187 protein-coding genes, 4 tRNA genes and 4 pseudogenes (1 of these 195 cut by a window edge) are annotated in these 230,686 nt (G+C 71.1%); 72 read left to right on the top strand and 123 right to left on the bottom strand.

Going from position 1 to position 230,686, the window contains the following annotated elements:
- The 4 genes from J8403_RS28850 to dusB all read right to left on the bottom strand — a co-directional run.
- A protein-coding gene (locus J8403_RS28850; RefSeq protein WP_211125711.1) for an AAA family ATPase crosses the window boundary here: on the bottom strand, positions 1–863 show its 5' portion. 97 nt of this gene lie to the left of the window's left edge; 863 of the gene's 960 nt are visible here — the first part of the coding sequence; the start codon lies at positions 861–863; its stop codon lies beyond the left edge, outside the window.
- 15 nt (positions 864–878) lie between these two features.
- Positions 879–3,080, bottom strand: coding sequence for a VMAP-C domain-containing protein (locus tag J8403_RS28845; RefSeq protein ID WP_211125710.1), 2,202 nt, complete (start codon positions 3,078–3,080; stop codon positions 879–881).
- Entirely contained in the window at positions 3,077–4,384 is a 1,308-nt protein-coding gene (locus tag J8403_RS28840; protein ID WP_211125709.1) for a lipase family protein, read from the bottom strand. The genes J8403_RS28845 and J8403_RS28840 overlap by 4 nt, the downstream gene beginning before the upstream one ends.
- Before the next feature lie 122 nt (positions 4,385–4,506).
- Positions 4,507–5,769, bottom strand: coding sequence for a tRNA dihydrouridine synthase DusB (gene dusB / locus J8403_RS28835; protein ID WP_211125708.1), 1,263 nt, complete (start codon positions 5,767–5,769; stop codon positions 4,507–4,509).
- A gap of 128 nt (positions 5,770–5,897) precedes the next feature.
- On the opposite strand from dusB, the gene J8403_RS28830 reads away from it, so the two are divergent.
- The gene (locus tag J8403_RS28830; protein ID WP_211125707.1) at positions 5,898–7,388 is read left to right on the top strand and encodes an MFS transporter; all 1,491 of its coding nucleotides are present in this window, start codon (positions 5,898–5,900) and stop codon (positions 7,386–7,388) included.
- A gap of 737 nt (positions 7,389–8,125) precedes the next feature.
- Here the strand turns inward: J8403_RS28830 and J8403_RS28825 are convergent.
- On the bottom strand, positions 8,126–9,100 hold the full coding sequence (locus tag J8403_RS28825; RefSeq protein ID WP_246586388.1) for a helix-turn-helix transcriptional regulator: 975 nt from the start codon (positions 9,098–9,100) through the stop codon (positions 8,126–8,128).
- Positions 9,101–9,210: 110 nt separating this feature from the next.
- On the opposite strand from J8403_RS28825, the gene J8403_RS28820 reads away from it, so the two are divergent.
- The 3 genes from J8403_RS28820 to J8403_RS28810 all read left to right on the top strand — a co-directional run bounded on the left by J8403_RS28820 (position 9,211) and on the right by J8403_RS28810 (position 12,506).
- Positions 9,211–10,752 carry an MFS transporter gene (locus J8403_RS28820; protein WP_211125706.1) on the top strand — a complete coding sequence of 514 codons (1,542 nt, stop codon included), beginning with the start codon at positions 9,211–9,213 and terminating at the stop codon, positions 10,750–10,752.
- Positions 10,753–10,884: 132 nt separating this feature from the next.
- The gene (locus J8403_RS28815; protein ID WP_211125705.1) at positions 10,885–11,907 is read left to right on the top strand and encodes an aldo/keto reductase; all 1,023 of its coding nucleotides are present in this window, start codon (positions 10,885–10,887) and stop codon (positions 11,905–11,907) included.
- A gap of 8 nt (positions 11,908–11,915) precedes the next feature.
- Entirely contained in the window at positions 11,916–12,506 is a 591-nt protein-coding gene (locus J8403_RS28810; RefSeq protein ID WP_211125704.1) for a TetR/AcrR family transcriptional regulator, read from the top strand.
- 222 nt (positions 12,507–12,728) lie between these two features.
- Here the strand turns inward: J8403_RS28810 and J8403_RS28805 are convergent, their stop codons facing one another.
- Both J8403_RS28805 and J8403_RS28800 read right to left on the bottom strand, forming a co-directional pair.
- Positions 12,729–13,373 carry a response regulator transcription factor gene (locus J8403_RS28805; RefSeq protein ID WP_211125703.1) on the bottom strand — a complete coding sequence of 215 codons (645 nt, stop codon included), beginning with the start codon at positions 13,371–13,373 and terminating at the stop codon, positions 12,729–12,731.
- Positions 13,361–14,575, bottom strand: coding sequence for a sensor histidine kinase (locus tag J8403_RS28800; RefSeq protein WP_211125702.1), 1,215 nt, complete (start codon positions 14,573–14,575; stop codon positions 13,361–13,363). The genes J8403_RS28805 and J8403_RS28800 overlap by 13 nt, the downstream gene beginning before the upstream one ends.
- Positions 14,576–14,749: 174 nt before the next feature.
- On the opposite strand from J8403_RS28800, the gene J8403_RS28795 reads away from it, so the two are divergent.
- Positions 14,750–15,280 (top strand): hypothetical protein, encoded by a 531-nt coding sequence (locus tag J8403_RS28795; protein ID WP_211125701.1) that lies wholly within the window; start codon positions 14,750–14,752, stop codon positions 15,278–15,280.
- Here J8403_RS28795 and J8403_RS28790 read toward each other — a convergent pair.
- Together J8403_RS28790 and J8403_RS28785 are read right to left on the bottom strand one after the other, a co-directional pair.
- Positions 15,249–15,542, bottom strand: coding sequence for a hypothetical protein (locus tag J8403_RS28790; RefSeq protein ID WP_246586031.1), 294 nt, complete (start codon positions 15,540–15,542; stop codon positions 15,249–15,251). The genes J8403_RS28795 and J8403_RS28790 overlap by 32 nt on opposite strands.
- Positions 15,543–15,680: 138 nt before the next feature.
- Positions 15,681–17,063, bottom strand: a complete 1,383-nt coding sequence (locus tag J8403_RS28785) for a glycine--tRNA ligase (protein ID WP_014060587.1) — start codon at positions 17,061–17,063, stop codon at positions 15,681–15,683.
- 150 nt (positions 17,064–17,213) lie between these two features.
- Here J8403_RS28785 and J8403_RS28780 point away from each other — a divergent pair, with 150 nt between their 5' ends.
- The 8 genes from J8403_RS28780 to J8403_RS28745 all read left to right on the top strand — a co-directional run bounded on the left by J8403_RS28780 (position 17,214) and on the right by J8403_RS28745 (position 24,542).
- Positions 17,214–18,197 (top strand): metal ABC transporter substrate-binding protein, encoded by a 984-nt coding sequence (locus J8403_RS28780; protein WP_211125699.1) that lies wholly within the window; start codon positions 17,214–17,216, stop codon positions 18,195–18,197.
- Between the two features lie 29 nt (positions 18,198–18,226).
- Positions 18,227–19,087 (top strand): metal ABC transporter ATP-binding protein, encoded by an 861-nt coding sequence (locus tag J8403_RS28775; RefSeq protein WP_211128474.1) that lies wholly within the window; start codon positions 18,227–18,229, stop codon positions 19,085–19,087.
- Position 19,088: 1 nt separating this feature from the next.
- The gene (locus tag J8403_RS28770; RefSeq protein ID WP_211125698.1) at positions 19,089–19,961 is read left to right on the top strand and encodes a metal ABC transporter permease; all 873 of its coding nucleotides are present in this window, start codon (positions 19,089–19,091) and stop codon (positions 19,959–19,961) included.
- 193 nt (positions 19,962–20,154) lie between these two features.
- Positions 20,155–20,580, top strand: a complete 426-nt coding sequence (locus tag J8403_RS28765; RefSeq protein WP_137965691.1) for a Fur family transcriptional regulator — start codon at positions 20,155–20,157, stop codon at positions 20,578–20,580.
- Between the two features lie 198 nt (positions 20,581–20,778).
- Positions 20,779–21,117, top strand: a complete 339-nt coding sequence (locus J8403_RS28760) for a hypothetical protein (protein ID WP_211125697.1) — start codon at positions 20,779–20,781, stop codon at positions 21,115–21,117.
- Entirely contained in the window at positions 21,117–22,553 is a 1,437-nt protein-coding gene (locus tag J8403_RS28755) for a hypothetical protein (RefSeq protein ID WP_211125696.1), read from the top strand. Before J8403_RS28760 ends, J8403_RS28755 begins: the two co-directional genes overlap by 1 nt.
- Before the next feature lie 21 nt (positions 22,554–22,574).
- Positions 22,575–23,405, top strand: coding sequence for a hypothetical protein (locus J8403_RS28750; protein WP_211125695.1), 831 nt, complete (start codon positions 22,575–22,577; stop codon positions 23,403–23,405).
- 12 nt (positions 23,406–23,417) lie between these two features.
- Positions 23,418–24,542 (top strand): glycoside hydrolase family 18 protein, encoded by a 1,125-nt coding sequence (locus tag J8403_RS28745; RefSeq protein ID WP_211128473.1) that lies wholly within the window; start codon positions 23,418–23,420, stop codon positions 24,540–24,542.
- 188 nt (positions 24,543–24,730) lie between these two features.
- Here the strand turns inward: J8403_RS28745 and J8403_RS28740 are convergent, their stop codons facing one another.
- Positions 24,731–25,570, bottom strand: a complete 840-nt coding sequence (locus tag J8403_RS28740) for a LysR family transcriptional regulator (protein WP_211125694.1) — start codon at positions 25,568–25,570, stop codon at positions 24,731–24,733.
- Positions 25,571–25,662: 92 nt separating this feature from the next.
- On the opposite strand from J8403_RS28740, the gene J8403_RS28735 reads away from it, so the two are divergent.
- The gene (locus J8403_RS28735) at positions 25,663–26,400 is read left to right on the top strand and encodes an SDR family oxidoreductase (RefSeq protein ID WP_211128472.1); all 738 of its coding nucleotides are present in this window, start codon (positions 25,663–25,665) and stop codon (positions 26,398–26,400) included.
- A gap of 366 nt (positions 26,401–26,766) precedes the next feature.
- Entirely contained in the window at positions 26,767–27,933 is a 1,167-nt protein-coding gene (locus J8403_RS28730) for a Cmx/CmrA family chloramphenicol efflux MFS transporter (RefSeq protein ID WP_211125693.1), read from the top strand.
- 880 nt (positions 27,934–28,813) lie between these two features.
- On the opposite strand, the gene J8403_RS28725 is transcribed toward J8403_RS28730, so the two are convergent.
- From J8403_RS28725 to J8403_RS28715, 3 genes are read right to left on the bottom strand one after another with little or no spacing between them, the layout of a single operon-like run.
- Entirely contained in the window at positions 28,814–29,134 is a 321-nt protein-coding gene (locus J8403_RS28725; RefSeq protein ID WP_211125692.1) for a hypothetical protein, read from the bottom strand.
- Between the two features lies 1 nt (position 29,135).
- Entirely contained in the window at positions 29,136–33,398 is a 4,263-nt protein-coding gene (locus J8403_RS28720; protein ID WP_246586030.1) for a DUF6531 domain-containing protein, read from the bottom strand.
- Positions 33,395–33,790, bottom strand: coding sequence for a hypothetical protein (locus tag J8403_RS28715; protein WP_211125691.1), 396 nt, complete (start codon positions 33,788–33,790; stop codon positions 33,395–33,397). Before J8403_RS28715 ends, J8403_RS28720 begins: the two co-directional genes overlap by 4 nt.
- A 190-nt stretch (positions 33,791–33,980) precedes the next feature.
- Between J8403_RS28715 and J8403_RS28710 the strand changes: the two genes are divergently transcribed.
- Positions 33,981–34,919 (top strand): DUF6924 domain-containing protein, encoded by a 939-nt coding sequence (locus J8403_RS28710; RefSeq protein WP_211125690.1) that lies wholly within the window; start codon positions 33,981–33,983, stop codon positions 34,917–34,919.
- Between the two features lie 160 nt (positions 34,920–35,079).
- Here the strand turns inward: J8403_RS28710 and J8403_RS28705 are convergent, their stop codons facing one another.
- Positions 35,080–35,673 (bottom strand): dihydrofolate reductase family protein, encoded by a 594-nt coding sequence (locus tag J8403_RS28705; RefSeq protein ID WP_211125689.1) that lies wholly within the window; start codon positions 35,671–35,673, stop codon positions 35,080–35,082.
- A gap of 71 nt (positions 35,674–35,744) precedes the next feature.
- On the opposite strand from J8403_RS28705, the gene J8403_RS28700 reads away from it, so the two are divergent.
- Entirely contained in the window at positions 35,745–36,323 is a 579-nt protein-coding gene (locus tag J8403_RS28700) for a TetR/AcrR family transcriptional regulator (RefSeq protein ID WP_211125688.1), read from the top strand.
- A gap of 126 nt (positions 36,324–36,449) precedes the next feature.
- Here J8403_RS28700 and J8403_RS28695 read toward each other — a convergent pair whose 3' ends face one another.
- On the bottom strand, positions 36,450–37,283 hold the full coding sequence (locus tag J8403_RS28695; RefSeq protein WP_211125687.1) for a helix-turn-helix transcriptional regulator: 834 nt from the start codon (positions 37,281–37,283) through the stop codon (positions 36,450–36,452).
- Positions 37,284–37,400: 117 nt separating this feature from the next.
- Between J8403_RS28695 and J8403_RS28690 the strand changes: the two genes are divergently transcribed.
- Positions 37,401–38,465: an aldo/keto reductase gene (locus J8403_RS28690; protein WP_211125686.1), complete on the top strand. Its 1,065-nt coding sequence runs from the start codon at positions 37,401–37,403 to the stop codon at positions 38,463–38,465.
- A gap of 8 nt (positions 38,466–38,473) precedes the next feature.
- On the opposite strand, the gene J8403_RS28685 is transcribed toward J8403_RS28690, so the two are convergent.
- Genes J8403_RS28685 through J8403_RS28670 form a run of 4 tightly spaced genes read right to left on the bottom strand, consistent with a single transcriptional unit; the run spans position 38,474 to position 41,195 of the window.
- Positions 38,474–39,307 (bottom strand): isoprenyl transferase, encoded by an 834-nt coding sequence (locus J8403_RS28685; protein ID WP_211125685.1) that lies wholly within the window; start codon positions 39,305–39,307, stop codon positions 38,474–38,476.
- 60 nt (positions 39,308–39,367) lie between these two features.
- Complete coding sequence (gene recO / locus J8403_RS28680; RefSeq protein WP_211125684.1) at positions 39,368–40,117, bottom strand: DNA repair protein RecO; 750 nt, start codon at positions 40,115–40,117, stop codon at positions 39,368–39,370.
- A gap of 15 nt (positions 40,118–40,132) precedes the next feature.
- Positions 40,133–40,333, bottom strand: a complete 201-nt coding sequence (locus J8403_RS28675; RefSeq protein ID WP_211125683.1) for a DUF397 domain-containing protein — start codon at positions 40,331–40,333, stop codon at positions 40,133–40,135.
- Between the two features lie 10 nt (positions 40,334–40,343).
- Positions 40,344–41,195, bottom strand: coding sequence for a helix-turn-helix domain-containing protein (locus J8403_RS28670; protein WP_211128471.1), 852 nt, complete (start codon positions 41,193–41,195; stop codon positions 40,344–40,346).
- 121 nt (positions 41,196–41,316) lie between these two features.
- On the opposite strand from J8403_RS28670, the gene J8403_RS28665 reads away from it, so the two are divergent.
- Positions 41,317–41,736 (top strand): ATP-binding protein, encoded by a 420-nt coding sequence (locus J8403_RS28665; RefSeq protein WP_211125682.1) that lies wholly within the window; start codon positions 41,317–41,319, stop codon positions 41,734–41,736.
- A gap of 6 nt (positions 41,737–41,742) precedes the next feature.
- On the opposite strand, the gene J8403_RS28660 is transcribed toward J8403_RS28665, so the two are convergent.
- From J8403_RS28660 to J8403_RS28640, 5 genes are all read right to left on the bottom strand, one after another.
- Positions 41,743–44,169 carry an ATP-binding protein gene (locus tag J8403_RS28660; protein WP_246586029.1) on the bottom strand — a complete coding sequence of 809 codons (2,427 nt, stop codon included), beginning with the start codon at positions 44,167–44,169 and terminating at the stop codon, positions 41,743–41,745.
- The gene (locus J8403_RS28655) at positions 44,166–44,789 is read right to left on the bottom strand and encodes a DUF6879 family protein (protein ID WP_211125681.1); all 624 of its coding nucleotides are present in this window, start codon (positions 44,787–44,789) and stop codon (positions 44,166–44,168) included. The genes J8403_RS28660 and J8403_RS28655 overlap by 4 nt, the downstream gene beginning before the upstream one ends.
- Positions 44,782–45,051 (bottom strand): hypothetical protein, encoded by a 270-nt coding sequence (locus tag J8403_RS28650; protein ID WP_211125680.1) that lies wholly within the window; start codon positions 45,049–45,051, stop codon positions 44,782–44,784. The genes J8403_RS28655 and J8403_RS28650 overlap by 8 nt, the downstream gene beginning before the upstream one ends.
- A gap of 193 nt (positions 45,052–45,244) precedes the next feature.
- The gene (locus J8403_RS28645) at positions 45,245–45,766 is read right to left on the bottom strand and encodes a hypothetical protein (RefSeq protein ID WP_211125679.1); all 522 of its coding nucleotides are present in this window, start codon (positions 45,764–45,766) and stop codon (positions 45,245–45,247) included.
- Positions 45,767–46,049: 283 nt separating this feature from the next.
- Positions 46,050–49,028, bottom strand: a complete 2,979-nt coding sequence (locus tag J8403_RS28640; RefSeq protein WP_211125678.1) for a PQQ-dependent sugar dehydrogenase — start codon at positions 49,026–49,028, stop codon at positions 46,050–46,052.
- Positions 49,029–49,336: 308 nt separating this feature from the next.
- Here J8403_RS28640 and J8403_RS28635 point away from each other — a divergent pair, with 308 nt between their 5' ends.
- Both J8403_RS28635 and J8403_RS28630 read left to right on the top strand, forming a co-directional pair.
- Positions 49,337–49,540: a hypothetical protein gene (locus tag J8403_RS28635; RefSeq protein ID WP_211125677.1), complete on the top strand. Its 204-nt coding sequence runs from the start codon at positions 49,337–49,339 to the stop codon at positions 49,538–49,540.
- A 138-nt stretch (positions 49,541–49,678) separates the two neighbouring features.
- Positions 49,679–50,152: a carboxymuconolactone decarboxylase family protein gene (locus tag J8403_RS28630; RefSeq protein WP_211125676.1), complete on the top strand. Its 474-nt coding sequence runs from the start codon at positions 49,679–49,681 to the stop codon at positions 50,150–50,152.
- Between the two features lie 36 nt (positions 50,153–50,188).
- Here J8403_RS28630 and J8403_RS28625 read toward each other — a convergent pair whose 3' ends face one another.
- The 6 genes from J8403_RS28625 to J8403_RS28600 form a co-directional block, all read right to left on the bottom strand.
- On the bottom strand, positions 50,189–50,554 hold the full coding sequence (locus tag J8403_RS28625) for an MmcQ/YjbR family DNA-binding protein (RefSeq protein WP_211125675.1): 366 nt from the start codon (positions 50,552–50,554) through the stop codon (positions 50,189–50,191).
- A 224-nt stretch (positions 50,555–50,778) separates the two neighbouring features.
- Positions 50,779–51,276, bottom strand: coding sequence for a flavin reductase family protein (locus J8403_RS28620; RefSeq protein ID WP_246586028.1), 498 nt, complete (start codon positions 51,274–51,276; stop codon positions 50,779–50,781).
- Between the two features lie 148 nt (positions 51,277–51,424).
- Positions 51,425–52,291, bottom strand: coding sequence for a dioxygenase family protein (locus J8403_RS28615; RefSeq protein WP_211125674.1), 867 nt, complete (start codon positions 52,289–52,291; stop codon positions 51,425–51,427).
- 53 nt (positions 52,292–52,344) lie between these two features.
- Entirely contained in the window at positions 52,345–53,412 is a 1,068-nt protein-coding gene (locus J8403_RS28610) for a maleylacetate reductase (RefSeq protein ID WP_246586027.1), read from the bottom strand.
- A gap of 88 nt (positions 53,413–53,500) precedes the next feature.
- A complete protein-coding gene (locus tag J8403_RS28605) occupies positions 53,501–55,117 on the bottom strand; it encodes a 4-hydroxyphenylacetate 3-hydroxylase N-terminal domain-containing protein (RefSeq protein ID WP_211125673.1) in 1,617 nt (538 codons plus the stop codon).
- A gap of 284 nt (positions 55,118–55,401) precedes the next feature.
- Entirely contained in the window at positions 55,402–58,350 is a 2,949-nt protein-coding gene (locus J8403_RS28600; RefSeq protein WP_246586026.1) for an AfsR/SARP family transcriptional regulator, read from the bottom strand.
- 605 nt (positions 58,351–58,955) lie between these two features.
- Between J8403_RS28600 and J8403_RS28595 the strand changes: the two genes are divergently transcribed.
- Together J8403_RS28595 and J8403_RS28590 are read left to right on the top strand one after the other, a co-directional pair.
- Complete coding sequence (locus J8403_RS28595; RefSeq protein ID WP_211125671.1) at positions 58,956–60,302, top strand: S8 family peptidase; 1,347 nt, start codon at positions 58,956–58,958, stop codon at positions 60,300–60,302.
- Positions 60,299–60,565 (top strand): hypothetical protein, encoded by a 267-nt coding sequence (locus J8403_RS28590; RefSeq protein WP_246586025.1) that lies wholly within the window; start codon positions 60,299–60,301, stop codon positions 60,563–60,565. Before J8403_RS28595 ends, J8403_RS28590 begins: the two co-directional genes overlap by 4 nt.
- Before the next feature lie 61 nt (positions 60,566–60,626).
- Here the strand turns inward: J8403_RS28590 and J8403_RS28585 are convergent, their stop codons facing one another.
- The 3 genes from J8403_RS28585 to J8403_RS28570 all read right to left on the bottom strand — a co-directional run bounded on the left by J8403_RS28585 (position 60,627) and on the right by J8403_RS28570 (position 62,204).
- Positions 60,627–61,175 carry a GNAT family N-acetyltransferase gene (locus J8403_RS28585; protein WP_211125670.1) on the bottom strand — a complete coding sequence of 183 codons (549 nt, stop codon included), beginning with the start codon at positions 61,173–61,175 and terminating at the stop codon, positions 60,627–60,629.
- Positions 61,176–61,248: 73 nt separating this feature from the next.
- Positions 61,249–61,995: a Clp protease N-terminal domain-containing protein gene (locus J8403_RS28580; RefSeq protein WP_246586024.1), complete on the bottom strand. Its 747-nt coding sequence runs from the start codon at positions 61,993–61,995 to the stop codon at positions 61,249–61,251.
- A complete protein-coding gene (locus tag J8403_RS28570) occupies positions 61,995–62,204 on the bottom strand; it encodes a helix-turn-helix domain-containing protein (RefSeq protein WP_018087470.1) in 210 nt (69 codons plus the stop codon). The genes J8403_RS28580 and J8403_RS28570 overlap by 1 nt, the downstream gene beginning before the upstream one ends.
- A 101-nt stretch (positions 62,205–62,305) precedes the next feature.
- Here J8403_RS28570 and J8403_RS28565 point away from each other — a divergent pair, with 101 nt between their 5' ends.
- The gene (locus J8403_RS28565; RefSeq protein ID WP_211125669.1) at positions 62,306–62,950 is read left to right on the top strand and encodes a GNAT family N-acetyltransferase; all 645 of its coding nucleotides are present in this window, start codon (positions 62,306–62,308) and stop codon (positions 62,948–62,950) included.
- Positions 62,951–63,166: 216 nt separating this feature from the next.
- Entirely contained in the window at positions 63,167–64,273 is a 1,107-nt protein-coding gene (locus J8403_RS28560; protein ID WP_211125668.1) for a glycoside hydrolase family 18 protein, read from the top strand.
- Between the two features lie 111 nt (positions 64,274–64,384).
- On the opposite strand, the gene J8403_RS28555 is transcribed toward J8403_RS28560, so the two are convergent.
- The 5 genes from J8403_RS28555 to leuA form a co-directional block, all read right to left on the bottom strand.
- The gene (locus J8403_RS28555) at positions 64,385–65,056 is read right to left on the bottom strand and encodes a response regulator transcription factor (RefSeq protein ID WP_079059570.1); all 672 of its coding nucleotides are present in this window, start codon (positions 65,054–65,056) and stop codon (positions 64,385–64,387) included.
- 335 nt (positions 65,057–65,391) lie between these two features.
- A complete protein-coding gene (locus J8403_RS28550; RefSeq protein WP_211125667.1) occupies positions 65,392–66,798 on the bottom strand; it encodes a sensor histidine kinase in 1,407 nt (468 codons plus the stop codon).
- A gap of 149 nt (positions 66,799–66,947) precedes the next feature.
- Positions 66,948–69,182: an MMPL family transporter gene (locus J8403_RS28545; RefSeq protein WP_211125666.1), complete on the bottom strand. Its 2,235-nt coding sequence runs from the start codon at positions 69,180–69,182 to the stop codon at positions 66,948–66,950.
- Positions 69,183–69,332: 150 nt separating this feature from the next.
- Complete coding sequence (locus J8403_RS28540) at positions 69,333–70,043, bottom strand: TerB family tellurite resistance protein (RefSeq protein WP_059146351.1); 711 nt, start codon at positions 70,041–70,043, stop codon at positions 69,333–69,335.
- Positions 70,044–70,258: 215 nt separating this feature from the next.
- Complete coding sequence (gene leuA / locus J8403_RS28535) at positions 70,259–72,055, bottom strand: 2-isopropylmalate synthase (RefSeq protein WP_211125665.1); 1,797 nt, start codon at positions 72,053–72,055, stop codon at positions 70,259–70,261.
- Positions 72,056–72,389: 334 nt separating this feature from the next.
- Between leuA and J8403_RS28530 the strand changes: the two genes are divergently transcribed.
- A complete protein-coding gene (locus J8403_RS28530; RefSeq protein WP_211125664.1) occupies positions 72,390–73,499 on the top strand; it encodes a M4 family metallopeptidase in 1,110 nt (369 codons plus the stop codon).
- 27 nt (positions 73,500–73,526) lie between these two features.
- Positions 73,527–73,793, top strand: coding sequence for a protealysin inhibitor emfourin (locus J8403_RS28525; RefSeq protein ID WP_078641349.1), 267 nt, complete (start codon positions 73,527–73,529; stop codon positions 73,791–73,793).
- A gap of 124 nt (positions 73,794–73,917) precedes the next feature.
- On the opposite strand, the gene J8403_RS28520 is transcribed toward J8403_RS28525, so the two are convergent.
- From J8403_RS28520 to J8403_RS44785, 4 genes and pseudogenes are all read right to left on the bottom strand, one after another.
- Positions 73,918–74,931 carry a GTPase Era gene (locus J8403_RS28520; protein WP_211125663.1) on the bottom strand — a complete coding sequence of 338 codons (1,014 nt, stop codon included), beginning with the start codon at positions 74,929–74,931 and terminating at the stop codon, positions 73,918–73,920.
- Between the two features lie 198 nt (positions 74,932–75,129).
- Entirely contained in the window at positions 75,130–75,480 is a 351-nt protein-coding gene (locus tag J8403_RS28515) for a cytidine deaminase (RefSeq protein WP_137965716.1), read from the bottom strand.
- 157 nt (positions 75,481–75,637) lie between these two features.
- Positions 75,638–76,534 (bottom strand): annotated as a pseudogene (locus J8403_RS44790) (Ig-like domain-containing protein); the annotation flags it as partial.
- Between the two features lie 96 nt (positions 76,535–76,630).
- Positions 76,631–76,780: pseudogene (locus J8403_RS44785) on the bottom strand (Ig-like domain-containing protein); the annotation flags it as partial.
- Here J8403_RS44785 and J8403_RS44780 point away from each other — a divergent pair.
- Positions 76,728–76,859, top strand: coding sequence for a hypothetical protein (locus tag J8403_RS44780; protein ID WP_281428006.1), 132 nt, complete (start codon positions 76,728–76,730; stop codon positions 76,857–76,859). The pseudogene J8403_RS44785 and the gene J8403_RS44780 overlap by 53 nt on opposite strands.
- A gap of 62 nt (positions 76,860–76,921) precedes the next feature.
- Here the strand turns inward: J8403_RS44780 and J8403_RS44775 are convergent.
- From J8403_RS44775 to hrcA, 12 genes and pseudogenes are all read right to left on the bottom strand, one after another.
- Positions 76,922–78,019 (bottom strand): annotated as a pseudogene (locus tag J8403_RS44775) (Ig-like domain repeat protein); the annotation flags it as partial.
- 449 nt (positions 78,020–78,468) lie between these two features.
- Entirely contained in the window at positions 78,469–79,779 is a 1,311-nt protein-coding gene (locus J8403_RS28505; RefSeq protein ID WP_211125661.1) for a hemolysin family protein, read from the bottom strand.
- Entirely contained in the window at positions 79,776–80,273 is a 498-nt protein-coding gene (gene ybeY, locus J8403_RS28500) for an rRNA maturation RNase YbeY (RefSeq protein ID WP_059147904.1), read from the bottom strand. The genes J8403_RS28505 and ybeY overlap by 4 nt, the downstream gene beginning before the upstream one ends.
- A 12-nt stretch (positions 80,274–80,285) precedes the next feature.
- The gene (locus J8403_RS28495; RefSeq protein ID WP_211125660.1) at positions 80,286–81,290 is read right to left on the bottom strand and encodes a PhoH family protein; all 1,005 of its coding nucleotides are present in this window, start codon (positions 81,288–81,290) and stop codon (positions 80,286–80,288) included.
- A 197-nt stretch (positions 81,291–81,487) separates the two neighbouring features.
- On the bottom strand, positions 81,488–82,600 hold the full coding sequence (locus J8403_RS28490) for a PfkB family carbohydrate kinase (RefSeq protein ID WP_211125659.1): 1,113 nt from the start codon (positions 82,598–82,600) through the stop codon (positions 81,488–81,490).
- 417 nt (positions 82,601–83,017) lie between these two features.
- Entirely contained in the window at positions 83,018–83,938 is a 921-nt protein-coding gene (locus J8403_RS28485) for a ribonuclease Z (RefSeq protein WP_211125658.1), read from the bottom strand.
- Positions 83,939–83,941: 3 nt separating this feature from the next.
- A complete protein-coding gene (locus J8403_RS28480) occupies positions 83,942–84,301 on the bottom strand; it encodes a histidine triad nucleotide-binding protein (protein ID WP_211125657.1) in 360 nt (119 codons plus the stop codon).
- A gap of 77 nt (positions 84,302–84,378) precedes the next feature.
- Positions 84,379–85,050: a hypothetical protein gene (locus J8403_RS28475; RefSeq protein WP_211125656.1), complete on the bottom strand. Its 672-nt coding sequence runs from the start codon at positions 85,048–85,050 to the stop codon at positions 84,379–84,381.
- A 154-nt stretch (positions 85,051–85,204) separates the two neighbouring features.
- Positions 85,205–85,948, bottom strand: coding sequence for a 16S rRNA (uracil(1498)-N(3))-methyltransferase (locus J8403_RS28470; protein WP_211125655.1), 744 nt, complete (start codon positions 85,946–85,948; stop codon positions 85,205–85,207).
- Complete coding sequence (locus tag J8403_RS28465) at positions 85,945–87,036, bottom strand: nitronate monooxygenase (RefSeq protein ID WP_211125654.1); 1,092 nt, start codon at positions 87,034–87,036, stop codon at positions 85,945–85,947. Before J8403_RS28465 ends, J8403_RS28470 begins: the two co-directional genes overlap by 4 nt.
- 42 nt (positions 87,037–87,078) lie before the next feature.
- The gene (gene dnaJ / locus J8403_RS28460) at positions 87,079–88,212 is read right to left on the bottom strand and encodes a molecular chaperone DnaJ (protein WP_137965723.1); all 1,134 of its coding nucleotides are present in this window, start codon (positions 88,210–88,212) and stop codon (positions 87,079–87,081) included.
- Positions 88,213–89,229 (bottom strand): heat-inducible transcriptional repressor HrcA, encoded by a 1,017-nt coding sequence (gene hrcA / locus J8403_RS28455; protein ID WP_014060643.1) that lies wholly within the window; start codon positions 89,227–89,229, stop codon positions 88,213–88,215.
- Between the two features lie 164 nt (positions 89,230–89,393).
- Here hrcA and J8403_RS28450 point away from each other — a divergent pair, with 164 nt between their 5' ends.
- Positions 89,394–90,116: an MBL fold metallo-hydrolase gene (locus tag J8403_RS28450; RefSeq protein ID WP_211125653.1), complete on the top strand. Its 723-nt coding sequence runs from the start codon at positions 89,394–89,396 to the stop codon at positions 90,114–90,116.
- 120 nt (positions 90,117–90,236) lie between these two features.
- Positions 90,237–91,058 carry a DUF3097 domain-containing protein gene (locus J8403_RS28445; protein ID WP_211125652.1) on the top strand — a complete coding sequence of 274 codons (822 nt, stop codon included), beginning with the start codon at positions 90,237–90,239 and terminating at the stop codon, positions 91,056–91,058.
- An 11-nt stretch (positions 91,059–91,069) separates the two neighbouring features.
- Here the strand turns inward: J8403_RS28445 and hemW are convergent, their stop codons facing one another.
- From hemW to lepA, 4 genes are all read right to left on the bottom strand, one after another.
- Complete coding sequence (gene hemW / locus J8403_RS28440; RefSeq protein ID WP_211125651.1) at positions 91,070–92,302, bottom strand: radical SAM family heme chaperone HemW; 1,233 nt, start codon at positions 92,300–92,302, stop codon at positions 91,070–91,072.
- Positions 92,303–92,404: 102 nt separating this feature from the next.
- A complete protein-coding gene (locus tag J8403_RS28435; protein ID WP_211125650.1) occupies positions 92,405–94,504 on the bottom strand; it encodes an ATP-binding SpoIIE family protein phosphatase in 2,100 nt (699 codons plus the stop codon).
- Positions 94,505–94,689: 185 nt separating this feature from the next.
- Positions 94,690–96,579 carry an AMP-dependent synthetase/ligase gene (locus tag J8403_RS28430; RefSeq protein WP_211125649.1) on the bottom strand — a complete coding sequence of 630 codons (1,890 nt, stop codon included), beginning with the start codon at positions 96,577–96,579 and terminating at the stop codon, positions 94,690–94,692.
- A gap of 245 nt (positions 96,580–96,824) precedes the next feature.
- Positions 96,825–98,702: a translation elongation factor 4 gene (gene lepA / locus J8403_RS28425; RefSeq protein WP_211125648.1), complete on the bottom strand. Its 1,878-nt coding sequence runs from the start codon at positions 98,700–98,702 to the stop codon at positions 96,825–96,827.
- 254 nt (positions 98,703–98,956) lie between these two features.
- Between lepA and rpsT the strand changes: the two genes are divergently transcribed.
- Entirely contained in the window at positions 98,957–99,223 is a 267-nt protein-coding gene (rpsT, locus tag J8403_RS28420; RefSeq protein WP_059147918.1) for a 30S ribosomal protein S20, read from the top strand.
- A 478-nt stretch (positions 99,224–99,701) separates the two neighbouring features.
- On the top strand, positions 99,702–100,511 hold the full coding sequence (locus tag J8403_RS28415; protein WP_246586023.1) for a hypothetical protein: 810 nt from the start codon (positions 99,702–99,704) through the stop codon (positions 100,509–100,511).
- Positions 100,512–100,594: 83 nt separating this feature from the next.
- On the opposite strand, the gene holA is transcribed toward J8403_RS28415, so the two are convergent.
- Positions 100,595–101,590: a DNA polymerase III subunit delta gene (holA, locus tag J8403_RS28410; RefSeq protein ID WP_211125647.1), complete on the bottom strand. Its 996-nt coding sequence runs from the start codon at positions 101,588–101,590 to the stop codon at positions 100,595–100,597.
- A 54-nt stretch (positions 101,591–101,644) separates the two neighbouring features.
- On the opposite strand from holA, the gene J8403_RS28405 reads away from it, so the two are divergent.
- The 3 genes from J8403_RS28405 to J8403_RS28395 all read left to right on the top strand — a co-directional run bounded on the left by J8403_RS28405 (position 101,645) and on the right by J8403_RS28395 (position 103,550).
- Positions 101,645–101,923, top strand: coding sequence for a hypothetical protein (locus tag J8403_RS28405; protein ID WP_425519838.1), 279 nt, complete (start codon positions 101,645–101,647; stop codon positions 101,921–101,923).
- Between the two features lie 97 nt (positions 101,924–102,020).
- Positions 102,021–102,563, top strand: a complete 543-nt coding sequence (locus tag J8403_RS28400) for an MOSC domain-containing protein (protein WP_211125646.1) — start codon at positions 102,021–102,023, stop codon at positions 102,561–102,563.
- Positions 102,564–102,656: 93 nt separating this feature from the next.
- The gene (locus tag J8403_RS28395) at positions 102,657–103,550 is read left to right on the top strand and encodes a polysaccharide deacetylase family protein (RefSeq protein WP_211125645.1); all 894 of its coding nucleotides are present in this window, start codon (positions 102,657–102,659) and stop codon (positions 103,548–103,550) included.
- Positions 103,551–103,566: 16 nt separating this feature from the next.
- Here the strand turns inward: J8403_RS28395 and J8403_RS28390 are convergent, their stop codons facing one another.
- Both J8403_RS28390 and J8403_RS28385 read right to left on the bottom strand, forming a co-directional pair.
- Positions 103,567–104,271, bottom strand: coding sequence for a type 1 glutamine amidotransferase domain-containing protein (locus J8403_RS28390; protein ID WP_211125644.1), 705 nt, complete (start codon positions 104,269–104,271; stop codon positions 103,567–103,569).
- Between the two features lie 138 nt (positions 104,272–104,409).
- Entirely contained in the window at positions 104,410–104,991 is a 582-nt protein-coding gene (locus J8403_RS28385) for a DJ-1/PfpI family protein (protein WP_246586022.1), read from the bottom strand.
- Between the two features lie 185 nt (positions 104,992–105,176).
- Between J8403_RS28385 and J8403_RS28380 the strand changes: the two genes are divergently transcribed.
- The 5 genes from J8403_RS28380 to J8403_RS28360 all read left to right on the top strand — a co-directional run bounded on the left by J8403_RS28380 (position 105,177) and on the right by J8403_RS28360 (position 109,297).
- Positions 105,177–105,707, top strand: a complete 531-nt coding sequence (locus tag J8403_RS28380) for a GNAT family N-acetyltransferase (RefSeq protein ID WP_211125643.1) — start codon at positions 105,177–105,179, stop codon at positions 105,705–105,707.
- Positions 105,708–105,946: 239 nt separating this feature from the next.
- The gene (locus J8403_RS28375; protein WP_211125642.1) at positions 105,947–106,477 is read left to right on the top strand and encodes a toxin-antitoxin system HicB family antitoxin; all 531 of its coding nucleotides are present in this window, start codon (positions 105,947–105,949) and stop codon (positions 106,475–106,477) included.
- A 108-nt stretch (positions 106,478–106,585) separates the two neighbouring features.
- The gene (locus tag J8403_RS28370; RefSeq protein WP_211125641.1) at positions 106,586–107,443 is read left to right on the top strand and encodes a DUF4097 family beta strand repeat-containing protein; all 858 of its coding nucleotides are present in this window, start codon (positions 106,586–106,588) and stop codon (positions 107,441–107,443) included.
- Positions 107,444–107,525: 82 nt separating this feature from the next.
- The gene (locus J8403_RS28365) at positions 107,526–108,518 is read left to right on the top strand and encodes an ATP-binding cassette domain-containing protein (protein WP_211125640.1); all 993 of its coding nucleotides are present in this window, start codon (positions 107,526–107,528) and stop codon (positions 108,516–108,518) included.
- A complete protein-coding gene (locus J8403_RS28360; RefSeq protein WP_211125639.1) occupies positions 108,515–109,297 on the top strand; it encodes an ABC transporter permease in 783 nt (260 codons plus the stop codon). The genes J8403_RS28365 and J8403_RS28360 overlap by 4 nt, the downstream gene beginning before the upstream one ends.
- A gap of 73 nt (positions 109,298–109,370) precedes the next feature.
- Here J8403_RS28360 and J8403_RS28355 read toward each other — a convergent pair whose 3' ends face one another.
- From J8403_RS28355 to J8403_RS28320, 8 genes are all read right to left on the bottom strand, one after another.
- Positions 109,371–112,052, bottom strand: a complete 2,682-nt coding sequence (locus tag J8403_RS28355; protein WP_425519837.1) for a ComEC/Rec2 family competence protein — start codon at positions 112,050–112,052, stop codon at positions 109,371–109,373.
- Positions 112,053–112,156: 104 nt separating this feature from the next.
- Entirely contained in the window at positions 112,157–113,383 is a 1,227-nt protein-coding gene (locus J8403_RS28350; RefSeq protein WP_211125638.1) for a ComEA family DNA-binding protein, read from the bottom strand.
- A gap of 137 nt (positions 113,384–113,520) precedes the next feature.
- On the bottom strand, positions 113,521–114,366 hold the full coding sequence (locus J8403_RS28345; protein ID WP_211125637.1) for a DegV family protein: 846 nt from the start codon (positions 114,364–114,366) through the stop codon (positions 113,521–113,523).
- A 166-nt stretch (positions 114,367–114,532) separates the two neighbouring features.
- Complete coding sequence (locus J8403_RS28340; RefSeq protein ID WP_211125636.1) at positions 114,533–115,321, bottom strand: hypothetical protein; 789 nt, start codon at positions 115,319–115,321, stop codon at positions 114,533–114,535.
- Between the two features lie 170 nt (positions 115,322–115,491).
- Complete coding sequence (gene leuS, locus J8403_RS28335; RefSeq protein ID WP_211125635.1) at positions 115,492–118,368, bottom strand: leucine--tRNA ligase; 2,877 nt, start codon at positions 118,366–118,368, stop codon at positions 115,492–115,494.
- A 278-nt stretch (positions 118,369–118,646) separates the two neighbouring features.
- Positions 118,647–118,719 (bottom strand) — tRNA-Ala (locus J8403_RS28330).
- Positions 118,720–118,820: 101 nt separating this feature from the next.
- Positions 118,821–119,054: a hypothetical protein gene (locus J8403_RS28325; RefSeq protein ID WP_030835565.1), complete on the bottom strand. Its 234-nt coding sequence runs from the start codon at positions 119,052–119,054 to the stop codon at positions 118,821–118,823.
- Positions 119,055–119,296: 242 nt separating this feature from the next.
- Entirely contained in the window at positions 119,297–120,961 is a 1,665-nt protein-coding gene (locus tag J8403_RS28320) for an MFS transporter (RefSeq protein WP_211125634.1), read from the bottom strand.
- Between the two features lie 138 nt (positions 120,962–121,099).
- Here J8403_RS28320 and J8403_RS28315 point away from each other — a divergent pair, with 138 nt between their 5' ends.
- The gene (locus J8403_RS28315) at positions 121,100–122,110 is read left to right on the top strand and encodes a helix-turn-helix transcriptional regulator (protein WP_211125633.1); all 1,011 of its coding nucleotides are present in this window, start codon (positions 121,100–121,102) and stop codon (positions 122,108–122,110) included.
- Between the two features lie 22 nt (positions 122,111–122,132).
- Here the strand turns inward: J8403_RS28315 and J8403_RS28310 are convergent.
- The 7 genes from J8403_RS28310 to J8403_RS28280 all read right to left on the bottom strand — a co-directional run bounded on the left by J8403_RS28310 (position 122,133) and on the right by J8403_RS28280 (position 126,572).
- Positions 122,133–122,205: transfer RNA gene (locus tag J8403_RS28310), tRNA-Ala, on the bottom strand.
- Positions 122,206–122,277: 72 nt separating this feature from the next.
- Entirely contained in the window at positions 122,278–122,931 is a 654-nt protein-coding gene (locus tag J8403_RS28305; protein WP_211128461.1) for a histidine phosphatase family protein, read from the bottom strand.
- On the bottom strand, positions 122,928–123,368 hold the full coding sequence (gene rsfS, locus J8403_RS28300; protein ID WP_211125632.1) for a ribosome silencing factor: 441 nt from the start codon (positions 123,366–123,368) through the stop codon (positions 122,928–122,930). The genes J8403_RS28305 and rsfS overlap by 4 nt, the downstream gene beginning before the upstream one ends.
- A 198-nt stretch (positions 123,369–123,566) precedes the next feature.
- Positions 123,567–125,411, bottom strand: a complete 1,845-nt coding sequence (locus J8403_RS28295) for an LCP family protein (protein WP_211125631.1) — start codon at positions 125,409–125,411, stop codon at positions 123,567–123,569.
- Between the two features lie 10 nt (positions 125,412–125,421).
- Positions 125,422–126,033, bottom strand: a complete 612-nt coding sequence (nadD, locus tag J8403_RS28290; protein ID WP_060944022.1) for a nicotinate-nucleotide adenylyltransferase — start codon at positions 126,031–126,033, stop codon at positions 125,422–125,424.
- A 59-nt stretch (positions 126,034–126,092) separates the two neighbouring features.
- A complete protein-coding gene (locus J8403_RS28285; protein ID WP_086710183.1) occupies positions 126,093–126,260 on the bottom strand; it encodes a hypothetical protein in 168 nt (55 codons plus the stop codon).
- Between the two features lie 159 nt (positions 126,261–126,419).
- Complete coding sequence (locus J8403_RS28280; protein WP_156107794.1) at positions 126,420–126,572, bottom strand: hypothetical protein; 153 nt, start codon at positions 126,570–126,572, stop codon at positions 126,420–126,422.
- Between the two features lie 105 nt (positions 126,573–126,677).
- Here J8403_RS28280 and J8403_RS28275 point away from each other — a divergent pair, with 105 nt between their 5' ends.
- The gene (locus J8403_RS28275) at positions 126,678–127,904 is read left to right on the top strand and encodes a M48 family metallopeptidase (protein ID WP_211125630.1); all 1,227 of its coding nucleotides are present in this window, start codon (positions 126,678–126,680) and stop codon (positions 127,902–127,904) included.
- A 58-nt stretch (positions 127,905–127,962) separates the two neighbouring features.
- Here J8403_RS28275 and J8403_RS28270 read toward each other — a convergent pair whose 3' ends face one another.
- The 5 genes from J8403_RS28270 to proB form a co-directional block, all read right to left on the bottom strand.
- Positions 127,963–129,045, bottom strand: coding sequence for an SCO2583 family membrane protein (locus tag J8403_RS28270; RefSeq protein ID WP_211125629.1), 1,083 nt, complete (start codon positions 129,043–129,045; stop codon positions 127,963–127,965).
- A 315-nt stretch (positions 129,046–129,360) separates the two neighbouring features.
- Entirely contained in the window at positions 129,361–129,990 is a 630-nt protein-coding gene (locus J8403_RS28265) for an SCO2584 family spore wall biosynthesis protein (RefSeq protein WP_246586020.1), read from the bottom strand.
- Between the two features lie 106 nt (positions 129,991–130,096).
- Positions 130,097–131,395 carry a glutamate-5-semialdehyde dehydrogenase gene (locus J8403_RS28260; RefSeq protein WP_211125627.1) on the bottom strand — a complete coding sequence of 433 codons (1,299 nt, stop codon included), beginning with the start codon at positions 131,393–131,395 and terminating at the stop codon, positions 130,097–130,099.
- 91 nt (positions 131,396–131,486) lie between these two features.
- Positions 131,487–131,948 carry a hypothetical protein gene (locus J8403_RS28255; protein ID WP_078641402.1) on the bottom strand — a complete coding sequence of 154 codons (462 nt, stop codon included), beginning with the start codon at positions 131,946–131,948 and terminating at the stop codon, positions 131,487–131,489.
- 293 nt (positions 131,949–132,241) lie between these two features.
- Positions 132,242–133,393: a glutamate 5-kinase gene (gene proB, locus J8403_RS28250; protein WP_211128460.1), complete on the bottom strand. Its 1,152-nt coding sequence runs from the start codon at positions 133,391–133,393 to the stop codon at positions 132,242–132,244.
- 342 nt (positions 133,394–133,735) lie between these two features.
- Here proB and J8403_RS28245 point away from each other — a divergent pair, with 342 nt between their 5' ends.
- Positions 133,736–135,847 (top strand): hypothetical protein, encoded by a 2,112-nt coding sequence (locus J8403_RS28245; protein ID WP_211125626.1) that lies wholly within the window; start codon positions 133,736–133,738, stop codon positions 135,845–135,847.
- Positions 135,848–136,047: 200 nt separating this feature from the next.
- Here J8403_RS28245 and obgE read toward each other — a convergent pair whose 3' ends face one another.
- From obgE to J8403_RS28160, 17 genes are all read right to left on the bottom strand, one after another.
- Positions 136,048–137,481 (bottom strand): GTPase ObgE, encoded by a 1,434-nt coding sequence (obgE, locus tag J8403_RS28240; RefSeq protein WP_211125625.1) that lies wholly within the window; start codon positions 137,479–137,481, stop codon positions 136,048–136,050.
- Positions 137,482–137,620: 139 nt separating this feature from the next.
- A complete protein-coding gene (gene rpmA / locus J8403_RS28235) occupies positions 137,621–137,878 on the bottom strand; it encodes a 50S ribosomal protein L27 (protein WP_014060683.1) in 258 nt (85 codons plus the stop codon).
- Positions 137,879–137,892: 14 nt separating this feature from the next.
- A complete protein-coding gene (rplU, locus tag J8403_RS28230; RefSeq protein ID WP_211125624.1) occupies positions 137,893–138,213 on the bottom strand; it encodes a 50S ribosomal protein L21 in 321 nt (106 codons plus the stop codon).
- A gap of 242 nt (positions 138,214–138,455) precedes the next feature.
- Positions 138,456–142,574: an Rne/Rng family ribonuclease gene (locus tag J8403_RS28225; protein WP_246586019.1), complete on the bottom strand. Its 4,119-nt coding sequence runs from the start codon at positions 142,572–142,574 to the stop codon at positions 138,456–138,458.
- 222 nt (positions 142,575–142,796) lie between these two features.
- Positions 142,797–143,573, bottom strand: a complete 777-nt coding sequence (locus J8403_RS28220) for a TIGR03936 family radical SAM-associated protein (RefSeq protein ID WP_211125623.1) — start codon at positions 143,571–143,573, stop codon at positions 142,797–142,799.
- Between the two features lie 164 nt (positions 143,574–143,737).
- The gene (locus tag J8403_RS28215) at positions 143,738–145,660 is read right to left on the bottom strand and encodes a TIGR03960 family B12-binding radical SAM protein (RefSeq protein ID WP_211125622.1); all 1,923 of its coding nucleotides are present in this window, start codon (positions 145,658–145,660) and stop codon (positions 143,738–143,740) included.
- A gap of 72 nt (positions 145,661–145,732) precedes the next feature.
- A complete protein-coding gene (locus tag J8403_RS28210; protein WP_211125621.1) occupies positions 145,733–147,370 on the bottom strand; it encodes a CYTH and CHAD domain-containing protein in 1,638 nt (545 codons plus the stop codon).
- A gap of 35 nt (positions 147,371–147,405) precedes the next feature.
- Entirely contained in the window at positions 147,406–148,539 is a 1,134-nt protein-coding gene (rodA, locus tag J8403_RS28205; protein ID WP_246586385.1) for a rod shape-determining protein RodA, read from the bottom strand.
- Between the two features lie 181 nt (positions 148,540–148,720).
- A complete protein-coding gene (gene mrdA, locus J8403_RS28200) occupies positions 148,721–150,865 on the bottom strand; it encodes a penicillin-binding protein 2 (protein WP_211125619.1) in 2,145 nt (714 codons plus the stop codon).
- A gap of 85 nt (positions 150,866–150,950) precedes the next feature.
- Positions 150,951–151,661, bottom strand: coding sequence for a rod shape-determining protein MreD (gene mreD, locus J8403_RS28195; protein WP_211128458.1), 711 nt, complete (start codon positions 151,659–151,661; stop codon positions 150,951–150,953).
- A gap of 6 nt (positions 151,662–151,667) precedes the next feature.
- Positions 151,668–152,612: a rod shape-determining protein MreC gene (gene mreC, locus J8403_RS28190; protein WP_211125618.1), complete on the bottom strand. Its 945-nt coding sequence runs from the start codon at positions 152,610–152,612 to the stop codon at positions 151,668–151,670.
- 142 nt (positions 152,613–152,754) lie between these two features.
- Entirely contained in the window at positions 152,755–153,774 is a 1,020-nt protein-coding gene (locus tag J8403_RS28185; protein ID WP_059145736.1) for a rod shape-determining protein, read from the bottom strand.
- Between the two features lie 321 nt (positions 153,775–154,095).
- The gene (ndk, locus tag J8403_RS28180; RefSeq protein WP_211125617.1) at positions 154,096–154,509 is read right to left on the bottom strand and encodes a nucleoside-diphosphate kinase; all 414 of its coding nucleotides are present in this window, start codon (positions 154,507–154,509) and stop codon (positions 154,096–154,098) included.
- 75 nt (positions 154,510–154,584) lie between these two features.
- Positions 154,585–154,938, bottom strand: coding sequence for a DUF4233 domain-containing protein (locus tag J8403_RS28175; protein ID WP_137965755.1), 354 nt, complete (start codon positions 154,936–154,938; stop codon positions 154,585–154,587).
- Position 154,939: 1 nt separating this feature from the next.
- Positions 154,940–156,445 (bottom strand): bifunctional tetrahydrofolate synthase/dihydrofolate synthase, encoded by a 1,506-nt coding sequence (folC, locus tag J8403_RS28170; RefSeq protein ID WP_211125616.1) that lies wholly within the window; start codon positions 156,443–156,445, stop codon positions 154,940–154,942.
- 54 nt (positions 156,446–156,499) lie between these two features.
- Positions 156,500–157,960 (bottom strand): peptidoglycan D,D-transpeptidase FtsI family protein, encoded by a 1,461-nt coding sequence (locus tag J8403_RS28165; RefSeq protein ID WP_211125615.1) that lies wholly within the window; start codon positions 157,958–157,960, stop codon positions 156,500–156,502.
- 224 nt (positions 157,961–158,184) lie between these two features.
- Positions 158,185–160,872, bottom strand: a complete 2,688-nt coding sequence (locus J8403_RS28160; RefSeq protein ID WP_211125614.1) for a valine--tRNA ligase — start codon at positions 160,870–160,872, stop codon at positions 158,185–158,187.
- A 117-nt stretch (positions 160,873–160,989) separates the two neighbouring features.
- On the opposite strand from J8403_RS28160, the gene J8403_RS28155 reads away from it, so the two are divergent.
- From J8403_RS28155 to J8403_RS28145, 3 genes are read left to right on the top strand one after another with little or no spacing between them, the layout of a single operon-like run.
- Complete coding sequence (locus tag J8403_RS28155) at positions 160,990–161,925, top strand: hypothetical protein (RefSeq protein WP_211125613.1); 936 nt, start codon at positions 160,990–160,992, stop codon at positions 161,923–161,925.
- Between the two features lie 53 nt (positions 161,926–161,978).
- Positions 161,979–163,010, top strand: a complete 1,032-nt coding sequence (locus tag J8403_RS28150; protein WP_211125612.1) for a hypothetical protein — start codon at positions 161,979–161,981, stop codon at positions 163,008–163,010.
- Between the two features lie 57 nt (positions 163,011–163,067).
- Entirely contained in the window at positions 163,068–163,910 is an 843-nt protein-coding gene (locus J8403_RS28145) for a hypothetical protein (RefSeq protein WP_211125611.1), read from the top strand.
- A gap of 105 nt (positions 163,911–164,015) precedes the next feature.
- Here the strand turns inward: J8403_RS28145 and clpX are convergent, their stop codons facing one another.
- The 5 genes from clpX to J8403_RS28120 form a co-directional block, all read right to left on the bottom strand.
- Positions 164,016–165,302 (bottom strand): ATP-dependent Clp protease ATP-binding subunit ClpX, encoded by a 1,287-nt coding sequence (gene clpX / locus J8403_RS28140; protein WP_059145704.1) that lies wholly within the window; start codon positions 165,300–165,302, stop codon positions 164,016–164,018.
- Between the two features lie 182 nt (positions 165,303–165,484).
- Positions 165,485–166,141, bottom strand: a complete 657-nt coding sequence (locus tag J8403_RS28135) for an ATP-dependent Clp protease proteolytic subunit (RefSeq protein ID WP_059145703.1) — start codon at positions 166,139–166,141, stop codon at positions 165,485–165,487.
- A gap of 61 nt (positions 166,142–166,202) precedes the next feature.
- The gene (locus J8403_RS28130; RefSeq protein ID WP_161561328.1) at positions 166,203–166,817 is read right to left on the bottom strand and encodes an ATP-dependent Clp protease proteolytic subunit; all 615 of its coding nucleotides are present in this window, start codon (positions 166,815–166,817) and stop codon (positions 166,203–166,205) included.
- 280 nt (positions 166,818–167,097) lie between these two features.
- Positions 167,098–168,540 carry a trigger factor gene (gene tig / locus J8403_RS28125; protein WP_211125610.1) on the bottom strand — a complete coding sequence of 481 codons (1,443 nt, stop codon included), beginning with the start codon at positions 168,538–168,540 and terminating at the stop codon, positions 167,098–167,100.
- Positions 168,541–168,695: 155 nt separating this feature from the next.
- A tRNA-Pro gene (locus J8403_RS28120) sits at positions 168,696–168,772 on the bottom strand.
- Positions 168,773–168,951: 179 nt separating this feature from the next.
- Here J8403_RS28120 and J8403_RS28115 point away from each other — a divergent pair.
- A tRNA-Gly gene (locus J8403_RS28115) sits at positions 168,952–169,025 on the top strand.
- A 130-nt stretch (positions 169,026–169,155) separates the two neighbouring features.
- On the opposite strand, the gene J8403_RS28110 is transcribed toward J8403_RS28115, so the two are convergent.
- Positions 169,156–169,350 (bottom strand): hypothetical protein, encoded by a 195-nt coding sequence (locus J8403_RS28110; protein WP_078641423.1) that lies wholly within the window; start codon positions 169,348–169,350, stop codon positions 169,156–169,158.
- A gap of 615 nt (positions 169,351–169,965) precedes the next feature.
- Here J8403_RS28110 and J8403_RS28105 point away from each other — a divergent pair.
- A complete protein-coding gene (locus J8403_RS28105) occupies positions 169,966–171,147 on the top strand; it encodes an acyltransferase family protein (protein WP_211125609.1) in 1,182 nt (393 codons plus the stop codon).
- Positions 171,148–171,232: 85 nt separating this feature from the next.
- Here J8403_RS28105 and J8403_RS28100 read toward each other — a convergent pair whose 3' ends face one another.
- From J8403_RS28100 to J8403_RS28090, 3 genes are all read right to left on the bottom strand, one after another.
- Complete coding sequence (locus J8403_RS28100) at positions 171,233–173,761, bottom strand: ABC transporter permease (RefSeq protein ID WP_211125608.1); 2,529 nt, start codon at positions 173,759–173,761, stop codon at positions 171,233–171,235.
- Positions 173,758–174,576 carry an ABC transporter ATP-binding protein gene (locus tag J8403_RS28095; protein ID WP_211125607.1) on the bottom strand — a complete coding sequence of 273 codons (819 nt, stop codon included), beginning with the start codon at positions 174,574–174,576 and terminating at the stop codon, positions 173,758–173,760. Before J8403_RS28095 ends, J8403_RS28100 begins: the two co-directional genes overlap by 4 nt.
- A 147-nt stretch (positions 174,577–174,723) precedes the next feature.
- Positions 174,724–175,866 (bottom strand): PP2C family protein-serine/threonine phosphatase, encoded by a 1,143-nt coding sequence (locus J8403_RS28090; protein ID WP_078641427.1) that lies wholly within the window; start codon positions 175,864–175,866, stop codon positions 174,724–174,726.
- 128 nt (positions 175,867–175,994) lie between these two features.
- Between J8403_RS28090 and J8403_RS28085 the strand changes: the two genes are divergently transcribed.
- Positions 175,995–177,227, top strand: coding sequence for a GNAT family N-acetyltransferase (locus tag J8403_RS28085; RefSeq protein ID WP_211125606.1), 1,233 nt, complete (start codon positions 175,995–175,997; stop codon positions 177,225–177,227).
- 154 nt (positions 177,228–177,381) lie between these two features.
- Here J8403_RS28085 and J8403_RS28080 read toward each other — a convergent pair whose 3' ends face one another.
- A complete protein-coding gene (locus tag J8403_RS28080) occupies positions 177,382–178,191 on the bottom strand; it encodes an Fpg/Nei family DNA glycosylase (RefSeq protein WP_211125605.1) in 810 nt (269 codons plus the stop codon).
- Entirely contained in the window at positions 178,191–178,679 is a 489-nt protein-coding gene (locus J8403_RS28075) for a ribose-5-phosphate isomerase (protein ID WP_211125604.1), read from the bottom strand. Before J8403_RS28075 ends, J8403_RS28080 begins: the two co-directional genes overlap by 1 nt.
- 181 nt (positions 178,680–178,860) lie before the next feature.
- Between J8403_RS28075 and J8403_RS28070 the strand changes: the two genes are divergently transcribed.
- The 3 genes from J8403_RS28070 (at position 178,861) to J8403_RS28060 (ending at position 180,945) form a co-directional block, all read left to right on the top strand.
- Positions 178,861–180,330, top strand: a complete 1,470-nt coding sequence (locus J8403_RS28070; RefSeq protein WP_211125603.1) for an amino acid permease — start codon at positions 178,861–178,863, stop codon at positions 180,328–180,330.
- A gap of 176 nt (positions 180,331–180,506) precedes the next feature.
- The gene (locus tag J8403_RS28065) at positions 180,507–180,668 is read left to right on the top strand and encodes a hypothetical protein (protein ID WP_211125602.1); all 162 of its coding nucleotides are present in this window, start codon (positions 180,507–180,509) and stop codon (positions 180,666–180,668) included.
- Positions 180,669–180,702: 34 nt separating this feature from the next.
- On the top strand, positions 180,703–180,945 hold the full coding sequence (locus J8403_RS28060) for a hypothetical protein (protein ID WP_246586018.1): 243 nt from the start codon (positions 180,703–180,705) through the stop codon (positions 180,943–180,945).
- A gap of 129 nt (positions 180,946–181,074) precedes the next feature.
- Here J8403_RS28060 and J8403_RS28055 read toward each other — a convergent pair whose 3' ends face one another.
- Positions 181,075–181,716 carry a superoxide dismutase gene (locus tag J8403_RS28055; protein ID WP_059145691.1) on the bottom strand — a complete coding sequence of 214 codons (642 nt, stop codon included), beginning with the start codon at positions 181,714–181,716 and terminating at the stop codon, positions 181,075–181,077.
- Positions 181,717–181,880: 164 nt separating this feature from the next.
- Positions 181,881–183,302, bottom strand: coding sequence for an amino acid permease (locus tag J8403_RS28050; RefSeq protein WP_211125601.1), 1,422 nt, complete (start codon positions 183,300–183,302; stop codon positions 181,881–181,883).
- Between the two features lie 252 nt (positions 183,303–183,554).
- Here J8403_RS28050 and J8403_RS28045 point away from each other — a divergent pair, with 252 nt between their 5' ends.
- On the top strand, positions 183,555–184,148 hold the full coding sequence (locus J8403_RS28045; RefSeq protein WP_211125600.1) for a biotin transporter BioY: 594 nt from the start codon (positions 183,555–183,557) through the stop codon (positions 184,146–184,148).
- A gap of 186 nt (positions 184,149–184,334) precedes the next feature.
- Here J8403_RS28045 and J8403_RS28040 read toward each other — a convergent pair whose 3' ends face one another.
- Entirely contained in the window at positions 184,335–184,970 is a 636-nt protein-coding gene (locus J8403_RS28040; RefSeq protein WP_211125599.1) for a DsbA family oxidoreductase, read from the bottom strand.
- Between the two features lie 171 nt (positions 184,971–185,141).
- Here J8403_RS28040 and pepN (J8403_RS28035) point away from each other — a divergent pair, with 171 nt between their 5' ends.
- Both pepN (J8403_RS28035) and J8403_RS28030 read left to right on the top strand, forming a co-directional pair.
- Entirely contained in the window at positions 185,142–187,760 is a 2,619-nt protein-coding gene (pepN, locus tag J8403_RS28035; protein ID WP_211125598.1) for an aminopeptidase N, read from the top strand.
- A gap of 560 nt (positions 187,761–188,320) precedes the next feature.
- Positions 188,321–189,349, top strand: a complete 1,029-nt coding sequence (locus J8403_RS28030; protein ID WP_211125597.1) for a hypothetical protein — start codon at positions 188,321–188,323, stop codon at positions 189,347–189,349.
- 100 nt (positions 189,350–189,449) lie between these two features.
- Here J8403_RS28030 and J8403_RS28025 read toward each other — a convergent pair whose 3' ends face one another.
- Entirely contained in the window at positions 189,450–191,183 is a 1,734-nt protein-coding gene (locus tag J8403_RS28025; RefSeq protein WP_211125596.1) for a TIGR03767 family metallophosphoesterase, read from the bottom strand.
- Positions 191,184–191,500: 317 nt separating this feature from the next.
- Between J8403_RS28025 and J8403_RS28020 the strand changes: the two genes are divergently transcribed.
- The gene (locus J8403_RS28020) at positions 191,501–192,526 is read left to right on the top strand and encodes an aspartate-semialdehyde dehydrogenase (RefSeq protein ID WP_059145684.1); all 1,026 of its coding nucleotides are present in this window, start codon (positions 191,501–191,503) and stop codon (positions 192,524–192,526) included.
- 164 nt (positions 192,527–192,690) lie between these two features.
- Entirely contained in the window at positions 192,691–195,261 is a 2,571-nt protein-coding gene (pepN, locus tag J8403_RS28015) for an aminopeptidase N (protein WP_211125595.1), read from the top strand.
- Positions 195,262–195,564: 303 nt separating this feature from the next.
- On the opposite strand, the gene J8403_RS28010 is transcribed toward pepN (J8403_RS28015), so the two are convergent.
- From J8403_RS28010 to J8403_RS27985, 6 genes are all read right to left on the bottom strand, one after another.
- Complete coding sequence (locus J8403_RS28010; RefSeq protein ID WP_246586017.1) at positions 195,565–197,412, bottom strand: tetratricopeptide repeat protein; 1,848 nt, start codon at positions 197,410–197,412, stop codon at positions 195,565–195,567.
- A gap of 78 nt (positions 197,413–197,490) precedes the next feature.
- Entirely contained in the window at positions 197,491–198,465 is a 975-nt protein-coding gene (locus J8403_RS28005; protein WP_211125593.1) for an acyl-ACP desaturase, read from the bottom strand.
- Between the two features lie 309 nt (positions 198,466–198,774).
- A complete protein-coding gene (locus J8403_RS28000) occupies positions 198,775–199,017 on the bottom strand; it encodes a hypothetical protein (RefSeq protein WP_014060726.1) in 243 nt (80 codons plus the stop codon).
- A 95-nt stretch (positions 199,018–199,112) separates the two neighbouring features.
- Positions 199,113–200,870 carry an alpha-L-fucosidase gene (locus J8403_RS27995; RefSeq protein WP_246586384.1) on the bottom strand — a complete coding sequence of 586 codons (1,758 nt, stop codon included), beginning with the start codon at positions 200,868–200,870 and terminating at the stop codon, positions 199,113–199,115.
- Between the two features lie 170 nt (positions 200,871–201,040).
- Positions 201,041–203,236 (bottom strand): 4-alpha-glucanotransferase, encoded by a 2,196-nt coding sequence (malQ, locus tag J8403_RS27990; protein ID WP_211125592.1) that lies wholly within the window; start codon positions 203,234–203,236, stop codon positions 201,041–201,043.
- Positions 203,236–203,526 (bottom strand): hypothetical protein, encoded by a 291-nt coding sequence (locus J8403_RS27985; protein WP_059145677.1) that lies wholly within the window; start codon positions 203,524–203,526, stop codon positions 203,236–203,238. Before J8403_RS27985 ends, malQ begins: the two co-directional genes overlap by 1 nt.
- Positions 203,527–203,916: 390 nt before the next feature.
- Between J8403_RS27985 and J8403_RS27980 the strand changes: the two genes are divergently transcribed.
- Positions 203,917–206,904, top strand: a complete 2,988-nt coding sequence (locus tag J8403_RS27980; RefSeq protein ID WP_211125591.1) for a glycoside hydrolase family 84 protein — start codon at positions 203,917–203,919, stop codon at positions 206,902–206,904.
- A gap of 120 nt (positions 206,905–207,024) precedes the next feature.
- Here J8403_RS27980 and J8403_RS27975 read toward each other — a convergent pair whose 3' ends face one another.
- Positions 207,025–207,561, bottom strand: a complete 537-nt coding sequence (locus J8403_RS27975; RefSeq protein ID WP_093461819.1) for an HNH endonuclease — start codon at positions 207,559–207,561, stop codon at positions 207,025–207,027.
- Between the two features lie 451 nt (positions 207,562–208,012).
- Here J8403_RS27975 and J8403_RS27970 point away from each other — a divergent pair, with 451 nt between their 5' ends.
- Positions 208,013–209,113, top strand: a complete 1,101-nt coding sequence (locus J8403_RS27970) for a mechanosensitive ion channel family protein (RefSeq protein ID WP_211125590.1) — start codon at positions 208,013–208,015, stop codon at positions 209,111–209,113.
- Positions 209,114–209,237: 124 nt separating this feature from the next.
- Here the strand turns inward: J8403_RS27970 and J8403_RS27965 are convergent, their stop codons facing one another.
- Complete coding sequence (locus J8403_RS27965; protein WP_246586016.1) at positions 209,238–211,220, bottom strand: S53 family peptidase; 1,983 nt, start codon at positions 211,218–211,220, stop codon at positions 209,238–209,240.
- Positions 211,221–211,458: 238 nt separating this feature from the next.
- On the opposite strand from J8403_RS27965, the gene J8403_RS27960 reads away from it, so the two are divergent.
- The 13 genes from J8403_RS27960 (at position 211,459) to J8403_RS27900 (ending at position 229,067) form a co-directional block, all read left to right on the top strand.
- Positions 211,459–212,694 (top strand): ROK family transcriptional regulator, encoded by a 1,236-nt coding sequence (locus tag J8403_RS27960; RefSeq protein WP_211125589.1) that lies wholly within the window; start codon positions 211,459–211,461, stop codon positions 212,692–212,694.
- Between the two features lie 131 nt (positions 212,695–212,825).
- On the top strand, positions 212,826–214,154 hold the full coding sequence (locus J8403_RS27955; RefSeq protein ID WP_211125588.1) for an extracellular solute-binding protein: 1,329 nt from the start codon (positions 212,826–212,828) through the stop codon (positions 214,152–214,154).
- Between the two features lie 11 nt (positions 214,155–214,165).
- Positions 214,166–215,119 (top strand): carbohydrate ABC transporter permease, encoded by a 954-nt coding sequence (locus tag J8403_RS27950; RefSeq protein ID WP_211125587.1) that lies wholly within the window; start codon positions 214,166–214,168, stop codon positions 215,117–215,119.
- A 15-nt stretch (positions 215,120–215,134) separates the two neighbouring features.
- Entirely contained in the window at positions 215,135–216,040 is a 906-nt protein-coding gene (locus J8403_RS27945; protein ID WP_211125586.1) for a carbohydrate ABC transporter permease, read from the top strand.
- The gene (locus J8403_RS27940; RefSeq protein WP_246586015.1) at positions 216,037–217,299 is read left to right on the top strand and encodes a 6-phospho-beta-glucosidase; all 1,263 of its coding nucleotides are present in this window, start codon (positions 216,037–216,039) and stop codon (positions 217,297–217,299) included. The genes J8403_RS27945 and J8403_RS27940 overlap by 4 nt, the downstream gene beginning before the upstream one ends.
- A gap of 80 nt (positions 217,300–217,379) precedes the next feature.
- Entirely contained in the window at positions 217,380–218,390 is a 1,011-nt protein-coding gene (locus J8403_RS27935; RefSeq protein WP_211128455.1) for an N-acetylglucosamine kinase, read from the top strand.
- A 134-nt stretch (positions 218,391–218,524) separates the two neighbouring features.
- The gene (locus J8403_RS27930) at positions 218,525–219,934 is read left to right on the top strand and encodes a hypothetical protein (protein ID WP_211125585.1); all 1,410 of its coding nucleotides are present in this window, start codon (positions 218,525–218,527) and stop codon (positions 219,932–219,934) included.
- A 20-nt stretch (positions 219,935–219,954) separates the two neighbouring features.
- Positions 219,955–220,974 (top strand): glutamate ABC transporter substrate-binding protein, encoded by a 1,020-nt coding sequence (locus J8403_RS27925; RefSeq protein ID WP_246586014.1) that lies wholly within the window; start codon positions 219,955–219,957, stop codon positions 220,972–220,974.
- A 128-nt stretch (positions 220,975–221,102) separates the two neighbouring features.
- On the top strand, positions 221,103–222,428 hold the full coding sequence (locus J8403_RS27920) for a coiled-coil domain-containing protein (protein WP_211125583.1): 1,326 nt from the start codon (positions 221,103–221,105) through the stop codon (positions 222,426–222,428).
- Positions 222,425–225,004, top strand: coding sequence for a serine/threonine-protein kinase (locus J8403_RS27915; protein ID WP_211125582.1), 2,580 nt, complete (start codon positions 222,425–222,427; stop codon positions 225,002–225,004). The genes J8403_RS27920 and J8403_RS27915 overlap by 4 nt, the downstream gene beginning before the upstream one ends.
- Positions 225,005–225,007: 3 nt before the next feature.
- A complete protein-coding gene (locus tag J8403_RS27910) occupies positions 225,008–226,363 on the top strand; it encodes a PP2C family protein-serine/threonine phosphatase (RefSeq protein WP_211125581.1) in 1,356 nt (451 codons plus the stop codon).
- Positions 226,364–226,385: 22 nt separating this feature from the next.
- A complete protein-coding gene (locus J8403_RS27905) occupies positions 226,386–227,852 on the top strand; it encodes a vWA domain-containing protein (RefSeq protein WP_211125580.1) in 1,467 nt (488 codons plus the stop codon).
- Between the two features lie 69 nt (positions 227,853–227,921).
- Complete coding sequence (locus J8403_RS27900) at positions 227,922–229,067, top strand: FHA domain-containing protein (RefSeq protein ID WP_211125579.1); 1,146 nt, start codon at positions 227,922–227,924, stop codon at positions 229,065–229,067.
- 78 nt (positions 229,068–229,145) lie between these two features.
- Here J8403_RS27900 and J8403_RS27895 read toward each other — a convergent pair whose 3' ends face one another.
- A complete protein-coding gene (locus tag J8403_RS27895; protein WP_211125578.1) occupies positions 229,146–230,081 on the bottom strand; it encodes a methyltransferase domain-containing protein in 936 nt (311 codons plus the stop codon).
- 372 nt (positions 230,082–230,453) lie between these two features.
- Positions 230,454–230,624: pseudogene (locus J8403_RS43840) on the bottom strand (methyltransferase domain-containing protein); the annotation flags it as partial.
- Positions 230,625–230,686: the final 62 nt, after the last annotated feature.

The raw sequence follows: 230,686 nt of genomic DNA, 5'->3' as shown, positions 1-230,686 counted from the left end.
TGATCGGTGGCCAGCTCCCGCTCGTTGCGCCGGGCCACGAAGTCGGCGATCAGCTCCTGCGCCCGGGCGCCGATCTCCTCGCCCAGATGCATGGTGACGATTCTCTGGAGCTGCCGCTCATCGGGCTGCTTGAGGTCGAGCCGGACGCAGCGGCGCAGAAACGCCGGGGGGAACTCCCGCTCGCCGTTGCTGGTGATGACGACGACGGGGAAGACGCGGCAGCTGACCCAGCCATCGCGGATCCCGACCTTCGTCCGGGACCCGGAGATCTGCACCTGGATCGGCTCGTCCTCCCCCAGGCGGGCCAGTTCCGGAATCTCGAACTCGCCCTCCTCGAAGACCGTGAGGAGGTCATTGGGCAGGTCGACATCGCCCTTGTCGAGCTCGTCCACGAGCAGGACACGCGGCTTGTTCTCCGGGAGGAGCGCGGTGCCGAGCGGGCCGAGCCGCAGATAGTCGCCGATATCCGGTTCGGATCCGGTGGTCTCGTCGGCGCGCCGCTTGAGGGAGGCTTCGCGCAGCCGGCCCACCGCGTCGTACGAGTAGAGGCCCTCGGTGAGCGTGGAGCGGCTGTTGACCGGCCAGTGCAGCACCTCGCCCAGCTTGAGCTCGCGGGCGATGGCGTGGGCCAGGGTCGACTTGCCGGTGCCGGGGCGGCCGGTGACCAGCAGCGGGCGGTGCAGATGCAGCGCCATGTTGACGACGTCGCGGTCCTCGTCGGAGATCAGATACGGCAGCGGCCGCTCCTCGTCCCGGCGCCGCGCGTCCTCGCCGAAGCGCCGCCACGGCGGGGCGGTGGGCCAGGTTTCCACCTCGTGGGGCTCGGTGTCGCCACCCTGGAAGAGCCTCCAGTCCTGTGCCATCTTCTTCGTCTCTCCTCAGGGTGCGGACAGGTCGAGTGGGTCGGGGAGCGGGCGGTGCGGATCGTCCCACAGGAGCGCCATATGGCGGCCGTGGTGGCTCTTGTAGGGGTCGGTGTCCGACCGGAGTTCACGCAGCCGCTGGGGAAGGGACCGCAGTGGTCTCTCCTCGCCGAGCAGCTTGCGCACCTCGTCCTCCGCGATGGACGGCTCCGCCTCGCCGTGCCATATGAGGACGGGCACCCCGCCGAACAGACAGGCGTTGAAGACGTCCTGCCGGGCCCGCAGGGAGGTGGCTGTCATCGCGCCCGGAGTGTCCACGGACTGCTGGACGACGCGGTACACCTCACCACAGTCCATATGGCCCGGCAGCCAGCGCAGATTCCTGGTCCCGGCGGTGCCGACCTGCTTCCAGCGGCGCTTCCACAGGTCGCGTCGCTGGGGTTCGCGGAACTCGGTGCAGCGCATCACGACCGGGTAGTCCGTGCCCAGATGCCGCTCGACGGGCCGCGCGAACTGCCAGCGGTGCACGGCCAGGTCGAGATCGGTGGAGGGAACGAAGAACTCCACCAGGGTGTCCGGGGTGTAGGGCTGGGCGCTCAGCACGGCTTCCAGGCCGCTCCGTATCTCCTCCAGGGAGGCCGGGGTGTCCACCTTGGCCAGGGAGTTGACGTCCTCGCCGCGCCGCGTCCACACCTCGTACGCACGCCGCTGTCCGGGGCCGCTGGAGGGATGCAGCCGGATCTGGATCCGCTGCTCCTGTGCGAGTCCGGCGGCCTTGACGCTCTCGGCGTACTCCTTCGCCTCGCCGCGCCGCTCCTTCAACTGGCCCTTCAGCCCCAGCCGTTCGGCGCACCGCAGCGACCAGGCGCGCAGATCGGCCGCGACCGCCCCCTCATCGACGGCCGCGAAACGCTCCACGACCCTGAGCAGTTGGGGAAGCTGGTCCGGTTTGGGGAGCAGCTCCTCCAGCGCGTCGGCGAGCGGGGCCGGGTCGTGGAACGACAGATCGACGAGGCCGAACAGCACACGGGCCTCCTCGGCGACGTCGTACCGGCCCCGCTCGTCCAGCCGCCCCAGCAGCGCGACCAGCTCCACGTACTCGGCGCGGGTCAGCCACTGGCCCTGCAGGACATGGCAGGCCTTGCGGATCTCGGTGCGGACCGGGGCGTGGGCGCTCAGCTCGGTGAGGAGGGTGGTGGTGCCGTGCGGGTTCTCCAGCGCCCAGTCGACCAGCTCCTCGGCCGAGGGCGGCCTCGTGGCGGGCGGGGCGGTGGTGAAGTGCTCGGACAGCCGGGCGGCCACGCTCGCCGCCGATCCGGCCGGATCCGCCCCGAGCAGCCCGGACGCCTCCAGGACCAGCGTCTCCCGGAACCGCCGCTTCTCCGGATCGAGGGGCGGGGCGGGCGGGCCGAGCCGGACGGTCCGCTCCTCCTGCTCCCAGTTGATGACGTGCATCGTCGGGTACTGCCGGCTGCTCCCGCCCTCGCGCACCTGGGCGAACTCGTCCTGTACGCCCCTCCAGACCCGGTCCAGGTCCAGCCCCGCCCCGCCCGCGCCCGCCGCTTCGAGCTGGCGCAGCAGGACGGAGGTGAAGCGCCCGGCGCCGTCCTGCTCCATGGCGACGGCCCCGGCCTGGCAGGCCCGCATCCAGAAGACCGGCCGCTCGGATCTGGTCTGGGTCGCGTTGGTGAGCGGCTGCGGGGTGTCGGCCAGCTCGTGGACGTCGAGCGGAAGGGCGCGCCGGCAGGCGTCGATGACCACGGTGACCCGGTCCGCTCCGTCCCAGTGCACATGGTCGGTGCGGACCAGGTCCATCAGGCTGTCGGCGTCCAGCCCCTGGAGGTCGGTGTCGGAGGTCTCCGGGTACAGCAGGCTCCACCGGCCGCCCGGTGCCTGCACCCCGTGCCCGGCCCAGTAGATCCACAGCCAGTCGCCGTCGATCTCGCGCAGCCCGTCCCGGAAGACCTTGCGCACATCGGCGCGCTCCGCCGGGCGGTAGCCGGGGTGCGCCGCCTCCAGGGCCGCCCTGTTGCGTTCCATGGGCGAGGCCAGTAGCTGGATGTTCTCCGGCGGTACGCCCCGCCCGGTCAGCCAGGTGCGCATGGCGATGGCGTCGTGCACCGGGCCGTCGAGGTTCAGGTCGTCGCTGCCGTTGTACCGCTCGACCGCCACGATCACGGCATGGGTGCGCCGCCAGTCGTGCTCCACCGCTGTCACTTCGGCAGCTCCGGGGCCAGCAGTTCGTACAGCCGCTGGTGGGCGAAGTACGAGGTGTGGGCGCGCGGGAAGGGCTGGCGGGTGTTGACGCGCAGATCGGTGACCCGGTCGGGGAAGACCTTCTCCCCGACGAAACCGAGCAGATCCTGCTCGTCGTAGACGTTGATCCAGCGGGGGAAGGCGGCGGGCAGCGGCTCGCCGCGGCGCAGCGCGGTGAGCGCGTCCAGCTCGTAGAGGAACGGCGCCTGCGAGCCGACCGTCACCAGCAGGTCCACCCCGGCGGGTGGATCGGGCTCGGCGAGCAGATCGACGCAGGCGATACCGCCGAGGCTGTGCGCGAGCAGCACCACCGGGCCGCCCCCTGACGCGATCTCAGCGCGCACCGCCTCCCGGATCGCGGCGCGCACCCCGGCGCCGCGCACCTGGTAGCGGAGGATGTCGCCACTGGCCGGGACGGATCCCTTGGTGATCCCGCCGCGGAAGGTATGGGCCAGCGAAGACAGCGGCGAGAGGTAGGAGTTGAGCGCCCGTACGGCGATGCCCTGCGCGGCGCGGGCGGCGAATCCGCCCCGGTCGCGGCCGCCCAATTGAGCGGTGAGCGCGCCAACGACGGTGTCCCGGTCGGCGCCGTCCACCGCGAGCGGCTCCTCGTCGCCGTGCGGGCCCTCGGCCCGCTGGACGGCCAGGGCGTACACGGCGCGGGCCGCGATCGGCTCGATACCGTCGGCGGGCGGCGTACCGCCCAGGGTGCGGGAGATCTCCTGGGCCACGCGGCCACCGGCCGTGCGGAGGTGCGGGGCGAGGTCGGACACCAGCGCGTCCAGGCTCCCCCCGCCGCCGGTCACCGCCTCCAGGCTCCCCTCGCCCCTGGTCACCGCCTCCATGTTTCCCCCGCCGCCGGTCACCGCCTCCAGGCTCAGCCCGCGCGCCGTATCGGCGACGACCTGCCAGGGGTCCTGACGGCCGGGGGCGAAACCGGCCCGCGCGCCCTGGCCGCGCCGCGCCTTCGCCGCCGCCGCGAACTCCCGCAGCTCGGCGAGCGGATCCACCTCCAGCAGCGCCCATACGGCCAGCGGATCGTCCTCGTCCAGCAGCGCGTCACCGCCGACGCCGCGGCTCTTGGCCCGCACCGGGATCGACACCCCGTCCAGCCCCAGCGACGCTCCATGCCGCTCGCCCCAGAGGCAGCGGGCGACCCGGATATCGGCTCTCACCCGCCCCAGGCCGCTCACGACCCGCGCGAAGCTCTTCTCGTACGACTTGGCCCGGACCCCCGTGCCGTGGACGAAGACGACGCTTGTCACCGATCCCCCCAGATCGTCCAGATCCCACCGCGACCACGAGCCCAACACTTTATCCCGCGATGACCCCGTGTGGCCCCGGGACAACGGGACTGTTGAAGGCTGGATTGCTGGATTGCCGGGGGTCAGCCGCCCGAGGTGTCCAGCTCCGCGTCCGCGCCGATCCCCGCGCAGTCGTACGGGTCGTCCAGCCAGCCGTCGGGCAGCACCACACGGTTGCGGCCCGAGGTGCGGCCGCGCGGGCCGTCGGCGCCGATGGGCCACTCCTGGTCCAGGTCCAGCCCGGCCAGCAGGGCGTCCAGCTCGGCGAGGGACGAGGTGATCGCCAGCCGCTTGCGCATCTCCGAGCCGACCGAGAAGCCCTTGGTGTACCAGGCGACATGCTTACGGAAGTCGATCACGCCGCGCTCCTCGTCCTCCAGCCACTCTGCGAGCAGCTCGGCGTGGCGGCGCATCACCGCCGCGACCTCCTTGAGCGTCGGCCTCGCGTAGCCGGGCGCATCGGAGCCGGACACCGCCGCCCCGGAGCCGGACACCGCCGCCCCGGAGCCGTCCACCGCCACCCCGGAGCCGTCCACCGGCCCCTCCTGGCCGGGCTCGAACGCGGCCACCAGGTCACCGAAGAGCCAGGGCCGCCCGAGGCAGCCGCGCCCCACGACCACGCCGTCACAGCCCGTCTCGCGCATCATCCGGACCGCGTCGTCGGCGGACCAGATGTCGCCGTTGCCCAGCACCGGGATCTCCGGGACGGCCTCCTTCAGGCGGGCGATCGCGTCCCAGTCGGCGGTGCCGCCGTAGTGCTGGGCCGCGGTGCGGCCGTGCAGGGCGATCGCGGTCACGCCCTCCTCGACCGCGATCCGGCCCGCGTCGAGGAAGGTGATGTGGTCGTCGTCGATGCCCTTGCGCATCTTCATGGTGACCGGCAGCGGGCCCGCGGCGGTCACGGCCTCGCGCAGGATCGAGCGCAGCAGATGCCGCTTGTACGGAAGCGCCGAGCCGCCGCCCTTACGGGTCACCTTGGGCACCGGGCAGCCGAAGTTGAGGTCGATATGGTCGGCCAGATCCTCGTCCACGATCATCTGGACGGCCTTGCCGACGGTCATCGGGTCCACCCCGTAGAGCTGGATGGAGCGCGGCTTCTCGCTGCCGTCGAAGTGGATCAGCCGCATCGTCTTGGCGTCCCGCTCCACCAGCGCCCGGGTGGTGATCATCTCGCTGACGAACAGCCCCTTGCCGCCCGAGAACTCCCGGCACAGGGTGCGGAACGGAGCGTTGGTGATCCCGGCCATCGGTGCGAGAACGACCGGCGGCTGGACCATATGCGGTCCGATCCGCAGCTGCGCCCGCGGCTGATGCGGAGTCTGCGGCGGCTGCGGCGTCTGCGTCATGGGGTCAGCTTCCTTGTGCGTACTACGGTGGAGGGAACGGGCCGATCTCTTATTGTCCCGCACCCGCCAGGGGGACCGACAGGGCGGTTATGACCGCCGCACCGACAGTATCGATGTAGCGTTCAACCATGCGTGAGCTCAGCCATCGGCGGCGCATGCTCGTGCTGGCGATTTGCTGCATGAGCCTGCTGCTCGTCAGCCTCGACAACACCGTCCTCAATGTCGCCCTGCCGTCGATCCGAAGCGATCTGCACGCCTCCGTCTCCGGGATGCAGTGGACGATCGACGCGTACACCCTGGTCCTCGCCGCGCTGCTGATGCTCTCGGGCTCGACGGCCGACCGGGTGGGTCGCAAGCGCACCTTCCAGACCGGTCTGGTGATCTTCACCCTCGGGTCGGGGCTGTGCAGCCTCGCGCCCAACCTGGAGACGCTGGTCATCTTCCGCATGGTGCAGGCGATCGGCGGTTCGATGCTGAACCCCGTCGCCATGTCGATCATCACCAACGTCTTCACCGAGCCCAGGGAACGGGCCCGCGCCATCGGGGTCTGGGGCGGGGTCGTCGGCATCAGCATGGCCGCCGGGCCGATCGTGGGCGGCGTGCTGGTGGAGTCCGTCGGCTGGCGCTCGATCTTCTGGATAAACCTTCCGGTCGGGATCGCGGCGCTGCTCCTCACCGCCCGCTACGTACCGGAGTCGCGTGCCCCCAAGCCGCGCCGGGCCGACCCCGTCGGGCAGCTGCTGGTCGTCGCGGTGCTGGGCACCCTCACCTACGCGATCATCGAGGCGCCGGACCGCGGCTGGGACTCGCCGCTGATCGTGACCTTCGCGGCCATCGCGGCCGTGGGGCTCCTCGCGCTGATCCGCTACGAGCTGCGGCGTGAGGAACCGCTGATCGATGTGCGGTTCTTCCACAGCGCGCCGTTCAGCGGGGCGACGGTGGTCGCGGTGTGCGCCTTCGCGGCGCTCGGCGGCTATCTCTTCATGAACACGCTCTATCTGCAGGACGTACGAGGGCTCGACGCGCTGCACGCCGGGCTGTGGATGCTGCCCATGGCGTTCATGTGCTTCATCTGCGCGCCGCTGTCCGGGCGGCTGGTCGGCGCCCGCGGGCCCCGCCCGTCGATGCTGGTGGCCGGGGTGGCCATAACGGCCAGCGGGGTGTTGTTCGCCGTTTTCGACGTCCAGACGACCGATCTCGGGCTGCTGCTCGGCTATGCGATGTTCGGCCTCGGCTTCGGCATGGTCAACGCGCCCATCACGAATACGGCGGTCTCCGGGATGCCCCGCTCCCAGGCCGGGGTCGCCGCGGCCGTGGCCTCCACCAGCCGCCAGGTGGGCCAGTCGCTCGGCGTCGCGGTCATCGGCGCGGTGCTGGCGGCGGGCGCCGCGTCGGCGGCGGCGGGCCACATGGGCCACGCCGCCTCGCCCGCGGCCGCTGCCGCGTTCGTGGACGCCGCCCGTCCGGCCTGGTGGATCATCGCCGGATGCGGTGCCGTCATCCTGCTGCTGGGGATGGTGACCACGGGCCGCTGGGCCGAGAAGACGACCCGACGCGCGGCCGCGCTCCTCGAGGAGAGCGCGCCCGCGGGACGGGCATCGGCGAACGCGAAGGCGTAGTTGGCGCGAGGGGGGCGGGCGTCCGCTGAGCACGGTGCCGCCGTGCGGCGGGCTGTTCCCCTCCCCGCCCCTTCCCACAACATCGCCACGGAGCCCCGCCGCGCGGCGGGGCTCCGCCCCGGCCCCGGGCCGGACGCCCCGGAGGGGGTCCAGGGGCGCAGCCCGGGGAACGGGGTCCAGGGATGCAGCCCCTGGGAACGGGATCCTGGGCCCCGGGAACGGGGCCCAGGGGGCGCAGCCCCGGGAACGGGATCCAGGGGCGCAGCCCCCGGGGGAACGGGAGCCAGAGGCGCGGCCCCGGGAACAGGGTCCGGGGACGCAGCGAACGTGGCCCAGGGCCCGAGCCCCGGGGAGCGGGGCCCCAAGGGCGCAGCCCCTGGGAACGGGGCCCAGGGGCGCAGCCCCGGGGGAACGGGAGCCAGAGGCGCGGCCCCGGGAAACAGGGTCCGGGGACGCAGCGAACGTGGCCCAGGGGCCCGAGCCCCGGGGAGCGGGGCCCCAAGGGCGCAGCCCCTGGGAACGGGGCCCAGGGCGGAGCGAACGGGGGTCCAGGGGCCGACCCGGGGGAACGGGGCCCCGGGGCGCAGCCCCTAGGAACGGGGTCCAGGGGCGCAGCCCCCCGGGAAACGGGGTCCAGGGGCGCAGCCCCTGGTTACGGGAAGGGGCGGGGAGGGGAAAGATCCGCCGCACGGCGGCCCCGCGGCCCCGCGGCCCCGCGGCCCCGCGGCCCCGGCGAGTCAGACCGCAGCCGGGGCGGCCTCGGCCGTCGACGCGGGATCCGACTCGGCCGTCGACACGGGATCCGCTCCCGCCCCGCCCTCCGCCGCGAGCGCCAGCGCATGCAGCCGCTCCAGGCGCTCATGCGTCTCCGCGTCCGCCGGGGTGTACGTGAGCAGCTTGGGGCCCTGCCTCGGGCCCGTCCACAGGCTCGTGGAGGCCAGCCGGAGGATACCGACCTGCGACTGCCGGTAGACCTTGATCTTGTCGCCGGGCCGGACCACCTCATGCCGCGCCCAGATCTCCCGGAACTCCGCCGAGGCGTCCTCCAGCCGCTTCACCATCGCCTTCCAGGCGGGCTCGGCGACATGCTCGGCCATGACGGCGCGGAACTTGGCCGCCATGAGCCGGATCGTCTCGTCCCGGTCCACCAGGCTCGAACGCCACTCGTCATGGGTGAAGGCCAGCCACAGGCAGTTGCGGTCCTCCGGCGGCACCTCGTCCAGGTCGCACATCATCAGCCGGTAGGTGCGGTTGTAGGCGAGCAGGTCGAAGCGGCTGTTCTGCACGCAGGCGGGGAACGGCTCGAGCTGCTCCAGCATGCGCCGCAGCGACTGCGGAACGCCCGTGCACTCGCTCGCCGGGCTCGGATCGACGGTCCCGGCGAGCGCGAAGAGATGGGCGCGCTCGCTGCGGTCCAGGATCAGCGCGCGGGCGATGGCGTCGAGGACCTGCGCCGAGACATGGATGTCGCGGCCCTGCTCCAGCCACGTGTACCAGGTCACGCCGACGGTCGAGAGCTGTGCGACCTCCTCGCGGCGCAGGCCGGGGGTGCGCCGGCGGCGGCCCCGGGGCAGCCCCACCTGCTCAGGGGTGATCCGCTCCCGCCGGCTCCGCAGAAACGCGGCCAGCTCGCCCCGCCGTATCTCGGCCCCCGCACTCCTGCTCTGGGCCGTGGCGCCGGGCGTGGCACCGGCCGTGGCTTCCTGCACCATCGTGGTCATGGCTCCAGGGTGCCTAAGGGCTCAGCCGGTTGCCAGGTACTTCTTGTACCAGGATAAAGACACTCTGGTACCAGCTTGAGCGACCACGGATCTTCGTAAGCGTGACCGAAACGCAGATTTCCACGATACGAACGAGAAACGCCGCCCCGGACGCAGCGAAGACGACCGGCACGAAGAACACAGGCGGAAAGACCACCGGCGGGACGACCACAGGCGGGAACACCGGCGGGAAGACCACCGGGCACATCCACACCTCCTCCGGCCCCGCGCTGAGCCCCCTCGGGCTGTTCACCGTGTTGCTGGGCGCGGCGCTGCCGCTGATCGACTTCTTCATCGTCAACGTGGCCCTGCCCACCATGGACCACGATCTCCACGCCGGTCCGGCCGTCCTGGAGCTCGTCGTCGCCGGATACGGCGTGGCCTACGCGGTGCTGCTGGTCCTCGGCGGCCGGCTGGGCGACACCTTCGGACGGCGCAGGCTCTTCCTCGCCGGGATGGCGGCCTTCGGGCTGACCTCGCTGGCCTGCGGGCTCGCGCCGGACGCCTGGAGCCTGGTGGGCGCCCGGGTGGCACAGGGCGCCTCGGCCGCGCTGATGCTGCCCCAGGTGCTGGCCACGATCCACTCCTCGACCAGCGGGACGCGCCGCGCCCGCGCGCTGAGCATGTACGGCGCCACGGCCGGTCTGTCCATGGTCGCGGGGCAGATCCTGGGCGGTGTGCTGGTGGCCGCGGACATCGCGGGCACCGGGTGGCGCGCGGTCTTCCTGGTCAATGTGCCGGTCGCGGTGATCGGCCTGGTCCTCGCGGTCCGTACGGTCCCCGAGACCCGTTCCAACCGGCCCGCGCCGGTGGACGTGCCGGGCACCGTGCTGCTCGCGCTGTCGCTGATCACGCTGATGGTGCCGCTGACCGAGGGGCGGGCGGCGGGCTGGCCGCTGTGGACCTGGCTGGCGCTGGGCGCGTTCCCGTTCGTGGCCGCCGCGTTCTACGTCGTGGAGCGGCGCGCCGACCGGGCGGGAGGGACGCCGCTGCTGCCGCCGAGCCTGTTCGCGCTGAGTGGGCTGCGGCGCGGGCTGCCGATGGTGGTGCCGTTCTCGATCGGCTTCGGTGGCTTCATGTTCGTCATCGCGGTCGCGCTGCAGCAGGGCCTGCGGTACGGGCCGGTCGAGGCCGGGCTGGCGCTGGCGCCGATGGCCACGACGTTCTTCGTGGCCTCGCTGATGGGTCCGCGCCTGGTGGGCCGGTTCGGCAGCCGTGTGGTGACCGCGGGCGGGCTGATCCAGGCCGTGGGCATCGCGATGCTGATGGTGGCCGTATGGCGCGACTGGCAGGGCCTGTCGCTGGCCGGGCTGCTGCCGGGGGTGGCACTGGCCGGGTTCGGGCAGGGGCTGCAGCTTCCGGTGCTGATCCGGATCGTGCTGGCCGATGTGCCGAGCGAGCGGGCCGGAGTGGGGAGCGGCGTGATGGTCACCACCCAGCAGTCCGCGCTGGCGCTGGGCGTGGCGACGCTCGGCACGCTCTTCCTGTCCCTGGAGCCGTCGATGGGCATGGGCGACGCGCTGGTCATCACACTCGCGGCCCAGCTGGCGGCGATCGCGCTGACCCTGCTGCTGAGCCTGCGCCTGCCGCGCGCGGTGGCGTAGGGAGGGGCGCAGGGAAAGGGGCTGATGACTGGTAGGCGATGACAGATATTGAAATCTGTCATCGCACATGCCACGCTTTCCTTGGGAACGCCCCCACCTCGGCCCCCACGTCGCCATCCCAAGGAGCACCCCGTGCAGAACCGCCAGCTCGGCACCACCGGCCCCCAGGTCTCCGCGATCGGCCTCGGCTGTATGGGCATGTCCCCCATGTACGGCGCCGACGTCGACCGGGCCGAGTCCATCGCCACCCTCCACGCCGCGCTCGACGCCGGGATCACCCTGCTCGACACCGGCGACTTCTACGGCATGGGCCATAACGAACTGCTCATCAACGAGGCCCTGCGCACCGCCCCCGCCGCCCACCGCGAACGCGCCCTGACCAGCGTGAAGTTCGGCGCCCTGCGCGGCCCGGACGGCACCTGGCTCGGCCATGACGGCCGTCCCGCCGCCGTCAGGAACTTCCTCGCGTACTCGCTCCAGCGGCTGGGCACCGACCACATCGACATCTACCGGATCGCCCGCCTGGACCCGGCCGTCCCGATCGAGGAGACGGTCGGGGCCATCGCCGAGGCCGTACAGGCGGGCTACGTACGGCATATCGGCCTCTCGGAGGTGGGCCCCGAGACCATCCGGCGGGCCGCCGCCGTCGCCCCGATCTCGGATCTCCAGATCGAGTACTCACTGCTCGAGCGCGGCATCGAGGACGAGATCCTGCCCGTCTGCCGTGAGCTGGGCATCGGGATCACTCCGTACGGGGTGCTCTCGCGCGGCCTGATCAGCGGCCACTGGAGCCGGGAGCGCACCACGGACGCGCAGGACTTCCGCAACAGGGCCCCGCGGTTCCAGGGCGAGAACCTCGACCGCAACCTCGGCCTCGTGGAGGCCCTCCGCAAGATCGCCGACGGTAAGGGCGTCAGCGTCGCCCAGATCGCCATCGCCTGGGTGCTGGCACAGGGCATCCGGCACGCCACCGCCATCGTCCCGCTCATCGGGTCCCGCCGCCGCGACCAGCTCACCGAGGCCCTGGGGGCACTTGACGTTACGCTCGACGCCGACGATATGGCCGCCGTCGAGGAAGCCGTCCCGGCGAACGCCGCCGCGGGCACCCGCTACCCGGAGGCCCAGATGGCCACCCTCGACAGCGAGAAGAAGTAAGGGACCCGATGCCCCCGCCCGAGACCCCCCTGACGCCCGCCCGCATCCTCGAAGCCACTGAGGACGTGCTGCGCCGCTACGGCCCCGCGAAGGCCACGGTGGTGGACGTGGCCCGGGCGCTGGGGGTCAGCCACGGCAGCGTCTACCGCCACTTCCGCTCGAAGACGGCACTGCGCGAGGCGGTCACCGACCGCTGGCTCGACCAGGACCACGACGACCTGTCCCGCATAGCCCATGCGAAGGCCCCCGCGACCGAGCGGCTGGAGAGCTGGCTGCGCACCCTGTTCGCCGCCAAGCGCCGTAAGGCGGGCGCCGATCCGGAGCTCTTCGCCACGTACGTGGCGCTGGCCTCCGAGAACAGCGAGACCGTCGCGGGCCACGTCGAGACGATGCTCGACCATCTCACCACGATCGTCGAAAGCGGCATCGCCGACGGGGAGTTCACCATGCGGGACGCCCGCGCCACGGCCCGCGCGCTATGGGACGCGACGACTCAATTCCACGACCCCGTCTACGCGCCCCGGTGGTCGGACCCGGACATGGACCTGGCCTTCGCGGCCGTCTGCGAACTCCTCCTGGACGGCCTGCGAGCCCACTGAGCGCTCCGCGGGAAGTGCCGCGAGGTGCGGTCGTGCATCCGCGGCTGTGTCGTGGCCGGCCACGCGGCGGAGCCGCATATCGACACGGCCGCGGCGGAGCCGCACATCGACACAGCCGCGCGCTCCTTCGGGGCGCACCCGAACCACACCGGACTTCATCGAGACCGCTCAGGCCCGCCGGGGCTCGGGCCCCTCGCCCAGCCCGCCCGGGGCGGGGGCCCCTCAGCCCACGCCCAGGAACCGCAGCACGGCCAGCACCCGGCGGTGGTCCGCGTCGGCGACCGGCAGGTCCAGCTTCCCGAAGATGCTGTTGATGTGCTTCGCCACCGCGCTCTCGCTGATCACCAGCGCCCCCGCGATCCCCGCGTTCGACCGCCCGCCCGCCATCAGCTCCAGTACGTCCCGCTCGCGCGAGGTCAGCCGGTCCAGCGGATCGCTGTGCCGCCGCACCAGAAGCTGGGCCACGACCTGCGGGTCCAGGGCGGTGCCACCGCCCGCCACCCGCCGCAGCGCGTCGATGAACTCCTCCACGTCCGCGACGCGTTGCTTCAGCAGATAGCCGATCCCGCTCGTGTGCGCGGTGAGCAGATCGGCCGCGTAGCGCTCCTCCACGTACTGCGAGAGCAGCAGTACCGCCGTGTCCGGCCACTGCCGCCGGATGAGCAGGGCCGCCCGGACGCCCTCGTCCGTGAAGCCCGGCGGCATCCGTACGTCCACCACGGCGATGTCCGGGCGGTGCTCCTCCACCGCCGTCAGCAAGCCCTCCGCGTCCGCCGCCTCCGCGGTCACCTCGAAGCCCGCCATCTGCAACACCTTGACCAGGCCGATCCGCAGCAGAACCGAGTCCTCGGCGATCACAGCACGCACGGCAGCTCCACGGTGATGACGGTCGGGCCCCCGGAGGGACTGCTGATCCCGAACGTGCCGTCCACCGAGCCCACCCGCTTGGCGAGCCCGGTGAGACCGCTGCCCCGGGCGGCGTCGGCCCCGCCCTCCCCGTCGTCGGCGACGACGACCCGGAGCATGTCCCCGGTACGGACGACCGTGACATCGGCCCGCTCCGCCCGGGCGTGCTTGGCGACGTTGGTGAGGGCCTCGGATACGACGAAGTACGCGACGGCCTCGACGGTCGGCGCGGCTCGCTCCGGCACATGGACATGCAGCCGAACCGGCAGCGGGGCGCGCGCCGCGATGCCGGAAAGGGCGGCGTCCAGGCCGAGCTCGTCGAGGACGGCCGGGTGGAGGCCCCGCACCAGAGCGCTCAGCTCCTCGATGGCGTCCTTGGCCTCGCGGTGCGCCTCCTCGATCACCTGCCGGGCCTCGTCCGGCAGATCGGTCAGCGTGGCCTTGGCCAACCCCAGGTTGACCGCCATGGAGACCAGCCGCTGCTGGGCACCGTCGTGCAGATCACGTTCGATACGGCGGCGCTCGGCGTCCGCCACGTCGACCGCGCCCGCCCTGCTCTCGGTCAGGTCCTCGACCCGGCGCTCCAACTCCTTGGCGGGTACGGGGCCCAGCAGCGCGGTGGCGGCGCGCACGTCGAGCCGTGCGAGGGCGCCGACGAGCGCGTAGGCAAGGGCCAGCAGGATCACGCCCCCGACCGTGACATACGCGGCCTTGGTCGAGTACCCGACATGTTCGACCCGCCAGGACAGCGGGACGCCCCATATCCAGATGTACACCGTGGCGGCCGCGAGACCGACGAGGGCCATCGTGACGGCCAGCACCCCTCCCCAGGCGACCGCCGGTCCGGCCAACAGGTGGTACCAGAGTTGCCGCGGGGCCACCTTGGGCCCGGTGATCTCGATGTCGAGCAACGCCTTGAAGCGCCACCGCTGGACGCGCGTCAGCACGGGCGTGGCCAGAGCCGGAACGACGAGGGGGAGGGTGAGGGCGAGCATGACCTCCCCCAGGGCCGAGGTGTCCTCGTAGATCAGCCACGGAACGCTCATCGGCACCGCCCAGGCCACGAACTGCACCGCCGCGCCCGCGACACCGAAACCGAGGTCGCGTCGCAGCCGGTGCAGCGAACGCCCGAACGCGGGGCGTATCGCGGTGAGGAGGCTCATGCGACGACCTTAGAGCGGTCCCGATCGGCCGCGCGCTGGACCACATGCCCGGATTCGGGGTGCAACTAGTGCCACCCCAAGTCGGCAACTGGTGTGACCGACACCGGCGGCGGCGCCGACAAGGCTGGTGGCGTGCCCGGGACGACCGGCCGGGCCCGGAAGGAGACCCGCCCCATGACCGCCCTGTACGCCCCCACGCCCACCGCCGCTCCGGCCACCGCTCCGGCAGGCCCGACGACCGCGCGGAAGGCGCGCTTCGCGCTTTTGCTGCGGCGCGTACGCCCGGAGGCGGTGCTGCTGGCCTCGGGGGCGGCGCTGGTCCCCTGGCTGTACGTACTGGCCCGGACGGTGCCCTCCACGGCCCAGGTCGGCCACTGGAACACCGCCTGGGTGGGCCTGGACGCCCTCGAGGCGCTCGGGCTGCTCTCCACCGCCGCGCTGCGCCGACGCGGCGACGACCGCCATCGCCTGACCGCGGCGGCGACGGGAGCGCTGCTCGTGGTGGACGCGTGGTTCGACACGGTGACCGCCGCGCCGGGCGGGGAACTGGCGGTGGCGGTCGCGATGGCGGCCTGCGCGGAGCTGCCACTGGCGGCGCTGTGCACGGCGCTGGCGCTCGGCCGGGGACGGCGAACCGTCCGCGACGACCCGCGGCTCACCCCTGCGAGGCGGCTCACCCCTGCGAGGCGGCCCACCACAGAATGACCGCGGCCGCCGCGAAGCAGGCCAGCATGATCAGGAGGACCTGCCGCCGCGCCGCCGCGTCGGCGGTCATCCGCGGCGAGCCGAGGGCTCCGTGCGCCTGGGCGAGGTGGTCGAGTCCCTTGTGGCGGGCGCCGCCGGAGGTGATCCGCTCCTGCCAGTCGCAGTGCTGGCAGCCGAGCAGCCGCCGTTGCCCCGGACCGTAGCCGTAGCTCACCTCGAAGACCGTGCCGTCCTCGCGGGTGGCGGTGATGTGATGTGTCACGCCTCGCACGATTGGTGAACCCCCCGTTCTGCCGAGCCGACGGGCCCCGGTGCCACGGACATCGCGTCCGCGGCACCGGAGCCCGTCGTCGGGTATGTGTCCGGTGCCCGTGGTCCGGGCGCGATGGCCCGGGCCGGGTCAGCAGCCGATCAGGCGGCCGCCGAGGTAGGACTGGATCTGGTCGAGGGAGACCCGCTCCTGCTTCATCGTGTCGCGCTCACGCACGGTCACGGCGTTGTCGTCGAGGGTGTCGAAGTCCACGGTGACGCAGAAGGGCGTGCCGATCTCGTCCTGGCGACGGTAGCGGCGGCCGATCGCGCCCGCGTCGTCGAACTCGATGTTCCAGTGCTTGCGCAGGTCCGCCGCGAGCCCCTTGGCCTTCGGCGAGAGCTGCGGGTTGCGGGACAGCGGCAGCACCGCGACCTTGACCGGCGCCAGGCGCGGGTCGAGCCGCATCACGGTGCGCTTCTCCATCTTGCCCTTGGCGTTGGGCGCCTCGTCCTCGACGTACGCGTCGAGCATGAAGGCCAGCATCGCGCGGCCCACGCCCGCCGCCGGCTCGATGACGTAGGGGGTCCAGCGCTCGCCGGCCTCCTGGTCGAAGTACGACAGGTCCTGGCCGGAGGCCGCCGAGTGCGCCTTCAGGTCGAAGTCGGTGCGGTTGGCCAGGCCCTCCAGCTCGCCCCACTCCGAGCCGCCGAAGCTGAAGCGGTACTCGATGTCAGCGGTGCGCTTGGAGTAGTGGGAGAGCTTCTCCTTCGGGTGCTCGTACCACCGGATGTTCGCCTCCTGGAGACCGAGGTCCCGGTACCAGTTCCAGCGCTGCTCCATCCAGTACTCGTGCCACGTCTCGTCCTCGCCCGGCTTGACGAAGAACTCCATCTCCATCTGCTCGAATTCACGCGTCCGGAAGATGAAGTTTCCGGGCGTGATCTCGTTGCGGAACGACTTGCCGACCTGGGCGATACCGAACGGCGGCTTCCGGCGCGAGGTCTGCTGGACGGCGAGGAAGTTGGTGAAGATGCCCTGAGCGGTCTCGGGGCGCAGGTACGCGATCGAGCCGGAGTCCTGGGTCGGGCCGAGGTGGGTGGCGAGCAGCCCGGAGAACTGCTTGGGCTCGGTGAAGCTGCCCTTGTTGCCGCAGTGCGGGCAGTTGACGTCGGCCAGGCCGTTCTCGGGGAGGCGGCCGTGCTTGGCCTCGTACGCCTCCTCCAGGTGGTCCGCGCGGAACCGCTTGTGGCAGGAGGTGCACTCGGTGAGCGGGTCCGTGAAGGTGGCGACGTGGCCGGACGCCTCCCACACCTCACGGGCCAGGATCACGGACGAGTCGAGTCCGACGACGTCGTCACGAGAGGTGACCATCGAACGCCACCACTGCCGCTTGATGTTCTCCTTCAGCTCCACACCGAGCGGTCCGTAGTCCCAGGCGGCTCGCTGGCCGCCGTAGATCTCGCTGCACGGGTAGACGAAGCCACGGCGCTTGCTGAGGCTGACGATGGTGTCGATCTTGTCGGCGGCCACGGTGCTCTCTTCATTGATGACGACATTGACGACGAAGCGAATGCTTCAGGTTACCGGCGGCGGCACCCCCCGGATCAAATCGGTAGTCGAAGCGATCAACAAGAGGACAGTTGTTGACAATCGTTTCCATCTTTGTTGAAAATGAGAGTCATGAACATACGTCGCCTCAGGCCCACGACCGCCCTCGTCGGAGCCGCCGCACTGGGCCTGACCACCCTCACAGCCTGCTCCTCCAACGTCGGCGACGGAAGGACGGACGGCAAGCTGGATGTGGTGGCGTCGTTCTACCCCATGCAGTTCCTCGCCCAGCGGATCGGCGGGAGCGCCGTCCATGTGTCCTCCCTGACCAAGCCGGGCGTCGAGCCGCACGATCTGGAGATCAGCCCCCGGCAGACCGCCGATCTCAGCGAGGCCGGCCTGGTGGTCTACCTCAAGGGTCTCCAGCCCTCCGTCGACCGGGCCATCGGACAGGCCGAGCCGAAGCACGTCGCCGACGCCGCCTCGTACACCACGCTGGAGGACCACGGCACCGAGGTCGAGGGCGACCACGGGGGTGAAGGCGATCACGGGGGCGAGGTAGGGCACGGGGGCCACGCCCACTCCGGCGACGCCGCCGCCGACCCCCACATCTGGCTGGACCCGGTGCGCTACGCCCAGGTCGCCAAGGGCGTCGGCAAGGCGCTGGAGAAGGCCGACCCCGATCACGCCACGACGTACAAGAAGAACACCACCGCCCTGGTCAAGGAGCTGACCACGCTCGATCAGGACTTCCGGAGCGGTTTGAAGGACCGTTCTTCGGACACCTTCATCACGACCCACGCCGCCTTCGGCTATCTCGCCGAGCGCTACGGCCTGCGGCAGGAGGCGATCTCCGGGCTCGACCCCGAGTCCGAGCCCAGCCCGGCCCGGATCAAGGGGCTGCACAGCGTCGCCAAGAAGGACAAGGTCAACACCGTCTTCTTCGAAACCCTCGTGAGCGACCGGACGGCGAAGACGCTGGCGGGCGATCTCCATCTGCGGACCGATGTGCTCGATCCCATCGAGGGCATCGGCGACAAGTCCAAGGGTGACGACTACATCCAGGTCATGCGATCCAACCTGAAGGCCCTGCAGAAGGCGCTGGGCACCAAGTGACGGACCACCCCACGGAGGTCGAGGAGACGATGGCGACCGAGGAACCCATGAAAGCCGAGGAGCCGGACATAGCCCCGACCGCGCCCCCGCATCCGGCACCGATCTCCGACTCGAAGGCGGACCCGGCCGCCGACCCCATATCCCTGCGCGGCGCCACCGCCACCCTCGGTGGCCGCCCCGTGCTGCGCGGCATCGATCTGACCGTCCGCCGCGGCGAGGTCGTGGCGCTGCTCGGCGCCAACGGCTCGGGCAAGTCCACCGCCGTCCGGTCCATCGTCGGCCAGGTGCCGCTCAGCGGCGGTGAGCTGGCCCTCTTCGGCACGCCCCGCCGCCGCTTCCGCGACTGGGCCCGGATCGGTTACGTACCGCAGCGCACCACGGCCGCCAGCGGCGTCCCCGCGACCGTGCGCGAGGTCGTCTCGGCGGGCCGGCTGGCCCGCCGCCGGTTCGGCCCGCCGCGCAAGGCGGACCGGGCGGCCGTTCAGCGGGCCCTGGAGCTCGTCGGCATGGCCGACCGCGCCCGGGACCCGGTGAGCGCCCTCTCCGGCGGTCAGCACCAGCGCGTGCTGATCGCCCGCGCCCTCGCGGGCGAACCGGAACTGCTGATCATGGACGAGCCGATGGCCGGGGTCGACCTCGCCAGCCAGGAGATCCTCGCGGGCACCCTCCGCGAGCAGGTCGCCGCCGGCGCCACGGTCCTTCTCGTCCTCCATGAGCTCGGCCCGCTGGAGCCGCTGATCGACCGCGCGGTGGTGCTGCGCGACGGCTGCGTGGTCCACGACGGACCGCCGCCCAAGGCCGTGGGCCAGCACGCGCTGCCCGGCCATGACCACGTCCATCCCCATGCGGCGCCCGACGCCGAACCGATCCGGACAGGGTTGCTGACCTGAGATGCTCGAGATCCTCGACTACGCCTTCATGCAGCGGGCCCTGCTCGCCGCGGTCCTGGTGGGCATCACCGCGCCCGCCGTCGGCATCTACCTCGTCCAGCGCCGCCAGGCGATCATGGGCGACGGGATCGGCCATGTCGCCCTTACCGGCGTCGCCCTCGGCTTCCTGACCGGCACCAACCCCGTGTGGACCGCCGTCGCCGTCTCCGCCCTCGGCGCGATCGCCATGGAGCTGATCCGCTGGTACGGCAAGACCCGTGGCGATCTCGCCCTCGCGATGCTCTTCTACGGCGGGATGGCGGGCGGTGTGCTGCTGATCAACCTCTCGCCGACCGGCTCCAACGCCAACCTCACCACCTATCTCTTCGGCTCGATCACCACGGTCTCCCCCGAGGACGTCGTCGCGATCTCCCTCCTCGCCGCCTTCGTCGTCCTGATCACGCTGGGGCTGCGCCGCCAGCTGTTCGCGGTGTGCCAGGACGAGGAGTTCGCCCGGGTGACCGGCCTCCCGGTGCGCACGCTCAACCTGCTGCTGGCCGTCACCGCGGCCGTCACGGTCACCGTCGCCATGCGCGTCGTGGGCCTGCTCCTGGTCAGCGCCCTGATGGTGGTCCCGGTCGCCGCCGCCCAGCAGGCCACCCGGGGCTTCGCGATGACGCTCGCGCTGGCGATCACCATCGGCGTCGTGGTGACCCTGTCCGGCACGGTCTTCTCCTTCTACAAGAACGTCCCGCCCGGCGCGAGCATCGTCGTCCTCGCCATCGGCGTCTTCGCCGCGATCACGGCGCTGGCCGCACCTCTGGCGAAAAGACGCGCCCGACGGGTGGCCACGGCCGGGGAAGGGTGCACGGTGAGGGACGATGTACTCGTATAAGGACTCTCGTATGACGACGAACGAGGAGGTACTCGACTCGTATAGTCCACGTACTCGTCGCACACTCGACCACCCGGTCTGTCGCTCTCGTCCGTCCCCCGAGCGATAACTGGCACAATGGCCGGGCAGAAGACGCAGTGGGCGCGGAGAGAGCCCCGAGAGCGACGGAGCATGTGAGGTTGAGGAGGCAGCTGTGGTGACCGCGGGTCCCCCAGTACGCGGCCGGTCCACCAGGCAGCGCGCCGCGGTGGCGGCGGCACTGGACGAGGTGGACGAGTTCCGCAGTGCGCAGGAGCTCCACGACATGCTCAAGCACCGCGGCGACTCGGTGGGCCTGACCACTGTCTACCGCACCCTCCAGTCCCTCGCCGACGCCGGCGAGGTCGACGTCCTCCGCACCACGGAGGGCGAGGCGGTCTACCGCCGCTGCAACAGCGAGGAACACCACCACCACCTGGTCTGCCGCGCCTGCGGCAAGGCGGTGGAGGTGGAGGGCCCGGCCGTCGAAAAGTGGGCCGACGCGATCGCCGCCGAGCACGGCTTCGTGGACGTGGCCCACACCATCGAGATCTTCGGCACCTGCGGCGACTGCGCGGCGGCGAAGGCCGCACAGGATTGATCTCCCCTCCGCGGGGCTAGTCCCCACTTCGCAGGGCCACCTCCTACGGTCCGCGTCTCCCCCTCCACGGTCCGCTTCCAGGGTCGTCACGGCCTTGTACTGAAAGCACGGCCGAACGCGCTTCGCCCCGCTTCATCGGCGGGGCGCCGGGTACGGTGCCAAGTACATGAACATTACGGCTACTTGGGGGGAAGCCTGATGTCCTTGTTTCCTGATCTACCGGGGCTGCCGGACCTCTTCGTCGATCCGCCGTCTCCGAAGAAGAGCGCGGGCGCCTTCCACACCACCAGCGCGGCGGGGCAGAACAAGACCAAGCTGGACGACTCCGAGGCCGCCGGGAAGGCCCATTCGGGGTGGGCTCTCGCGGGGCCCAACCAGGAGTGCGTCACGGCGTGGCGCGACCGTCTGCACGAACTCGGCACGTCGGCCAGAGAGGCGGCCGCCGCCATCACCGATGCCATGGACGACTACATGGACACCGACCACTCCATCGAGGCGGAACTCCGCAAGGACGCCCGCTGGCTGGAGGGTGCCTGATGGTGTCCGTACCCGACCTCCGGTCCGCGAGCCCGCAAGCCTGGCGCGACGCCGCCACCGACGCCCTCACCGCTGCCAAGCACTGCGACGAGATCGGCACCTCCGCCCGCGATGATGTGGCCCGCACCATCGAGAAGCAGTGGGTGTCCGACGCGGGGCTCGCCGCCCGCCGCACCTTCGTCAAGCACGCCGAGGACTACGAAGCGGCGAACCTGGCGTTGCGCGAGCTCTGCCGCGTCTACGACGACCTGGCCGACGAGATCGAGGCCGCCCAGCGCGATCTGAGCAGCGCGCTCGGCTACGCCAAGGACCATGAGCTGTCCGTCGACGACAGCGGTCGCGTCTCCCACGCCAAGCCGGTGGCCTCCGATCCCGGTGACGACAGTCAGTCGGAACCGGTCCGGCACGCCCAGGGCATCATCGAGGGCGCCTTGTCCCGCGCGACCAAGGCCGACACCACGGCGGCGGCCGCGCTGCGGACCATCAGGGGCCTCACGGAGATCTCCGATCCGAAGCTGGTCAAGGAGGCGCTGAAGAAGAACAGCCCGCTGGCCATCGCGCTGCGCCTGACGGGAGCGCCGGACGGCCCGCATCAGATCAACGTCTCCCCCGCGCAGCTCGCCGCCGTGGAACGGGCCGCGAAAGAGACTGGAATGAGCAAGACGCTGCTGCTGTCGATCCTCTGGCAGGAGCAGCAGTGGTACCAGAACTACGACAAGGACGGCCGCGGCATCCTGCCGACCATCGGCAGGATGTTCAACTGGACGCTTCAGCAGACGATCAAGCCGGACAAGTCGCTCGGCATCACGCATATGAAGCTGGGAACGGCCCGGAACGTCATAGGGCAGCACCGACAGGCGTTCACCACGCCGGACGGCACCTATCTGGGAGACCTCAGCGATGCCCAGCTCACCAAGTACATCGAGGAGAACCCCGACGAGGACATCCGCCTGAGCGCCTACCACCTGCAGGAGTTGCGGAAGAATCCGTACGGCTCGGACACGGACAAGCAGTTGTTCATGCTCTACGCCGCCGACACTCCCGACGTCCGCGAGAAGAACGAGCAGTACGGGGACGACTCGGACCACCGAGGGGGCGACATCAAGGCCCGCGGCGAGAACTGGGACAAGCTCCAGCCGCGCCTCGAGGACGCCAAGGCATGGGAGGCCCTGAGCGACGAGGAGCGCCAGAAGGCCCTGGAGCAGTTGGAGGGCGACACCCCCAAGGGGCACTCGTTCACCATCGACCCGATCTACGGCGACGATGCGCACGGCACCGGCACCGGCGAGCCGGAGCCCGGCACACCGTCGCCGGAGCCCGGGCCCTCCCCCACCCCGCCGTCCGATTCCTCAGGCGGCAAGGATGACGGGGGCGGAGACAAGAAGCCGACCGAGCCCAGCCCCGGTCTCACACCGCGTCCCTCGGCGACGGGCTAGGCCCCCTGAAGAAGTGAGTTCATGAAGCGAGTGATCAGCGTGTTCGCGGCGGGGGTGGCCATGGCCGTCCTCGCCGCGTGCGGCAACACCACGCAGAACGGCACCGACTCGTCGCCCAGCCCGAGCGCCACGATGCCGGGCAACGTGCCCACGAAGCCCGAGTACGCGAACGCCGACGCGGTCGTGAAAGCCCTCGAAGCGGGGGGCGTCCCATGCGAGGTCACCCGCCGCTCGCAGGGCGGCAGCGCCGGAGGAAGCGGCCTCGGATGCGCCTCCGTCATCGACGGCACCAAGTTCGAGAACGACATCCAGGTACTGAACCCGAAGAAGTTCAGCCGCGCCGAGATCGGCGAGTCCATCGCCTCCCACAGAGAGCCGCCGACCAGCCACACGTTGGTTGCCGCTGGTCACTGGTTCGTATGGGTCACCGAGCCCCGCTTCGCGAACCGGATCGCGGCCGCTCTCGGCGGTGTCGTGCTGCCGCCCAAGAAGGCCAAGATCCCCGCGTATCCGCTCCCGGACATCCCCCGCACACCCCGCTACCGGACCGTCGGCGCCCTCGCCGACGACGTCGCGGAGGCGGTGGGCTGCGACGACCGGAAGCAGCGGTCGGACACGGTGCTGACCTGCACCACCGGCAAGAGCACCGGCGCGCCCAACTGCGCCACCCTCGCCCTGCACGCCTCGGACGCCGACCGTAACGCGGTGCTGCGCGAGGCCATCGCCTACAAGGGCGTGCCCGCGACGCTGGTCACGGCCGGCAACTGGACCGTCAACCTCTGCGACTACGACCTCGGTTCACGCGTCGCCGACGCCCTGCACGGCACGGTCGTGTCGTACGACGGAGGCTGACCGCCGATGCCCATGCCGACGCCCTCAGGAAACCCCGACGGCGCTCCTGCCCGCACGCCTCGCCGAGCGGGCTCCGCCCTCGGGCGCGGGAGGTCGGCGTTCGTACGCCACTGGTCCCATCCGTGCCTGAAGTGGCCCAAGCGGGTCGCCGCGGGCACCACCGTGCTCCTGGTCATACCCTCCGTGACCGCCGGAGTGTCGCTGCGGATGCAGTACGCGGGAGATCCCGCCCCCGGAACGCATACGCGCGAGCGGGACGCGGTGTGGCTCGGGCACGCCTGGGTGGACGGACGCAATGGCGAGGGCCGGCTCGCCGAGCTGGTCCAGCGGGTGCGCGGCACCGGCATCCGGGACGTGTATGTCCACGCGGGCCCGCTGGAGCACGACGGCTCCCTGCCCGCCTCGCGCTACCCGAAAGCCCGCTGGCTGGTGGACGCGGTGCGGCGCGACCTGCCCGGTGTGCGCGTCCAGGCGTGGCTCGGCGACGTCCTGTCCACCGAGGGCCAAACGGGGATGGACCTCGGCGAGCGGGCGACGCGCGAGCGAGTCGTGCGCTCGGCCCGCCAGGTGCTGGACGCGGGGTTCGCGGGCGTCCACTTCGACCTGGAGCCCCTGCACTCCGGCGACCGGGACTACCTGTCGCTGCTGGACGCCGTGCGCACGGTCACTCGCGCCCACCGCGCACCGCTCTCGGTGGCCGCGCACCAGATCGATCCCCTCCCCTCCCTCCACTCCGTCGCGGGTTTCGTCGCCGGTCACCCCAAGTGGTGGACGCAGTCGTATTTCGGCGCGGTCGCCCGCCGAGTCGACCAGATCGCGGTGATGTCCTACGACACGGCGCTGCCGCTGGAGAGCCTGTACGGGGGCTATGTGGCCCGGCAGACGCGACTGGCCCTGGAGGCGACCCCACGCGACACCGACCTGCTGATGGGCCTCCCGGCGTTCCATACCGACGACATCGGCCACCACGAATCGGCCGAGACGGTGGCGGCGGCCGTCCGGGGGGTCCGCCTCGGCCTGAGCCGCGAAGACGCGCGCCGCGAGCGGTTCGGTGTCGCGCTGTATGTGGACTTCGCGGCGACGCCGGGTGACTGGGCCGCGTACCAGAGGGGCTGGGGTGCGCCGGGATCGGATTGATCTCCGTCGCGGGCTTCGGTCCGGGGTCACGCTGTCGTGCGTCGCGGGTGTCCCCGCGGGCAACCCGAGATCAGTACAGCCGGGCAGCCGGGCAAGGCTCGCGGCTACCCGGCGGTCTTCATCGCAGCGCTGCTGCCGCAGTAAATGCCGGATTTACTGCGGCAGTGCCGATACGGCCTGCCAGCCGGTCAAAGGCGTGTCGCTACGCGGATCAGGTCGGCGACCGTGCGAAGCCGGCTCTGCGGCGGCCAGGCGATCACCGTGGTCACGGGCGGGGCATCCAGGACCGGCACGGCGGCGAGATCCCCGCGCAGGCCGGTGCAGGCGGACTCGGGGATGATCACGGTGGCGCGGCCGAGCGCGATCAGCTGGAAGAGCTGTGTCAGGTTCCGTACCTCGGGTCCTGGTCCCTCCGGGTAGCCGCCACCAGGGCCGGGCCAGCGCGCCATGGGAAGTTCCGGCAGTGCGGTGACCTCGGCCGCCCGGATCCGGGAACGGCCGGCCAGGGGGTGAGCGGTGGGCAGGAGGGCCACCTGTGCCTCGGTGCGCAGGGTTTCGGTGTCGAGTCCGGCCGTCGAATCGAAGGGCAGGTGCAGCAGGGCCACATCGGCTTGCCCGTTCCGCAGCAGTTCCTGATGCTGATGCGCCTCGCAGAGCAGCAGATCGACGGTGGCCGCGCCGGGCTCCGCGCGGTAGGCATCGAGGAGTCTGGCCAGCAACTCGTCGGCGGTGCCGGATTTGACGGCGAGAACGAAGCTGGGGCGCCCTCGCCCGGCTTGCCGGGTACGCCGCTCGGCCGCGGCGACCGCGCCGAGGATCGTGCGGGAGTCGGACAGCAGGACGGCCCCGGCCTCGGTGAGGGTGACCTTGCGGCTGGTGCGCTCGAGGAGCGTGACCCCGAGCTGTCGTTCGAGCCGGGCGATGGCGCGGGACAGGGGCGGCTGGGCCATCTCCAGGCGCTGGGCGGCCTTGCCGAAGTGCAGTTCCTCGGCGACGGCGACGAAGTACCGCAGCTCGCGTATCTCCATGGGTGCACGGTAGCCGCGAGGATGGCCGATCGATGCCGTCCGGGTATCGCCGCACTGCCGAGGTGGTGTTGGTGCCCGGTCGAAGCGCGGCCATGCTCGATGCCATGAGTGAGACGACGATCGCGCTGGTCACCGGCGCGAACAAGGGAATCGGGTACGAGATCGCGGCCGGCCTTGGCGCGTTGGGATGGAGCGTCGGTGTCGGCGCCCGGGACGAGCGGCGTGGGGCGGACGCCGTGGCGAAACTGCGCGCGGCGGGTGTGGACGCGTTCGGCGTGCCCTTGGACGTGACCGACGACGAGAGCGTGACCGCCGCGGCGCGGCTGATCGAGGAGCGCGCGGGGCGCCTTGACGTGCTGGTCAACAACGCCGGCGTCGCGGGCGGCTGGCCGGAGGAGCCTTCGACCATCGACCTGGGGACCGTGCGGCGGCTGGTGGAGACCAACGTCATCGGCGTCATCCGGGTCACCAACGCGATGCTGCCGCTGCTGCGCCGCTCGGCGCACCCGCGGATCGTCAACCAGTCCAGCCACGTCGGCTCGCTGTCCCTGCAGACCACGCCCGGCGTCGACCTCGGCGGGATCAGCGGGGCCTACGCGCCGACGAAGACCTACCTCAACGCAGTCACCATCCAGTACGCCAAGGAGCTGAGCGGCACGAACATTCTGGTCAACAACGCCTGCCCCGGCTATGTGGCCACCGACCTCAACGGATTCAGCGGTACACAGACCCCTGAACAGGGCGCGGCGATCGCCATCAGGCTGGCGGCGCTGCCCGATGACGGCCCCACCGGTCAGCTCTTCGACGACAAGGGAGTCGTACCCTGGTGATGTTCCGATGTGTTCCCGCTCGACCGGGGCTGCGGCTCAACACGCCCCACCTTGATCTCCGTCGGGGTTGTGGGTACGGTGCCCGACGTGACGAGCCCTGAATCAGACAGAGCGGAGCCGCCGGTCGTTCGGCGGCGAGCAGTTGTCTGAACCGCTGACCTGACTTTTGGGTCCATCTCGCTTCCAGCGACCGGACACGACTCCGTGTGTCTGGTTCCGTTTCGGGCTTGCCGTATCCAGGCGTAGTCATGACGTCTTCATGGTCGTCATAGCTCGTCGTGGCTCGTCGCGGCTCGTCGTGGCGTAGTCCGACATCCAGCACGCGGCTGTTCTTGCCCGCATCCGCTCTTCGCTGGAGTCGACCTCTTGCCTGTTTTCCTCTACGTCCTCGCGCTCGCTGTCTTCGCGCAAGGAACGTCCGAGTTCATGCTGTCCGGTCTCGTACCGGGCATTGCCCAAGACCTCGCCGTGTCGGTGGGAGCCGCGGCGAGCCTGACGTCCGCGTACGCGATCGGGATGATCCTCGGCGCCCCGGTGATGGCCGCGCTGAGCGCGCGTTGGCCACGGCGGAGGGCCCTGGCGGGGTTCTTGGCCGCGTTCGTCGTGGTCCATGTGATCGGGGCGGTGACGACGAACTTCGCCGTGCTGTTCGGTACTCGTATCGTCGCCGCCATCGCCAATGCCGGTTTCCTGGCCGTGGCGATGTCCGTCGCGACGACCCTCGTCCCGGCGTCGCGGCACGCCAGGGCCACCGCCGTGCTGCTGTCCGGGGTCACGCTGTCGTGCGTCGCGGGTGTCCCCGCGGGGGCGTTGCTCGGGGAGTGGTCGGGCTGGCGCTCGGCGTTCTGGGCCGTGGCGGCCCTGTGCCTGCCCGCGCTGGCTCTGGTCTTCCGCCGGGCGCCCGCCGACGCGGCCGGTCGGGAGGATGTGTCGATCAGGCGCGAAGCGCGTGTGGTGGCGTCGCGGCCGGTGCGGCGGGCCATGGTCCTCGCGGCGGTCGTGAACGGCGCGACGTTCGCGACCTTCGCCTACCTGGCCGTCATCGCCACGGACATCACCCACCTCCCAGGGGCCGCCGTCCCCGCCCTTCTCGCCGCGTTCGGGGTCGGCGCCTTCGTGGGGGTGACCACGGCCGGCCGTAGGGCCGACGGCGGGTTCGGGAGGGGCCTGCTCCTGGCCGTGTGTGCCCTGCCGGCCGGCTGGGCGGTCCTGGCCGCGACCAGCCCCTATCCGGTCCCGCTCTTCATCATGACGATCCTCCAGGGCGGCCTGTCGTTCGGCATCGGCTCGACACTCGTCACACGTGTCATGCGTACGGCCTCCCAGGCTCCCTCGCTGGGCGGCTCGTTCGCCACGGTCGCGCTGAACGCGGGTGCGTTCTCGGGCCCGTTGGCCGCGGGCGTCGTGACGGAGACGACGGGCGACTACCGGGGGGCGGTGTGGGTCAGCGCCGCGCTGGCCGCGATGGCGGTGGGCGCGGTTGCCGCTTCGCGGGGATGGGGTGCGGGCGTGGGGGTCGAGGAAGCCGGGTAGTGATGTCGGTCCGCGCTGCGGGGGCTGGGCTTTCGCAGCGCGGGTGCGGCGTGGGGGCTGGAGGCTCGCACGATCACGGCTGTCGCCGAGGGGTGCCCGTGGGGTCGGCTGCGAAGACTGGCGCCGCTGCCGCACGGGCGTGCGATGCTGGTCATCAGCGGCCAGCCATGCAGTTCGAGCGTTCCGTACTCTTCGTCAACCACGTCAACCAAGTCGTCTTTCAGCGCCTGATCGACCTCTTGGATGGACGATCCGGCGACACCGTTCACGCGCCCCCATTAGTGCTGCACAGCAACGGTCACATCCCGCGGGTCAGGCAGCGCTACCGGTGCCTCGTCGGGATTAGTCTTTGCACCCCATTCCGTCCGGTCAATCACTGGAACACTCCGATCGGCCACTTCAACCACCCCCACACGCCCCACCGGCGGACCAGGGGGAGGCGAATCGATGACGATGACCTGTAGGAGCGCACCAGTGTCCTGGTCAACCTTCACCTCCACGGATCCACCGTATGTGCCATCGATAATCCAATAGAGAGGCCGCCGGGGCCCCGCGGCATCCCAAATCACCTTGAATTCAATCCAAGGGTCTGACTCCAAAGCCGCATCGCCACATTCAAGCCAATCAAGAACCCGGGGCATTCTCTTCTCGCTCATCCTTTATAAAGTGCATGCACAAGTGCAGGAAGCGGGTCAGTCGGGCGCTGACTGAACTTCAACTCCCAGTCTCCGACATCGATCTGCACGTTGATCCGCGACCCCCAAACGGCTGTTCGCTCATTCTGCCGCTGAAAAGAGCTTGTTCGGCACATTGCATTCAGCCGCTTGTAGATGCCTGAACAGACGCTCGACAGCCGTCATCTTTCCTCGAAAGAGCCGGTTCACTCGGGGTCGACTCGTGTCAGATGCCCCCTGTGCGACCCGGTCGCCACCATGTCCTTCACGGCATTGAACATCTCACGAGCCCCCGGCTTCCTAACAATCACCAGATCCGAGCAGGCGAAGTACCCTCCGTTCAGGAACTCCCCAGTATGTGACCACCTGTCCAGAATTCTGCCAACTTCGGAATAGGTAAGGAAAGTGGCCGCCCACTTTTCACCATTGGGCAACTCGACCCACCCATCGGCGTTCTCGACCGTCTCGGGAGAGTCCCCACCAAGCTCGATCTCGATTTTGAGACCGTTCTCGCTGATTTGATACATGTCAGTGACCGTAGAGTTTCATGAGGCGATTGATGACCTGTTGCTCATTTTTCTTATCCGACTTACCGAGAATCTCTATTCCGTCGGAGGTCTCCTGGAAGAATACACGACCACCATTGCTGCCTCGCAGGTACCGTACGTTCGATCCCGGCAGGGTCTTGGTACCGATTCCCGGATTGTCGTTGCCTTCCCGATACTTGGCCACGAGGTCATCCAGGTCATGCTGGACCCGCTCGTCCTTTCCTGCCTTCTGGGCGGCCCGCACGAGGAGTGGGTCATCGTGAATCTTCGACGTGACCTTGACACACTTAAGGCCAAGCGGATCGGCCCACCCCATAGGATTGACCACATATCCGTGGTGGTTGGGGGCAGGGTCCAGGCCAAGTGGGTCTGGGCTGGTGTAGCGGGCTGTTTCGGCGTCGTAGTAGCGGAAGTAGTTGTAGTACAGGCCCGTTTCGAGGTCGACGTATTGACCAGGGAAGCGGAGAGGGCAGTCAACGGCCTCCAGGCTTATACGGGAGGGGAAGTCCGTCCCCCAGACGGTGGTGCGGTGTTGCCAGGACAGGTCACCGGCCGTGGTGACCAGCTCGGTTGGGGTGCCGACCAAGTCCGTGACGATGGCGTGGAAGCCGGGTGGCGTCTCGTCATCGGCGCCCGTGAATTTCTCGATGAGGGATGCGCCGGGCTCCCGGATCAGCGGGGTGTGATCGGTCTGGGCCAGGGGGCGGTGGGTGCCTGGGGCGTAGTCCCAGGTGGTGTGTTTGCCCTCGGGGGTGGATTGCTCGACCAGGCGGGTGTCTTCCCACGTGAAGTCCACCGATTCGGTGACCGTGCCGTCTTCGCCCAGACGTTGTTTGGATATGCGGCGGCCGAGTGGGTCGTATGTGTAATGCCAGTGGTCGCCGTCCGGCGTCGTCGCGTCGGTGAGGCGGTCTTCGGCGTTCCAGGTGTAGGTCCAGGTGCGGGTCTGACCGTTGAGAAGTTTGCGGGTGCGGCGGGTCAGGCGGCCCTGGGTGTCGTGTTCGTACGTCGTGCGGCCCGCTCGGTGGATGATCGTCCCCGAGAACTCCCGGTCGCCGGGTGATCCGTGCGCGGGGGCCGTTGCGTGGGTGAGGTTGCCTGCCGTGTCATACGCGTATGTCTCGGTCCAGCCGTGGGCGTGCACCCCCGTCACGCGGCCTACCGGGTCCAGGTCGAAGCGGCGGGTACCGGAGGTCAGTTCGCGGATCTCGGTCAGGTAGCCGTCCGGGCGGTACGCGTATGCACGGTGTTGGAGGATGCGGTTCGCTTCGCTGCCGCGGGCCTCGCCGATCGTTTGTGTCGTGAGGCGGTCCGCCTCGTCCCAGGTCTGGGTCAGGGTCACACCCTCGCCCAGGCGGCGTTCGGTTTCCCGTCCCGCCGCGTCGTACGTGAAGGAGAGGGTTCCCGAGCCGTTGTCGAGGCACGTGGGGCGGCCCGCCTCGTCGTAGGTCCAGGCGCTCGTCAGGCCGGACGGCGTAATGCGTTCGGTGCGGCGGCCAACCGCGTCATACGCGTACCTCGTCGTCCGGCCGTTGACCGTTTCTGACAGGACGCGACCCAGCGCATCGCGTTCGATGGTCAGCTCGGCGTCCGCGTTGGTCGCTTGGGCCAGTTGGCCGACGGCGTTGTAGGCGAAGGTCGTGGTCTCGCCCGCGTCGTCCCGCTGCTCGACGGCACGGCCCAGCGCGTCCCGGGTGAAACGCATCGTCTCGCCCGCGCCGTTGGTGCGGGTCAACAGGTCGCCGGCCGCATCGTGGGTGTAGGTGAGGGTGCGGCCGTTGAAGTCGGTCTCGGTGGTGAGGCGGCCCGCCGGGTCGTAGGTGTAGGTCCAGGTCAGGCCCTGGGGGTTGGTGACCTCGGTCAGGCGCAGCTCGGTGTCGTACGCGAAGGCGTACGTCGCGCCGTCCGGCTCCGTACGGGTCGCCGGGACGTCGAAGTGGGTGGACGTCTGGTGGGTGGTGTGGCCCGCCGGGTCCGTGTGGGCGAGGAGGTTGCCCTCGCCGTCCCAGGTCCAGCTCTCCCGGGCCCCATCCGGCTCCTCGCGCCACGCCGGTTTGCCCTCGGTCGTCCAGCCCATACGGGTGGTGTGGCCCAGCGGATCCGTCGCCTCGACCACCCGGCCGAAGGTGTCCCGGCGGACGCTCGTGGTGTGCCCCAGCGGGTCCGTTACAGCGATGGGGAGCCCGGCCCCGTCCGGGGTCAGACGCGTGGTGTTGCCCAGCGCGTCCGTCACCTCGGCCAAGTGGCCCCGCTCGGTGTAGCCGTAAGCGGTGGTCGCCCCCGCCGGATCGGTCGTCGAGAGAAGATTCCCCGTGTCGTCGTACGCGTGGCGCCACGTCCCGCCGCCCGGCTCGGTGACCTCCACCGGCAGGCACAGGTCGTTGTACGTGGCCTCCGCCCGCGCCCCGTCCGGCAGGGTGACGCCGGTCAGGTTGCCGTCCTCGTCGTACCCGTAGTGCGTCGTACGCCCCAGGGGATCCGTCACCGCGACCTTGCGGTCGCCGCGCGCGTCCCATTCCGTCAGCGTGGTGTGGCCCAGCGGATCGGTCTCCTCGATCAGCTGACCGTCGGCGTTGTAGCGGTACCTCGTCGCGTGGCCGAGCGAGTCCGTGTAGACGGTCGTCCGCGCCGCGTCGTCGTACTCCAGACAGCCGTTGTAGACGCCCTCGCTGCCCTCGGTGCGCACCACCCTCCCGTCCGGCCCATACACGTACCGGAACGACGTGCCGTTGCGGTCCGTCCACGACGTCACCCGCCCCTCGCCGTCGTACGTGAACCGCAGCGGCTCGCCGCTGGAGTTGATGACCTCGGTGAGGTTGCCCGCCTCGTCGTAGCCGTAGCGCATCACCACCGTGCCGCCCTCGCGGCTCCGCTCGGGGGCATAGACCGACGGCGCCTCATCCAGGAGCCGCAGCGCGGTGACCCGCTGGCCCTCGGCGTCAACGGCCAGGTAATAGCCCCCGGAATGGCGCACGGCCAACGGGGCGCCGCTCAGGGCGCGTTCGATCTCGATGCGGGCGCCGTTGCGGTCCTGCAGGCTCTCCAGAGCCAGGTAGACCGCGCCCGTCTCCTCCGTGGCGGAGGGACGCACGAACGTCCGCACCACACCCGTCTGCGGATCGGTGACGGTCATGACGCCGTCCGGTTTGCCGTCCCATTCCAGCGGCCACCGCGCGCCCTTCGCGGGCAGCGTCGGCACGCCCGGCTCCGGCACCGGATACACCAGCCGCATCCCGTCCGCGGCGGCGAACACCACGCCCTCCGCATCCAGTTGGATCCGCTCGTCCAGCAGACTGGCCCACGTCGGGCCGAACCACACCCCACCCCGGTACGAGGACACATGGGTGCGCTCGAAGACCAGCGGCAGCGAACCGGGCAGCGTCAGATCGGTCTGCTCCATCAACATCGCACCCGTCGCGATGTCGATCGGCTCACCCGTACGCGGACACTGTTTCGTCGGCCGGGCGGCCGGACCCTCCTCCACGAGATTCGGCCGCAGCGACGGCACCTTCGGCGGCTTGAGCAGGTCCGGGACACCAGTGAGCTTCGGCATCACACCGGGCTTGAGCACCCCCAGCCCCGCGCCGAAAATACCGCCGTCGATCATGCCGTCCTTGGCGGCCTGGTTGACCTCGTCCAGGCTGAAGCCCTGCTGCTGCCCCAGGGCGATCTTCACCGGCTGGGCCACCGCCGCGTCGATCGTCACCGACAGCACGCTGGTGAAGACCGCGCCGGTGAAGATCTCCGCGGCCAGCGTCGCCACCGCCTCCTCCACCGCGATGCCCAGCCCGCTCGCCATCGCGATGATCTCCGCGGCCACCTCGTCCGAGGCACCGCCGGTGAACGGGGTCAGCAAGAGACCACCGACCAGCGCGGCCGCGTCGATCGCGATCTGCGCCTTCAGCGCGTCGATGGCGTCATCGACCTTGTCGGCGAACTTCTCCAGGAACTTCGCCATGTTCCGGGCCGACTTGGCGAGATTGCTCAGCCACCCCTCGTCCTTGCCCTTGGCGTAACGCCCCCAGAACGTCTCAAAGGCGTCGATCGCCTCACCCTTGTTGTGGTGGATGAGCGTCGTGGCCGCCTTGTCGGTGGCCACCCGCACATCGTCCACACTGTCGGCGAACGTCCGCCAGGCGTCGGCCGCGTGGCGCAGCGTGCCGGAGTTGGCGTCCGGCCACCACATGCCGAGCTTCATGAGGAGGGCCTTGGCCTTCTCCTCGATCTCGCTCCCGAAACTCACCGATGACCGCCCGCGCCCGGACCCCGGTCATGACCGGAGCCGTGCTTGGCCTTGGTGAACATGCCCTCGATCAGCTTGTCGTTGTCGACATGACCGTCGGCCATGTCGTTCATCGCCTCATAGATGCTGGTCAGCCCGAGAACGAGAATGCCGGCCGCCGACTCGATGTGCTTCTGGTTCGGCTTGTACTGCTTGCCGAAGTCCTTCCCCGGCTTGTCATCCCCCCACGGCTCCCCATAGCCGTCCAGCGTCGTGATCAGCTTCGTCAGCGCCTCACTCAGCTTCACCGACTGGTGGTGGAAGGTGGGCGCGACGGACTTGATGTCCGCCACCTTGATGTCCAGAACCTCGCCGCCGCCGTGCCCGCCGCCGCTGCCGCTGCCGCCGCCCATGCGACGCCTCCCCCGTTGAGCGTTTGTCGTACAAAGCTTCCAGGCTAGGGCGGCGAACATCATGGACCGTTCAATGTGGTCTCTACAACGAGCAAAGAGTGCCGACCTGGAACGGCTCGGCCGCGACGTCACACCGTCGGGCTGGTGGGTTAGTGTCCTGGTCCCCGCGCCAGTCCTTCGAAGGAGGGTCATGTCCTTTCCCGAGCTTCCCCAGCCCGCGCCTGGTGAAGTGCTGTTGGTGTGCACCTGCTACAAGGACGGTGAGGCCCTGTGGGGCGGGCTGGTCGACGGGATCGGGGGCCGTCGAGAAGGCCATGCGCTCATCCTTGAGGGCGGGGTGCGGCTCCGCCTCGTCGAAGGCCAGGGGTGGGACTACCTGCACGGCGGTAACGTACCGGCGCTTGTCCCGGGCGGCGGCCTCGTGCCGCCCGTCGTCGTCCTGGCGGACATCCCCGTGGTGTACGGCGGGGACGGGCCGTTGCTGGTGGACCTGGCGGTGATACCCGGTCGCGGTGTCCGGGTCCCGCCGGCCCGGCTCGGCGAGATCCTGGCCGCCCTGCTGGGCGGCCGGCTCGCGTTCGACGACCTGGTGCGCGACATGGACGTGTACGGCATGTACCAAGGGGACGGTGGCCGACCGGCCTTCCCCACGCCGACGGTGCCGCCGCTCCGGTCCTTCCCCGCACTGCCCGCCACCGAGGCGGCCCTGCTGGTCCGCACCTCCTTCGACGACGAAGAGGGCTGGCGCGCTCTGCTCGACGAGTTGGGCGGGGCCGACGAGGACGGCTGGGTCGGCGCGGACGTGGACCCGGATGAGATCGATCCGGAGCACTACCCGTTGACCGCGCTGGTCGTCGACGACCGGGCCTTCGAGGGCCTTGGACCGGGCCAGGTCCCGGTGCTGGTCCCGCCCACGGAACACACCACGCTGGTCGCGCTCGCCGACGCCACAACCTTTGCCGAGCCCGGCCGACCGCTGACCGTCGTCGACCTGTACGACACCCCAGGGCAGTCCGCCGTGCTTCCGTGCCGCCACGTCGGATCGCTGGTGTGCAACCTGGAGATCAGCAACATGGACTTCCACGAGTTCGTCGCCGTGGAGGGCATCGAGCCGTGGTGGGAGGGCTGATCAGCGATGTCCGGCGGGATTGGTTCGGCCGTGGCGGCCAGGCCGAATTCGCTCCGGATTCCGCCCGCTTCCGTGACCAGCCGGTAGCGGTCTGCGGGTCCTTGACGGCGACGACATTGCGGCGGCCGGCAAGAGAGATAAGTCCATGGGTCATGCGGCATCAGCTGCGGGTGAGGTGGGTGAGGGTGACGCCGTTGGGGAAGGCCGTGCGCTCGGCGACGTCGAAGACGGTGGGGTCGAAGGCGCCGTCGAAGACCGGGACTCCGGCCCCCGCGACGACCGGGTAGCTCTTGATCACCAGCTCGTCGACCTCGGGCAGGAGGGCACCCGCCAGCTTGCCACCGCCGCAGAGCCACACGTCCAGCTCCGTGTCCTCCTCCCGCTTGAGCTCGCGTACGAGGGCGAGCGGGTCGCCCGGGACGACGGTGACGGCCGGGTCGATGTCGGGCTTGAGGGTGCTGGACACCACGTACTGCCGCAGATGCGCGTACGGACTGCCGACGCCCGCGTCCAGGGCGGGGCGGTAGGAGCCGAGGCCCATGACGACGGTGTCGAAGTGGCGGTTGGGGGCGTCGGCCAGGCCGGCCGCGTCACGGAAGGCGGTCGGGACCGTCTCGGGGAAGAGTGCGTTGGTCCAGGCCGCGTAGGCGGCGGACTGCTGTTCGTCGCCGCCGGGGAAGAAGTCGAACTCACCGCCGGGGCCCGCGATGCGGCCATCGAGCGTGACGGCGACGTAGTACACGAGCTTTCGCATCCTTTGGAGCTCCATCCGTAGTACTCTGCCTGAAGTGGTGTGAACGTAGTACTACAGATGGAGTGGTGTCAATGGTTCGACGGAACGACGAGCGGCGCGCAGCACTCGTCGACGCCGCGATCGAGGTGTTGGCCAGGGACGGCGCACGCGGCCTGACCTTCCGGGCGGTGGACACCGAGGCCGCTGTCCCCGCCGGTACGGCATCCAACTACTTCGCCAACCGCGACGATCTGCTCACCCAGGCCGGCGCCCGTGTCTATGAGCGGCTCCAGCCCGACGAGGCCACGATCGCCCGCCAGCGGGCGGCGGGCCGCGACCGGGAAACCTACGTGGAGCTGATGCGTGAACTCGTCGGCCGCGTCGCCTCGTTCCGCACCGGCTATCTGGCGCTGCTGGAGCTCCGCCTCGAGGCCACCCGCCGCCCCGCGCTGCGTACGGTCCTCACCGAGCGGGTGCGGGCCGACGTCGATGCCAACGTCGCCTACCACGAGGCGTCGGGGCTCCCCGGTGACGCCATGGCCGTCAAGCTGCTGATACTGGCGCTGAACTGGCTGATCGTCGAGCAGCTCACCTTGCCGGACGTCTTCACGGAGGCGGAGCGGGACCGGCTGGTGGCGGTCGCGGTGGAGCGCATCGTGGCGGCGGAGTAGGGCGGGCGGTGGCCTACGTGGCGGGCGGTGGCGTACGTGGCGGGCGGTGGCGTACGTGGGGCGCGGGGCATGCGGGCCCCGATCATGCCACCCGCGCGCTCACGGTCTGTTGCGGACGGTTCGACCTCACCGTGCGCACAACCGGTCCAATACCGCCCGGCTCTCCTCATCCGCAGGACGGAAGATCACCAACCGCTGCTCCGGATCTTCCAGCGGTATCAGCACTTCGAAATCCACCGCGATCACACCGCCGTCAGGATGCCGCATCACCTTGTGCCCGCGGCCATTGACCTTGATGTCCCGCTCGGCCCACAATCGCGCGAATTCCTCGTCATGAGCGATGAATTCGGCAATGCGGTCGGTCAACGCCCGATCCTCCGGATGCGTGGCCCACGCGGCGCGCAGATGGGCGACCCCCTCCCGTACGACGCGTTCCCGGTCGACGTAGAACTCGCGTATGTCCGGGTGCATCAGGCACAGCCACATCGCATTGCGCTGCGCCGGAGGCAAGGTGTCGAAATCAACGAGCACCCTCGTCATTTCGTGGTTCCAGGCCAGGATGTCGTAGCGGTGGTTCATCAGCATGGCCGGCAGCGGCGACAGGTCGGCGACCAGCCCGGCCAGCGGCGGCGCCGCGGTGGTGGCGGGCTTGTCGGCGTTGCGCGGGCGCTGCTGGGTCAGGTTGAAGAGGTAGGCGCGTTCGACGGGGGCCAGGCGCAGCGCCCGGGCCAGCGCCTCCACCACGTCCGCCGAGGGCCGCAGCCCGCGGCCCTGTTCCAGCCGCACGATGTAGTCGACGCTGACCCCGGCCAGCTCGGCGACCTCTTCGCGGCGCAGTCCCGGGGTCCGCCGGGCCTGCCGGCGCGACGGGAGGCCGAGATCGCGCGGGTCCAGCCGTTCGCGCCGGGCCCGCAGGAACGCGGCCAGCTCCTGTGTGGTGTCCACGGTGGGGGTCGTCATATGCGTTCCAACAGCGAGGGTAGGACTGGCCTTCCCAGGAACTTCTTTCCCTTACCCACGGCTCACGGCGGTCACAGGCTGGTGCTCGACAACGGATCACGAGCACAGGAGGACACCATGTCGCTCACCCTCGACACCTACCGGCTGTTGGGCCGCTCCGGGCTGCGGGTCTCACCGCTGGCGCTGGGCGCGGCGACCTTCGGCACCGAATCGGGCTGGGGAGCCGAACAGGACGAGGCGCGCAAGCTGTTCGACGTCTACGTCGAGCGAGGCGGCAATTTCATCGACACCGCCAACACCTACAGCAATGGCACGTCCGAGCGCATGCTGGGCGAATTCACCCGCGACAACCGCGAAAGCCTGGTGCTCGCGACGAAATACACGACGCTGCGCCGGCCCGGCGACCCGAATTCCGCGGGCAGTCACCGCAAGAGCCTGTTCACCTCGGTGGAGGCGAGTCTGCGACAGCTCCATACGGACTACATCGATCTGCTCTATCTGCACGTCTGGGATTTCACGACACCGGTCGAGGAGATTCTGCGCGGCATGGACGATCTGGTCCGGCAGGGCAAGATCTTGTACGTGGCGATCTGCAACGCCCCGGCCTGGCAGGTTTCCCGCATGCAGACGATCGCCGACCTGCGCGGCTGGTCGCCACTGGTCGCGCTCCAGATCGAATACAACCTGATCGAGCGCACCGGGGAACGCGACCTGATCCCCATGGCACGCGAGATGGGGCTGGGTGTGCTCCCGTATTCACCCCTGGCCGGCGGGGTGCTCACCGGCAAGTACAGCCGCGACGACCTGACCGCGGCGAACGTCGCCTCCGACGACGGCACCCGCAAGAGCTTCAACCTCGCCTTGGGCACGCTCACCGAACGTAACCTCGCCATCGCCGATGTCGTGAAGGAGGTCGCCACGGAGCTGGGCGTCACACCCGCCCAGGTCGGACTCGCCTGGACCCTGCGGAATCCGACCGTGACGGCACCCATCATCGGCGCCCGCACCCCCGCGCAGCTGGAGGACAATCTGGGCGCCCTGTCGGTCGACCTCACCGCCGCCCATCTGGCCCGCCTCGACGAGGCCAGTGCGATAGGGCTCGGCTTCCCGCACGACATGCTAGCCAGTGACCACATCCGCAATGTGACCGCGGGTGACCTGAAGCTCGAACCCCGCCGCTGACCGGGCGCTTACGCGGACGGCGAGTCGTCCTTCCGCTGCTCCTCGTTCGGGATCGCCCCACCGAAGCGGCGGTCCCGCGAGGCGTACTCCAGGCACGCCCGCCACAGGTCGCGGCGGTCGAAGTCGGGCCACAGCACGTCCTGGTACACCATCTCGGCGTACGCGCTCTGCCAGATCAGATAGTTGGACGTGCGCTGCTCGCCCGACGGGCGCAGGAAGAGATCCACATCCGGCATGTCCGGGTAGTAGAGGTACTTCGCGAACGTCTTCTCGTTCACCTTCGACGGATCGAGCCGCCCCGACCGGACGTCCTCCGCCAGCGCCTTCGCCGCGTCCGCGATCTCCGCCCGGCCGCCGTAGTTCATGCAGAAGTACATGGTCATGGCGTCGTTGTCCTTGGTCTGCTCCTGAGCGACCTGGAGCTCCTGCGCCACCGACTTCCACAGCTTCGGCATCCGGCCCGCCCAGCGGATCCGTACGCCCATCGCGTCCATCTCGTCGCGGCGGCGGCGGATGACATCGCGGTTGAAGTTCATCAGGAAGCGGACCTCGTCGGGCGAGCGCTTCCAGTTCTCGGTCGAGAAGGCGTAGAGGGAGAGGTTCTTGACGCCCATCTCGAGGCAGCCCTTGAGCACGTCCATCACGACGGCCTCGCCGACCTTGTGCCCCTCGGTGCGCGGCAGCCCGCGCTCCTTCGCCCAGCGGCCGTTGCCGTCCATCACGCACGCCACGTGGGTCGGCACCAGCTCACCGGGGATCTTCGGCGGCCGGGCGCCGGACGGGTGCGGCTCCGGGATCCGGTACTCGCGCCGCTGTCGGCCCAGAAACCCGCGTCCTGCCATGCCTGCCACGTCTCCCTCAGCTCTTGCTCTCTGTGCTACTGCTGCCTGCTGCCGCTTCTGCTACTTCTCTACGTACCGCAGCGACCGAAGCCCCCGCTCCAGGTGCCAGTGCAAATACGCCGCCACGAGCCCGCTGCCCTCCCGGGCGTGCCGCAGCTCACACGCGTCCGCCGTCTCCCAGTCCCCCGTCAGCAGCGCGCCCAGCAGCGTCAGCGACTCCGCCGAGGGTACGACGCTTCCGGGCACCCGGCACTCTCCGCAGATGACCCCGCCCGCGCCGACCGAGAAGAACCGGTTCGGACCGGGCATCCCGCACTTGGCGCAGTCGTTGAAACTCGGTGCGTAACCGTTGACCGCGAGCGACCGGAGCAGAAACGCGTCCAGCACGAGATGCGGCTCGTGCTCCCCGGCGGCCAGGGTGCGCAGGGCGCCGACGAGCAGCAGATACTGCTGTACGGCGGGCTCGCCCTCATGATCGGTGAACCGCTCGGCCGTCTCCAGCATGGCCGTACCGGCGGTGTAGCGGGCGTAATCGGTGACGATCGCCCCACCGTACGGCGCGATCGTCTCACTCTGCGTGCACAGCGGCAGCCCGCGGCCGATCAGCTCGCCACCACCGCGCGAGAAGAACTGCACGTCAACGTGGCTGAACGGCTCCAGCCGCGCCCCGAACTTCGACTTCGTCCGCCGCACCCCCCGCGCGACGGCGCGGACGCGGCCGTTGTTGCGGGTGAGCAGGCTGATGATCCGGTCCGCCTCCCCCAGCTTCTGGGTGCGCAGCACGATGCCGTCGTCGCGGAACAGACTCATGGCGCCCATTGTCCCCTAGCGGGACAGCTGATCGAACCGCCCCGCCTTCACGACCCGGGTCAGCGCCCGGAGGGCGGCGGGGGTGGTCGCGATCACGGTCTGGGGTTCGTCGCTCTCCCGGAGGAGGACGGTGCCCGGTATTCGAGCGAGCTCGACGCAGTTGTTGGCCGCGTCACCTGAGTACGAGGACTTCCGCCAGTGTTGTATGTCCGACATCTCCATGCCTTCAGAGCTGTTGCACGATGTCGCGAACGAAGTCGCGCGTGTCCTCAGGGCTGAGTGACAGCCCCTGCGTCCGGTCCAGGACTTCCCGGTAGTTGGCAACGAGCGTTTCCGCGTCCACCAAGGCGACTCCGGTCGCCACGTCGAGCTGAACGGTGTCCAACTGCGGCACCGGTCCGGCCGCATAGAGTACGGAAGCCCCCGCGCCAGGAAAACCTCCGGCCGCGAATGGAATCACGCGCACGGTCACGTTGTCGCGCTCGGACGCCTCCAGCAGGTACTCCAACTGGCCACGGGCCACCTTGGCGCCACCGAACCGCATCCGCAACGCGGCCTCATGGACGAGGAAGGTGCACTGCGGCGGATTGTCCCTGTCCAGTACGTCCCGACGCCTCAGCCGGTGGGACAGCCTGCGACGGTGCTCAACCGCGGTGAGATCGGGTACCGCGGTAGCGAACACGGCTCTGGCGTAGTCCTCCGTCTGCAGCAACCCCGGGATGTGCATCGGCTGCATCGTCCTCAGGCTCACCGCGTGGTGTTCCAGTTCGGCCAGATCGAGCGCGCCTGCGGGCAGCTTCCCTCGGTACTCCTCCCACCAGCCGTGCACCCGCTCCACGGCCATGGCCGACAGCGCGTCAACGTACGCCTGGTCCGCGCACGAGTAGATCGCCGCGAGCGTCCTGACTCGCTCCTCGCTCATGCCGAGGCGACCCGCCTCCATGTTGCTGATCCGAGTGCGATCCGCGCCCAGCTCCTCGCCCGCGCGGGCCACGGTCATTCCGGCGTGCTCGCGCATCTTGCGCAGTTCCGTACCGAGGCGCCGCTGTCTCGCGGTCGGGCCTGACCTGGGTGACACCAGCACGCTCCCCTTCAGTTAACGGTTATCGGAAGCATAGTGCACGCGTGCACTCAGATGCTCTATGGTCCTGGTAGCGCAGCGCATCGAACCAATCACGCACCGCGTTGGGAGCACCGTCATGCCCGAAATTGCCGAAACCCCGTACGCCTACCGCCTCAGCGCCCCCAACTCCCCCAAGAGCCCCAGGGTCTGCCGGGACGCCATCGCCGCCCTCCTCCAGGCCAACGACCTGCACGACCTCGCGGACACGGCGAAACTCCTGGTCTCCGAGGCCGTGACGAACGTCAACCGGCACACGAACACCCAACTGATCCACATCGACACCCTCGTCCGCGACCGCATCGCGACGATCGCCGTGCGCGACGGCTCCCCGGACCGCCACCCGTACCCCCGCGCCGCCAGGCCCGACGAGGAGGGCGGCCGGGGGCTGTTCCTGATGCAGGAGCTGGCCTACGCGTGGGGCGTGACCTGGGAATACGGGCTCCGCCCCACCGGCAAGCACATCTGGTTCGAGCTGCGCGACCCGCTCCCCGAATGAGAGCAGTTACGCCGAGGGATCGGCCAGATGCCCCTCGATGCGAGACCGCACGGCCACGGCCCGGGGATCGGTGTACGTGACCAGATGGGACAGGGCCTCGGCCCAGTGGACGCGGGCCGCTTGGGGGTCCTCCCCGTCCACGACGGCGGCCAGGTGGTCGAGTTCCAAGGCGTGCTGCCACGCATCGCCGAGCTGACCGTGCACGACGGCGGCCCGGCGATGAAACGCGGCGGCCTCGCCGTAGCGGTCCATCGCCGCATAGGTCTGCCCGGTGCCCCGCCAGGCGAGGGCTTCTCGGCTACGGTCACCGAGACGCTGATGGAGCTTGGCGGACCGCTGGTACGAGGTCAGTGCGTCGCCGTATTGCCGGGCGACACGCTGGATATCGCCCAGAGTGAGCAGCCAAAAGCCCTCCAGGACGTGACTCCTGAGGTTGAGCGCGATGTCGAGCGCCTCGTCGATCGCACGTCGTGCCGCTGCGAGCTCGCCTTGCTCTCGACGAAGCTCGGCGACGATATACAAGGCGTTGCCCACGCTTCTTTCGTTGTTCAGGGCTCGGTGGGCGACGAGCGCCTGTTCGGCGGCCTCCTCGGCCTCGGGCAGACGGCCCGCATCGAGACGGGCGCTGGCGATGTTGGACAGGGCCATGGCCGCCCTGCGGGGTTCATCCGCGTCACGGAAGATCGCGGCGGCACGCTCGAAGTGATCAGCCGCCGGGTCGAGTTGGCGGAGCTCAAGGTGAATCAGGCCGATGAGATTCAGCGAGCGCGCCTCTTCGAGGGGCATGGCTGCGCTATGCGCGAGTTCCCTGGCCTGTCGGTGACATTCCATGCCCTCGTCGAGGCGGCGGTATTTCCGGTAGGCCATGCCCAGGTAGTTGAGCAATCTGATGTGGGCACCCGGTTCGTCCGCCTGTTCGGCTGCCGCCAGACCGGCACGCATCGGGTCGATCCAGTCACTGTCTGGCGCTGACGGGTAGCGGGCAGTCCACAGCACCTCGGCCAGGCGCCAGGCGAGAGCGTCGATCCCGGCCGATACGGCGGCCGGAACCAAACGGAGCAGAGTCGTGTGTTCGCGGTCCGCCCAGTCCGCTGCCGCGTCGTAGTCGGCGAAGACCAGAGGAGGCACGGAAGCCGTCGATGCCGCGAGAGGGGAATGCTTCTCGGAAGGTCTGAGCCAGCTCTGCGCCGCGTCAGCGGTATGCAGATACCAGTCCAGTACACGGTGCAGGGCCGCGCTCCGCCGCTCGGGAGGCTCATCGCTCTGCGCCTGGCCGGTGGCGAAGGCACGCAGCAAGTCATGGAACTGGAATCGGTCCGGTGCTGTCTGTTCGAGCAGGTGGGCGCCCACGAGGTCGTCCAGGAGCTGCCTCGTACGGCTGAGGCTGAACTCGCAGAGGGCCGCGGCCGCGTGGAGGCTGAACTCGGGACCCGGATGAATCCCCAGCAGGCGAAAGAGCCGTGCGGAGGATTCCGGCAGGGCGCGGTAGGACCAGGCGAAGACCGAATGGACCGCTTCTGCTTCCTCATCGATGCCGGTGCTGAGCGCGTCCCACAGCGCCGACTCGTCGCGCAAGTCAGAGATGAGATCGTCGATCCTCATATGAGGATGACTGGCGGCGCGCTCTGCCGCGATACGTAAGGCGAGTGGCAGCCGAGCACACAGACGGGCCAGTTCTGTCAGCTTTTCCTCATCGTCTCCGGGCCGATAGCCGCTGGTGACCGCGCGAAGTAAGGCAATCGCCTCAGGCTCGGGAAGCGTGCCGAGCGTCAGACGGCGGGCCCCATCTCGTACGGTGAGGTCGGCGAGCCGGCTGCGACTGGTCACCACTACCAGGCTGGTGCCAGTGCCGGGTAGGAGCGGCCGCACCTGGCTGACCGTGGCGGCGTTGTCGAGCAGGATCAGGACGCGTCGCTCGGCGAGCAGGGAGCGATACAAAGCGGCGGCATCATCGACGTCCTGGGGAATCTGGTCGGCAGGCACGCCGAACGCACGCAAGAATCGGCGTAGCGCCTGGTCCGGCGTGACGGGTACGCCGGGGTCGTAGCCCCGCAGATTGACAAAGAGCTGACCGTCGGGAAAACGGTCCTTGACTTGGTGAGCCCAGTGCAGCACCAGCGAGGTCTTCCCCGCACCTGCCGTGCCGGCCACTACATGGATCGAGACAACCAGTCGGTCGCCGCTTTGGCTGGTCAGGATCGCATCAAGCTGATTCAATTCGTCGCTGCGGTTGACAAAGGCGTGCACATCAGCCGGAAGCTGTCGCGGTATGAGGCTGGCCGACTCCCCCGGCACCCGCTGGTAGAAGTTGATGCCGCCCGAGACGTTGCCGGCCTGTACGACATCCCGAGATGACCCTGACAGGTCATTCTGAGAACCTTGTGGACGACTTCCCTCGTCCCCGGCCGAGCCGTTGATTTGTTCTCCGCTCATGCCGCCGGGGGCGGCGGAAGATGCACAACCGCACGCTCGAAGTAGGTCCGGATATCCTCTGCTACCGCCCAAGCCTGCTTCACATAGGCCACCCAAGGTTTTACGATCTCGGGGTCGGTGAAACGGCGGGCGCTCTCGAAGGCTCCGGTCTCGGTGTAGAGAATCTCATAAAGGGTGCGATTGTCGAGGACGACGAACTCGGGCAGAAGGTGATCGCTTTCAGCGGCGGCAACTTCCTTCGCGGGCAGCACACGGGTGGGGTGCCCGGCCTCCGCGCGGAGGTGGAGCGAGTGCAGCTCCCATTGCATGTAAGGCGTCAGCGGCTCTTCCACCACGCGCAGGCGATGGAACGGGGAGCCATTCCGCCGGTCCTCTTCAGCCGCCTCCCGTGTGGCCTCCCGCCTCGCCTCGAAGAGCCGGAGCACTTCGTCCCAGTCGCCTCGACGGAGCGCGTCCCTGGCAGGACTGCCCTCCTCTTCGAAGTGCTGGAGCCGTTCCAACTTCCAGGACTCGCCGTGACGGATAGCTTTGCGTCGTGCCCGGAAGTCACTGACGTAGGCGTCGTCATCGAGTGGTTCGCCCTGCTCGGCCGGGAGCGCGGGGGCACGAAGATCAAGCAACGGGAATATCTCCCTTTGCCGCACTGAGCATGTTTCCGGGAATGACAACCAGCCGCTCATCAGGACCGATGGACACACCAGTGGGCAAACATGAGGCGTAGACGGCAGTGAGGTCGCGGCCGATCACGGCGATATCACCGTTGTCGAGCTGCCAGATATCCGGGCACTTTTCTTCGTCGTCGGAGTTCCCAAGCTCTGCCGCCGACTTTCCCAGACGCCTGGCGAATAACGCCGACGGGTCAGCTTCCCAACGACGAGTCATCGACTGCCTCCGTAGTCACAGCATCACTGACTGTCCATCATCTCAAGGGTGGCACATGAGGTGTCAGGCAGGCCATGGCCGCGGCGCCAACGGGGGCGTGTCAGAACATGTGCAGTACGTACATTCACGGCACACGGACGCTGATAGCTCCCCCGGGGCACGGATGGACACCCAATTGACGAGGCAGGACGTGCTAGACGCGCCCCGTGTGGGCTGTCGACCAGCGCATGCCACCGACCATGTGCTCCAGGTAGCCCGGGTCTCGCACCGTCGCCGTGAAGTCCGCGTAGGGACCCTCCTCGAAGGGGCGGGCGCCCACGAGCATCCAGGTGTGCCAGTCGGACAGATCCGCCTCGCCCTCCAGGTCCGCGATCTCGTCGAGGGCCCCCTCTTCCCACGGCTCGTCCGGGTCTTCAAACGCCATGACCTCACTCCACAGCGGCACGTTACGGATGGGGCCCGCCTCGTAGGAGGTCACGATCTCGGCGGTGCGCCGGGAGAACCCCTCGGGGTCGCTCTCGGTCCGGACGTAGTGGGAGATCTGGTCCTGTCCGCCGCCGCCACTCAGTTGTTTCCCGTACACGGCTTTCGCGGTGCGCCTGGGGGTGAGCACGGTCTTGCCGTCGTCCGCCAGCAGATATCCGTCTTCGTCGACTCGTATCCTCTTGCCGAGGACGGCGTCGTGGAGCTCACGGAACTCGCCCCTCAGCCGCATGCCGTCCACGATCTCCTTGCCCCGCTCGGAGGGTGCACCCTTCGACGGTGTCGATGGAGACAGCGAATACATCGGTCATGGCGGGTTCCCTCTCGCGGCGATGCGGTGGCCAAGGACGATCACACGGCTCACGGGTAATCGCCCCCGCCGACAACAACTCCCGTCCGCCGCCCGGGAAACCATGGTGCGTGCGAGCGCTCCGAAGTCGCTCCGAAGTGAAGGGCGGCCGGGCGGAATCGGACCACGTCCGGGCCCTCCGGCCACCCCTACCTCACCTCAACGGCTACGTTCCCGCGTCCGAGTTGCCGCGCAGTTTCACGTTCGCCGTGCTCGCGTTCTTGATCGCCGTCTCGATCTGGGCCATCGACGAGCCGGAGTTGATGCCGGGCACGGTCGCGCTGTTCAAGGCGTAGAGCGTGAAGGTGTACGGATGGGTCGAACCGCCGGGGCAGGGGCCGAAGTACTGCTGGGCGTTGGCGCCGCTGCCCATGGCCTTCTGTTTGGCGCCGCCCTGGCCGGGGACGCTGAAGCCGGAGCCCAGCGCCTCGGGCAGGGAGAGCTTGGCCGCCGGGATGTCCCAGATCGCCCAGTGGAGCTTGTTGCCGCCGCCTGCGACATCGGCGAAGACGATGGCCCAGCCGCGCGCGCCGGTGGTTCCGGCGCCCCAGGCGAGCGGGGGTGAGGGGTCCTGGCCCGCCGAACCGTCCCCGGCGCAGGTGTGGCGGTCCGGGATGGTCGCGTTGTCCTTGAAGGCGCTGCTGTTCAGCTTGAACTCACCGGCGGTGCCGTCGTCGGAGTAGACGATGTCGATCCGCAGGATGCGGTCGTTGCCGTCGGTGCCGTCCTTGTCGGTGGAGGTGGTGAGCCAGATGTCGCCGTCGTGGTCGACCTCGACCGTGCGCAGCCGGTCGTAGGTGCCCTGGAAGTACGTCTTCTGCTCGACGAGGTTGGCGGAGGAGTCGATGCGCATCCGGTAGACGCGCTTGCCCACGGTGGTGGCGACGAAGACATGGTCGTTGATGATCGTCAGGCCGCTGGGCGAGGCCGAGGAGGTCGGCCAGGTCTTCTTGGGCGCGATGTAGCCGGAGTTCGAGCAGTCGCCGTCGGTGCCCTCGCAGTTGGGCCAGCCGTAGTTGCCGCCCTTCTGGATGAGGTTGACCTCGTCCATGACGCTGTTGCCGAACTCGGACTCCCACAGCCGGCCCTTGGAGTCGAAGTCCAGGCCCTGCGGATTGCGGTGGCCCAGCGACCAGACGGCGTTGCCGAAGGGGTTGTCGGACGGGATCGAGCCGTCGGGGTTGATCCTGAGGATCTTGCCGTTGAGCGAGTTCCGGTCCTGCGCCCGCGATTCGGTCTGGGCGTCGCCCATGGAGGCGTACAGCTTGCCGTCGGGGCCGAAGCGCAGCCGTCCGCCGTTGTGGAAGCGGCTCTTCTCCATGCCCTGGAGCAGCACCTTGTAGCCGCTGAGGGTGTTGTTCTCCAGCGTCATCCGGGCGATGCGGTTGCCTTCGCTGGAGGTGTGGACGAAGTAGAGGTAGTGGTCGGTGGCGAAGGTCGGGGAGATCTCGAGGCCCAGCAGACCGCCCTCGCCGCCGGTGGTCTGGGAGTTGGGCACCTTGCCGACCAGGGTCTTGGTGCCGGACTTGGTCAGCTTGTAGACGTTGAAGGTGTTGCGCTCGGTGAAGATGCCGGTGCCGTCGGGCAGGAAGCCCAGGCCCCAGGCCACGTCCACCCCGCTCGCGATGGTGCTGACCGTGCCGGGGTCGGGGGTGCCGCCCGGCTGGGTTCCGGCGGTGGTCACCGTGAGCTCGGGCGAGAAGGGGGACTTGTTGCCCTTGAGGTCGTACGCCCGGACCTTGAAGGCGTACGCGGTGTTGGGGGTCAGGCCCGCGACGCTGGTGGAGGTGGTCTCCGAGGTGCCGGACAGGACGCCGTCGCGGTAGATCTCATAGCCGGTGACCTTGACGTTGTCGCTCGACGCGGACCAGCCCAGATCGACGGTGGTGGCGGTCTTCGAGGGGGAGGTCAGGTTGGCCGGGGCGGTCGGCGGCTCGTTGTCGGGCGGTGCGGGCAGGGTCGCGATGGTGACGGCGTTGGAGGCCTCGGAGGCGTTCCCGGCCGCGTCCCGGGCGAAGACGGTCCAGTCGTACGAGGTCTCGGGGTCGAGGTTCGTAACGGTCGCCGCGAGGACGTCCGCGCCGACCTTCTTCATCAACTGGCCGTGCTGATAGATGTCGTAGCCGGTGACGCCCACGTTGTCGGTGGCCGCGTCCCAGGCCAGCGAGACGGTGGTGGCCGTCGGCTCCTCGTCCTTGCGCAGATGCGCGGGGGCGGTCGGGCGCTCGGTGTCGGCGGGGCCGGTCGGGGTGACGGTCAGCTTGTCGAGGTTGGGGCCGTCGGCGCCGGAGGTGGTCGCGCGGACCGTGTTGCTTCCGGCCTTGAGCGTGGCGTTCACGCCGACCGTCTTCCAGGTGGTCCAGGCGCCGGTGGCCGGGAAGGAGAGGTCGTCGGCGACGGTGTCGCCGCCCACGGCGATGTCGAGCGGGCGGTCGGCGGTGGCGCTGGCGTAGCGGAAGTCGAGCCGGGCGGGGCCGGCCTGTGCCGCGTCGACGGTGAATTCGACGTAGGCGCCCGCGACGACGTCGAAGTTGACGAATCCGGTGCCGGAATGGCCGTCGTGGTTGGACTCGACGGAGCCCTGGGAGATCTTGGCGGATTCGGCCTCGTAGTCGGTGCCGGCCGGTCCGTCGGCGGCGGTGACGTCGACGTAGTCGAGGTTGGGGCCGCCCTCGGCCGCCGCCGAGGTGGTGCGGATGGTGTTGGCACCGGCCTTGAGGGTGACCGTGGTGGTCACGGAGTCCCAGTTGGTCCAGGTGTCGGTGGACGGGAACGCCAGGTTGTCCACCGCCTGGTCGCCGTTGACAGCGATGTCCAGCGGGCGGTCGGCCGCCGTGCCGTTGGCGTAGCCGAGGGTCAGGGTGGCGCTGCCCGCGGCCGGGGCGTTCACCGTGAACTCGACGTAGGTCCCGGCCGCGTTGTCGAAGTTGACGAACCCGGTGCCGGAGTAGCCGGCGTGGTTGGACTCGGCCGCGCCCTCGGAGATGACCGCGGACTCGGCCTCGTACCGCACGGGTGCGGCGGCGGCCTTCGCGTCGGAGGGCTGGGCCGCGCTGATGTTCGGCAGCGTGATCGTTAAGGCCGCGGTGGCCGCGGCCAGGAAGGCACCGACCGCTCGGCGCGGTCTGCGGGGGATGGGCGCCACAGGGTTTCCTCCGGACAGACTGATAGGAAAGGTTCCTATCAGTGACGCGTAGCGACGCGTCCACGTCAAGAGGCGTGCAGGGTACGGAATTTGGTGTGGGCGCTATGGAGCTACGCCACGGATATACCGGCGGGCCGTCCGAAGTGATCCGCGATGTCACAACTGTGTGCTGGGTGCGATCTGGAGCGGTCACAACCGGGCGGTGGGGCGGCAGTTGACGGCCGTGCGGCGTTCTCCATTGCGCACACTGGTTCTACGGAGCAGGTCAGCACGGGCACAACGGACGACGAGAGTGGGGGGAACACGCCATGGCGGACGGTTGCCGGGACTGTGAGACGTGTACGAGGTCATGGCTGGGGCGGCTGCTCCAGAACGCGGCGGTGGGGCTCATGCATGTGGTGACGATCGGCATCAGCTATCTGATCAAGAAGGGGTTCAGGCGGCACTGCCCGCAGTGCACGCACCTGCTGTCGCGGCACTCGCGCAGGGCGGACGGTTCGTTCCGGGACTGAGCGCTCCGCACGGCGCGAGTGGGCACGCCGACCGCGGCGCCGGGAGGGAGACGCAGGTCACATGCGCTCCGGTCACATCTGTCCGAGCCGTTCCGTCAGGGAGGTGTCAGCACCGCACACGGCATAGGAGAGCCCATCATGGACGCTCGCTTGAACCTCTTCGGCAGCCCGCTCCTCGGCACGGTCCTGAAGCACCTCAACTCCGCGGGCAAGGCGGTCACGGACTCGGCGCTGCCGGCCGCGACGCAGGAGCTGGTGAAGCTCCGCGCCAGCCAGATCAACGGCTGCGGCTTCTGCACCGACATGCACACCAAGGAGGCCGCGAAGGCCGGGGAGACCTCGACCCGCCTCCACCTGGTCGCGGTCTGGCGGGAGGCCACGGTGTTCACCGATGCCGAGCGCGCCGCGCTGGAGCTGGCGGAGCAGGGCACCCGCATCGCCGACGCGGCCGGGGGTGTCCCGGACGAGGCGTGGGCGAACGCGGCCAAGCACTACGACGAGGAGCAGCTCGCCGCCCTGGTGGCCATCATCGCCATCATCAACACCTACAACCGCCTGAACGTCATCGTCCAGCAGCCCGCCGGGGACTACCAGCCCGGTCAGTTCGGCTGAGCCCCGGTCCGGCCCGGCATCCGCCGCCGGAAACCCTCAAGGGCGGTCGAGCCGGAGGCGCTCGGCCTTCGGCAGCCCCGCGACCACCAGGTCGTAGGAGTCCTCGATGAGCTCCCGGACCAGCCGGTCCGGGAGTGCGCCGTCGACCGTCACCGTGTTCCAGTGGCGCTTGTTCATATGCCACCCCGGGACGATCAGCCCCGGATGCCCCTCACGGAGCCGGCCCGCGTCCGCCGGGTCGCACTTCAGGTTCACCGTGAGGGGACGCGCGTCCAGCGTCGTCAGGGCGAAGATCTTGCCGAGCACCTTGAAGGTCGAGACCTCCGGGTGGCGGGAGAACGGGGACTCCTCCACCACCGCGTTGAAGGAGAGGCAGAAGGCCCGCAGTTGTTCGGGGGTCACTCCGGATTCTCCTCGTACTCGACATATTCGACGTACTCGACGTACTCGACCGGAAAGGCTCGAGGGGTGCGGCAACGAACCCACCGTAGCCCAGCCCTCCGACAGCCGACGGGCGGGAATCGCGTGGAGGCCCGGCGGAACGGAAGACCGCACGGCCGGTGCGGTGGCGCGGGGAATCCCGGCCACCGCACCGGCCGCTCCCGGCCGCGAACGGACGCGCTCCCTCAGGTCATGGCGCCGAACATGCCCGCGAAGTACACCAGCGGCCGGGCCTCCGCCTGGTGCTCGAAGTGGCGGGCGTCGCCGACGAATATGGTGTGGTCCCCGCCGGGGAGTGCCGCCGACACATCGCACACGACGGAGGCGATGGCGTCCCTGAGCACCGGGACACCGTGCTCCTCGCTGACCCGCACGCCCGCGAACTTGTCCTCCTTGGAGGTCGCGAAGTTCTTGGCGAGCTCTTGAGCGCCTTCCCCGAGGATGTTCACGGCGAATCGTCCGTGCTGGGCGATCGCGCTGCGGGTGAAGAGGTGGTTGCTGATGCAGACGATCAGCTGAAGCGGTTCCATCGAAAGGGACGTGACGGCACTGGCCGTGATGCCGATGGGGACGTCCCCCGACCGGGTGGTGATCACGCTGACCCCTGAGGCGAGTCGGCTCATCGTGGCCCGGAAGGCGTACTTCATGTCAGGGGTTTCGGACATCTCAAGGGTCTCGGACATCGGTAGACCTCCCTGAAGATCGATCTGAGTTCTGTGCGGGTGAGGTGCGGCCTGCTCCTGCACCCTTGACCGGCGGGGAATCCGATGTGATCCACACCCGTGGTCCACACCGCGAAGCTCACCGCGGGCAACGTTCACCGGCGAGGGCTCAGCCCTGGTCGGGTGCGAGGACGAAGGTGTGCCGCAGCGAGGTGTAGGGCTGGTCCATGTGGTCGCCGTACGGCCCGGTGCCGGCTTCGTGGGAGGCGTAGTCGACCACGAGCGAGTCCTTGACGCCGAAGACCGGGTCCTGCTCCAGGTACAGGTCGTCGGAAGGGAACAGCATCGTCGTCACCCGCTGGAGCCCGGGCGCCTCGATGACCAGATGAACATGGGCGGGGCGCATCAGGGACCGGTCCGCGGCCCGCATGAACTCGCCCACCGTTCCGTCCCCCGGAATCGGGTAGCTCGCCGGACGGATGGAACGGAAGGCGAAGACACCCTTGCCGTCGGTCCGCAGCAGGGCGCGCATCGCGGTCTCCTCGAGGCCCGGGACATCGATGTCGTAGTGGCCGTCCCCGTCGCTGTGCCACACGTCGATGGTCGCGCCGGCGACCGGCTCGCCGTCGCGATCGGTCACCAGACCCTCGAAGAAGAGCGGGGTGCCCGCGAGGCCCGCGGAGATGTCGGCGGCGTGGGGGTGTTCCGGCCGGTCCTCGCGGAAGAAGGGGCCGATGACGCTGTTCTCGGTGGCCACCGACTCGCGCTGGTGGTTCAGCGCGTCCACCAGCATGGTGACGCCCATGACATCGGAGAGCAGGATGAACTCCTGCCGCTTCGGGGTGCACAGGTGACCGGTGCGGGTGAGGAAGTCGATGCCGGTGGCCCATTCCTCCTCGGTCAGTCCCACCTCGCGGACGAAGGCGTGGGCGTGACGGATGAGCGCCTCGAGGATCGAGGCGGTACGGGGGTCCTTGGCGCCGTCCAAGGTGGCGATCACCGCGTCGGTGATGGTTTCACTGTTGAGGTCACGCATGAGGGGGCTCCCTGGTGATGGGGTTGTCGTGGTGGAAGGTGCGCGGGAGGCGATCAGGCCGCGGGGCGTTCGCCGGCCCATGCCCGGGTCAGCAGCGCCCTGGCCGATGAGCGGTCCACCGGGCGCGGATTCCAGTAGGTGTTCTGGACGATCAGGTCGGCTGCCTGCTCGATCCCCGCCTCCGGCATGCCCAGGTCCCTCAGTGCGCGGGGGGCACCGAGTTCCCCGACGAAGTCGTAGAGAGCGGCGGCCGTACCGCCCTCGGAGCCGGGAAGCGCGCGCCCGACCCGCTCGACGGCATCGGGCGCGGCCGCCGAGTTGAAGGCGAGGACGTGCGGCAGCACCACCGTGTGGGTCTCGGCGTGCGGCAGGTTGAAGGTGCCGCCCAGCACATGGCACACCTTGTGGTGCAGCGCCATCCCGACCGACCCGAGGCAGGAACCGGCGAGCCAGGCACCGTACAGCGCCCCGGCGCGGGCCTCCGGGTCGTCCGGGCGCCGGATCACCGCCGGCAGGGAACGGATCAGCGCGTCGACCGCCTCACCGGCCATGAGGTTGGCGATCGGGTCGTGGTCCTGGGCATAGAGCGCCTCCACCGCGTGCGCCAGGGCGTTGACACCGCTGACCGCGGCCGCGGCGGGAGGGAGCGTCAGCGTCAGGTCGACGTCGTACACCACGGTCCTGGGGAGGACCTCGGGCAGTCGTCGCGTGGTCTTGCGGGCGCCTTCGGTCTCCCCCAGGATCGGAGTCGCCTCCGATCCCGCGTATGTCGTGGGCAGCGCCAGCTGCGGCAGTCCGGTTCTGGCCGTGATGGCCTTGCCGAGACCGATCGTGGACCCTCCTCCGACGGTGAGCACACCATCGGCCCTGACCGACCGGGCGTAGGCCACCGCCTTCTCCGTGACCTCGACCGGTGTGTGCATGGCCGCCTCGGCGAAGTACCCGGCCGTCGCCGCGCCCAGGAGGTCACCCGTCTCGGCGGCCTGCCGCGCCTGGCCCGGGGTGGACAGCACCACCATGCGCTCGCAGCCCAGGAGCGCGACCTCGTCGTGGACACTGCCGCGTGTCCCCCTGCCGAACACCACCTTGGTGACTTGTCCCCGATGAACGAACGCTTTCATCCGAATTCCTCACTCTGACACCGGATCGCGGAGCTCTGCCGATGTGCTCGGCCCGCACGATCCCGCGGGCCGAGCACATCGGTGGCGGTCACGCGTCCTGGATCTTGATGTAGTCGGGCTGATCCTTGTCGTCCAAGGAGAAGCCCTGGTTGGCCGTGGCGCCCCGAGCGGGGGCGGCCTTACCGGCGACGGGAGTCACCGAGGCGAACAACTCCTCGCGCTCGGCGACGGCCCGCGCGGTGATCTCGTCGGTGGAGCCGAGACCGGTCGCCTCGCGGGCCAGTTGGGTGATGGAGCCGCCGGGGTCGGTCGCGATGCGCTGCATCGTCAACAGCTTGATGAGGAACAACGGCGTGCCCTGGAACCTCTCGAACGCCCTGTAGCGTCCGGCCCAGTCGCTGAGGAACCGGTCCTTGACGAACTTGAAGAGCCGCATCTTGTCGTGCGCGCTCATCGTCGTGGCGTGGAACATCTCCAGAAGCCTGGTGCCGATCTCGGGATCCTCGAAATCCTTCTCGCTCGGCAACAACACCGCTGAGCGACCGCACATCTCGACGATCTTCTCCGACAGCCGGCCCACGTTCTCGAGATAGTGCGCGCGGCCGAAGTCATAGAAGATGTTGTTCGGCTTGCAGAGCCCCCTGGGCGTCACGAACGCGGTCGTCTCCGAAGCGATGGTGAAGGCGCGCAGCGTCTCGTGGAAGCGGACGAGGTCGGCGATGTCGGATCCCACGACCGGGTGCTGAAGCGTTCCCGTTGTCTGTGCGATCAGGACCGCCAGTCCGGTCATGAGCTCCGCGTTGACGATCATGTGGTGCAGGGTGTCGGCGTGCTCGAAGTCGAACGCACGCTGCGCGTACAGCCTGGCGTGATCGACGTCGCCCAGGTGGTAGATGTGCTCCCACGGGATGAAGACGTCATCGAAGAACGCCATGGTGTCGAGCTCGTCGCCCAGGCTCGACAACGGCCGCTCGAAGGCGGACTCGGAGGGCGTCGCGTTGGAAATGCGACCCACGTGTGTGACGTTCGGGTGGTTCACCGGGACGCTCGCCCAGATGATGTGCTCCGGCTCTGTCCCGGGCTTCACCACGTTGCCGAGCAGCATCGTGTCGGCGAAGATGACCGCGGTGGAGACCCCCTTCCAGCCGGTGACCACGATGCCTTCGTCAGTGCGCTCCTTGACCCGGAGCATCGGGTTGCGTGCCGCGGCCTCGGGGTCCGAGCGGTCGCGCTGCACGTCGTTCAGCAGGGGGACCGCCCAGAGGTCCGCATCGCGGTTCACCTCGAAGTCCGTGATGATGTTGCGGGCGAGGTCGACGTTCGCGGGCGTGTCCTTGGACTGCTCGGCCCAAACGGCGGGGTCGTCCACAAGGGCGTACCAGTTGCCGTTGTTGCTCTGGGGGAGGCGGCCGAACGCGCCGCCGCCAAAGCTGCGGATCATCTGGTTGGCGTAGTCGCGCCGTCGTTCCAGGTCGTGCTGGTTCCGCGGATACAACCAGCCGATCGGGCGTCGCGTGCCGTCCTCGTCGACGAAGGTCAGGGAGGCGTGGTTCTCGGGTTCGTGATGCAGGTCGTAGAAGCGCGCGGCCTGCTCGGCGTAGCCACGGGTCAGAGGATGCTTTGACACATCCTCGATGCGCTCACCGTCGATGACGACGTTTCGCCCGTCACTCAGGGATTCCAGGTATTCGGAACCGGTCCTCATGGTCATGCCTCCAGTTCTCAGGGACGCGGCTCATCCTGGCGGCCGGGGCGTTAACCACCCGCGAACAGGCTGTTAGCCGGATGTTTAACCGCGATCTCCCGTGACGGCCGGACGAGGCGGGTCGGGCCATCGCCGATCACTGTCGTCGTGGCCCCGAGGGGTTCCGCCGGCCATGACGCCGGGGCGGACACGGTCTCCCGGTGAGCACAGAGCGTCGTCACCCCATGATCAGCGGGCCCTGGTCCGCTACCGGGGAATCCCCCAGCGGCTCTCCGCGCGAGCCCTCAGCGGCGCAGCTGGGTGACCAGTCGGCGAACCTCGTCGGACGGTGCGACGCCGAGCTCGCTCATCCGCGCGACGTACCGCTGGTAAAGCGCCAACACCGCGTCGTCGTTGCCGCTGGCGTGCTCGATCTGGATGGCGAGCTGCCATGCCTGCTCGCGGTAGGGATCGTCCCGCAGGACGTGGTCGACCAGACCCCTCGCCTCACGAAGACGGTTCAGCCGATAGGCCAACTTGGCCGCGTCGACCCTCGCCGGCAGCAAGATCTCGGTCAGGGCCACGCGACGCTCCGCGACCCAGCTGCCCGACACCGTCGCCAGAAAGGCGCCCCGGTCCGCACTGCCGAGGGCGTGCAGGAGCGTCTGGAGTCGCACCTCCCCGTCCTGCCTTCCGGCCTGCGCGACGATGTCGACGGCGCGCTGGGCCGAGCCCGTGGCCAACTCCGGGCCGACCAGGCTGAAGACCTCCCCGTCCTGCGACGGCCCGAGGTCCGCGGGGAGCGCCTGGCGGAGCCGGAAGAGGGCCTGGCGCAGATAGCTTCGGCCGGCAGCGTCGTTGCGGCCGCCGAAGAGCGCGCCGAGAAGCTCATCGCGGGTAGCCCTCCGGCCGGGGCTTCCGAGCAGATAGCTGAGCAGCTCCACACTCTTCGTCAGGCGGGGCTGGACCACATTCCCGTCGACCGTGAGGACCGGCTCCCCGAACTCCTCGAGGACGAGACGTGGCGCACTCACGTTCACGCGCACGGGGTGCCGGCCGGAGAGCGCGGCGAGGAGCTCGTGCGAGCGCGACGTGCGACTGGACTCGGTGTCCGCCGCCCTGGAGGCGACCGATGGCATGTCCGCCAGCGCCGTCAGCAACAAGTGCTGGGTCCCGTTGGCCGAGGCGGAGGCGATGGCCAGCTCCGCCGTGGCGTCGGACTCGTCCTCGAGGCCGAGCTGCCACTGCGCCTCGGCCAGGTACACCGCGGCCGTCGGGAGATCGAGCTTGCGGTCCCCCTTCTCCATGCTGCGCAGGCATTCCGAGAGATGGTCCCGCGCCTCGGCGTCCCTGCCCTGCTGCAGCAGGGAGAGACCCGTCCAGATCTTCCACGTCTCACGCGTCAGGGCGTATTCCAGGGCCCCGTTGGCGGCGGCCGCCGCCAGCACGCCGTCGGCACGCTGCCTGTTGCCTTCGAGGCGCAGCCACAGCTTGGCCTCGGCGAGGAGGCTCATGTTCTGGTAGACCCTCGAGCCCGTTGCCGCGATGAGGTCCCGCCCCCGCGTGAGCAGGGACCAGGCCTCCTCTCCGCGACCGAGGTCCAGCATGAGATCGACGGCGTCGACGGCATGCAGCCAAACCGGCTGCGACGAACCCCGACGGGCCTCGTACATGGTCATCGCGGCGTCCAGGCGCCCGGTGGCGCGCAACGCGGCGACCACCCAGGGCCCCCCGAGGACGGTGCGCCACGGGTCGAACGATCCCGGTTCGTCGAGGCCGTCGAGGCGACCGCGGACGAAGGCGAGGCGCATCAGCAGACCGTCGAGCGGGCCGGAGGGCGTCGTCGAGTACTCCGGGAAGGGCGGCGGCTCCTCGCCGGTCGCGCCCGCGATCAACGTGTCGGTGATGCGCCGGTTCCGGCCGGGTGGCAGCTGGTCGCCGACGGATCGGGCCTCGTCGATCCGTCCGGAGTGCCAGAGGGACCAGCACGCCAGGACGCGGGCCTCCTCGGCGCCGGGAGCCCCCGGCTCCGGAAGCCAGCCGTAGCCGTGCCGATCGATGAACTCCACTCCGCGTCCCCATTGCTCCAGCGCGAAGGCGACGTGCAGGACGACGGATCCGATCTCCGGAGTCGGGGTCCGGACCGACGCGCCCAGCGCGTCCAGCCAACGTGCCGCCAGGGCGAAGTCCATCCGCGCGACCAGGCTCGGGAGGGCGGCGGCGGCCAGCCGCCCGGCCGCCTCCGCGTCGCCGAGCCGAAGCAGCTCGTCGACGGCCTCCTCGCGCGCGCCGTGGGCGATCAGGACGTCAGCGTGTCGGCGCCGCACCTCGTCGATCGTCCTGGCGTCCTCCCGCTCGAGAGCCACCTGCAGGAAGTCGCGGAATATGGGGTGGGGCGTCATGCGCGAACCATCGGCGGACCACGTCACCGGCAGATACCGGCCCCGGAGGTCGGCCATGATGTGCGCCGCGTTCTCCTGGCCCAGCGCCCGGGCCCGGTCGACCGATATCTCGTCCAACGGGCTCGTATGGAGCAGGAACGTTCGCTCGGCCAGGGAGAGCGAATCGAAGATGTTCGCGGCGACATAGGAGTGCAGTGAATCGGGATCCATCTCGCGGGACCGGGCATGCCGCCATCCCTTGAACAGGACGCCGGTCACCCATCCCTCCGTCGCCGCTACCGCCTGTACGGGGTCCACGTCGACGTCACCGGCTGTACGAAGTGCCGCGCTCGCCTCCTGGACGTCGAAGGCGAGGTCGGTCTCGACCAGCTCGCCGACCCGGTCGCGCTCGCTGGTCGAGCCCAGGTCGAGCTGGACGTCGACGCGCGAGATCAGTACGAGGTTGGCGTCGGACGGCAGGTAGCGGGCGAAGGAGGAGAGCACCGCGGTGCAGCTCTCGTCGGAGGCGATGCGCTCCACGTTGTCGCAGACCACGATGAGCCCACTGCCCTGCAGGCTCTCGGCAAGCAGCCCAGCCGCCTCACCGATCTGGAGGTTGCTGCTCAGGGCATCCGAGGCGACATCCGCCGCGCGGGGGACCGGCTCCTCGACGGCTGCCTCGACATAGACGAGCAGACGCCCCGCCGCCTGCTCCGTCCCGTCGAGCGACACCCAGGCCACCGGCCTGTCGAGGTCGCGGACAGCCTGAACCACCGCGGTCGTCTTGCCGGCCCCGGCGGTCGCGAAGACCTTCACCACCGTGTGGCGATCGAAGAGCTGGTGTATGCGTCGGCTGAGCCTGCGGCGGTACACCACTTCTTTCGCGGGCTCGGGGATGGCGAGCTTCCGTCGGATGATCGTGCGGTGGTGACGACCTGGCGTCTTCGGCCCACTCGGGGGACCGGGCCCGGGCTCAGCCATCGGAGCGACTTCGACGATCTCGGGCGGAGCGGACTCCTCTCCCAGCACCCCAGGCCATGTGTTCCGACATCGCCCTACCTCCGCGCTTCTCAGAGTGCTCCGCCTGGAGTGTAGGTGAACCGTCCCGGGTTCGGTAGGGATTCGAACACGAATACGGATGCGCGTCATGACCTGCTCCCGGACATACCGGCGCGCCCCGCTGTCCCACCGGTCGGCGATCTTGCCGTACGCGAGGTGCGGGGCCGCCGCGGCCCGAGTTGCGGGGCCGTCGGGGCCCGAGTTGCGGGGCCCCGGGCGTGGCGTGACGGTGGACATGAGGGGGACACGGGGGCGTGGGAGAACGTGGGGGCTGGGGGGCTGAAGAAGACGCACAGGACCGCGTCGGTACACGGGAGCACCGGACCGTCGTCCTTGGGGCATGGCTTTCCGCGCAGTGGCGCGTGTCCGCGTTTCGGGGGACGCACTGACCGCGACCGCGCACAGGAGCGGAGAAGACAATGACGAACGGACCTGGGCCCGCGGGGCCCATGGGCAGGGGCCCGAACGGGGAGCGGCCGCAGCGGGCCGGTACGCCGCTGGGGACGCAGCCGACGGAGTACACCGGGCGGTATGTGGTCCTGCTCGATCAGCAGGAACCCGAGCGCGGGATGGAGGCGCTGCGCTCGTCCGTCGGGATCGCGTCCGTGGAACGCGTCCGCGGGGCGGAACCCGGGGCGGCGGAGCTGCTGGCGCGGCCGGATGTGTCGGTGGTCTTCGACGAGCTCGGCGTCGCCGTCGTCGATGTGCAGCCGGACCAGCGGCATGCGCTGGTCACCACGGCGGAGGCGGAGCCGACGATCATCGCGACGGAGCCGGAGCGGGTGGTGTACGCGTCGGTGATCACGGAGCCGCACCACACGCTGACCGGCTTCTTCCCGACGTACCGCAGCGACGAGGACGAGGTGACCCGGCACACCCGGGCCGAGCTCGCCACCTCACTCGGACCGGCGTGGGACGAGCAGAACACCACCTGGGGGCTCCAGGGGATCCGCGCCAACTGGTCGCATCTGACGGGCAGCGGGGTGAAGGTTGCCGTGCTCGACACCGGTGTGGACACCGACCATCCGGATCTGGCCGAATGCGTCGAGGCGGCGGCCTCCTTCGTGCCCGGGGCGAGTGTCGAGGACGGCCATGGCCACGGCACCCACTGCGTCGGCACGGTGGCCGGTCCGGCCAAGCCCGGGCACGCGCCGCGGTACGGCGTGGCCGGTGAGGCCGGGGTGCTGGTGGGCAAGGTGCTCAGCGACCAGGGCGTGGGCTCCGACGGCCAGATCCTGGCGGGGATGGCCTGGGCGGTCTCCCAGGGCGCCCGGGTGATCTCCATGTCGCTCGGGGCTCCGGTGGAGCCGGGGGAGCTGTTCCCGCAGACGTACGAGAACGTGGCGCGGCGCGCGCTGCGGCTCGGCACCGTGATCGTGGCCGCGGCGGGGAACGAGAGCCGGCGGCCCGGCTTCGTGGCGCCGGTGGGGCGACCCGCCAACTGTCCGTCCATCCTGGCGGTGGCGGCGCTCGGCAAGGACCTGGGGACCGCGTTCTTCTCCTGCGGCGCCATCAACGGCGAGGGCGGGGAGGTCAATATCGCGGCGCCCGGGGTCGACATCTTCTCGGCCGCGCCCGGCGGGACGTACCAGACGATGAGCGGCACGAGTATGGCGGCGCCGCATGCCGCCGGTGTCGTCACGCTGCTGGCTCAGGCGCATCCGGAGGCCTCGGCGGCCGACCTCGGCACCCGTCTGCGGTCCGGGGCCCATCCGCTGGCGCAACCGGCCGCGGACGTCGGCGCGGGTCTGCTCCAGGCCCCGTGAGCGGGGACGCGATGGGGCAGGCGGCGCGGTCCGGGCCGGTCGGGGTCATCCTCTCGGTCGACCCGGACCGGTTCGACCAGGTCGTGGAGGCGGCGCGCCGGGTCGGGCTGACGGTCACCGGTGAGCAGCGGATCCTCGGGACGCTGTCCGGGACCATCCCCGAGGACCGGATCCCGGTTCTGGAGGCGGTGGACGGCGTCGAGTCGGTGGACCGGGAACAGATCGTCCGGCTGCCGCCGCCGCCCGACGCGCCGATCCAGTGAGCCCCGGCTCGGTGGTCCGGGTCTGGGGGCTCCGGAGGGGTTCGCGTTCCGGGCTGCGGGCTCAGACGTGGTTGAACGGCTCGGCGTACGCGAAGGCCCCCTTGAGGGTGGGCTGATAGGCGGTCAGGGTCCGGACCTGGAAGTAGTCGCCCCAGGCCGGGTCGGGGGCCGTGATGCCGTAATCGGTTGACGGGCGGAAGCCGAACCGGCCGTAATAGGCGGGGCTGCCCAGCAGGGCCACCAGCGATTCACCGAAGGCGTCCGCGGCGCCGAGCACCGCGTGGACGAGCGCCTGGCCGACGCCGCGGCGCTGATGGGCGGGGTGCACGCTGAGCGGGCCGAGACCGAGGGCGAGGGCCAGGTCGGGGCCGACATGGCCGCGGGTGCAGACGACATGTCCGATCACCTCGTCCCGGTCGCCGGTGGCGACGAACGACAGCGCGGGCAACCAGCCGTCGCTGATCCGGAGTTCGTCCAGCAGCGTGGCCTCGACCGGGACCGGGGTGTCCGTGGCGCCCATGGTGTCCGAGGTATCCGGCTTCGCGAACGCGGCCGAGGTGACGGCCCTGATGGCGTCGATGTCGGAGCGGGTCTCTCGTCGGATCAACATCGGGTCAGGATGCGTCCCAACGCGGTGCGGGAGCAAACCAATTGTGCGCCGTCGCGCGGGACGGGCTCCGGGGTCAGCCCTTCGTGGCGCGGGCGGTGAGGGCCCGTTCGACCTGTACGTACGTCACGTCGTGATCGGCCAGGACATGCGCGGCGACCCCGGGGCGGGCGGTGAGGGCGAGCAGCAGATGCTCGTCGCCGATGTACTTGTCGCCGCGGGCGAGCGCGATCCGCAGCGAGCGCTCCAGCACCGACTTGGCCTCCTGGGAGAACGGGCGGCGCAGGGGGCGCCTGCCGCGGCGGGGAGCGCGTGCGGAGGCGGATCCGGGAGCGGATTCGGACGTGGCTCCAGGGGTGGATCCAGGGGTGGATCCAGGGGTGGATCCGGCCGTGGCGAGGGCGCCGACGCCATGGGCCTCCTCCACCCGCGCGACGATCTCGTCCACGTCGATGCCGAGCCCGGCCAGCGCCTCCGCGTCGGCGCCGGTGATGCCCCCGCGCCGGCGGACCTCGGCCAGCGCCCGCTCGATCGATGCGCGGCGGCCGTGCGCGCCGAGGACGGCGAGAACTTCGCCGGCGGGGCTGCCCTTACGGTCGCCGCGGGTACGGCCGCGGTCCTTACGGCCGCCGGGATCCTCCGCACGGCTGCCGCCCGTATCGCTGCCGCCCGTATTGCTGCCGCCCTTACGGTTGCCGTCCGTACGGTCCAGGAGCGCGAGCAGCAGCTCGGCCTCGCCGACCGTGTCGGCCCCGGTGTCCTCCGCGTGGCGGACGGCGCCGCGTACGACCTCGCGGGCACTGGTGGTGAACCTCTCGAACATCAACGCCTCCCGTGCTTCTTGTGGACTGCCTGCCTGCTGACGCCCAGTTCGGCGGCGATCTCCTGCCACGACCAGCCCTGGGCACGGGCGCTGCGCACCTGCACGGCCTCCAGTTGCTCCAGCAGCCGGCGCAGCGCGGCGACGGCACGCAGTCCGACCCGGGGGTCCCGGTCGCCCGCGCGCTCGGCGAGATCCGTTGCTTCGGTCATGGTGTCAATGTAGGTTGACGCCTCGCCGCCGTCAACATGGGTTGACGAATGGGGCCGTAATTGGTTCGACGCGGCGGCCGTACGTCCGGCAGCCTCCCGTCATGGACCCCCATTACTGGCCCCTGTACGGGCTTCGCCTTCGTACGCCGCGCCTGGAACTGCGGCTTCCCGACCTCCCCCTGCTCGACGAACTCGCCGCGGTCGCGGCGGGCGGGGTGCACGACCCGGCCGAGATGCCCTTCAGCGTCCCCTGGACCGACACACCCCCGGAGGAGCGCGGACGCGGCACCTTCCAGCATGTGCTGGGCACGATCGCCGAATGGCGGCCGGAGAAGTGGGTGCTGAGCCTCGTGGTGCTGCACGAGGGCACGGTGATCGGGCGGCAGGACCTCTTCGCGGCCGAATTCGCGGTCACGCGGGAGGCCGAGACCGGCTCCTGGCTGGGCGTCGCCCATCAGGGCAAGGGCCTGGGCACGGAGATGCGGGCGGCGGTGGCGCACCTGGCGTTCGAGGGCTTGGGCGCGCTGTCGCTGACCTCGGGAGCGATGGTGGAGAACGGCCGCTCGCTGGGGGTCTCCCGGCGGCTCGGCTACCGCCCCGACGGGCTGTCCGTGGTCGCCGTAAGGGGCGAGGCACGCACCATTCAGCGGCTGCGGCTGGACCGCGCGGCCTGGGAGGAACACCGCACCACCCCGGTCGAGATGGCGGGACTGGAGCCGTGCCGCCCGCTGTTCGGCGCTCCGTGATGGGCCTGGTGGGCCCTGATGGTTCTGATGGGCACCGATGGGCACCGATGGGCCCTGACGCCCCGCTGATGCGCCCCGATGCGAGAGTGGGAGGCCGCATCGCCCTCTCTACGGTGGATCGAGGGGTCGGTGCGGCTCATGGACGTGGGCAAGGCCGGGTAGTCGCGTCCTCGTGCGGGCAACCGCGTTCGCACGGCGCTGGTTACCCTCCCTTCCGTGGTCAAACCTCATATAGCGAAGCCTCTGGCCAAGGGGCGCGCCTCACTCCGGCGTCTGCGCAAGGCGTTCCTGCGCCGCTGGCGCCATCCGCGGCTGAAATGGCCCAAGCGGATCGTGGCCGCCTTCGCCGGCTGCCTGGTGCTGGCCGTACTCGCCGCGGGGATCTCCCTGCGGCTGCTGTACGCGGGCGATCCCGGGCCCGGTACGCAGACCCGGGGCCGGGACGCCGTATGGCTCGGACACGCCTGGGTGGACGGCCGCAAGGGCGAGGCCGAACTCCAGGGGCTGGTGCGGCGGGTGCGCGGCACCGGGATCCGCGATCTGTACGTCCACGCGGGCCCGTTGGAGCATGACGGCAGCCTGCCCCGAGGGCGCTACCCGAAAGCGGGGTGGCTGCTGAAGGCGGTCCACCGCGAACTGCCCGGCCTCCGCGTCCAGGCGTGGCTCGGCGACGTGCTGGACACCGAGGGCCCGACCGGGCTCAGCCTCGCCGACGGCGACACCCACACGCGGATCGTGGCCTCGGCTCGGCAGGTGCTGGACGCGGGGTTCGACGGCGTCCACTTCGACCTGGAGCCGCTGCACTCCGAGGACCGCGCCTATCTCGACCTCCTCGACGCGCTGCACGCTCTCACCCGAGCCCGCCACGTCCCGCTGTCGGTCGCGGCCCACCAGATCGACCCGCTGCCCGCCCTGCACTCGGTCGCGGGGTTCCTCACCGGCCACCCCAAGTGGTGGTCGCAGTCGTACTTCGGGCAGGTGGCACGGCGGGTCGACCAGATCGCGGTGATGTCGTACGACACCTCGATGCCGCTGGAGAGCCTCTACGGCGGCTATGTGGCCCAGCAGACGGAACTCGCGCTCGAGGTCACCCCGCCGACCACGGACCTGCTGATGGGCCTCCCCGGCTACCACACCAACAACTTCGGCCGCCACGCCTGGGCGGAGACCGTCCCGGCGGCGGTCCGCGGCGCCCGGCTCGGCCTCGGCCGCGAGGACCGGCGGCGTGAGCGCTTCGGGGTGGCGCTGTACGTGGACTACGCGGCGACGGACGACGACTGGGCGGCGTACCGGGACGGCTGGGGGCGGCGCGAGGCGGACTGACCGGGCTCCGGGCGGCGCGTCCGGCTCGGGGCGTCCGGGCTTGGGGCGTCCGGATCAGAGGCGCCCGGCTTGGGGCGTCCGGCTCCGGGCGTCCGGCTCCGGGCGCCCGGGTCAGGAGCGGGACGGGGTGACCAGGCCGGACTCGTAGGCCGCGATGACCAGTTGGGCGCGGTCGCGGGCGCCCAGCTTGCCCATGATGCGGCTGACATGGGTCTTGGTGGTGAGCGGTGAGAGACCGAGGGTCTGGGCGGCCTCGGCGTTGTTGAGGCCGCGGGCGACGAGGGCGAGCACCTGGCGCTCGCGCTCGGAGAGCGCGGCCAGCGCGGCGGGGGCCGGGGCGCCGGGCGGCGGGGCGTCCGGGAGCCGCAGGACGCGGGCGATGAGGCGGGCGGTGGGGCCCGGCGAGAGCAGGGACTCCCCCGCCGCCACCGTCCTTATGGCGTCCAGGAGTTCGGCGGGCCGGGTGTCCTTCACCAGGAATCCGGAGGCGCCCGCGCGCAGTGCCTCGACGATGTGCTCGTCGGTGTCGTAGGTCGTCAGGACGAGGACCCTGACCCCGGCCAGGTCCTCGTCGGCGGCGATGCGGCGGGTCGCCTCGATGCCGTCGAGGTCGGGCATCCGGATGTCCATGACCACGAGGTCGGCGCGGGCGGTGCGGGCCAGTTCGACGGCCTCGCGGCCGGTGCCCGCCTGCCCGACCACGTCCATGTCGCGGGCCGAGGAGACCAGCATGGCGAAGGCGGAACGGACCAGCCTCTGGTCGTCGGCGAGCAGCACCCTGATCGGCGCGGCGGCCCCGGACGCCGGGCCCGGCGCGGTGGTCCCGGAAGCGGGATCCGGCGCGGTGGTCCCGGACGCCGGGTCCGGTGCGGCGGTTCTCGGGGCGGGATCCGGCGCGGTGGCCCCGGAAGCGGGATCCGGCGCGGTGGTCCCGGAAACGAGATCCGGCGCGGCGGTCCCGGACGCCGGGTCCGGCGCGGCGGTTCTCGGGGCGGGATCCGGCGCAGTGGTCCCGGAAACGAGATCCGGCGCGGCGGTCCCGGAAGCGGGATCCACGGGGGCATTACCTGACGCCGGGTCCGCTGGGCTGGTCCCCGGTGCTGGGTCCGGTGCGGTCGTCATGCGGTGGCCTCCCTGGGCGCTGCGGTGGTCTGTGCGGTGCCCGTACGGCCGCCGGGCGGGCCGCCCCGGCCCCACGGCAGCGCGGCCCTGATCGCGAAGCCTGGGCCGTCCTCGCGTGGTCCGGCGGTCAGGCTGCCCGCGACGCTGCGGGCCCGCTCGCGCATGCCGACGATGCCGTAGCCCGGTTCGGCGGGCGCGGTAAGGGGCTCACCGTCGCCGTCGGGGCCGTCGTCCACGGCGGCGACGCACAGCTCCCCCTCGTTCCGTACGAGCGTGATCCGCACCCTCGTGCCGGGTGCGTGGCGGACGGCGTTGGTCAGGGCCTCCTGCACGATCCGGTAGGCGGCGGCGCCCACGGCGGGCGACAGTTCGGCCGCCTCCACGTCGACCGTGAGGTCCACGCGTACGCCCGCCGCCTCCGCCGCCGCGGCCAGGTCGGCGAGCCCGGCGAGCCCCGGCAGCGGTCCGATGTCCTCCTCGTCCGCGCGGTCGGCCTCGCCGTCCGCGCCCCCGCGCAGCACCTGCAGGGTGGCCCGCAGCTCGGCGCGGGCGTCCCGGCAGGTGTCGGCCATCGCGTCGAGCGCCTTGGCCATCGCCTCGCGGTCCAGCCGCTCGGGGTCGGCGATCAGGACATGGGCCGCGACGGAGGTCTGGACGCCGATGAGGGTGATGCTGTGCGCCAGCAGATCGTGCAGATCGCGCGCGATGCGCAGCCGTTCCTCGGCGACCCGCCGGGCCGCCTCCTCCTCACGGGTCCGCTCGGCGCGTTCGGCCCGCTCCAGGATCGCGGCGATGTACTTGCGGTGGATGCGGATCGCCTCGCCGATCACCACGACCGACAGCACCCAGCCGGAGCTGCGCAGCATGTCGGCGCCGGCCCGCACATTGCTGCCGAGGGTCATCATCGTCACCATGCCCACGAGCAGGATGCCGACCGTGAGGAAGGACCGCAGCGGCGGGCCGATCACGGCGAGGGTGTAGACGGCGAGGAGCCCGGCCGGGACGACCGCGATATGGACGTTGCCCATGGCGTGGTACGGCCCGACCATGAGCACCACGGCCGCGGTGACCACCATCGGGCTGTGCCGCCGCCCCACGAGCGCCACGGCGCTGGCGGCGAGCAGCGCCCAGCCGAACGCGTCGGGCCGATGGCCGTTCCGATCGAGGTTGAGCAGGGCCAGCGTGATCTGCAGGACCAGCACCGCACCGGCGATCCCGGCGTCCACCCGCCGCCGCCTGCGGGCCTCGTCCAGGGTCTCGGCGGGGCGGGGGCCGCTGTGCAGGGCCCGCAGCACGGAGGCGAGCGCGCGGTGGGCGGTGAAGTGCGCGGTGGAGCGCCCGGCGGGGTGCGCCGGTGGGGTGGTCGCGGCCTGGGTCGCGGAAGGTGCGGGCACGGGCTCCATCCTCGGGGGTCCGCCTCGGGCGATCCATAGGGCGGTACGTACGGGGCGGTGCGAAAGGGGCGGTGCGAGCAGGCGCCACCAAGGGGCGGTGCGAAGGGGGTTCCGGACCGGCCGTCCCCTGTGCGGCCGGTCCGGGCTCAGGGGCGGCCTCAGCCGCCGCGTACGGCCGGTTCGGGACGGGCCTCGGGACCGGAGGGGCCGCCCCGGCCTCCCGGCGCCGAGGGGGCCGACGAAGGCGGCGAGGCAGGCGGGGCGGGCGTACGGCGGAAGAGGGCACCCGGCCACCACACCCACCGCTTCAGCAGCAGGCTCGCCGACGTCACCAGATACGTCCGCACGAGGAAGGTGTCGAGCAGCACGCCGACCGCCACCACGAACCCCATCTCGACCAGCATCACCATCGGCAGCGTGGCCAGCACCGCGAAGGTCGCCGCCAGCACCAGACCGGCCGAGGCGATCACGCCGCCCGTGGTGCGCAGCGCGGTCACGGCCGCGTCCGGGACGTCCGCCCCGCGCAGCGACTCCTCCCGCATCCGGTGCATCAGGAAGATGCCGTAGTCGACGCCGAGGGCGACCAGGAAGACGAAGGAGAGCAGCGGCAGCCCGGGGTCCACTCCGGCGAAGCCGAAGACCGGGTCGAAGAAGAGCCCGCCGACGCCCATCGCCGCGCCCCATACGGCGACCACGGCGACGACCAGGACCAGTGGCGCGACGAGGCTGCGCAGCAGGGCCGCGAGGATCAGCAGCACGGCGATCAGCACCAGCGGGATGACCAGCATCCGGTCGCGGGCGTTGGTGTCCTTCAGATCGAGCTGCTGGGCGCTGGGCCCGCCGACGACCGCGTCGGCGTCCTCGACCCGTACGAGACCGGAGCGCAGGGCGTGCAGGGTGGCGGTCTCCCCCGCCGACTGCGGGGCGCCCTTGGGGAAGACGTCGATCTCCGTCCAGCCGCCGCCGCTGCGTCCGCGGTCCGCCCGCGCGACCCCCTCCGTGTCGCGCGCCCGCCGCAGCACCTCGTCCGCCCCCGTGGTGCGCGTCATCACGCTGATGGGCTGGCTGCTGCTGTCCGGATAGGCGTGGGCGAGGGTCTGGGTCGCGGCCACCGACTCGGGCTTGTCGGTGAAGGTGTCCTCCTGCTTGAGGTCGCCGGGCAGATTGAGCACGCCGATGGCGAGGGCGCCCAGCAGCGCGGCACCGCCGAGCAGGACGGCTCCGGGCCGGCGGCGGGCCGAGCCGCCCATCGCCTCGAAGAACCCGCGCCGGTTCGTCCGCGGCTCACTGCCGTAGACCGGGATCAGCGGCCAGAACACCCGCCGCCCCAGCAGCACCAGCACCGCGGGCAGCAGCGTCATCATGGCCGCCAGCGCGCAGACGACCCCGACCGCGCCGACCGGGCCCAGGCCGCTGCTGCTGTTGAGGTCGGCGGCGAGCAGGCACAGCAGCCCGGCGGCGACGGTGCCGCTGGAGGCGAGCACGGCAGGACCGCAGCCGCGCAGGGCCTCGCGCATCGCGTCGTACGGGGCGCGGTGGCGGCGGAGCTCCTCGCGGTAGCGGGAGACGATCAGCAGGGCGTAGTCGGTGCCCGCGCCGAAGACCAGCACCGTCATGATCGAGGAGCTCATGCTGGTGACGACGAGGTCGAAGCCCTGGACGAGGCCGTAGACGATGGCCATCGCGGCCATGGCGGCGACCCCGACCACCCCCAGCGGAACCAGCCACAGCAGAGGGCTGCGGTAGGTGATGATCAGCAGCAGGGCGACCACCCCGGCGGTGGCGAACATCAGCGTGCCGTCGGTGGAGGCGAAGACCTCCTGTGAATCGGCGCTGAGCGCCCCTGGACCGCCGACCTGGACGCTCAGGCCCTCGGGGTGGGAGGCGAGCTCGGCGCGGACGTCCTTGACGGCCTCCGCCCGCTCCTTCTCGTCCGTCACGCCGGTGAGCGCCATGGGGTACATCAGGGTCGTGCCGTCCTTGGACGGTATGGCGCGCGGCGCCTGCCCACCGACGGTGTCGTGGCGCCCCGCCACCTCGGCGACCTTCTCGCCGGCCGCCTTACGGTCGGCGTCGGTCAGCCCGCCGTCGCGGTGGTAGACGAGGACGAGGTCGATGGTGTCGCCACCGGGCAGCCGCTCCTGGAGCCGGGCCACCTGGGTGGAGTCGGCGCCCGCCGGGAGGTAGTCGACGGCCGTGTCCCGCTTGACGCCCTCGAGCTTGCCCGCGAAGGGGACGGCGACGAGGAGCAGCAGCACCCAGCCCGCGATGAGCGCCCAGGGCAGTGAGCGGCGTCGCTTGCCGCCGGACCCGGAGGGCGGCCCGGCCGCGGAGGGTGGCGCCGCGTCCGATGGATGGGGATCGCTGGGGATCCCTGACGATGTCGTCTGCATGCCCCCAGGCTTCCGGCGCGGGGGCGCCGATACGTCGCGCCGGCGACGGAGATGGCGGCTACTGCGCCGGGGGCGGGAGGGGGCCGATTACTCCCGGGGGAGTACGGAGGCGAACCGGAATCTCCGTTTCAGAGCGCCTCCCTTGTGGCTTCAGAACGCGGCCCGCGTCGCTGCCAGCAGCCGGGCCGTGTCGTCCGGGCAGATCATCAGGGCCCGGCCGACGGTTTCCAGGACCGCGCGCTCGGCCGGGCGGTACGGCCCGTCGGCCACGGCGATCCGGGCGCCCTGGAGGAGGATCGCCTCCCGGCCGGTGGGGGCCAGATGCGGGGCCAGCGGCTCCAGGGCCTCATGCAGCTCGATGGCCAGCGCCGTACCGCACGGGTCCAGGCCGTCGCGCTCGCCGCACGCGCCCGGGAGCCGCCCGGTGTCGGCGGCGAGCGCCTCGATGAGCGCGAGGAGCTGGTCCTCGCTGCAGTCGGCGAACCCGGCGGCGCGCACCGCGCCGACCGCGACCTGCCGGACCGCCGTCGCCTCGGTGCCGCCCGCGGCGAGGACCGCGAGGGCCACGGTGTGCACCGCGTCGCGGAGCATCGCGGAGAAGCGGATGGTCGTGGGGTGGTCGAGCACCTCCGTGCCGTAGCGGCTGCCGCAGGCCGCGCATTCCACGATGGGTGCGACCGGTCCGCGCGGCAGCACGGGGAGGCCGAGCACCACGATGCGGCGGCGGCCGGTACGGCGGCGGAAGTTGCGGTCACCTCCGCATTCGGGGCAGAAGAACTCACCATCGCCGACGGTCCGCCACAGAGTGCGCACGCCTACCACACACAGGTCCCGGTCACGGCGGGCTCGCCGGTGCACCACGTCACACCTCCATAACGCTTCGGCCACGTTGCCGCGTTGACGTGATGCTAGCCACATCCATGATGTGACGTCAGTACCCCGAACGGAGACAACAGGCCAAACCCGAGGCCCCGCCCACCTCGCATGGTGAACGGGGCCCGTGTGGGTGACAAGGTCAACGGGGTGATGAGCCCGTCGGATCCGTCGGCCGAGAGATCATCGACGCGCCGAAAAAATCACCGGCGCGCCCGGTTCACCGCGGAGACGACCGCCTTGAGCGAGGCCCGCACGATGTTGGCGTCGATCCCGACGCCCCACAGCACCTGCCCGTCGATCGCGCACTCGATGTACGCGGCGGCCTGGGACGCGGCGCCCTCGCTCAGCGTGTGCTCGGAGTAGTCCAGCAGCCGTACGTCCACATCGATCGAGGCCAGGGCGTCGAAGAAGGCCGCCAGCGGGCCGTTGCCGGTGCCGGTCAGCACCGTCTCGGCGCCGTCCACGACCGCCTCGACGGTGAGCGCGTCGCTGCCCTCGCTGGTGGTGGACGTCTGCGCGCTGCGCAGCGCGATCCGGCCCCACCGGTTGTCGTCGGTCGGCAGGTACTCGTCCTGGAATGCCGCCCAGATCTGGCCCGGGGTGACCTCGCCGCCCTCGGCATCGGTCTTGGCCTGAATCGTCTTGGAGAACTCGATCTGCATCCTGCGCGGCAGGTCCAGGTTGTGGTCGTTCTTCAGGACATAGGCGATGCCGCCCTTGCCGGACTGCGAGTTCACCCGGATCACGGCCTCGTAGGAGCGGCCGACGTCCTTGGGGTCGATGGGCAGATACGGGACCGCCCACTCGACCTCGTCCACCGTCTTGCCCTGCTCGGCGGCGCTCGCCTCCAGCGCCTCGAACCCCTTCTTGATGGCGTCCTGGTGGGAGCCGGAGAAGGCGGTGTAGACCAGATCGCCCGCGTAGGGGTGGCGCGGGTGGATCTCCATCTGGTTGCAGTACTCGGCGGTGCGGCGGATCTCGTCGATCTGCGAGAAGTCGATCTGCGGGTCGACACCCTGGGAGAACAGGTTCATGCCCAGCGTCACCAGGTCGACATTGCCGGTGCGCTCGCCCTGCCCGAACAGACAGCCCTCGATCCGGTCCGCCCCGGCCATGATCGCCAGCTCGGCGGCGGCGACGGCGGTGCCGCGGTCGTTGTGCGGATGCACCGACAGGCAGATGTGCTCGCGCCGGGACAGCCGGCGCGACATCCACTCGAAGCGGTCCGCGTGGGTGGACGGGGTCGAGCGCTCGACGGTGGCCGGCAGATTGAGGATGATCTCGCGGCCCTCCTCGGGCTGCCAGACGTCCATGACGCCCTCGCAGACCTCCAGCGCGAAGTCCAGCTCGGTGTCGGTGAAGATCTCCGGGCTGTACTGGTAGCCGAAGACCGTCTCATCGCCGAGGATCTTGTCGGCGTACTCCACCACCAGCCGGGTGCCGTCCACCGCGATCTGCTTGACCTGCTCCTTGGTGCCACGGAAAACGACGCGGCGGAAGGTGGGGGCAGTGGCGTTGTACAGGTGCACGGTGGCCCTGTGCGCCCCGCGCAGCGACTCCACGGTGCGCTCGATCAGCTCCTCGCGCGCCTGGGTGAGGACGGAGATCGTCACGTCCTCCGGGATCGCGCCCTCCTCGATGATCGACCGTACGAAGTCGAAGTCGGTCTGGCCGGAGGAGGGGAAGCCGACCTCGATCTCCTTGTAGCCCATGCGCACCAGCAGGTCGAACATCTCGCGCTTGCGGGCCGGGGACATCGGGTCGATCAGCGCCTGGTTGCCGTCCCGCAGATCGGTGGACAGCCAGCGCGGGGCGACGGTGATGCGGTTGTCCGGCCAGGTGCGGTCCGGGATGTCGACGGCCTCGTACGGGCCGTACTTGTGGATGGGCATACCGGAGGGGCGCTGGGTGACGGTCGCGGCCGTGAGGGGGGTGGGACGGCCGACGGCGCTGCCGGAGGTCGCGGAACGGCCGGGCGTATCGGAGTGAGTCGTCATGGTGCGCGGGGCTCCTTGGGTAATCCGCTGTCCACAGGACGAATCCGCTGTCGCGGAGATCCTGGGGCGGCCGACAGGGCGTGATCACTGCAACGCCGAACTCCGCGGGGAGGGGGTCGGCCTTCGACTACAGGCCCTCGCCGCGGCAGCTAAGAAGAAGCAGCCCGAAACGCATGATGCGGAGCAGCCTAACCGAGACACCCCGACGCGGCGGACCTGTATCACCATGCGGACGACAACATGGTCTACGGAGGAATACACATCTTCCACTCGATTTCAGCAATCATGACCGCAAGGCGTGACACGCACCTCACGTGGTGCGACATTGCCAGCCATGGACGCCAACGCCAATGCCCCCGCGCAGGCCCGCAGTCACCGCCGTGGCACCTTCTGCACGATCGTGCCGCCGCATGTCCTCGACAAGCTGTCCCATGCCGAGGACGCCTCGCTGGCCGATCTCGCCCGCCGCACCCTGGAGCACGACGCCCTGCAGCGCACCCGCCGCCGGATCACCACCGTGCGCGGGGTCCCCGCCGCGCGGGCCGCCGCGCCCTCCGACAAGCCCGAGCGCACCGTCTACGACGCCCACCGCAAGACCTCGCTGCCGGGGAAGAAGGTGCGCGGCGAGGGCGACCAGGCGAGCGGGGACGACTCGGTGAACCGCGCCTACGACGGGCTCGGCGCGACCTTCGAGCTCTTCCTCAAGGCGTACGGCAGGCGCTCGATCGACGACTCCGGCCTGCCGCTGAGCGCGAGCGTCCACTACAGCGAGGACTACAACAACGCCTTCTGGGACGGCGAGCAGATGGTCTTCGGCGACGGGGACGGCGAGGTCTTCCTGGACTTCACCATCCCGGTCGACGTCATGGCCCACGAGCTCACCCACGGCGTCACGCAGTACACCGCCAACCTCGAGTACTTCGGCCAGTCCGGGGCGCTCAACGAGTCGATGTCCGACGTCTTCGGCTCACTGGTCAAGCAGCATGTGCTCGGCCACAGCGCCGAGGAGGCCGACTGGCTGATCGGCGCGGGGCTGCTGACGGACCGGGTCACCGGGGTGGCCCTGCGCTCGATGAAGGCCCCGGGCACGGCGTACGACGACGATGTGCTGGGAAAGGACCCGCAGCCGGGCACGATGGACGACTACGTCCGCACCTCGCGCGACAACGGCGGCGTCCACATCAACTCCGGCATCCCCAACCACGCCTTCTACCTGGCCGCCACCGCCCTGGGCGGCAACGCCTGGGAGCGCGCCGGGCAGATCTGGTTCGACGTGCTGACCGGCGGCGATCTGGCCTCCGACGCGGAGTTCGCCGATTTCGCCCACCTCACGGTCGCCGCCGCGCACGCCCGCTACGGCGAGGGCGAGGAGCAGACGGCGGTGCAGGAGGCGTGGGCCGGGGTGGGCATCACCGATCTGCGGGCCCGCGTGGGCGCGCGGTAGAGCACGCCATCGGGTAGTGATGGAGCCATGCGCATCTCCGTCACCCGCACCGGCGGTTTCGCCGGAATCGAGCGCCGGGCCGAGCTGGACACCACCGGCCGGCCCGACGCCACGCATCTGGACGCCCTGGCCCACCAGGCCGTCGAGACCGGCCACATCACGGCCGCCCGCGGCGTCCCCGACGGCTTCCAGTACGAGATCACCGTCGACGGCCGCACCGTCCACGCCGCGGACCCCCATCTGAGCGACGCCCAGCGGGAACTGATCCGCACGGTGCTGAAGGAAGGCGCGTAGGGGCGCTCGACGGGGGCTCAGAACCCCCGCCTCCGCGGCGGCGTGGGCCAGGCTCACCACGCCCATCTTCCGCAACGGCGTGGGCCCGGCCAGAACCCCCGCCTCCGCGGCGGCGTGGGACGGCTCAGAACCCCAGCTTCCGCAGCTGCTTCGGGTCGCGCTGCCAGTCCTTGGCGACCTTCACATGAAGGTCGAGGAAGACCGGCGTACCCAGCAGCGCCTCGATGTGCTTGCGGGACTTGGTGCCGACCTCCTTGAGGCGGCGTCCCTTGGGGCCGATGATGATGCCCTTCTGGCTGGGCCGCTCGATGTACAGGTTGGCGTGGATGTCGAGGAGCGGCCGGTCCGCGGGGCGGTCCTCGCGGGGCAGCATCTCCTCCACGACCACCGCGATGGAGTGCGGCAGTTCGTCCCGTACGCCCTCCAGCGCGGCCTCCCGGATCAGCTCGGCGACCATGACCTGCTCGGGCTCGTCGGTGAGGTCGCCCTCGGGGTAGAGCGCCGGGCCCTCGGGCAGCAGCGGGACCAGCAGATCCGCCAGCAGGCCCACCTGGCCGGCCCCTCTCCGGCCACCGCCCTCAGCCGAGGGACCGCGTCCCGCCCCCACCTTTTCCGCGTCCACGGCCGACACCGGGACGATCTCGGCCCATTCGATGCCCAGCTCCGTGCCGAGCCGGTCGATGGCGATCAGTTGCTGGGCCAGCTGCTCGGACTCGACGAGATCGGTCTTGGTGACGATCGCGACCTTGGGGGTCTTCTTGATCCCCGCCAGCTCGGTGGCGATATAGCGGTCGCCGGGGCCGAGCTTCTGGTCGGCGGGCAGGCAGAAGCCGATGACGTCGACCTCGGCCCAGGTGGTGCGCACGACATCGTTCAGCCGCTCGCCGAGCAGGGTGCGCGGCTTGTGCAGACCAGGGGTGTCGACGAGCACCAGCTGGGCCTCGGGGCGGTGCACGATGCCGCGGACGGTGTGGCGGGTGGTCTGCGGGCGGTTCGAGGTGATCGCGACCTTCGTCCCCACCAGCGCATTGGTCAGGGTCGACTTGCCCGCGTTGGGGCGGCCGACGAAGCAGGCGAAGCCCGAGCGGTGCGGGGTCTCCCGCTGCTCGGTCGGGGACGGGGAGGTACCGGCAGTCATGGACCCCATTCTCCCCGATGCCCCGGCCCGCTCGGACCAGTCGTCCCGGGCCTCGTGCGGCCGGTCGCCCCGGCCTCGTACAACCAGCCGTCCCGGCCCCGTACGGCCCGTCGTCCCGCGCCCCGTGAAACCAGCCGTCCCGCCCCCGTACGGCCCGTCGTCCCGGCCCCGTACGACCGCCGGTGGCCGGTGGGTCGGTCAGGCCGGCAGCGTGGCCCGCAGGGTGCCGTCGAGGCCCGCCAGCAGCACCGGCGTCCCGGCCCCACCGAGGTCCCGGACGGCCGCGCGGTCCTCGTCCGAGGCGCTCTCCGCCTCGGTCACCACGGCCGCGGCCTCCAGGGACGTGGCACCGCTCGCCACGGCCATGGCGACGGCGGTCCGCAGGGCGCTCAGCTTCAGCGAGTCGAGGGCCACGGTCCCGGCGACATACGTGCGCCCCGTCTCATCGCGGACGGCGGCGCCCTCCGCCACGGAGTTACGGGCCCGCACGGAGCGGGCCAGCGTGATGATCTTGCGGTCTTCGGGGTCCAGCTGCGCTGCTTCGCTCATGCGGATGAGCATATGCGGGGCGTTGACCGGCGATGACGCCGGTGGGGTGGACGGGGAGCCGGTCCCGGCCCGCCCCCGGGCACGCGGCGGCCCGCGCCGGGCCGCTGTGCGGCGGCCCGGCGCGGACGATACGCGGTGTGCGGGCGCCCTCAGCTCCTTACGGCAGGATCGGCGACGGCTGGAAGGTCAGCGAGGCCGAGCCGGACGACGGGCTCAGGCCCGGGGCGCCCGCGAAGGACGCGGTGTACGTCGAGGCGGTGAGGATGGTCGGGGGAACGGTCACATTGCTGAGCGTCGCCGTGCCGCTGGCGTTGGTGACCGCGCTGCCCAGCGCGATCGGGCCCACCAGCGAGTTGGCGACGAAGGTGAGGGTCTGGCCGGGGATCGGGTTGTTCGACGCGTCCCTCAGCGTCGCGCTCAGGGTCGGGATGACCAGCGTGCCGTTGAACCGCAGCCGGATGGTGGCCGGAGTGGCGGTCACGGTGGTCCCGGTCGGCGCCGCGGCCACGTTCTGGGTGATCGTCGGTGAGGTGGAACCGGCGAAGCAGGTGTCACCGCCGTAGGTGGCCGTGACCGTGTGCGCGCCGGGGGTGAGGGTGCTGGTGCTGGCCGTGGCCACACCGGAGGCGTTGAGCGTGCCGGTGAGGGTGGGCCCGCCGCTGATCACGAAGGTGACGGTCCCGGTCGGTGTGCCCGTCGCCGGCGGCACCGCGGCCACGGTGGCGGTGAAGGTCACGTTCTGGCCGGGGGTGGACGGGTTCGGCGAGGAGGTGAGCGTGGTCGTGGTGCTCGCCTGGCCGATGGTGACGGAGCTGGACGCCGACGAACCCGCCACGCCGGTGTTGCCCGCGTAGGCGGCCGTCACCGCATGCGCGCCCACCGGAATGGCACTGGTCGTCACACACGCCTGACCACTGGCGTTCAGCGTCCCGGTCAGCGTCGGACCACCCGCGATCGTGAACGTCACCATCCCGGTCGGGACGCAGGTGCCGGGCGACGTCGTGGTCACCTGCGCGCACAAGGTCACCGGCTGGCCGCACACCGGGGAAGCGGGCGTAATGGTCAACGCGGTCGTGGACGCCGCCTGGCCCACGGTGATGGTGGCGGAGCCCGACGAGCCGGCGACGCCTGTGTTGCCCGCGTAGGTGGCCGTCACCGCGTGCGCGCCCACCGGAATGGCACTGGTCGTCACACACGCCTGACCGCTCGCGTCGAGCGTCCCGGTCAGCGTCGGACCACCCGCGATCGTGAACGTCACCATCCCGGTCGGAGCGCAGGTAGCGGGCGACGTCGTGGTCACCTGCGCGCACAAGGTCACCGGCTGGCCGCACACCGGCGAGCTGGGCAAGAAGCTGACCGTCGTGGTCGAGGCGCCCTGACCGACCGTGACGGAGCCCGAAGCCGACGAGCCGGCGACGCCTGTGTTGCCCGCGTAGGTGGCCGTCACCGCGTGCGTCCCCACCGGAATGGCACTGGTCGTCACACACGCCTGACCGCTCGCGTCGAGCGTCCCGGTCAGCGTCGGACCACCCGCGATCGTGAACGTCACCATCCCGGTCGGAGCGCAGGTGCCGGGCGACGTCGTGGTCACCTGCGCGCACAAGGTCACCGACTCACCACACACCGGAGAAGCGGGCGTAATGGTCAACGCGGTCGTGGACGCCGCCTGACCGACCGTCACCGTCCCGCCGCCCGAGGAGCCCGCGACATCGGTTGATCCGGAATAGGTGGCCGTGACCGAGTGCGCGCCCACCGGAATGGCACTGGTCGACGCACACGCCTGGCCACTCGCGTCAAGCGTCACGGGGCCCACGGTCGGCCCACCGGAAACCGCGAACGTCACAGACCCCGTCGGGGCACACGTACTGGGCGAGTCCGTCGTGACCTGCGCGCACAACTGCACCGGCTCACCGCACACCGGCGACGCCGGCGACGAGGAGAACACCGTTGTCGACGCCCCCTGAGCCACCGTCACCGTTCCGTTGGCCTGCGAGGACCCCGTGCTGACGGTGCCCGGGTAGGTGACCGTGAACGCGTGGGATCCGGCGTTCAAACTGACGGTCGCACAGGCCATCCCCGCGGCGTCCAACGTCGCGAACACCGTCGGGCCCCCGGTGAACGCGAACTGCACCTGACCGGACGGCTGACACGTGCCCGGCCCGTTCACGGAAACCTGCGCGCACACCTGCACCTGCTGACCGCATACCGGTGCAGCCGGTGTGATAGAGGTGACCGTCGTCGTTGTCGCCGCCGCAACCACATTGAACGACACGAAGGGCGAGCTCGACGGGTCGAGGGTCGCGTCGCCCGGGTAGAAGGCCGCGGCGGTGTGACTGCCCACGCTCAGATTGCTGAGCGTGACGCTGGCCTGGCCGCCGCCCAGGGTCCCGGTCAGCGTGGGTCCGTCGGCGCTGATGATGAAGTCAACCGTCTCACCGTCCGGGGGCGCGGGTGCCACGGTCGCGGTGAGGGTCACCGTTTCGCCGCACTCCGCCGGATTCGGACCGACATTGAGCGTAGTGGTGGTTGGTGTGGCCATGAGAGGGGACCCTTCCGATTGCGGATGGGATGAGCCGCCCGGCTCCGCGCGGCGCATGCCACGCGGAGCCATGGCCTCTGCGCGGGGGTGCCCATACGGCCGACCTGTCTACGTCATGCACGACACGTCGGCTGTCCCCCGACAGAGGTATGGGCGACCCACCAGTCGGTATCTGCAAGTAAGCGGGTGCCTACGCCAGATGGGCCAGGGAGCGGACGGCTATTCCACTCGTATGGCGCAGCGCGGCCCGCGCGTTGCCGATGCGCTGGCGCGACGGCCCGCTGTCGCGCAGGCGGTGCCGCGCCCCGGCGCGTGCCCGCGGGAGCGCGGCGCGGCGGGCCGCGCGGCATGACGGCGCGGACGCGGTTTGGCGGCATGGCGGCGCGGCCCCGCCCACGGGGTGTGGACGGGGCCGCGTCACGGGCGCGTGGGGGCCGGCTGTTACCGGGCTACTCCGGCTCGGCCGCGGCGGTCTCACGGACCGGCTCGACCAGCACCGTGACAATGCGGTTGCGGCGGCCCGCCGGGGACTCGGCGGTCAGCCGCAGCGCCTTGAGCGCGGGGTCGACGCCGCCCTCGGGGACGTCGACCTGGGCCGTGGCGCCCGCGATCGGCACCCGGCCCAGCGCCTTGGCGAGCAGCCCGCCCACCGTCTCGACGTCCTCGTCCTCCAGGTCCGTGCCGTACAGCTCGCCCAGGTCGCCGAGGGCGAGCCGGGCGGTCACCCGGTGGGTGCCGTCGCCCAGGTCCTCGATGGGCGGCAGCTCGCGGTCGTACTCATCGGTGATCTCGCCGACGATCTCCTCGAGGATGTCCTCGATGGTGACGATGCCGGCCGTGCCGCCGTACTCGTCGATCACGACGGCGACGTGGTTGCGCTCCTGCTGCATCTCGCGCAGCAGATCGCCCGCGTTCTTGGTGTCCGGGACGAAGGTGGCGGACCGCATCGTGGTGGAGACCAGCTCGGCCTCGGCCTCTCGGTTGATATGCGTCTTACGGACGAGATCCTTGAGGTAGACGACCCCGACGATGTCGTCCTCGTTCTCCCCGGTGACCGGGATCCGGGAGAAGCCGGAGCGCAGCGCGAGGGTGAGGGCCTGCCGGATGGTCTTGAAGCGCTCGATGACCACCAGGTCGGTGCGCGGCACCATCACCTCGCGCACCAGGGTGTCGCCGAGCTCGAAGACGGAGTGGACCATGCGCCGCTCCTCGTCCTCGATCAGCGACTCCTGCTCGGCGAGGTCCACCAGGGCGCGCAGCTCGGCCTCGGAGGCGAACGGGCCCTTACGGAAGCCCTTGCCGGGCGTGAGCGCGTTACCGAGGAGGATCAGCAGCGGCGGGATGGGGCCCATGACCCGGGCCAGCGGGATCAGCACATAGGCGGCGACGGTCGCGGTGTTGAGCGGATGCTGGGCGCCGATGGTGCGCGGGGAGACGCCGACGGCCACATACGACACCAGGACCATCACGCCGATCGCGACGGTCAGCGCCTTCCAGGTCTCGTCGAACTCGCGCAGACTCGCGAACGTGACGACCGCGCCCGCCGCGACCTCGCAGGCGACCCTGACCAGCAGCGCCACATTGAGATAGCGGGTGGGGTCCTCGGCGACGAGCATCAGCTTGGCGCTGCCGCGCCGCCCGGAGCGCACGGCCTCCTCGGCCCGGAACCGGGTGGTGCGGGCGAGACCGGCCTCCGCGCAGGCGGCCAGCCAGGCCACCACGACCAGCAGGACGGTCGCGGTGACGAGCTGGGCGCTCATCGGACGGTGGGGGCCGGGGAGGGGCCGGTCACGCCCTGCTCCGCGCGCCAGCCGTCGATGATGGCGGCCTGCAGGCCGAACATCTCGGCGCGCTCGTCCGCCTCCTCGTGGTCATAGCCGAGGAGGTGGAGGACGCCGTGGACGGTGAGCAGCTGCAGCTCCTCGTCCATGGAGTGCCCGGTCGGCGCCTCCTCCCCCTGCTTCTTGGCCACTTCGGGGCAGAGCACGATGTCCCCGAGCAGGCCCTGCGGGGGCTCCTCGTCGTCCTTGGCCGGCGGGCGCAGCTCGTCCATCGGGAAGGACATGACATCGGTCGGCCCCGGCAGGTCCATCCACTGGATGTGCAGCTGCTCCATGGCGTCGGCGTCGACGACGATCACCGAGAGCTCGGAGAGCGGGTGGATACGCATCCGGGCCAGGGCGTAGCGGGCGACGTCGAGCACAGCCCGCTCGTCGATATCGGTACCGGACTCGTTGTTGACGTCGATCGCCATGGGGGTTCGTGGTTACTTTCCGTTGCGGCTGTCGTACTGGTCGTATGCGTCGACGATACGGCCGACCAGCTTGTGACGGACCACGTCGGTGCTGGTGAGCATGGAGAAGTGCACGTCCTCGACGCCGTCCAGGATCTCCCGCACCTGGCGCAGACCGCTCTTGGTCCCGCCGGGGAGGTCGATCTGGGTGATGTCGCCCGTGATCACTATCTTGGAGTCGAAGCCGAGCCGGGTGAGGAACATCTTCATCTGCTCGGGGTTCGTGTTCTGGGCCTCGTCGAGGATGATGAACGCGTCATTGAGCGTCCGGCCGCGCATATACGCCAGCGGCGCGACCTCGATCGTGCCCGCGGCCATCAGGCGCGGGATGGAGTCGGGGTCGAGCATGTCGTGCAGCGCGTCATAGAGCGGCCGCAGATACGGGTCGATCTTCTCGTAGAGGGTGCCGGGCAGGAAGCCGAGCCGCTCCCCCGCCTCGACCGCCGGCCGGGTGAGGATGATCCGGGTGACCTGCTTGGACTGCAGCGCCTGGACCGCCTTGGCCATGGCCAGATAGGTCTTGCCGGTGCCCGCCGGGCCGATGCCGAAGACGACTGTGTGCTTGTCGATGGCGTCGACATAGCGCTTCTGGTTGAGCGTCTTGGGACGGATGGTCCGACCGCGGTTGGAGAGGATGTTCTGGGTGAGCACCTCGGCGGGCGTCTCCTGCCCTCCGCCCTCTCCATTTTCGGCCGCGCGCAACATGGAGATCGAGCGCTCCACCGCATCCTCCGTCATCGGTTGACCGGTGCGGAGCACCAGCATCATCTCATCGAACAGACGCTGGACCAGGGCGACTTCCTTCGGGTCCCCGGTGGCGCTGACTTCGTTGCCCCGTACGTGGATATCGGTCGCCGGGAACGCGTTCTCGATCACACGCAGCAGCGCGTCACCGGATCCCAGGACCATGACCATGGGGTGCTTGTTCGGGACCGTGAACTGCGCATGCGCCTGCGGTGCTGTGGTTGGTTGCGTCATGGGCCGGCTCTCTGGCCTGCTTCTACCTCCTGGCACAAGGGTTCTCGCCGCTCGACAACCTTGGCTACAAGGGTACGACGGAGCACCGACAAGACCCGAGCCCTTTTACTCCTCATCCCTTCATCACCTCACCCACCTGGGGCTCCCCCGCCCCGGCCGCTCCCAGGGCCCGGGTCCCCGCGGCCGGGGCCCCGGCGCTACGCCTGGCGGAAACCGATCGTCGGAACGGCCCGGCGCAGCGGCCAGGGGCGGGCGGCGGCCGGCAGCAGACGGTCGAGGAAGGCATAGCGGCGCAGCGCGCGGCCGGGCTGGTCGTCGTAGGAGCGGGCGTGCTGCCACCAGGCGGCGATCTCGACCCAGCCGGGCGCGGACAGCGAGCCGCCGAACTCCTGCACCGACAGCGCGGCGGTCAGCCCGGCGAAGGCCAGCCGGTCGGCGAGCGGCCAGTCGGCGAGCGTGCCGGTGACGAAACCGGCGACGAACACGTCCCCGGCGCCGGTCGGGTCCAGGGCCTCCACCGAGATCGCGGGCACCTCGGCGATCTCGCCGGTGCGGCCGTCGACCGCGTACGCCCCCTCGGAGCCGAGCGTGACGACGGCGAGCGGGACCAGGTCGGCGAGGGCCCGGGCGGCGGCGCGCGGGCAGTCGGTGCGGGTGTAGCGCATCGCCTCCTCGGCATTGGGCAGGAACGCCTCGCAGTGCTCCAGCTCGGCGAGGTCGGCCGGGTCCCAGCGGCCGGTGTCGTCCCAGCCGACGTCCGCGAAGACCCTGCTGCCGCGGCGGGCCGCCTCGGCGACCCACTCCTGGCCGCGGCCGGGCACCAGGGAGGCCACGGCGGCGCGGGCCGGGGGCGGGCAGCTGGGCGCGGGCTCCTCGGGCGGCGGGGCCTCATGGCCGTGGGAGACCATGGTCCGCTCGCCCTCGTAGGCCATCGAGACGGTCACCGGGGAGTGCCAGCCGGGGATCGTGCGGGAGAGCGAGAGATCGATGCCCTCGCCGCGGTCCAGGGCGTCCTGGCAGTAGTCCCCGTAGTGGTCGTCGCCGAAGGCGGCGGCGAGCGAGGTGCGCAGGCCGAGCCGGGCCAGGGCGGTGGCCATATTGGCGACGCCGCCGGGGCTCGACCCCATGCCGCGGGCCCAGGACTCGGTGCCGCGGACAGGGGCGGTGTCCAGACCGGTGAAGATGATGTCGAGGAAGACGGTGCCGGTGAGATAGACGTCGCACGCCGGGTCACCGGGCCGGCGAACGGCCTCGAGCGGGTCGAGCAGGGGGTAACCCGCTGTGAGCTTGTCGCCGTTGTGTGTCGTCACCGCGCTCTCCCAGGTCTGACCGGTCCGCCTCCGTCGTCGGGTGCGGGTGCGGACAGTGTGCACGATGGCACGTACAACGGGCCGGGGACCGGCAGGCGTCACCCCCTCGGGGCGTCCGCCGTCCCCACGGCCGGGGCGGCCCCGCCGTAGCGCGGGCACGCACCGTCCCCAAGGTCCAGGCGCCCCCGCCGTAGCGCGGACACCCACCGTCCCCAGGGCCCAGGCGCCCCCGCCATGGCGCGGACACCCACCGGCCCCAGGGCACAGACGCCCCCGCCATGGCGCAGGCAACCCACCGCCCCCAAGGTCCAGGCGGCCCCGCCGTAGCGCGGGCACCCACCGTCCCCCAGGTCCAGGCGGCCCCGCCATGGCGCGGGACCCACCCCCCAGGGCCCAGGCGCCCCCGCCGCGGCGCCCTCAGCGCCGTTTGGGCAGCGCCACCGTCATCAGGTCCTCGGCGACCGTGAGCTCCCCCTCGAACCCGGCGGCCCGCGCCTGGCGCTCGAAGTCGGACGGATCCCCGTAGCGCTGTGAGAAGTGCGTCAGCACCAGATGCCGCGCCCCCGCCCCGGCCGCGACCCGGGCCGCCTGCCCGGCGGTCAGATGCCCGTACTCGACGGCCAGCGCCTCCTCCTCGTCCAGGAAGGTCGACTCGATGACCAGCAGATCGCACCCCTGCGCCAGCTCGGAGACGCCGTCGCACAGCCGGGTGTCCATGATGAACGCGAAGCGCTGCCCCCGACGCACCTCGCTGACCTCTTCGAGCGTGACCGTACGCCCCTCGATCTCCAGCGCCCGATCCCGCTGCAGCCGGCCGATGTCCGGGCCGCGGACGCCGAGCGCGGCGAGGCGCTCGGGCAGCATCCTGCGGCCGTCCGGTTCGATCAGGCGATAGCCGTAGGACTCGACGGGGTGCGAGAGCCGGGCCGCCTCCAGCGTGTACGCGGGGGTGCGGGCCAGCACCGCGCCGTCACCGGCGACCGGCTCCTCGGTGAGCGCCACCGTCTCGCGGTAGGCGGTCGCGTACCGCAGCCGCTCGAAGAACCGCTGTCCGCTCGCCGGGTAGTGGGCGGTCACCGGGTGCGGCACCCGGTCGAGGTTGATCCGCTGGATCACCCCGGCCAGGCCCAGGGAGTGATCCCCGTGGAAATGCGTGACGCAGATCCGGTCGATGTCATGGGCGGCGACCCCGGCCCGCAGCATCTGGCGCTGGGTGCCCTCGCCGGGGTCGAACAGCAGGCCCTCGCCGTCCCAGCGCAGCAGATAGCCGTTGTGGTTGCGGTGCCGGGTCGGCACCTGGCTGGCGGTGCCGAGGACGATCAGTTCCCGTGCGGACAAGGGTTATCCGGGGGGCCAGTTGAGCCCGCGGCCGCCCAGGACGTGGGCATGGGCGTGGAAGACGGTCTGGCCGGCGCCGGAGCCGGTGTTGAACACCACGCGGTAGCCCGTCTCGACGAGCTTCTCATCGACCGCGACCGAGCCCGCCTCGCGCAGCACATCGGCGGCGATCTGCGGTTCGGCCGCCGCGAGGGAGGCCGCGTCCGGGTAGTGCACCTTGGGGATCACCAGGATGTGCGTGGGCGCCTGGGGGTTTATGTCGCGGAAGGCGACGGTGGTGTCCGTATCGCGGACGACGGTGGCCGGCACCTCCCCCGAGACAATCTTGCAGAACAGGCAGTCGGCCTGCGGTTCTCCCGCCACCGGTGGCTCCTTACGGATCGTCGGCACATACGGTCCGGATGGTACCGGGAGCCCCTGCCGGCGGGAGAGATCGCGGCCTATTCGCCCTGACCGCCGCCCTCGATGCCGCCCTTACCGGCGCTGTCCCCGGTACCGGCCTGCCCGGCGCCGCCCTCGGTGGCCGGCTGGTCCCCGGGGTGGCTGCGGGTCGGCTGGGGGTTCTCGGTGCTCGGGCGGTCCCACGGGTGACTGCGGGTCGGCTGGGGGACGTCGGTGGTCCGGTGGTCCCACGGGTGACTACGGGTCGGCTGCGGGCTCTGCGTGCTCGGGCGGTCCGACGAGTGGCTGAAGGTCGGCCGGGGACTGTCGGTGTCCGGGCCGCCGCCCCGGCACTCCCCGATCACCTGCGCCCGGAAGACCTTCCGGCCGTCCACCTCGCCGGTCACATCGCCCCGGACGCAGTGGTCCGCCCGTACGTAGGTCACCCGGCCCTTGATCCTGATGTCCTTGTCGCTGTCGGTCCTGCCGTGGCAGTCCACCCGTGCGTCGGTCTCCCCGGACCGCTCGCTCCGCGAGGGCGAAGCACCGGCCGTATGGCCGTTCTTGAACTCGGCGTTGCAGCTCATCCAGCGGACGCCGACACCGCCCCGCTCCAGCGCCTCCGTGACGACCTGGTCCGTGGTGATCGCGACCGTCACGGAGCTGATGCCGCCGCCCGTCGGCTCACACGCCGTCACCGCGACCGCCGCGCCGAGGGCCGCGACGGACAAGAGCGCCCGTCCCCGTCTTGCCTGACTCAATACCCCCATAGGGGATAGGTTCCCATCGGCCGACGCGCAGCGGAAGGCCGTCCTCGGCCAGGTACGGGGGCACAGAAGCGCGAACAGACCCCGGAGGGGGCCTCTCGGCTCAGGGAGGCGTCTCTCATCCCCAGCGGCCGGTGCGGCCGAGCAGCAGCGCGGCGGCCGCCGTTCCGGCCGTGGAGGTGCGCAGCACGCTCGGGCCCAGCCGGTACGGCCGCGCGCCCGCCTCGGCGAAGGCCGCCAACTCCTCGGGGGACACGCCCCCTTCGGGCCCGACGACCAGCACGATCTCACCACTCGCGGGCAGTTGGGCCGCCGCGAGCGGCTCCCCGCCCTCCTCGTGGAGCACGGCCGCGAACGCGGCTTCGGCGAGAAGCCGGGCCACCTGCTTGGTCGTCATCGCGTCCGTGACCTCGGGGAAGGTCAGCCGGCGGGACTGCTTGCCCGCCTCACGCGCGGTCGACCGCCACTTGCCGAGCGCCTTGAGGCCGCGCTCGCCCTTCCACTGGGTGATGCAGCGGGACGCCGACCACGGAACGACGGCGTCCACGCCGGTCTCCGTCATGGTCTCCACCGCCAGCTCGCCGCGGTCGCCCTTGGGCAGCGCCTGGACGACGGTGATCCTCGGGTCCGGGGCCGCCTCCCGGCGCACCTCGTCCACCGCGATCTCCAGCCGGTCCTTGCCCTCGACGGCCGCCACGGTGCCCTGGACGCCCGTACCGTGGCCGTCCGTCAGCACCACGGGCTCACCGACCCGCAGCCGCCTCACGGACACCGCGTGGCGCCCCTCCGGGCCCTCCAGCCGGACCCGGGCCCCCGCGGCCGCGCCCGTCAGGGAGTCGGCCACGAACACCGGGGCGGTCACGACACCGCACCCCGCTGGACCTGAAGGCCCAACTCGGACCGCGCGGCGTCGAGTTCCACCGCGAGCGTCTCCACCAACTGGGCGGCGGGCAGTTCGCGCGCCAGCCGGTGCCCCTGCCCGGCCCACAGCGCCATGCCCTGCGGATCGCCCGCCTTGGCGGCCGCCTTACGGAGGCCGGACGTCATGTGGTGCAGCTGGGGGTAGGCGGCGGGCGCGTGCGGGCCGTGCTCGCGCATGAAGCGGTTGACCAGGCCCCGGGCCGGGCGGCCGGAGAAGGCGCGGGTCAGCTCGGTCCGGCCGAACAGCGGATCCGTCATCGCCTGCTTGTGCAGGGCGTTCGCCCCGGACTCTGGGCACACCAGGAACGCGGTCCCCAGCTGGGCCGCGACCGCGCCCGCGGCCAGCGCCGAGGCGATCTGCGAACCGCGCATGATCCCGCCCGCCGCGATGATCGGGATCTGGACGTACTCACGGACCAGCGTGATCAGCGACAGCAGGCCGAGCCCGGCGCCCATCCCGTCGACGGCCGGGTCATTGCTGTACGTGCCCTGGTGGCCGCCGGCCTCCACGCCCTGCACACAGACCGCGTCGGCGCCCGCCCACTGGGCGGTCTGCGCCTCGACGGGCGAGGTCACGGTCACGATCGTGCGGGTACCGGCCTGGGCGAAGGCGTCGAGGACGGCACGGGTCGGGCAGCCGAAGGTGAACGAGACGACCGGAACGGGGTTGTCGAGGAGCACGGCGAGCTTGGCGTCGTACGCGTCGTCCGTGCCCGCGTCCGGGTCGCCCAGCGGGGTCTCGTACCAGGCCGCCTCGCCCGTGAGGCGCGCCCGGTAGGCCCCGACGGCGGCCGTGTCGGCGTTGGCCGGCTGCGGCATGAACAGATTGACACCGAAGTGCCGACCGGTCAGCCCTCGCAGCTGTTTGATCTCCTCATACATCGCTTCCGGCGTCTTGTAGCCGGCAGCGAGGAAACCGAGGCCACCGGCCTCGGAGACAGTGGCGGCGAGCTGCGGGCAGGAGGCTCCACCCGCCATCGGCGCCTGCACGATCGGGTACCGGTAAAGATCGGTCAGCGCGGAGGACATGGCCACATCGTGCCATGCCCTCCACAAGGGCTCACCACCGGATCACCGTCCGTTGAACGCGTCCTTCAGCCGCGAGAACAGCCCCTGCTGCCCGGGCTTGAATTCGCCGACCGGGCGCTCCTCGCCGCGCAGCTTGGACAGCCGCCGCAGCAGCTCCTCCTGCTCCGGGTCGAGCTTGGTCGGGGTGGTCACCTCGACATGCACGATCAGGTCGCCCCGGCCGCCGCCCCGCAGATGGGTGACGCCGCGCTGGTGCAGCGGGATCGACTGGCCGGACTGGGTGCCGGGCCGGATGTCGACCTCCTCCAGGCCGTCCAGCGTCTCCAGCGGCACCTTGGTGCCCAGCGACGCCGCCGTCATCGGGATGGTCACCGTGCAGTGCATATCGTCGCCGCGCCGCTGGAAGACCGGGTGCGGGACCTCGTGGATCTCCACATACAGGTCGCCCGCCGGGCCGCCGCCCGGTCCGACCTCGCCCTCACCGGCCAGCTGGATCCTGGTGCCGTTGTCCACACCGGCGGGGATCTTCACGGTCAGGGTGCGCCGCGAGCGGATCCGGCCGTCGCCCGCGCACTCCGGGCACGGGGTCGGCACCACGGTGCCGAAGCCCTGGCACTGGGGGCACGGCCGCGAGGTCATGACCTGGCCCAGGAAGGACCGCGTCACCTGGGAGACCTCACCGCGGCCACGGCACATGTCACAGGTCTGCGCCGAGGTGCCCGGCGCCGCGCCCTCGCCGCTGCACGTGGTGCAGACGACCGCGGTGTCGACCTGAATGTCCTTGGTGGTCCCGAACGCGGCCTCGTTGAGCTCCACGTCCAGACGGATCATCGCGTCCTGACCGCGCCGGGTCCGGGAGCGCGGACCGCGCTGCGAGGCGGTGCCGAAGAACGCGTCCATGATGTCGGAGAAGTTGCCGAAGCCCCCGCCGAAGCCTCCGGCGCCACCGCCGCCGGCCCCGGACATCGGGTCCCCGCCCAGGTCGTAGACCTGCTTCTTCTGTGGGTCCGACAAGACCTCGTAAGCGGCGTTGATCTCCTTGAACCGCTCCTGGGTCTTCGGATCCGGGTTCACATCCGGATGCAGCTCGCGTGCGAGCCGGCGGAATGCCTTCTTGATCTGGTCCTGCGAGGCATCACGCGGCACGCCCAGGACTGCGTAGTAGTCCGTCGCCACTTACGACTCCGCCAGGATCTGTCCGACGTAACGTGCCACTGCGCGTACCGCTCCCATCGTTCCGGGGTAGTCCATGCGGGTCGGTCCGACCACGCCGAGTTTGGCGACCGCCTCGTCGCCGGAACCGTAGCCGACCGCGACGACCGAGGTGGCGTTGAGCCCCTCGTGAGCATTCTCATGCCCGATCCGCACGGTCATACCCGAGTCCTTGGCCTCGCCCAGCAACTTGAGGAGGACGACATGCTCCTCGAGTGCCTCCAGGACGGGCCGGATCGTCAGGGGGAAATCATGCACGAAACGCGTGAGGTTCGCGGTGCCGCCGATCATCAGCCGCTCCTCGGTCTCCTCCACCAGCGTCTCGAGCAAGGTCGACAGCACGATCGAGACGGTCCCCCGGTCCTCCTGTTCGAAGGACTCCGGAAGATCCTGCACCAACTGCGGCACATCCGCGAAACGCCGACCCACGACCCGGCTGTTGAGCCGGGCGCGCAGATCGGCCAGCGAGTCCTCGGTGATCGGAGTGGGGCAGTCCACCATGCGCTGCTCCACCCGGCCGGTGTCCGTGATCAGCACCAGCATCACCCGGGCCGTGGCCAGCGGCAGCAGCTCCACATGGCGCACCGTCGAGCGGGTCAGCGACGGATACTGCACCACCGCCACCTGCCGGGTCAGCTGCGCCAGCAGCCGGACCGTGCGGCCCACCACGTCATCGAGGTCGACCGCGCCGTCCAGGAAGTTCTGAATGGCCCGCCGCTCCGGGCTGGACAGCGGCTTCACTCCCGCCAGCTTGTCCACGAAGAGGCGATAGCCCTTGTCGGTGGGGATCCGCCCGGCGCTCGTATGCGGCTGGGCGATGAACCCCTCGTCCTCCAGAGCGGCCATGTCATTACGCACCGTGGCCGGGGAGACCCCCAGCCGGTGCCGCTCGGTGAGCGCCTTGGAGCCGACCGGCTCCTCCGTCCCCACATAGTCCTGGACAATGGCACGCAGCACCTCGAGTCTGCGTTCGCTGAGCACCCCGCGCACCTCCAGTCCAGCGGTCTCATCAGGTCGTCCGCCTGGCACTCACCGGGCACGAGTGCCAGAACCCCTCCGCCAGTGTACGGCGGGGTGCGGTGGCATGGGCAAGAGCCGCCGCTGGCAGCAACTCTCCCCCATCCCCGTTGAGCTAGCGTCGCGGTATGGAGACGTGTTGGGAAGAGGCAGGCTGGGAGCGGCTCGCGCCCGGTGTGGCCCGCCGTCGGCTGCCGGAGTGGGACGAGACGGTCGGCGTGGTCGTCGGCCGGACCGACATCCTCGTCGTGGACACCGGCGCGACCCTGCGCGCCGGGGCCGAGCTGCGCGCCGAGATCACCCGGCTGACCGGCCGCCGCCCCACCCGGATCGCGCTCACCCATCCGCACTTCGACCACGTCCTGGGCTCGGCCGCCTTCGCGGGCTGCCAGGTGTACGGGGCCACGGGCATGGACGAGCTGCTGCGCCGGGAGCGGGAGGCACTGCGCGAGGACGCGATGCGCCACGGGGTGGACCGCGACGCCGCCACCGAGGCCGTGGACCATCTGGTGGGCCCGCACCACCTGGTCTCCGGGGAGCTCACCTTGGACCTGGGTGACCGGCAGGTGCTGCTGGCCAATGTGGGGCCCGGCCACACCGCCCATGACCTGGCCGTTCTGGTGCCCGGCCGGCCCGAGGTGGTCTTCTGCGGCGATCTGGTGGAGGAGTCCGGCACGCCGCAGGCCGGGCCCGACGCGATCCCCGGCCGCTGGCCCGCCGCCCTCGACCGGCTGCTCGCCCTCGGCGGCCCGGACGCGCGGTACGTCCCGGGGCACGGCTCGGTCGTGGACGCCGGGTTCGTGCGCGCCCAACGTGATGAATTGGCGGCCCGCTTCGGCGTGTCCCGCTAGGCGTCCGCCCAGCCCTCCCTCCGGGCGTTCACCCGGTGGCCCAACTGGGCGCTCCCTAGGCGTCCACCTAGTCGTCCGCACGACCGGAGCGGGCGGCCGTCGCGCGCTATCGTCATCCGGATGCGACAGTACGACCCGGACCTGACCCCGCCCTGGAAGCGGCAGCGGCCCGCCCCCGAGGTCCCCGCCGAACCGGACCTCGTCGTGGAGGAGGTCACCACCGGCTTCTGCGGCGCCGTGATCCGCTGCGAGAAGACCGCCCAGGGCCCCACGGTCACTCTGGAGGACCGCTTCGGCAAACATCGCGTCTTCCCCATGGAGCCGCGCGGTTTTCTGCTCGAAGGGCGTGTCGTCACCCTCGTACGCCCGCGCGCGGCGGCCCCCAGCGCGCCCCAGCGCACCGCCTCGGGGTCGATCGCCGTTCCGGGAGCGCGCGCGAGGGTCGCCCGCGCGGGGCGCATCTATGTCGAGGGGCGCCATGACGCGGAGCTGGTGGAGCGGGTCTGGGGCGACGATCTGCGCATCGAGGGCGTCGTCGTGGAGTACCTGGAGGGCGTCGACGACCTGCCCGCCATCGTCGACGACTTCTCCCCCGGCCCGGACGCCCGGCTCGGCGTCCTCGTCGACCATCTGGTCACGGGCTCCAAGGAGTCCCGGATCGCCGCACAGGTCACCGGCGAGCATGTGCTGGTCCTCGGCCACCCCTACATCGACATCTGGGAGGCCGTGAAGCCGTCCTCCGTCGGCATCCCGGCCTGGCCGACGGTGCCGCACGGCCAGGACTGGAAGAAGGGCGTCTGCCGCGCCCTGGGCTGGCCGGAGAACACCGGGGCCGCCTGGCAGCGGATCCTGTCCTCGGTCCACTCCTACAAGGACCTCCAGCCGGAGCTCCTGGGGCGGGTGGAGGAGCTGATCGACTTCGTGACGGCCCCGCTGGGCTGACGGCTCCCGTCTCAGTCGACCAGGTCGCGCACCACCGCGTCCGCCAGCAGCCGCCCGCGCAGCGTGAGCACGGCCCGCCCCCGTCCGTACGGCTCCGGGTCCAGCAGGCCGTCCTCCAGCGCCCGTGCCGCGGCCGCCGCCCCGGCCGGGCGCAGCAGCTCCAGCGGGCAGCCCTCGACCAGCCGCAGCTCCAGCAGGATCCGCTCCACCCGGCGCTCCTCGGCGGTCAGCAGCTCCCGGCCGGCGCCGGGCGACCTGCCCTCGCCGAGGGCCTGTGCGTACGCCCCGGGGTGCTTCACGTTCCACCACCGCACGCCGCCCACATGGCTGTGCGCGCCGGGGCCGGCGCCCCACCAGTCGGCGCCGCGCCAGTACAGCTCGTTGTGCCGGCAGCGGCCGGCGGGCGAGGTGGCCCAGTTGGAGACCTCGTACCAGGCGAAGCCGGCGGCCGAAAGGATCTCCTCGGCGATCAGATAGCGGTCCGCGTGCACATCGTCGTCGGTCATCGGAACCTCGCCGCGTCGGATCCGCCGCGCCAGCTGGGTGCCCTCCTCCACGATCAGCGCATACGCCGACACATGGTCCGGCCCCGCCCCGAGCGCCGCCTCCAGGGAGGCCCGCCAGTCCGCGTCGCTCTCCCCCGGCGTCCCGTAGATCAGGTCCAGGTTCACATGGTCGAACCCGGCCGCCCGCGCCTCGGCCACGCAGGCCTCCGGCCGCCCGGGGGTATGGGTGCGGTCCAGCACCTTCAGGACGTGCTGCCGGGCGCTCTGCATCCCGAAGGAGATCCGGTTGAAACCCGCCTCCCGCAGCTCCGCCAGATAGCGCGGATCGACCGACTCCGGATTCGCCTCGGTCGTGACCTCGACGCCCTCGGCCAGCCCGAACTCCTCCCGGATCGCCCCGAGCATCCGCCCGAGGTCCGCCGCGGCGAGCAGGGTCGGGGTCCCGCCGCCGACGAAGACGGTCTCCACGGGCCGCGGGTCGTCGCCCAGCACCTTCCGCGCCAGCCGCACCTCCTCGACGACCTGCTCGGCGTAGTTGTCCCGCGAGGCGAGCACACCGCCGGAGCCGCGCAGCTCACTGGCGGTGTAGGTGTTGAAGTCGCAGTAGCCGCAGCGGCTGGCGCAGTACGGCACATGCAGATAGAACCCCAGCGGCCGCCGCTCCGCCCCCGCCAAAGCGGTCGCGGGCAGTGCGCCGTCCTCGGGCATGGGCTCACCATCTGGCAGTACGGAAGGCATGCCCCCATTGTCCGTCACGGCCCGCGCGACCCAGGACCACGAGGCGCGGGGCCCCGCCCGGGCCCGTCCGGCGGGGCCTCGCCGGACGGCGCCTAGACCCGCCTAGACCACCTTCAGGACCAGCATCGCCAGATCGTCGTCCGGAGGCTCCGCCGCGAACTCGTCCACCGCCTGCCGCACCCGCTCCGCGACCTCCCGCGCGCTCAGCCCCGCGCACAGCGCGAACGCCGCCGCCAGACCGTCCTCGTCGTCGAACTGCCGGTCGCCGGATCGGTGCTCCGTCACCCCGTCCGTCACACAGAGCAGCGTTTCCCCGGGCGCCAGATCGAACGATTCACTCTCGTACGTCACATCGTCCACAACGCCCAGCAGTATCTGCGGCGCCGCGACGGTCCGCACCTCGCCCTCGGGCCGCAGCACCAGCGGCAGCGGATGCCCCGCGCTGGCCAGCGTGCAACGCACCCCTTCGCCCTCGCCCAGCGGCTCCAGCTCCCCGTACAGCAGCGACAGGAACCGCGCGACCCCGCCGCCGGCCGGGAGGCCCGTGCCGACCAGGCCGCCGTCCATCAGCTCCACGACCCCGGCGGGGCCTCCCACGGCCTCCACACCGGCCGCCACGGCCTCCGCGGCGCCCTCGACCGCCTGTTCCACCGCCTCCTCGCCCAGGAGCTGGTTGAGCCGGTCCAGGACCTCTCCCACGCCGTATCCCTCGCGGGCGAGCAGCCGCAGCCAGGGCCGGACGAGGCCGGTCACCACGGCCGCCTCCGGGCCGTTTCCGCAGACGTCGCCCAGGACGAAGCACCAGCGGCCGTCACCGGCCGGGAAGACGTCGTAGAAGTCGCCCCCGGCCGAGATGTCGCCGGTCGGCTCGTACACGACCGCCGACTCGACGCCGGGGATGCGCGGGATGACGGACGGCAGCAGCCCGCGCTGCAGCACCCGGCTGATGGTCGCCTGCCGGGTGTAGCGGCGGGCGGAGGCGAGCGCCAGGGCGACGCGGCGGGCGAAGTCCTCGACCAGGCCGACCGCTTCGGCCGGCATCCGCACCAGCCCGGCCCGCCCGAGCAGCAGCGTGCCGAGCGCGCGGCCGCCCGCGACCAGCCGGCAGGCGAGGGCCGCGCCGCCGGGCCCGTACGCCGCGGGGTCGGCCGGCCAGGGCCACTCCACGGCGCTGCCGCGGACGGCGGCGGGCACCTGGGGCGGCTCCTTCTCCAGCACCCGCCGCAGGCCCTCGATGCGCCCCTCGCTGGCGTGCCAGACCCGGGCCAGCCGCGGCGGGCCGCTCGTGGAGTCGAGCCAGATCGCGCACCAGTCGGCGAGCCGGGGCACCAGCAGCTGTCCGGCCAGCGAGGTCACCATGTCCTCGTCGAACTGCCCGGCCAGCAGGTCGGACGCCTCGGCGAGGAAGGAGAGCGCGCCGCGCTGGATCCAGTCGGGGTCCACGCGGACGGGGGCGCGGCCCGGCGCGGGCGCGACGATCTCGACGGCCTCCTTACGGCCTTCACAGACGACTCCCGCGCCCTCGGGGACGGGGCCCAGGCCCTCGCGGACGGCGCCCGCGCCGAACCCGCCCTCGGGCTCGGCCACGGTGGCGGCCGCCGGGTCCATGGCGGCCGCGGCGTCCATGAAGGCCGAGCCCATGGCGCCCGCCCCCGTGGTGGCCGCGCCCGTGGGCGCCACCGCCATCTGGAACCACACCGACTTGGTCGCCCGCCGGTAGGTCGTCCCCCAGGACTCGGCGATCTCGGCCACCAGCCGCAGTCCGTGGCCACCGGCGCACTCCGGCCGCTCGTCCGGATCCGGCGGATCGCCGCGCACCACCCGGGTGGGATGGTGATCGGTCACCTCCACCACCAGGGACGGCGGTTCGCCCTCGCGGTCCGACACATCGAGCGCACAGCTCACCTCGACGGCGGTGCCGGCGTGCACCACCGCGTTGGTGACCAGCTCGCTCACCAGCAGTATGGCCTCGTCCGCGACCCGGTCGGTGACCCGGTCGGCGGCCGGGACCTCGAGCGCGGCCCAGTCGGCGAGGGCGGCACGGACGAACCGGCGGGCGGCCGAGGCCGCGAGCGGAGTGCCGGGCAGGCTGACGCGTGCCGAGGCACTGGTACGAACGGGGCCAACCCCACCCCCGACCGGTAGAACAACCCCACCGCCCTCAACCGACCCACCAGAAGTGGCAGAAGATGACGTCCCCACTGTGCGGCTCCTGAAGAAGCTCCGTCATAACGCCGTATCCGTAACCGTATCCGGCACGGACAGAGTGACAGACGGAGCGTCCTCATATGCACCGGGTTACGCAAGTGAACCGCGATAAGGGGAAAATTCATGTGTCCGGCGGGCCGGTCAACCTGAAATCCGGTGCGGGGTCGTATGCTTGCCCGTTAAACCTCCCGCGTGCCCGCGTACATGTCCTCGATCAGAGCCTTGTACTCACGCTCGACCACCGGCCGCTTCAGCTTCAGACTGGGCGTCAACTCCCCGTGTTCCACGTCGAGATCGCGCGGCAGCAGCCGGAACTTCTTGATCGTCTGCCAGCGCTGCAGCCCCTCGTTGAGCTGGAGCACATAGCTCTCGATCAGCTTCCGCGTCTCCTCGGTGGCCACGACCTCCGCGTAGGACTTGCCCCCGAGGCCGTGCTCGGCCGCCCACTTCATGATGGTCGGCTCGTCGAGGGCGATCAGCGCGGTGCAGTAGTTGCGGTCGGCGCCGTGCACCAGGATGTTGGAGACGAACGGGCACACCGCCTTGAACTGGCCCTCGACCTCCGCCGGGGCGACGTACTTGCCGCCCGAGGTCTTGATCAGGTCCTTCTTGCGGTCGGTGATCCGCAGATAGCCGTCGGGGGACAGCTCGCCGATGTCCCCGGTGTGGAACCAGCCGTCGGACTCCAGCACCTGCTCGGTCAGCTCCGGCAGCCCGTGGTAGCCCTGCATGATGCCGGGTCCGCGCAGCAGCACCTCGCCGTCGTCGGCGAACCGCACCTCCAGGCCGGGGAACGCCTTGCCGACCGTGCCCGTGCGGTAGTCCGCCGGGTTGAGGAAGCTGGCGGCGCTGGACTCGGTCAGGCCGTAGCCCTCCAGGATGTTGATCCCGGCGCCCGCGAAGAAGTAGCCGATGTCGGGGGCGAGCGCGGCGGAGCCGGACACCGCGGCCCGCAGCCGGCCGCCGAACGCCTCGCGCAGCTTGCCGTAGACCAGCTTGTCGGCCACCGCGTGCTGGGCCTTGAGGCCGAAGGGCACGGAGGCGGTGCCGGTGCGGCGGAAGGTGTCCTGCGAGGTCTTGGCGTACTCCCGGGCGACCTCGACGGCCCACTGGAAAATCTTGTACTTGGCGCCGCCGCCCTCGCGCGCCCGCTGGGCCACCCCGTTGTAGACCTTCTCGAAGATCCGCGGCACGGCGCACATATAGGTCGGCCGGACCACCGGCAGATTGTCGATGATCTTGTCGACCCGGCCGTCCACCGCCGTGGTGTGGCCGACGTAGATCTGCCCCGCCGTCAGCACCTTGCCGAAGACATGCGCGAGCGGCAGCCACAGGTACTGCACATCGTCGGGGAAGAGCAGCCCGTCCTGGGTACCGATCACAATGGCCATGTACGACCAGGAGTCATGCGCCAGCCGTACGCCCTTGGGACGCCCAGTGGTACCGGAGGTGTAGATGAGCGTCGCCAGCTGATCGCCGCGCAGGGCGTCCATCCGCTCCCGTACGACGCCCGGCTCGCGCTCCAGACGGGCCGCGCCCCGCTTCTCCAGCTCGGCGAGCGAGAGCACCCAGCCCTCGGGGTCCTCCTCGGCGGGAACCGCGTCCCCGGCCTCGATCACCACCACATGGGCAAGCTCGGGAAGTTCATCGCGCTGCGCCCGCACCTTGGCGAGCTGCGTCGCGTCCTCGGCGATCAGCACCCGGCTGCCGGAGTCGGAGAGGATGAAGGAGGTCTCGTCGGCGTTGGTGGTCGGATAGACCGTGGTGGTGGCCGCGCCCGCGCACAGCACGCCGAGGTCGGCCAGGATCCACTCGACGCGGGTCGAGGAGGCCAGCGCCACCCGCTCCTCGGGGCGGATGCCCAGTTCAATCAGCCCGGCGGCGATGGCGAAGACCCGATCCGCGCTTTCCCGCCAGGTCAGCGGCCGCCAGTCGTCGGGGCCGGTGCCCGAGGCGGGAGGCACCGGATAGCGGTACGCCTCCCCGTCCGGTGTCGCCTCGACGCGCTGGAGGAAGTGCGTCGCCAAAGACGGCGGCCGGTTCTCGAGCAAGATCTGTGTGTCGGTCACGGCATCCTCCGGGGCCCGCCTCATTGCTTGTTGACTCGCGAGTAACCTTCGAGTGGTGATCAGAGTAGGGGCCGAATCCTTACGGCGTAAGGGGTCCGCGTCACGTTGTTCTCACGAGATGGCCAAGAGGTTCCCCCACACACAGCAGGCCCGGCGCAACCTTCACGCCAGGCCCGCTGACCACACGCGTTCCGTGGGCTCCGCCCTCACCCCCGACAGGGCTCCGCGCCTGCCCGGGGCGGCCGCTACTTCTTCGCCTTGGCGTCCTTACCGTCGGAGTCGGAGGACAGCACCGCGATGAAGGCCTCCTGCGGGACCTCCACGTTGCCGACCATCTTCATCCGCTTCTTGCCCTCCTTCTGCTTCTCCAGCAGCTTCCGCTTACGGGAGATGTCACCGCCGTAGCACTTGGCGAGGACGTCCTTACGGATGGCACGGACCGTCTCACGGGCGATGACCCGGGAGCCGATGGCCGCCTGGATGGGCACCTCGAAGTTCTGCCGCGGGATGAGCTCGCGCAGCTTGGCGACGAGCCGGACGCCGTACGCGTACGCCTTGTCCTTGTGGGTGATCGCCGAGAACGCGTCCACCTTGTCGCCGTGCAGCAGGATGTCGACCTTGACCAGGTCCGAGGTCTGCTCACCGGTGGGCTCGTAGTCCAGCGAGGCATAGCCACGGGTCTTGGACTTCAGCTGGTCGAAGAAGTCGAAGACGACCTCGGCCAGCGGCAGGGTGTAGCGGATCTCGACCCGGTCCTCGGAGAGGTAGTCCATGCCGAGCAGCACCCCGCGGCGGTTCTGGCACAGCTCCATGATCGCGCCGATGAACTCGCTCGGGGCGAGGATGGTGCCCCGGACGACCGGCTCGTGCACCGTGTCGATCTTGCCCACGGGGAACTCGCTGGGGTTGGTCACCGTGTGCTCGCTGCCGTCCTCCATCTCCACCCGGTAGACCACATTGGGTGCGGTGGCGATCAGATCGAGATTGAATTCGCGCTCCAGGCGCTCACGGATGACCTCCAGGTGCAGCAGCCCGAGGAAGCCGACGCGGAAGCCGAAGCCGAGAGCGGCCGAGGTCTCCGGTTCATAGACCAGCGCGGCATCGTTGAGCTGCAGCTTGTCCAGCGCCTCGCGCAGCTCCGGGTAGTCGGAGCCGTCCAGCGGATACAGCCCCGAGAACACCATCGGCTTCGGGTCCTTGTAACCGCCCAGAGCCTCCTGCGCACCCCGGGTGACCTGGGTGATCGTGTCACCGACCTTGGACTGGCGGACATCCTTCACGCCGGTGATCAGATAGCCCACCTCGCCCACGGACAGCCCGTCGGCGGGGGTCATCTCCGGGGAGTTGGTGCCGATCTCCAGCAGCTCATGGGCGGCGCCGGTGGACATCATCTTGATCCGCTCGCGCTTGCTGAGCGTGCCGTCGACGACCTTCACATAGGTCACCACGCCCCGGTAGGCGTCATAGACGGAGTCGAAGATCATTGCCCGGGCGGGGGCGTCATGGACGCCCACCGGGGACGGAACGAGCTCGACGACCCGGTTCAGCAGCTCGGCCACGCCCTCGCCGGTCTTCGCGGAGACCCTGAGCACGTCGGAGGCGTCGCAGCCGATGAGGTGGGCCAGCTCGGCGGCGTACTTCTCGGGCTGGGCGGCGGGCAGGTCGATCTTGTTGAGGACCGGGATGATCGTGAGGTCGTTCTCCATCGCCAGATAGAGGTTGGCGAGGGTCTGGGCCTCAATGCCCTGGGCCGCGTCGACCAGCAGGATGCAGCCCTCACAGGCGGCGAGGGAGCGCGAGACCTCATAGGTGAAGTCGACATGGCCGGGGGTGTCGATCATGTTGAGGATATGGGTGGCCGGCTCGCCGCCCTCGTCCTTCGTCGGCGCCCAGGGCAGCCGGACCGCCTGGGACTTGATCGTGATGCCGCGTTCGCGCTCGATGTCCATGCGGTCGAGGTACTGCGAGCGCATCTGCCGCTGATCAACCACACCGGTCAGCTGGAGCATGCGGTCGGCGAGCGTCGACTTGCCGTGGTCGATGTGCGCGATGATGCAGAAGTTACGGATCAGCGCCGGATCGGTACGGCTGGGCTCCGGCACATTGGTAGGGGTCGCGGGCACGCAGGGTCCTGTGTCTAGGCGGGACTCGGTGTTATCGGTATGGGTCAGTCCCGTCCATGGTCCCATGAATGGCGACCTCTTCCGGGTTTGGGACGCCATGGACCCTGCTGGTAACCTGGCCGACTGTGTCTCGTGCCCCTCGCTGACGGACGGCTCCATGGACTCTCATGGACACCTCCACGGGTGGACACCTCCACGGGCACGGACGCACACCGAAGCAAGCGAAACCCAACGAACCTGCGAAGGCTTTCTACGTGGCGAACATCAAGTCCCAGATCAAGCGGAACAAGACGAACGAGAAGGCGCGCCAGCGCAACAAGGCGGTCAAGTCCGAGCTGAAGACCGCCATCCGCCGCACCCGCGAGGCCGTGGCCGCCGGTGACGCCGAGAAGGCCACCGAAGCCGCCCGCGCCGCCGCGCGCAAGCTCGACAAGGCCGTCAGCAAGGGTGTTCTGCACAAGAACAACGCCGCCAACAAGAAGTCGGCGATCGCCCAGCAGGTCGCCGGCCTCAAGGGCTGACACCCTCCCGGCCGGTCTCGAAGGCTGACCCTTCCGGGGCACACCGCCCCACCCCGCCGCCGGTTTGGGCACAGCGGTCCCTCTCACCCGCTCCGACCGGCAGCCGAGAGCTTCTTCGGCTCTCTCAGCGGCACCGCGCCGCACGCGGCCTGCGTTCGCCACGCGGGTGCGGCGCACTCGATCGACACGAAGGCCCCGCCCTGTCCTTTCCCCAAGGACAGGGCGGGGCTTTCGCGGTTAATTCGGGTATGTTCACGTCATGTCGACACCGGGGGAAACACCCAATCCGTACGGCCCGCCGCAGCCGCCCCAACCCCCTCAGCCACCTCAGCAGAGCCCACCGCAGAACCCTCCGCAGGGCCCTCAGCAGAGTGCGCCGCAAAGCCCGCCGCAGAGCCCGCCGGAGATTCTGTCGCAGGGGCGCCAGGAATCACCGCAGGGACCGCAGCAGAGCCCGCCGCCCGGACCGTACGGTCAGGTGCCACCTCAGCCCCAGCCACCCCAGCACCATCCGTACGCGTACGCCCAGCCGACGATGCCGTCCATCCCCCTGGGCGGTGGGTACGGGCCGATGGGCATGCCACCCGGGGCGCCGCCCACCGGCTCCGGAGGCGGGGGCGGCGGCAAGGGCTGGCTGTGGGGGCTTGGCGGGGCCGTCGTCGCCTCGGCGGTCTGGGCCGGGGTGCTGTTCGCCACCGGAGGGTTCGAGGACGAGACGAAGGCCGATCTCGCGGGCTACCGCTACTGGACCAATCTGTGCACCCCGACGGATACCCAGCCCTTCGAGGACGCCGGGTACGAGCAGAAGGACGAGAGCGGGTCGACGTCGACCTCGTCGTCGAACCCGCAGCACAGCAGCTCCGAGAACGTCGCGCTGGACTCGATGACCTGCAATGTCGACTTCGAGCCGAGCGGCTCGAGCAGCAGCGACTACTCCTCGGTCTGGCTCTACACCACCGCCTCGCTGCACAAGAAGACCAACCCCGGGCCGGAGTTCGAGGCCCAGTACCGGTCGTACGAGGACCAGAAGACGTCCACCTACAGCTACGACGTGAGCCCGGTCAGCGGGCTGGGCGACGAGGCGTATGTGGTGAAGCAGAACAACAGCAGCAGCTCCAACACCGGCGCCTATGTGATCCTCGCCGTGCGGGACGGTTGGATGACCTATCAGTCGACCTGGTCGCAGTATGTGTCGTCCTCGTCCAGCGCCTCGGCCAAGACGCCCGAGGAAGCCACCGAGCTGCTCAAGAAGAGCGCCGGGGCGACGCTGGAGAAGATGAAGGAGTAGCTCGCGCGGGGCTGAGGCGTCCTGTACGCGGCACCGCGGCCGGGGCTACGGCTGGCCGCGGCCCGCCCGGGCGGAGGCCAGGGCTACGGCTGGCCTCGGCCCGCCCGGGCGGCGCGGACGATCGTGACGACCGCCTTCTCCAGGGCATACGCCGGATCGTCTCCGCCGCCCTTGACCCCCGCGTCGGCCTCGGCGACGGCGCGCAGCGCGACCGCCACTCCATCCGCCGACCAGCCGCGCATCTGCTGCCGCACCCGGTCTATCTTCCAGGGCGGCATGCCCAGCTCACGGGCGAGATCGCCGGGGCGCGCGCCGCGCGGTGCGGAGGCCAGCTTGCCGATCGCGCGGACGCCCTGGGCCAGGGCGCTGGTGATCAGCACCGGCGGCACCCCGGTGGAGACGGCCCAGCGCAGCGCCTCCAGCGCCTCGGCCGCGCGGCCCTCGACGGCGCGGTCGGCGACGGTGAAGCTGGACGCCTCGGCGCGGCCGGTGTAGTAGCGGGCGACGACGGCCTCGTCGATCGTGCCCTCCACATCGGCCACGAGCTGGGAGACCGCGCTGGCCAGCTCGCGCAGATCACTCCCGATGGCGTCGACCAGCGCCTGGCATGCCTCGGGGGTGGCGGACCGGCCGGTGGCGCGGAACTCCGAGCGCACGAACGCCAGTCGGTCGGCGGGCTTGGTCATCTTCGGGCAGGCGACCTCGCGCGCCCCGGCCTTACGGGCGGCGTCGAGCAACCCCTTGCCCTTGGCCCCGCCCGCGTGCAGCAGCACCAGCGTGATCTCCTCGGCAGGGGTGCCGAGATAGCCCTTCACGTCCTTGATCGTGTCGGCCGACAGATCCTGTGCGTTTCGCACCACGACCACCTTGCGCTCGGCGAAGAGCGAGGGGCTGGTGAGCTCGGCGAGGGTGCCGGGCTGGAGCGCGTCGGGCGTCAGGTCGCGCACATCGGTGTCGGGGTCGGCCGCGCGGGCAGCCGCCACCACCTGCTGCACGGCGCGGTCGAGCAGCAGCTCCTCCTGGCCCACGGCGAGCGTCACGGGGGCGAGCGGATCGTCGGTCGTCGTCTTCCTGGCCATCGCGGACCAGCATCCCACGGACCACCGACAGCCCCGCCGCGTGCCGCCGTCCGGATGTCCGACAATGTTCCGGTGATCGATGAAGGACTGACCGGCGCCCGGCACATCCTGGTGCTGCCCGACCGCGACGCCGCGGAGGAGGTGGCCGAGGCGCTGCCGGAGCGCTTCGGCATCGCCCAGGAGCCCCAGCTGGTGCGGGACGCCCTGGCGGGCGAGGACGACGCCGAGGACGCCCAGTGGCTGGTGGTGATCGAGGACCCGGCCGGGAGCCTGGACCCGGCGGCGCTGGACGCGTTCGCGGACGAGTACGAGGGCTGGCTGGAGGCCGAATAGCCTGGCGCCCGGCCGGGGTCATGGCTCATCGTGGTCACGGAAAAGGGCCACTGAGGGTGATCACTGAAGGTGGTCGCCGACGAGGGGGGTTCCCAGGATGAGTGGGACAGTGACGGCAGTCAGCAGCAACGGCGAGTACTCGTTCACCAAGCCGAACCGGGACGGCATCACGCTGCTCGCCGGCCTCGGTGTCGAGGGCGACGTACACGCCGGTGTGACCGTCAAGCACCGCTCACGCGTCGCCCAGGACCCCACCCAGCCGAATCTGCGCCAAGTCCACCTCATCCATGAAGAGCTCTTCGTCGAGGTCGGTGCCGAGGGATTCACGGTGGTGCCCGGGGACCTCGGCGAGAACATCACCACGCGCGGTATCGATCTGCTCGGCCTGCCGGTCGGCACGCTGCTGCGCATCGGCGATGAGGCGGTGCTGGAGGTGACCGGTCTCCGCAATCCGTGTCTGCAGATCGACAACTTCCAGAACGGGCTGCTGAAGCAGGTCGTCGGCCGCGACGAGGCCGGGAACATCGTGCGCAAGGCCGGAATCATGAGCATCGTGAAGGAAGGCGGCACGGTGCGCCCGGGCGACACGATCACGGCAGAGCTCCCCACCGGCCCCCACCGCCCCCTGGACCGGGTCTGACGGCTTCCCGGCGAGGCCGGATGGTCCGGGGCGCTGTTCCGGAGGCACTCATATTCCCGTGCGCGGCATCGGGCCGGGTCCCACACTGCGGGCATGGATCAAAACGCCGACCCCGCGGCCGTCACGCCCGTAAAGCGGTCGAGTGAGCTGCTGGGGTATCCGCCCGATGCGCGGCTGCTGATCGTCAACTGCGATGACTTCGGCATGTATCCAGCGATCAATGCCGCGGTGATCGAGTCGATCGAGGAGGGCATCGCCAGTTCATGCAGTCTGATGGTCCCGTGCCCCGCGGCACCGCAGGCCATGGAACTGCTCAGCCGACGGCCGCGGATCCCGTTCGGAATCCATCTCACCCTGGTGTGCGAGATGCCCGACCACCGATGGGGGCCGATCGCCGCAAGGGACCGCGTTCCCTCGCTGCTGGACCCCGCGGGCGAACTCTTCCCGCCGACGCCCGCCGGACGCGCGGCCCTGCTGGGCCGGGCCCGGCCCGAGGAGATCGAGCTCGAATTCCGCGCCCAGATCGATGCCGTCGCCGACGCCGGGCTCGCGCCGACCCATCTGGACTTCCACTGCCTGGCCGACGGCGGCCGCGACGACATTCTCGAGCTGACGGTAGGGCTGGCCGCGGAGTACGGCCTCGCGGTCCGGGTCTGGCTCGAACCCGCGCGCCGGAGGATGCGGCACCGCGGGCTGCCGGTCGCCGATAACGACTTCCTGGACAGCTTCTCGCTCGCCATCGAAGGAAAGGCGGCCCGATACATTCGGATGCTGCGCGACCTGCCCGCCGGGCTCAATGAATGGGCGGTGCACCCGAGTGTGGGAGACGAGGATGCGCAGGCCGTCGACGATGGCCGGCGCGTGCGCCGGACGGACTACGAGTTCCTGATATCGCCGCGGGCCCGTGAAGTTCTCCGACAGGAGGACATCACCGTGATCGACTACCGGACGATCCAGCAGGTCTGGGGCAGGACGGTGCGGCCGTAGAGGACCGCCGCGGCCTTCACTCGGCGTGTGCCAGGGCCTTGATGAGCTCTTTTGCGAGCGGGCCCGAGGAAGCCGGATTCTGCCCGGTGAAGAGATTGCGGTCCGCGACCGTATAGGGCTCCCATGCGGGACCCCGCGAGTACTGGGTGGGCAGCGCCTTCAGCTCGTCCTCCAGCAGCCATTTGGCTTTGTCGGCGAGACCGACACCGGCCTCCTCCTCGTTGCAGAAACCCGTCAGACGGTAGTCGGCGAAGGGGGTGTCGCCGTTCGCGTCACGGGTGGCGAGGATGGCGGCGGGGGCGTGGCAGACAATGCCGAGCGGATTGCCGGAAGCGAGTGCCTTCCGCAGCAGTGCCCCGGAGTCGGGGTCGACCGAGAGGTCTTGCATCGGGCCGTGGCCGCCGGGGTAATAGATCGCGTCATAGTCCTCGATGCGCACGTCCGTGAGCGAGATGGGATGCCGCAGCTCATCCGCCGACTCGATGACGGCCTCCTCCTTGAGGGAATTCTCCTCGCCGCCCGCCATGCGGGCTTCCAGACTCATCGTGTCGACAACGGGGACGACCCCACCGGGAGTTGCCACGGTGACGTCGTGTCCGGCGTCGGTGAATACGGTGTAGGGCGCCACGAACTCTTCGGCCCAGTAACCGGTGGGGTGTCGGTGTCCGTCCTTCAGGGTCCAATAGCTCGCGCCGGTCAGTACGCACAGGATCTTGGCCATGAGACGCTCCTCTGAAGCCATTGCCCTGGAAATTGTGCTGGAAAGGGCTTGCGTCCGGGATTGCGCATATGCGGCAAGTCTGGGCGGGGTGGATGGGGGGCTGCAACTCGTGGCCGAGATGCCCCCGTGCGATCGCGATCAGGAGCTTCGCCAGACCACACCGCGCTGCTCGTACTCCATGATGGACTCGACGTTGATGGCGATGGATGCCCCACACTCCCGGGTGATCATCCATAGCGCCAGATCGATTCCGCTGGTGACACCGCCCGCGGTCACCAGGTTCCCATCGTCGACGACTCGTGCGTCGATCACCCTGCCTCCCTGGGCGGCCAGATCGGCCTTGGCGAGGTGGTGCGTCGTGCACGGGCGGCCTTTGGTCAAGCCTGCCGCGGACAGCACCATGACCCCTGTGCAGACACCGGCGACGATGACTCCGGCCTGCTGGGCCCGTACGAGGTCCCGGAGCACGTCCGGATCGTTGATCAGCTGGTCACCGCCGCCCGGCACGATCAGAAGATCGGCATCGGTGGGCTCCCAGGCGGCCGGCACCGTGACCCGGGTGCCGAAGAAGCATGTCACCTCGCCAGGTGCCGATGGCCGCACCAGGGTCGTTCGTATCTCGCCGCCCGCCGACTCGGCGTGCCCGAGAACGTCACGCGGCCCGATGAAGTCCTGCTCCTCCACCCCGTCGTACAGGAGGATCTGAACGCGCAGCGGCATCGGCTTGGTCTCCTTGGTCGGTGGAGCGTAGGCCCATATCGCTCTTCGGGAGCGCCGGCCTGCCCTACTAGTCGGGTGCGCCGGTGGAAAAGTTCCCGTCCGGCCATGCCCCGCTACGACGGCGAGCAGGACATGGTGGACATGAGTGAGGCGCCAGGGTCACCGACATTGCCTAGGCTTTCGCCGTGGACGAGACGACACCTGGCATAGACGTCAGACCAGGCAGCCCGGCCGACGCACCGGCCATCCTGGACATGCTCGACTCCGCGGTGGCCTGGATGAACGCCCGGGGCAACACCGAGCAGTGGGGCACCACGCCGTATTCGCAGAAGACGGGCGGGGTGGCGCGGGTCCAGCGGTACACGACCGAGAATGCCCCGTACATCGCGGAGTTGGCCGGAACGCCCGTCGGAGCCTTGGTGCTGGACTCCGGGCCCAGCCCGCAGATGCCGATCGCACCGGCCGGGGAACCCGAGCGGTACGTCCGGCTGCTGGTCTCCGACCGACGGCGCGCCGGCCTGGGCATCGGGGCGGCGCTGCTGGCCCATGCCGTCGAGGAGACCCGGCGGGCCGGCGTGGGACTGCTGCGGGTCGACTGCTGGGCGGGCGGCGGGGGCGAACTGGTCGCGTTCTACGAGCGCAACGGCTTCACCGCCACCGACCGGTTCCTGTCCGGGTCCTGGCCCGGACAGGTGCTGGCCCGGCGGGTCGACTGACGGCACGAGCGGGGCAGGGCCGAGCGGGGCAGGGCGGAGCGGGGCAGAGGTGCCACAGTGGCATCACGTGGCGCCACTAAAGGCGCCAGAGTGACCTAGCACGCCCTACTTGGCGCCGCATTGACACACTCCGACGTCAACACATTTCCCCAGGTCATAGACGCGTAGCGAGCCTGGACCCCACACCCACTCCCCATACCGCCTTGCGCGTGACGCCATCGTGGTGCCACTATGGCGTCATGGACCTCACGCCGTATGTCGACAACCTCCGCCGTGAACTCGCGGTGGCCGCCGAAGCCGGCGGCGAAGAAGCCCGCGAGCTGGCCGACCGGCTCACCGCTCCGCTGGAGTCGGCGACCCGGCTGACGATGCTCAATGTGCTCTCCGCCGCGATGGACGAGATCACCCGTGAACTCGCCCCCGGCTCGGTCGACGTACGGCTGCGCGGGCTCGACCCCGACTTCGTGGTGACGCGGCCGGCGGGCGACGAGGCGCACGAGGGCAAGCGCGGACCCGCCGAGCCGCTCAAGGCACCAGCCCCGGCACCCGCAGACGGCGACGACGGCGGCACCGCCCGCGTCAATCTCCGGCTGCCCGCCCATCTCAAGGCGCGCGCCGAGGAGGCCGCGAACCGCGAGGGCCTGTCGGTCAACGCATGGCTGGTACGAGCCGTGTCGGCCGCGGTCGACGGCGGCACCCCGTCCCGTACGGCGGAGCAGCCCCGCGCCACCCGCACCGTCGGACAGAGCTTCACGGGCTGGGTGCGCTAACCGCGCCCGCCTACGCCGCTTCACTCACGCCACTTCCCCCACCCCACTTCCCCCACACCACGTCCCACCAGCAGGGACGCCACAAAGACCCAAGAGGACGGGACAGCCATGCCTTCTTTCGACGCTCCCTTCGACACTCCCGAACCGATCTCGGTCACCGCCCATGTGGAGGCCGGATCCATCCGGTTCATCGCCGCCGACCGCCTCGACACCCTCGTCGACGTGCAACCCCGCGACCCGAAGAAGGACCAGGACGTACGGGCGGCCGAACAGTCCGAAGTGCGGTACGCGAGTGGTCTGTTGACCATCCGGACACCCAAGCAGCGCTATTTCGTCGGGCGCACCGGCACCGTCGACGTCACGGTCGAGCTGCCCACCGGCTCCCAGGTGGAGATGACCGGCGCCTGGGCCCAGGTGCACGGCGAGGGGCGGCTCGGCGAGGTCCGGGTGAAGACCTCGTCGGGCGATGTCCGCCTCGACACCACCGGGCCGCTGCACCTGGTCGCGTCCCACGGCACCATCACCGTGGACCGCGTCGAGGGGCCCGCCGAGATCACCACCAGCTCCGGCAGCCTGCGCGTCGGCGCCATCGCCGGCGCGGGTGTCCTGAAGAACTCCCACGGCACCACGACCGTCGGCGACGCCCTGGGCGATCTGCGGGTGAGCGGCGCCAACGGCGACATCTTCATCGAGCACGCCGAGGGCTCGGTCACCGCCACCACCGCCCACGGCACCGTACGCCTCGATGAGGTCGCGCGTGGCACCGTCCAGTTGGAGACCGCCTACGGCGCCATCGATGTCGGCATCCGTGAGGGCACGGCCGCCTGGCTCGACGTCAGCTCGAGCGCCGGCCAGGTGATCAACGCGCTCACCGCGTCCAACAGCCCGGACACGTCCGAGGACACCGCCGAGGTCAGGGCCCGTACCCGCTTCGGCAACATCAACATCCGCCGCGCCCGGGCCTGACCCGCCCCCTCTCCCGACGACCGGGATCACTTCACCGCTCACCATCGCCTTCAAAGGGGAGGGCTCCATGGAGTCACCTGTCATGCCCACGTCCAGGCAGGGCGGCGGCCAGCAGCCGCCCCCCGCCGTCTCCACCGCCGATCTGCGCAAGTCGTACGGCGACAAGACCGTCCTCGACGGCATCGATCTGCGCATCCCGTCCGGCTCCGTGTTCGCGCTGCTCGGGCCGAACGGCGCCGGAAAGACCACCACCGTGCAGATCCTGTCCACGCTGATCGCGGCCGACGGCGGCCAGGCCCAGGTCGCGGGCCACGACGTCGCCACCTCACCGGAGGGGGTGCGCGCCGCGATCGGCGTCACCGGGCAGTTCGCCGCACTCGACGACCTGCTCACCGCCGAGGAGAACGTGCTCCTCATGGCCGATCTGCTGCGCCTGGGCAAGCGCGAAGGACGCAGGCGGGCCAAGGAACTGCTGGAGCGGTTCGACATCGCTGACGTCGCGCACAAGCGCGCCGCCTTCTTCTCCGGCGGTATGCGGCGCCGACTCGACCTCGCCATGACGCTGGTCGGCGACCCGCGGGTGATCTTCCTCGACGAGCCGACGACCGGGCTGGATCCGCGCAGCCGCCGCACCATGTGGGAGACCGTGCGCTCGCTGGTCGCCGACGGGGTCACCGTCTTCCTCACCACCCAATACCTGGAAGAGGCCGACCAGCTGGCGGACCGGATCGCCGTGCTCGACGGCGGCCGGATCGTCGCCGAGGGCACCGCGGACGAACTCAAGGCGCAGATCCCCGGCAGCCATGTACGCCTGCGGTTCACCGACCCCGACGAGTACGAGCGCGCGGCCGCCGCCTTCCCCGGTGCGGCCCGGGACGATGAGCAGCTCGCCCTGCGTGTCGCGGGCGACGGCGATCTCGACGCGCTGCGCGCCCTGTTCGACCGGCTCGACGCCGCCGGTATCCGCGCCGCCGACTTCTCCGTGCACACCCCCGACCTCGACGACGTGTTCCTCGCCCTGACCGGCGACGGCCGCACCAACACCGCGCGCCACGCGAAGGAGACCCTGCGATGAGCACGCTCAGCTATGCCGTCCACGACTCGGTGACGATGCTGCGGCGCAATATCAAGCACGCGCTGCGCTATCCGGGCGTGTCGCTGGGCGCCTCCATGACGCCCATCATGATGCTGCTGCTGTTCGTGTACGCCTTCGGGGATTCGATCGGCTCCGGCATGGGCGGCGGCCGGGACGCGTATCTGGACTATCTGACGCCCGGCATCATCATCATGGGGGTGGCCGCCGGCTCGATGTCGACCTCGGTCGCGGTCTGCACCGATATGACCGAGGGCATCATCAACCGCTTCCGCACCATGAACATCACACGCTCGTCGTTCATGACGGGCCATGTCGTCGGCAGCGTCCTCACGACGATGGTGAGCCTCGTCCTGGTCGTGTGCGTCGCCCTCGCCATCGGCTTCCGGCCGAACGCCAACCCGCTGGAGTGGCTGGCCGCCGCCGGCCTCCTCACGGCCATCGCGTTCGCCGTGACATGGCTGTCGTGCGCGCTCGGCCTGATCTCCAAGACGGTGGAGTCCGCGAGCAACAAGCCGCTGCTGGTCCAGTTCCTGCCGTTCCTGGGCTCCGCGTTCGTACCGGCCGAGTCGATGTCCCCGGGTCTGCGCTGGTTCGCCGAGTACCAGCCGTTCACGCCGATGACCGAGACACTGCGCGGCCTGCTCTCCGGCTCGGAGATCGGCTACGACGGCTGGATCTCGCTCGCCTGGTGCGCCGGGATCGCCCTGGTGGGCTACGTCTGGTCGCGCTCGCTCTTCACCAGCAACACCAAGCGCTGAGCACCGGAACCCACCCGGGCAAGGTGCCCACTCATCGACGGGGAGTGGGCACCCCGCCCGGGTGTGTCCGCGCTCAGGACCCACCGTGGCCTCCGAGCACCGCGCGCAGCCCCGGGTCTCGTAGCACCGCGATCGGCCCGTCGGTGTCGGTCCGCAACACGGCGGCTCCCTGGGCGCGCAGAGCGGCGATGGTGCGGGGCGACGGATGGCCGTAGGGGTTGTCGGCGCCGCAGGAGATCAGGGCGAGGCGCGGTCTGAGGCGCCGGAGCAGCTGCGGGTCCTGGTAGGCGGAGCCGTGGTGGGCCACCTTGAGGACATCGACCTCGGGGAGGGTGGGGTGTGCCGTCCGCAGGGCCTGCTGGGCCGGGGGCTCCAGGTCGCCGAGGAGGAGCAGGGTCAGGCCCGCCGTGCGGACGAGGAGGGTGACGCTCGCATCGTTCGGCCCCTCGGCCCCGGCCGGGGCGGGCGGCGGCGCGGGCCACAGGACCTCCCAGGACAGCGGGCCCAAGCGCCGCCGCTCCCCCGGCACCGCCGCGACGACCGGGACATGCGCCGACCGGGCCCTGCGCCGTACGAACTCGGCCTGGCCCGGCGGCTCTTCCAGACCGGTCGTCTCGATGGCGCCGACCGCCCGCCCGCGTAACGCACCGGTCAGCCCGGCCACATGGTCGGCGTGGAAGTGGGTCAGGACCAGCAGCGGAATCCGGACCACGCCCAGCGAACGCAGACAGCGGTCGACGGCCCGCGGCTCGGGCCCGGTGTCCACGACGACGGCCGTACCGGGCCCCGCGGCCAGGACGAGGGCGTCCCCTTGGCCGACATCGCAGGCCACCATGCGCCAACCCGGCGGTGGCCAGCCGGTGATGATCCGGGCCAGGGGAGCCGGGCGTACGACGGCCAGCAGCACCAGCAGGGCGCACACGGCGCACAGCAGGCGGTGCCGCAACAGGCGGCGGCCGACGAGGACCACGGCCAGGGTGACGAGGGCCAGCAGCAGCGCGCCGGTCCAGCCGTCCGGCCAGTCCGCCTCGGCCCCGGGCAGCGCCGCACCAGTGCGGGCCACCTGGGCGATCCATCCGGTGGGCCAGCCCGCCGGCCAGGCGATCCACGCGGCGACCGGCGGCGCGACGGCGGCCACCGCGAGCGCGGCGAACCCGAGGACGGTGGCGGGGGCGACCGCCACTTCCGCGATGAGATTGCAGGGGATCGCCACCAGGCTCACCCGCGCGGCCATGGCCACCACGACCGGTGCGCAGACCGCCTGGGCCGCGGCGGCGGCCGCCAGCGCCTCGGCGAGCCGGGGTGGTACGCCACGGCGCCGCAGGGCCGCGCCCCATCCCGGCGCGATGGTGAGCAGGGCACCGGTGGCCAGCGCGGAGAGCAGGAAGCCGTAGCTCCGGGCCAGCCAGGGGTCGTAGAGCACCAGCGCGAGGACGGCGGCGGCCAGGGCCGGGAGCAGGGAGCGGCGGCGGCCGGTGCCGAGGGCGAGCAGCGTGATCAGCCCGCAGGCGGCGGCCCGCAGCACACTGGGATCGGGTCTGCAGACGATGACGAAGGCGAGTGTGAGCCCGCCGCCGAGGAGGGCGGTGGTCCGCAGCCGGATGCCGAGCGCGCCCGCGAGACCGCGCCGCTCGGCCCGCCCGGCCAGCTGCGGCGGACCCGTGAGCAGGGCGAGCACCAGCGTCAGATTGCTGCCGGAAACGGCCATGAGATGGAGCATGTCCGTGGCCCGGAACGCCTCGTCCAGCTCGGGCGGCACCCGTGAGGTGTCCCCCACGACCAGCGCCGGAAGCAACGCCCGCGCGTCCGGGGAGAGTCCGTCGCTCGCGGTGCGCAACCCGGCGCGCAGCCGCCCGGCCAGCCGCTGGACCGCGCTGGGCGGACCTATGACCCGCGGGGGCCCGCCGCCGTTCACTCGCACCACGGCCGCTATGCGGTCCCCGTCGCGCAGCGGCGGCGCCAGGCGGCCGTGGACACGCAGACGGGTGGACGGCAGCAGCCCGAGCCAGGCCGCCCGCCCCTTACCGGCCCTCGGGTGGACCGTCACCAGGACGGGGGCGCGGGTGGTGGTCGTGGTGCCGTCGGGGCCGGTGACCCGGTCGGCCTCGGCCTCCAGGACCACGGACGCGGGCGCGAGCGCCGCGCCCCGCACACGTGGCCGGGTGAGCCGTGGGTCCCCCGTGACCGTCACCTCGGCGGTGGCCTCGGCGTACTCCCGGGCCAGCGCGGGCACCGGGCCGCGGCGTACGTCCGCCCCGTGCAGCCCGGCGACCGCCCCCGCGGCGGCCCCGCACAACAGCACGGCCGCCACCGCCCCCGCCGTACGACGCCCACGCCATGCGCCGGTACGGGGCGGCGAAGTGGCCTGCCGCCGCCGCACGTTGTGGCTCCCGCCGGTGCCGGGACGTCCGTGAGTCCCGGGTGCGGCATTGGGCGCGGCACCGAGCGCCCGGTCGGCCGTCGGCGGCGGCGCCTCTCGCTCCCGCTGCCGAGGCTGGGCGACGCGCTGCCGCGGCGGGGCTGGTTCGAGCGCCCGTCGGCCGTCCGGGAGGGGCGCTGACGGGCGCACGTCCGGGCCGCGCCGGGGACGGGGTGCGCCGCGCCGTCGTCCACCCGATGCCGGGTCTCGTCGGCGAGCCCCGATGAGCAGCGCGGCCGCCACAAGGGCGGCAAACGTGCAGGCGAGGGCGACCATGTGGGCCGGTGCGTCCAGGGCGAGCGCCGCGGCCGCCCAGGCGGCCAGGGCCGGGGGCACGAGGCGGAGGTCGGGTGGGCCCTCCTGGTGTGGCTGTGACGCACCGCGCGGGGACGCGGCCGCCTCATGGACCGGGGCGCGGGTCCACGGGGGCCTCGCGACCGTCATGGCCGGACCAGCGGACGCAGATCGGCGAACCGGCGCTCACCGATGCCGTTCACCTCGCGGAGTTCATCGATGGAGCGGAAACCTCCGTGCTGGGTGCGGTAGTCGAGGATGTGCCGGGCCAGGACGGGGCCGACTCCCGGGAGGGTGTCGAGCTGTTCGGCGGTCGCGGAGTTGAGGCTGACCGAGCCACCGGGCGCCCCGGGACCGGCCGGTGCGTTCGCGCCGTTGGCCACGTTCGGGTCACCGGGCGCGTTCGGGCCGTCGGGTGCGTTCGGGCCGTCGGGTGCGTTCGGTGCGCCGGCGGCCGGACCTGCCGCCGCACCCGGTGCGGGTGGTCCGCCCGCGGGGGCGCCGACGACGATCTGCTCCCCGTCCACCAGTGGCCGGGCCCGGTTCAGCCCGCTCAGGTCGGCGCCCGGCCGTACTCCACCCGCCGCTTCGAGGGCGTCGGCGACCCGCGCCCCGGGCGGCAGCTTCCGCAGTCCCGGCAGGCGGACCTTGCCGGTCACATCCACCACGACCGTGCGACCGCCGCCGGTTGGGGTGAGCCGTCCCCTGGGCATCGAGCCGGGTTCCGAGGGCGCGGCGCGCGGGGGCTCCGGATCCGGTGCGCGCACGGTCTGGGGACGGCCGGTCCAGAAGTGATACGCCGCGAAGGCCACCGCGGCGAGCAGGGCGACGGCCAGGGCGGCGACCGTTCTCAGCTCCATACCGCAGCGCAGCTGAAGCCACACCGGCAGCCGCTCGCGCAGGGCGAGCCTTACCCGGTCGCGACGGCGCAGCGGACCGTCCCCGGGCTCGCCCTCAATCGCCTCCTCGAACAAGCCCTCGCGCGCGTCCCGAGGCGGCTCCTCGGGCTCGCCCCGGCGGGCCCCCTCGTTCCTGACCTCCCCGCTCCGTACCTCCTCCGCCTCCGCAGCAGACGCTTCCCCGGCCAACAGCTCCTCGTCCCGGGCCTTCGCAGCACCCCTCGGCCCGTCCCGGCTGCCCAAGGCGATCGACCCGACCGCGATCGGGGGCGCCGACGGTGTGGAGAAGAGCGCCGCCACGCGGCCGGCGCGTGCGGGGGCGGTGGGATCGGTCCGGCGGTGGTCGGTGCGGTGATGGCCCCCGGCGCGAGACGAACCGGCGCCGGAGAGCGGGCGTGGGCGGCGGCCGGCCCCGCCGTCGCGATGACGGCCGCGCCCCGGACCCGTGGTTACTGTGCGTGATCGTGTCCTCATGCACCCGACGGTAGGCACAAGCGGCCGATCGCGCCGAGCCGCCTCAATTCCCGGGGATAACCCCCAGGTTGTGGATAACTCCGTCACCCCGTCGGGTGGGGGCCTCGCTCAACCAGCTGCCGTCCGCCCACCCTCCGCTACCGCGGAGAGACCACCGCGCCCAGCAGCCCCGGCCCGGTGTGGGCCCCGATCACCGCGCCCACCTCGCTCACGTACAGCTCCGCCAGCCCCGGCACCCGGTCCCGCAGCCGCTCCGCGAGCGCCGCCGCCCGTTCGCCCGCCGCCAGGTGCTGCACCGCGATGTCGACCGGACTCCGGCCCGCCCGCTCCACCACGATCTCCTCGAGCCGGGCGATAGCCCTCGAAGCGGTACGGACCTTCTCCCGCAGCTCGATCCGCCCCTCGTCGAGCTGGAGCAGCGGTTTGACCGCGAGCGCCGAGCCGAGCAGGGCCTGGGCCGCGCCGATACGGCCGCCGCGCCGCAGATAGTCGAGGGTGTCGACGTAGAAGTAGGCGGCGGTGCCGTCGGCCCGTTTCTCCGCCGCCGCCACGGCCTCGTCCAGCGTGCCGCCGCCCTCCGCCGTCTCGGCCGCCGCCAGCGCGCAGAAGCCCAGCGCCATCGCGACCATTCCGCTGTCCACCACCCGCACCGGAACGGGCGCGTCCTGTGCCGCGAGCGCCGCCGCGTCGTAGGTACCGGAGAACTCGGCCGACAGATGCAGGGAGACGATGCCCGTCGCGCCCTCCTCGGCGGCGGCCCGGTAGGCGGCCGCGAACATCTCCGGACTTGGCCGGGACGTCGTCACCGGCTTCCGCTTCTGCAACGCCTGCGCGAGGGACCGGGCCGAGATCTCAGTGCCTTCTTCCAGGGCCCGGTCTCCGAGCACGACCGTCAGCGGCACCGCGGTGATGCGATGCCGCTCCATCGCATCCTGCGGCAAGTAAGCCGTTGAATCAGTCACGATCGCGACATGGCGGGACATGACTGGGAGGTTATCGGGGGATGGAGCCCGCCGACAGCGCGACCCCAGCGGATGATCAATTGCCTTACCCATCATGCCCTGTTCAGACGTGGCTCAGTTCCTGTTCTCGGGCCGGGTTCCGGGGTCTCGGGCCGGGGGTGTGGGGTCCCGGGCCGGATGATGGGAATCAGGCTGTGTTCTCGGGTCGGCGGGACTGCTGCTGCCAGGGCTTCTGCCACGCCTGGGGCTCCGTCTGGGGCCTCGCCCCCAGCGACGGACGCGGCGGCTCCGGCTCCCGCCCCGCCTCGGGCCCCGATCGCGTCCCCGCCTCAGGCCGGGATCCCGCCTCAGGTCGAGACCCAGCCGCCTCAGGTCGAGCCCCCGCCTCGGGCGGCGGCCACGACCCCGCATCCGTCCGCGGCTCCTCCGGCTCCACCGCCGTCCAGTGCCGCAGCGCCCCGGCCTCCATCTCGATCTCGCGGTTCAGCGAGTCCAGGTCGTCATGCGCAAACCGCTGCGTCCGCTCCTGCACCGCCCAGCGCAGCGAGTCGGCGGAGTGGGTGATCCGCTCCGTACGCTTCCGCACATCGGGCAGCAGGGCGGCGAGGCGGGACTTGTCGGGCTCCTGCTCCAGCCGCTTCAGATCCGCCTCCAGATCCTGGGCATGGGCGCTCAGCCGCTGGAACAGCACCAACGACTCCGACAGCGACTGGTCTTGCGGGGCGGCCGCCTGCAGTGCCTGGCTGGTGGCGCGCATCGAGCCACGCAGGGAGAGCCGGAGCTGGGCGAGCTCACCGGCCGCGCCCGGCTGCGCGAGCTGCCGGGCCCGGAGTCTGGTCTCCTCCACCGTGCGACGGGCCTGGTGCACCGTGCGGTCGATACCGCGCTTGGCCGCCCTGACCGCGCGAACGGCCGCATAGACCCCCGCCAGCATGATCAGGACGAAAAGCAGCAACAGGATCCAGATGGCTTCCATGTGCGCTCCTTGGGGCGGCTGGGGCGGCGGTCACGGCACGGTGGCGGTCGTCCTCTCAGCGTAAACGCGCCGGGCGGGCCAGAGGTTCCTGACGAACCCCCAACCCGCCCACAGGTGGCACTCCGCGGCGGGGACGGCCCCTTACAGCGCGGCCCCGGCCCCGCCCCGCATCAGGCCGGAACGATGTTGACCAGCTTCGGCGCGCGCACGATGACCTTACGGATACCCGCCCCGTTCAGCGCCGCCACGACCGCCGGGTCACCCAGCGCCAGCGCCTCCAGCTCCTCGTCCGAGATCGAGGGCGCGACCTCCAGCCGGGCCTTGACCTTGCCCTTGACCTGGACCACACAGGTGACGGTCTCGTCCACGACATACGCCGGGTCGGCGACCGGGAAGGGCTCGTGGACGACGGAGGCGGAGTGGCCCAGCCTGCGCCACAGCTCCTCGGCGACATGCGGGGCCAGCGGCGAGATCAGCAGCACCAGCCCCTCGGCCACCGAGCGGGGCACCTCGCGCACCTTGGTGACGTGGTTGTTCAGCTCGGTGATCTTGGCGATGGCGGTGTTGAAGCGCAGGCCCTCCATGTCCTGCCGGACGCCGTCGATCGCCTTGTGCAGGGCGCGCAGGGTGGCCTCGTCGGGCTCGGTGTCGACGACGGTGACCTCACCGGTGCCCTCGTCGACGACATTGCGCCACAGCCGCTGCAGCAGCCGGTACTGGCCGACCACGGCGCGGGTGTCCCAGGGCCGCGAGACATCCAGCGGGCCCATGGCCATCTCGTACAGCCGCAGGGTGTCGGCCCCGTACTCGGCGCAGATCTCGTCCGGCGTGACGGCGTTCTTCAGGGACTTGCCCATCTTGCCCAGCAGCCGGCTGACCTGCTCGCCCTGGTACCAATAGGCCCCGTCCCGCTCCTCGACCTCGGCGGCCGGAACGGCGATACCGCGGCTGTCCCGGTAGACATACGCCTGGATCATGCCCTGGTTGTACAGCTTGTGGAACGGCTCGACCGAGGAGACATGGCCCAGGTCGAACAGCACCTTGGACCAGAACCGGGCGTACAGCAGATGCAGCACCGCATGCTCGGCGCCGCCGACGTACAGGTCGACACCGCCGTGCGGCCGGCCCTCGCGCGGGCCCATCCAGTAGCGCTCGGCCTCGGGGTCGACCAGCCGCTCGCTGTTGTGCGGGTCCAGGTAGCGCAGCTCGTACCAGCAGGATCCGGCCCAGTTGGGCATGGTGTTGGTCTCACGGCGGAACGGCCGCGGCCCGCGCCCGTCGCCCAGGTCCAGCACCACGTTGACCCAGTCCTCGTTCCGGGACAGCGGGGTCTCCGGGGAGGTGTCCGAGTCGTCCGGGTCGAAGGTGCGCGGCGAGTAGTCCTCGACCTCGGGCAGCTTCAGGGGCAGCATCGACTCGGGCAGGGCGTGGGCCACGCCCTCCTCGTCGTAGACGATCGGGAACGGCTCGCCCCAGTAGCGCTGCCGGCTGAACAGCCAGTCGCGCAGCCGGAAGTTGACGGTGCCCTCGCCGATGGAGCGGGACTCCAGCCACTCGGTGATGCGCGCCTTGGCCTCGACGACACCCAGCCCGTCCAGCGATACGGACTCCCCCGTCGAGTTGACGATCTTCGCGTCGTACGAGGCGAAGGCGTCGTCCCAGGTGGACGGGTCCGTGCCGCGATCGTCGGACGGCTCGACGACGCAGCGCATGGGCAGCTCGAAGGCGCGGGCGAAGGCGAAGTCACGGCTGTCGTGGGCCGGAACGGCCATGATCGCGCCGGTGCCGTAGCCCATCAGGACGTAGTCGGCGATGAAGACGGGCACCCGCTCGCCGCTCACCGGGTTGGTGGCGTACGCACCGGTGAAGACGCCGGTCTTCTCCTTGACCTCGGCCTGCCGCTCGACGTCGGACTTGGCCGCGGCCTGCTTGCGGTAGGCGTCGACGGCCTGGGCCGGGGTGGCGTGGCCGCCGGTCCAGGCGTCGCGGGTGCCCTCGGGCCAGGCGTCCGGCACGATCTCGTCCACCAGGCCGTGCTCGGGCGCCAGGACCATATAGGTGGCGCCGAACAGGGTGTCCTGGCGGGTGGTGAAGATCGTGATCTTGGCGTCGGCGTGGTCGGTCACCGGGAAGTCGACCCGGGCGCCCTCGCTGCGGCCGATCCAGTTGCGCTGCTGCAGCTTGATGGCCTCGGGCCAGTCCAGCTCGTCCAGGTCGTCCAGCAGCCGGTCGGCGTAGGCGGTGATGCGCATGTTCCACTGGCGCAGCTTGGCCTTGAAGACCGGGAAGTTGCCGCGCTCGGAGCGGCCGTCCGCGGTGACCTCCTCGTTGGCCAGCACGGTGCCCAGGCCGGGGCACCAGTTGACGGGCGCGTCCGAGGCGTAGGCCAGGCGGTATTCGCCCAGGATGTCGGCGCGCTCGGATTCGGTCAGCTGGGCCCAGGGGCGGCCGTCGGGGGTCGGGCGCTCACCCGAGGCGAACTGCTGGACCAGGGTGTCGATGGGGCGCGCGGTCTGCGCCTCCGGGTCGTACCAGGAGTTGAAGATCTGCAGGAAGATCCACTGGGTCCAGCGGTAGTAGTCCGGGTCGATCGTCGCGAAGGAGCGGCGCTGGTCGTGACCCAGGCCCAGCCGGCGCAGCTGCCGCCGCATGTTCTCGATGTTGGCCTCGGTGCTGACCCGCGGGTGGGTGCCGGTCTGCACCGCGTACTGCTCGGCGGGCAGGCCGAAGGCGTCGAAGCCCAGGGTGTGCAGGACGTTGTGACCCGTCATGCGGTGGTAGCGGGCGAACACATCAGTGGCGATGTAGCCCAGCGGATGGCCCACGTGCAGCCCCGCGCCCGAGGGGTACGGGAACATGTCCATGACGAACTTCTTGGGCCGGGCGACGGCCTGGGCGTCGCCGGCCAGGTCCCCGCCCGGGTTGGGCGCCTCATACGTGCCGTGCGCGTCCCAGAAGTCCTGCCAGCGGGCTTCGATGTCGGCGGCCAAGGCGGCCGTGTAGCGGTGCGGCGCGGCCACCTCGGCCGCGGCATTGGTCTCGCTCATGGTCCTCAAAGCTCCATCGGTCGTCTCTGCCTGCGGCAACGCAGCGGATCCCTCACGCTTCCGAAACAAAAAGACCCCTCACACAGGAGGGGACGCCGCGCTGATGCCGACCGGGGCTGTTGTCGGTCGGTACTGGTCAGCGCGGCCCGCTAAGCAGAAGGCGTACGGCACGCATGGAGCCAGGTTACCGCAGGGCACTGACGGCCCGCACGGAGGTGACCCCCGTCACGCACGACGAAAAGCGGGCCGTCCGTACCGGACGACCCGCCTCCTTGATGTGGAGCTAAGGAGAATTGAACTCCTGACCTCCTGCATGCCATGCAGGCGCTCTACCAACTGAGCTATAGCCCCAGGTCTTGCTCCGCCCGGTTTCCCCGGCGGCGACGCCTACATTACACGGACGCCCCGGCCTTCCGCCAAATCGATTACCCGGAGGCCGGAGCAGAGCCCCGTTACGCCGTCGCGAACGAATAGAAACGCTTCAGCGTGCAGTGCTCGTCGAGGAGCCGACCATAGATCGGCTCCCCTTCGAGCTCGCGGTAGGTCTCAATGGGATCGCCCCTGATGATCAGCGCCCGCGCGCACTCCGCGCACCAATACTGGTAGTCGGAGTTGAGCGGCTCCATGTCGCGGACGATCGGTGTGCCGGTGCCGCACCAGTCGCACTTCCGGCTGTGGGCTCCCATCTCACTCAGCTCCAGCTATGGCCACAGGCCGTACACACGTAGGAAACACCACCGTTGTCACCGAGGACCTGGGCCACATGCTCGGAGCCGCAGGACGGGCACACAATGCCCGCTCGTGCCCTGCGGGACGGGTCCTCGATCGCATCGAGGATGCTGGTCCGCATCCCACCTGCCCTCCCCATCGGACGTGTCGGCCCCATCCCCCTCCGGCCGTCCGATTCTGCCACGGGACGACGCGCAGGTCAGCGGAGATTCCCCACTCGTCTCACCAGACTCATCAGTACTCCGCACAGCGCGCCCCCGGCCAAGGCGACGCAGGTCACCCACAGGGCGTCCGCGGAGGCGCCCACACTGGGCACCGTACCGTCCGTCGCGCCCAGGAACACGGCCCCGAAAACCGCGACGCCGGTGAGCAGGCCGAGTTGAGCCGCTGTCACCAGAACCCCGCTGGCGTCCGCCGCGTCCTGCTGCCTTACGGTCGTCAACGTCCGCGTGAGCAGGGGGCTGTAGGCGAACGAGAGTCCCGCGCCGGCGGCCGTAAGGGCGACGAGGAGCCACGGGCCGCCGTCCGTTCCCCCGCGCAGCACCAGACCGGCCCCGGCGAACGAGGCGGCCGCCAGCAGGAATCCGCCCGGTACCGTCACGGCCTGCCAGCGCGCGGGCAGCCGCTGCCAGTTGAGGCCGACGACGCCGAACGCGACCGCCATGGGGACGAACGTCAGCCCCGCCCGCAGCGGGCTGTAGCCGAGTCCGCCCTGCACATGCAGGGTCATGGCGAACATGAAGCCCGCGTTGGCCGCCATCCCCAGCGCGATACGGATCACCGCGAGCGGCATCCCCGGCGCCCGCACCACCCGTGGGGAGATCAGCGGCGTACCGCCACGCCGGGCCAGCCGTGTCTCGTACGCGGCGAAGAGCGCCACGAGGACCGCGCTCAGCCCCAGCGTGATCCAGCCCCACAGCGGCCAGCCCCGCTCCTGCCCGAGCACCAGAGGCACCGTGAACAGCAGCACGGCCGCCGCGAGGAGCACCAGACCGGGCAGGTCCAGGCCGGGCAGGTACGGGCCGCTCCGGCGGGCTGCCGGGCCTTCCGCGCGGGGGCGTGGCGGAGCGGCCGGGAGCGGCGGATCGGCGGGACGCGGCGGATCGGCGGGACGCGGCGGATCGGCGGGTTCGTGCAGCAGCCGCGGCCCAAGGATGAGCAGCAACAGCCCGATCGGCACGTTCACCAGGAAGACCGGGCGCCAGCCGAAGCCGAGGAGATCGGCCTCGACCAGCGCCCCGCCCACGATCTGCCCGCCGGCCGCGCCGGAGGCCAGCACCGCGGCGTACGCGCCCAGCGCCCGCGCCCGTGAACCGCCCGTGAACGTCCGCTGGATCAGGCTCAGCACCTGCGGCAGCATCAGCGCGGCGCCCCCGCCCTGGACGAACCGGAAGGCGACCAGCTGCCCGGTGGTGGCGGCCAGCCCACAGGCGAGCGAGGCGCCGGTGAAGACCGCGAGCCCGGTCAGGAACATCCGCCGGTGGCCGATCAGGGCGCCCAGCCGCGCGCCGGTGATCAGCAGCACGGCGTAGGAGATGGTGTAGCCCGCGATGACGAGTTGCAGCCCGGCGCCGGAGGCGTGCAGATCGGCGCGGACGGTCGGGGCGGCGATATTGACGATGAAGACGTCGAGGACGGCCATGAGCTGGCCGGTGAGGACGATCGCGAGCAGCCAGCCGGGGCGCGGCGGCCGCCGGCCGCGGACAACCGGGCCGCGGGTGGCCCGGCTGTCAGTGGCCGGGTTGTCAGCGGCCCGGTTGTCCGCGGCCCGGCTCTCGGCGGCCCGGCTGTCAGTGGCCTCGCTTTTACTGGATCCACCGAGGTCCCCCGTCGGAGGAAGGGTGGTCGGGGTGGTGTGTCTCATGGACCGAGCCTGTGGCCGGGCCGATACCGGTAACGAGAGCCCGCCGATGCTGGTAGTGGCAGCACCTGGCAGCCGCCCGCCGCTCCCGGGAGCATGGGGCCGTTCGGCCGGACGGCCAGGGGGATGTGGGGAGCGACGATGACCGCGAACACTCGGCGCAGACGGCCCGAGCTGGCCGCCTTCCTGCGCAGCCGCCGCGCCCGGGTCACCCCCGCCGATGTGGGCATGGCGCCCGGTCTGCGGCGCCGCACCCCGGGGCTGCGCCGTGAGGAGGTCGCCCAGCTCTCCGGCGTCGGCGTGACCTGGTACACCTGGCTGGAGCAGGGCCGTCCGATCAACGCGAGCGTGCAGGTGCTGGACGCGATCGCGCGCACCCTGCGGCTGGACCGGGCCGAGCGCGAGCACCTCTACCACCTGGCCGAGGTGCCGTATGTGCCGAACCGGGAGGGCGAGCCGCGGACGGTGGGCCCGGAGGTGCGGGGCATCATCGAGGCGCTCGACCCGCTCCCCGCGGTGGTCTACAACGCCCGCTACGACGTCCTGACCGCCAATGCCGCCTACGACGGCCTCTTCCCGGCCATGCTGCTCTCCCCCGCCCCCGAGCGGAACGCACTGTGGCAGCTGTTCGTGGCCCACCGCTGCTGTGCCCCGTATGTGAACCTCGATGAGGAGCTGCCGCTCCTGGTGGCCACGCTGCGCGGCGGCTACGGACGCCATGTGGGCGAGCCCGCGTGGGAGCGCTTCATCACCCGGCTGCTGGAAGCCAGCGACGACTTCGCCCGGCTGTGGCGGAGCGGGGACGTCGCGCCGCAGGGCTCCCGGATCAAGGTGGTGTGGCATGCCTCCGTCGGCGAGATCCGGCTGACCTCGACCTCGATGCTGGTCAGTGGGGCGCCGGAGACCCGGGTCGTGGTCTACACCCCCTGCGACGAGGAGAGCCGCGACCATGTCCGGCGGGTGCGCACCCTCCACGACCCGCTGATCGGCTGCCCGGTGCACGCCAAGCCGCTCTCGGTGATGCGAGCGGAACAAGCCGCGGCCAAGGAGACGGTCCCGGCGGCGGAACGAGCCCCGGCGGTGGACACGGCCCCGGCGGTGGAGCGAGCCGCCGGAAGCGGCGCGGAAAGCAGCGATCCCGCCTCCCTGTGAGGGAGACGGGATCGTGGGTCTGTGGAGCTAAGGAGAATTGAACTCCTGACCTCCTGCATGCCATGCAGGCGCTCTACCAACTGAGCTATAGCCCCGCTCTTCTCGGCGCCGAAGCGCTTCGAACGAGAAGGAGCATAGCCGGTGACCTGCCGGAAAAGGAAATCCGCTCAGTCGTCGTCGCCGAGCACCGGCTCGGGCAGCGATCCGGCGTTGTGCTCCAGCAGCCGCCAGCCCCGCGCGCCCTCGCCCAGAACGGACCAGCAGCAGTTGGACAGGCCGCCCAGCGCCTCCCAGGTCCGGGGCTCCAGGCCGAGCAGCCGGCCGATGGTGGTGCGGATCGTGCCGCCGTGGCTGACCACCACGAGCGTGCCGCCGTCCGGCAGCTTGTCGGCGGCCTCCAGCACCACCGGCGCCGCCCGGTCGGCGACCTCGGTCTCCAGCTCACCGCCACCGCGCCGGACCGGCTCGCCGCGCTTCCACGCCGCGTACTGCTCGCCGAAGCTCTCGATGATCTCCTCGTGGGTCAGCCCCTGCCACGCGCCCGCGTAGGTCTCCCGCAGCCCCGCGTCATGCGTGATCGACAGCCCCGTGACGGCGGACAGCTCGGCGGCCGTGGCCGCCACCCGCTTCAGATCGGAGGCGATGATCGCGTCCGGCTTCAGGGCGGCCAGCAGCCGGGCCGCCCGGTGCGCCTGCGCGACACCGGTGTCGGTGAGCTCGATGTCCAGAGAGCCCTGGAAGCGCCGCTCTATGTTCCAGGCGGTCTGGCCGTGGCGCCACAGGACGATGCGGCGGCCACGGCCGCCGTGCGTGCCGTTCAGCTCAGCTCACCGCCCACGCCGCCGTCCGCGGCCTGCGCCTGCGCGTACTCCTGCCCCTTGCCGCGGGTGGCCTCGGCGTCGGCCGGGAGCTCCAGCTGCGGGCAGTCCTTCCAGAGCCGCTCCAGGGCGTAGAACACCCGCTCCTCGCTGTGCTGGACGTGCACCACGATGTCCACGTAGTCCAGCAGCACCCAGCGGGCCTCACGGTCGCCCTCGCGGCGCACCGGCTTGGCGCCCAGGTCCTTGTTCAGCCGCTCCTCGATCTCGTCGACGATCGACTTGACCTGGCGGTCGTTGGGGGCCGAGGCCAGCAGGAAGGCGTCGGTGATGGAGAGCACGTCGCTGACGTCGTACGCGATGATGTCGTGCGCGAGCTTGTCGGCGGCGGCCTGGGCGGCGGCGTTGATGAGCTCGAGGGAGCGGTCCGTGGCGGTCACAGGCAAAGCTTTCGGTCGGTGGTACCTGGAAGGTCTGGCTTCCCCCAGGATCTCACGCCCCACCGTCACGCCGGATGGCCGTTCCTCGGCCGCCCGGCGTGCCCGGGGAGAACGCCGGGAGAACTCCGGGGTAACGCCCGCGGTGCCCAGGAGAACGCCCGGGGCGCCCGGGGGGGCCGGGCGCCCGGGCGCCACGGCTCAGCCCGTGGCGTCGTAGTCCGAGCCGAGGACGACCGTGATGTCCGCGTTGGCCGCGCCCTTGCCCTTCCGCACCGCCGTCTCCGGCAGCCCGAGCGTCTTGGCGACCTCCTTGGCCTGGCCCGCCTGTGCGGCGTCCGCGTAGGTCACCCGCGAGGCCGACTGCGGCGTACCGCCGCCCTCGGTGGCCGTGACGACCGTAAAGCCGCCATTGACCAGCGCGACCCGTGCGGCACCCGACCCGTCCTTGGGGCCTCCGGCGTTGGTCACGCTGACCCGGGGCGCCGTGTTCTTGTCGGTGTTCTTGACCGTGCCGCCCAGGATGTCCTTGACCACATGGTCGGTCGCCTGGCTGCTGAGCGTCCCGTCGGACTGGACCGGCAGCATGGCGGTGTCGTACGCCCCGCTCTTGGCCTGTCCGGCCAGCCTCGCCAGCGACGCGCCGAGCTGCTGCTCGGACAGCGACGGGTCGGGGATCTGCGCCAGCGACTCCACGGTGCTGGTGGCGCCCTTCGTATCGCTGGAGACCTTCTTCAGCGCCGCCTGCATGACCTGCCCGAACCGCGCGAGCTGTTTGGACTGTGCCTCGCCGGACGCCCGGTAGGTGGCGTACGCCACGGCCGCCTGACCGCTCAGGATCTGGTCCTTACCCCGCTTGACCAGGGGGTCCTCGCCCTTCTGCGGGCTGGGGACGGTCGCGTCGGTGTCGAGGGTGATCCCGCCGACCAGCTCCACGAGGTTCTCCAGATACGGAGTGTCGAGCCGCCAGGTGCCCTGGATCTTCGAGCCCAGCAGGGTGCTCAGGGACTCCCGGGTGGAGTCGGAGCCCTCGTCGGTCACCGACTTGCCGAGCGTGGTGGAGGCGCCGTCCTCGGTGGAGACGGACAGCGAGTTCGGCAGCAGGACCGTGGTGCCCTTCTTGGTGGTCTCGTTGTCCACCAGCAGGGCCGTGGAGGTGCCGCCGCCCTTGGTCTCGCGCAGATGGACGACGATCACATCGCGCTTCTGCGGACCGCCCGCGGCCGCCTGGTCCTCGGCGCTGTCGGAGAGCCCCGGGAGCTTGCCCGCGTACCAGAGGTAGCCGACACCGCCCGCCGCGGCGATGACCAGGACCACGACGAGCGCGATGACGCGGTTGCGGCCCTTACGGCGGCGCTCGTCACGGCGCTCGGAACGGGTCTCGGCGAACTTCAGCCAGTCGATGACGTCGTCGGATTCCTCGTCCTCCTCCTCGACGAAGGAGAACTGCTCGGTGTGGTACTCCTCCTGATCGGAATCCCCGGGGCCACCGGGTCCCCCGGGCCGCTTCGGCTGCGCGGGCCGGGGCCCCGCGGACCGGTGCTCCTCGGCCGAAGGCGCCTCGGGTCCGCCGCGCAGCTGCTCCGGGCTCAGCTCCTCGTAGGGGTTCGCCTCGCGCTGCGGGGGGACGGCGGCCGGGGCGGCGGCCTGTGGATAGCCATAGCCGTAGCCCTGCTGCTGTGGCTGCTGTTGCTGTTGCTGCTGTTGCTGGTGGTACTGCTGCGGCTGCTGTTGGTACTGCTGTGGCTGTTGCTGAGCGTATGGGTCGTAACCCTGCGTCTGGGTGTGCTGCTGCTGAGGCTGCTGGGGCTGGTGATGCTGCGGCTGGGCGTAGGGGTCGTAGCCGTACCCGTCCTGCTGTTGTTGCTCCCCGTACGGTTGCTGCTGTTGCTGCTGCTGTTGCTGGGCGTACGGGTCGTAACTCTGCTGCTGTGCCGCCTGCGGCTGGTAGACGGGACGCCCATAGGCGTCATAGCCGTAGATCTGCGGCTCCTGGCCATACGGGTCCTGTGCGTACGGGTCGTACGGATCCTGCCGGTCGTTCACCGGTACCCCTTCAGCAGTCGTGCCGGTACAGCTCGCGCTTGTCGATGTAGCGCACCACGCCGTCCGGCACCAGGTACCAGACGGGGTCGCCATGAGCGACCCGCGCCCGGCAGTCCGATGACGAGATCGCCAGCGCCGGAACCTCCACCAGCGACACCCCGCCCTCCGGAAGCCCCGGGTCGGCCAGTATGTGCCCCGGTCTGGTCACCCCGATGAAGTGGGCCAGCGAGAAGAGCTCTTCGGCGTCACGCCAGGTGAGGATCTGGGCGAGTGCGTCGGCCCCGGTGATGAAGAACAGATCCGCGTCACCGTTGAGCGCCCGTAGTTCCCGGAGCGTGTCGGTGGTGTAGGTGGGCCCGCCGCGGTCGATGTCGATACGGCTGACCGAGAACTGCGGATTCGACGCGGTCGCGATGACCGTCATCAGATAGCGGTCCTCGGCCGGGGAGACCTTCTTGTGGCTCTTCTGCCAGGGCTGACCGGTGGGCACGAACACCACCTCATCGAGGTGGAACTGCGAGGCCACCTCGCTCGCCGCGACCAGGTGACCGTGGTGGATCGGGTCGAATGTCCCGCCCATCACGCCGAGTCGCCGCTTGCCGGACCCTTTCTGCTCTTCCATGCGTGCAGACCCTACTGGGCCCGGCCCGGAGCCGGGGCCCATAGGGGCAATCGCCCAGCTCAGCGGTCCCGGTTGAAGCGCGTGGTGATCCACAGCAGCAGGAAGAGGATCACCAGGGCCGCACCGCCGGTCATGAAGGGGCTGATCGTCGGGTGGGTGTCGGTGTGCTCACCGCCCTCGGCCGCGAGCGTGGTCAGGGCAGCATGTGCGGTGCTGATAGCGGTCATCGCAGGCAGTACCTATCCGGGTCTAGGCGACACAACACGTCGGCCACATCGTATGCGAGGCGGTTTTCGGTCCCGCTGTCCGTCCCGCTGTCCGTGCTCTCGTCCGTCCCGCTGTCCGTCCCGCTGTTCCGTGCTCCCGTCCGTCCCGCCGGTATCCGCTCAGTCCTGCTTGTATCCGCGCAGCAGGAACCAGGCGAGCAGGGCGGCGCCCACCACGCCGACCACGATGACGATGCGCAGCAGCGCTCCCGGGCCGTCGTTGCTGTGGGAGGTGGCGGCGAGGGCTTCGGTGAGGCCAGTCATATCGGGCATGTCTCCACGCTAACCCTCGTACCCTCAGGGCCTAGGCTGGGGGCCGCCGGACGAGGGGCCCGGACCGGGCGTCCCGTCGAGCGGGCAATCGACCGAGGGGGCCAGATGAGCGACACTCATGAGACCGGCGGCGGAAGCGGGACGGGAGACGCCCGGGAGCATGTGCCCAGCCGGGAGCGGCGGCGATTCCCCGGGATCTCCTCACGGGCGTACGAACATCCGGCGGACCGCTCCGCGCTGGTCGCGCTGCGCAAGCTGACCGGTTTCGACACGGTCTTCAAGGCGATGAGCGGCCTGCTGCCCGAGCGGAGTCTGCGGCTGCTCTACCTGTCCGATTCGGTGCGGGTCAGCGACCGGCAGTTCGCCCATCTCCACGACATGCTGCGGGACGCCTGCTACATCCTGGACCTGGAGCGGGTCCCGGCCATGTACGTCACCCAGAACCCGCAGCCGACCGCGATGTGCATCGGCATGGACGCGCCGATCATCGTGATCTCCACCGGTCTGGTCGAGCTGCTCGACGAGGAGGAGATGCGGGCGGTCATCGGCCATGAGGTGGGCCATGCCCTCTCGGGGCACTCGGTCTACCGGACGATACTGCTGTTCCTCACCAGCCTCGCGATGAAGGTCGCCTGGATCCCCCTCGGCAATGTGGCGGTGCTGGCGCTGGTGACGGCGCTGCGGGAGTGGTTCCGCAAGTCGGAGCTGTCGGCGGACCGGGCGGGGCTGCTGGTCGGGCAGGATCTGCGGGCCTCGATGCGCGGGCTGATGAAGCTCGCGGGCGGCCACCACCTCCATGAGATGAACGTGGACGCCTTCCTGGAGCAGGCGGAGGAGTACGAGGCGAGCGGCGATCTGCGGGACTCCGTCCTCAAGATCATGAACATGCTGCCGCGCAGCCATCCGTTCACCACCGTGCGCGCCGCCGAGCTCAAGAAGTGGGCCGCGACCCGCGACTACCAGCGGCTCATGGACGGCCACTACCCGCGTCGCGACGAGGACGGGGACGCGTCGGTCAGCGACTCGATCCGGGAGTCCGCGACCCACTACGCGGAGTCGGTGCGCAACAGCAAGGATCCGCTGTTCGCCTTCGTCAGGGACGTGGCGGGCGGCGCCGGGGACCTGGGCAGCAAGCTGCGCGACCGGTTCACGGGCGGCGGGGGCAAGCAGGGCGGGGAGACCCCCGAGGAGGGCACCACGCCCCGGGACGAGCGCCAGGACGGCACTGACGGGGCTCAGGACCAGCGGCCGGGGGACGGACCGGACGAGCGGCCGGGGAACGGGCGGCCGGGGAACGACGACGGGCCCGGGGACACCCCGCCGCGGCGCTGAGACCGGCCGTGGCGTCACCAGGCAGCCTCTGGGGGCCCTCAGGGACCGCCCGAGGCCCTCAGGACCGCCCGTCGAGGGCGGGCTGGGTCCCGGGGGCCAGGACGCCGCACAGCGAGACCGCGGTGCGGCCCGTGGTGTACGGGTCGGTGCCCGTGGGGGCGTCGCCCTTGGCGCTCTGGCCGGCGAGCATCGGCCGCAGATAGCCGGAGGCGTTCGCGGCACATGCCTGCGGGCCCGCCAGCACGGTGCTCTGCACCAGCTCCAGATGGTGGTCGCGCAGATCGTTCCGGTCGAAGCGGAACCGCGCCTCACGGCGCACCGTGAACAGTGAGGCATGGTCCGGTGCGCGCTCGTGGGCCTGCTGGACCGCGTAGACGAAGACGTGGTCGGCGGCGACCTCCAGGGTCGCGGGGCTGCGCTCGACGACCGTAAGGCTGCCGCGGACCCGCACCGGGGTGTCGGCCAGCGTCACCTCGGCCGGGTTGAAGCGGGCCAGCCAGCCGGTGGCCGCATGCCGTCCGTCGTCGACCGGGTGGGCGAAGCTCTGGTCGAACTGGGTCTGCTGGGCCGGGTCCAGCAGCAGCCTTACGGCCTGCACCGGGCCGCCGGTGAGCACACCCGGGTCGATGGCGGACTTGACCAGGTACTCCTTGGCGGTGGTGAGCGCCGTCATCACCTGGCTCTCGGAGAAGCTCTGGGTGCGCCGGGCGCCGGGCACCGTGACCCCTTCGGCGCCGGTGCGGAACTCGGCGGCCGGGCTGCTGCGGAACAGCCGGTCCGGCGGCCCTCCGGGCACCTCACCGCGCGGTGCGAGCGGCACCACGCTGCTGTGCAGCGGCTCCACGGTCTGCGGCTGCGGCGTCTGGTACGGGTGGCGCACGCCCATGTAGACGGCCGCGGCGAAGGCGATGGCGATCAGCAGGACGAGCGCGACGGCCTGGCGCGACGCCCCGGCCCTGGCCCACGCGTGCCGGCTGCGCACCGCCCGCGCGTGCTCGCCCATGCGCTCCTGGGCGGAGAATTCCTGGAGCCGGGCAGCGCGGACAAACGACTCGTCGAATACGACGGAACGGTACTCGTCCTCACCACCTCCCGGGACGCCCTCGGGTGTCCCCTCGGGAGGGTCTCCACGCCCGGCCATATCTCAAGAGTAGGTCGCCAGGGGCGCCGGTAAACGCGGTGCTACTCCACAACTTGGGAGGCGAGTGGGGAGGAAACGCCCCATAGGCCACGACGTGCTAAGCGCTCCGCGGGAAGGGCCGCGAGGTGCGGTCGTTCATCCGCGGCCGTGCCGTGGCCGGCCACGCGGCGGAGCCGCGTATCGACACGGCCGCGGCGGAGCCGCACATGGACTCGGCCGCGGCGGAGCCGCACATCGGCACACCCCCGCACCCCCTCGGGGCGCATCCGAACCGCACCGGACTTCAGCGAGGCCGCTCAGCGATGCGCGAGGTCCTCACCGCGACGGCGGTACGGCGGAGGCGGGCAAGCCCTTGGAGCCGGACGGCTCCGGGGTGGGCGACTCCGACCCCGACGGCTCCAGGCGCGGCTGACCGCTGGGCGAGCCGTCGACGCCGCTGGTGGCGGGCGGTGGGGCGGGGTCCTGGCGGTTGCCCGAGGCGCCCCGGTAGACGGCCGTGAAGGCCAGGGCGACCACGCCGATGCCCATCAGAATGGCCAGCAACCAGGCCACCGGGCGGTGCCAGCGGGCATGACCGCGGTAAGGACGCCCCGCGCTGCCGTACCGCCCATAGGGGCCGTAGGCGTCGTCCGCGTCCCGCCCGGGGCCGAAGCGCCCGTCGGGGTCGTCCACGCCGTAGAACTCGGCCTCCTGGCCGTAGCCGTCCTCGAAGAGCTCGTCCTCGGGAGGCACCCCGGCCCTGCGGCGCCGGGACGCCTCGGCCTCGGCACGGGCCTCGGCGGCGGCCAGCATCCGCTCGATGGCGGTGGGCTCATGGATCGGGGCCGACCGCACGAAGTCCTCGTCGAAGACCACGGCGGCGAACTCGTCGTTCGTCTCGCCGTGGCTGCGCTCGTCGGGCTCGTCGCCGTCCGGGAACGGCTTGCCCCCCACGTCGTCCGGCACCCATTCAGAGTAGACCGGACGGGTCATTTTGGGCAGGGTGAAATGGTATTCGGGGGAAGATCCACCCCAGCGCCGCCGGGAATCGGATACCCCCCGAACGGGTGAGTCAGCGGGTGTGGCCGTCGCCGGTGACGATGTACTTCGTCGATGTCAGCTCGGGCAGCGCCATGGGTCCCCGGGCGTGCAGCTTCTGGGTGGAGATGCCGATCTCGGCGCCGAAGCCGAACTGCCCGCCGTCGGTGAACCGCGTGGAGGCGTTCACGGCGACCGTGGTGGAGTCCACCAGCTGGGTGAAGCGGCGGGCGGCCTGCTGGGAGGAGGTGACGATGGCCTCGGTGTGCCCGGAGGACCACAGGCGGATGTGGCTCACCGCGGCGTCCAGGGAGTCCACGACGCCCGCCGCGATGTCGTACGAGAGGTACTCGGTCTCCCAGTCCTCGACCACCGCCGGGACCACCGTGGCCTTGGAGCCCTCCGCGAGCGCGATCACGCGCTCGTCCGCGTGGACCGTGACCCCGGCCTCGGCCAGCGCCTCCAGGGCCCGGGGCAGGAAGCGGGGGGCGATGTCCTGGTGCACCAGCAGCGTCTCCGCCGCGTTGCACACGCTCGGCCGCTGGGCCTTGGAGTTCACCAGGATCTCGACCGCCATGTCGAGGTCGGCGTCGGCGTCCACGTACACATGGCAGTTGCCGGTGCCGGTCTCGATGACCGGGACCGTGGACTCCTCGACGACCGTACGGATGAGGGACGCGCCGCCACGCGGGATCAGCACGTCCACCAGGCCGCGGGCGCGCATCAGCTCGCGCACCGACTCCCGGCTCTCGCCCGGCACCAGCTGCACCGCGTCCGCGGGCAGGCCGGCCCCGCCCACGGCGTCGCGCAGGACCTTCACCAGCGCGGCGTTGGAGTGGGACGCCGACGAGGAGCCGCGCAGCAGCACCGCGTTGCCCGACTTCAGGCAGAGCGCCGCGGCGTCCACCGTCACGTTCGGCCGGGCCTCGTAGATGATCCCGACGACGCCGAGCGGCACGCGCACCTGGCGCAGGTCGATCCCGTTGGGCAGCGTGGAGCCGCGCACCACCTCGCCGACCGGGTCGGGCAGCGCGATCACATCGCGGACGTCGGAGGCGATGGCCCGCACCCGCTCGGGGGTGAGGGTCAGCCGGTCCACGATGGCGTCGCTGGTGCCGGCCTCGCGGGCCCGCTCCACATCGGCCGCGTTGGCCTCGACGATCTCCTTGGTGCGCACCTCCAGCGCGTCGGCCATCGCGAGCAGCGCGTCGTCCTTGACGGCGCGCGGCAATGGCGCGAGATCGGCGGCAGCGGCCCGGGACCGGTAGGCGGCCTGGAGGACCGGGGACTTCGGCCAGGGGTCGGTGAGCGGCGACGTGGGTGCGCTGGTCATGCACGAAGCGTACTGAGCCGACGGGCGGAAGCCGCGCGCTATTCCGCAGTTCGAGATGGCGTTCTCACATCCCGGCGCCGCACATCCGTCCTCAGAACGGATGCACGCCCACCGGGGAGGCCGGTGGCGGTCCGTACCCCTCCGCGACCCGCTGGTGGTACGTATCACGGTCGATGACCTCGAGCCCCACGATCTCCCAGGGCGGCAGTTTGGCCGAGGCCCGGTGCTCGCCCCACAGCCGCAGCGCGACCGCCGCGGCGTCGTGCAGATCACGGGCCTCTTCCCAGTAGCGGATCTCGGCGTGATCGACCGCATAGCGGCTGGTCAGCAGGAACGGATGGTCATGGGCCAGCTGCTCCAGAGCCCTGCGGACCTCCCGCAGCGGCGCCTCGCTCCCCGAGACGCTGAGGGTGATGTACCACAGCCGGGACGCCTCGCCGCGCTCGGCGGCGTGCGCCATGGCGTCGCCGGTCGCGGCGTCGCCCGCTCCGACACTGGTCAGGGTGCGCTCCGCCGCCCCTCTGGGCGACGCCCCCGGGCGCCCTCGTCTCACCGGCGGCCTCCTGTAACTCGCTGCTCCGCTCACGCGCGGGCGGAGCACTCGTGACGGTGCCATGGCGGCGGCGTTCCGCTCGGTCTCCGCCGCGTCTCCCACAGCCGGCGCGCTGCCCCGCGCGACCCCGTTGAACAAAGTTGACCAGCCCTCGCCCGCCCGCGGGGCGCTTTTGAGGTTTTTCGGAGGTGGGTGTTTTCCTCGGGCTCGGTTCTCCGCCGGCCACCGCCGGGAGGTGCCCCGCCGGGGCGCTCGGGCCGCCGGAGCGGCTCGGTCCAGGACGACGAGGCGGCTCAGTCCAGGACGACGAGGTCGTCGCGGTGGACCACCTCGCGCTCGTAGGCCGGGCCGAGTTCCCGGGCCAGGTCCCGGGTCGAGCGGCCGATCAGCTGGGGAATCTCCTTGGCGTCGAAGTTCACCAGCCCACGGGCCACGGGGCGGCCCCGGGTGTCCCGCAGCTCGACCGGGTCACCGGCGGTGAATTCGCCCTCCACGGCCGCGATCCCGGCCGGCAGCAGCGAGGTGCGCCGCTCCACGACGGCCCGCACCGCGCCGTCGTCCAGGGTCAGGGCGCCACGCGGCGCGGAGGCGTGGGCGAGCCACAGCAGCCGGTTCGCGGAGCGGCGGCCGGTGCGGTGGAAGAAGGTGCCCGTATGGCGGCCGAGCAGGGCGTCACCCGCCCGGCTGGCGGAGGTGAGCACCACCGGAACCCCGGCCGCGGTGGCGATCCGGGCCGCCTCGACCTTGGTGACCATGCCACCGGTGCCCACTCCGGAGCGGCCCGCGCTGCCGATGGAGACACCGTCCAGGTCCTCGGGCCCCCGGACCTCGTCGATCCGGGAGGTGCCGGGGGTCCTGGGGTCCCCGTCGTAGAGGCCGTCCACATCGGAGAGCAGCACCAGCAGATCCGCCCGTACGAGATGGGCGACCAGGGCCGCGAGCCGGTCGTTGTCACCGAACCGGATCTCGTCCGTGGCCACCGTGTCGTTCTCGTTGACGATCGGCAGCGCGCCCATGGCCAGCAGCTGGTCCAGGGTGCGGGTGGCGTTGCGGTAGTGGGCGCGGCGGCTGGTGTCGTCCGTGGTGAGCAGCACCTGGCCGACCCGGCGCCCGTAGCGCGCGAAGGAGGCGGTGTAGCGGGCCACCAGGAGCCCCTGCCCGACGCTCGCGGCCGCCTGCTGGCGGGCGAGGTCGCGCGGGCGCCGGTCCAGGCCGAGCGGCGCAAGGCCGGCGGCGATGGCACCGGAGGAGACCAGCACTATCTCCTTGCCACCCGCTCCGCCCTTACCGTCGCCGTCCCTGCCGCCGTCGCCCTTACCGTCGCCGTCGAGCACCTTGGCGAGCACGTCGACCAGCGCGTCCACGCGGTCCGCGTCCAGGCCCCCCGCCGCGGTGGTGAGGGAGGACGAACCGACCTTGACCACGATCCTCCGGGCGGCGGCCACCTCGTCCCGTACCGCCGACCCGTCCTGCTCCGCCACGCCGCTCCCCTGCTCGTCCCCGGCTCACCACACGTCCCGAAGAAACGCATGCCCTACACACTCATCATGACAAGGGGGCAATCTACGACAGACGAGGCCCGGCCCGCCTCGGCATTTCAGCCCCCGGACACCATCCGCGCACACCGCCTCACGCACCGGCGCGAGCGCCCCGCGGGCTCCCTCGGGTGACCATTGACACCGATTGCGACCGGTTGGCACCGGCGCGGATTGTCACCGGGCGGGGCGGCGGCATACGGTCAGGGGTCCCCCCATCAGTCCCTCGCCCTCCTGCCAGGAGCCCACCCCGTGCCCTCTGCCGGAATCGCCCCACGCCGGGTCGTACAGCTGACGGCGCTGCTCGCGATGCTCGTGTTCTTCGCCACACAGCTCGTCGGCGCCGTGCTTCCGAACGTACCGCTTTTCATCGCCGCCTCGGCGTGCGGTCTCGCGCTCGATCTCTTCCTTCAGCACAAGCAGCCCGGCCTGCTGGCACTGCTGGGCAAGATCCGCCTTGACGTCACGGTGCGCCAGCTGTTCCGCGACATGCTCATCATGGTCGGGCTGCTGCGCATCGAGGGCATCAATCCCCTGCACGAGCAGGCACCCCTGACCGTGGGACTGCTGCTCTTCTACCTGGTGCACTTCGCCTGCCAGGCGGCGGCCATCCTGGTCCGCCGGAGCCGGCAGCTGCCGTTCGTCACGCGCAACATCGACGCGTCCGCGCTGCGCCTGAGCGAGGCCCCGCCGCGGCTGTTCGCCCGTCAGCACGGGCGCCGTCTGCTGCGTCTCGCCGCGCCGGCCACCGCCGGTCTGCTGGTAACCGCCGGCACCAAGGACGCCGTCTGGGGCGGTGCCGGTCTGGCGATCGCGCTGCTGATCGGCATCGGTGGCACGGCGCACCTCGCCACCTGGATGCTGCCGCGCAAGCGCGTGGCCAACGAGGCCGCCGCCCTGCGGTGGCTCGACAAGTGGCTGGCCGACTACCAGCCGACCGTGGGCATGTACTTCTCCGGCGGCAACTCCTCGGCGTACCAGGCGAACATGTGGCTCTCCACGCTCGCCGCGCTCGACGGCAAGCCGATCATCGTGCTCCGTGAGCGGTTCATGGTGCAGAAGATCGAGGCCACGGACGTGCCGGTCATCTGCCTCCCCAAGGTGGCCCATCTGATGCGTCTGGAGCACTCGACGCTCAAGGTGCTGCTGCACCCGGCCAACTCCGGCAAGACCTCGCAGGTGCTGCGCATCCCCTCGATCAAGCACGCCTTCATCAACCACGGCGAGAGCGACAAGCTCTCCAGCTGCAACCCGTACGCCAAGGCGTACGACGAGGTGTGGGTCGCGGGCCCGGCGGCGCGCGAGCGCTACCAGCTCGCCGACATCGGCGTCGAGGACAAGGACGTCGTGGAGGTCGGACGGCCGCAGCTGGCCCCCATCCGCCCCTACGCGGGCGTGCCCACCGGCGCCCTCGGCGGAGCCGGTACGGAACACTTCACCACCGTGCTGTACGCGCCGACCTGGGAGGGCTGGGACGGCAACCCCGGCAACACCTCGGTGATCCTGGCCGGTGAGAACATCGTCCGCGAGCTGCTCACCGACCCCAAGGTGCGCCTGCTGTACAAGCCGCACCCGATGACCGGCTCGGTGGACCCGCGCGCGGGCCGCGCCAACGACCGCATCAGGGCGATGATCGCCGAGGCCAACACCAAGCGCACCGGCGACCGCCCCGGCCCGGAGGCCGCCGCCGAGCTGGCCCGGTGCGCCGATGCACTCAACCGGCTCACCAGCACCGCCTTCCGCCCCAGCGCGGACGAGGTCGAGCGCATGAAGCTCCAGGGGGCCCCGGACGGCGACCGCGCGGCGGCCGTCGCCGCGGCCACGACCGCCTGGGAGAGCGCCTATTGGGCCTCGCTGCCGGTCTGGGAGCACCAGACCGTCACCGGTCCGCGTCCGGCGATCTTCACCTGCTTCAACCAGGCCGACGTGCTGATCAGCGATGTCTCCAGCGTGGTCTCGGACTACCTGACGAGCGAGAAGCCGTACGCGGTGGCGAACACCAGCGGGATGACGGAGGAGGAGTTCCGGGCGGGCTTCCCGACGGTGCGCGCCGCCACGATCCTCAGCCCGGAGGCCGAGGGCATGGCCGCACTGCTGGAAGCCGTCCGCGACCCCGAGAAGGACACCCTCGCGGCCGCCCGCTCCGAGCTGAAGGTGCATCTGCTGGGCCCGTCCGACCCGCCGTCGCTGGTGCGCTTCAACCAGGCCACGCAGGCGCTGTGCGACAAGGCCGACGAGCGCCGGGCCCGGATGGCCACCCGGCTGTCCGACGAGATCCCCTCGCAGCGTGAGGCCCGGGACGCGGCGGAGGAGATGGAGCTGGAGCCCGGCTCGCCGGAGCCGGAGGAGACCGCGACGGTCTGAGACCGGCCGTACGCGGCTGAGCGCGACCGCCGAGAGCGACGACGAAGGGCCCGGGAGATCCCTCCCGGGCCCTTCGTCGTGCCACCTGCCGGGCGGCGCGGAGACGCCCTCACAGACCGCTCAGAGCCCACGTGGGGCCGGGGGGCGGCTACGCACGGCACGCGCCCCGGCGCAGCCCGCCCGGCACGGCCCGCGCCCCCTCAGAACGGCTTGAACGCGTCGTACTCCTGCTCCGCCTCGTCCCGCTCCACATCCCGCTCACGCCGCCGCTGAGCGGCCGGACGCGGGGCGTCGAAGCGGTGATCCTCGCCGCGGCGGCCCAGCATCTCCGCGCCGGTCGCCAGGCTCGGCTCCCAGTCGAAGACGACCGCGTCGTCCGCGGGGCCGATGACGACCTCGTCGCCCGAGTGGGCGCCCGCCTTCACCAGCTCGTCCTCGACGCCGAGACGGGCCAGGCGGTCGGCGAGGTAACCGACGGCCTCGTCGTTGGCGAAGTCGGTCTGGCGGACCCAGCGTTCGGGCTTCTCGCCCAGCACGCGGTAGAAGCCCTCCTCGGCGACGACCCTGAAGCCCGCGTCGTCCACGGCCTTCGGCCGGATGACGATCCGGGTCGCCTCCTCCTGCGGCTTGGCGGCCCGCGCCTCCGCGACGATCTGCGCCAGGGCGAAGGACAGCTCCTTGAGGCCGAGGTGGGCGACCGCCGAGACCTCGAGGACCTGGTAGCCGCGGGCCTCCAGATCGGGCCGGATGATGTCGGCGAGGTCCTGGCCCTCGGGGATGTCGACCTTGTTGAGCACGACGACCCGCGGCCGGTCGTCCAGACCGCCGTACTGGGCCAGCTCCGCCTCGATGACATCGAGGTCGGTCAGCGGATCGCGCTCGGACTCCAGGGCCGCGGTGTCCAGCACATGCACCAGCACCGAGCAGCGCTCGACATGGCGCAGGAACTCCAGGCCCAGCCCCTTGCCCTGGCTGGCGCCGGGGATCAGGCCGGGGACGTCCGCGATGGTGTAGACGGTCGAACCGGCCGTGACCACACCGAGGTTGGGCACCAGCGTGGTGAACGGATAGTCGGCGATCTTCGGCTTGGCGGCCGAGAGCACCGAGATCAGCGATGACTTGCCGGCGCTCGGGTAGCCGACGAGGGCCACGTCCGCGACGGTCTTGAGCTCGAGGACGACATCCCCGGAGTGACCCGGCTCACCCAGCAGCGCGAAGCCGGGGGCCTTACGGCGGGCCGAGGCCAGCGCCGCGTTGCCGAGGCCGCCGCGGCCGCCCTGGGCGGCGATGTAGGTGGTGCCCTGCCCGATCAGATCGGCCAGCACATTGCCCTGCTTGTCGAGGACGACGGTGCCGTCCGGGACCGGCAGGATCAGGTCGGTGCCGTCCTTGCCGGAGCGGTTCCCGCCCTCGCCGGGCTTGCCGTTGGTGGCCTTGCGGTGGGGGCTGTGGTGGTAGTCGAGGAGCGTGGTGACGGACTGGTCCACGACCAGGATCACATCGCCGCCCCGGCCGCCGTTGCCCCCGTCCGGCCCCCCGAGCGGCTTGAACTTCTCCCGGTGCACGGAGGCGCAGCCGTGGCCCCCGTTACCCGCGGCGACGTGCAGTTCGACGCGGTCCACGAAGGTGGTCATGACGGGTGCCTCCAGTTAATGCGGATTCAGGGGTGTTCTGATGTGCCTCACGCTCGTAACGCGCCGAGGGCGGACCCGCTTCCCGTCACGGGAAGAGCGGTCCGCCCTCGGAAAGGCTGTGCGATGTCGCCCGGGCTGATTACTCAGCGACGGGGACGATGTTCACGACCTTGCGGCCCCGGCTGGTGCCGAACTGCACCGCACCGGCGGCCAGCGCGAACAGCGTGTCATCGCCGCCGCGGCCGACACCCGTGCCCGGGTGGAAGTGCGTGCCGCGCTGGCGGACCAGGATCTCGCCCGCGTTGACGGTCTGGCCGCCGAAGCGCTTGACGCCGAGCCGCTGGGCGTTGGAGTCGCGACCGTTCCGAGTGGACGATGCGCCCTTCTTGTGTGCCATCTCTCCTCAGTCCCTTACTTCGCAGCCGAGTCGATGCCGGTGATCTTCAGCGCGGTGTGCAGCTGGCGGTGGCCGATCCGCTTCCGGTAACCGGTCTTGTTCTTGTACTTCAGGATGTCGATCTTCTCACCCTTGTGGTGATCGACGACCTCGGCGTGAACCCTCACGCCGGCCAGCACCCACGGGTCGCTGGTGACGGCATCGCCGTCGACAACGAGCAGAGTCGAGAGCTCGACGGTGTCGCCGACCTTGCTGCTGGCCAGACGGTCGACCTCGATGACATCGCCCACGGCCACCTTCTGCTGGCGGCCGCCGGTGCGCACGATTGCGTACACGCGGTTCTCACTCTCTCGCTAGAAATCAGGACCTCTGATGCCAGCCGCCCAACACGGCCCACGGGGGGTCGTGACAACCGAGGGATTCATGCGATTCACCATCGGCCGAACGGCCTCTTCCGGCGAAGCGGAAGGGATGTGCTCAGGGGTTTGGCGTATAGACGCCGAAGGTTAAGGCTACCAGAGCCCGGAGGGGCACCCTGCCACGTGGCAGGGTGCCCCCGGTCGGCCGTAGGGCCGGGTCAGTCGTCGGCGGCGGCCGAGACCGACTGCGGAGTCTGCTGCTCCGCCGCGGCGGTCTTCTTCGTCGCCGTCTTCTTGGCGGTCGTCTTCTTCGCCGTGGTCTTCTTGGCCGCCGTCTTCTTCGCCGCCGTCTTCTTCTCGGCGGTCTTCTTGGCCGCCGTCTTCTTGGCGGGGGCCTTCTTGGCGGCCGCCTTACGGGCGGTCTTCTTCGCCGGCGCCTCGGGCTCGGCCTCGCCCTCGGGCGCCGCCTCCGCCTTCGGCTCGGGCTCCGACTCCGCCGAAGACCCGCTCACGACCACCACGGCCGCCTCCTCGGAGCCCGTGGGCGAGCCCGCGGGGGCGGTCACCTTACGGGTCACCCGACGGCGCGTACGCGGCGCGGGAACGGCCTCCAGCGGGGCCGCGGACTCCGGCTCCTCGACGGGAGCGGGGGCCTCGGCGACCGCCTCCGGCTCCGCCTCGGGCGCCTCCTTCGGCTCGTCGGCCACCACGACCACCGAGCCCTCCGGCTCCTTGGCGGCCTTCGGGGCACCCGCCGGGGCGGACGCCTTACGGGTGGCACGGCGGCGCGTACGGCCACGGGTCGCGGCGGCCTCGGCCTCCGCGGCGCTGCTGTACAGCTCCTCGTCGGCGGCGAAGACCGGCTCGGGCTCCCGCTTCGGCTGGGTGGCCTCCGCCACGATCTCGGCCGCCGCCTCGGTGACGTCCTCCGGCTCGGCCTCGGCCACGGCGGCCTGCTCCTGCTCGGCCGGCTGCTGGGCGGCACCGGCCGACTTCTTCTTCTTGCGCTTGCCGCCACCGCCGCCGGCGGCCGACGCCTGGTCCATGTGGACGATCACGCCGCGGCCGTTGCAGTGCACACAGGACTCGGAGAAGGACTCCAGCAGCCCCTGGCCGACCCGCTTACGGGTCATCTGGACCAGGCCGAGCGAGGTGACCTCCGCCACCTGGTGCTTCGTACGGTCCCGGCCCAGGCACTCCAGCAGCCTGCGCAGCACCAGATCGCGGTTGGACTCCAGCACCATGTCGATGAAGTCGATCACGATGATGCCGCCGAGGTCGCGCAGCCGCAGCTGGCGCACGATCTCCTCGGCCGCCTCCAGGTTGTTCCTGGTGACCGTCTCCTCCAGGTTGCCGCCCTGGCCGGTGAACTTGCCGGTGTTGACGTCGATGACGACCATCGCCTCGGTCCGGTCGATCACCAGCGAGCCGCCGCTGGGCAGCCAGACCTTGCGGTCCAGCGCCTTCATCAGCTGCTCGTCGATCCGGTAGGTGGCGAAGACGTCGACGTCCGAGGTCCACTTCTGGAGCCGGTCGGCGAGGTCGGGGGCCACATGCGAGACATAGCCGTGGATGGTCTCCCAGGCGTCGTCACCGCTGACGATGACCTTGGAGAAGTCCTCGTTGAAGATGTCGCGGACGACCCGGACGGTCATGTCGGGCTCGCCGTAGAGCAGCGACGGGGCGTTGCCGCTCTTCGACTTCTTCTTGATCTCTTCCCACTGCGCCTGCAGCCGGGCGACGTCGCGGGACAGCTCGTCCTCGCTCGCCCCCTCGGCGGCGGTGCGGACGATCACGCCCGCGTCCTCGGGGACGATCTTCTTGAGGATCTGCTTCAGCCGCGCCCGCTCGGTGTCGGGCAGCTTGCGGCTGATGCCGGTCATCGAGCCCTCGGGCACATAGACCAGATAGCGGCCCGGGAGGGAGACCTGGCTGGTCAGCCGGGCGCCCTTGTGGCCGATCGGGTCCTTGGTGACCTGCACCAGGACGGACTGGCCGGACTTCAGGGCGGTCTCGATGCGGCGCGGCCCGTTGGAGAGCCCCAGCGCCTCGAAGTTCACCTCGCCCGCGTACAGCACGGCGTTGCGGCCCTTGCCGATGTCGACGAAGGCGGCCTCCATCGACGGCAGCACGTTCTGGACCTTGCCCAGGTAGACGTTGCCGACGTAGCTGGTCGCCTGCTCCTTGTTCACGAAGTGCTCGACGAGGACGTTGTCCTCCAGCACGCCGATCTGGGTACGGTCGCCGTTCTGCCGGACGACCATGACCCGCTCGACCGCCTCGCGGCGGGCCAGGAACTCGGCCTCGGTGATGATCGGAACGCGGCGTCGGCCCTGCTCACGGCCCTCGCGACGGCGCTGCTTCTTGGCCTCGAGACGCGTCGATCCCTTGATCGACTGCACCTCGTCGGCGCCGGACTCGGACTCCTTGCCGCGCCGCTCACGGGGCTCCCGGGGCTCGCGGACCTTGACGACCGTACGCTCCGGGTCGTCACCGCCCGCCTCCGCCTCGACCGCGTCACCGCTGCGACGGCGGCGCCGACGGCGACGACGGCTGCTGGTGCTGCCGGAGCCGCCGTGCTCACCGGCCTCGGCGTCCGCCTCGTCCCGGCCCTCGCCCTGCTCCTCGTCGCCCTCGCCCTCGGCGGACGACTCGTCCTCGTAGCGCTCACCGGTCTCGGTCTCGGAGCGCCCCTCGGCACCCTCGCCCTCGGCGGCCTCGCCCCGGCGGCGACGCCGCCCGCCACGGCGGCGGCGACGGGCCGGACGGTCGCCCTGCTCCTCATCGCCGTGCTCGCCCTCGGGCTGACCGGACTCGGCCTCGGCGGCCTCGGGCTCGGCGGCCTCTGTCTCCGGCTGCTCCTCGGCGGGCTCACCGCCACGGCGGCGGCGCCGACGGCGGCCGGTGGTCACCTCGGGCTCGACGACCTCGGTGGTCTCCTCGGCCACCGTCTGCTCCTCTTCCTCCTCCTCGGGCTCCTCCAGCGCGGCGGCGGCCTCGGCGGCGGCGCTCTCCGGCGTCTGGAAGACCGGCTCGGTGAAGACCGGCGCCTGGAACACGGCCGTCGGCGGGCGGACCGCCCGGCGCCGCGAACGGGGCGCGGGCTCCGGCTCGGCCTCGGCGGCCGGGGCCTCGGCCTCGGCGGCCTGCGGCTCCGGAGCGCTGCCCGGCTCCTCGGCGGTGCTGCCCCGGGTGGCGCGGCGGCGGGCGCGGCCGCGCGGCGCCTCCTCGGCCGGCGCACCGGCGGGCTCCTCGGCGCTCTCGCCCCGCTGCTCGGCGGCGGGCTCCTCGGCGGCCTCGGCCTCCGCGGGCGCTCCGGCGGGGGCGGTGGCCTTACGGCTCGCACGGCGGCGGGTACGGGCGGGCGCCGGGGGCACGGTCTCCGCCTCGGCCTGGGCCTCGGCGGCCTCCACGGCCTCATCGGGCTCTGTCGGCTCCACGGCCTCCGCCTCCGCGGGCGCACCCGCCGGAGCGGTCGCCTTACGGGCCGCACGACGACGCGCACGGGTGCGCGGCGCCTCGTCGGCCGGGGCATCGTCGGCCGGGGCATCGGCTGCGACTGCGGCTGGGGCCGTGGCCTCGTCACCACTGCCACCAGCGGCCGCCGCAGACGACGCGTCCGCGTCGGCGGCCTCCGCCTGCGGCGGGCCCGCGGGGGCCGTGGCCTTACGGCTCGCACGGCGGCGCGTACGGGCAGGGGCCGCGGGCGCGGTCTCCGCCTCGGCCTCCGGAGCCGCCGTAGGCTCCTCGGCCCGCTCGGGTTCGCTGGCCTGCTCCGGCGCCGCGGCCTCCGCGGGCGCACCCGCCGGGGCGGTCGCCTTACGGGTCGCACGGCGGCGCGTACGGGCGGGCGGAGCGGCCTCGGGGGCGGCCTCCGCCACGGGCTCGGCGGCGGCCCGGGGCTCCTCGCCGCCACGGCCGGCATCGGCCGTCACCACGGTCTCCGCGGCCTCCGGCGAACCCGCCGGAGCCGTCGCCTTGCGCGCCACCCGACGCCGCGCACGGGCGGGCGGAGCGGCGGATTCGGTGTCGGACCCGGATGCGGATCCGCTCGCGGTGACCACGGCGGCACCGGCGGCGACGGGCTCGGAAGCGGCCTCGGACGCGGCGATGGCGACGATCTGATCGGCCGGTATGGCCGGCGACGAGGGCGTGGTGACCTCGGCGCCGCTCACTCCGCCGACCGGCGGTCCTGCCGGGCGGGAGGCCGCACGGCGGCGGCGCGGCGGCAGGGTGTCGCTGGGCGTGCTCTCGATGGGATCCCCGGGCGCCGCGGCACGCGGCGCGGACGGCTCAAGGGGCTGGACAGGTTGGGTCGGCTCAATTGGTTCGAGCATGCGGGCGTTTCTCCCGTCACGCTCCCGGGCGCCGCGCCTGCCTCCGGCCGGCAACCCGCGCACTGTGCGCGTCTGCCGCCGCCCGGGGCGCGGTCGCCGCACGGGAGCTGTCGTCTCGCTCACCGGGACCGAATGTGTCGGGACCGGCGAAAGTCTCCTGGTCAGTGCGCCAGCCGGACCCGGGTGGCTCCCAAGTGCATCGGCGGCGCATCGACGGCGGCCCTACGCGGAACCTCCCGGCGCCATCGCGGCGGTCAGCTCGGCGGCCGTGGTTGGGGCGGCCTGAACTGCCTCGCGATCGGGCGCGAGCGGGTCGGTCACCGTGCCGGACTCCTCATCGAGCAGCCCCTGCGCCAGCCTGGTCACCGCTGCGGGGACCGGCGGCGCCAGGTCGGCCGTAGCGCGGAGACCGGACAGGACGTCGTCGGGTCGCACGGCAGGTGTCAGATGCCGTACCACCAGCCGCAGTATCGCACAGCCAGCGTCTCCGGGCCTATCGCCCCGGGGCGGAAGCACCTCCAGCCGGGCCACCGCCGCACGGGCGTCGAAGGTTCGCAACCCGTTTTTCGTCCGGCGCTCCACCTCGACCGTGTCGGCCTCGAGGAAGGCGGCGGCGGCACGCTCGGCGTCCGCCCGGGCGACCTGGTCGAGCCGGATCTCCCATACGGAGGCCTGCAGCCGGTCGGCAAGCCCCGAGGTGCGGGCCTCCACGGACTCGATCACATCGAGCCCCGCGGGCAGCGACTCGTTGAGCAGCGCCCGGAGCTTCTCGGGGTCGCGCGCCTCGGTCAGCTGGATCTCCAGGTACTCCGCCTCGCTGCCGGTGCCGGTGGGTGCGGCATTGGCGTAGGACACCTTCGGATGCGGGGTGAAGCCCGCCGAGTAGGCCATCGGCACCTCGGCGCGGCGCAGCGCCCGCTCGAAGGCGCGCTGGAAGTCGCGGTGGCTGGTGAACCGGAGGCGGCCGCGCTTGGTGTAACGCAAACGGATGCGCTGCACCGCGGGAGCGGGCGGCGGGCCTTCGGGCTGTCGCTTGCCCAGGGGACTGTCTCCTTGTGCTTTCTTGCGGTCGAGCACCAGGGCCGCGGGGCCCCGGTCTCTTCCAGCCTACTTTGTGAGCCCCCCGGTGACGGAGGGCCGCCGGACGGCTACGTCACCGACGGCTACTTCACCGACAGCGGCAGCAGCTTCCGGCCGGTGGGGCCGATCTGGATCTCGGTCTGCATCTGCGGGCAGACGCCGCAGTCGAAGCAGGGGGTCCAGCGGCAGTCGTCGACCTCGGTCTCGTCGAGCGAGTCCTGCCAGTCCTCCCACAGCCAGTCCTTGTCGAGGCCCGAGTCGAGGTGGTCCCAGGGCAGGACCTCCTCGTAGGTGCGCTCGCGCGTGGTGTACCAGTCGAGGTCGAGGCCGAACTGGGGCAGGGCCCGCTCGGCGCACTCCATCCACCGGTCGTACGAGAAGTGCTCACGCCAGCCGTCGAAGCGGCCGCCATCCTCATAGACGGCGCGGATGACCGCGCCCACCCGGCGGTCGCCGCGCGAGAGCAGACCCTCGACGATGCCGGGCTTGCCGTCGTGGTAGCGGAAGCCGATCGAGCGGCCGTACTTCTTGTCGCCGCGGATCTTCTCGCGCAGCTTCTCCAGCCGGGCGTCGGTCTCCTCGGCGCTCAGCTGCGGGGCCCACTGGAAGGGGGTGTGCGGCTTGGGGACGAAACCACCGATCGAGACGGTGCAGCGGATGTCGTTCTTGCCGGACACCTCGCGGCCCTTGGCGATGACCTTGGTCGCCATGTCGGCGATCTGCAGCACATCGTCGTCGGTCTCGGTGGGCAGACCGCACATGAAGTACAGCTTCACCTGCCGCCAGCCGTTGCCGTACGCGGTGGCCACCGTACGGATGAGGTCCTCTTCGGAGACCATCTTGTTGATGACCTTACGGATGCGCTCACTGCCGCCCTCGGGGGCGAAGGTGAGGCCCGAACGGCGCCCGTTGCGGGTCAGCTCGTTGGCGAGGTCGATGTTGAAGGCGTCCACCCGGGTCGACGGGAGGGACAGGCCGATCTTGTCCTCCTCGTACCGGTCGGCGAGGCCCTTGGCGATGTCGCCGATCTCGGTGTGGTCGGCGGAGGAGAGCGACAGCAGGCCGACCTCCTCGAAGCCGGTGGCCTTCAGCCCCTTGTCGACCATCTCGCCGATTCCGGTGATCGACCGCTCGCGCACCGGGCGAGTGATCATGCCCGCCTGGCAGAAGCGGCAGCCGCGGGTGCAGCCGCGGAAGATCTCCACCGACATCCGCTCATGGACGGTCTCGGCCAGCGGCACCAGCGGCTGCTTCGGGTAGGGCCACTCGTCGAGGTCCATGACGGTGTGCTTGGACACCCGCCACGGCACGCCCGAGCGGTTCGGCACGACGCGCGCGATCCGCCCGTCGGCCAGGTACTCCACGTCGTAGAACTTCGGGACGTAGACGCTGCCGGTGCGGGCGAGGCGGAAGAGCAGCTCGTCGCGGCCGCCCGGGCGGCCCTCGGCCTTCCAGTCGCGGAGGATCGCGGTCATGTCGAGCACGGCCTGCTCACCGTCGCCGATCACCGCGCAGTCGATGAAGTCGGCGATCGGCTCCGGGTTGAACGCGGCGTGGCCGCCCGCGACCACGACGGGGTGGTCCTCGGTGCGGTCCCGGGCGTCCAGCGGGATGCCCGCCAGGTCGAGCGCGGTGAGCAGGTTGGTGTACCCCAGCTCGGTGGAGAAGGAGACGCCGAGGAAGTCGAACGCGGACACCGGGCGGTGCGAATCCACGGTGAACTGCGGCACCTTGTGCTCGCGCATCAGCTCCTCGAGGTCCGGCCACACGCTGTAGGTGCGCTCGGCGAGCACGCCCTCGCGCTCGTTGAGGACCTCATAAAGGATCATGACGCCTTGGTTGGGGAGACCGACCTCGTAGGCGTCCGGGTACATGAGCGACCAGCGGACGTCGCAGCTCTCCCACGGCTTGACAGTGGAATTGAGCTCGCCACCTACGTACTGGATGGGCTTCTGCACATGCGGCAGCAGGGCCTCGAGCTGTGGGAAGACCGACTCGACAGACATCGCGGACTTTCGTGAAGCTGACAGGGGTGACCCTCTAGCGTACCTGCCGCGCCGGACTCCCTCGCCACGGAGCTATGCCTCCAGGGCCGCCCGGTGCTTCTTGCGGGAGACATCGGCCCACAGACCGGGCAGCTCGCGCTCGCGGGCGGCGGCCCGCGCCTCCTCCCTGCCGTACAGCAGGCCGAAGGTGAAGTCGCTCTCCCCCGCGCCATGGGCCTGGGTGGCCAGCGCCTGCAGCGCCTCGCGCACGACGACGCTGTCCTGGTGGTCGCCGAGCACGTCCTGTACGGCCTGCATACGGCGGGCGAACTTCTTGGCGGGCTTGCCGAGCGCGGGCCGGGCCGTCTCGGCGGCGTAGCGGACGCGCTTGGCGGCCTTACGGGCCTGATGGACGGCGACGTCGCGGTCCGTCCCCGGCGGCGTCTCCAGGGCGGTGGTCATACGGGTGGCGAGCCGCTCGTAGTCGCGCAGCACGGCCCCCACGACCACCGGCGCGGCCGGCTTCGCGGCGGCGGGGCGCAGCGGCGGAGCGGCCACCAGGGCGTCGAGGGTGTCCAGGAGCGTGAGATAGCGCTCGCTGTCCAGCGCGCCCAGGACGGCCGCGCGGGCGCCCTCGCGCCGCCCCTGCGACCAGTGCTGCAGCCGGGCCGGCACCGGGCCGAGCCGGAGGTCGTCCGGCAGCTCGGCGAGACGGCCTTCGAGGTGCTCGGTGAGCACCTCGCGGTCGCGCTCCAGGCCGAGCTCACCGGCCAGCCACTTCAGCTCGTCGCCGATCGGATCGGTCACCGTACGGTCCAGGACCTTGCGGTAGGAGCGGAAGGCGCTGCGCAGCCGGCGGGTGGCGACCCGCATCCGGTGCACCGCGTCCGGCAGGTCCCTGCGCACGGCGGGGTCGAGCCGCACCATGGCGTCGATCTGACGGCGTACGTAGTCCAGGACGACATCGTCGGCGCCGAGCGGCCGCCGGACCGCCGACGCGGCCTCCTCGACCTGACGGGCGCTCTTCGCGGGCTTCCCGGGCTTGGCGGACCGGCCGGGCCCGCCTCCGCCGGTCTCGACCGCGACCGCGACCTTCTCCGTCTCGGCCAGGGCCTTGGCGAGCTTGGAGGGGCTGTCGGCGCGGTGCAGACCGCCGTCGCGCAGCCGCCCCTCGACCGCGTCGAGCAGCCGCTGATCGTGGCCCCGGCCCTCGGCGAGCTCGACCTCGACCTCGGTCCACCGCACCGGCTCGCTCTCCTCCGGCGCCAGCCGCCGGGCCGTCACGCGGTCGACGGCCACCTCGGCGAGCACGGTGCCATCGGCGTCCACCAGGTCCTTGCGGTCCCGCTCGGTGTGCAGATGGGCGAGCGGGCGCAGCGGATCGTGGCGGACCCGCGAGCGCAGCAGCGCGGCCATCTCGGCGGGCACCTCGGTACCGAGCGGCGCCTGCAGCTCCTCGCGGGTGTCCTGGCCGACGGGCAGCTTCAGATGCCAGCCCTCGTCGGCGCCGCCGGTGCGGTGGCGCAGGGTGATGCCGTCGGCCAGCAGCCGTCGCCCGGGGGTGTCGTAGTAGGTGGCCTCCAGGGTCGCGACACCGCGGCTCACCACGGTCGCGACCGGACCCGCCCCGGTCAGTTCGGGCAGACCCGGCAGGTCGGGTCGCCCGGACGGACCGGCTTCTTCGGCGGTGGCCTCGTACTTGCGTTCTATCTCCTGCTTCGTGTCCACCATGTGGTGTCACGTACCCGAACTCGGGCCAATCAGCCCTAAGCGGAGACGGGCCTCTGCACCCGGATGGACTGCAGCAGCCCGATCGCGATCCAGACGGCGAACATCGAGGTTCCGCCGTAGGAGACGAACGGCAGCGGCAGACCGGCCACCGGCATGATGCCCAGCGTCATCCCGATGTTCTCGAACGACTGGAAGGCGAACCAGGCGATGATCCCGGCCGCGACGACGGTCCCGTACAGCTCCGTGGTGTCGCGCGCGATCCGGCAGGCGCGCCACAGCACGACCCCCAGCAGCACGATGATCAGGCCCGCGCCGAGGAAGCCGAGCTCCTCCCCCGCGACCGTGAAGACGAAGTCGGTCTGCTGCTCGGGGACGAACTGACCGGTGGTCTGGGTGCCGTGGAAGAGCCCCTTACCGGTGAGACCGCCCGAGCCGATCGCGATCCGCGCCTGATTGGTGTTGTAGCCGACCCCGGCCGGGTCGAGCGCGGGGTTGGCGAACGCGGCGAAGCGGTCGATCTGGTACTGGTCGAGGACGTGCAGCTGCCAGATGAGCAGCGCGCCGACCACGGCCGTCAGGATCAGCCCGGCGATCCAGCGGTTGGACGCGCCGGAGGCGAGCAGCACAGCGAGCACGATCACCGCCATGACCATCACCGAGCCGAGGTCCGGCATCAGCAGCACGATCGCGATGGGCAGTGCGGCCAGGCCGAGCGACTGGACGACGGTGCGGTGGTCGGGGTTGAGCCGGTCACCCGCGTCCACGCGCGCGGCCAGCAGCATCGCCATGCCCAGGATGATCGTGATCTTGGCGAACTCACCCGGCTGCAGGGAGAATCCGCCGCCGACCACGATCCATGCGTGCGCCCCGTTGATCGTCGAGCCCAGCGGGGTGAGCACGGCGAGGACGAGGACGACCGACAGGCCGTAGAGGACCGGGACCGCGCCGCGCAGGGTGCGATGGCCCAGCCAGACGGTGCCGATGGCGAGCAGCAGCCCGATGCCGGTGTTGAGGGCGTGCCGGACCAGGAAGTAGTACGGATCGCCCTGGTTGAGCTCGGTGCGGTTGCGGGTGGCGGAGTAGACGAGCGCCGCGCCGATCGCGGACAGGGCCAGCGCGGTGAGCAGCAGCACCCAGTCGAGGCGGCGCACGAGGGAGTCGCGCGCCATGAGCTTGCTCCAGGCGCCGCGCTCAGGGGTGAACCGGCGGACGGAGTATCCGTGCGTGGACGCGCTCACCGCTGCCTCCTGTTCGCCCCGCCGCGGCAGCGGCTCATGTCACTGTCGCCCGCGCGGCGCAGAGGTGCGGCCTTCGTCATCGTCTGCGACCCGGCGGCCGCGCGTGCGTCGCTCACGAATCCCCTCCCCGCCGCCGCTCACGGGAAGCCGCCTCGAACTGCTTGCCCAGGGGCTGGGGCTCGATGGAGCCGTCCGAGGAGATCTTCGGCAGGTTGGGCTGCGGCTGGGGCAGCAGCGCCTTCTTCTTGTCGATGCCGCCCTTGGCGTCGACCCCGTACAGCGCGTTGTAGATCTTGCGCACGGCCGGGCCTGAGGCGCCGGAGCCGGTACCGCCCTGGGAGATCGTCATGACGATCGAGTAGTCCTTGGTGTACGTCGCGAACCACGAGGTGGTCTGCTTGCCGTAGACCTCCGCGGTACCGGTCTTGGCGTGCATCGGGATCTTGTCCTGCGGCCAGCCCTGGAACCGCCAGGCGGCGGTGCCCCGGGTGGCGACGCCCGCGAGCGCGCTGTCGATCTTGTCGCGGGTCTGGCCCTTCATCGGCAGCTTGCCGTGCGACTCCGGCTTGATCTCCCGGACGTCCTTGCCGTCGGGGCTGACGATCGCCTTGCCGATGGTGGGGTTGTAGAGCGTTCCGCCGTTGCTGATGGCCGAGTAGATGGTGGCCATCTGGATCGGGGTGACGAGGGTGTCGCCCTGGCCGATGGAGTAGTTCACGGAGTCACCGGCGCGCATCTTCATGCCCTCGAGGCAGTTCTCGTAGGCGATCCGCTGGCCGTAGTTCCCGTCCTTCTTACCGGTCTTGCACCAGGCGTCCTTGTTGGCCTTCCAGTAGTCCTTCTTCCACTGGCGGTCCGGGACCCGGCCGGTGACCTCGTTGGGGAGGTCGATGCCGGTCTCCTTACCGAGGCCGAACTGGTGGGCGGTCCGGTAGAACCAGTCCCCCGGCTTCTTCTTGGGCTTGTTGCCGCCGTCCTTCTTCCACTGCTCGTAGGCCAGGTGGTAGAAGACGGTGTCGCAGGAGACCTCCAGCGCGCGGCCGAGGCTGATCCCGCCGTAGTTCTCGGACTCGAAGTTCTTGAAGACCTGGCTGCCGATGTTGAACGAGCTGGTGCAGGGATACGGTCCGTTGAAGGAGTAGCCGGCGTTGATCGCGGCGGTCGTCGGGACGACCTTGAAGATCGAGCCGGGGGCCGCCTGGCCCTGGATCGCCCGGTTGAGCAGCGGGTAGTTGGACTTCTTGCCGGTGAGCTGCTTGTAGTCCTTGCCGGAGATGCCGCCGACCCAGGCGTTGGGGTCGTACGTCGGGTTGGACGCCATGGCCACCACCCGGCCGGTCTTGGCCTCCATGACCACGACCGCGCCGGAGTCCGCCTTGTAGTTGGTGCCGGTGTTCCGGTCGTGCTGCTTGCGGGCGTCCCGCATCGCCTGCTCCAGCTCCTTCTCCGCGACCGACTGGACGCGCGAGTCGATGCTGGTGACGACGTTGTCGCCGGGACGGGCCCGCTGGCTCTCCCGCTGACCGATGACACGGCCGAGGTTGTCGACCTCATAGCGGGTCACCCCGGCCTTGCCGCGCAGCTCGCTGTCGTACTGGCGCTCGAGGCCGTTGCTGCCGACCTGGTCCGAGCGGAGCAGCGGCGACTTGGTGTGCTCGGCCTCCTTCACCTGCTCATCGGTGACCGGGGAGAGATAGCCGAGCACCTGGGCGGCGTTGGAACCGGCCGGAGCGGCGTAGCGGCGCACGGCGGTGGGCTCGGCGCTGATGCCGGGGAAGTCCTCTTCGCGCTCGCGGATCTGCAGCGCCTGCTTGGCACTGGCCTCGTCCGTGATCGGGATGGGCTGGTACGGGGAGCCGTTCCAGCACGGCTGCGGGGTCTTGGCGTCGCACAGCCGGACCTTGTCCATGACGTCCTTGGGCTTCATGCCCAGGACGTCGGCCAGGCGGGTGAGGGCGGCCTTGCCGTCGTCCGGCATCTTCATCAGCTCGGTGCGGCTGGCGGAGACGACCAGACGGGTCTCGTTGTCGGCGAGCGGCACCCCGCGGGCGTCCAGTATGGAGCCGCGCACGGCGGGGTGGACGACCTGCTGGACGTGGTTGTTGGCGGCTTCGGCGGTGTACTCGTCGCCGTTGCGGATCTGCAGGTACCACAGGCGCCCGCCGAGGGTCAGCAGCAGCGAGAAGACCAGGATCTGGAGGCCGACGAGCCGGATGGTGACCCGGGGGGTCCGTCCGGTCTCGGGGATATTACTCATGGCATCCCCTGAGGGCGGTGGTGGGCGACGAGAGGACGAACGGCGACGGCGGAGGGCAGGGCGGCGGGCGAGGGGAGGGTGGTGCTCACAGGCGCTTGACCCCCTTGATGCGAGCCGTCCTGTTCTTCCCGGTGCGGGCCAGCAGCCCGCCGCGCTGGCTGCCGATCCGGGCCGCCCGGCCCGGACGCCTCAGCCGGCTCATCCGGCCGATCCGGCCGGTGCTGACGCCACCCGCCGTGCTGATCCAGCGGGACGGGCTCTCACCGCCGCCGCCCGCGCTGTCGGCCATCGGATCGTTCTCACCCCGTCTGGCGAGCCCCATGATCAGCGGCACCGTGAAGGGCGCCAGCAGCAGGTCGTAGAGGGCCGCGGTGAACAGCAGCTTGCCCAGGCCCACCTGACGGGCCGCGTCGTCGCCGACGAGGATGCCGACCCCGGCGTACAGCAGCGTGGCGCCGATGGCGGCCGCCACGACCACCAGCATCGGCCCGGTGGCCGACCTGAGCTGGCCGGACTCCGGCTTGGCGAGCCCCGCCAGATAGCCGATGACACAGAGCACCAGGGCATAGCGGCCGACCGCGTGGTCGGCGGGCGGGGCGAGGTCGGCGAGCAGGCCCGCGGCGAAGCCGATGAGCGCACCGCCGGTGTGGCCGTAGACGAGCGCGAGGCCGAGCACGACGAGCAGCAGCAGGTCCGGGACGGCGCCGGGCAGTTGGAGCCGGGCCAGCACGCAGATCTGGACGACGAGGGCGAAGACCACCAGGCAGGTCGACAGGACGATCCGGTTGAGGTGCAGCATCGGTCAGCTCCTGTTGGCGGCCGGGCTCGTGGCGGTGGCGGAGGGGTTGGCCGTGACGGTGACCGTGGGCGTCGGCTTGGGCTTCGCGGGCTTGGGCGGCAGCACGGTGTCACGCGGGTTGCCGCGCGGCGGCTGGACGACGACCCCGACGATGTCCAGCTTGCTGAACCGCACGTACGGGCGCACTTGAAGCGTGCGGGTGAGATCCCCTCCGGTGGGGTCGACGCGCACGACCTTGCCCACCGGGACTCCGGGGACGAACGGCTTGTCCGCCTGGGAGCCGAAGGTGACCATCCGGTCGCCCTGCTTGATCCGGGCCTTGCCGTTGAGGAGCTGGACATGGAGCGAGCGGTCGCCGCGCCCGGTGGCGAAGCCGAGCTCGCCCGCCCCCTCCATACGGGTGCCGACGGTGAAGTCCGGGTCGATGGCGAGCAGCACGGTCGCCGTCGAGGAGCCGACGGTGGTGACCCGGCCGACCAGCCCGTCGCCGTTGATGACGGTCATGTCGCGGCGGATGCCGTCGTTGCTGCCGATGTCGAGGGTGACGGTCCAGGAGAAGCCCTGGGCGGCGCCGATGCCGATGACCTGGGCGCCCTTGATGCCGTACTGGCCGGCGCCCGCGGTCTTGAGCAGCTTGTCGAGCTCGGCCGAGCGGGCGCGGTTCCGGGAGTCGTTGCCGAGCTTTTGCTTGAGTTTGGTGTTCTCTTCCTCCAGGCGGCGGACCCGGTCGTGCCGGTCGCCCGATTCCCGTACGGCCGCGACGGCGTTGCCGACCGGGTCGACGGCGGACGCGACGCCGTCCTCCACGGGCCCGAAGACGGAAGCGGCGGCCTGACGGGCGCCGTCGAGGGGTGAGTCCTCGCCGCCGCGGATATCCACCGTGATCAGCGCGAACGCGATGGCGACCAGCAGCACCAGGAGCAGCCGGCTCTCTCGTGTGTCCCTCACGTGCGGCGACGTGCCTTCCTCGTCGAAGTCGGACCGGTGCCGGTGATGTGGTGACCGGCCGGTCCTGGGGAGCCTTATGCCTGTATATCAGCGTTCCGCCGCACGGGCAGCCAACCACCCGCACGGCCGGTTCGCCGGATTGTCATCTGCGGGGCTGGGCGTCCAGCACCTGCTGGAGCGCCTCGAACTCCTCCACGCACTTGCCGGATCCGAGCGCGACGGAGTCCAGCGGGTCCTCGGCGATATGGATCGGCATCCCGGTCTCCTGGCGCAGCCGCTCATCCAGGCCGCGCAGCAGCGCACCGCCGCCGGTGAGCACGATGCCGCGGTCCATGACGTCGCCGGAGAGCTCCGGGGGGCACTTGTCGAGGGTGGTCTTGACGGCGTCGACGATCGAGTTGACCGGCTCCTCCATGGCCTTGCGGACCTCGGCGGCCGAGATCACGACGGTCTTGGGGAGGCCGCTGACGAGGTCACGGCCGCGGATCTCGGTGTGCTCCTCCTCATCGCTCTCGAAGGCGGAGCCGATGGTGATCTTGATGTTCTCGGCGGTGCGCTCGCCGAGCAGCAGGCTGTACTCCTTCTTGATGTGCTGGATGATCGCGTTGTCCAGCTCATCGCCCGCCACCCGGATGGACTGCGCGGTGACGATGCCGCCCAGCGAGATGACGGCGACCTCGGTGGTGCCGCCGCCGATGTCCACGACCATGTTGCCGGTGGCCTCGTGGACCGGAAGGCCGGAACCGATGGCCGCGGCCATGGGCTCCTCGATGATGTGCACCTGGCGGGCGCCCGCCTGGGTGGACGCCTCGATGACGGCACGACGCTCGACTCCGGTGATACCGGACGGCACACAGACGACCACACGGGGCCGGGCGAGATAGCGGCGCTTATGAATTTTCAGGATGAAGTACCGCAACATCCGCTCGGTGATCTCGAAGTCGGCGATAACGCCGTCCTTGAGCGGACGCACAGCGACGATGTTGCCAGGGGTGCGGCCGATCATCTTCTTCGCCTCGGCGCCCACGGCGAGAATTCCGCCCGTGTTGGTGTTGATGGCGACGACGGATGGCTCGTTGAGGACGATCCCGCGGCCCCTGACGTACACCAGCGTGTTGGCGGTCCCGAGGTCGACAGCCATGTCACGGCCGATGAACGACATGTTGTTCCCCATGAGGATACGTCAGGCCTTCCCTGCTGGAGCGATTGCTTGCTAGAGATCGGCAGGATGGGTGTGCGCTGCGAGGCGCGGAAGCTTCATCGTAGTCACGCCCGCTCGAACACGCTGCGGGGGTCCTCCGCCATTGTCAGCAGAACACGACCCCGCCTCCTCTAATGGTGACGTCGTGTCGCGGAGATGCGTTCCCCCGAACGGCTCGCATATGCCGAAGGGCGGCCGGGCAATTCGGCCGCCCCCAGGTCAGCAGGGGTGTGGCAAGCTGATGATCAAACTGATGGCCGATCAGTACCGCTGGGGTCCAGATCAGGCGAGCCCGGGAAAGAAAATCTTGATTTCCCGTTCGGCGGACTCCTCCGAGTCCGAGGCATGGATCAGATTTTCCCGAACGATGGTGCCGAAATCGCCACGGATGGACCCGGGCGCGGCGGCGATCGGGTCGGTCGGCCCGGCCAGCGCCCGGACGCCCTCGATGACCCGCTCGCCCTCGACGACCAGCGCCACGGCCGGAGCGGAGGCCATGAACTCCATCAGGGGCTCGTAGAAGGGCTTGCCGACATGCTCGGCGTAGTGCTGCTCCAGGACCTCACGGTCCAGCTGACGCAGCTCGAGGGCGGTGATCGTCCAGCCCGCCTTCTTCTCGATCCGTCCCAGAATCTCGCCCACCAGACCGCGTCGGACGGCGTCGGGCTTGAGAAGGACGAGCGTGCGCTGGCTCACGGTGCGGGCTCCTTTGGGAAATGGCGTGCGGGTGGCGCTGTGAGGCAGAGGCTACATGGGTGAACGAGGGCCACGTCACGCAGTGTCAGGCGAGGCGGCCGAGGCCGCGGCGAACCGCGCCTTCGCCTCGTCGACCTTACGGCCGAAGTGGACCGAGGCCCACCACAGCGCGGCGAAGACCACCCCGAGGACGAACATGGTGGTCACCACGAAGCCGCTCAGCACCAGGCCGATCTGCAGGGCCCAGCCGATCTGCACCGCGCCCGGACGGCTCAGCATCCCGCACAGCAGCACACACAGCGCCATGGCGATCCCGCTGACCGTCCAGACGGTGCCCATCGACAGCCCGGACGTCTTCATCGCGACCAGCCCGGCGAAGCCGATCACAAAGAACTCACCGATGAGGGTGGACGCGCACAGCGTTCGCATATCAGCCCCTTCCCAGAAGCAGCCGGGCCTCGCCGACCGTGATCACCGACCCGGTCACCAGAACACCCGCTCCGGCGTATTCGCCCTCTTCCTCCGCCAGGGTGATGGCTTCCTCCAGGGCGTCGTCCAGCCGCGGCTCGACCTGGACCCGGTCGGGGCCGAAGACCTCGACGGCGATCGCGGCCAGCTCGTCCGGGTCCATCGAGCGATGGCTGGAATTGCGGGTCACCACGACCTCGGCGAAGATCGGCTCGAAGGCCTCCAGCAGACCGCGCACATCCTTGTCGGCGCTCGCCCCGACCACGCCGACCAGCCGGCTGAAGTCGAAGGACTCGGTGACCGCCTCGGCCGCCGCGCGGGCGCCCGCGGGGTTGTGCGCGGCGTCCAGCACCACGGTGGGGCTGCGGCGCACGACCTCCATCCGGCCCGGCGAGGTCACGGAGGCGAAGGCGGTGCGGACCGTGTCGATGTCGAGCGTGCGGGCGTGCTGGGAGCCGATGCCGAAGAACGCCTCGACGGCGGCCAGCGCCATCGCCGCGTTATGCGCCTGGTGGGCGCCGTGCAGCGGGAGGAAGACATCGGGGTACTCCCCGCCGAGGCCGCGCAGGGTCAGCAGCTGACCGCCGACCGCCACCTCCCGGGAGAGCACACCGAACTCCATGCCCTCACGGGCGACCGTGGCGTCCACCTCGACGGCGCGCTTGAGCACCACGGAGGCCGCCTCCACCGGCTGCTGCGCGAGCACCACGGTGGCGTCCTGCTTCACTATGCCCGCCTTCTCCGTGGCGATCTGCTCCGGAGTGGTGCCCAGCCGGTCGGTGTGGTCCAGCGAGATCGGCATGATCACCGCGACGCCCGCGTCGACCACATTGGTGGCGTCCCACGAGCCGCCCATGCCGACCTCGACCACCGCGATGTCCACGGGCGCGTCCGCGAAGGCCGCGTACGCCATCCCGGTGAGCACCTCGAAGAAGGACAGCCGGTGCTCCTGCTGGGCGTCGACCATGTCGATATACGGCTGGATGTCCTGGTACGTCTCGATGAACCGCTCGGCGGAGATCGGCGCCCCGTCCAGGCTGATCCGCTCGGTGATCGACTGGACATGGGGGCTCGTGTAGCGGCCGGTGCGCAGCTCGAAGGCGCCCAGCAGCGACTCGACCATACGGGCGGTGCTGGTCTTGCCGTTCGTGCCGGTGATGTGGATCGAGGGATAGGCCCGCTGCGGCGAGCCGAGGATGTCCATCAGCGACTCGATGCGCACCAGCGACGGGTCCAGCTTGGTCTCCGGCCAGCGCTTGGCCAGCTCGCCCTCCACCTCGCGCAGGGCGCGGTCCACCTCCGGGTCGGCCGGGCGGGAGGGAATGCCGTCCCCCTGCGGTGGCCCGGACTGCGCACGCAGCGTCCGGCTACCGGCCTCGATCACCGCCAGATCGGGGTCGCGGTCGGTCTCGGCTTCGACGATCTCTTCGAACTCGTCGGACTCGTTCTGGGGGCGCTCCTCGCTCACGCCGACCAGTCTACGAGGCAGGGGTGACAAGCCGGGCCAGCGCCATCCACCGGGTCACGACCCGGTATCGGCCAATGCGGCCTTCATCATCGACTTCGCGATCGGCCCCGCCAGGCCGCCGCCGGAGATGTCGGCGCGGGCCGCGTCGCTGTCCTCGACCACCACCGCGACCGCGACCTTGTGGCCGTTGCCGGCGTCCGCGTAGCTGATGAACCACGCGTAGGGGTTGGCGCTGTTGTTCTCACCGTGCTGGGCGGTGCCGGTCTTGCCGCCCACCGTCACCCCTGGGATCTTCGCGTTGGTCCCGGTGCCCTGGTCCACCACCGTCCGCATCGCGGACTGCAGCTCGGACGCGGTGTGCTTGGACATCGCCTCGCCGTAGGTCTTGCCCTGGTTACTGTCCAGGGCGGAGGCGCTGCCGTCCGTGGTGCGGTCGACCTCGTACGGGGTCATCAGCTTGCCGTCGTTCGCGATGGCCGAGGAGACCATCGCCATCTGCAGTGGAGTCGCCGTCACATCGAACTGGCCCATACCGCTCAGGGCCGTCTGCGAGTCGTTCATCCCGCTCGGGTACAGGCTCTTCGAGGCGCGCACCGGGATGTCCAGCTTGGAGTCGTCGAAGCCCAGCTTCTCGGCCTGCGCCGACACCTTGGACTGGCCCAGGTCCACGGCCATCTTCGCGAAGACCGTGTTGCACGAGTACTCCAGGGCGGTGCGTATCGTCGCGTTCTTACAGGGCGCCGACCTGTTCTCGTTGTGCATATCGGTGACCGTGCCCGGCAGCCGGTACGGATCCGGGCTCTTGGTCGGCTCGTCCACCGACGAGTACAGCCCGTTCTCCAGCGCCGCGGTGGCGACCAGGACCTTGAAGGTGGAGCCCGGCGGGTACGTCTGGCGCAGCGCGCGGTTCAGCATCGGCTGCTTCTCGTCCTTCTGCAGCGCGAGCCACGCCTTCTGGTCCTTGGTGGAGGAGCCCGCGAAGCTGCCGGGGTCGTACGAGGGCGTGCTGGCCAGGCCCAGGACGGCGCCGGTCGTGGGGTCCAGCGCCACAGCCGCGCCGGTCTTGTTGCCCAGGCCCTCATAGGCGGCCTTCTGGACGGCCGGATTGATCGTGGTGACCACATCACCGGGCTTGGACCGCTCCCGCGTCACCGCCTCGAGCGGGTTCTTCAGCCGACTGTCGGAGCCGTCGAGGACCTGCCGGTCCAGGGCCTCCAGCTGGGTGCTGCCGTAGGACTGGGAGGCATAGCCGGTGACCGGGGCCCAGAGCTTGCCGTCGGTGTAGGTGCGCTTGTACTTCAGGTCGCCGTCGGTGGCGGCCGAGCCGGTGATCGGCTTGCCGCCGGCCAGGATGTCGCCCAGCGGGCCGGCGTACTGGGAGATGGCCACACGGCTGTTGTGAGAGTTGTCCCGGAGACTGTCGCCTCTCGCCAGCTGCACATAGGTGGCCCAGGCGAGCAGGGACAGCACCAGCAGAAGCGAGAAAATGGAGGCCCTTCGCAGCGGCTTGTTCATGGAGGGTGGAGCTCCTTCCGGGACGTACTGCCGGAGAACTCCCGGAAGGCAGTCTTTGGTTCCCGGTGGGGCTTTGCTGTGAGGCCTCTGTGCGGCGTTTGTGCGGCTTCTGCGGGCGTCTGTGGCACATCGCACACACCACAGCGCCCCCGCCGGAATCCAGCGGGGGCGCCTCGTGCGATCAGTACCGACCGGCTTTTCGGTCAGCGCTCGGTCAACCCTTGTCAGCCCTTGGGGAGGGCCGCCAACTGGGCGGTGATCCGGGCGATATCGGCCTCGGCGGTCGCCTGCCGCGTGCGGATCTTCTCCACGACATGGTCGGGGGCCTTGGCCAGGAAGCCCTCGTTGGAGAGCTTCGCGGTCGTCTGCGCCTTGTCCTTCTCGGCCGCGGCGAGGTCCTTGGCCAGCCGCTTGCGCTCGGCCTCGACGTCGATCGCACCGGAGAGGTCCAGCGCCACCGTCGCGCCCGCGACCGGCAGCGAGGCGGTGGCCTTGAAGTCCTCACCGGCGGGCTGGAGGCGCAGCAGGGAGCGCATGGCGTCCTCGTGGGCGGCGAGCGAGGTGCCGGACAGCTCCAGCTTCGCCGGGACCCGCTGACCGGGCTGGAGGCCCTGGTCGGCGCGGAACCGACGGACCTCGGTGACCACCTGCTGGAGGTTCTCGATCTCCCGCTCGGCCGCCTCGTCCCGGAAGCCGCTGTCGCCGGGCCACTCCGCGATGACGACGGACTCCTGGCCGGTCAGCGAGGTCCACAGCTTCTCGGTGACGAACGGGACCACCGGGTGCAGCAGCCGCAGCGTGACGTCCAGGACCTCGCCGAGGACGCGCCGCGCGGCGTCGGCCTCCGCGCCGCCCTTGGCGAAGGTGGTCTTGGACAGCTCGACGTACCAGTCGAAGACCTCGTCCCACGCGAAGTGGTAGAGGACGTCGGAGAGCTTGGCGAACTGGTAGTCCTCGTAGTACGCGTCGACCTCGGCGACGACCTCGTTCAGCCGGGACAGGATCCAGCGGTCGGTGGCGGACAGCCGCTCGGGGGCGGGCAGTTCGCCCTCGACCGTCGCGCCGTTCATCAGCGCGAAGCGGGTCGCGTTCCAGATCTTGTTGGCGAAGTTGCGGGACGCCTGGACCCAGTCCTCGCCGATCGGGACGTCGACGCCGGGGTTGGCGCCCCGGGCCAGGGTGAAGCGGACCGCGTCGGAGCCGTACTGGTCCATCCAGTCCAGGGGGTTGACGACATTGCCGAACGCCTTCGACATCTTCTTGCCGTTCTCGTCCCGGACCATGCCATGCAGCACGATGGTGTGGAACGGCGGGATGCCGTCCATCGCGTAAAGCCCCATCATCATCATCCGGGCGACCCAGAAGAAGAGGATGTCGTAGCCGGTGACCAGCACCGAGTTCGGATAGAACTTCTCCAGGCTCTCGGTCTGCTCGGGCCAGCCCAGCGTGGAGAACGGCCACAAGCCCGAGGAGAACCAGGTGTCCAGGACATCGGTCTCCTGGTGCCAGCCCTCGCCGCTCGGCGGCTCCTCGTTCGGTCCGACGCAGACGACCTCGCCGTTCGGCCCGTACCAGACCGGGATCCGGTGGCCCCACCAGAGCTGGCGCGAGATGCACCAGTCGTGGAGGTTGTCGACCCAGTCGAAGTAGCGCTTCGACATGTCCTCCGGGTGGATCTTCACCCGGCCGTCGCGGACCGCGTCGCCCGCGGCCTTGGCCAGCGGGCCGACCTTGACCCACCACTGCATGGACAGCCGCGGCTCGATGGTCGTCTTACAGCGCGAGCAGTGGCCCACGGAGTGGGTGTACGGGCGCTTCTCGGCGACGATCCGGCCCTCGGCGCGCAGCGCGCCGACGACGGCGCTGCGCGCCTCCAGCCGGTCCAGGCCCTGGAAGGGACCGTGGGCGGTGATGACCGCGTGCTCGTCCATGACGGTCAGGTTCGGCAGGCCGTGCCGCTGGCCGATCTCGAAGTCGTTCGGGTCGTGGGCCGGGGTGACCTTGACCGCGCCGGTGCCGAACTCGGGGTCGACGTGCTCGTCGGCGACGATCGGGATCCGGCGGCCGGTGAGCGGCAGTTCGATCTCGGTGCCGACCAGGTGGCGGTAGCGCTCGTCGTCGGGGTGGACGGCGACCGCGGTGTCACCCAGCATCGTCTCGGCGCGGGTGGTCGCCACGATGATGGAACCGCCCGCCCGTCGCCCGCCACCACCCTCAACCGAGGCGCTACGCGCCGCCCCCTCTTCCAGATCGCCGTACCGGATCGAGACGAGCTCGCCGTCATCGTCGTCGTACTCCACCTCGATGTCCGAGATGGCCGTGAGGCAGCGCGGGCACCAGTTGATGATCCGCTCGGCGCGGTAGATCAGCTCGTCCTCGTAGAGCCGCTTGAAGATCGTCTGGACGGCCTTGGAGAGCCCCTCGTCCATGGTGAAGCGCTCGCGGTTCCAGGCGACGCCGTCGCCCAGGCGCCGCATCTGGCCGGAGATCTGGCCGCCGGACTCGCCCTTCCACTGCCAGACGCGCTCGACGAACGCCTCGCGGCCCAGGTCGTGGCGGGAGACGCCCTCCTTGGCCAGCTCGCGCTCGACGACGTTCTGCGTGGCGATGCCGGCGTGGTCCATACCGGGCTGCCAGAGCGTCTCAAAGCCCTGCATTCGCTTGCGCCGGGTGAGCGCATCGATGATCGTGTGCTCGAAGGCATGGCCGAGGTGGAGCGAGCCGGTCACATTGGGGGGCGGGATGACGATGGTGTAGGGCTCTTTGTCGCTCTTCGCGTCCGCCTCGAAGTAACCGCGCTCTACCCAGCGCTCGTACAGCGGCCCCTCTACATCGGCCGGCGCGTACTGGGTCGGCAGTTCGGGGTGGCTGTTCGGCCCGCTCGTGGGGCGCTGCGAAGAGTTCTCGGTCACCACCGCAGTCTAAAGGGCCGCGGCCTTCCGTTACGAACCCGTTGTGGCCCCGGGGCCAAGGCGCCCTGAGGCGTCGGGAAGGATGTTTGGAACTGTCATGCGCATAAGGAGAGGCACATGAGCCATCAGCAGCCGCCGCCGCAGCCCGGCCCCTATGGGGGCCAGCCAGGGGCGTACGGCGCCGGCCAGCCGCCGGTGCCCAATCCATATGCGCAGACACCGGGCTACGGCCGGCAGCCGCAGGGCGGCTACGGTCAGCCGAACCCCTACGGCGGGTCCGGCGGCTATGGACATCCTCAGCCCGCGCATCCTTACGGGCAGCCGCCGCAGCCTCCCCAGCCGGGCCCCGTGCCCCAGCAGGGCCCGGGCTACTACGGCGGGCCCCAGGTACCGCCGCCCCAGGGACCGGCCGCCGGTGGCCGCGGTAAGGGCCGCAAGGTGGCTCTCGCGGTCGGCGCGGTGGTGGTCGTGGGGGCGCTGGGCGTGGGGGCGTTCCTGCTGTTCGGCGGCGGCAGCGGCGGCCCGTACAAGCTGACCACGCCCAAGACCGTGGCCGCGGACTACGAGCGCCAGGGCTCGGGCACGGACGACAGCGATCTGTCCGCGGCGGGCCGCAAGGACCTCCAGCAGGTGCCGGTCGTCAAGGACCCGCATCTGGTGGCGGCCGACTACCAGACCTCCGGTAAGGAGATGCTGAAGTTCACCGGCGTCTGGGGCGATGTCACCGACCCGGCGCGGGGCGCGGACCTCGCACTGGCGGTCATCGTCAAGACGCTGCAGGACAACGGCACGGCGCAGGCCAAGGGCAGCCCCCGGACGTTCTCCCCGGACGGCTTCGACGGGGACGTCCTGAAGTGCCAGTCCATGAAGTTCACCTCGGACCAGGGATCCATGGAGGCCCCCGCGTGCGTCTGGGGCGACAAGGACACCCTGGGCGTCACAGTCATGGCGGACCCGGCGGCCGCGGTGCTCGGCGGTGGTATGTCCCTGGAGGACGCCGCCGGCCTCACGGCCAAGGTGCGCAGGGACGCGCGCGTCGAGATCGACGGCTAGCCCGCGACCGGCGAACGGCAACACAACAGCGGTTTCACCAACGAGGGATACAGATGAGCTACAACCAGCCGGGCCCCTACGGCCAGCAGCCCGGGCAGCCGGGTCCCTACGGCCAGCAGCCCGGGCAGCCGGGTCCCTACGGACAGGGTGGTGCGGCCGGCCAGCCCGGCTACGGCTACCCGCAGCAGCCGCAGGGGCAGCCGGGTCCCTACGGACAGCCGCCGCAGCCGCCGCAGCCGGGCTACGGCTACCCCGGGCAGCCGCAGGGGCAGCCGGGCCCCTACGGACAGCCCCCGAACCCGTACGGCCAGCAGCAGCCGTACGGTCAGCCGGGCATGCCGGGCCCGTACCAGCCGGACCCGGGCCAGGGCGGCGGCAAGAAGAAGGGTCTGTGGCTCGCGATCGGCGCGGTGGTCGTGGTGGCCGCGGTCGTCGGCGGCGTCCTGGTGGTCCAGGGCGGGGACGACAGCGGCGGCGGTGGCGGCGGTAAGGTCGCCGACGACGGCAAGCGGTACAAGCTCACCACCCCCCAGACGGTGGCCGGCGACTACACCAAGGAGTCCTCCGGCTCCGGCGGCGGGCTCACCTCCTCGGACGCGGACGACTTCGAGAAGTTCGGCGTCAGCAACCCCGAGCCGGTGAGCGCGGAGTACAAGTCCGGCGAGGGCATGAGCGTGAAGAAGCTCCAGCTCAACGGGGTCTGGGGCGAGGTGAAGGACCCGGAGGCGGTCGTCGACGGCGCCTTCGCGAAGATCGCCCAGGAGGCCGAGAAGGACTCCTCGACCGGCAGCGGGATGAAGGCCGAGCTCGTGGGCAGCCCGGAGTCGGTGTCGCCCAGCGGCTTCGAGAACGCCGTGATGAAGTGCCAGAACACCAAGTTCACCCCGGGCGAGGGCTCGAGCTCCAGCGGCATACCCAGCAAGGGGTTCACGATCCCGATCTGCATGTGGGGTGACAACAGCACGGTGGGCTATGTGATCGTCTCCGACGCGGCCGCGGCGCTGTCCGGCAACGGCATGTCGCTCGACGAGGCCGGTGAGATCACCGCGAAGGTCCGCAACGACGCGCGCGTGGAGATCAAGTAGCCCAGCGGGCCACTGAGTTCACAGCCCACAGCCGATCCGGAGGGGACCCCCACAGCCATGAGCCACAACCAGCCACCGCCACCGGGGCCCTACGGCGGCGGACCCAGCCCGTACGGGGGCGCCCAGCCCAATCCGTACGCCGGAGGGCAGCAGCAGCCCGCGGAGTCCAACCCGTACGCGCAGCCTCAGGGTTACGGCTATCCGCAGCAGCCCCCGCAGGGCTACGGCTACCCGCAGCAGCAGGCGGGTCCCTACGGCCAGCCGCCCTACCCCGCGCCGCCCGCGGCCGGCGGGGGCGGCAACCGCACCAAGATCATCGCGGTGACGGTGGCCGGGCTCGTGGTGGTGGGCGCGATCGTCACCGGCGCCGTGGTGCTGTCCGGCGGCGACGACGGCCCGAAGGCGATGAAGCTGGTCACCCCCAAGACGCTCGACGACGGCACGTACACGCTGGACAAGGGCACCGACGACCTCGACAACGAGGGCACCAGCGTGCAGGGCAGCATGCCCGAGGGCGCGACGTCGGTCCTGGCCCAGTACAAGCGGTCGGACGACGACAACTCGGGGCTCGCCTTCTCCGGGATGTACGGCGAGATCAGGGACCCGGAGGCGGTCCGGGACGAGATGTTCAAGGGCTTCGCGGGCGGCGACGGCTCCCCCACGGTGGAGGAGAAGCGCAAGCGGTTCCAGCCGGAGGGCGCTGACGGCCCCTCGGTGGAGTGCGAGGTGGTCAGGCTCTACGACCGGATCTACGCCCCGGCGTGTGTCTGGGCGGAGGAGACGGACGCGGCGATGGTGCTCGACGTCAACGCGGAGAACACCTCGGCGTCCGACGCCGACATGGAGTCCTTCGCCAAGGTGACCGCGGGCATCTACCAGGACACCCGCAAGCCCGCCTGAACCGCCCGTAAGACGCCCACAGGGCGCGTACGACACGAAGAGGGCCCCGGGAGACCGGGGCCCTCTTCGCATGCTCTGTGCGGGGCGGCTACGCGTGCGGGGCGGCTATGCGCTCTTCTCGTGCCGCTCGCCCGGCTCGGTGCCCCGGGTGCGGGGCACCAGCGTGGGATTCACATTGGAGTGCACGACGTCCTCGGTGATGACGACGCGGGCCACGTCCTTGCGGGACGGCACCTCATACATCGCCGACATCAGCACTTCCTCGATGATGGCGCGCAGGCCCCGGGCCCCGGTGCCGCGCAGGATCGCCTGGTCGGCGATGGCCTCCAGGGCCGGGCGGTCGAAGTCCAGCTCAACACCGTCGAGTTCGAACAGCCGCTGGTACTGCTTCACCAGCGCGTTCCGCGGCTCGACGAGGATCTGCAGCAGCGCCTCGCGGTCGAGGTTGTGGACGGAGGTGATGACCGGGAGACGGCCGATGAATTCCGGGATCATGCCGAACTTCACCAGGTCCTCGGGCATGACCTCCTGGAACTGGTCGCTCGCCTCGATCTCGCGCTTGGAGCGGATCGTGGCGCCGAACCCGATGCCCTTGGCACCCGCCCGCGACTCGATGATCTTCTCCAGACCGGCGAACGCGCCGCCCACGATGAACAGCACGTTCGTGGTGTCGATCTGGATGAACTCCTGGTGCGGGTGTTTCCGGCCGCCCTGCGGCGGCACCGACGCCGTGGTCCCTTCCAGGATCTTCAGCAGCGCCTGCTGAACGCCCTCACCGGACACATCGCGGGTGATCGAGGGGTTCTCGCTCTTGCGGGCCACCTTGTCGATCTCGTCGATGTAGATGATGCCCGTCTCGGCCTTCTTGACGTCGTAGTCGGCGGCCTGGATCAGCTTGAGGAGGATGTTCTCCACGTCCTCGCCGACATAGCCCGCCTCGGTGAGCGCGGTGGCGTCGGCGATGGCGAAGGGGACGTTGAGCATCCGGGCGAGGGTCTGCGCGAGCAGGGTCTTGCCGGAGCCGGTGGGGCCGAGCAGCAGGATGTTGGACTTCGCCAACTCGATGCCGTCGTCCCGGCTGTGACCGCCGTTCTCGCCCGCCTGGACCCGCTTGTAGTGGTTGTAGACGGCGACCGAGAGGGCCTTCTTGGCGGCCTCCTGGCCGACCACATAGCCCTCGAGGAATTCATAGATCTCGCGCGGCTTGGGGAGTTCCTCCCAGCGCACTTCGGAGGTCTCGGCGAGCTCCTCCTCGATGATCTCGTTGCAGAGATCGATGCATTCATCGCAGATGTACACACCCGGGCCCGCGATGAGCTTCTTCACCTGCTTCTGGCTCTTCCCGCAGAACGAGCACTTGAGCAGGTCGCCGCCGTCACCGATGCGTGCCACGAGGTGCTTCCCCTTCGCCTTGGATCCGCTTTGCTGCGCGGAACCGGGTGCTTGCGCTGCGCTTTCTGCTTCTTTTCCCGTGGGCCGGGGCCCCCAGCCCTCTACGACGGTACCTTGCCGGGCCCCCGGTTCGGGCCCCCCTTGGACCTACTCGGTCCAAGGGAGGTGTCACCACCGAAGATTCAGCCGAGACCGACCGACGTCTTGCGGGTGGAAACGATCTGGTCGACAAGACCGTACGACAGGGACTCCTCGGCCGTGAGGATCTTGTCCCGCTCGATATCGTCGCGGATCTTCTCGATGGGCGTGGTGGAGTGCTTGGCCAGCATCTCCTCGAGCTGCGAGCGCATCCGCAGGATCTCGTTGGCCGCGATCTCCAGGTCGGAGACCTGACCGCGCCCGGTCTCACTGTACGGCTGGTGGATCAGGATGCGGGCATTGGGCAGGGCCATCCGCTTGCCCGGCGTACCGGCGGCGAGCAGCACGGCCGCGGCGGACGCCGCCTGACCCATGCAGACCGTCTGGATGTCGGGCTTGACGAACTGCATCGTGTCGTAAATGGCGGTCAGCGCGGTGAACGAGCCGCCGGGAGAGTTGATGTAGACCGAAATGTCACGGTCTGGGTCCATCGACTCCAGGCACAGCAGCTGCGCCATGACGTCGTTGGCCGAGGCGTCGTCGATCTGGACGCCCAGGAAGATCACGCGCTCCTCGAAGAGCTTCGCGTACGGGTCGTACTCGCGGATGCCCTGGGAGGTGCGCTCGACGAAACGCGGAACGACATAGCGGGATTCGGCCATCGGGCCGGTGTACAGGCCGCTGCCGGGGAAGTTGCTCATCTGGGTCTTCACCATCCTGTGGCGATCTGGGGGCTGGAGGTCGGCTACGGGACGGCGGGACTCAGGCCCCGGTGCCGCCCCCGCCCGGAACGCTGGAGGCGGACGTCATGACGTCGTCGACCAGGCCGTACTCCTTGGCCTCCTGGGCGGAGAACCAGCGGTCGCGGTCGGAGTCACGGACGATCTGCTCAACCGTCTGACCGGTGTGGAAGGAGGTCAGCTCGGCCATGCGCTTCTTGGTGTGCAGCAGCCGCTCGGCGTGAATCTTGATGTCCGAGGCGGAACCCGCCAGACCCGCGGAGGGCTGGTGGATCAGGATCTCGGCGTTGGGCAGCGCGAAACGCTTGCCCGGGGTGCCCGCGCTCAGCAGGAACTGGCCCATCGAGGCGGCGAGGCCCATGGCGATGGTGACCACGTCGTTCTGGATGTACTGCATGGTGTCGTAGATCGCCATGCCGGCCGAGATCGAGCCGCCCGGAGAGTTGATGTAGAGGTAGATGTCCTTGTCCGGATCGGCGGCGAGCAGGAGCAGCTGAGCCGTGATCTTGTTGGCGATGTCGTCGTCGACCGGCTGGCCGAGGAAGATGATCCGCTCGCCGAGCAGCCGGTTGTAGACCTGGTCGCCGAGGCCACCGACGGTCGGCTCGCCGGCGGCGGAAGGCATCGTATTCGTCACGTATCCACCTGCTCGTCTCTGACGGCTGACTGGCCGTCTCAGCGTCTTCTTCTGGGGTGCGGGGGTGTGGCCGCCGGTGCGGCCCCGGCGGGCTTGCGAGACTCCCCTGCCCTCGTATCTACGGACCCTAACGCGCTGGTCGGCGGGCGCCATCCCGCATCAGGAACTGTTCGCTCTGAGCGCATGTTCCGGCACCGGACCGGCATCGCGGAACACGAACGGGCCCGGACGCGTGCAGACGTTCGGGCCCGTTCGTTACGGGCTGTGGAGCGGACCGGGATCAGCTCTCGGCCTTGTCCTGCTTCTCCTGGGACTCCGCGGGCTCCTCGGCGGCCTCGGTCGCGGCCTCGGCCTCGGCGGGCGCCTCGACGGCCTCGGAGGTGGCCTCGACCGTCTCGCCGGTCTCGTCCTCCTCGTCGTCCAGGTCGACGGTCTCGCCCTTGTCGTCGACGACCTTGGCGGCCTCGACCACGACGGCCAGCGCCTTGCCGCGGGCGACCTCGCCGACGAGCATCGGCACCTGGCCGCCCTCGACGACGGCCTGGGCGAACTGGTCCGGGCTCATGCCGGAGGACTGCGCACGGCGCATGAGGTGCTCGGTGAGCTCCTCCTGGCCGACGGACAGCTGCTCCTTGTTGACCAGCTCGTCGAGGACGAACTGGGTCCGGATGCCCTTCTCGGCCTGCTCCTTGAGCTCGGCGTCGAACTCCTCGGCGGTCTTGTCCTGCATCTGCAGGTACGACTCGAGGTTCAGGCCCATCTGCCCGAGCTGGTGGTGCTCGAGGTTGTGCTTACGGGTGTTGATCTCTTCCTCGAGGAGCTTCTCGGGGATCGGCACCTCGACCAGCTCCAGGAGGGCGTCCAGCACCTTCTCCTGGGCCTGGGTGGCCTGCTCGAACTTCTTCGACCGCTCCAGGCGCTTGCGGCTGTCCGCGCGCAGCTCCTCGAGGGTGTCGAACTCGCTGGCCAGCTGGGCGAAGTCGTCGTCGAGCTCCGGCAGCTCACGGGCCTTGACCTCGGAGACCTTGACCGAGACCTCGGCCTCCTTGCCCTGGGCGGAGCCGCCCTTGAGCTCGGAGGTGAAGGTGGCCTCGCCACCCGCCTCCAGGCCGGTCACGGCCTCGTCGATGCCCTCCAGCAGCTCGCCCGAGCCGATGGTGTAGGTGACGCCGGTGGCGACACCGTCCTCCAGGACCTCGCCCTCGACCTTGGCCTCCAGGTCGATCACGACGATGTCGCCCTCGGCCGCGGCGCGCTCCACCGGGCTGGTGGTGGCGAACCGCTCGCGCAGCTGCTCGACGGACTTGTCGAGGTCCTCGTCCGAGACCTCGACGGCGTCGACGGTGACCTCGATGCCGGAGTAGTCCGGGATCTCGATCGCCGGGCGGATGTCGACCTCGGCGGTGAAGGTCAGGAGCTCGTTGTCCTTGAGCTCGGTGATGTCGACCTCGGGCTGGCCGAGCGGGTTCAGCTCACCCTCGTTGACCGCGTCGGTGTAGAACTTCGGGAGCGCCTCGTTGACGGCCTCTTCCAGCACGGCGCCACGACCGAACCGCTGGTCGATGATGCGGGCCGGGATCTTGCCCTTACGGAACCCAGGCACCGTGACCTGCTGGTTGATCTTCTTGTACGCCGCGTCGAGGCTGGGCTTGAGCTCCTCGAAGGGCACCTCGACAGTGAGCCGAACCCGGGTCGGGTTCAGGTTCTCCACGGCGCTCTTCACGGTTCGGTCTCCTTGGGGGCTGACGTGTGGTGTTCAGCTGCGGTGCGCTGTCGCGTCGCAGCGGATTCGCGTCCGGTTAAAAAGACACAGACACGCAGCTTGCATAGTAACCGCAAGCATGACGGGCCCCACAACGCGATCTTGACGCCTGTGGATGGTCGGGGTGGCCGGATTCGAACCGACGACCTTCCGCTCCCAAAGCGGACGCGCTACCAAGCTGCGCCACACCCCGTCGGTGCGACACGTAGGGTACATGCCCGCGGACCCCCCGGCTGCCGGTTATTCGACTGGTGGGCAAGGGTGTGCGGGGAACGCTGGAGAACCGCTACGATGCATCTCGTGCCGCGATCCGGGTGATCATGCCTGGGCGGAGGTGTCCGGGCGACCGGTGCATCCGTGTACGCGGCGTGTGCGGGCGTAGCTCAATGGTAGAGCCCCAGTCTTCCAAACTGGCTACGCGGGTTCGATTCCCGTCGCCCGCTCCACTGCTTTCGGCCCGGCCCGGGGAACTCCCCGGAGCCGGGCCGTTTGCTTATGCGCACACGTGCGCACGCCCGGGCAGCCGCGCTCCGTGACGCGGGGCGCGGCTGCCTCAGGGGGTGAGCCAGGGCGGCGTCAGGGGTTGATGTCGGCGATCGCCTCGGCGGCCGAGTCGAGGAACTTCTGGATGTCCGGCGCGACGTTGGACGAGGCGAGCAGGAAGCCGAAGAGGATCGCGACGAGGGCAGGGCCCCACTTGACCCGGCCATTCCGGATCATTATCACCAGGATGATGCCCACCAGCAGCACCAATGACAGGGAAATGGCCACAACATCCCACCCTCAGTCGCACACGTCTCACAGGCCCCGGAAGCACGCGACCCCGCACACCCCCGCAGCCACCATCGTGCCATCAACTCCCGCCGCTGAGCAGCGGGATGGAGCGATATACGGTCACCTGTGCACACGCCACCCACCCTTCCGGTACCCATCCGGTAACCGCTCATTCAAAGGGTCCCGGGTGATACTGCCCACAACTCCGCGCGGCGCCCGGCCGATTAATTCCGACCGCTCCGGATGATCTCGGACGGGAATTCGGAATTCGTCCGGCGATCACTCGACGGGGTGACAAAACATCAATGAATCAGACATTCCGCCAGAGCCTCCTGCGGGGCATATGCCCCAATTAAGTAGGATGAAAGTGGCCAGAACGGACAGCTTTGGCCGAGATATCGAATGATCGCATCGCTTTGTCGACTCCCCGCCGACTTCCCGAGGCCGGCTATCAGTCGCGACGCGAAGAGCATGAACGGAAAGCAAACAGAACGAGGTTTTACGCAATACAGGTTTGAGCGCTATCGTGCCTTAGATGTTTCACGCTGCCATGACTCCCCCACGCGCAGTGAGGTCCCGGGTGGTCTCCCCCAGTTCCTGGTGGGAGGGCCTGTGACCAACTCCCTGCGCCCGCACGGTTATCAGCGGACCCCCCTCCCCCAGGAGGCGGCGCCCACTCCCCCTACGCCACGGGCCGAAGAACCCGGGCAGCAGGCGTCCACTCCGCCCGCCCCCAGCGCCCCCGCCGGACAGAAACCCAAACAGCGGGACGCGTTCTTCGACAACGCGAAGTACCTCGCGATCGTGCTGGTCGCGATGGCCCACTCCTGGGAGCCGCTGACCGATTCCAGCCGCACCGCGGAAGCGCTGTACATGGTCGTGTACACCTTCCACATGCCGGCCTTCATCCTGATCTCCGGCTACTTCTCGCGCAGCTTCGACATGCGGCCGGACCGGCTCAAGCGGCTGGTCACCGGCGTAGCGGTGCCCTACGTGATCTTCGAGGTCGCGTACACGCTGTTCAAGCGCTGGGCGGACGACGACCCGACGTACGACTTCAGCCTGCTCGACCCCTGGTACCTCACCTGGTTCCTGGTCGCGCTGTTCGTATGGCGGCTGTCCACTCCGCTCTGGAAGCTGGTGCGCTGGCCGATCCCGCTCTCGCTCGCGATCGCCACCCTCGCGGCGGTCTCGCCCGACATCGGCGACGACCTGGACATGCAGCGGCTGCTGCAGTTCCTGCCGTTCTTCGTCCTCGGCCTGTGCATGAAGCCCGAGCACTTCCAGATGATCCGCCGCCGCTCCGTGCGGATCGCGTCCGTGCCGATCTTCGCGTGCGCCCTCGTCTTCGCCTACTGGGCGGCGCCGCGGATGACCTCGGTGTGGTTCTACCACCGCGACAGCGTCCAGGAGCTGGGCGCGCCGCCGTGGACCGGCCCGGTGATGACGCTCGCCCTCTTCGGCTGCTCGGTCGTGCTGGTGAGCTGTTTCTTCGCCTGGGTGCCGCGGCGGCACATGTGGTTCACGGTGCTGGGCGCCGGAACGCTGTACGGCTACCTGCTGCACGGCTTCCTCGCCAAGGGCTCCCGCTTCTGGGGCTGGTTCGACAACGAGTGGCTGCACAAGCCGCTGGGGGAGATCGCGGTCACGGTCATCGCCGCCACTGTGGTCACCGTGCTGTGCACGCCTCCCGTCCAGCGCGCCTTCCGCTTCGCCATGGAGCCGAAGATGGCCTGGGCCTTCCGTAAGGATCCCGCCGAACAGGCCCGCAGCCGTACGACGACGGCCGCCTAGCGCGCCGACGGGCACGACGCGAAGGGCTGGACCGCGGACCCCACGGGCCAGCCCTTTCACGGCTCCGGCGCCGGGCCGGCGCCTTTCACGGCTTCGGCGTGGTGCGGCGCAGCGCCGCGCGGGCCGGGAGTGCCGTCGCCGCGAGGCCGAGCGCCACGGCGGCCCCCGCGAAGCCCGCGTAGGTGAGCGGCGGCACATACGGGTCCTCGCCGGTCAGGCCGCGCATCATCGGCACCAGCGTGGCCAGGGCGATCGCCGTGCCCAGGGCGATGCCCGCCGTGGCCACCAGCAGCGCCTCCCAGCGCACCATCCCGAGCACCTGCCGCCGGGTGGTGCCGATCAGCCGCAGGGTGCCCAGTTCGCGGCGGCGGTCCAGCACCGTCATCACCAGGGTGTTGACGGCGGCGACGGCGGCGAAGCCGCCGAGGACGGCCGCCATGACGGTGTTGGCCCAGGCGTTCAGCTTCCGGTCCTCGTCCTGGGCCGCCGCGTAGCCGTCCCGGTCGGTGACCCGCTCGCCGAGTCGGCCGAGCGCCGCCGCGACGGCCTTACGGTCGGCATCTTCGTCATCCCGCACCAGCACATCGCTGTCGAACGACGACGTCACATGGCCGGCCAGCGCCGTACGGGGCAGGGTGAGCTCGGCGATCCCCAGCCCGCGCCCGTAGATCGCGACCACGGTGGGCGAGATCCTCGTACCGTCCGGGAGGTGCAGGGCGAGCCGGTGGCCGATCCGGGCGTGGGCCGCCTTCGCCAGGAGCGCGTCGACCGCCACCCGGCCCGGCCCCAGGGCGTCCAGGCGCCCCTTACGGACGTCCAGGTCCTGTACGGCCGCCAGGTCGCGGCCGCTCCCCGAGACGCCCTGTGCCGACGCGGTCCGCAGCCAGCGGCCGTCGCCCGAGCCCACCGGGACCAGCACCCCCGTGCGCAGCAGCCCCACCGACGCGGCCACGCCCCGTACCGAACCGGCGCGGGCCGCGGTACCGGAGGGGAGCCCGTCGGGGGCGGAGATCACCTGGTCGGCGACGATGCCCGCCCGCCGCTGGCGGTCGCCCGCGTGGTCCTCGCTGGTGTGCATGAACACGAGCGTCGAGGAGAAGGCCATGGCCAGCACGATCGGGGTGATCGCCGAGGCCAGTCGGCGGGCGTTGGCCCGGCTGTTGGCCGACGCCAGATGGGCCGACGCCGGTCCGGCGCGCAGCGGCAGACCGATCAGCCAGGCGCACAGCCGGGCGATGACCGGGCCGAGCAGGGCCACGGCGAGCATGAACAGCATCACGACCCCGAGGGCGGCGTTGGCCGCGTCGTCGCCCGAGGCGGAGGCGGCGACGCCGGTCATGACGATGCCGCCGACCAGGGCCGCGACGCCGAGGACCGTACGGATCACACCGGGCCGCAGCCGTTCGACGGCCGCCTCGCCCAGCGCCCGCCCCGGCGGGATCCGCGCCGGGCGGCGGGCCGCCATCAGGCCCGCAAGGAGCGAGGTGAGGAGGCCCGCGCCGACGGCGGTGACCAGCGGGATCCAGGAGACGGAGAGCTCCACGGGCCCGGGGATGGCGCCCTTCTCCTTGAGCTGTCCGAACCACCAGTGGGCGAGCGCGTAGCCGGGCAGCAGACCGGCCGCGCCCGCGAGCGGGGCGACCAGCAGCGCCTCGGCCGCGACGGAGCGGCGGATCTGGCGCGGGGTCGCGCCGATCGCCCGCAGCAGGGCCACCTCGCGGCCGCGCTGGCCAACCGAGAGGGCGACGGTGCCCGCGGTGGTGAAGACGGCGACGGCGGTGGCGATGCCGCCGAAGGAGCCGCCGAGCCCCATGAGCGTCTCCCTGGCGTTCGCGAGCGCGGGCTCCTCGATGGCGCCGCGGCCGCCGCCGGTGTGCACGCGCGGGGAGTGCGCCGCGCCCTTCACGGCCCGCTCCAGCTGGCCGGCCAGCCGGTCGGCGGTGGTGCCGGGGCGAGGGCGGACGAGGACGGCGTCCACGGTGGTGGGGTGGCCGCTCAGCGCCCGGGCCCGGTGGTCGGTGAACCACGCCGTAAGGCCGTCGCCATCGGTGCCGCCCGCCTTACGGGTCACGCCGGAGACCCGGAACGTGTGGCGGCCGTCCGGCGCCGTCACCGTGATCCGGCCGCCGACGCCGGTACCCGCCGCACGGGCGGCCCCGGGGCTGAGGACCGCCTCGCCGTCCCGGGGCGCCGCGCCCGAGGCGAGCGCCACCCCCGTGGACGGCGCAGCGCCCCAGCCATGGCCGGTGAGCGCGCCGTGGGCGGTGCGGAGCGGGAAGGTCACATCCGGGGCCGCGGCCGCGGCCCCGGGAGCGCGGGCGGCGGTGGCCACCAGGGAGGCGTCGAGCCGGGCGCGATCGGGGACCTGCTCGGATTCGTCCGAGCGGCCGTCGCCGTGGCCGATGACGTAGTGCACCCGCTGGTCGGCGGCGATCACCACCGGGGCGCCCGCATAGCGCTGCGGCGGTACGGAGGCCCGGATCCCGGTCTCCAGCAGGATGCCGCACGCGGACACGATCGCCGCGGCCACGGCCAGGGCGATGAAGGTGCCCGCGAAGGCGGACGGCTTGAAACGGACGGCGGCGCGGGCCAGTCCGTTGGTGAGCGGCCTCACCGGACCCCCTCCGCGGCCCAGGCCGCGGCGGGAGCCGGAGTGCGGGCGGTGAGGCGGGTCATCCGCTCGGCGATCTCGTGGGCCGGGGCGCGGAGGAGCCGGTCGGCGATGGCGCCGTCGGCGAGGAAGAGCACGCGGTCGGCGTAGCTCGCGGCGACCGGGTCGTGCGTGACCATCACGACGGTCGCGCCCAGCGTGTCCACGGCCTGCCGCAGGAGGGTGAGCACCTCGGCGGCGGTGTTGGTGTCCAGGGCGCCGGTCGGCTCGTCGGCGAAGACGACATCGGGGCGGGTGACGAGGGCGCGGGCGATGGCCACCCGCTGTTGCTGGCCGCCGGAGAGCTCACCGGGCCGCCGCCGGGCCTGCTCCCCCAGCCCGACCTGGGCGAGCACCTCACGGGCCCGGCGGCGGTCGGGGCGGGTGCCCGCGAGCCGCATCGGGAGCAGCACGTTCTGCTCGACGGTCAGGGAGGGGAGGAGGTTGAAGGACTGGAAGACGAAGCCGAGGCGGGCCCGGCGCAGCGCGGTGAGCTTGTTTTCACTCATTCCGGTGATTTCGGTGCCACCGAGCCGCACGGACCCGGCGGTCGGCCGGTCGAGCCCGGCGGCGCACTGCAGGAACGTCGACTTGCCGCAGCCCGAGGGGCCCATGACGGCGGTGAAGCTGCCGCGCGGAAGGGCGAGGTCGATGCCGCGCAGGGCGTGGACGGCGGTGCGGCCACGGCCGTAGCGGCGCTGGATGCCGTGGAGTTCGATGGCGTGGGCGTCGTGGTGCGGCGCCGGTGCCGCCGTCTCTCGCCGCTTGCGCAGCCGCATGGTGGTGACCCTTCCGAGGAGTTCGCCCGATTCCCCTCGAACGTACGGATCGCGGCCCCTTGGCAGCCATGACGGCGACCGGCGTATCCGGGGTGGGGTTAGCCCCCGCCGTAAGGCGGCACCGGGCAGTGAGCGGGAAGGGTGCGGCTACTGGCGGCAGATCAGCAGCAGGGCCCGGTCGTCGTTGACGTCCTTCGCGACCGTCTCGATCAGATGCCAGGCCGCGCCGTGGAAGCCGGAGCCCACATAGCGGTCCGCCTCGCCCGTAAGGCGGTCGATGCCTTCGCTGATGTCCCGGTCGGCGGTCTCGACGAGGCCGTCGGTGAAGAGCATCAGGACGTCGCCGGGGCGCAGGGTGCCCTTGGTGGGGTCGAACTGGGCGCCGTCGTAGACGCCCAGCAGCGGGCCGTCGGCGGACTTCTCCTCCCACTTGCCGGTGCCCGCGCTCAGCTGGAGCGCGGGCAGATGTCCGGCGGAGAAGAGCTCGAAGTCGCCGCTGTCGAGGTCGAGGACGAGATGGATGGAGGTCGCGAAGCCCTCGTCCCAGTCCTGACGCAGGAGATAGCCGTTGGCCGCCGGGAGGAAGCCGTGCGGGGGCAGGGAGCCGAGGAGGCCGCCGAAGGCGCCGGAGAGCAGCAGGGCACGGGAGGCGGCGTCCATGCCCTTGCCGGAGACATCGGTGAGGACGACCTCGAGGGTGCGGCCGCCGCCGGTGCGGGCGGCGACGACGAAGTCACCGGAGAAGGACTGTCCGCCGGCCGGCCGCAGCGCCATCTCGCGGTGCCAGCCGCGCGGCAGACCGGGCAGCTTGCTCTGGACGCGGATGCGCTCGCGCAGGTCGAAGAGCATGGTGCCGCCGCGCCGCCAGGGCACCCCGACGCGGCTGCGGAACTGGGCGATCAGCAGCCCGAAGAAGCCGACGGCGGCGACGACCAGGATGGTGCCGGGGGTGACCCGGGAGGAGGCGTCCTCCTCGGTGTACGGGCCGAGCACGGCGGACTCCACGATCAGGGCCGTGGCGGCCGCCGCGTAGAGGGCGAGCAGGCTGGCGGGGCGCAGCAGCAGGCCGCCCGCGACGATGGGCAGGACGAGGGCGGACGGGGAGCACCAGTCGGGCTGGGCGATGGTGCCTCCGGCGATGGCGGGGATGCCGAGGAGCAGCGCCGTCAGGGCGAGTCGGTCGGAGCCCTCGCCGCGGAAATAGTCCACTCCGGCTTTGCGCACGCCTGTGCGAGCCCGGTGCAGAGCTCTGCGCATCCGGGCCCACGGAGTGTCCACGCCGCCAGTCATTGCATCGGGACCCTACCCACCCGTTCGGACGCGCGTCGATTCGTGGCGCGTTGAACCACCCAGCCAGGGGGGCAATAGTAAGCGAAATTCGTTCGCGTGTACGGGAAACGGCTGCTAGGGATGGGAATATGAGGACTGAGCTACGCGTGCTCGACCCATCGATTTGGGATGATTGGTACGGAAAACTGGTACTCGCATTCGGAGGAGTTCCCGAAGCGCCGGAGGAATCCGCGCTCTGGAGGGAGTTGACCGAATGCGAGCGCTCGATCGGCGCGTGGGACGGTGCCGACATCGTCGGCACGGCCGGGCTGTTCAGCTTCCGGCTGTCGGTTCCCGGTGGCGCGATCGTCCCCGCGGCGGGCGTCACCATGGTGAGCGTGCAGGCCACGCACCGGCGGCGCGGGGTGCTGCGGTCCATGATGCGGCGGCAGTTGGACGACATACGTGCGGCGGGCGATGAGCCGCTGGCCGTTCTGACCGCATCGGAACCGGACATCTACGGACGGTTCGGGTACGGCGCCGCCACCCAGAACGCCTACGCCGAGATCGACACCACCCGGGTGCGGCTGACCATCCCCGAGGGCACCGACGACGTGCGGCTGCGCACGGTGCCCCCGGAGTCCGCCGTCGAGGCGTGCGAGGCGGTCTACGCCCGGCGGGTGTCCGCGCGGCCGGGCATGCTGGAGCGGCGCCCCGGCTGGGAGCGGCTGCCGCTGCTGGACCCGCCCGGCGATCGCGAGGGGGCGTCCCCGCTGCGCTGTGTGCTGGCCGAGTCGGGCGGCGAGGTCACCGGCTATGCGCGCTTCGCGGTCAAGCCCGACTGGGATCTTGCCGGGCCCAAGGGCACGGTCATCCTGCGCGACCTGGAGGCCCTGGATCCGGCGTCCTACGCGGCGCTGTGGCGCCTTCTCTTCGACATCGACCTGACCTCGGTGATCCGGACCGGCTCCCGCCCGGTCGACGATCCGTGGCAGCACCTGATCTCGGACATCCGGCGGTGCGCCGTAAGGCTGCGCGACTCGCTGTACGTCCGCCTGGTGGACGTGGGGGCCGCCCTCGAAAGGCGGACGTACGCGACCCCGGTGGACGCCGTCCTGGAGGTCACGGACCCCTTCTGCCCCTGGAACGAGGGGCGCTGGCGGCTGAGCGGCGACACCAAGGGCGCCTCCTGCGAGCGGACGCAGGACGCCCCCGACCTCCGGCTGGGCGTACGGGAGCTGGGGGCGGCGTATCTCGGTGGGGTTTCGCTGACCGCGCTGGCGGGTGCGGGACGCGTCCAGGAGACCCGTCAGGGCGCCCTTACGGAGGCCGCGACGGCGTTCGCCTCCCCGGTCGCCCCATGGTTGCCCCACGGCTTCTGACGGCTGCGGGGCGGCGGATACGGCCGTGGGGGGAGCGGCCCGGCGACCGTCTCAAGGGCGCGGCCCGGCGACCGTCTCAAGGGCGCGGCCCGGCGACCGTCTCAAGGGCGCGGCCCGGCGACCGTCTCAAGGGCGCGGCCCTACAGCCGCCGCCTTACGGTCGCTGGCAGTCAGGGCACCAGAAGAGGTTGCGGGCGGCGAGATCGGCGGTGCGGATCTCGCCACCGCAGACATGGCAGGGCTGTCCGGCGCGCCGGTAGACATAGACCTCACCGCCGTGGTCGTCCACGCGCGGCGGGCGGCCCATCGCCTCGGGGGTGTGCTCGGGGCGGACCGTGTCGATCCGGTTGTTCCGCACCCCCTCGCGCATCAGTGCCACCAGATCGCCCCAGATCGCGTCCCATTCGGCGCGGGTCAGCGCACGGCCGGGCCGGTAGGGGTCGATGCCGTGCCGGAAGAGCACCTCGGCGCGGTAGACGTTCCCCACGCCGGAGATCACCTTCTGGTCCATGAGCAGCCCGGCCACGCTGACCCGGCTGCGGGAGATCCGGGCCCAGGCCCGCTCGCCGTCGTCCGCCGGGCGCAGCGGATCGGGGCCCAGCCGGTCGTGGATCGCCTGCTTCTCCCCGTCGGTGATCAGCGCGCAGGCGGTGGGGCCGCGCAGATCCGCGTAGCCCTCGGGGTTCGCCAGCCGCAGCCGGACGGTGTCGGTGGCGGGCGGCGCGGGGGCCGGGCCGAAGGCGTACGTACCGAAGAGCCCGAGGTGGACGTGGACCCAGCCGGTGGCCGCGAAGTCCAGGAAGAGGTGCTTGCCGTGGGCCTCGGCGTGGTGCAGCGGCTGGCCGTCGATCAGCCCGGCGCCGTCGGCGAACTTCCCCTGTGGGCTGGTGGCCCGGACGGGCCGGCCGCCGAAGGTTTCGAGGTGGTCGGCGGCCAGCCGGTGGATCGTGTGCCCTTCGGGCATCAGTCGCCTTGCGGGTGGTGGGCCGGGATGGGCGGCAGCTCGCCGGTGGTCTCGTAGGCGCTGAGCATCTCGATACGGCGGGTGTGCCGCTCCTCGCCCGAGTACGGGGTGTTCAGGAAGATCTCGACGAACTTGGTCGCCTCTTCCTGCGTGTGCATCCGGGCGCCGACGCTGATCACATTGGCGTTGTTGTGCTCACGACCGAGAGCCGCGGTCTGCTCACTCCAGGCAAGTGCCGCGCGCACCCCCTTGACCTTGTTCGCCGCGATCTGCTCACCATTGCCGGATCCACCGATGACGATGCCGAGGCTGTCCGGGTCGGCGGCGGTCCGCTCCGCGGCGCGCAGGCAGAACGGCGGGTAGTCGTCCTGCGCGTCATAGACGTGCGGGCCGCAGTCGACGGGCTCGTGGCCGGCGGCGTTGAGCCACTCCACGAGGTGGTTCTTGAATTCGAAACCGGCATGATCAGAGCCGAGGTACACGCGCATATTCCGAGTCTGTCATGGCCGTGTGACCCCCGTCGCCCCGGGTAGGCGTCGCATAAAGCTCTGTAGTGCCAAGGAACCTCATGAAAACCTCAAGTAACAATCTGGAATCAAAGGTTCAACTGGCGGACCTCCTGAGATTCACTGGCGTCGCTCGTAACGCGAGAGCAAAGGAATCCAGCACATGAGCGCACAACCTGCGACCACGCCGGAGCAGCAGGCTCCCGGCGATCCGGGGTCGCCCGACGGCCTCAAGGCGGGGCTCAAGAACCGCCATCTGTCGATGATCGCGATCGGCGGGGTGATCGGCGCCGGTCTGTTCGTCGGCTCCAGCGCGGGCATCGCGAAGGCCGGTCCCGGCATTCTCGTCTCGTATGCGCTGGTCGGCCTCATGGTCGTCTTCGTCATGCGGATGCTCGGCGAGATGTCCGCCGCCAATCCCACCTCCGGCTCCTTCTCCGCCTACGCCGACCGGGCGCTCGGCCGCTGGGCCGGTTTCTCCATCGGCTGGCTCTACTGGTTCTTCTGGGTCGTGGTGCTGGCGGTCGAAGCCACCGCCGGCGCCAAGATCCTGGAGGGCTGGTGGCCGGCGGTCCCGCAGTGGGGCTGGGCGCTGATCGTCATGGTGGTGCTCACCGCGACCAACCTGGTCTCGGTCGGCTCCTACGGTGAGTTCGAGTTCTGGTTCGCCGGGATCAAGGTCGTGGCGATCGCCGCGTTCATCGTGGTCGGCGGACTCGCGGTCTTCGGGGTCCTGCCGCATTCGGACAACGAGGGCGCGGGCCTGGCCCACCTCACCGATCACGGCGGCTTCCTGCCGAACGGGCCGGGCGCCATCCTCACCGGTGTGCTGCTGGTGGTCTTCTCCTTCATGGGCAGCGAGATCGTCACCCTCGCGGCCGGTGAGTCCGAGGACCCGCGGCGGGCGGTCACCAAGGCCACCAACAGCGTGATCTGGCGTATCGCGGTCTTCTACCTGGGCTCGATCTTCGTCGTGGTCACGCTGCTGCCCTGGGACGCCAAGGCGATCGCCGACGACGGAAGCTATGTCGCGGCGCTGGACTCGATCGGCATTCCGCACGCCGGCGACATCATGAACGTGATCGTGCTGACCGCCGTGCTCTCGTGTCTGAACTCCGGCCTCTACACGGCCTCCCGCATGGCCTTCTCGCTCGGCCAGCGCGGCGACGCCCCGGCCGCCTTCGCCCGCACCAACGGCCGTGGCGTACCGGCGGCCGCGATCCTCGGTTCGGTCGTCTTCGGCTTCGTCGCGGTCTGGTTCAACTACCAGTGGCCGGACACGGTCTTCACCTTCCTGCTGAACTCCTCGGGTGCGGTCGCGCTCTTCGTCTGGCTGGTGATCTGCTTCAGCCAGCTGCGGATGCGCGGGATCATCCTGCGCGAGAACCCCGAGAAGCTGATCGTCCGGATGTGGCTGTTCCCGTATCTGACCTGGGCCACGATCGCGATGATCTCGTTCGTCCTGGTCTATATGCTCACCGACAAGGACGGGCGCGAGCAGGTGATCCTCTCCGCGCTGGTGGCCGCGCTCGTGGTCGCCTTCGCCCTGGTCAGGGACCGCCTGACCGCCGGCCGCGCCGTCGACCCGGCCGCCTCCTCCGACGCCTCGGCCAAGGAGACGGCGGCCCCGTAAGGGCGCGCTCTGCTGAATTCCCCTGTGCCCCCGGGCGGCGGTATACCGGCCGCCGCCCGGGGGCACAGCCGTGTCCGGGGGGCTGGGGGCCGGTGGGCTGTTGTCCGGGGGCTGCGTACGGGAGCTGCCTTCGGGGCTGCGTACGGGAGCTGTCTCTGGGGCTGCGTACGGGCTGGGTGGCCAGCTCCGTCGTCGTCATCGACTGGCGCAGCAGCGCCCGGCACACCCGGATGCGCAGCGGCTCGTCCAGCGCCCGCAGCCCGCGCATCACCACGTCCAGGGCGGTCGGCTCGGCGCCCGCCGCGTCGCGCACCGGGTACTGCACCACGACCGGGTAGCCGGGGTAGTGCTTGATCGCGAGATACGGGGTTGATGTGCAGGATGCGCCGCACCGGCTATCCGGTCGCCCCGCTGATCCTGGGGGCCGTACTGGGTCCGATGGCGGAAACCCAGTTCCGGCGCGCGCCGGCCTCCAGCGAGGGCGACTGGACGATCTTCTTCAGCCGCCCGCTCTCCGCGGCGATCCTGTGCCTGTCGCTGATCGCCCCGGTCGGCCCGATGGCGGTGCGGGCGTTCCGCCGGACGCGGGGACGTGAGCCGAAAAGGGCGGGCTGACCACCGCGGACCATCGCGAACCACCGGGGCCCCCGCGCGAGTCGACCGCGCGGGGGCCCCTTTTCCGACCTGCCCGGTGTTCGGTGAGAAGACGATCACGCAAGCAGGTGGTCTGGCGGGCGCTCCGGGTTACGGGGCCAGCAGCAGGTTGTGGGCGCGCTCCTTGGCGGCCGTGTAACGGCGGGCCACATCCTGCCAGTTGACGACCTTCCACATGGCCTCGATGAAGTCCACCTTCTGGTTCTTGTACTGCAGATAGAAGGCGTGCTCCCAGGCGTCGAAGACCAGGATCGGCACCGAGCCCTGCCCCACGTTCCCCTGGTGGTCGTAGACCTGCTCGACCACCAGCCGCCCGCTGACCGGCTCGTACGCCAGCACCCCCCAGCCCGAACCCTGGGTGGTGGCGGCGGCCTTGGACAGCTGGGCCTTGAAGCCCGCGAAGGAGCCGAAGTGCTCGGCGATGGCGTCCGCCAGCTCCCCGACCCCGTCCCTCTCCAGCGGCTCGCCACCGCCGTCACCGGTCATGTTGTGCCAGTAGATGCTGTGCAGGATGTGGCCGGACAGATGGAAGGCCAGGTTCTTCTCGAGCCCGTTGATCGAGCCCCACTGATCCTTGTCCCGCGCCTCCGCGAGCTGCTCCATCGTGTCGTTCGCGCCCTTGACGTACGCGGCGTGGTGCTTGTCGTGGTGCAGCTCGATGATCTCGGGGCTGATGACCGGGGCCAGCTCCGAGTAGTCGTACGGAAGTTCAGGAAGTGTGTAGATGGCCATGCGAAGCCCTTCGGACCGCGTTATTGCAATTAACTTGCAAGTACACGCTAGCAGCAAGAGCGTTTTCCGCCAGCCGCAGTCGGATGCCTGGCCCCAAAGACGGAGGCGGGGCGGGTCCTCCGACCGAGGACCCGCCCCGCCTCCGTGCGCGGGATGGAGAGGGATCAGCTTCGCGCCGCCGCCGTCCGCTGGCGTACGTAGCCGATGATCGCGAGGGCGATCGCCATCACGGCCGTGGCGTAGAGCTGGCTGCGGGTGTCGCTCTCGCGCAGCATCAGGACCAGCACGCCGACCGTCGCGGCCAGGGCGACCCAGGTCAGGTAGGGGAAGAGCCACATCTTCACCACGAGCTTTTCCGGGGCCTCGCGCTGCAGGCGGCTGCGCATGCGCAGCTGGGCGGCGGCGATGAAGCCCCAGACCACCAGGACCGCGGCGCCGACCATGTTGAGCAGCCACTTGAAGATGGTGTCCGGCCACCAGTAGCTGAGCAGCACCGCGACGAAGCCGAAGAAGGAGGAGGCGAGGACGGTGAGGCGGGGGACACCGCCGGTGACCCGGCCCAGGAAGGCGGGGCCCTCGCCGCGGGTGACCAGGGAGTAGGACATGCGGGAGGCGCCGTAGATGTTGGCGTTCATCGCGGAGAGCAGCGCGATCAGCACGATCACGTTCATGATGTCGCCGGCCGCGGGGATGTCGAGGTGGTTGAGGACGGCCACGTAGGGGCCCTCGGCGACCACCGCCTTGTCGTTCCACGGGATCAGCGTGACCACGACCACCATCGAGCCGACGTAGAAGAGGGCGATGCGCCACATCGCGGTGCGCACCGCGCCCGCGACGCTCTTGACCGGGTTCTCGGACTCGGCCGCCGCGATGGTCACCGTCTCCAGTCCGCCGTAGGCGAAGACGGACGCCAGCAGGCCGACGACCAGGCCGTTCACGCCGTTGGGGAGGAAGCCGCCGTCACCGGTGAGATGGGAGCCGCCGGGGGCGTCGGTGCCCGGCAGGACGCCGAGGATCGCGAGGACGCCGAGGACCAGGAAGATCGTGATCGCGGCGATCTTCAGCGCGGCGAACCAGAACTCGAACTCGCCGAAGTTGCTGACGGCCGCGAGGTTCGTGCCGCAGAACATCGCCATGAAGAGGGCGACCCACATCCAGGAGTCGGTGCCCGGGAACCACTGGACCATGATCCCGGCCGCGCCGATCGCCTCCGCGGCGATGCCCACGCACAGCAGGATCCAGAACATCCAGCCGACCGTGAATCCCGCCCAGGGGCCGATCGCCCGCTCGGCGTGCACGGAGAACGAGCCGGAGGCCGGGTTGGCCGCCGACATCTCGCCGAGCATCCGCATCACGAGCATCACCAGCAGCCCGGAGAGCGCATAGGCCACCACGATCGACGGACCGGCGGCGGCGATTCCGGCGCCGGAGCCGACGAACAGCCCCGCGCCGATCACACCGCCGAGGGCGATCATGGACAGATGGCGCTGCTTGAGGCCGTGGGAGAGCGGTGGCGTGGCGGTCGCGCCCGCGCCGGTCGCCTCGGCGGTGCCGGATGGCCCGGAGGACGCGGATGTCCGGTTCATTCTTCTTCTTGTCCCTTACGAGGCGAGCGGGGGGATGCAAAACGTCCCTAGTGTGAAGGGCGCGTCCTATGAGGACAACATCAGGGCCAATCTTTTCTGGATATCGGACACCTGCGTCACGCTCCGTATCGGGTGTCTCTGCCAAAAGCCGCCAAGCCGATGCGTCCGGCTTTGTGGTCATCCGACGGTGTCCGCGGCCCGCGGGTTGGGTTAGCGTCGCGGTATCCACCCTCTGACCTGGGAGCATCGCTGATGAGCACGGTTTCTGCCGCCGCCACACCCGGTACGGTCCTCGCGGACGCGGTCTTTCCCGCCCGGCGCGTCCTGGCCCGGGACACCGCGCTGGTCATCGGGGGCGCCGTGCTCACCGGTCTCGCCGCGCAGATCTCGGTGCCCGTCCCCGGCTCGCCGGTGCCGGTGACCGGCCAGACGTTCGCCGCCCTGCTGGTGGGCACCTCGCTGGGCGCCCGGCGCGGCTTCCTGTCGCTGGCGCTGTACACCCTGGTCGGCATGGCCGGCGTGCCGTGGTTCGCCGAGGGCAGCTCCGGCGCCGCCATGCCGTCGTTCGGCTATGTGCTGGGCATGCTGCTGGCGGCGACCGTGGTGGGCGCGCTGGCCCGGCGCGGCGGCGACCGCGGGGTGCTGCGCACCGCGGGCACCATGGCGGTCGGCTCGGCGGTCACCTACGCCGTGGGCGTCCCGTACCTGGCGCTGGCCACCCACATCTCCCTCGGCGAGGCGGTGGCGGCCGGGCTCACCCCGTTCCTGATCGGGGACGCGCTGAAGGCCGCGCTGGCCATGGGCGCGCTGCCGGCCGCCTGGAAGCTGCTGGGCCGCCGGGGCTGAGCCCCCCCCGTACGCCCGGGCCCGGTGCCCGGGCATGGCCACTCAACCGCCCATGCGTGAGCCCATGCATGGGCGGCTTGGACGTGAAGGCGGCCGTGACATGAAAGCGGCTTGGACGTGAAGGCGGCCGCGACGCAAAAGGGCCCCCGCGCGGGGGCCCTGCCGTGGCGGTGGCGCGGAGCGGGGTCAGTCGAAGATCGGGCCGACCGTACGGGTCCGCTTGATCTCGTAGAAGCCGGGGATCGAGGCGACCAGCAGCGTGCCGTCCCACAGCTTGGCGGCGTCCTCGCCCTTGGGGGCGGGGGTGACCACCGGGCCGAAGAAGGCGACCTGCTCGCCGTCCGCGCCCGGGACGGCGATGACGGGGGTGCCCACGTCCTGGCCGACCATCTCGATGCCCTCCTTGTGGGAGGCGCGCAGCTCGGTGTCGTACGCGTCGGAGTCGGCGTAGTCGGCGAGCTCGGCGGGGAGACCGGCCTCCTCGAGGGCGGCCACGATCGTCTCGCGGTTCTTCTCCAGGCCCTGGTTGTGGAAGCGGGTGCCGAGGGCGGTGTAGAGCCGGCCGAGGACCTCGCTGCCGTGCTTCTGCTCGGCGGCGATGCAGACCCGGACCGGACCCCAGGCGGTGCTCAGCAGTTCGCGGTACTCCTCGGGCAGCTCATCCATCTTGGGCTCGTTGAGCACGGCGAGGCTCATGACGTGCCAACGCACCTCGACCGGGCGCACCTTCTCCACCTCGAGCATCCAGCGCGAGGTCATCCAGGCCCAGGGACACAGCGGATCGAACCAGAAATCAACAGGAGTCTTGGCAGTCTCGGTCACGGTTTCTCCTCGAGCGGGCGCGTCGTAGTCGCAAATGAATAGAGAGCTGTCTACCCCACCCAACGCGGGCGGGAGGGGAGCCCATTCCCCGATACCGGCTGTCGGTGCACCGTGACATGATTTCCGCTGTCCGATATCCGAGATGCGAGACATTGCCGAGGGAGTCGCGTCGTGCCCGGTGAGAACCTGACCCGTGACGAGGCCCGTGCACGGGCGAAGCTGCTGGCCGTCGAGGGTTACGAGGTGGCGCTCGATCTGCGGTCCGCGGTCGGTGAGCACACCGGGTCCGGGCCGCGCACCTTCCGCTCCACGACCACGATCCGCTTCCGCTGCGCCGAGCCGGGCGCGGCGACCTTCGCCGATCTGCTGGCGCCCTCGGTGACCTCGGTCCGGCTCAACGGGCGGGAGCTGGACCCGGCGGCGGTCTTCGACGGCTCCCGGATCGCGCTGGACGACCTCGCCGCCGAGAACGAACTGGTGGTGGACGCGCAGTGCGCCTACAGCCGGACCGGCGAGGGTCTGCACCGCTTCGTGGACCCGGAGGACGGCGAGGTCTACCTCTACACCCAGTACGAGCCGGCCGACGCCCGCCGGGTCTTCGCCAACTTCGAACAGCCGGATCTCAAGGGCCCGTTCACCTTCTCGGTGACCGCCCCGGAGGGCTGGACGGTGCTGAGCAACGGGACGGTGGACCGGGTGGAGCCGCCCGGTGCCGGCGATTCCGCCGCGACCAGCCACTTCGTTCCGACCCGGCCCATCTCGACGTACATCACGACCGTGCTCGCCGGTCCGTACCACCACGAGAGCGACCTCTACCGCCGCACGCTGCCGGACGGCTCGGAGCTGGAGATCCCGCTGGGCGCGCTGTGCCGCAAGGGGCTGGCCAAGCACTTCGACGCGGGCGACATCTTCACGGTCACCAAGCAGGGCCTGGACTTCTTCCACGACCACTTCGACTATCCGTACCCGTTCGGCAAGTACGACCAGGCGTTCGTGCCGGAGTACAACCTCGGCGCGATGGAGAACCCCGGCTGTGTGACCTTCCGGGAGGAGTTCATCTTCCGCGGCAAGGTCACCCAGGCGTCCTACGAGGGCCGGGCCAACGTCATCCTGCACGAGATGGCGCATATGTGGTTCGGCGACCTGGTGACCATGGAGTGGTGGGACGACCTGTGGCTCAAGGAGTCGTTCGCCGACTTCATGGGGGCCTTCGCCCTGGTCGGGGCGACCCGCTTCACCGACGGCTGGATCACCTTCGCCAACCGCCGCAAGGCCTGGGCCTACCGCGCCGACCAACTGCCCTCCACCCACCCGGTCACGGCCGACATCCGTGACCTGGAGGACGCCAAGCTCAACTTCGACGGGATCACGTACGCCAAGGGCGCGTCCGTGCTCAAGCAGCTGGTGGCCTACGTCGGGCAGGACGCCTTCCTGGAGGGCGCGCGGCGCTACTTCAAGCGGCACGCGTACGGCAACACCCGGCTGTCGGATCTGCTGTCGGTGCTCGGCGAGACCTCGGGGCGCGACATGGCCACCTGGTCGCGCGCCTGGCTGGAGACCGCGGGGGTCAACGCGCTCACCCCCCAGGCCACCTATGACGCCGAGGGGCACATCACCGAGCTGGCGGTGGGGCAGGAGGCCGCCGAGAGCCACCCGACGCTGCGGCCGCACCGCGTGGCCGTGGGGCTGTACCGCAAGGAGGCCCCGGCCGGTGAGCGCCCCGGCGCGCTGGTGCGCTACGCCCGCGCCGAGGTGGACGTCGACGGCCCCCGTACGGTCGTCCCCGAGCTGACCGGCGCCTCCCGGCCCGATCTGATCCTGGTCAACGACGACGACCTCACCTACTGCAAGATCCGCTTCGACCAGGGGTCGCTGGACACCCTGCGCCAGCACCTGGGCGAGCTGACCGACCCCCTCGCCCGTGCGCTGAGCTGGTCCGCGCTGTGGAACCTCACCCGTGACGCGCTGCTGCCCGCCCGCGACTATCTGGAGCTGGTGCGGCGGTTCGCCGGGGCCGAGAGCGACATCGGCGTGCTGCAGATGGTCCAGGCGTGGGCGCTGTCCGCCCTGCACCACTACTCGGCGCCGGACGCGCGCGAGGCGGCCGGCGCCCAGCTGTCCGAGGTCGCGCTGAGCGAGCTGCGGCTGGCCGAGCCGGGCAGCGGGCATCAGCTGGCCTGGGCGCGGTTCTTCGCCCAGGTCGCCGTCGCCGACTCCGAGCTGCGGATACTGAGCGGGCTGCTGGACGGCACGGCCCGGATCGACGGGCTGGATGTGGACCAGGAGCTGCGCTGGACGTTCCTGGCCGCGCTGGCCTCGAGCGGCCAGGCGGACGAGGCGCTGATCACCGCCGAGCTGGCGCGCGACGACACCGCCTCCGGCAAGCGCCACCAGGTGCGGTGTCTGGCCGCCCGGCCCTCCGCCGCGGTCAAGGCCGAGGCATGGGACGCGGTGGTGGAGTCCGACCGCCTCTCCAACGCCCTGGTGGAGGCCACCATCTCCGGTTTCGACCAGCCGGGCCAGCGGGATCTGCTGGCGCCGTACACCCCGCGCTACTTCGAGGTGATCGAGCGGATCTGGCAGGAGCGGTCGATCGAGATCGGGATGGCGATCGTGCGCGGGCTCTTCCCGTCCGCCCAGGGCGACGCCCGCGCCCTGGAGGCGGCCGACACCTGGCTGGACGGCCACCCGGACGCGGCGCCCGCGCTGCGCCGGCTGGTCCTGGAAGCACGCGACGACCTCGCCCGCGCCCTGCGCGGGCAGGAGTGCGACGAGCGGGCGGCCGCCTAAGGCATACGCCGACCGTTCGACGCCCGCGCGGCGCCCCCGGCTACCGCCGGGCAAGCGCCGCGCGGGCATCGGGGGCCCCGCGCCGGGACCTCGCGGCCGGGCCGTGCGGCAGCCCCTCGCGGCCGCTCTCCGCAGCCGGGCCCAGCAAGCCGGGCACCGCTGCGAGGCCTCTCGGCCGGGCTCCGTAACCGCACCGCACGACCGGACCTCGCAGCCGGGCCCCGGCTGTCGGGCCCAGCAAGCCGGATTCCGTAACCGGGCCTCGCAAACCGGGTTCCGTAGCCGGACCCCGCGGCCGGGCACCGTAGCCGGGCCGCACGGCCAGGATGGCGGGACGCGGCCAGGACAGCGGGACGCGGCCAGCAGCGGGGCGCGGCCAGGATGGCGGGGCGCGGCCAGGATGGCGGGGCGCGGCCAGGATGGCGGGGCGCCGCGGGGCACCCGGGCGGGGAGCCTATTCGGCATTCGAACTACCGTACTTTAGTGCGGGGTTGTCCGCTTTTGTCGACGACTCTGTAACAGGGGTTAGCCGGTGCGGCGGGCGCGGGAATGGCGGGGGCATGAGCCACAACACACCGCTGTCCCCCCGCCCCCTCCACCATCTCTCGGACGTCCAGCGCCGGGTGTTGACGACCCGTCAGCTCCGCGAGCACGGTGTGACCGCGTCCGTCGCCGCGGAGCGCAGCCGGGCCGGCGGGCCCTGGCAGCAGATCCTGCCGGGCGTCCATCTGCTCCACCCCGGCCCGGCGACCAGCGAGGAGCGGCTGCTGGCCGCTCTGCTGTACACCGCGAGCCGCGGCCAGAGTGCCGACGGCTCGGCGCCGGGCGACGGCGAGCCGCACGGCGAGGCGATGATCACCGGGCTGGCCGCGCTCGCCATGCACCACTTCTCCTCCGCTCCCCCGCTGGCCTCCCTCGACCGGATCGACGTCCTGGTGCCGCGCACCCGGCGGCTGCGCGCCACCGGCTTCGTCCGCTTCGTGCGGGCCGGCACCCTGCCCGGCCCCCAGTACGTCGCGGGGGTGCCCACCGCCCCGGTGGCCCGTGCCCTCGCCGACGCGGTCGCCCGGCTCACCGACGACGCGGTGCTGGTCCGCAGACTGCTCACCGAGTCCGTGCGCCACGGCCACTGCGAGGCCACGGCCGTCGTCGCGGAGCTGAACTCGGCCCGGCTGCTGTCCCGGCCGCATGTCGTGGACGCGGTGGACGCGCTGCTCGCCGAGGGCCGGGCGATCGCCGAGGGGCGGCTGTACGACATGATCCGCGGCAACCACCTGCCCGAGCCGCTGTGGAATGTGGAGCTGCGGCTGCCCGGCGGGCCCGCACTCGGCGGGGTGGACGCCTACTGGCGTGAGCAGGCGGTGGCGGTGGAGATCGACACCCGGGCGCCGCGCCAGGACGAGGAGGTCTGGCGCGGCGGTTTCGGCCGCAAGCGCGAACACCTGGAGCGGCTCGGGATCACGGTCGTGCGCGTCACCCCGAAGAAGCTCCGGGAGACCCCGGAGGAGCAGGCCGCGGTGGTCCGTACCGCCCTGATCGCGGCGGCCGACCGCGACCCGGCCTCCTATGTCGTGGTCCTGCCGCGCTGACGTCCCGATGCCCCGGCGCGGAGGCGGGGCATCGGGACGTCGGGGCATCGGGACGCCGGGGCATCGGAACGTCGGGACACCCCGGGAGAGCGGCAAGGGCTCAGGGCTTGCGCAGCAGCAGCTCGGTGTTGCGGTCCGTCGCGTCACCGGCCAGCTTCTGGCTGGCGCCGGGCGCGTTGAAGGACAGCTCGCGGTAGAGCGCCGCGAGCCCGGTCTGGGACAGGTCCGAGAAGTCCGTGCGGTGCGGCGCGGCCGACTCGATGAGCGTGGTGAACAGGGAGATCGTGCCGTCGTGGTTGTCCACGACCTCGAAGACCCGGGCCAGCTGGGGGAAGTCCACATGCGAGGCGGTGGTGATCTCCCAGAAGGTGCCGCGCGGGGTGATCTCGTTCTTGTGGCTGTGGCCGTTGATCCAGGCGAGCACCTTGGGGTGGCGCTGGAACAGGGCGACGACCTCGTCCCCGCCGTGGCGGGCCTCACCCGGCCGGCCCGGGTCCCGGTTCATGTTGTCCAGGCTGCGGCTGTAGTGGTGGCTGAAGACGATGACGTAGTCGTCCTTGTGGGCCTTCAGGGTCCGCTCCAGCCAGCGCAGTTGGGCGGTGCCGAGCGACCCGGTGTAGTGGCCGCCCGGGTCGGTGGTGTCCAGGCTGATGCCGATCACGTTCTCGGAGACCCGGAACGAGTAGTAGAGGGTGCCCTGCTCGAGGTTGTCCTTGGTGTAGCCGTGGCCGACCGGGCCGGGGCCGGTGGCGGCCGGGGCGAGGTGCGCGGCCAGGTACTCGGTCTGAGTGAAGGGCGCGCGGCGCTCGTCGGGGGTGACCGTGCGCATGTCCTTGGCGTGCGCGTCCAGCAGCGCCTTCATCTGGACGCCCTTGGGGTCGTCCCCGACGCGCGTGCCCTTGAACAGCCGCTCGGCGTCATCGGCCGGGATGATCTCCAGCTTGCGCTTCCCGGTGGCGAAGTCCGCGTAGTAGGTGTGGCCGAGGGAGTAGACACCGCCCGCCAGATCGTCGTGGTTGCCGATGGTGGAGTACCACGGCAGCCGCAGCCCGGGGCTGTTGACGGTGCGCAGCGCGGCCTTGAGGAAGCCGTCGATGCGCGGGAAGCCGAGCTTCTTGTCGGCGTCGCGCAGCGCGTCCTCGGGGTGCCAGAACTCCTTGAGCCCGCTGTTCTGGACGCCCTCGTAGTGGCGCGGATCGCCGGTGTTGGGGGTGATCCGGCCGCCGTTCATCGCGGCCAGGAACCAGTCCAGCTCGATCTTGGCGTTGTTGTCGGTGTTGTCGCCGGTGGTCATGACGAACGACAGCGGCGCCCCGGTGGCGGGTCCGCCGCGCAGTCCGTTGATCCGCTCGATGAGCGAGGCGACCCCGGCGATGGTCAGCGCCTCGTGCGGCCGCCACGCCCCGGCCCGCCCGCTGCGCAGGAACTCGTAGCGCATCGGGTGCTGGACGTCGGTCAGGTGCAGATCCGTGAGCTGGACGAACGAGGCGAGCGCGGTGCGCCGGTCCTCGCGTCCGCCCTTGGCGCCGGTGATCTCGGTGCGGACCTCGCGGGTCCAGGCGGGGCCGTCGGCCAGCCGCCGGTAGCCGGTGGCGCCCTGTGCGGCGGAGAAGGTCTCCAGCGTCGTGCCGGCCGTCGAGGGCGCCGCCGGGGCCTGCACCACCCGGCGGCCCGCGGCGCCCGCGGTGGCGGGCTGCGTGGCGTCGGCCGAACCGCTGCCGGGCCCGAAGGCGAGCCCCAGACCGGCCGTGGCACCGGTGGCGGCGGTTGCGGCGAGGAAGGTACGCCGGTCGAGGTGAGCGACGGCAGCTGCGGCGGACCGTATGCGGGACATGCGCGATCTCCCCGAGTGGACACGCGGAAACGGGCGGACAGCGACGGCTGCCCTCACCTCGGATCGTTGGCATCGGGAATGGCCTGGCGGTGAACGAGGCGGCAACGCCGGTCGCCGATCTCCACACGTGGATCTTGGCGGTAGCAAACGGTCATCGCGCCCTTGTGAACAGGAATTCTTTTCCTCACTCGGCGTTCATCCAGCCTGGGAACCGCACCCCGTCGTGGGATAAATCACGGGACGGTAACGGACCCGCCTGAGACACTTGCCAGGAGGGTAGGCGCCTCGAACAGGCACAACCAAGGAAAAGGGCTGATATGAGGATCGGAATCGTCGGAGCGACCGGCCAGGTCGGCGGAGTGATGCGCAGGGTGCTCGCCGAGCGTGACTTCCCGGCCGAGCAGCTGCGGCTGTTCGCCTCCGCCCGCTCGGCCGGCCGTACGCTCCCGTGGCGCGGCACCGAGATCACCGTCGAGGACGCCGCCACGGCCGACTACTCCGGTCTGGACATCGTCCTGTTCTCCGCGGGCGGTGCCACCTCCAGGGCGCTGGCCGAGAAGGTCGCCGCACAGGGCCCCGTCGTGATCGACAACTCCTCGGCCTGGCGGATGGACCCCCAGGTGCCCCTGGTGGTCGCCGAGGTCAATCCGCACGCCGCGGTGGACCGCCCCAAGGGCATCATCGCCAACCCGAACTGCACCACCATGGCCGCCATGCCCGTGCTGCGCCCGCTGCACGCCGAGGCCGGGCTCACCGCCCTGGTGGCCACCACCTACCAGGCCGTCTCCGGCTCCGGGCTGTCCGGCGTCGCCGAGCTCGACGGCCAGATCCGCAAGACCGCCGACCGCGCGGCCGAGCTCACCCACGACGGCGCCGCCGTGGACTTCCCCGAGCCCGAGGTCTACGCCCGCCCGATCGCGTTCAATGTGCTCCCGCTGGCCGGGAAGATCGTCGACGACGGCCGGTTCGAGACCGACGAGGAGCAGAAGCTCCGCAACGAGAGCCGCAAGATCCTGGAGATCCCGGAGCTGAAGGTGTCCGGCACCTGTGTCCGGGTGCCGGTCTTCAGCGGCCACTCGCTCCAGGTGAACGCCCGCTTCGCGCGTCCGATCAGCGTGGAACGCGCCTCCGAGCTGCTGGCCGCGGCCCCCGGCGTGGCGCTCTCGGAGATCCCGACCCCGCTCCAGGCCGCGGGCCAGGACCCCAGCTATGTGGGCCGGATCCGGGTGGACGAGACGGTCGAGCACGGTCTCGCGCTGTTCCTCTCCAACGACAACCTGCGCAAGGGCGCCGCGCTGAACGCGGTGCAGATCGCCGAGCTGGTGGCGGCCGACCTGAGCTGACGCCCACGCCTCGTCCGAGGGGGAGCGGCCGCCCGGCCGCTCCCCCTCGGTGTTCCTCCCGTTCGGTCACCCTTTGCCCTACCGACGCCGACCGGCCGACGTGCGAGGATGGCCATCCGCCTGACGCATGGCGTACCGCACATGACGAACGGGAGTTAGCCGACGTGCCTGGCACCAACCTCACAAGGGAGGAAGCGCAGCAGCGGGCGCGCCTCCTCACGGTGGACGCGTACGAGATCGAACTGGACCTGAGCGGCGCCCAGGAGGGCGGTACCTACCGCTCCGTGACCACGGTGCGCTTCGACGCCGCCGAGTCGGGCGCGGAGTCGTTCATCGACCTGGTGGCGCCCACGGTGCACGACGTGGTGCTCAACGGCGACGCGCTCGACCCGAACGAGGTCTTCAAGGACTCGCGGATCGCGCTGCCGGGGCTGCTGGCCGGGCGCAATGAGCTGCGGGTGGTCGCGGACTGCGCGTACACCAACACCGGTGAGGGGCTGCATCGCTTCGTCGACCCGGTCGACCAGCAGGCGTACCTCTACACCCAGTTCGAGGTGCCCGACGCCCGCCGGGTGTACGCCAGCTTCGAGCAGCCCGATCTGAAGGGCACGTTCCAGTTCACCGTGACGGCGCCCGAGGGCTGGACGGTGATCTCGAACTCGCCGGCGCCGGAGCCGAAGGACAACGTCTGGCGGTTCGAGCCGACCCCGCGCCTGTCGACGTATGTCACCGCGCTGATCGCCGGCCCGTACCACAGCGTGCACAGCTCCTACGAGAAGGACGGCCGCTCGGTGCCGCTGGGCATCTACTGCCGTCCCTCGCTCGCGGAGTACCTCGACTCGGACGCGATCTTCGAGGTCACGCGGCAGGGCTTCGAGTGGTTCGAGGAGAAGTTCGACTACGCGTACCCGTTCGCCAAGTACGACCAGCTCTTCGTGCCGGAGTTCAACGCGGGCGCGATGGAGAACGCGGGCGCGGTGACCATCCGCGACCAGTACGTCTTCCGCTCCAAGGTCACCGACGCGGCGTACGAGGCGCGGGCCGAGACCATCCTCCACGAGCTGGCCCATATGTGGTTCGGCGATCTCGTCACCATGGAGTGGTGGAACGACCTGTGGCTGAACGAGTCGTTCGCCACCTACACCTCGGTCGCCTGCCAGGCGCATGCGCCGGGCAGCAGGTGGCCGCACGCCTGGACCAGTTTCGCCAACTCCATGAAGACGTGGGCCTACCGGCAGGACCAGCTGCCGTCCACCCACCCGATCATGGCCGAGATCAACGACCTGGACGACGTCCTGGTCAACTTCGACGGGATCACGTACGCCAAGGGCGCCTCGGTGCTCAAGCAGCTGGTCGCGTACGTCGGGATGGACGAGTTCTTCAGCGGCGTCCAGGCCTACTTCAAGCGCCACGCCTACAAGAACACCCGGCTCTCGGATCTGCTCGGCGCGCTGGAGGAGACCAGCGGGCGCGATCTGAAGACCTGGTCGAAGAAGTGGCTGGAGACGGCGGGCATCAATGTGCTGCGCCCGGAGATCGAGACGGACGCGACCGGCACCGTGACCTCCTTCGCGGTGCGGCAGGAGGCCCCGGCGCTGCCGCCGGGCGCCAAGGGCGAGCCGACCCTGCGGCCGCACCGCATCGCGATCGGGCTCTACAACCTGAACGCGACCGGCAAGCTGATCCGCTCCGAGCGCATCGAGCTGGACGTGGACGGTGAGCTGACCCAGGTGGAGCAGCTGATCGGCGCGAAGCGCTCCGCGGTGATCCTGCTCAACGACGACGACCTCACCTACGCGAAGGTGCGGCTGGACCCGGACTCGCTGGCCGTCGTCACCGAGCACCTGGGCGACTTCGCGGAGTCGCTGCCGCGCGCGCTGTGCTGGGCCTCGGCCTGGGACATGGTCCGCGACGGCGAGCTGGCCACCCGCGACTACCTGTCGCTGGTGCTCTCGGGCATCGCCAAGGAGTCCGACATCGGCGTCGTCCAGTCGCTGCACCGCCAGGTGAAGCTGGCCCTGGACCTGTACGCGGCACCGGACTGGCGCGAGACGGGCCTGGCCAAGTGGACCGAGGCCACGCTCGACCATCTGCGGGCGGCGGCGCCGGGCAGCGACCACCAGCTCGCCTGGGCGCGGGCCTTCACCGCGACCGCCCGTACGGACGCGCAGCTGGACCTGGTCTCCGGGCTGCTCGAGGGCACCGAGACGATCGAGGGCCTGGCCATCGACACCGAGCTGCGCTGGGCTCTGCTGGAGCGGCTCGCCGCCACCGGGCGGGCGGACGAGGCCGCCATCGCGGCGGAGCTGGAGCGCGACAAGACCTCCGCGGGCGAGCGCCATGCCGCGACGGCGCGGGCCGCGCGGCCGACGCCGCAGGCCAAGGCGGAGGCGTGGGCGTCGGTCGTGGAGAGCGACAAGCTCCCCAACGCGGTACAGGAGGCGGTGATCGGCGGCTTCGTCCAAACCGACCAGCGGGAGCTGCTGGCGCCGTACACGGAGAAGTACTTCGCGGTGGCGAAGGACACGTGGAACAGCCGCAGCCATGAGATGGCGCAGCAGATCGTGGTCGGGCTCTACCCGGCGCTGCAGGTCTCGCAGTCGACCCTGGACGCGACGGACGCGTGGCTCGCGTCGGCCGAGCCCACGGCGGCGCTGAGGCGTCTGATGACGGAGTCGCGGGCGGGCATCGAACGCGCCCTCCGCGCCCAGGCCGCGGACGCCGCGGCGAGCTGACGGCATGGGTGGCGCAGTGCGGGGCATGTGGCCCCACACTGCGCCACCCCTGGTTGTGGGCAATCGTCCGGCGGGGCGGAGCGGTGCGCCGTCTTCCTCGTTGTGGGCAATCGTCCCGCGGGGCGGGACGGGTGGGCACAACCCGGCCACCGGGCCGCACCCGGTAGCGATGCCTTGGCCGGTGCCCGGCTCTGGTCAACGTTTCGTTGCCGAGTGCGGGCCGGTGGCCCGTTTGTGCCCACCTGTCCCTCCCCCAGCTACCGCTGGAAGGGGCCCCTGGCGGAACGATTGCCCACAAACCAGTCACCTAGGGTCGGGCATGGCCTGGCCGGCCATCGGACCGTATTGGCGCAAGAGATCCGGGTACGCCTCGGCAGCCACCCGAAGCCATCGCTCCGCCTCTTCCGCGCGGCCCAGCCCCCGCAGAGCTTGCGCAAGCCAGTACGGCGCCTCCTCGTGCTTCCCCTCGCACGCCACCCTGAGCAGCGGCTCGGCCTCCCCATAGGCACCGCGCCGAACCATGCTGCGCCCCGCGAGAAACGCGGGCGGCACCAGACCGCTGCGCGCGGCGCGCACGTACCAGCGCTCGGCGTGCTGCGGGTCGCCGCCCCGCTCCTCCGACGTCCAGCCGAGCCACCACGCGGCGCGCCCGTGCCCCAGGTCGGCCGCCCGGCGGAACCAGATCTGCGCCGTGCGCCGGTCCCCGGCCTCGTCGTGGATGCGGCCGATGTCGTACGCCGCTCCCGCGTCGCCCTCCGCCGCCGCGGGCTCGTAGTACGGCACCATCCGCAGTCCCGTGGCGCCGCCCACTTCGTACAGCATCCGGCCGAGGGCGAGCAGGGCGCGCGGAGTGCCCGCCGTGCGGTACCACTCGGCGGCCTCCGGGAGCCGGTACAGCCGGTCGAGCGCGTCGGCGTACGCGCACCAGGCGTCCGGACCGCCCTCCTCGGCGCGGGCCCGCAGCCCGGGCAGGCGTTCCTCCCACTCGGGGGGCGGCATCCGCTCGGGGTCGGCGCGGATCGCGGCGATGTCCTCCAGCGCCCTGACGATCCGCTCCTCACCCTCGTCGAACGACCCCCGCCCCTCCTCATCCACGCCCTCGGCGCCCCCGGCGCCTTCGGCACCGTCGAGCCCCGTGGCCCGCAGCCATCGCTCCGCCTCGTCCAGCCGCCGCTGCCGTACGCACAGCACACCGAGGTTGAAGCAGGCCCAGATGTGGCCGCCGTCCGCCTCGTCGGCCGTGCGGTACCACTCCTCTGCGGTGCGCAGTTCGCCGTTCTCCTCGGCCCAGACGCCGAGGACGTACGCCGCGCCGTCGTAGCCCCGCTCGTGGGCGCGTTCGACGAGCGCGCGGGCCTCGTCCCAGCGGCTGTCGTCGCGGGCGATGAAGAGGGCCTGGTCCACCAGTGCCTTGGCGCTGCCTACCGCGGCCGCCCGGGCGTACAGCGCCTCGGCCTCCGCGACCATCCGCGGGTAGCGCGCGAACATCGCCTTGCGCTCGGGGTCCAGCAGGTCGCGCAGCGCCTCGTACGCCTCCTCGGGGTCCCCCTCGGCCTCGGCCCGGGCGAGGGCTTCGCGCCAGCCGTCCAGGTCCCGCAGCATGGTCTGGATGGCCCCGCGGGTGCGGGTGGCGATGTCGTCGCCCTGGGCGGACGCCTCGGCCAGCCGCTCCAGCGCGGTGTCCCATTCGCCGCGGGCGGCCAGCAGCACGGCGCCGTTGGTCGTGCACTCGACGCTGCCGAGCGCGGCCCCGTGCTCGTACCACGTCTCGGCACCGGCGGTATCGCCGGCCTCGTGCAGCAGCCGGGCCAGACCGAACGCACAGCCGCCGTCGCGATCGGCGGCCGTGCGGTACCACCGCTCGGCCTCGGGGAACTCGCCGCGGTCCTTGTGACAGATCGCGAGCGTGCGCGAGGCGTCCGCGTCCCCGGCGTCGGCGGCCCTGGCCCACCACGGCAGGGCCTCGTCCAAGCGGCCCTGGCCGGTGAGGAGTTCTGCGTAGGCCCGGTACGCATCCGGCTGCCCGGCGGCCGCGGCGGCCCTCAACCGGGCCGCCTCGACCACCGGATCCACCACCGGGTCCACCGCCGGATCCACCGCCGGATTCACAGCCGGATCCGGCTCCTGATCCGCCGCCATCCGGTCCGCCATGGCGGGCATTTCACCGTGAGCCGCGCCGGACGTCCCTTGCGATGAATGTTCGACCATCACCCGATGGTGCCAGAGTGATCACGAACGTTCGGCACGGGCCCTGCGACGGGCCAGCAGCGCCTCGCGCCGCTCGTCGAACTTGGTGGCCTGATCGTCCAATCCACCCATGTAGAGCCCCAGTTCCTCCTGCGCCTTGAGCCCCTCCGGGCCCAGCCCGCCGATCTCCAGGACCTTCAGGAAGCGCAGCACGGGCTGCAGGACGTCGTCATGGTGGATGCGCAGGTTGTATATACCGCCAATGGCGATCTGGGCTGCGGCGCGCTCGAAGCCGGGCATCCCATGGCCCGGCATGCGGAAGTTGACCACCACATCGCGGACGGCGCCCATGGTCTGGTCGGGGGCCAGCTCGAACGCCTTCCCGAGCAGGTTCCGGTAGAAGATCATGTGCAGGTTCTCGTCGGTGGCGATGCGCGCGAGCATCCGGTCGCAGACCGGGTCACCGGAGTGATGGCCGGTGTTGCGGTGCGAAATGCGGGTGGCCAGCTCCTGGAAGGCGACATAGGCCACCGTGTGCAGCATGCTGTGCTGGTTGTCCGACTCGAAGCCCTCGGACATGTGCGCCATGCGGAACCGTTCCAGCTCCACCGGGTCGACGGCGCGGCTGGTCAGCAGGTAGTCACGCATCACGATGCCGTGGCGCCCCTCCTCCGCCGTCCAGCGGTGCACCCAGGTGCCCCAGGCGCCGTCCCGGCCGAAGAGGGTCGCGATCTCGTGGTGGTAGCTGGGGAGGTTGTCCTCGGTGAGGAGGTTGACCACGAGCGCGATCCGGCCGACGTCGCTGACCTTGGACTGATCGGGCGCCCAGGCCTCACCGCCCATGACACCGTCGAAGTTCCGGCCGTCGCTCCACGGGACGTACTCGTGCGGCATCCACTCCTTGGCGACCTTCAGATGCCGGTTGAGCTCGGTCTCGACGACCTCTTCAAGTGCGTACAGGAGCTGGGTGTCGCTCCATACGGCCTGACCGTGGCGGTGGGTAGGGGCGAGTGTCACGGTGGGGGCTCCAGGGGACGGGGGCGACGGGCTATACCTACGGATCCGTAGGTTACGACACCGTAGGTTAAAGCGAAAATAAACGGCCCGGGGCCTGTGGATGGCACACGGTGAACTCGACGTGACCCGGTCGCACTTGGGGATCCGGGGCGACGGGATGCGGTACGGCGCGGATGGCCTACCCGGCGCGGGCGGGCGGCCGGAGAGGAGCAGCCCCTCCCGGGCCGGAGCCCCTTACACGACAAAAGCGCCCCGGCCGGATGGCCGGGGCGCTCCGCAGCGGCGTGCGCGCTTCGTCGATCGATCGCCTCAGTCGGTCTGCTTACGGGACTTCCTGTCTCCCGCCATCACCAGACCCGCGATCACCAGGAAGAGAATGATCGGAGCGGCGACATAGAGGCCCAGCGTCTCGGCGACGCTCAGGCCCGGACCCGGGTCGTCACCGTCGTCGCGGGTGAGCGCGAACGCGGGGGACGACATCAGCAGCATCGCCGTCGTCGCGGCGATGACTGCACCGGCGCGCACGGCGTTCTTTTTGACCTTGTTGCTCACGGACTCAAGTTATCCGATGCCCCCCGGCGCCGTGTGCCCGGGGTGGCCTTTACCACCGTGTTGAGATGGCCATGACCGCGGCCCCGGACGTCGGCTCAGCGGCGGCCCGCCGCGCCGAGGTGGACGGTGGGCGGCAGCAGCCGTGGCGCGGCGCGGGCGGCGAGGACCCGTACCCGCAGCCCATCGGCGGTGACGGGCGCGGCCAGCGGAAGGATGCGCCGGGCCCCGATGGTCGTACCGGAGGCGATGTCCCGCCATGTCCCCGCCACCCGGGCCTGCACGGTGAACTCCTCCACCCGCTGTCCCCGGCGGATGTCCTCGCCGAGCCGTACCCGGTCGAAGGTCACCGGATGGCCGGTGGCCGGCCGCGCCCCGGTGCCGTATGTCGTCCTTACGGCTGTGCCGAAGGCCGTAAGGGAGGCGATGTCGGTGTCGTCGATCCGGCCGTTCTTCGCGGGCGGGACATTGAGCAGCAGCGAGGCGTTGCGGCCCACGCTGCGCTCGTACAGCGACATCAGCTGGCCGGGGGTCTTGGGCCGCTCCGCGGGGTCGTGGAACCAGCCGGGGCGGATCGAGACATCGGCCTCGGCCGGATACCACTGCAGATGGCGCACGCCCGGCGCGGTCAGCTTCGCGCGCGAGCCGATGTCGGCGTCGGTGGAGTCATTGGGCAGCCCGCCGCCGACGACCGTCCAGGGGTCGACGGCGGACGGGGTCACCGACCATTCGGTCTCCCGGGCGATGCCGTCCTCGTTGCCCACCCAGCGCACGCCCTGCGCGCCCTGGAAGACCACGGCGTCCGGGGAGAGCGCGCGGATCAGCTCGAACCAGTTCCTGACGTCGTAGTTCTGGGTGACGCCCGCACCGCCCCAGGGGTTGGCGCCGTCCAGCCAGAACTCGTCGATGGGGCCGTACTGCGTCAGGATCTCGTAGATCTGGTTGAGGTAGTACGCGTCGTAGTCGTCGGCGGTGAAGCGGAAGCTGGGCAGCGCGCCGGAGGCGACCTCGTCCGCCCGGTCGTCACCGGGGACGAGGGTGGGGATGGTGCGCTCGGTGGGCTTGCTGCCGTCGCCGTAGCGGCCCTGTCCGGCGGGCGCCCGGTCGCCGTCCTCCAGGGCCATGCGCTCGGGCAGCGACAGCTCCTCGCCGTTCTGTTGCTTCTCGCGGATCTTCTCGACCCACTGGGCGTGCCAGGCGTGCGGCAGCTCGGCCCCGTCGGCGGGCGAGAGATAGACGCCGACCTTGAGTCCCGCCTTACGGGCGGCCTTGACGTAGGCGCCCAGGACATCGCCGTCGGGATTCCTGCCGCCGGGGCCGTTCGTCCACCAGGGGCTGGCCTCGACGTCGTGGTCCGTGTAGCGGCTCGGGTAGAGCACGAAGCCGTCGTGGTGCTTGGCGGTGAGCATGACCTGCTGGGCGCCGCCGGCCTTGTACGCCCGCATCCACTGGTCCATGTCGAGCTCGGGCGGGTCGAAGAGCTTCTCGTCCTCGGCCCCGGAGCCCCACTGGCGGCCGGTCATGGTGTTCATGCCGAAGTGGGTGAAGGCGGTGATCTCGCGCTTCTGCCAGGCCCGCTGCCCGGGGGTGGGGACGGTGTGGACGGCCTTGTCGATGACGCGGGCGGGGGTGTCGCAGTCCTCGACGGTCTGCTGCGGGGCGGGGGTGATGGGCCCCTGGCAGCCGGTCGGCGCGGCCTGGGCGGGGGCGGCCTTGGCGGACGCGGCCTGCGCGGGGGCGGGAGGGACGGCGGCGGCCGCGAGGGCGGCCAGGGCGAGGGCGCGGAGCGCGAGCAGTGCTCGCCGCCGTCCGCGTGGTCGGTGGGTGCCGGGCGTTCCGCCCAGGGGTCGGGCCATGGTCCCCTCCAGCTCTCCGGTCGTCATTGATCGGATCTTTATGGCGGTGTCCATGACAGACTGCCAGAGGGGAGTCGTTCTGGGGAGACTGCGCAAAGCAGAGATCCAACCTATGAGCGGGCCGAGTCAGCTATGGCTGGCCTCGGGCAGCAATGGGTAGCCTCGGGCAGCTACGGCGCGGGTTCACGAGGCGCGAGGCGGGCCACCTCGGCCATCAGCTCGCGCAGCCGGGGTGAGGCGACCAGCTCCTCCAGGGACATTGGGCGCCCCTCGGCGTCAGCGATCGGCAGCCGCCAGTTCGGATACTGATCCCAGGTGCCCGGCAGATTCTGCGGTCTGCGGTCCCCCACGGCATCCGGCAGCCATACGCCGACCATCCTCGCCGGGGTGCGCAGCAGGAAGCGGTGGACCGCCTTGACGGCCCCCTCCTCGTCGCCCGGCCCCTCCGGCAGCAGCCCGAGCCGCCCCAGCAGCGCCAGCCACTCGGCGACCTCGACCGCGTCCGCCGCGCGCTCCTCGGCCAGGGGACGGGTCAGCAGGCCCAGCCGGTGCCGGAGTTCGACATGGTCGCCGGTGAGGCGGGCGGCCGTGCTCGGCAGATCGTGGGTCGTCACGGTGGCCAGGCAGTCCGCGCGCCACTCCGCGGGGGACAGCGGCCGGGCGGCGCCCGCTGCGGCGGCACCGTCGTAGTGGCGCTCGAACCACATCACCGACGTCCCCAGCACCCCACGCCGCTCCAGCTCCTCCCGCACGCCGGGCTCGACGGTCCCCAGGTCCTCCCCTATGACGACCGTCCCGGCCCGGTGCGCCTCCAGGGCGAGCACGCCGAGCATCGCCTCCGCGTCGTAGCGGACGTAACAGCCCTCGGTCGGCGCACGCCCCTCGGGGACCCACCACAGCCGGAAGAGGCCCATCACATGGTCGATGCGGAGCGCCCCCGCGTGCCGTAAGAGGCCGCGCAGCAGATCGCGGTAGGGGGCGTAGCCGGTGGCGGCGAGGGCGTCCGGGCGCCATGGCGGCAGTCCCCAGTCCTGGCCCCGGGAGTTGAAGGCGTCCGGGGGCGCGCCGATCGACATGCCGGCGGCGAAGACGTCCTGGAGCGCCCAGGCGTCGGCGCCCGAGGGATGGACCCCGACCGCCAGATCGTGGACGAGGCCGATGCCCATGCCCGCGTCGAGCGCGGCGCGCTGGGCGGCGGCGAGCTGGGTGTCGGTGAGCCAGGCGAGCCAGCAGTGGAAGTCGGTGCGGTCCAGGTGCTCGGTCCGGGCGCGGGCGGTGGCGGCCGAGCGCGGATCGGCCAGGCCGCCGGGCCAGGTGCGCCATTCGGGGCCGTGGGTCTCGGCGAGCGCGCACCACAGGGCGTGGTCCTCCAGGGCCTGGCCGTGCTCGGCGAGGAAGTCGCAGTAGGCGGCGCGGCGGCCGGGGCTGAGCGGGACGGTCCGCACCAGCTCCAGCGCCTCGCGCTTGAGGGCCCAGACGGCGTCCCGGTCGATGAGGGCGCCCTCGCGCAGGACGGACGTACGGAGGGCGGTGGCGGCCTCCAGGAGCTGATCGGCCCGCTCGCGGGCGCGGCCGCGCAGCTGGACGTATTCGGGCACGTCCTCGATCCGCAGATGGACCGGGTCGGGGAAGCGGCGCGAGGAGGGGCGGTACGGCGAGGGGTCGGTGGGGGCGCCCGGGGTGCCGGGCACGGCGGCGTGCAGCGGGTTGATCTGGACGAAGCCGGCGCCGAGCGCCCGCCCCGACCAGGCGGCCAGATCGGCCAGGTCGCCGAGGTCGCCCATGCCCCAGGAGCGTGCGGAGAGCAGTGAGTAGAGCTGCACCAGAAAGCCGTGGCTGCGGGCCGGGGATAACGGCATCCGGTCGGGGGCCACGATGAGGGGGGCGGTGGCGCGGCGGCCGTCGGGGGCCTCGGCGAGCAGGGTGTGGGCGCCGGGCGGCAGCGCGGTGAGCGCGGTAAGGAGGCCGTCGGCGGTGGGGCCCTCCGTAAGGACGCCACCCGTATGAGCGCTGTCCGTGCGGGGCTCCGTAAGGGGGCCATAGGCCTCACGGGTCCCCGCGGCCGCCCGCCCCCGCGTGTGCGGTGCGCCGTCTTCGGGGCGCACCCGCAGCGCCGTGCCTTCGGGCAGGCTCAGGCGTGGCGCCTTGCCGGGGCGCACCACCACGCAGGGGGGCAGCAGCTGGTCGCGCTGCCGGCGCTCATGCCGGTCCAGCGCTTCGCGTACCGATTCGGGGGTCGAGGCGTCCACGCCGAGCGCGGCCAGTACGGCGACGACTGTGTCCTCGGGCACCTGGACGGTGCGGCCCGGGGCGGGCTCGTAGGAGGTGGCGACACCGTGCAGCTCGGCGAGCCGCGCTCTGCCCATCAGTACTCCATCGGCTCGCAGCCCGCGCCCACGCCGGTGAGGGCGGCGGTCGGCTCACTGGTCAGGGGACGTTCGGCGGCGAGCGGGGGCTCGCTGGTCAGGGGAACGTTGTCGGCGAGCGGGGGCTCGCTGGTGAGGGGCGCCTCCGTGGCGCTTCCGGACCCGAAGCCGTCCAGGCCGCACAGTCCACAGTCGGGGTCGGAGACTCCGTCGAAGGGATCCGGTTCACTGGACGCCTCGGGTCCGGGTTTGGACAGGGCGGAAAGCAGAAGCTGAGCTGACGCGGCCACACGGACCTCCGTGGGGTTGTCGGCAGTGGGTCATCCCGAGCCCTACCCGCTCCGGACGGATGCAGACGTAAACGCCCCCCGTACGTGCTGTAGGTCACATCCCCTCTGGACGGCGATTTCACGGCTGTAAGGGATCGGGAGCACAGAGTTTACGAACAGGACCGCCCTTCATCCGTCAGACTTGCGCCGGGCGCGCCGCGCCGGGCCCGGTCCGCCCGATGCCTCGCGCACGCGGCAATGCCGACAGTTCGGTCGTCCGCGTTGACACCCTCACCGGCCTGGTGGTGGGCTCACGCCTATCGGCGCCGGCTACGGGGACCGGCTATCTGGATCGAGGAGAGGCCCGTGCAGTTCGGGGGGAAGAGGCCCAGGGCCGCGGGGGCGACGGCCATGGCTGCCGCGGTCATCGGCGGGCTGCTCGGCGGCGCCCCGGCGGCCGCCGCCGCACCGGTGGACCACGGCTCCCCGGGCGCCTCCACACCGGAGCGCGACAGCAGCGACGGCATACCGCCCGTATGGCCACGCCCCCAGTCGCTGCGGGCCCACGGGCCGGAGCTGGCCCTGGGGGACGAGGCCACGCTCATAGCCGACGGCGACGCCGATCCGTACGCCCTGGACGCGCTGCGCGGCCTGCTGCACGACGCGGGGGTGCGCACCGTCAACGAGGCCACACCCGGTGGCAAGGCCCCGACGCGCGGACTGGTGGTGCAGGTGGGCGGCCGGGGCGCGGCCGGCGCGCTGCGCGCCCTGCGCGCGCCCGAGCGCGGCGACCTCCCGTCCGGCGGCTATCTCCTGGCCACGGGCCAGGTGCGGGGGCAGCCCACGGTCGCGCTGTCCGGCGTCGGCCCCGACGGTCTCTTCCACGCCGTCCAGACCCTGCGCCAGCTGCTGGTGAAGCGGGAGGGCAAGGGCTCCGCCGTCGCCGGGGTGACCGTCCGCGACTGGCCCGGGACGGCCGTAAGGGGCACGACCGAGGGCTTCTACGGCTCCCCGTGGTCGCACCGCGACCGGCTGGCCCAGCTCGACTTCATGGGCCGCACCAAGCAGAACCGCTATCTCTACGCGCCCGGCGACGACCCCTACCGGCAGGCCCGCTGGCGCGACCCCTACCCCGCCGAGCGGCGCGAGGAGTTCCGCGAGCTGGCCACGCGCGCCCGGGCCAACCACGTCACCCTCGGCTGGGCGGTCTCCCCCGGCCAGGAGATGTGCTTCTCGTCCTCGAAGGACCTCAGGGCGCTGCTCCGCAAGGTCGACGCCATGTGGGCGCTCGGGGTGCGCTCCTTCCAGCTGCAGTTCCAGGACGTCAGCTACAGCGAGTGGCACTGCGGCGCCGACGCCGACGCCTTCGGCTCCGGCCCGGAGGCCGCCGCCACCGCACAGGCCAAGGTGGCAGGCGCCCTCGCCCGCCACCTGGCCGACCGCTACCCCGGCTCGGCCCCGCTGTCCCTGATGCCGACCGAGTACTTCCAGGACGGCGACACCGAGTTCCGGCGCGCGCTGTCCGGTGCGCTCGACGACAGCGTGGACGTCGCCTGGACCGGGGTGGGGGTGGTGCCCAGGACCATCACCGGCGGTGAGCTGGCCGGTGCCCGATCGGCGTTCGGCCACCGCCTGGTCACCATGGACAACTACCCGGTCAACGACTGGGCGCAGGACCGGATCTTCCTCGGCCCGTACACCGGCCGCGATCCGGCCGTGGCCACCCAGTCCGCGGCGCTGCTGGCCAACGCCATGGAGCAGCCGACCGCCTCCCGGATCCCGCTGTTCACCGCCGCCGACTTCGCCTGGAACCCGCGCGGCTACCGCCCCCAGGAGTCCTGGCAGGCGGCGATCGACGACCTCGCGGGCCCCGACGCCGAGACCCGCGCCGCCCTGCGCGCCCTCGCCGGGAACGACGCCTCCTCGACGCTCGGCGGCGACGAGTCCGCGTATCTGCGCCCGCTCCTCGACGCGTTCTGGACGGCCCTGGCCGGTACCGACGTGGGGCGGCTGGAGCGGTCCGGGGACCGGCTGCGCGACGCCTTCCGGACCATGCGCGACGCCCCCGAGCGGCTGTCCCGCACACTGGGCGACGATGTGCGGCCCTGGCTCGACCAGCTGGGCCGGTACGGCGACGCGGGCGTCCGGGCCGTGGACATGCTCACCGCCCAGGCACGCGGCGACGGAGCGGCGGCCTGGAAGGCGCGGCTCGCGGTGGAGGCGCTGCGCGAGAAGATCGGGGACAGCCGGGTCACGGTCGGCAAGGGCGTTCTCGATCCCTTCCTCGCCAAGGCCCTGACACGGGCGGACGCCTGGTCGGGCGTGGACCGGACCCCGAAGCAGGGGCTGCGGACCGGCAAGGACGACCACGCGGCCGCCGACGGTAAGGCGGCCACGCAGGTGGCGTCCCCCGGCCGCCCGGTCACGGTGCGCTTCGGCCGCAGCCGTCCGCTCTCCGCCGTCTCCGCGCTCACCACCCGGGTCCAGGACGCCTCACCGGGCACCGTGGAGGCGCATGTCCCCGGTCAGGGCTGGCGCAGCCTCGGTGCGCTCTCGGGCAGTGGCTTCACCCAGGTCAGGGCGGCCGACGGGGACAAGGACCTGCTGGCGGACGCGATCCGGCTCAGCTGGCCGGCCGGCACCACCCCGCCGGCCGTGCACGAGATCACGCCCTGGTTCGGCGACACCCCGGACGCCGGGCTCACGCTGTCCCACAAGACGGCGGACGCGGAGATAGGCGGCGGCGCGGCCGTCGTCGAGGCCCAGCTGGTCTCCCACCGCCCCGGCGATGTGAACGGCGACCTCACGGTGAAGGCACCGCGCGGCATCACCGTCCGTACCCCCGGCGGGGTGACGGCCCCGCGCGGCGGCGCGGTGACCGCCCGCTTGGAGATATCGGTGGCCCAGGGCACCAAGGCGGGCAGCTACTTACTCCCGGTCCGCTTCGGCTCGGAGGAGCGCATGCTGACCGTAAGGGCGTTCCCGGGCGCCGACGGCCCGGACCTGGCCCGCGCGGAGGGCACGAAGGCGACCTCGTCCGGCGACGAGACGGCCGATTTCCCGGCGTCCGCCGCGATCGACGGCAGGGCGGACACCCGCTGGTCCTCCCGGCCCGAGGACGGCGCATGGCTCCAGCTGGAGCTGGCCCGCCCGGCCCGGATCGGCCGCCTCGACCTGAACTGGCAGGACGCCTACGCCTCCCGCTACCGCGTCCAGGTCTCCGGGGACGGCCGCACCTGGCGCGACGCGGCGACGGTCGCCCATGGGAAGGGCGGGCGGGAGTCGATCGGCATGGACGCCCCGGACACGCGTTTCATCCGCGTCCAGGGCGTCGAGCGCGCCACCCGCTTCGGCTACTCCCTCTGGTCGGTCGCCGTCTACGCGGCCCAGAAGGACTAGGACCCGCTCAGGCCCTCTCCGCTTCGGCTCCCCGGTGTCCGGCCGGGCACCGGGAGCTTCCGGCCCCTGGGCCCTGCCGGCCAGGGGCGGATCGAGTCGTCAAAAAACATGACCCGGGTCTCAGGCAGATTTGCCGTCGATCCGGGCCATGGCGTCTTCCGCGCCGTATGCCTGCAGGTATGGCAGCCAGCGCGGGTCCCTATGCCCCGTGCCGATGATCCGCCACGCGAGCCCCGAAGGCGGCGCGGGTTGATGGCGCAGCCGCCAGCCGATCTCGGCGACATGGCGGTCTGCTTTGACGTGATTGCAGCGACGGCACGCGGCGACCACGTTTTCCCAGGTGTGCTGCCCGCCACGGCTGCGCGGGATGACGTGATCGACGCTGGTTGCGACGCCACCGCAGTACGCGCATCGACCGCCGTCGCGGGCGAACAGCGCGCGGCGGGTGAGCGGGACGGGGCCGCGAAAGGGCACCCTCACAAAGCGCTTCAGCCGGACGACGCTGGGTGCGGGGATCGCGCGGGTCGCGCTGTGCATCAGGGCGCCTGAGTCCTCAAGGCTGATGGCCTTGTCGTTGAGGACGAGTACGAGCGCGCGGCGGAGCGGTACGACGCCGAGGGGCTCGTACGACGCGTTGAGGACCAGGACATGCGGCACGGGGGCCTCCTTGTACGCCGGCGGCGCGTGGCTCGCGCCGGGACGATCTCCCCCAGTTTCCCCTGAACCCTGGCCGGAACGCCACTATCACCGGGTTAACGGTTGAGAGGCATTTCCGCGTACCGCGCGTATACCGCCCGCGCGCGGTAGGGGCGGCGGCCGCGTGACCACCGTCCCGACGGCCTTACGGCGGCCTCGCTCACGGGGCGCGGGCGGCGGGACACCACTGCGGAGTGGCAAGAATCACGGCCCCTGCCCGCCGGTGTCGCCGCACCCTCCCGGCCGGGGCAGAAGGTGGAATTGCGGCCTCCGGCCCCGCTCATACGCGCCCCCTGAGCACGCTCGCGCGCTCTCGAACACAGGAACGGCGCGTCTCGCGCCCGGCTACTGTGTGAGAGGTTCCGCGCGCGGGTGATCCGTGCGGGCATGTCGCATACGAAGGGTTTCTGCTGTGTTCTGGTCCGCTGCTCTGGCCGCAGACTCGACGCCTCGTCCCACGACTCTCGACGATGCGCATAGGAGCGCCACGAACGCCGCGGGCTGGGTGGAGGAGAACTGGTCCACCTGGCTCGGCATCGGCCTGCGCATAGCCCTGATCCTGATCATCGCCTTCGTGCTCCGGTCCGTCATCCGGCGGGCGATCACCAAGCTGATAGAGCGGATGAACCGCACGGCCCAGGCCGTCGACGGCACCGCGCTCGGCGGGCTGCTGGTCAATGTGGAGCGACGGCGCCAGCGTTCCGCGGCGATCGGCTCGGTGCTGCGCTCCGTCGCCTCGTTCATGATCATGGGCACCGCGGCGCTGATGATCCTCTCCGCGCTGCAGATCAATCTGGCGCCACTGCTGGCCAGTGCCGGGGTCGCGGGTGTGGCGATCGGTTTCGGCGCCCGCAATCTTGTCACCGACTTCCTCTCCGGTGTCTTCATGATCCTCGAGGACCAGTACGGGGTCGGCGACACGGTCGACGCCGGGGTGGCCTCGGGCGAGGTGATCGAGGTCGGGCTGCGCGTCACCAAGCTGCGCGGGGACAACGGCGAGATCTGGTACGTGCGCAACGGCGAGGTCAAGCGGATCGGCAACCTCAGCCAGGGCTGGGCGACGGCCGCGCTCGACGTCCAGGTCCGGGCCGAGGAGGATCTGGACCACGTCCGCTCCGTGATCACGCAGGTCGGTGTGGACATGGCCAAGGACGAGCCGTGGAACGAGCGGCTGTGGGAGCCGATCGAGGTCCTGGGGCTCGACGCGGTGTATCTGGACTCGATGATCGTCCGGGTGTCGGCGCGGACCATGCCCGGCAAGTCGCTCGGTGTCGAGCGGGAGCTGCGCTGGCGGATCAAGAAGGCGCTGAACGAGGCGGGCATTCAGCTCGTCGGCCGGCCCCTGGACCCGGAGCTGCAGACCGAGGCCGTCGATCCGTCGGCCGCCACGGCGGCGCCGTCGGCGCTGGCCAACCCGGAGTCACCGCAGTCCACGGCGGCCAGCCCGCTCTCCGCCCCCGCCGGTCCAGCCGCCGCCCCCTCCGCGACGGTGCCGCCGCCCGCGCAGAAGTAAGCGCGCCGCCCACGCGGAAGTAAGCGCGCCGCCCACGCGGAAGTGAGCCCGGCGGACATGGCAGGTCTCCCGCCCCAGGAAGGGACGGGAGCCCCATGGCAACCGTAAGGAGCTCAGCGCCCGCTCAGCGGCGGTGGTGGCCGCCGAACGAGGTGAGGTAGCCGGCCGCGGGGGTGCCCACGCCGGTCACATCGTCGTAGCCGACGACCGCGTGCAGCGAGCTGTCCCGGCCGAGGCTGCGCAGCGAGGTCACCAGCCCGTCGGAGTCGTCGTGGCTGTTGACGTAGTCGACCCGGACCACGCCCAGCGAGACACCGGCGCCCAGCGGGTGGTCGGTCACATCGTGGTACGAGGCGGTGCCGTACCGGTCGTAGAGCGACGGGTTGGCGAAGCCGATCGGCTGGCCGCCGCGGGCCTGCTGGGCGAGCGCCTGGACACCGGCGATCACGGGCGCGGCCAGCGAGGTGCCGCCGATGCGGTACTCGCCGTACTGGAGCGATCCGTCCGGGAAGGTCTGCGTCTGGCCGACCAGGAAGCCGGTGTTGGGATCGGCCACGGCCGCGACGTCCGGGGTCACCCGCTGCTTGGTCGTGCCGCCGCCTGCCAGGGCGAGCGAGTCCGGGACCACTCCGCGCTGGTAGAAGGGCTGGGCGACGGTCTTGCTGGTGCCGCCGCCGGCGCCGGAGGTGTATCCGCCGGGCAGCGCCTCCCAGTTGGTGCCGTCGGCCGAGAGGGTGGCCTTGGTGGTGCCCCAGCCGGTCTCCCACTGGTACGTGTCGCCCTTGCCGACGGCCAGGGAGGTACCGCCGACCGCCGTCACCCACGCCGAGTTGGCCGGGGTGTCGACCTGCTTGGTGCCGGTGGACGCCACGTTGTCGCCGTTGTCACCGGAGGAGAAGTAGAAGCCGATGCCCTCGACCGCGCCCTGCTGGAAGATCTGGTCGTAGGCGGCGGCCACGTCCGGCGTCTCGTTGGCCTCCACATCGCCCCAGGAGTTGGAGACGATGTCGGCCAGCCGGTTGTCGACGACCTTGGCGAGCGAGTCGAGCAGATCGTCGTCGGTGCAGGAGGCTCCGCCGACGTAGACGATGTCGGACGCGGGGGCCACCGCGTGCACCGCCTCGACGTCGAGGGTCTCCTCGCCGTACCAGCCGCCCGCGTCGCACTCCTCGGTGTACCGGTAGTCGGCCGGCAGCACCTGCGTCAGCTGGCCCTTGCGGTAGGCCGGGTCGCCGTTGCGCTGGGCGTACTTGGCGGCGTCCGCGGCGATGGTCGGCGAGGCGAAGGCGTCGGTGATGGCGACGGTGACGCCCTTACCGGTGTTGCGGCTCTTGGCGCCGTAGGCGGCGCGCAGCTGCTTGCCGGTGTACCCCTTGATCGCGTACGGCTGCTTGGCGCCGTACGCCGACGGCAGGCTCCGGTCGGTCCGGGAGCCGTAGAAGGTGGAGAACGGCCCGGCGTTCTTGAAGACCGGACCGGGGGGCGGGAGGGTCTCGTCGTGCTTGGCCCGCTTGGGCGCGTTGTCCAGACCGACGACGGTCAGCACGGCGCCGTGGAGCGAGGCGGGCACGGTGGCCGCGTTCGACGGCGCCCGGTAGACCTTGCCGCCCTTGGTGTAGTTGTGCAGCTGGGTGCCGAACGCCCGCTCGGCGGCCGCGACTTCGCCGGTGACGGACAGATAGTGCTGGTTGGCGCCGGTGACGTCGAGCCCTGCGCCCTTCAACCAGGCGGTCACGGCGTCCTTCTGTTGCCGTGTCGCTCCGAAACGTGCCTGGGTCTGCCGGGCCGAGAGATACCTGCCGTAGTCCGGCGAGGACGGGTCGGACACGGCCTTCGCGTAGTCGGCCAGCCCCTTGGCGTCCCGTCCGGCGAGGTAGACGCGGGCGGTGACCTTATTACCGTCATCGGTGGCGCCGCGGTCCGAACGCACCGTCGCCCAGGTGGGCTTGGTGCCGTTCAGGGTGTCACGGCCTTGCGGTGTGGAGTCGGCCTGGGCCGTGGGTATGCCCAGTGCCAGCGCACCGGCCACCAACGGCAGCGCCGCCGCCAGCCCCAAGGCCGTGCGCTGTCTGGAACGGGCCGCGCGCTTCCGGGAAGAAGATCTCACCAAACCCCCTGCGATACGAGTAGTCGCATTCCGGTGGGGGCCGACGATCACAGCCACCCCACCGGAGGCCACTCTTACGGTGACTTGTCCATGCCAGGTACATGCGAGATCCATCTCTTCGCCAAGAACCCGCCAAGGAAAGCCCACCCATGACCCATTGACGCCACCCCGGTCCGCCCCCTAGCTTGCTGTTCATCAATAGGAAACTTTCTTAACAGAGTGAGGACGGGGGCAGCACATGGCCGCACCACCCGGCAGCAGCACGCAGGGCGGCACGCCCGGGACTCCCCGCGTCCTCCGCGCCATGAACGACCGCGCCGCGCTGGAGCTGCTGGCCGCGCACGGGCCGCTCACCCGGACCCGGCTCGGGGAGCTGACCGGGCTGTCCAAGCCCACCGCCTCCCAGCTGCTGACCCGCCTGGAGTCCGTCGGCCTGGTCCGCACGACCGGGAACGTCACCGGACGGCCGGGGCCCAACGCGCAGCTGTACGAGATCGATCCGGCCGCCGCCCATGTGGCCGCGCTCGCCGTCGACCAGGAGGGCATCACCGCCGCCGTCGCCGACATCACCGGCCAGGTGGCCGGTGAGCACCGGGTGACGGCCCCGGCGACCGACGAGAGCCTGACCAACCGGACCGGAGAGCTGGTCGCCGAGGCGGTGGACGGCGCGCTGGCCGCCGCCGGGCTCGGCCGCGACGATCTGCACTCCACCGTGATCGGCACCCCCGGCGCGCTCGACCCGCGCACCGGGAAGCTGCGCTACGCCCCGCATCTGCCCGGCTGGCAGTCCCGCACCCTGCGGGACGAGCTGGCCCAGGTGCTGCACACCCCGATCGTCATCGAGAACGACGTCAATCTCGCCGCCATCGCCGAACAGCACCACGGCACCGCCCAGGATTTCGACGACTTCGCGCTGGTCTGGGCCGATGAGGGGGTCGGCGCGGCCATCGTGCTCGGCGGCACCCTGCTGCGCGGCGCCACCGGCGGGGCCGGCGAGATCGGCTATATGCCGCTGCCGGGCGCCCCGCTGGCCCGGGGCGGACCGGACGCCGCCGCCCGGCCGGACGGGGGCGGGGGGTTCCAGATGCTGGTCGGCTCGCCCGCCGTCGTGGAGCTGGCCCGCGGCCACGGGATCGACGCGCCCACGGCCACCAAGGCGCTCGCCGCCGCGCTGCGCACCCCGGGCGCGGGCGACGAGGTGCTGACCGAGCTGGCCCGTCGGCTGGCCACGGGGCTGGCCTCCGTCGTCGCCGTGGTCGACCCGGAGCTGGTCGTCCTTTCGGGTGAGGTCGCCCAGGCCGGCGGGGAGCGCCTGCGTCAGCTGGTCGAGGCGGAGATGACCGGTCTCGCACTGCCCCGCCCGCAGTTGCGGATCAGTGAGCTCGAGGGGGATCCGATTCTCATCGGCGCGCTGCGGACGGCGGTCGCCGATGCCCGTCAGACGGTTTTCGACACCGCCCGATTCGACGCCTGATCCACCGCCCCGCTCTCCCCGTACTTCCTCCTCGTACTTCCTCCTCCCCGTAACTTCCCCGTTCATCATCCGGCGCCCGCACCGCCGCTTCCCCCTGCCGTCCCCCCGTACCGCAGTAAAGGAAGTCCCCCATGCCACGAAAACTGGCCGCTCTCGCGTCGGTGCTGAGCGCCGGCGCCCTCCTCCTGACGGGCTGCGCCAATCCCAGCACCGGCAGCGCCGAGGATGATCCGACCAAACCCGTCACGCTGAAGTTCTGGCACGGCTGGTCGGAGAAGAGCGAGGTCAAGGCGATCGATGCCAGCATCGCCCGGTTCGAGAAACTCCACCCCAATATCAAGGTGAAGGCGACCGGGAACGTCACCGACGCCACCGTGAACCAGGCGCTGCGGGCGGGCGGAAGCGATGCCCCCGATGTGGTCTCCTCCTTCACCACCAACAATGTGGGGCAGTACTGCTCGTCCGGGATGTGGGTGGAGCTCAATCCGTTCATGCGGAAGACCGGGCTGGACAAGACCAAGGTCTTCCCGAAAACGCTGCTCGACTACACGAGTTACGAGGGCGACCAGTGCGCCCTCCCGCTGCTCGCCGACGCGTACGGCATGTACTACAACAAGGACGCCTTCGCGGAAGCGGGCATCAAGCGGCCACCGCGCACCATGTCGGAGCTGCGGCGCGACGCCGTCAAGCTGACCAAGCGCACCAAGAGCGGCGGCTATCAGCGGGTCGGCTTCATGCCCAATTTCCGGCTCTACCAGAACAGTCCGGACCGGCTCTTCGCCCAGTGGGGCCCGTCCTATTTCGGCAAGGACGGCAAGGCGCGGCTGGCGAAGGAGAAGGCGTCCAAAGAGTTCTACGCCACCACCCGGGAGCTGATCCGCGGCCAGGGCGGCTACGGCCCGCTGGAGACGTTCCGCACCTCCTTCGGCGATGAGATGTCGTCCCAGAACGCCTTTCTCACCGGAAAGCTCGCCATGCACATGGACGGCGAATGGCGCGGGCTCTTCATGAAGGGCGCGAAGTTCAAGTGGGACACCGCTCCGCTGCCGGTGCCCGACGACCGGCCCGAAACCTACGGCCGCGGCTATCTCACCGGCACCGTGGTCGGCATCGCGCACTCCAGCACCCATCAGAACGCCGCCTGGGAGCTGGTGAAGTTCCTGACCGCCGACACCGACCAGGTGGTCGCCTTCGCCAACGCCATTCACAATGTGCCGTCCACCAAGGCGGCGCTCACCTCCCCGAAACTGGACTCGGATCCCACTTTCCGGGCCTTCCTCGATATCGCGCAGAACCGCTACAGCACCGCCCTGCCGCCCTCGATCAACGGCGGTCAGTACGTCACCTCGCTGCAGGACTTCTCCTACGGCGTCGAGGCGGGCAAGGTGCACGATCTGGACGCGGGGCTACGGAAACTCGATGACGAGATAGACGCCGACAATCTCCAGGCACAGAACTGACGGAGTGCGATATGGCCACCTTGACGAACGCCCCCGCCCTGCGCCGCAAAGCACGGCGAGAGCGGCTGCGCACCCTCGGTTTTCTCTCCCCCTGGCTGGTCGGCTTCACCGTCTTCTTCGGCTACCCGCTGCTCGCCACCGTCTACTTCTCCTTCATGCACTACAACCAGATCGAGGCCCCGACTTTCGTGGGGCTGCGCAACTGGCGCTATGTGCTGGAGCAGATGCCGCTGTTCGGACCGGCGCTGTGGAATACGCTCTGGCTGGTCGTGGTCATGGTGGCACTGCGGGTCGTCTTCGGCCTGGGCATCGGACTGCTGGTCACCAGGATCAAGTCCGGGGTGGGATTCTTCCGCACCGCCTTCTACCTGCCCTATCTCGCCCCTCCGGTGGCGGCCACCGTCGCCTTCGTCTTTCTGCTCAATCCCGGTACCGGCCCGGTGAACGACATCCTCGGGAATATCGGGATCCACGCGCCGAACTGGTTCAACGACCCGGCCTGGGCCAAGCCGTCCCTCGTGCTGCTCTCCCTGTGGGGCATCGGGGATCTCATGGTCATCTTCATGGCGGCCCTGCTGGACGTGCCCAAGGAGCAGTACGAGGCGGCCGAGCTCGACGGCGCCGGGGCGTTCCACAAGTTCCGCTATGTGACCTGGCCGTCGATCACCCCGATCGTGATGTTCGCGGTCGTGACGGGTGTCGTCCAGACCATGCAGTACTACACCCAGGCGCTGGTCGCCGGAAAGCTCGCCTCCGGGGTCAGCATCGGACCCGGATCGGTCATCCAGCCCGGCTATCCCGACCACTCCACGCTCACCGTGCCGCAGCTCGTCTACTCGCTCGGCTTCCAGAACTTCAACACCGGAGCCGCCTGCGTGCTCTCGCTCGTGCTGTTCGCGATCGCGATGGCCGTGACGACGCTACTGATGCGCAAGCGTGCCGGACTGCTGTCGGCCGAGGACTGAGAGGACCGATCCGCCATGACCGCCACCACCGCCCTCTCGGCGCCATCCGCGCCCGCGCGCCCCGCCGCCGGCCGCTCCCCCGCCCCCGCCGCCCGCCGCCGCGCTGCGCTGCACTGGATCGCCGTGCACACGGTCGCCATCGCCGCCGCGCTCTTCTTCATCCTGCCCTTCGTCTTCGTCTTCCTGACCTCGGTGATGAGCGATGACCAGGCGCTGAGCGGCGATCTTTGGCCCACCGAATGGAACTGGTCGAATTACGCCGATGTCTTCAACACTCCGGGCTTCCTGGACTGGTGGCGCAATTCGCTGATGTACGCCGGGCTCGGCACCCTGTTCACGGTCTGTTCCTCCATTCCGGTGGCCTACGCCCTCGCCAAATTCCGCTTCCGCGGCCGCCGCACCGCCATGATCATGGTCATCTCCACGATGATGCTGCCGCCGCAGGTGATCGTGATCCCGATGTATCTGGTCTGGGCCCAGCAGCTTCATCTGTCGGGTTCGCTGTGGCCACTGATCATCCCGATGGCGTTCGGCGACGCGTATTCGATATTTCTGCTGCGGCAGTTCCTGCTGACGATCCCCCGGGAGTACCTGGAATCGGCGAAGGTCGACGGCAGCGGTGAACTCGGCACGCTGCTGCGCATCGTGGTCCCGATGGCCAAGCCGGGGATCGCGGCCGTCGCGCTCTTCCAGTTCTTCTACTGCTGGAACGACTACTTCGGCCCGCAGATCTACGCCGCGCAGAATCCGGGCGCCTGGACGCTCAGTTACGGCCTGGAGAGCTTCAAGAGCGCGCACAGCGTCAACTGGAATCTGACGATGGCCGCGACCCTGCTCGTCATGGCCCCCGTCATCATCATCTTCTTCTTCGCTCAGAAAGCCTTCGTCGAAGGCGTCACACTGACAGGAGTCAAGGGTTGAAGCTCGCAGTCGTGGGGGGCGGATCCACCTACACCCCCGAACTCATCGACGGATTCGCCCGGTTGCGGGACGCGCTGCCGCTGGAGGAGCTCGTCCTGATCGACCCGGCCGCCGACCGGCTGGAGCTGGTCGGCGGGCTGGCGCGCAGGATCTTCGCCAAGCAGGGCCACCCGGGCACCATCTCGTGGACCGACGACCTGGACGCGGGCGTGGACGGCGCGGACGCGGTCCTGCTGCAGCTGCGGGTCGGCGGCCAGGCCGCGCGGAACCAGGACGAGACCTGGCCGCTGGAGTGCGGCTGCGTCGGACAGGAGACCACCGGCGCGGGCGGGCTGGCCAAGGCGCTGCGCACCGTCCCGGTGGTGCTGGACATCGCCGAGCGGGTGCGCCGCCGCAACCCCGACGCCTGGATCGTGGACTTCACCAACCCGGTCGGGATCGTGACCCGGGCGCTGCTCACCTCCGGGCACCGGGCGGTCGGCCTGTGCAATGTCGCCATCGGCTTCCAGCGGAAGTTCGCGAAGCTGCTGGGTGTCACTCCCGGCGAGGTGACGCTGGAGCATGTGGGGCTGAACCACCTCACCTGGGAGCGCGCGGTGCGCATCGGCGGCATCGACGGCGAGGATGTGCTGCCCAAGCTGCTCGCGGAGCACGGCGAGGCGATCGCCGAGGATCTGCGGATGCCGCGCACGCTGGTGGACCGGCTCGGCGTCGTCCCCTCGTACTATCTGCGCTACTTCTACCAGCACGACGCGGTGGTGAGGGAGCTGCGCAGCAAGCCGTCCCGGGCGGCGGAGGTCGCGGCGATCGAGCGGCAGCTGCTGGAGATGTACGGCGATCCGACGCTGGACGAGAAGCCCGAGCTGCTCGGCAAGCGCGGCGGGGCGTTCTACTCGGAGGCGGCGGTCGATCTCACCTCGTCCCTGCTGGGCGACACCGGTGAGGTGCGGATCGTCAATACGCTCAACAACGGCACCCTGCCCTTCCTGCCCGACGACGCGGTGATCGAGGTCCCGGCGGCCGTCGACGCACAGGGCGCGAAGCCACTGCCCGTGCGCCCCCTCGAGCCCCTGTTCGCCGGTCTGGTCGCCAATGTCACGGCGTACGAACACCTGGCGCTGGAGGCGGCGTTGAAGGGCGGCCGGGAGCGGGTCTTCCAGGCGCTGCTGGCCCACCCCCTCATCGGCCAGATCGAATACGCCGAGAAGCTGACCGACGACCTCATCGCGCACAACCGGGAGCATCTGGCGTGGGCCTGACCCAGTCCGTATCGACCCCCTCTCCTTCCCCTTCGTCCCCTGCCTCCGATTCCGCCGCTTCCGCGCCGGAGCCGTCGGTCCTGGCGATCGACGCGGGCAACAGCAAGACCGATGTCGCGCTCGTCGGTCCGGACGGCTCCGTCCTCGGCGCGGCCCGCGGCGGCGGCTTCCGGCCGCCCGTCGTGGGCGCCGAGGCCGCGGTCGGCTCGCTCGCGCCGCTGGTGGAGGAGGCGGCGCGGCAGGCGGGCGGGTCCGGCCCACCGCGCGTGGGGCATATCTCGGCGTGCCTGGCCAACGCCGATCTGCCCAGCGAGGAGGAGGAGCTGACGGGCGTACTGGCCGAGCGCGGCTGGGGCGCCACCGTCACGGTCGCCAACGACACCTTCGCCCTGCTGCGGGCCGGGGTCGCCGACGACGGCGAGCCGACCGGCGTCTCCGTGGTCTGCGGCGCGGGCATCAACTGCGCCGGGATCGGCCACGGCGGCCGGGTGGCCCGCTTCCCCGCCATCGGCCGGATCTCCGGCGACTGGGGCGGCGGGGGCTATCTGTCGGAGGAGGCGCTGTGGTGGGCGGCGCGTGCGGAGGACGGCCGCGGCGAGCCGACCGAGCTGGCCCGCGCCCTGCCCGCGCAGTTCGGCCTGACCACCATGTACGAGCTGATCGAGGCGCTGCATCTGGGCCGGCTGGACGCGGCCCGGCGGCATGAGCTGACGCCGGTGCTCTTCGCGGTGGCCGACGCCGGCGACGAGATCGCCCGGGCGATCGTCGACCGCCAGGCGGAGGAGGTGGTGACCATGGCCGCGGTCGCCCTCGGCCGCCTCGATCTGCTGGGCGAGGAGACACCGGTGGTGCTGGGCGGCGGGGTGCTCGCGGCCCGCCATCCGCTGCTGGACGACCGGATCCGCGAACTGCTGGCGGAGCGCGCCCCGAAGGCCGAGCCGCGGGTGGTCACCGCACCGCCGGTGCTGGGCGCCGCGCTGCTGGGCCTGGACCGCACCGGCGCGCCCGAGGCGGCGTACGCCCGGCTGCGCGCGCACTACGCCCCAGCTGATGACGCGGAAAGTGGAACCGAAAGTCCGTCCGAAGCGTAATGAAAAGGGGAGGGAAGATCGCGATCCGAACAAGATCCAGGCTCGACCGGTGACCTCTCCTGGCGCCGCGGTCCATACTGCTGCGACACCGACCGCGACACCAACTACGGAATCCGGGCCAAGGGGGAGGTCTTGTGTCATACCCGCCGACCACCGGCAGAGCCGCGCCGCCACCCGCGCCCGCGGCCCCGCCGCGGACCGCGTGGCGTGAAGGGCTCGACCGGGCGCGGGCGGCGGCGACGACCGAGCCCGGCCGGCTGCGCGTCATCGGGGCCGTGCTGGCCGCGCTGGTGGTCGCGTTCGGCGCGGTCACGGCCTGGCAGGTCTCCGACCGGCAGACCGCGGCGGACGCCGTGGCCGAGCGCAGCCAGCCGCTGAGCGCCGACGCGGCGCAGATCTACCGCTCCCTGGCCGACGCGGACACCACGGCGACCAGGGGCTTCCTGGCGGGCGGCCAGGAGCCCGCCCAGGTCCGCAAGCGCTATGTGCAGGACATCGACACCGCCTCCGAGCTGCTGGTGAGCGCCGCCGCCAATACCGGTGGCTCGGCCTCCGCCCGCGAGGAGATACGGAAGATCAACCAGCTGCTGCCGGTCTACACCGGCCTGGTCGACTCCGCGCGCGCCAACAACCGCCAGGGGCTGCCGCTGGGCGGCGCCTATCTGCGCTATGCCAACGACACCATGCGCAGCCGGCTGCTGCCCGCCGCGGGCAGGCTCTACCAGGCCGAGACCGCCCGTCTCGGGGATGACTACGAGGACGCCGAGGCATGGCCGTGGGTGGCGATCGGCACCGGCCTGGTCGCCCTGGGCGCGCTGGGGTGGGCCCAGCGCCGCCACTACCAGCGGACGAACCGGGTGCTCAACCACGGCATGCTCGCCGCCACGGCCGCCTCCACGGTGGTGATGCTGTGGCTGGTGGTCGGCCATGCGGTCGCCAGCACCGAGCTCAGCGACTCCAACGACCACGGGGCGAAGTCCCTCCAGGTGCTCAACGAGGCGCGGATCGACTCCCTGCGGGCCCGCGCCGACGAGAATCTGACCCTGGTGGCGCGCGGCGCGGTCGTCGTCGACGAGGACGGCGCCAACAAGGGCAAGGACGCCTACGAGGTCAGCTACGGCTCGCGGATGTCCGCGCTCGTGGGGAAGTCGTCCGGCGGCAGCCCCGCAGAGGGCAGCCTGCTGGACAGGGCGCGCGCCCTCGCGGACGACGACGAGGGCCGGGAGCCGCTGGACAAGGCCGCCGACCGGGTCAAGGAGTGGCAGGTGCGGCACAAGGCCGCCCGCACCGCCGACGACGGGGGCGACTACAAGACGGCGCTGACCAAGGTCATCGGCGCCAAGGACAGCACCGGCGAGTCCTTCGACGCGGTGGACAGCCAGCTGGCCGAGGCCCTCGCCCACGAGCAGCGGGAGTTCCAGCAGGCCGCCGACGACGGACGCGGCGCGCTCACCGCCATGGCACTGGGCGCCGGGGTGCTGGCCGTGCTGGGAGCCGCGGGCGCGGTGCTGGGCATAGGCCGCAGACTGTCGGAGTACCGATGAGGACGATGGGGGGCGGAAGCATGCGATCGCTGCGATCGGCCGCCGCGGTGACGGTATGCGCCCTGGGCGTGGCCACGGCCATCGCGGTACCGGCGATGATGGACGACGGCGGCCACGGCGACACCAAGGGCGGTGCGGCGCGTCCGCAGACGATGCGGACCGGTGCCGAGGCCGAGGCCGCGGCGGACAGCTGCCGCAATCCCGAGGCGAGCCTGCGCCCGTCCAGCGCCAGCGGACCGGCCATCAAGCGGATCAAGAACCGTGAGGTCAACGGCCACAAGCTCAACAAGCTGATCGCCGGCGTCGACCAGAACAGCTACCGCTGGGGATACCGCGATCCGGCCACCGGCGACCTCACCGGCTTCGACATCGACCTGGTGCGCGCGATAGCCGAGGACATATTCGGCGATCCGGACGCGGTCATCTTCCGCACCATACCCACCAGTCAGCGCATCAAGGCCCTGCAGCAGGGCAAGGTGGACGTGGTGGTGCGCACCATGACCATCAACTGCGACCGGATCAAGGACGTCGCGTTCTCCACCGCGTACTTCCAGGCCGGGCAGCAGGTGCTGGTCGCCGACGACTCGTCCATCACCGGCTACAACAAGACCCTGCGCGGCAAGAAGGTCTGCACCGCGCAGGGTTCCACCGCCGAGGCCGAGCTGGACAAGCCGGACACCGGGGCCGAGCATCTGGGCGCGATCAAGGTCAAGCCCGTTCCCAACCAGCTGGACTGCCTGGTCAGGCTGCAACTCGGCGAGGTGGACGCGGTGATCACCGACAATGCGCTGGCGGCCGGCCAGGCGGCCCAGGACCCCTCCGTCAAGCTGGTCGGCTCGCGATTCACCGATGAGCTCTACGGCGTGGCGATGAACAAGGACGACGACGACCTGGTACGCCGGGTCAACAAGGTTCTGGAGAACTACCGCCAGGGCGGTGCCGGCAGCCCCTGGATGCAGGCCTACCAGAAGTGGCTCGCCAAGGACTTCAGCACGGCACAGGAGAATCCGGCACCACCCGCCCCCGAATACAAGGACTAGCGCCGGACCCGGACACATCGGGGACGAGCGAGGATCACGGACCGGCAAGGATTAGCACCCGCCTCACACGCGTAGGGATGACGCTGCAGACGGATCACACAACGGTTACGGACATGGAGAGGTGATCGATGGGGGTCCCGGGACCCTTCCCCAGCTTCGCGGGGGCACCCGACGGCCCGGTCATGGGCCGTGAGGAGGTGGACCGCGCGCTGGCGAAGCTCGCCGCCGAGCACGAGGCGATCGAGTCCTCGCTGCTCGCCCTCCAGGACCACGCGGGCAGAAGGCTTCTCGAGGGCGCCGAGCTCACGGGCGTCACCAAGGACCGGTGGTCCACCACCGAGCAGGCCATCTCTCTCCTGTGGAGCTACTTCGACGCGTACTCCGAGGCCCTCACCCGCGCCCGCGAGCTGCGCTCCCGTCACCGCTGGCCGACGCAGGAAGAGCTGACCGAGCTCACCGAGCTGCTGTGCGGCACCGCGATCACCCTGCCCAGCAGCGCCACCCTCGGCGGCTCGCCCCTGCTCAGCGAGGAGTTGAGCCTGGACCGGCTGGTCGACCGGATGAACCGCTGGTACGCCGAGGCCCTTGGCGTCATCGTCAGCGCCGACGCCGTATGGTCCGCGCTGCCCGCCCGGATCGACATGCTCTCCGCCGAGCTGCACCGCACCCGTTCGCTCGCCCACTCCGTCGGAGTGCGCCCCGGTGAGCACCCCTCGGGGGACGATCTGGAGCAGATCACCGCCGAGCTGACCGCGCTGCGCGCCGAGGTGGTCTCCGACCCGCTCGCCTTCTGGAAACCGGCCGGCGGCAGCTCCGCGCCCGGCGGCGGCAGCCCCGACACCCAGCGCTATGACCGCTCCGCCCGCGCCCTGGAGGATGTGCGACGGGAGATCGAGGCGGTCCTGGACGTGCGGCAGGACGCCGAGCGGCGGCTGATGCGGCTGCGGGATGTGCTCTCCCGCGCCGATCGCACCCTGGCGGAGGCGCGCCAGGCGCGCGGTGAGGTGCTCGCGAAGATCGCGGCGTCGGAGGTTCCGGCCGTCAGCGGCCCGCCGACGGCGCTGCACGAGCAGCTGGTCGCCGCCGCCGACTACCGCAGGCGCTCCCAGTGGCACCGGCTCTCGCCGCTGCTGGAGAGCCTGGAGCAGCGCGCCGACGACGAATTGCTGCGGGCCCGCGAGTCGTTGACCGCGGTCACCGCGCCGCTGGCGGTCCGCGCCGAGCTGCGCGGCCGTCTCGACGCGTACAAGGCGAAGGTCGCCCGCCACGGCATGGCGGAGGATCCGATGCTGGTGGAGCGGTATGACGTGGCCCGCCGGATGCTGTGGAGCGCCCCGTGTGATCTGCGGGCGGCCGAGCAGGCCGTGCTGCGCTATCAGCGGGCGGCGGCCGAGGCCCTGGTGCCACGCCAGACGGGCCCGGCCGACGAAGGTATCGAGGGAGGCACGAAATGACTGCGGCGGTCGCCGCCTGCCAGCGGCGTGACTGCGGCGGGTCCTACGAGGACGTGGGCGGAGGTGAGCTGTACTGCGATGTCTGCGGTATGGCCCCGGTCGTCTCACCGCAGGGGCTGGTGGCCTCACCGCCCACCGGGATCACCGGGCAGGGCGGGCCGGTCGGGGGCTCCTCGTCGTCGGGCGGCGGATCCTCGTCGTCGGTCAGGGGCTCCTCCCTGCCGTCCGGCCGAGGCTCCTCCCCGTCCTCCGGCCGGGACTCCTCCTCCAGCGCCTCGAGCCGGTCGCGTTCGGCACGCTCCTCCTCGTCCCGGCGCTCGGTGTCCGGGCGGCTGTCCCGCTCCATGTCCGGGCGTTCTTCGTCGCGTTCGGTCTCGGTACGCAGCTCCCGCTCCGCCACCTCGGCCTCCTCGGGGCGGAACGCACTGGGCGCCGGTCTGGTCAGCGTCCCGGATGTGCCGCGCCCCGATCCGCGGACGGCGGTGCTCGCGGATCCCGAGGTCCCCGAGCGGAAGCGGTTCTGCAGCCGCGGGGACTGCGGTGCCCCGGTGGGCCGCGCCCGCGGCGAACGGCCGGGCCGCACCGAGGGGTTCTGCACCAAATGCGGCCATCCGTACTCGTTCGTACCGAAGCTGAACCCCGGTGACATCGTCCACGGCCAGTACGAGGTCGCGGGCTGTCTGGCGCACGGCGGGCTCGGCTGGATCTATCTGGCCATCGACCGCGCGGTGTCGGACCGCTGGGTGGTCCTCAAGGGCCTGCTGGACACGGGCGACGAGGAGGCCCTGGCGGCCGCCGTCTCCGAGCGCCGCTTCCTCGCCGAGATCGAGCACTCCAACATCGTCCGGATCTACAACTTCGTCGAGCACCTCGACCAGCGCACCGGCAGCCTCGACGGCTACATCGTCATGGAGTACGTGGGCGGCAAGTCCCTCAAGGACATCGCCAACGCCCTGCGCACCACCGACGGCCGGCGCAATCCGCTGCCCGTCGAGCAGGCCTGCGCCTACGGCATCGAGGCCCTGGAGGCGCTCGGCCATCTGCACAGCCGCAATCTGCTCTACTGCGACTTCAAGGTCGACAACGCCATTCAGCAGCAGGACCAGCTCAAACTGATCGACATGGGCGCGGTCCGGCGGATGGACGACCACGACAGTCCCATCTACGGAACGGTCGGCTACCAGGCCCCCGAGATCGCCGAGACCGGCCCGTCGGTCTCCTCCGATCTCTACACGGTGGCGCGCACCCTGGCCGTGCTCACCTTCGACTTCCAGGGCTATACGAACGTCTTCGTGGACAGCCTGCCGGACCCCGAGCACATCGAGGTCTTCCGGCGCTATGAATCCTTCTACCGGCTGCTGGTGCGGGCCACCGACCCGGACCCGGGACGCCGCTTCGCCTCCGCGCGGGAGATGGCCGACCAGCTGACCGGGGTGCTGCGGGAGGTCGTGGCGCTGCAGACCGGGCGGCCCCGGCCGGCCCTGTCCACCCTCTTCGGGCCCGAACCGCGCGTCGTGGACACCGAGTTGTTCGCCGACGACGGCCAGGATCCGTCCCTGCTGGGCGCCCGGCCCATCGGCCGCGGCGCCACCGCGCCGGTCCCCGCGCAGCGGCCGCCGGGTCCGCTGGCCCTGCCGCTGCCCGCCATCGCCACCCTGGAAGGCGGAGCCACCGCGCTGGCCCTCCCGGTGCCGATGGTGGACCCGGACGACCCCAACGCCGGATTCCTGGCCGGGCTGCTGGCCGCCGACCCCGCCGAGGTGAGCGCCGCGCTGCGGACCGCGCCCGTCGACTCGGTCGAGCTGCGGCTGCGCCGGGTCCGCGCCCAGCTGGAGCTGAGCCAGGAGCATGACGCGGGCGTCGCGCTCACCGGCCTGGAGGCCGCGTACAGCGACGACTGGCGGATCGTCTGGTACCGGGGGCTGCACGCGCTGGCCACCGGCGACCGCGAGACGGCCGCGCTCTCCTTCGACGCCGTCTACGACGCGTTTCCCGGTGAGCCCGCGCCGAAGCTGGCGCTCGGCGTCTGCGCCGAGGTCCTGGGCCAGTTGGACAACGCGGCGGAGTACTACCGCCTGGTGTGGGCCACCGACCCCAGCTTTGTGAGCGCCGCCTTCGGCCTCGCCCGGGTCCTGCTGTGCTCCGGGGACCGGGCGGGCGCGGTGCGGGCCCTGGAGTCCGTCCCGGAGTCCTCGATCCACTACACGGCGGCGCGGGTCGCCGCCGTACGGGCCCGGCTGCGCCAGCGCGCCCCGTACGACGCCCTGCTGGGCGATCTGGCGGCCTCGGCCGCCCAGGTCGAGCGGCTGGGCGAGTTCGGGCTGGACGCGGTGCGGCGCGAGCGGCTGCGTACGGAGGTCCTGGGCAGTGCCCTGGATTGGGTACTGTCCGGCAGCAGCGGGGCGCCCCCGGGACACAACCGGCCGCCTCTGCTCGGCAGCAGCCTGGACGAGCGCGGGCTGCGCTTCGGATTGGAGCGCTCGTACCGGGTACTCGCCAGACTCGCGCAGCGAGGCGAGGAGAGGATCGAACTGGTGGAGCGGGCCAACCGTTTCCGCCCCAGGACGTGGGTGTGATCGATGTCGCAGATGCCGCAGCCAGCCCAGCTGTCAGCCTGCCCGACCTGTGATGAGCCGCCGCAGGCGGGAGACAGATACTGCGATCAGTGCGGTGCGGATCTGGCGGCGGCGGCCGCGCCGGCGGCGCAGGCGCCCGGCGACCTGCCGGTGCCCCCGCAGCTGAACGGCGCGGTGCGCTCCCCCCACTCGGAGCCGGAGCCGGACGACTACGAGCTGGCCGCCCCGGCCCCCGACGGGTACGGACAGCCGGCCGATCCGCGGGCCGCGGGGGCGCTCGGCGTGCCCGAGGCGGCGCCACCCACCGAGACCGGCACCCCCGCGGAAATCGACACGGGGGTCAACGCGAGTACGCACACCAGCGCGGCGACCAGCACGGGCAGCATGGCGGGCACCGGCGCCGGGGCGGACCCCCGGCTGCCCGGCGGCGAGCACCGTCCCCGGTGCGCCGCGTGCCAGGAGGGCACCATCGACCAGGACGGATACTGCGAGCGCTGCGGACACGCACAGGCACGGACACGCGACCATATGGAGAGCGAGTTGGAGGGCATCGCGGCGGCCAGCGACCGAGGGCTGCGCCATCACCGCAATGAGGACGCGTTCGCGGTGTCCGCCGCCGCGCTGCCCGACGGCTCCCCGGTCATGGTCGCCGTGGTGTGCGACGGCGTCTCCTCGGCCACCCGCCCCGACGACGCCTCGGCCGCCGCGGCCCATGCGGCCGGTGAGGCGCTGCGGGCCTCGCTGCCGCGCGGCGCCCATCCCCAGCAGGCCATGAACGAGGCGATCGTCGCCGCCGCCGAGGCGGTCAACTCCCTGGCCGTCGAGACCGGCGCGGCCGCCGCGCACCCCGAGGGCCAGCGCCATCAGAACGCACCGGCGTGCACCATCGTCAGCGCCGTCGTCACCAGCGACATCCTCACCATCGGCTGGGTCGGCGACAGCCGCGCCTACTGGGTCCCCGACGACCGTACGGCCCCGCCCGCCCGGCTCACCGAGGACGACTCCTGGGCGGCCCAGATGGTGGCCGCCGGGCTGATGTCGGAGGCGGAGGCGTACGCGGACGAGCGCGCCCACGCCATCACCGGCTGGCTCGGGGCGGACGCCTATGAGCTGGAGCCCCACACCGCCTCCTACAAGCCGGACCGGCCGGGCGTCGTGGTGGTGTGCACCGACGGGCTGTGGAACTACGCGGAATCGGCGGAGCAGATGGCCCGCGCGGTGCCGCCGGACGCCCGCTCCCGGCCGCTGAACAGCGCCCAGATCCTGGTCGGCCACGCCCTCGACGGCGGGGGCCACGACAACGTAACAGTGGCGGTCGTGCCGTTCCCCGCAGCCCCGGGCCGGGCAGGATCCGCCTGACGGTCGCCAAGGAGCGGATGATATGGCCCATTTCTCGACGCCCGACGCGCCGCGGTTCTCGGTCGAGGTCTATCAGAACGAGTACCTCCCCGAGGGAGGCCGCGAGGTGAACGCGATCATCACCGTCACCTCGTCCGGCGGCGGGGCCGCGGGAGGCCCGCCGATCCCCGCTCCCGCCGCCGCACCCGACGTGTACGACGGCGTCCCCGGTGCGTATGACGGCGTCCCGGGCGCGTCCGACGGCGTCCCGGGCGCGTCCGACGGCCTCCCCGGCGCGTCCGACGGCGGGGGCGTCCCGGGCGGGGCCGCCGCCCGCGCGGCCGTGGTGATCATGGTGGACTGCTCCGGCTCGATGGACTATCCGCCGACGAAGATGCGCCACGCGCGGGAGGCGACCGCCGCCGCCATCGACACGGTGCGCGACGGTGTCGCCTTCTCCGTGGTGGCGGGCACCCACAAGGCGGTCGAGGTCTTCCCTGGGAACGGGCAGCTGGCCATCGCCGATCCGCTCACCCGCGCCCAGGCCAAGGACGCGCTGCGGAGCCTGAGTCCGGGCGGCGGCACCGCGATCGGCACCTGGCTGCTGCTGGCCGATCTGCTGCTCAGCTCGGCCGATGCCACGATCCGGCACGGCATTCTGCTCACCGACGGCCGGAACGAACACGAGGAGCCGGCGCGGCTGCGGGCGGTGCTCGACGCCTGCGCGGGCCGCTTCACCTGCGACGCCCGCGGGGTGGGCACCGACTGGGAGGTCGAGGAGGTCACCGGGATCGCCTCCGCCCTGCTCGGAACGGCCGATATCGTCGCCGATCCCGCCGGACTCTCCGCGGACTTCACGCGGATGATGGAGGCGGCGATGGGCAAGGAGATCGCCGACGTCAGCCTCCGGCTGTGGACCCCCAAGGGCGCCGAGGTGGCGTATGTGAAACAGGTCGCACCGACGGTCGAGGATCTGACCGCCCGCCGGGTCGAGGCCGGTCCGCGCGCGGGCGACTATCCCACCGGGTCCTGGGGCGATGAGTCCCGCGACTACCACCTGTGCGTGAGAGTTCCGGCGGCGGAGGTCGGCCAGGAGATGCTCGCGGCCAGGATTTCCCTGGTCCAGCCGCCGCCCGAGGGGGTCGGCAGTCCGCCGAGCCCGCTGGCCCAAGGGCTGGTACGTGCGGTGTGGACGGCTGACCTGGCCGTCTCCACCGCGATGAATCCGCAGGTGGCGCACTATACGGGCCAGGCCGAACTGGCCCAGGTCATCCAACAGGGCATGAATGCCCGCAAGTCCGGCGATGCCGAACAAGCGACCGCGAAGCTGGGGCGTGCCGTACAGCTGGCGACCGCATCGGGGAACGAGGACACGGCGAAACTGCTTGCGAAGGTGGTGGACGTCCTCGATGTGGCGGCAGGTACTGTGCGACTGAAGGCGAAGGTCGCGGAGGCGGACGAGATGACCCTCGAAACGCGCTCCACCAAGACAGTTCGCGTCAAGAAGTAGCACATAACCAGCACTCACGTAGCACTTCTCGGCAGAAACACCGAGAAAGCCACAAGAGGGGGATCCGACATGCCGACCTGTCCCAACGGCCACCACTCGGCGGCCGACGACTGGTGCGAGGTGTGTGGCCACCGGATGTCGGGGACACCCATGCCCTCCGGTGCCGCCTCTCCACCTCCGCCACAGCCCGCGCCGGGTGGCCACGGCGTGCCCGTGCCACCGGGCGGCTACGGGAGTCCGGGGCCGGGCGGCCCACCGCCGCCCGGCGGCGCGGGGGGCTACGGCTATCCGGCGCAGCAGCAGGAGCTGTGCCCGCAGTGCCGTACGCCGCGTGAGGCGCAGGCTCCGTTCTGCGAGGAGTGCCGGTTCAACTTCCAGACGCATACGCCTTCTCCGTACGGTCCGCCGCAGGGCGGTTACGCGCCACCGCAGCAGCCGGGGCCCGGGGTGCCGCATGTCCCGCACCCGGGGCAGGGCGGCGCCGGCCACTCCCCCGGTCAGGGGTTCGGCGGCGACAGCGACTGGACGCTTCCGCCGCCGCAGCAGGGCGGCACGCCCCCGCACGGCGCACCGCAGCAGGGCGCCCCGGGCCATGGCCAGGGCGCGCCCCCGGCCGCGCCGCAGTACGGCTACGGCTACCCGCAGGCCCCCGCGCCCCCCGCCCAGCCGTACGGGAACGAGGGGTACGCCCCGCCCCAGCAGCAGGGGCCGGGCCACCAGCCGCAGCAGCAGCACCCCGGCGCCCCGCAGCACTCGACGCCGCCCGTCGGCGCCCAGTTCGGCCAGGGCGGGGTTCCGTCGTCGGCGCCCGGCAACTGGATAGCCGTCGTCGCCCCGGACCGTGAGTACTTCATGGCGATGATGAACCGCAGCGGCCCCGAGGCCGCCGGGCTGAACCTCCCGGCCTACTCCCCCGAGCAGCAACTGCCGCTCAACGGCGGCCAGATCACCATCGGCCGGCGCCGCCACAGCACCGGTGAGGCCCCCGACATCGACCTCGGGCGCCCGCCCGAGGACCCGGGCGTCTCGCATCAGCACGCACTCCTCGTCCAGCAGCCCGACGGCGTCTGGGCGGTCGTCGACCAGGACTCGACGAACGGGACGACGATCAACGGCGGCGAGGAGCCGATCCAGCCGTTCGTGCCGGTCCCGCTCCGGGAGGGCGACCGCGTCCACGTCGGCGCCTGGACGACGATCACGGTGCGCCGGGGCTGAGGCCAGGACGGGCGGGGCGGACGGCGCGGGCCTGGAGGATCTGGGCGGCGCGGCGCGGAGGGCCGGAGGGCTGGTGGCCTAGCAGGGCTGAAGCCCGGGCTGAAGGCCGCTGGGAGGGCCCAGCGGCCAGCCGTAGGCGCCCTCCGGGTCGTCCAGCCAGGCCCATTGGCGCTCGCCCCGCACCGTCACCCCGTAGCGCTCCCGCCCCGGCCTGCCCTCGTGCTCCCACAGCGCGAGGGCCTCGACCGGCTCCATATGGCCCGCGGCCACGTTCAGCAGGAAGCGGAAGGAGTCGTCCAGCAGCGGCCGGGACGGCAGGCCGTGCGTGGGCACCTGAGGCGGCGGGCCGCTGCCGCGCAGCGGAACGAAGTACGCGGGCAGGGCCAGAAAATGCCCCTCCGCATGGCGGGCGTCGGCGACCCTCAGGGCGATCAGCCCGGTCGCGAGCGGCGTCAGGATCAGCGCACCCGGCCGGCACTGGCCGATCCATGCGGACGGGATGGACGCCACGGCGCAGGTGGCGATGATCCGGTCGTAGGGGGCGTGCAGCGGACAGCCGCGCGCCCCGTCGCCCGTGACGACGGCGGGGCGGAATCCGGCGGCGGCCAGATGGTTGCGGGCGGCCTCGGTGATCTCCGGGTCGAGGTCGAGGGTCGTGACGTGGGTGTCGCCGAGCCGATGGGCCAGCAGCGCGGCGTTGTAGCCGGTGCCCGCGCCGATCTCCAGCACCCGGTCCCCGTCCCGCACCTGGAGCGCCTGGAGCATCCGCGCCATCAACGACGGCTGGCTGCTGGAGGTGATCAGCTCACCGTCGCGCACCCGCGTGGCGAGCGGGGCGTCCGCGTACGCGCCGGCCAGCCAGCGGGCCCGCCGCAGCGGATGGGGATCGTCGCGCCACAGCCGGGTGTAACCGACCGTCCCATGCGCCGCACCGGCCTTTGCCGCCCCTGCAGTCTCACGGCTGGGCCCACCAGCCGCGCCCGTGCCTGCTTCGCCCGCACCTGCCGCGCCCATGTCTGCCGAACCTGCACCGGCCGCGCCCGTGCATGCCGTAGCCTCCGCGCCTGCCGTGCCTGGCGTGCCTGTCGCACCCGCCGTACCTGCCGTAGCCGCCTCGTCCGCCGTGCCTGGCGCACCCGCCTCGCCTGCCGCACCCACCGCCCCTGGCGCGCCCGCCGTGCCTGTCGTGCCTGCCGCACCCGCCGTACCCGCCGCCGCGCCCGCCTCCCCCGCCTCACCTGTCGCACCCACCGCGCCTACCGCCCCTGGCGCGCCCGCCGTGCCTGTCGTGCCTGCCGTAGCCGCCGCACCTGCCGTACCCGCCGCCGCGCCCGCCTCCCCCGCCGCGCCTACCGCCCCTGGCGCACCCGCCGTACGTGGCGCCGTGCCCGCTTCCCCCGCCTCGTAGTAGTAGGGCACGAAAAGGTGTCGCGGCACCTCCTCGAAGGCCGCCCGCCAGGCGGGGTCCGTGAGCCCGCCGCCCGCCACGATCTCCCGGACCAGCCCGGCCCGTACCGCCGCGGCCTCCTCGGCGCACCCATCGGCCTCCCGGCCCATACGCCTCCCCCGCGCCACACGCTCCACGGCGTCCGGCGCACTGCGTGTGCCACCGCCCGTGC

Source organism: Streptomyces yatensis, from assembly GCF_018069625.1.
GTDB classification, from domain to species: domain Bacteria; phylum Actinomycetota; class Actinomycetes; order Streptomycetales; family Streptomycetaceae; genus Streptomyces; species Streptomyces yatensis.
This window is presented reverse-complemented; position numbering and strand designations above follow the sequence as displayed.

Bases quoted from the DNA above. Each gene is read 5' to 3' on its own strand.
- dusB (WP_211125708.1), bottom strand. From the start codon at position 5,769: ATGACGCAGACGCCGCAGCCGCCGCAGACTCCGCATCAGCCGCGGGCG.
- J8403_RS28830 (WP_211125707.1), top strand. From the start codon at position 5,898: ATGCGTGAGCTCAGCCATCGGCGGCGCATGCTCGTGCTGGCGATTTGC.
- J8403_RS28825 (WP_246586388.1), bottom strand. From the start codon at position 9,100: ATGGTGCAGGAAGCCACGGCCGGTGCCACGCCCGGCGCCACGGCCCAG.
- J8403_RS28810 (WP_211125704.1), top strand. From the start codon at position 11,916: ATGCCCCCGCCCGAGACCCCCCTGACGCCCGCCCGCATCCTCGAAGCC.
- J8403_RS28800 (WP_211125702.1), bottom strand. From the start codon at position 14,575: ATGAGCCTCCTCACCGCGATACGCCCCGCGTTCGGGCGTTCGCTGCAC.
- J8403_RS28795 (WP_211125701.1), top strand. From the start codon at position 14,750: ATGACCGCCCTGTACGCCCCCACGCCCACCGCCGCTCCGGCCACCGCT.
- J8403_RS28780 (WP_211125699.1), top strand. From the start codon at position 17,214: ATGAACATACGTCGCCTCAGGCCCACGACCGCCCTCGTCGGAGCCGCC.
- J8403_RS28775 (WP_211128474.1), top strand. From the start codon at position 18,227: ATGGCGACCGAGGAACCCATGAAAGCCGAGGAGCCGGACATAGCCCCG.
- J8403_RS28770 (WP_211125698.1), top strand. From the start codon at position 19,089: ATGCTCGAGATCCTCGACTACGCCTTCATGCAGCGGGCCCTGCTCGCC.
- J8403_RS28760 (WP_211125697.1), top strand. From the start codon at position 20,779: ATGTCCTTGTTTCCTGATCTACCGGGGCTGCCGGACCTCTTCGTCGAT.
- J8403_RS28755 (WP_211125696.1), top strand. From the start codon at position 21,117: ATGGTGTCCGTACCCGACCTCCGGTCCGCGAGCCCGCAAGCCTGGCGC.
- J8403_RS28750 (WP_211125695.1), top strand. From the start codon at position 22,575: ATGAAGCGAGTGATCAGCGTGTTCGCGGCGGGGGTGGCCATGGCCGTC.
- J8403_RS28745 (WP_211128473.1), top strand. From the start codon at position 23,418: ATGCCGACGCCCTCAGGAAACCCCGACGGCGCTCCTGCCCGCACGCCT.
- J8403_RS28740 (WP_211125694.1), bottom strand. From the start codon at position 25,570: ATGGAGATACGCGAGCTGCGGTACTTCGTCGCCGTCGCCGAGGAACTG.
- J8403_RS28735 (WP_211128472.1), top strand. From the start codon at position 25,663: ATGCTCGATGCCATGAGTGAGACGACGATCGCGCTGGTCACCGGCGCG.
- J8403_RS28725 (WP_211125692.1), bottom strand. From the start codon at position 29,134: ATGTATCAAATCAGCGAGAACGGTCTCAAAATCGAGATCGAGCTTGGT.
- J8403_RS28715 (WP_211125691.1), bottom strand. From the start codon at position 33,790: ATGGGCGGCGGCAGCGGCAGCGGCGGCGGGCACGGCGGCGGCGAGGTT.
- J8403_RS28710 (WP_211125690.1), top strand. From the start codon at position 33,981: ATGTCCTTTCCCGAGCTTCCCCAGCCCGCGCCTGGTGAAGTGCTGTTG.
- J8403_RS28705 (WP_211125689.1), bottom strand. From the start codon at position 35,673: ATGCGAAAGCTCGTGTACTACGTCGCCGTCACGCTCGATGGCCGCATC.
- J8403_RS28700 (WP_211125688.1), top strand. From the start codon at position 35,745: ATGGTTCGACGGAACGACGAGCGGCGCGCAGCACTCGTCGACGCCGCG.
- J8403_RS28695 (WP_211125687.1), bottom strand. From the start codon at position 37,283: ATGACGACCCCCACCGTGGACACCACACAGGAGCTGGCCGCGTTCCTG.
- J8403_RS28690 (WP_211125686.1), top strand. From the start codon at position 37,401: ATGTCGCTCACCCTCGACACCTACCGGCTGTTGGGCCGCTCCGGGCTG.
- J8403_RS28685 (WP_211125685.1), bottom strand. From the start codon at position 39,307: ATGGCAGGACGCGGGTTTCTGGGCCGACAGCGGCGCGAGTACCGGATC.
- recO (WP_211125684.1), bottom strand. From the start codon at position 40,117: ATGAGTCTGTTCCGCGACGACGGCATCGTGCTGCGCACCCAGAAGCTG.
- J8403_RS28675 (WP_211125683.1), bottom strand. From the start codon at position 40,333: ATGTCGGACATACAACACTGGCGGAAGTCCTCGTACTCAGGTGACGCG.
- J8403_RS28665 (WP_211125682.1), top strand. From the start codon at position 41,317: ATGCCCGAAATTGCCGAAACCCCGTACGCCTACCGCCTCAGCGCCCCC.
- J8403_RS28660 (WP_246586029.1), bottom strand. From the start codon at position 44,169: ATGAGCGGAGAACAAATCAACGGCTCGGCCGGGGACGAGGGAAGTCGT.
- J8403_RS28650 (WP_211125680.1), bottom strand. From the start codon at position 45,051: ATGACTCGTCGTTGGGAAGCTGACCCGTCGGCGTTATTCGCCAGGCGT.
- J8403_RS28645 (WP_211125679.1), bottom strand. From the start codon at position 45,766: ATGCGGCTGAGGGGCGAGTTCCGTGAGCTCCACGACGCCGTCCTCGGC.
- J8403_RS28635 (WP_211125677.1), top strand. From the start codon at position 49,337: ATGGCGGACGGTTGCCGGGACTGTGAGACGTGTACGAGGTCATGGCTG.
- J8403_RS28630 (WP_211125676.1), top strand. From the start codon at position 49,679: ATGGACGCTCGCTTGAACCTCTTCGGCAGCCCGCTCCTCGGCACGGTC.
- J8403_RS28620 (WP_246586028.1), bottom strand. From the start codon at position 51,276: ATGTCCGAGACCCTTGAGATGTCCGAAACCCCTGACATGAAGTACGCC.
- J8403_RS28615 (WP_211125674.1), bottom strand. From the start codon at position 52,291: ATGCGTGACCTCAACAGTGAAACCATCACCGACGCGGTGATCGCCACC.
- J8403_RS28610 (WP_246586027.1), bottom strand. From the start codon at position 53,412: ATGAAAGCGTTCGTTCATCGGGGACAAGTCACCAAGGTGGTGTTCGGC.
- J8403_RS28605 (WP_211125673.1), bottom strand. From the start codon at position 55,117: ATGAGGACCGGTTCCGAATACCTGGAATCCCTGAGTGACGGGCGAAAC.
- J8403_RS28595 (WP_211125671.1), top strand. From the start codon at position 58,956: ATGACGAACGGACCTGGGCCCGCGGGGCCCATGGGCAGGGGCCCGAAC.
- J8403_RS28585 (WP_211125670.1), bottom strand. From the start codon at position 61,175: ATGTTGATCCGACGAGAGACCCGCTCCGACATCGACGCCATCAGGGCC.
- J8403_RS28580 (WP_246586024.1), bottom strand. From the start codon at position 61,995: ATGTTCGAGAGGTTCACCACCAGTGCCCGCGAGGTCGTACGCGGCGCC.
- J8403_RS28570 (WP_018087470.1), bottom strand. From the start codon at position 62,204: ATGACCGAAGCAACGGATCTCGCCGAGCGCGCGGGCGACCGGGACCCC.
- J8403_RS28565 (WP_211125669.1), top strand. From the start codon at position 62,306: ATGGACCCCCATTACTGGCCCCTGTACGGGCTTCGCCTTCGTACGCCG.
- J8403_RS28550 (WP_211125667.1), bottom strand. From the start codon at position 66,798: ATGGAGCCCGTGCCCGCACCTTCCGCGACCCAGGCCGCGACCACCCCA.
- J8403_RS28545 (WP_211125666.1), bottom strand. From the start codon at position 69,182: ATGCAGACGACATCGTCAGGGATCCCCAGCGATCCCCATCCATCGGAC.
- leuA (WP_211125665.1), bottom strand. From the start codon at position 72,055: ATGACGACTCACTCCGATACGCCCGGCCGTTCCGCGACCTCCGGCAGC.
- J8403_RS28530 (WP_211125664.1), top strand. From the start codon at position 72,390: ATGGACGCCAACGCCAATGCCCCCGCGCAGGCCCGCAGTCACCGCCGT.
- J8403_RS28525 (WP_078641349.1), top strand. From the start codon at position 73,527: ATGCGCATCTCCGTCACCCGCACCGGCGGTTTCGCCGGAATCGAGCGC.
- J8403_RS28520 (WP_211125663.1), bottom strand. From the start codon at position 74,931: ATGACTGCCGGTACCTCCCCGTCCCCGACCGAGCAGCGGGAGACCCCG.
- J8403_RS28515 (WP_137965716.1), bottom strand. From the start codon at position 75,480: ATGAGCGAAGCAGCGCAGCTGGACCCCGAAGACCGCAAGATCATCACG.
- J8403_RS28505 (WP_211125661.1), bottom strand. From the start codon at position 79,779: ATGAGCGCCCAGCTCGTCACCGCGACCGTCCTGCTGGTCGTGGTGGCC.
- ybeY (WP_059147904.1), bottom strand. From the start codon at position 80,273: ATGGCGATCGACGTCAACAACGAGTCCGGTACCGATATCGACGAGCGG.
- J8403_RS28495 (WP_211125660.1), bottom strand. From the start codon at position 81,290: ATGACGCAACCAACCACAGCACCGCAGGCGCATGCGCAGTTCACGGTC.
- J8403_RS28465 (WP_211125654.1), bottom strand. From the start codon at position 87,036: ATGTCCTCCGCGCTGACCGATCTTTACCGGTACCCGATCGTGCAGGCG.
- J8403_RS28450 (WP_211125653.1), top strand. From the start codon at position 89,394: ATGGAGACGTGTTGGGAAGAGGCAGGCTGGGAGCGGCTCGCGCCCGGT.
- J8403_RS28445 (WP_211125652.1), top strand. From the start codon at position 90,237: ATGCGACAGTACGACCCGGACCTGACCCCGCCCTGGAAGCGGCAGCGG.
- hemW (WP_211125651.1), bottom strand. From the start codon at position 92,302: ATGCCTTCCGTACTGCCAGATGGTGAGCCCATGCCCGAGGACGGCGCA.
- holA (WP_211125647.1), bottom strand. From the start codon at position 101,590: ATGGCCAGGAAGACGACGACCGACGATCCGCTCGCCCCCGTGACGCTC.
- J8403_RS28405 (WP_425519838.1), top strand. From the start codon at position 101,645: ATGTCCGACAATGTTCCGGTGATCGATGAAGGACTGACCGGCGCCCGG.
- J8403_RS28400 (WP_211125646.1), top strand. From the start codon at position 102,021: ATGAGTGGGACAGTGACGGCAGTCAGCAGCAACGGCGAGTACTCGTTC.
- J8403_RS28395 (WP_211125645.1), top strand. From the start codon at position 102,657: ATGGATCAAAACGCCGACCCCGCGGCCGTCACGCCCGTAAAGCGGTCG.
- J8403_RS28390 (WP_211125644.1), bottom strand. From the start codon at position 104,271: ATGGCCAAGATCCTGTGCGTACTGACCGGCGCGAGCTATTGGACCCTG.
- J8403_RS28385 (WP_246586022.1), bottom strand. From the start codon at position 104,991: ATGCCGCTGCGCGTTCAGATCCTCCTGTACGACGGGGTGGAGGAGCAG.
- J8403_RS28375 (WP_211125642.1), top strand. From the start codon at position 105,947: ATGGACCTCACGCCGTATGTCGACAACCTCCGCCGTGAACTCGCGGTG.
- J8403_RS28370 (WP_211125641.1), top strand. From the start codon at position 106,586: ATGCCTTCTTTCGACGCTCCCTTCGACACTCCCGAACCGATCTCGGTC.
- J8403_RS28365 (WP_211125640.1), top strand. From the start codon at position 107,526: ATGCCCACGTCCAGGCAGGGCGGCGGCCAGCAGCCGCCCCCCGCCGTC.
- J8403_RS28360 (WP_211125639.1), top strand. From the start codon at position 108,515: ATGAGCACGCTCAGCTATGCCGTCCACGACTCGGTGACGATGCTGCGG.
- J8403_RS28350 (WP_211125638.1), bottom strand. From the start codon at position 113,383: ATGAGGACACGATCACGCACAGTAACCACGGGTCCGGGGCGCGGCCGT.
- J8403_RS28345 (WP_211125637.1), bottom strand. From the start codon at position 114,366: ATGTCCCGCCATGTCGCGATCGTGACTGATTCAACGGCTTACTTGCCG.
- J8403_RS28340 (WP_211125636.1), bottom strand. From the start codon at position 115,321: ATGGAAGCCATCTGGATCCTGTTGCTGCTTTTCGTCCTGATCATGCTG.
- leuS (WP_211125635.1), bottom strand. From the start codon at position 118,368: ATGAGCGAGACCAATGCCGCGGCCGAGGTGGCCGCGCCGCACCGCTAC.
- J8403_RS28325 (WP_030835565.1), bottom strand. From the start codon at position 119,054: ATGGGAGCCCACAGCCGGAAGTGCGACTGGTGCGGCACCGGCACACCG.
- J8403_RS28320 (WP_211125634.1), bottom strand. From the start codon at position 120,961: ATGAGACACACCACCCCGACCACCCTTCCTCCGACGGGGGACCTCGGT.
- J8403_RS28315 (WP_211125633.1), top strand. From the start codon at position 121,100: ATGACCGCGAACACTCGGCGCAGACGGCCCGAGCTGGCCGCCTTCCTG.
- nadD (WP_060944022.1), bottom strand. From the start codon at position 126,033: ATGGAAGAGCAGAAAGGGTCCGGCAAGCGGCGACTCGGCGTGATGGGC.
- J8403_RS28285 (WP_086710183.1), bottom strand. From the start codon at position 126,260: ATGACCGCTATCAGCACCGCACATGCTGCCCTGACCACGCTCGCGGCC.
- J8403_RS28280 (WP_156107794.1), bottom strand. From the start codon at position 126,572: ATGCCCGATATGACTGGCCTCACCGAAGCCCTCGCCGCCACCTCCCAC.
- J8403_RS28275 (WP_211125630.1), top strand. From the start codon at position 126,678: ATGAGCGACACTCATGAGACCGGCGGCGGAAGCGGGACGGGAGACGCC.
- J8403_RS28270 (WP_211125629.1), bottom strand. From the start codon at position 129,045: ATGGCCGGGCGTGGAGACCCTCCCGAGGGGACACCCGAGGGCGTCCCG.
- J8403_RS28260 (WP_211125627.1), bottom strand. From the start codon at position 131,395: ATGACCAGCGCACCCACGTCGCCGCTCACCGACCCCTGGCCGAAGTCC.
- obgE (WP_211125625.1), bottom strand. From the start codon at position 137,481: ATGACCACCTTCGTGGACCGCGTCGAACTGCACGTCGCCGCGGGTAAC.
- rpmA (WP_014060683.1), bottom strand. From the start codon at position 137,878: ATGGCACACAAGAAGGGCGCATCGTCCACTCGGAACGGTCGCGACTCC.
- J8403_RS28225 (WP_246586019.1), bottom strand. From the start codon at position 142,574: ATGCTCGAACCAATTGAGCCGACCCAACCTGTCCAGCCCCTTGAGCCG.
- J8403_RS28215 (WP_211125622.1), bottom strand. From the start codon at position 145,660: ATGTCTGTCGAGTCGGTCTTCCCACAGCTCGAGGCCCTGCTGCCGCAT.
- J8403_RS28210 (WP_211125621.1), bottom strand. From the start codon at position 147,370: ATGGTGGACACGAAGCAGGAGATAGAACGCAAGTACGAGGCCACCGCC.
- rodA (WP_246586385.1), bottom strand. From the start codon at position 148,539: ATGGCGCGCGACTCCCTCGTGCGCCGCCTCGACTGGGTGCTGCTGCTC.
- mrdA (WP_211125619.1), bottom strand. From the start codon at position 150,865: ATGAGTAATATCCCCGAGACCGGACGGACCCCCCGGGTCACCATCCGG.
- J8403_RS28185 (WP_059145736.1), bottom strand. From the start codon at position 153,774: ATGTCGTTCATCGGCCGTGACATGGCTGTCGACCTCGGGACCGCCAAC.
- J8403_RS28175 (WP_137965755.1), bottom strand. From the start codon at position 154,938: ATGCGAACGCTGTGCGCGTCCACCCTCATCGGTGAGTTCTTTGTGATC.
- J8403_RS28165 (WP_211125615.1), bottom strand. From the start codon at position 157,960: ATGAACAAGCCGCTGCGAAGGGCCTCCATTTTCTCGCTTCTGCTGGTG.
- J8403_RS28155 (WP_211125613.1), top strand. From the start codon at position 160,990: ATGAGCCATCAGCAGCCGCCGCCGCAGCCCGGCCCCTATGGGGGCCAG.
- J8403_RS28150 (WP_211125612.1), top strand. From the start codon at position 161,979: ATGAGCTACAACCAGCCGGGCCCCTACGGCCAGCAGCCCGGGCAGCCG.
- J8403_RS28145 (WP_211125611.1), top strand. From the start codon at position 163,068: ATGAGCCACAACCAGCCACCGCCACCGGGGCCCTACGGCGGCGGACCC.
- J8403_RS28135 (WP_059145703.1), bottom strand. From the start codon at position 166,141: ATGAGCAACTTCCCCGGCAGCGGCCTGTACACCGGCCCGATGGCCGAA.
- J8403_RS28095 (WP_211125607.1), bottom strand. From the start codon at position 174,576: ATGCGGCTGCGCAAGCGGCGAGAGACGGCGGCACCGGCGCCGCACCAC.
- J8403_RS28090 (WP_078641427.1), bottom strand. From the start codon at position 175,866: ATGACTGGCGGCGTGGACACTCCGTGGGCCCGGATGCGCAGAGCTCTG.
- J8403_RS28085 (WP_211125606.1), top strand. From the start codon at position 175,995: ATGAGGACTGAGCTACGCGTGCTCGACCCATCGATTTGGGATGATTGG.
- J8403_RS28080 (WP_211125605.1), bottom strand. From the start codon at position 178,191: ATGCCCGAAGGGCACACGATCCACCGGCTGGCCGCCGACCACCTCGAA.
- J8403_RS28075 (WP_211125604.1), bottom strand. From the start codon at position 178,679: ATGCGCGTGTACCTCGGCTCTGATCATGCCGGTTTCGAATTCAAGAAC.
- J8403_RS28070 (WP_211125603.1), top strand. From the start codon at position 178,861: ATGAGCGCACAACCTGCGACCACGCCGGAGCAGCAGGCTCCCGGCGAT.
- J8403_RS28060 (WP_246586018.1), top strand. From the start codon at position 180,703: ATGTGCAGGATGCGCCGCACCGGCTATCCGGTCGCCCCGCTGATCCTG.
- J8403_RS28055 (WP_059145691.1), bottom strand. From the start codon at position 181,716: ATGGCCATCTACACACTTCCTGAACTTCCGTACGACTACTCGGAGCTG.
- J8403_RS28050 (WP_211125601.1), bottom strand. From the start codon at position 183,302: ATGAACCGGACATCCGCGTCCTCCGGGCCATCCGGCACCGCCGAGGCG.
- J8403_RS28045 (WP_211125600.1), top strand. From the start codon at position 183,555: ATGAGCACGGTTTCTGCCGCCGCCACACCCGGTACGGTCCTCGCGGAC.
- J8403_RS28030 (WP_211125597.1), top strand. From the start codon at position 188,321: ATGAGCCACAACACACCGCTGTCCCCCCGCCCCCTCCACCATCTCTCG.
- J8403_RS28025 (WP_211125596.1), bottom strand. From the start codon at position 191,183: ATGTCCCGCATACGGTCCGCCGCAGCTGCCGTCGCTCACCTCGACCGG.
- J8403_RS28020 (WP_059145684.1), top strand. From the start codon at position 191,501: ATGAGGATCGGAATCGTCGGAGCGACCGGCCAGGTCGGCGGAGTGATG.
- J8403_RS28010 (WP_246586017.1), bottom strand. From the start codon at position 197,412: ATGGCGGACCGGATGGCGGCGGATCAGGAGCCGGATCCGGCTGTGAAT.
- J8403_RS27995 (WP_246586384.1), bottom strand. From the start codon at position 200,870: ATGGCCCGACCCCTGGGCGGAACGCCCGGCACCCACCGACCACGCGGA.
- malQ (WP_211125592.1), bottom strand. From the start codon at position 203,236: ATGGGCAGAGCGCGGCTCGCCGAGCTGCACGGTGTCGCCACCTCCTAC.
- J8403_RS27980 (WP_211125591.1), top strand. From the start codon at position 203,917: ATGGCTGCCGCGGTCATCGGCGGGCTGCTCGGCGGCGCCCCGGCGGCC.
- J8403_RS27960 (WP_211125589.1), top strand. From the start codon at position 211,459: ATGGCCGCACCACCCGGCAGCAGCACGCAGGGCGGCACGCCCGGGACT.
- J8403_RS27955 (WP_211125588.1), top strand. From the start codon at position 212,826: ATGCCACGAAAACTGGCCGCTCTCGCGTCGGTGCTGAGCGCCGGCGCC.
- J8403_RS27950 (WP_211125587.1), top strand. From the start codon at position 214,166: ATGGCCACCTTGACGAACGCCCCCGCCCTGCGCCGCAAAGCACGGCGA.
- J8403_RS27945 (WP_211125586.1), top strand. From the start codon at position 215,135: ATGACCGCCACCACCGCCCTCTCGGCGCCATCCGCGCCCGCGCGCCCC.
- J8403_RS27925 (WP_246586014.1), top strand. From the start codon at position 219,955: ATGCGATCGCTGCGATCGGCCGCCGCGGTGACGGTATGCGCCCTGGGC.
- J8403_RS27920 (WP_211125583.1), top strand. From the start codon at position 221,103: ATGGGGGTCCCGGGACCCTTCCCCAGCTTCGCGGGGGCACCCGACGGC.
- J8403_RS27915 (WP_211125582.1), top strand. From the start codon at position 222,425: ATGACTGCGGCGGTCGCCGCCTGCCAGCGGCGTGACTGCGGCGGGTCC.
- J8403_RS27910 (WP_211125581.1), top strand. From the start codon at position 225,008: ATGTCGCAGATGCCGCAGCCAGCCCAGCTGTCAGCCTGCCCGACCTGT.
- J8403_RS27905 (WP_211125580.1), top strand. From the start codon at position 226,386: ATGGCCCATTTCTCGACGCCCGACGCGCCGCGGTTCTCGGTCGAGGTC.
- J8403_RS27900 (WP_211125579.1), top strand. From the start codon at position 227,922: ATGCCGACCTGTCCCAACGGCCACCACTCGGCGGCCGACGACTGGTGC.
- J8403_RS27895 (WP_211125578.1), bottom strand. From the start codon at position 230,081: ATGGGCGCGGCAGGTGCGGGCGAAGCAGGCACGGGCGCGGCTGGTGGG.